The following is a 201,661-nucleotide window of genomic DNA, read 5'->3' on the forward strand; positions in this document are numbered from 1 at the left end:
TGGCCGAAGATCGGTCAGCTCTCACGTCGCTGGCACGCGCACGCCGTGTTTCCTGCGGTCGTCGCGCTCGGTGGCGTGCTCGAATGCCGCAGCAACTGGGATATCTACATCGAGGAATTCGCGCTTGCAGTCGAATGGCTGAGCGGCGTGTCTGCTCAGGTAGAGGCGTGGGTGCCGAAGGACAGCGCCGCGACCATGACGCCGTTCGAGCGCAAGTATCTGGCGTCAGGACATACGTTGCATCGTTGCGTGGTGACGCTGGCACCTCGCTGATCGTCGCAAAAGCAAATCGGCCGTGCGCTCATCACGCACGGCCGATTTATTTTGACGCACGATCAATGGAAGTGCGGACGGCTCGGTTCGGCGTCTTCCGGCATTTCCGCATGGACGACTTCGCCCACGGGGTCCGGATAGAGCGGCACGCCGCAGTCGTCGCAATATTCCGGATCGAAGCGGCCCGGATGCTTGCGAATCTCGGTCACGCCGCAGGCCTTCAGCAGGTCCGTGACTTCGTCGAGCGCACCGCCTTCGACTTCACCGTTCTCGCGACCGTAGAGCGGCCACACCACACCGTAGATCACGTCGTTGCTACCGCGTTGCGTGAAACCGATGCGGTACTCGTCGATATTCTGTTCGCCGAAGCCTGCGACCACCGCACGCAATTCCGGCGGCGTGAGCGTGAGGACATCTTCCAGATAGCGCAGCGCCGTACGAATCGTATGCGGACGAATGCGTTCGTCGGCTTCGCGGCAACTGGCGTAGTACGCGTCGGGCAGGAGGCACTCGATCTCGCAGCCGGGCAGCAGTGCATTCAGATTCGGCCCGCCTTGCGCTGACCACGCTTCCTGGCATTGGCCGCGCTCTGCGTGACGTGGCCCGTCTTCCTGCCAGCGGAACATGGCGGCGCCCTTGGGTACGGCGACGGCGGCGAGCAGGAAACGCGGATCGGCGAGGATGGGGGCCGTCTCCGGCAGGTCGTTGCCGGGCTGCTTGACTTCGGCGTTGCTGACGGCGGCCTGCACGAGTTGCTGCGTCACCTTCCACGACTCGCAGTGCGTACGCGGGAGCTGGTCGATGCTGTAGAGGTACGGCGAAATCGCCACGCGTGCCGATTCGGCGAGGACATGCGCGTGCAGATGGGCGCGAACCGGCATGAGGGCGTCCGGCTTCACTGCGCCGGACGGAATGGCGTAGCGCGTCCAGGCGAGGATCGGGATGGCGACGAGCAGGCCGTCCCACGTCTGGCCGTCGGCCTCGGGTTCGGCGGATTCGCTTTGCGACTCGATCAGATCGGCGAGCGCGCCATAGGCTTCGCTATGGTTGGCCTGGAGATGGTCGAGCGCGGCGTCGATGGCCGGCTGGTTGCCGGTGCGCAGCACGCGCGTGAGCAGCGTGTCGAGCTGGGCTTCCCAGAAACGGTCTTCGATGCGGCTACCCGAGGCGGCCAGCGCGAGCGCGTGGCCGACCAGCTTCTCGGCGTCGGGGGTCAGTCGTTTGGCGGTGCGTGAGCGCATAGTCGTGCAAAGCAGAAACACATGAACTCACGATTGTACGGCATGCGTGAACGCGATAGATGGGACGCTGTCACCAAACGCGTCGACTCCGATGGCGATAGGCGGAATCGCCATCGATGATCCGGTGCCAGACGGGCAGTGTGCCGACGGCGTTTGACGCCGAATCAGAAGTCGAATGCCAGATTCGCCGGGGCGGACAGGCGCGTGTGACGCGTCGTGGCGGCGCTGGCGCCGATGACAGGGGCGAGTGCTGCACCTTCGAGGGAGAGCAGGGCGAGCTTGCGCTCTACGCCGCTTGCGTAGCCCGTCAGCGTGCCGTCTGCGCCGATCACCCGGTGGCAGGGCACGATCAGCGTTATCGGATTGCGCCCGTTGGCGGCGCCCACGGCGCGCGACTTATTCGCGTCGCCAAGCGAATGCGCGAGATCGCCGTAGCTGCGCGTCTCGCCGAAAGGGATGCGGCGCAGTTCGTCCCAGACGCTTTTCTGGAACGGCGTGCCGTCCGGTGCGAGATCCAGTTCGAACAGACGGCGTCCGTCGTGGAAATACTCGTTGAGCTGTTCCTTTGCTGCGTCGAGCACCTTGATACCTGTGCCGTCGCGACGCGTCGCGCCGTCTCCGGGGAAGTACTTCTGCTGGTTGAAATAGACGCCGGTCAGCGCGTCGCCATTGGCGACGAGCAGCATCTCGCCCAGCGGGCTGTCGTAAAAGGCTTCGTAGTGTGTTGTTGTGCGTGTTGTCGTGCGGGTCATGCAACCACCTCCTGCAAATTCATGACCGGCTGGCCAGCCGGTCCTTGTGCCGCAGCACGCCAGACGTGCAATGCGGCGTACGCCCGCCACGGTGCCCACTGGGCGGCGCGAGTCGCGACGGCACGGCCGTTGGCCACACCGAGCGCCTGACGCAGCACCAGATCGTCTACCGGCATGGCATCGGGCGAGCCGAGGGCGCGCATCGCGATGTATTGCGCCGTCCACGGGCCGACGCCTTTGATGGCGAGGAGCGAGGCCATCGTCGCGTCCAGCTGCGCGAGCGGATCGAGCCGCAGCTTGCCGTCCACAATCGTTTGAGCGACACCGTGAATTGCGGCGATACGACTCCGAATGATACCGGCTTCGCCGAGGGCGTCGACGGGCACGGCGAGCATTTGTGTCGCGCTCGGAAAGGTGTGCGTCAAACCGTGGACGGGTGTCGGCAGCGGCGTGCCGAATAGCTCGGCGAGTCGTCCGAGCAGGCGACGTGCGCCCTTGACGGTGATTTGCTGGCCGACGATGGCGCGCACGGCGATCTCGAAGCCGTCCACCGCCCCGGGCACGCGAAGGCCGGGCGTGGCGAGGGCGAGGGGTCCGAGGTGGGCATCGATGACATCGGGGCGCGCACCGAGGTCGAACAGGTGACGGAGTTTGCCGAGCACTTGCGGCACGCTGCCTGCGAGCGCGGGGGGAAGTGTCACCTGTAAAGCGTGGCGATTCGTGAGCGGCGAGATGCGGCACCAGCCTGCGACGGTCTGCCCGTCCTGCCGCTGAAGGCTCAGGGTGCGGGTATAGACGTCGCCTTCACGGGACTCGACGCCGTCGATTGCGCGGTCACCGAGAAAGTCGAGGAGGGCGTGCCACGCGAAAGGGGGACGATAGGCGAGTTGAAAGACCAGATCACCGTCGGGAATGGCGGCCATGCGGGCGTTGTGCGCGCTTAGGCGCAGGCGTCCGGGGGCGAAACCATAGCGTGACTTGAAGAGTCCGTTGAAGCGTCTGACGCTACCGAAGCCAGCGGCGAGCGCCACCTCCGTCACGGGCAGGGCGGTATCGGTGAGCAGGCGTTTGGCGAGCAGCAGTCGCTGCGTCTGCGCGTATTCGACGGGGGAGACACCGAATTCGTCGGCAAAGATGCGACGCAGGTGGCGCTCCGTGATACCGATACGGGCGGCGAGATCGGGGAGAGGAGCGTGATTGAGGAAGCCTTCGTCGATCATGGCGGCGGCTGCGTCGGCGAGTTCGCGGGAGGCGTCGAAGCGTGCGCCGCCGGGCGCGAGTTCGGGGCGACACTTGAGGCAGGGGCGGTATCCGGCCTTTTCTGCGGCGGCGGCGCTACCGTAGAACGAGCAGTTCTCGAAGCGAGGCGTGCGAACGTTACAGACGGGACGGCAGTAAATGCCGGTCGAGGAGACGCCGACGAAGAACCAGCCGTCGAAGCGTCGGTCGCGTGCTGAGACTGCTTTGTAGCAGACATCCGGATCGAGCTTCATGGTGTGCGGGGGAGGGGGAAACATGATGTCACTCTACGCGCGAGCCGGACGTCCGGCTAGTCATTTTCGGACATCAAGGTCTCCGGCGCCGAGTTAGGTCGATTTCCTCAATCAATAGTCTTTGGTCCAAAAACGAAAGTGGTTCATTTTTGTTTTCGGTAACTTCGGCGCCTCTTTCAAACAGCGTTTCGAAAAGTTCCGAACCCCGGACCATAAGAGGCAGCGTCCGGGTGCGGGATGTCGATCAACTGTCATGCCGACACCATGTCCAACGTCCGAATTACCACCAGAAAGCGAGATCGACAGGTCTGAATCCGAGGCCAATGCCGTCTTTGACTCGGGCTTAGCTTCACTCGTCTTGGTTGCTCGATTTCACGATCTGTCTGTCGATGCTGCACAGATAAGCCATCAATACTCCGTGGATGGGCGCCCACTAACGAAAGACGCAATTCTTCTTGCCGCAACACAACTCGGGCTAAAAGCAAAGGCAGTCAAACCGACTTCAGACCGCTTCGCGCATACCTCGTTGCCCGCAATAGCTTTTGCGAATGATGGGACATCTCTCGTTTTGGCGCGGTGTGACGGCGTCAAGGTATTGATTCAAGATCCGAGCCAAAACCGTCCTAAAACGTTGACGCTCGCTGAATTTTCGGAGCAAACCACCGGCGAATTAATCGTTTTTGCGTCGCGCGCCTCGTTGGCTGGGGACATGGCGAAATTCGACTTTTCGTGGTTTATCCCCGCCATCGTGAAATACAGGCGGCTGCTTGCCGAGGTAATGCTCGTTTCCTTCGTCTTGCAGTTGTTTGCCTTGGCGACGCCAATGTTTTTCCAGGTCGTCATGGACAAGGTACTCGTCCATCGGGGCTTGAGTACGCTTGACGTAATAGCGATAGGTCTGCTGACAGTCGTGATTTTCGAGGTCGTACTGACCGCGCTTCGCACCTATGTGTTTTCCCATACCAGCAGTCGGATTGACGTTGAACTCGGCGCCCGGTTGTTCAGGCATCTCCTGAACCTTCCTCTCGGCTACTTCCAGGCGAGACGCGTCGGTGATTCCGTCGCTCGTGTGCGTGAACTGGAGAACATCCGGGCATTCCTTACTGGGAATGCCGTCACGTTGGTCCTTGATCTAGTGTTTTCGGTGGCCTTTCTCGCAGTCATGTTCCATTACAGCGTGACATTGACATGGATCGTCGTCGGATCGCTGCCTTGCTATGTCGCGTTGACACTTGTTTTCACCCCGCCACTGCGTTCCCGGTTGAACGAGAAGTTCAATCGAGGGGCGGAAAATCAAGCGTTTCTGGTCGAGACGATCAGTGGGATCCAGACGGTTAAAGCACTGGCGGTAGAACCGCAATGGGTGCGGAAATGGGACAAGCAGCTTGCCGCTTACATTAGGTCGAGTTTCCGAACCGCGATGGTGGGTACCGTCGCGAATAGTGGCGTGTCATTCGTGAGCAAGGTCGTAACGGTTGCCACGATGTATGTGGGTGCGAAGCAGGTGATTGAAGCCGACATGACAGTCGGGCAATTGATCGCTTTCAACATGCTGGCGGGGCACGTGACCACGCCGGTAATGCGCTTAGCCCAAATGTGGACGGATTTTCAGCAAACCGGAATCTCCGTGCAGCGATTGGGCGACATCCTTAATGCCAAAACTGAGGTGTCAGGTGCCAAGAGCGTGCTGCCCGCGATACGTGGGGCTGTTCGCTTCGAACGCACGACCTTTCGCTATCGATCCGACTCTCCTGAGGTGATCAAGGCCATTGATCTCGATATCCGACCAGGAGAGGTCATCGGTGTTGTCGGGCGCTCCGGTTCAGGCAAAAGCACGCTCACAAAACTCATTCAACGCTTGCATGTTCCGGAGAGCGGCCGAGTCATGGTCGATGGCGTCGATCTGGCCCTGATCGATGCGTCCTCTTTACGCCGACAGGTGGGTGTCGTACTGCAGGAGAGCGTTCTATTTAATGGCACCGTGCGTGAAAACATTGCACTCGTAACGCCAGGCGCTCCGTTATCCAAGGTGATGCGCATCGCGTCGCTTGCGGGGGCCCATGAGTTCATCACCGAGCTACCTGAAGGATATGACACGCTGGTCGGGGAGCACGGTGCGACGCTCTCCGGCGGGCAACGGCAGCGCATCGCGATTGCGCGTGCGCTGATGGCCGATCCCCGGATTCTGATTTTCGACGAAGCGACGAGTGCGCTCGACTACGAGTCGGAGCGCGTCATTCAAAACAATATGCGGGCGATTTGCCAGGGGCGCACCGTTCTCATCGTGGCACATCGATTGTCTGCGGTGCGGGGCGCAAATCGAATCGTTGTGATGGAGCGAGGAGGGATCGTGGAGATTGGTGCACACGAAGACCTATTGCGAAATCCGGAAGGCATCTACACGAAGTTGCACTGCATGCAGCGGGGTTGATGATGATCGACGGATTACGAACCCGCGCACTTATCGACCTGTTGCAGCGATATCGGGATGTCCTTCTGCATGCCTGGAAGCACCGCAAGGAGAACGATGCCGCGCGCTTCCTGCCGCATGAAGCCGATTTTCTACCTGCGGCGTTGGCGTTACGGGAAAAACCGGTATCCGCGCTGCCAAGAGTCACGATGTGGCTTCTGCTTGCGTTAGCGGCGCTGACCTTGTTGTGGGCAGTGCTAGGAAAAATCGATGTCGTCGCGACGGCACCCGGCAAATTGATCCCGAGTGACCGCACCAAGATCGTCCAGCCGATGGAAGCCGCCATCGTCTCCCGGATTCACGTTCGTGACGGCGACGAGGTTCGGGCGGGTGACGTTCTCATTGACCTGGATGCCACCGAAGCCAACGCGGACAACGAGCGCATTGCCAACGATCTGATCGTCTCGCAACTACAGGTTGCCCGCGCGCGGGCAATGTTGAAGGCGTTGGATGAGGGGCGAGTCGGGAGCTTGATTGCGCCTCCCGAAGCTTCGGCTACTCAGACGTTCGAGGCTCAGACGTACTTGGTAGGACAGTTTTCCGAGTACGAGGCACAACTGTCTCGCATCGATGCCGAAATGGCTCGCCGAACGCAGGAGGCGCAATCGACACGAGCTTTGATCGGGAAACTGGAGCAGACGGCCCCGATAGCGGCGCAGCGTGCGCGGGATCTGCAGGCGTTGGCAGACAGAAAGTTCGTCTCTCGACATAGCTATCTCGAGAAGGAGCAGTTTCGAATCGAGCAGGAGGCCGATCTGGCCGCGCAACGCGGCAGATTGCGGGAGATCGAAGCGGCAAAACAAGAGGTGAAGCGACAACGAGCGGCCTTGACCGCTGAGACACGGCGCCTTCATCTCGATGCGCTCAACGAAGGCCTTCAAAAAGTGACTGCTCTGGGGAGCGAACGAGTTAAGTCCGAGACAAGAGTTCAATTGATGCACCTGACGGCTCCAGTGGACGGCACGGTTCAGCAGCTTGCCATCCACACGATTGGCGGCGTCGTCACCCCGGCGCAGGCGCTAATGGCGATTGTTCCCAGAGATAACCCAGTCGAGGTTGAAGCGTTCCTTGAAAACAAGGACGTTGGCTTCGTCAAAGTCGGTCAAGACGTCGAGATCAAGGTGGAGACTTTTCAGTACACCAAATACGGAACGATTCCCGCAACGGTCACCAACATTTCCAATGATGCGATTCCGGATGAGAAGCGCGGTTTGATTTACGCGATGAAGATCAAGTTGTCGAGGTCGGTGATTGAGGTGGATGGCCGAATGGTGAGGCTGTCGCCTGGGATGTCTGTGACTTCGGAGATTAAGACGGGGAGGCGAAGGTTGATTGAGTATTTTTTGAGTCCGTTGATGCAGTACAAGAATGAGAGTTTTGGGGAAAGGTAGTTTTTATGAAAATTTGAGGAGGACGAAGTTGGCGTGTAAGTGGTTTGTTGTTGGGTTTGAATGTTTTTAATTTAATTGAAATTTTATTGTTGCGGATAAAGCTAATTTTGGTGGGAATTGATTTTAAAAAAATAACTATCATCGATTATCTGGGGTTGATTTGCATGTTCGGTCTTCCGTTAGTTATTTCGATGATGATCGCCTTTGCGACTCCTAGTGACATTCTGGAGAATTATTGGGCAAGGCGGTGGGTAGACGTGGTGCTGCAGTTTTTTCCGAAGTTGTTAGATGTGCCAGAAGAATCCAAGGATCCTCAATTTGTGGTTTTTTATCATGCAACTATGTTGGCTTTGGATGTTGTTCTTTCGCTTCCGATGGTTTTTATTGCGCTCATTAAATTGGCTAAAGAACGTCGGGAGGGACGAGGAGGGCGCTCGGTTTGGCAGACTCTTAAATTATGCGCTTGTGGAGTGTTGATGGTTGCTGTGGAGGTTGGAATTTTCTCAATGGGATATAGCGATGGCAGGGGGGCGGTATTTTGGCACTCCAGAGCTAGTTTAGCATTTGGTGCCATTATTTTTCATTTTGGATCTTTGCTTTTTTTGAGTGGGACGGTGATTGTGTTTTTGGAGTTGATGATTTTATTTGGTTTTGTGAGGTTGATTCGAAAGGTATTTCAAGGTTGGCTATAAATTTTTTGGGGGTGAATGTTGGATGAAAAAGATGGGGTAGATCGAGCGTACTCGCTATCCGATTATTGCTTTTCGGTATTTTTCTTCGGTGGTCCAGTCGCAATTTCGTCAATTCTTACAATTTTTGTTCCCGGCGAAGTAATGATGTCGTGTGCCGTGAGGTCATGGACTGAGTTTGTTTTGCAAGTTGCTCCAAAAATGCTGGAGGTTCCAGTCGAATCAAAGGATCCTGATTTTGTGGTTTTTTATCATGCCAGCATGATTTCGAGTGTTGGTGTTTTCGTTCCCGCTGGATTTATTTATTGCGTATTAAAACTAAAGTCGGGATTTGGAAGGGAAGGGTTGGAGAGGCGCGGAAGGATTGGGGTTGTTCGGGATTTGTTTGTTTGTTTTTTGGGAATCTTATTTTCGTGGGCTTGGTTTTCGTGGGGTTATAAAGGTGGTGGGATGTCAGATTTTTGGAAGTCAAGGGAGACGCTTCTTTTTTTTGGATTTTATCCCTATCTCATGATTATCGGGGTTTGGGTGGCGACACTTATGAAAGTGGCTGAACTATTTTTCTTTTCTAGAGGAGTTTGTTGGTTGAGGGTTCAGTGAGAATTTTTTGCTAATTAAATGTTCGAGGTTGAGGATGAGCCAAGAAAAGCAGGAAACAAAGGTTGTTCAGATCGTGTTTGATTCGGGATTGAGTGCGTTCAGTCAAGCCATGCAGGATGCGATGGCAAATGCGCTGAAGAATGCGGATACTCAAGCGAAGCTGGCTGCAAAAATTCCTGGTGCCAAGATTTGGCTTGTTGGGAACATAGGTAACACCCTCCAAATCGGTATTGGTTTTGGAGAGGGTGATGCCAACGTTGTAGGTGAGGCCCTGTTTAAGATTGTTGGGACGTCGCTCGGTGGGGCGGCCGGAGCTGTGGGGCTAGGGGCGATTCTGGGGGCGACGCGTATTCCAGCTGGTACGTGGCTCGGTCGCGTAGCCGGTGCCGTTATTTTCGGCAAGGCTGGTGAAATCGCAGCGTCTGATTACGTCTGGAAAGAACTCGTCGAATCCTCCGGCAAAAATGCCGTTCTCGATTTGGGTGTCGCGAAAATCGAATTCAGCCTTAAGGATGCACCGCGAGTGCTTACGCCCGGAGGCACTACCCCAATATCCGAGACGGCCACAGTTTTCAAACCGATCGCGAGCCCCCACGACACGACATCTATCGACGTCGCTCGGCAAACGCCTGACGGCCGCATCGAGATTCTTGGTGACCGCTGGAGCTTAACGCGCGATGCCGACGCGGCTAGCTCAGATCACAACTACACAGTGAAAAAGGGCGAAAACCTCTGGCAGCTTGCCGCACGTGATGGCGTCACCGTCGAGGCGTATTTGCAGGCAAACCCGCAAATCACGCACCCCGATCTGATCCACGAGGGGCAAATCATCAATCGCCCAGTTCTCTCCGAGGTTCGCAATGATTTCGACCTCACAATCAAACCCGAGCGTCAAACCGCGAACGAAGGGGCTGGTGATTTCGAGGCGCAAGCGCAGCGCGTCGAAGACGGCTTCGTCACCGGCGGCGGCGGCTGGGACGTTCGCTCGGACGCTGACAAACTCAACCGCGATCAGTTTGCTGGAAGCTTCATCGAAAACACGGCGTCTACGGCATCGACACGCATCCTTGCTGATGGCTGGCGACCGGGTAACGGAAACGTAGCAGACCCCGTTATTGACCGCGTGTCGTTGCAAGAAGGCAATAGCGTCTTGAATGGCGTCAACGGGGCAATCATCAACAGCATTGGCGATTGGGCGAGCAAAGCTGTTCCCACCGACCCTTTGGTTCTCGACCTCAATGGCGACGGTGTGAAACTCACGGATTACGTGAGCGCACCCGTATGGTTTGATGCCGATAACGATGGCGGAAGCCTTGAGCAAACCGGCTGGGTATCCCCAGAGGACGGCATCGTAGTTCTCGATCGAAACGGTAACGGCAAGATCGACAATATGTCCGAAGTCCTCTCGGAATACTTTGCAGGGGCCGCCGGAACGGAGGGCGCGTCGGGAGAAAAGCGCTTTACGGATGGATTTGCGGCCCTCAAGAGTCTTGATAGCAACAACGATGGCGTATTCGATCAGCGAGACGAGGCCTGGCAGCAGGTCAAGGTCTGGGTAGACGCCGATCACAACGGCCAAAGCTGGATTGATACGAACGGGAACGGTCAGCTCGACACTGGTGAGGAAAGTGAACTCAAAGGCTTGGACGAGCTCGGCATTACGAGTATCGCGCTCACATCGGAGAAACAAAGCGGCGAAGTTCGCGATGGCAACGAGATTCTGGCGCGCGGGACATTCGTCCAGCACGGACTGACGAAGGAAGCCGTGGCGGCGAACTTGCTGGTCAGTCCCAACGGCAGCACTTTCAGGCCAAGCGGTAGCGGCACGATCGTTCAAACCGATGCGGGTGGAGATGTCCGCGCTCGGCCCGGGAGTGCCTACGTTGCGGGTGACGAGGCGGGAGAGACGATCGACGTGGCCCTAAAAGGGGTTAGCAACGGCGTTGGTGGCAAAGGCAACGACGTTCTGAAAGGCGATGCGGGCAACAACTGGCTGGCCGGAGGTGCTGGTGCCGACCGTCTCGAAGGCGGCGACGGCGACGATGTCCTGCTGATCGACGCCGACGATGTCTTCGTCAATGGGGGTAGTGGCACCGACATCGTGCATGTTGTCGGTGACCGGGGCGTTACGCTCGATCTGGCGCAAAGCGAAGTCGAGATCGTGCATGGCGGGCGAGGAGATGATGTGCTCATCGGTGGTGGGCGAAGCAGTGTGTTCATTTCAGGTGGCGCAGGCAACGACATCATTGTCGGCGGGGCGGGCAACGACGCCCTTTCGGGCGAAGACGGTGATGACGTCATCGATGGCGGTAGTGGCAACGATGTCATCCGGGGTCATCGAGGTCGCGACCGTTTGCTCGGTGGCGAGGGCGACGACTATCTGGACGGCGGTGCAGACGATGACACGCTATTCGGAGGTGCTGGGAATGATGTGCTGCGAGGAGGGAGCGGTGACGACACAATAGACGGTGGTGATGGCGTCGACATCATTGAGCTGTCAGGCCGCCTTTCCGAATATCGCATTACGCCGGGAGAGGGCGGCGTCTGGATCAGCGATACGGTCACCGGGCGCGACGGCACGGATTTCGTGAAGAACGTCGAGAAGGCGAACTTCTCCGATATCACGTTAGTAGACATTCCGAGCAGTAGCGGCGTTGGATTGGAAAATCCGATGCCGGTGAAAGACGTTCTTACGCAAGACAAGCACGGCAAGCGACTTGAGCGCAACGGCATTCATCTGATCGCAAAAGAGCAGTTGCTTGCCAACGATATCGATTTTCAAGGCGATTCGTTGCAGATTTCGTCGGTGATGGAGGCCGTTGGCGGAACCGTTGCATTGACGGATGTCGGTGACGTTGTGTTCACGCCTGATGCCACGTTCAGCGGCATTATGAGTTTCAAGTACACGGTGGCCGACGCCAAAGGCAATCCCGCAGCCGTAATCACGCAAATCAGCACGGGTGAGGCGGCAGCCGCCAAGGCGGCGGTGTTTCTGAAGACGACGGATTTGCCATCGGATGAACAAGTTACCGATCAATGGTATTTAGGCGATGCGAACATTCTGCCGGTATGGAAGGATTACAGTGGCAAAGGGGTGCGCATCGGACAATTCGAAACCAACGGCTCATTCGGCACCAGCAAGGAAATCCTTGACTATCGCCATAGCGATCTGAAGGACAACATCGATTCGGAATGGTTGGCACAAGCCTCTCCAGAGCGACAGGCGGGTGCCGGAGACGACGGAAAAATCTCGGAACATGCGACGCTGGTAGCGGGGGTTATGGTGGCCTCGCGAAACGGCACCGGTGGCGTCGGTGTGGCATACGGCGCAACTTTGGGGGGGCATTGGCTTGCGGCCAAAGACATGTCGTCCCTGGCGCGCATGAAAGAGTACGACGTGGTGAATCACAGCTGGGGATCGCGCGAGCGCTTCACCTTGAAATTCGATCGGGCTGAAATCGGTGCATTGTCACCAGAGTACGCGGACGCCCTCAACCACGGGCGCGAAGGCCTTGGCACGGTAATAGTGATGGCCGCAGGCAATGATCGTGCGAAGGGCGGAAATGCAAATTACAGCAGTCTTTCCAACTCCCGTTCGAGCATTATTGTCGGCGCAATCAATGCGAAGACGGATCTCGGTCTGGCGCAGGTTAGCGAACAGCCTTTTTCGTCACGCGGGGCGAGCATCCTTGTCAGCGCACCGGGATCGAACGTCACTTCGACATCAAGTTTGCAGCAAAACGCTAACGGCTCTACGTTCGGATCCGACGCAAAAACGGTTCAAGGTACCAGTTTCGCAACGCCAATCGTGTCGGGCATCGTCGCATTAATGTTGGAAGCGAATCCTCGCTTGGGTTATCGCGACGTGCAAGAAATTCTCGCACTCACGGCGCGCAAGGTTGATGACCCCAACACAGATTGGCAGACCAACGGTGCCACACGGTGGAACGGCGGCGGCATGCACGTCAGTCATGACTATGGTTATGGGCAAGTCGACGCTCGGGCAGCTGTTCGTCTCGCTGAAAACTGGATTGATCAGCAGACAGCGGGCAATCTTTACGGGGCGATCAAGAGTCCTACGTCCGTTGGCGGTATGAGCGCCATTCCAGATGGGGATATGGCCGGGATCAAAAACACGTTGCGCATGTCCGGGGTCGGCGCAACGACCGAGCACGTAGAAGTGCGGGTTCGTCTCACGCACGCTCGTCCGGGCGATCTGATTATCAAATTGATTTCACCGTCGGGCACTGAGTCGATTCTGATGGATCGTCCTGGGCTCGTGCCGGGCGACGCCACATCCCGAGGGGATTCCAGTTTCGGGGACTCCAATATGCTCGATTTCGTATTCGGGTCTGCGCGGCATCGGGGGGAGCCTGCCGACGGTGATTGGACGCTGCAGGTTATCGATGCAGCTTCGGGCGACACAGGCGTCTTGATCGATTGGAGCATGAATGCCATGGGGAGGCAGGGCACAGCAAATGATCAGTACGTGTACACCGATGAATTCGCCAACGTCACAGGAAATGGTCGTGACGTCCTTGAGGACGGTAATGGCGGTATCAACACAATCAATGTTGCTGCCGTATCAAGCGGGAGCCGGATTGACCTTCTTGCGGGAAATGGCACCATCGCAGGCAAAGCGCTAACCATCCAAAACTCTGCCAACTTCGCCAACGTCATCGGCGGTGAGTCTGACGACGTCTTGATTGGCAATGACAACGCCAACGTTCTTGTCGGGGGGCAAGGCAACGATACGCTCAACGGCAACGGAGGATGGGACATCCTATTCGGCGGAAGCGGTAACGATACGCTTACGGGCGGCACCGGCCCGGATTTCTTCGTGGTCGAACATGCTTCGGGTTCGAACGATACGATCACCGATTTCTCCGTCGGAGAAGATCGCATCGTTTTGTCGGCGCTGGGTGCCGACATCTTCACGCGTCTCACGTTCACCCAGTTGGAAGCGGACGCGCATATCGGATTGCCTGACGGGCAAACACTAATTCTGAAGAACGTCGATGCGAGTCAATTGTCAGCCCTCGATTTCCTGACGGTGGAAGAAGGGCTGCGCGTTGCGGATATCGTCAATGGCAGGATGTTTGCCTTCGGGAGTAACTCCTCGGATAGCGAAGCGGTTTTGCCGGATAACGGGGTGAACTACTGGGCTGGTGGCGGCGACGATCGCGTGTTCGGCGGAAATGGTGATGACATCATCTTCGGTGGTGCCGGAAATGACGTGCTGGTTGGCGAGCGCTCAACCGATGACCTTGTGGGCGGAAACGACATCCTTCACGGCGGCGCAGGCAACGATGTCGTGCGCGGTGGCCCCGGCAATGACATCTTGTGGGGTGATGAGGGGCTGGACTATCTCAACGGCGATGCCGGTGACGACATCCTCTATCTTGAGGGAGATCAGGGGCTAGCGGAATTCGCCGACGGCGACTTGTTCGCACCGAGTCTGACGTTTCAAGGAGGCTCGCTTACCGGAGCTGCCGTTGCTGGGGGGCAAGGCGCTGATCGCTTTGTGGTCGTTGAAGATCGAAGTCCGACGGCATCGAATGGCCTGATGAAAAACCTGATCGACGACTTCGAACCCTTCAATTTTGGAGAGAAGATCGATCTTTCGAAAATTCGAGCGGTCTCGTCGTTCAAGGATCTGACGTTTAGTAACGTCGTCATTGCCGGCCAGCAATTCTTACGTGTCTTCCTGGGGCCGATGGCTTCCGGAACGCAGTACATCACGCTTCGTGGCGTCAATCAGGCGTTTCTTTCCGAGAGGAACTTCATTTTCGGGCAACACGACACGTTGAAGACGAACGTCCGCATATCGGGCACCAGTGGCAACGACACGCTTGTTGGCGACGCGGGAGGGAATGTTCTCGATGGTTTTGCGGGTGCCGATGTCATGGAGGGCCGGACCGGTGACGACACCTACTTCGTCGATGACGCAGGTGACCGCGTCATTGAACACGCAGGTGGAGGCTTCGATACTGTGAAGTCGAGCATCAGCTACACGCTGCCTCGCGAAGTTGAGGCGTTGGAGTTGATCGGTGGCGCAGCGACCAACGGGACCGGCAATGCCAAAGTAAATCGCATTATCGGAAACGACGCGGCCAATACTTTGGATGGAGGCGCTGGCGCAGATTTATTGATCGGCGGGAAAGGGGATGACGTCTACATCGTCGACGATACGGCGGATCGCGTGGTGGAGCGCGACGGTGAGGGGATGGATACAGTGCGTTCGTCAGTATCCTTCACGCTTGGCGAGCATGTGGAGAACCTAACTTTGACAGGGACGGCTTCGATCAACGCCACGGGTAATGCGCTAGCCAATCGTTTGGTTGGTAACGCGGGTGATAACCGCATGCTTGGCGGCGATGGCGACGACTGGCTGGACGGTGGGGCCGGAAACGATTACCTGATCGGGGGCGCCGGCTCGGACACCTACCTCTTCGGCAGAGGTTCCGGCGACGATGCGATCTATAACCATGATGTCGGTCATGCCAAGCTCGACGTACTACAGTTAGGCGGTGATATCGATGCAGACCAGATATGGCTCAAGCGAGAGGGTGACAATCTCGAAATCAGTGTCTTGGGGGCGCAAGACCGTGTAACGATTCGAGAATGGTACGCGGGTTCGGATTTTCGATTGGATCAGGTCAGGCTGGCTGATGGTCGGGCAATGACGGCAAGTCAGGTGGAGCTACTCGTGAACGCGATGGCTGAGTTTTCACCACCTGCCGCCGGGCAGACCTCACTACCGGCCGACTATCGAACGGCACTCACGCCGTTGCTGGCGGCTAACTGGCAATGACGGTCGCTGGGTAGGCTGACCGGGTCTCTCTCGGAGCGTCGCCTGAACGGCGGCGCTTCGCGATCTGCCTGCATATCGCAACGATAGTCTTGAATCGGAGCGATCACTTTCAGATATCGAAGTTTCAAATCCCAATAATGATGTTCACGTTTCATGCGCGCCCGTTGTTTGCGAAGCGCGCGGTCGGCCGCGTGTTTTGCGGTCTGGCCCTGTGTTTTTGCGCTGCCATACCCAAATGTTCATTCGCGACAGAACTGTTGACCCTATATCGTGAGGCACTGCATTTCGATGCGCGAATTTCTGCCGCTCGGGCAGCCCATGCGGCCGGGAGAGAAGCATTGCCTCAAGCGAGAGCTAGGTGGCTGCCTACAGTTGAAGTGCAAGGCCGTGCGATGCAGGAGTCGTCGGAAACGTCCCAGATCGGCTCAACTGCTCAGATTGCAACTGGATATACCATTTCCCTCAAGCAGCCCATTGTCAATGTGGAAGCATGGCACGGCTATCAGCGTGGCGTTCTCTTGGTGACGAAGGCGGATGTCACGCTTGCAAAGGCAAATCAGGAGCTCATGCTGCGAGTCGCAGAGGCCTATCTCGAGTTTCTGGAGGCGCAGCACGTTGCGTCATTGGCAAAGGCGCAACGCGTTGCCGTTGCCGAGCAACTGGCGCAAGCGAAAGCCAGCGTATCGCAAGGCGTTACGACGATTGTTGATGTTCATGAAGCTACGGCCAGTCTCGATCAGGCAATCGCTGATGAAATCGACGCGCAAGGCGCCGTCGACCTGAAGCAAAGTTCGCTCGCATTGGTTATCGGTCGTAAAGTTCAGCGCGGAGCTATGCCGCAATTCAAAGACCCTTTACCAACTCCGGTCCCGAGCGATGCGAGCGTCTGGGTGGAACACGCTGAGCAGTATGCTTATGCTGTGCAGTTGAGTGCCATTGCGATGGAGGTTGCGAAAAGGGAAACAGCAAAGGCCTATGCCGGACACATGCCGAGCGTTGATCTGATCGCGAGTCGGGAGAGCCGCAGTCGCTATGGTGGCTCGCCATATTGGAGCGGGGCGAGGGACGAGAGCCGGGTCGGCATTCAGATTCAAATTCCGATTTTCTCCGGATTTTCAGTCCAAAGTCGGGTTCGCGAGACGTTGGCTTTGGTCGAACAGGCGTCGGACGAACTGACGGAAGCGCGGCGCGTAGCAGGGCTCGAAGCACAAAAGGCCTATCTGAGCGTGACGACCGGATTGATGCGTATTGCCGCCCTTGAGGTCGGGGAAACGTCCGCTCAAACAGCACTCGAATCGAACCAAGTTGGGTATGAGTACCATGTTCGCCCAAGCGTCGATGTGCTAAATGCGCAATACAAGCTCTACCGCGTACGTCGCGAACTTGCCCAAGCTCGGTATCGGGTATTGATTGGAAGCCTGAAGCTGAAAGCGAGTACCGCATCGCTTGTCGAGGCGGATATCGCAGCGGCGAGTGCCTTGCTAGGGTGCACTTGAGGAAGGCGCCTCGTAACAGGTAAAAGCCCGACGAGCAACAAAGTTGTTCGCCGGGCTTTCTTCCTTCGTTGAAGGCGATGATGCGCTATGTCGTTACGACGTGCGCAAAATCTCCCTTAAGCCGCTGCAAGCAATTGACGCAGCACGAACGGCAGGATGCCGCCGTGCTTGTAGTAATCCACTTCGATCGGCGTGTCGATACGCAGCAGGACTTGCACCTTTTGCGTTTCGCCGTTCTTGCGATGGATCACCAGCGTGACGTCTTGCTGCGGCTTGATGTCGGCCGTCAGACCTTCGATGTCGTACGTTTCTTCGCCCGTGATGCCGAGCGATTCCACGCTGTCCGAACCCTTGAATTGCAGGGGCAGAACGCCCATGCCGACCAGGTTGGAGCGGTGGATACGTTCGAACGAACGGGTGATGACTGCCTTCACGCCCAGCAGTTGCGTGCCCTTGGCTGCCCAGTCGCGCGACGAACCCGTGCCGTACTCTTCGCCACCGAACACCACCGTCGGGGTGTTCTCGCCGACGTACTTCATTGCGGCGTCGTAGATCGAGAGCTGTTCGCCGCTCGGCTGGTGAATCGTCAGGCCGCCTTCCACACGCGAGCCATCGGCCTTTGCGGGAATCATCAGGTTCTTGATACGGACGTTGGCGAACGTGCCGCGCATCATCACTTCGTGGTTACCGCGGCGCGAGCCGTAGCTGTTGAAGTCGGCCTTGAGCACGCCGTTTTCCAGCAGCCACTTGCCAGCCGGCGACGTTTCCTTGATCGAGCCTGCCGGGCTGATGTGGTCCGTCGTCACCGAGTCACCGAACACGCCCAGTGCGCGTGCGCCCTGGATCGGCTTGATGTCGGCGTTCGGTTCCATCGAGAAGCCGTCGAAGAACGGCGGCTCGGCGATGTAGGTCGACGTCGGCCAATCGTAGACCTGACCCTTCGAGCCCTTGACCTTCGCCCACAGCGGGCTCGGTTCCTTCACCGAGTCGTAGTTGGCCTTGAACACCTTTGCGTTCATGGCGAACTTCATCAGCTTGTGGATTTCTTCGCTGGTCGGCCAGATGTCGCCCAGGAAGACATCGCGGCCACCCTTGCCCTTGCCGACCGGTTCGGTCATCAGGTCACGCGTGACGTTGCCAGCGATGGCGTAAGCCACGACCAGCGGGGGCGAGGCGAGGAAGTTGGCGCGGATGTTCGGGTGAATACGCGCTTCGAAGTTACGGTTGCCCGACAGCACGGCGGCCGCGACCATGTCGTTCTTCGTGATCGTCTCGTTCAGTTCGGCCGTCAGATCGCCAGCGTTACCGATACAGGTCGTGCAGCCATAAGCCGTCACGCCGAAGCCGAGCTTCTCGAGGTATCCCAGCAGACCGGCTGCGTGCAGATACTCGGTGACCACACGGCTTCCCGGGGCGAGCGACGTCTTGATGTGCGGTGCGACCTTCAGACCGGCTTCCACAGCCTTCTTCGCCAGCAGACCGGCAGCGAGCAGCACGCTCGGGTTCGACGTGTTCGTGCACGACGTAATGGCAGCAATGAGCACGTCGCCGTTGTTCACGTCGATGCCGCTGGCCGTCTTGTACGTAGCGTCGAGTTGTTCTTGCGTCAGATTGAAACCGTTCTCGGCGACCGGCTTCGTGAACAGGTCCTTGAACGTCGACTTCACGTTGCCGATTTCGATGCGGTCTTGCGGACGCTTCGGGCCTGCCAGCGACGGTGCGACCGTGCCGAGGTCCAGCTTGAGCGTCTTGGTGTAATCGATGCTGTCCGTCTTCGGCACGCCGAAGAGGTTCTGGGCCTTGAAGTACGATTCGAACGCGTCGATTTCGGCCTTCGTGCGACCCGTGCCCTTGAAGTAATCGATCGTCTTTTCGTCGACCGGGAAGAAGCCCATCGTCGCACCGTATTCCGGCGCCATGTTGGCGATGGTGGCGCGGTCCGGCAGTGCGAGGCTCGACGTGCCTTCGCCGAAGAATTCGACGAATTTACCCACGACCTTCTCGCGACGCAGCATTTCCGTGATCGTCAGCACCAGGTCGGTGGCGGTCACGCCTTCGCGCAGACGGCCCGTCAGCTCCACGCCGACGACGTCCGGCGTCAGGAAGTACACCGGCTGACCCAGCATGCCGGCTTCGGCTTCAATGCCGCCCACACCCCAGCCCACCACGCCGATACCGTTGATCATGGTCGTGTGGCTGTCCGTGCCGACGAGCGTGTCCGGATAGAACACATCGTCCTTCTTGTGCACGCCGCGTGCCAGATATTCCAGGTTCACCTGGTGGACGATGCCATAGCCCGGTTGCACGACGCCGAACGTGTCGAACGCCTGCATCCCCCACTTCATGAACTGGTAGCGCTCGTTGTTGCGCTGGAATTCCAGCTTCATGTTCAGATCGAGCGCCTTCTTCTCGCGGAAGTGATCGATCGTGACCGAGTGGTCGACCACCAGATCCACCGGCACCAGCGGCTCGATGCGCTTCGGGTTCGTGCCCTGACGCTCGGCGACGTTACGCATGGCGGCCAGGTCGGCCAGCAGCGGCACGCCCGTGAAATCCTGCAGCACGACACGCGCGACGACGAACGGAATTTCGTCGGTGCGCTCGGCGTTCGGTTTCCAGTTGGCCAGTTGTTTGACGTGCTCTTCGGTCACCTTCTTGCCGTCGCAGTTGCGCAGCACGGACTCGAGCACGAGGCGGATCGACACCGGCAGGCGTTCGACATTCACACCCAGGGCCTTGCCCAGTTGGGGCAGCGAGTAGAACTTGCCTTTCTTGTTGCCGCCGAGCTTGAACTCTTTAAGCGTTTTGTGGAGGTTGTGGGCCATGATCTTTCCTTGAGTGATACAGAAAAACAAAGCGTGGTGAAGCTATTAGTGGGGGCCGGTATCGTGCAGGCACCTGCCTGGGTGCCCGCTACGATGCCGGTAGGTCATGCGTCCGGCGTGCCGGGTACTGCGAAGACTTCCGATGTTCCGATGAAACCAAATGTGCAACAGTGCAACAGGAAAGCGGCTGGCGCATCACGTGAACTGCGCCGGTGTCGACCCGGCGCCTGCTCAGTTGGTCACCTTGATCAACTCGTTCGATTGCGTCGGTGCTGTCTTGTTCTGTTCCGACATCGCTTGCGTCATGCACTCGTCAGCCAGGCGGTTGCCGCCATCGCGGTGCGTGAAGAGCATGGCCTTGGTCGGAATCACGACCAGATCCATGCCGCTTGCTGCGTCATAGAAACGGTCCGCGCCGGTCGTCGTTTGCTGACGCGGCAGTCGGTAGTTGCGGCCTTCCCAGAACATCGTCAGGATCTGGTCGCGCTTCATGTCACCCTTGAGGTACAACTTATTGTTCTCTTTGCAGCTCCAGAGTTCCGAGCCTTCGTCCGGTTGCGCAGGGGCTGCAGCGACAGTGGCCTTCTTCTTGGCCGGGGCCTTCCTCTTCGGAGCGGCCTTCTTGGTCGTGGCCTTGCTCGCCGGCTCGGCGGCAAATGCCGTCGGGACGAGGGCAACGGAGCACAGGGCAACCAGCGCAGTCAGACAAAGCTTCTTCATGGTGAGTCTCTCCAGAGGGTAAGAACCGTCGTTTGCAAAAGCGCAGATTATCGTACGAAGTCTGCGTCGTTCGACGTCACCACACAAATTTTTTCAATTCCTTTCACGCAAGCGCAACAAGCGACGGCGGTAAGTGCCGGCGTCGCGATGGATTGTGTTGCGGTGCGGAAAGTCACGATATCGGCAATTCGCCGAGTCTGGCGGCGCTTCGGTCCAAAACCGTCCCGACAAGAGTGCGGGAAGCGCTGCGGGCGGAGTGCTTGGCGAAACGAACGCGAGGGTGGGGGCTTGACGGCGTTCAGTCCGGCGTTCAGTCCGGCGTTCAGCAAGGCGTTCATTGCGTTCGCCGCGGGCATTACGCAGGCGCCGGAGATCCGGGGCAGTGCGCTGCTTGCGGCAATCGGACGCTGCATTCGCTTGGCCAAGAAATCGCTCGATGATGCGTGAGGGAGTGGCGGGATCATAACGTCGTAGCAAGTTGGCGTGCTACCGGGGTACGTTACGTCGTCACTCTGGATTCGAGGAACTTACGGGTGCTGCTTTTGATGCGGGGGGAGTTGCGCCGGCACTGGGGGTAGCCGCCGGCGCAGTTTCGGCCCGTTGCGACGCTTTTGGCATCGCGCGGGGCCGGCTCCCGGGGTATTCCTGGGAAATCAGCCCAACAGATGGGCCACGCCAGCGCGCTCTTCTTCGAGCTCCTTGAGCGTGAAGTCCATCTTTTCACGCGAGTAGGCGTCGATCTCGAGGCCTTCCACGCGCTTGTACTTGCCGTTTTCGCAGATCACCGGCACGCCGTAGATCACGTCTTCCGGGATGCCGTACGAGCCGTCCGACGGGATACCCATCGTGACCCACTTGCCGTTCGAGCCCAGCACCCAGTCATGGATGTGGTCGATGGCAGCGTTGGCAGCCGAAGCGGCCGACGACAGGCCACGGGCTTCGATGATGGCGGCGCCGCGCTTGCCGACGGTCGGCAGGAACACGTCGTTGTTCCACACGTCGTCGTTGATCGTGGCCTTCACGCTTTGGCCGTCGATCGTGGCGAAGCGGTAGTCGGCGTACATCGTCGGCGAGTGGTTGCCCCACACGGCCAGCTTTTCGATGCTCGCGACCGGCTTGCCGGTCTTGGCGGCGAGTTGCGACAGGGCACGGTTGTGATCCAGGCGCAGCATCGCGGTGAAGTTTTCCTTCGGCAGATTCGGGGCCGACTTCATGGCGATGTAGGCGTTGGTGTTCGCCGGGTTGCCGACGACCAGCACCTTGACGTTGCGGCTGGCGACTTCGTCCAGGGCCTTGCCCTGCACCGTGAAGATAGCGCCGTTCGCTTCGAGCAGATCCTTACGTTCCATGCCCTTCGAGCGCGGACGGGCGCCAACCAGCAGGGCGACGTCGGCATCCTTGAAGGCGACCTTCGGGTCGTCGGTCACGACCACGCCGGCCAGCAGCGGGAACGCGCAGTCTTCGAGCTCCATCACGACGCCCTTGACGGCGGCTTGAGCTTGCGGGAGGTCGAGCAGTTGCAGGATTACGGGCTGATCCTTGCCGAGCATGTCGCCATTGGCGATACGGAAGAGCAGGGAGTAGCCGATTTGGCCAGCGGCGCCGGTGACGGCGACACGCATTGCGGGTTTTGCCATGAGAATCTCTCCAGACGTGTACAAATAATCCTGCGAAGCTCAGGATGGGCTCACCGTCCGGGTGGCAATTTTTGCCAGGCTGACAGCGCCGCGTCACATGAAGCTTCTAAAATTCCTTGACCTACGGAAGCTTGCGGGCTGCGCGGGGAGTGCTGCCGTCGACATGTGCGAAGCACCGGACGCTCTTATCTTATAAGATAGCCGCTGCGGGCCGCAGGCCCCTGTTAGCCCGCGCCAGTGTAGGAGTCGCCAGAACGAATGTCAACTCTATCTTATGTCTTATATAAGACATAGGATTATTGCTGTTATTCGATGGACGAAGGTCTTGATTTGTGGTCAAATCCCCGCCATGAATGCGAACGTTCGCGACACATCCAACACCACGCCGCCTGTCGACGCGCCGCAGCGATCGGACAGCGCGCGCGATGTCGCTCAGGTCTCCCCGGCTGCATCGGCTGCATCGGCTGCTCAGGCTGTGCAGGGTGGCGTGACCGCCGGAGCGTCGCCGACCTTCAGTCCGCTGTACCAGCAGATCAAGGGGCTCATTACCCAGAGCCTGCAAGCCGGCGAATGGAAGCCCGGCGAAATCATTCCCAGCGAAGTCGATCTGGCAGGCCGTTACAAGGTCAGTCAGGGAACGGTGCGCAAAGCCATCGACGAGCTGGCGGCCGAGAACCTGCTGGTGCGCCGTCAAGGTCGAGGCACGTTTGTCGCCACCCATCATGAAGACCGGGTGCAGTTCCGGTTTCTGCGTCTCGCGCCCGACTCGGGCGAACCCCATCACCCGCCCAGCCGCCTGATTGAGTGCCGCCGTATGCGCGCACCGGCGGAAATCGCACGTCAGCTGGATCTGCGCGCAGGCGACGGCGTGATTCTGATCCGTCGCATGATGGATTTCTCGGACCGTCCGACGGTGCTCGATGAAATCTGGCTGCCGGGGTCGCTGTTCCGTGGGTTGACGGCGGAAAAGCTCAATGAATACAAGGGGCCGATGTACGGCCTGTTCGAAGACGAATTCGGTACGCGCATGATCCGCGCCGTGGAGAAAGTCCGCGCCGTGGCCGCAGACGACATGACGGCGGATCTGCTGAAGGTGCCGAAGGGTTTTCCTCTTCTGAGTGTGGAGCGCGTTTCCTACACTTATGGAGACAAACCGGTGGAAGTGCGCCGGGGTTGGTATGTCACCACGGAACATCATTATCAGAACGAACTAAGTTGAAGACGAAGTCGAGTCTGACGTGAAATTGTTGAGAGGGTAGGGCGACTTCCCCAGGGATGCGCCGGTGTCGTGGTCGGCAAGTGCCTGAAAGTCGAGGCTTGGGGGCGGCGTGTCGTGCGCCGTTGGCAGGAATTTCCGGAGCGTTGGAACCGGTATGGTGCAATGCACTAGAATCGGCGCTAAAATCCGGGGCTGATGTAACTACATGGGGTCTAGCATGGCTGAAGTGGTAAAAAAAGAGCGGCCAGTCTACAGGAATATCGGTATCGGACAGATTGTCTCGTACCGTCTCCCGCCGGCTGGTATCGTTTCGATCCTGCACCGTATTAGCGGTGTCATCTTGTTCCTTCTGTTGCCGTTCGCGCTGTATCTGTTCGAACAGAGCCTCACGTCGGAACTGACCTTCGAAACGCTTCGAAGCGTCGCCTCCAACTGGTTTGTCAAACTCGTCATCCTGGCGTTGTCGTGGGGCTTCCTGCACCACTTCTGTGCTGGCGTGCGCCACCTGCGCATGGACTTCAATCACGACGCAGTGAGCAAGGAAGGCGGCAAGAATTCGGCTGTAGTCGTGCTGGCCGTGTCGCTGGTGCTGACGCTGGCCGTCGCCCTCAAGCTGTTCGGAGCGTTCTAAGATGGCACAGAACAATATCGGTTCCAAGCGCCTGGTCGTCGGCGCCCACTACGGCCTGCGCGACTGGATTGCGCAGCGCATGACCGCAGTGATCATGGCCGTGTACACGGTGATCCTGCTGGTGTGGTTCTTCACCGCCAAGAACTTCTCCTACGAAGGCTGGGCCGGCATCTTCTCGCATCAATGGATGAAGTTGGCCACGTTCGTTACGCTGCTCGCGCTGTTCTATCACGCGTGGGTCGGCATTCGCGACATCTGGATGGACTACGTCAAGCCCGTCAGTGTGCGACTGGCGCTGTATGCGCTGACGATCGTCTGGCTGCTGGCTTGTGCCGGCTATGCCGCGCAGATTTTGTGGAGAGTGTAAAGAATGGCTGCAATTAAAAATTCGCTGCCGCGCCGCCGCTTTGACGTCGTCATCGTGGGCGCAGGTGGTTCGGGCATGCGCGCTTCGCTGCAACTGGCCAAGGCCGGTCTGTCGGTGGCGGTGCTGTCTAAGGTGTTCCCCACCCGTTCGCATACCGTGGCCGCTCAGGGCGGCATTGGCGCTTCGCTTGGCAACATGAGCGAAGACAACTGGCATTACCACTTCTACGACACCATCAAGGGCTCCGACTGGCTCGGCGACCAGGATGCGATCGAGTTCATGTGCCGTCAGGCACCGAACGCTGTCTACGAGCTGGAACACTTCGGCATGCCGTTCGACCGTAACCCGGACGGCACGATTTACCAGCGCCCGTTCGGCGGCCACACGGCGAACTACGGCGAGAAGCCCGTCCAGCGCGCTTGCGCGGCCGCTGACCGTACCGGTCACGCCCTGCTGCACACGCTGTACCAGCAAAACGTCGCAGCCAAGACCCACTTCTTCGTGGAGTGGATGGCGCTCGACCTGATCCGCAACGAAGAGGGCGATGTCCTCGGCGTGTCGGCACTGGAACTCGAAACCGGCGAAGTCTACCTGCTCGAAGGCAAGTGCACGTTGTTCGCGACCGGCGGTGCCGGCCGTGTGTACGCCGCTTCGACCAACGCGTTCATCAACACCGGTGACGGTCTGGGCATGGCTGCGCGTGCAGGCATTCCGCTCGAAGACATGGAATTCTGGCAATTCCACCCGACCGGCGTGGCCGGCGCGGGCGTGCTGATCACCGAAGGTGTGCGCGGCGAAGGCGGTATTCTGCGTAACTCGAACGGCGAGCGTTTCATGGAGCGCTACGCCCCGACGCTGAAGGATCTGGCGCCGCGTGACTTCGTGTCGCGCTCGATGGACCAGGAAATCAAGGAAGGCCGTGGCTGCGGCCCGAACGGCGACTACGTGCTGCTCGACCTCTCGCACATCGGTGCCGAGACGATCATGAAGCGCCTGCCGTCGATTCGCGAAATCGCACTGAAGTTCGCCAACGTCGACGCGATCAAGGAACCGATCCCCGTCGTGCCGACCATCCACTATCAGATGGGCGGTATTCCGACGAACTACAACGGTCAGGTCGTGCTGCAGAAGGACGGCTCGTCGGTGCCCGTCAACGGCTTCTACGCTGTGGGCGAGTGCTCGTGCGTGTCGGTCCACGGTGCCAACCGTCTGGGTACGAACTCGCTGCTCGACCTCGTGGTGTTCGGTCGTGCCGCCGGTAACCACATCGTCGACTTCGTCAAGAACCACGGCGACCACAAGCCGCTGCCCGCCGATGCTGGCGACAATGCACTGGCGCGCCTCGGCCGTCTGGAAGCCTCCAGCTCGGGCGAGTACGCACAGGACATCGCTAACGACATCCGCGCGACGATGCAGAAGCACGCCGGCGTGTTCCGTACCTCGGACCTGCTCAAGGAAGGCGTGGACGAGATCAAGCAAGTGGCCGAGCGCGTGTCGCACGTCCACCTGAAGGACAAGTCGAAGGTGTTCAACACGGCGCGTATGGAAGCGCTGGAAGTCGACAACCTGATCGAAGTGGCCAAGGCCACCATGATCGCAGCGGAAGCCCGTAAGGAAAGCCGCGGTGCGCACGCACACAGCGACTACCCGGAGCGCGACGACGCCAACTGGATGCGCCACTCGCTGTTCTTCAGCGAAGGCAACCGTCTGGATTACAAGCCGGTGCAGATGAAGCCGCTGACCGTCGACTCGGTTCCGCCCAAGGCGCGGACGTTCTAAGGGATTCGCAAGATCATGAAACGCATTTTTGAAGTCTACCGTTACGATCCGGACAAGGATGCCGCACCGTACATGCAGACCTACGAGGTCGAACTCGACGGTCACGAGCGCATGCTGCTCGACGCATTGGTGAAGCTCAAGAAGATCGACGAAGGCATCGCTTTCCGCCGCTCGTGCCGCGAAGGCGTGTGCGGTTCGGACGCTATGAACATCAACGGCAAGAATGGTCTGGCCTGCCTGACCAACATGAACGATCTGCCGCACAAGATCGTGCTCAAGCCGTTGCCGGGTCTGCCCGTCATTCGCGACCTGATCGTCGACATGACGCACTTCTTCAACCAGTACCACTCGATCAAGCCGTACCTGATCAATCCCGAGCCGGCACCGGAGAAGGAGCGTCTGCAGTCGCCCGAACAGCGTGATGAGCTCGATGGTCTGTACGAGTGTATTCTGTGCGCATCGTGCTCGACGTCGTGCCCGAGCTTCTGGTGGAACCCGGACAAGTTCGTCGGCCCGGCCGGCCTGCTCCAGGCTTACCGCTTCATCGCGGACAGCCGCGACACGGCGACCAGCGAGCGTCTGGACAATCTGGAAGATCCGTACCGCCTGTTCCGCTGCCACACGATCATGAACTGCGTGGATGTGTGCCCGAAGGGTCTGAACCCGACGAAGGCCATCGGCAAGATCAAGGAGCTGATGGTGCGTCGCGCCGTCTGACCCAACGATCATGCCGGATACCAATCACCAGTCCGATCCGGTAAAACGTGCCCGCCTGCGCTGGCGGGCACGCCGCGGTTTGCTGGAAAACGACCTCATTCTCGAACGATTCTTCGCCAAGTACGAAGCTTCGCTGACTGACGAGGATGTGGGCGCCCTCACAAAGCTGCTCGATTTGAGCGACAACGATTTGATGGATCTGCTGCTAGCGCGTAAAGAGCCCGAGGCGGATCTGGACGGGCCGGACGTGCAGCGCCTGCTGGCGCTTTTGCGTGCCGTGTAGGGGTTTTGGAATTTTTTTGAGGAAGCGATATGACTCCGTCTGATGTTAAAGCCACCCTATCTTTCTCCGACGATTCGCCCAGCGTAGAGCTGCCGATTTATCAGGGAACGATGGGCCCGGATGTGATTGACATCCGCAAGCTGTACGGCCAGACCGGCAAGTTCACGTATGACCCCGGCTTTATGTCGACGGCGTCGTGCAATTCGGCCATCACCTACATCGATGGCGACAAGGGTGAGCTGCTGTACCGCGGCTACCCGATCGAGCAGTTGGCCACCAACTGCGACTTCCTCGAGACCTCGTACCTGCTGCTCAAGGGCGAACTCCCGAACGCCGAAGAAAAGAAGGACTTCGTCGATACGGTGACCCGTCATACGATGGTTCACGAGCAGATGAACTTCTTCTTCCGTGGCTTCCGTCGCGACGCTCACCCGATGGCCGTGCTGACGGGTTCGGTGGGTGCTCTGTCGGCGTTCTACCACGACTCGCTCGACATCAATAACCCGAATCACCGCGAAGTCTCGGCGATTCGTCTGATCGCCAAGTTGCCGACGCTCGTCGCCATGGCGTACAAGTACAGCATCGGTCAGCCGTTCGTGTACCCGAGCAACGACCTGTCGTACAGCGCGAACTTCATGCGCATGATGTTCGCCAACCCGTGCGAAGAGTACAAGGTCAACGACGTGCTGGTGCGCGCTCTCGACCGTATCCTGATCCTGCACGCAGATCACGAGCAGAACGCTTCGACGTCGACCGTCCGTCTGGCCGGTTCGTCGGGTGCGAACCCGTTCGCCTGTATCGCTGCCGGTATCGCATGTCTGTGGGGCCCGGCGCACGGTGGTGCGAACGAAGCCGCGCTGAACATGCTCGAGCAGATCGGTTCGCCGGACAAGATCCCCGAATTCATCAAGCAAGTGAAGGACAAGAACTCGGGCGTGAAGCTGATGGGCTTCGGTCACCGCGTGTACAAGAACTACGACCCGCGTGCCAAGCTGATGCGCGAGACGTGCTACGAAGTGCTCAACGAACTGGGCCTGCACGACGACCCGCTGTTCAAGCTGGCCATGCAGCTCGAGAAGATCGCCCTGGAAGACGAATACTTCGTGTCGCGCAAGCTGTACCCGAACGTCGACTTCTACTCGGGCATCGTTCAGCGCGCGCTGGGCATCCCGACGTCGATGTTCACCTGCATCTTCGCGCTGGCCCGCACCGTGGGCTGGATCGCGCAGTGGAACGAAATGATCGGCGAGCCGGATCAGAAGATCGGCCGTCCGCGTCAGCTGTTCATCGGCCACACGCCGCGCGAAGTCGCGCCGATCGGCAAGCGTTAAGCCTGTCGAGGCGTCCGGCACGGCCCCTGCTTGCCGTGCCGGCACCGCAACCTTGCCGAAACGGCAAGGCGGTGCGGCCCGCAACGAGCCCTCGTTGCGCTATATTCGAATCCACGGCACAAGCTGCCGTGATTCGCACAAATCCCCGGTTCATCGTGCGTTTACCGCCCGGTTTCCCGGGGATTTCGTATTCCGCCGGCGCGAAAGCGCTATGGCATAATCAAAAGTTCACAGAACCGTAATTTGCGTTCTCAGAACTACATTGCGCCCCCGAGTTTTTATCATGGCCAAGACGCTGTATGACAAGTTGTGGGATGCACACGTCGTGCATACCGAGGACGATGGCACGACCGTGCTCTACATCGACCGTCATCTGTTGCATGAGGTGACCAGTCCGCAGGCGTTTGAGGGTCTAAAACTCGCGCAGCGTCCGGTCTGGCGTTTGTCCGCCAACCTCGCGGTGTCGGATCACAATGTGCCGACCACCGACCGCACGCAAGGCATTGCCGATCCGGTCTCGCGTTTGCAAGTCGATACGCTCGACGCGAACTGCGATAACTTCGGCATCACCCAATTCAAGATGAATGATGTCCGTCAGGGCATCGTGCACGTGATCGGGCCGGAGCAGGGCGCAACGCTGCCTGGCATGACGGTCGTGTGCGGCGACTCGCATACGTCCACGCACGGCGCTTTCGGTGCGCTGGCGTTCGGTATCGGTACGTCGGAAGTCGAACACACGCTCGCGACGCAGACCTTGCTCATGAAGAAGAGCAAGAACATGCTCGTGAAGGTCGAGGGCACGCTGCCGCGTGGCTGCTCGGCGAAGGACATCGTGCTGGCCGTCATTGGCAAGATCGGCACGGCCGGCGGCACGGGCTACACCATCGAGTTCGCCGGCTCGGCGATTCGCTCGCTCACGATGGAAGGCCGCATGACCGTGTGCAACATGGCGATCGAAGCCGGTGCGCGCGCGGGTCTGGTGGGCGTTGACGATACGACCATCAACTACGTGAAGGGCCGTCCGTTTGCGCCGACCGGGGTGGAGTTCCAGCAGGCCGAAGCCTACTGGCGCGGCTTCCATACCGACGCCGGTGCGGCGTTCGATCATGTGGTCGAGATCGACGCCAACACGCTGCGTCCGCAGGTGAGCTGGGGGACGTCGCCGGAAATGGTCGTGAGCATTGAAGATCGCGTGCCGGATCCCGAGAAGGAAAAGGACCCGGTCAAGCGCAGCGCCATGGAGCGCGCGCTCGAATATATGGCGCTCACGCCGGATACCCCGATGTCGAGCATCAACGTCGACAAGGTGTTCATCGGCTCGTGCACCAACTCGCGCATCGAAGACATTCGTGCGGCGGCGTACGTCGTAAAGAAGCTCGGCCGACGTGTGGCGTCGAACGTGCGTCTGGCGATGGTGGTGCCGGGCTCGGGGCTGGTCAAGCATCAGGCAGAGCAGGAAGGGCTGGATCAGGTCTTCAAGGCCGCCGGTTTCGAATGGCGTGAGCCGGGCTGCTCGATGTGTCTGGCGATGAACGCCGACCGTCTGGAGTCGGGCGAGCGTTGCGCTTCCACGTCGAACCGTAACTTCGAAGGCCGTCAGGGCGCGGGTGGACGTACCCACCTGGTGAGCCCGGCGATGGCGGCGGCCGCCGCCATCGAAGGCCATTTCGTCGACGTGCGTCGTCTCGTCTGACGGGCGAGCATCGATTTATCCGTTGTTGGACATTTTCTTTGATAGAGACAAGACCATGAAGAAACTGTGGATGCTGATCGGTGCGGTGCTGCTGTTGGGCGTGGCGGGTTGCAACACGATGGCGGGCCTCGGCAAAGACACGCAAGCCGCTGGCTCGGCGCTCGAAAACGCCGCGAAGAAGTGATGCGACGGTGTGCGTCGCGCAGGCGGACGCCTCGCACGCACACCTACAAATTTCAGGTTTGACGGCCCGCTGTACAAGCGACAGGCCTCAGCCGAACTGTTTTGATCAGGTGGTTCGTGATGGAAAAATTTACCGTCCATACGGGGTTGGTGGCACCGCTGGATCGCGAAAACGTCGATACCGACGCGATCATCCCCAAGCAATTCCTGAAGTCGATCAAGCGCACGGGTTTCGGCCCGAACCTGTTCGACGAGTGGCGTTATCTCGATGTCGGTCAGCCGGGCCAGGATTGCAGCACGCGTCCGCTCAACCCGAATTTCGTGCTGAATCAGCCGCGCTTCCAGGGCGCAACGGTGCTGCTCGCGCGCAAGAACTTCGGCTGCGGCAGCTCGCGTGAGCACGCCCCGTGGGCATTGCAGCAATACGGTTTCCGTGCCGTGATTGCGCCGAGCTTCGCCGACATCTTCTTCAACAACTGCTACAAGAACGGGCTGCTGCCGATCGCGCTGTCCGAGATGCAGGTCGACCATCTGTTCAACGAGACGGCCGCGTTCAACGGCTATCAGTTGACCATCGATCTGGACAAGCAGGCGGTCATCACGGCCGACGGTCGCGCTTATGAGTTCGACATCGCGCCGTTCCGCAAGTACTGCCTGTTGAACGGTTTCGACGATATTGGCCTGACGCTGCGTCACGCCGACAAGATTCGCGCCTATGAGGCCGAGCGGCTCGCCAAGCAGCCGTGGCTCGCAACGCGTCTGCCGGGCTAAGTCCCGCGTAGGCAAGGCACATCCAAGGAGATTGCATGAAAATCGCTGTGTTGCCGGGTGACGGCATTGGTCCGGAAATCGTGACGGAAGCCGTCAATGTGCTCAACGCGCTTGGCGAGAAGTTCGAGCTGGAAGAAGCGCCGGTGGGTGGTGCAGGCTACGAGGCAGCGGGGCATCCGCTGCCGGACGCCACGCTCAAGCTGGCCAAGGAAGCTGACGCCATTCTGTTTGGCGCGGTGGGCGACTGGAAGTACGACTCGCTGGAGCGCGCACTGCGTCCCGAGCAGGCGATTCTGGGGCTGCGCAAGCACCTTCAGCTGTTCGCCAACTTCCGTCCGGCCATCCTGTACAAGGAACTGGCCGACGCATCGAGCCTGAAGCCGGAGATCGTCGCAGGTCTTGATATCCTGATCATTCGCGAGCTGAATGGCGACATTTACTTCGGTCAGCCCAAGGGCTTCCGTCAATCGCCGGATGGGGCTTTCGAAGGTGCACGCGAAGGTTTTGATACCATGCGCTATAGCGTGCCCGAAGTGGAGCGTATCGCGCACGTGGCTTTCCAGGCCGCGGCCAAGCGCGATAAGCGTCTTTGCTCGGTGGATAAGGCCAACGTGCTGGAGACGTCGCAACTGTGGCGCGACACGATGATCGAGGTCGCGAAGCAGTATCCGGAGGTCGAGCTGTCGCATATGTACGTCGACAATGCCGCGATGCAACTGGTCAAGGCACCTAAGAACTTCGACGTGGTGGTGACGGGTAACATGTTCGGCGATATCCTGTCGGACGAGGCCGCGATGCTCACGGGTTCGATCGGCATGCTGCCGTCGGCGTCGCTGGATGCCAATAACAAGGGGTTGTACGAGCCGTCGCACGGTTCGGCCCCCGATATCGCCGGTAAGGGCGTGGCCAATCCGTTGGCGACGATCCTGTCGGCAGCCATGATGCTGCGTTACACGCTGGGTCGTGCCGAACAGGCCGACCGTATCGAAAACGCCGTGAAGAAGGTGCTGGCGCAGGGGTTGCGCACGCCCGACATCTGGCAGGAAGGCGCGACCAAGGTCGGTACGCGCGAAATGGGTGCAGCAGTGGTTGCTGCGCTTTAACGTTGATGGGGCGTCGGGAGACGCCCCTTGGCGCAATTGCAACGATAAGAGAGTGGATAAATGAAAACCGTAGGTCTGGTAGGTTGGCGGGGCATGGTCGGTTCGGTTCTGATGCAGCGTATGCAGCAGGAGAACGACTTTGCCTTGATCGAGCCGGTGTTTTTCAGCACCAGCAACGCGGGCGGCAAAGCCCCGTCGATGGCGAAGAACGAAACTTCGCTGAAAGACGCCAATGATGTCAATGAGCTGAAAAAATGCGACATCATCATTACCTGCCAGGGCGGTGACTACACAACAGAAATCTTCCCGAAGCTGCGTGCAGCGGGTTGGAACGGTTACTGGGTGGATGCAGCGTCGACGCTGCGCATGAAGGACGACGCGATCATCGTGCTCGATCCGGTCAACCTCGACGTCATCAAGAACGCGCTCACCAAGGGCACGAAGAACTTCGTCGGCGGCAACTGCACGGTCAGTTGCATGCTGATGGGCCTGGGCGGTCTGTTCCAGCACGGTCTGGTCGACTGGCTCACGTCGATGACGTATCAGGCGGCATCGGGTGGCGGTGCACAACACATGCGCGAGCTGCTCACGCAGTTCGGCTCGATCAACGCTGAAGTCAAGGCGCTGCTCGACGATCCGCACTCGGCGATTCTCGAGATCGACCGCAAGGTCCTCGCCAAGCAACACGCGCTGACGGCTGACGAAACGAAGCAATTCGGCGTGCCGCTCGGTGGTAACCTGATTCCCTGGATCGACAAGGATCTGGGCAACGGTCAGTCGAAGGAAGAGTGGAAGGGCGGTGCCGAGACCAACAAGATTCTGGGTCTGGGCGACGGCTTCCCGGGCACGCGTGCCATTCCGGTCGACGGTCTGTGCGTGCGTATCGGTGCGATGCGTTGCCACAGCCAGGCGCTGACCATCAAGCTTACGAAAGATGTGCCGTTAGACGAACTGACCGACATCATCGGCCAGGCGAACGACTGGGTTAAGGTGGTGCCGAACACGCGCGACGCGTCGATGACCGATTTGACGCCTGCGGCAGTGACCGGCACGATGACGATCCCGGTGGGGCGCTTGCGCAAGATGTCGATGGGTCCGGAGTACCTGTCGGCATTTACGGTGGGCGATCAACTGTTGTGGGGCGCGGCAGAACCGCTGCGCCGCATGCTGCGGATCCTGCTCGACGCGTAAGCGTTGCAGCGTATCGGTAAGGCGTGAAGAACGGCGGCCCGCGAGGCCGCCGTCCGCGCTTTGGGGGCCACTCGTATTGCATGAGTGACCAGTGACAAACGACTGACAGGCTAGACAAGACACAGTGCGGAAATACTCGACCGGCAAGCGCGCAAATTCGTCCCGCAATTCGTTTCGCTTGAGTGCGGCGGCGGCTGTCTTGTGGAGCCTCGGGCTCCTGAACGCCGGCGCGGCCGAGTTCGGTCCGCAACAGGTTCGCTCGGGTCCGGGCCAGCCGTTGCGCGCCGTGATCGTGCTGGGCAATGTCTCGCAGGCCGAGGCCGATGGCTTGTCGGTGAAGCTCGCGCCGCGAGATGCTTTCAAGCAGGCTGGGCTGCGCTACGATCCGACGCTCGACAAGCTGTCCGTGTCGGTGACGCCCACGGGCGGTCGCGACGCGGGGTACAGCGGCACGTATCTCGTGCATGTCGATTCGGCTGAGCCGGTCAGCACGTCGTTCCTCGATTTGTTGCTGGTGCTCGAATGGCGCACGGGGCGTCAGTCGAACGCGGTGACGCTGTCGGCCATTCCGGAAGCCAGTGCTGCGCAGCCGCGGGCTGTCGTGCCTGCTGCTGCGGCCAATTCTGCCGCCGGTGCCGACGCATCGGCTTCCACGTCTCGCTCAGCCGCCGCTGCTGCGCCTGCCGCGCCAGCACCCGCTGGTAACGGCGCGGAGCAACGTGCTGCCGCTGCATCGGGCGAGAACGCTCGCACGGTGACACGCGGCGACTCGCTGTCGTCGATTGCGCGCGAGTACACGGGCGGGGAAGGTGGCACGACGCTGGCCCAGATGATGACCGCGCTGTTCGAGTCGAATCGTTCGGCGTTCATCGGCAACGATCCCAACCGTTTGCGCCAGGGGGCGACGTTGAATCGTCCCGCCGATGCGCAAGTGCAGAGCATTCCGCCTGCGCAGGCACGCAAGTTCGTGTCCGCCGCGCGGGAACAGTTTGACGCGTATCGCGCGCGGCTGGCCGATTCCACGGCGCAGCAGGCAGCACCGGCCGGTGGCCGCAGTGCACAGGGCGCGATCGAGGCGGGCAAGGCACCGGAAGCTGCCGCCCCCGCCACACGCGATGAGTTGAAGTTGTCGCGACCCGGTAAGGGAGGCACGGCGGGCCGTGCCGGCGGCAACGAAGAAGAGCAAATCGCCCAGGGCAAGGCTCAGACCGAGGCTCAGGGCAGGGTGAATGAGTTGCAGAAGAACGTAGCAGATCTCCAGAAGCTGTTGGCGATGAAGAATCAGGCCGTCGCTAATCTGGAGCAGCAGGCCGCCACCGCTTCCGGGGCGTCTGCGCAAGAGAAGACGGCGAAATCCGCCGATGGCAAGACGACCGCACCTGCGGCCGCAGGCACCAAGCCGACGACGAGCGCGGCGGCGAATGACACGAATGCCAACGCAAAGGCGGCCGCTGCTGCCGCGAGCAATGCGACGGCAGCAGCGGCCTCCGGGGCGGCTGCGAGCGATGCCGCATCGGCTGCATCGGCGGATGCGACCGCCTCCGAGGCAACGGCGGTTGCCGCTCCGGCAAGTGATGTCGCTGCGGCCTCCGCAGCCGCGGCGGCCAGCGCACCGGCTGCCGAATCCAAGCCGACGCCGAACGCCGCCATGAACTGGGGTGCAGTCACGCAGAATCCGTATGTGCTGCCGGGCGCTGGCGTGCTGGTGGTGTTGCTTGGCCTGTGGTGGCTGATGCGCCGCCGCCGCGCCGAGCCGCCGGTCGGCCAGCCGGGACCTTACGACGATGGTCGTGACGGTCAGGGTGGCAGTGTCGAGCCCACGTCCTCGCAAGACAAGCCGCAAGCGGCTGACGCCGTTGAGCCGACGTCGCACGGCGTTGCGACGGCTGCGGGCGTCGCCGCTGCGGGTGCCGCCGGTGCTGCCGCGCTATACGCCGCGAATCAGGCAGAGGCCGACGAACATCTGCATCCGGAAGCTGACGCAACGTGGACCGAGCCGGAGACGGAAGCGGCCGCACACGACGCACACGACGCACACGATGAATTCGCTCTGGATTCCGCGGCCGCGGCCTCGAACGAGTTGGATGCGTGGGACGCCGAGCACGCCCCGGTGACCGACGAACTGGCTGAAACGGCGCATGCCGAAGGCCTGGGCGAGTCGCAGGACGCAGCACACGCCGAGCAAGTCGTGTCCGAAGCCTTCGACGCCCCCGCTGAGCCGGTGGTGAATGAAGTGCCGACCCACGAGCCGGAGCCGGTGGCAGAAGCCGCCAGCGAGCCGGAAATCGATTGGGATGCGGCGTTTGCCGAAGAAGCCGGTCGGACGTCTGCGCCGCAGGCATCCCACGACGCACACGCCGACGATGCACTGACGTCGCTCGAAGCGCTGGGTGCGGCTGCCGCGACCGGTGGTGTTGCCGCCGAGACGCCGTCGCATGTTGAGCATGTGGATGCCACCCCCGAAGGCGGTGTGGCGGGCATGTTGGGCGATCTCGATCTGGGCATTCCGGGCCAGCCCGCGAACGTCGGCACGATTTCGAGTGACGCCTTGCCGTCACTAAGCAAGGGCATCGGCTCGGTGCAGTTCACGATGGCGCCTCCGGGCGACCCGCGACTGGACGCCGCTCACGCGGCGGATTCCGGCGATATGACTGACATGGCCGACCTCGACGATGAGCTGAGTGACGCAGACTTCGACGCCGCGATGCAGCAGGCCGCCAGCGCCACGGAAGCACCGCGTAGCTATACCGATGCGGCGCATGAAGCACCGTCGCTGCGTCCGATGTCGTTCGATTTGTCGGACTTCAGCCTCGATTTGAAGGGCGACGACGCACAGCCCGCCGCTACACCGGCATTCGTCAGCGCCCCGGCGCTCCCGGACGTGACTGGCGAGGAAGCGCTGGTCGAACACGAGACGCTGGAGACGTCGGCACCGCAGACGCCTTACGCCGAAGTGCCCGCAGCGCCGCAGCATCAGACTGCAGCACCGGAGGCATCGGCGCACGCGCCGGAAGCGATCGTCCCGCATCAGGTCGAGACCCGACCGAGCGCTGCGGCTGCGACCGAACCCGGTGTGCCGGACGAGTTCCACACGAAGCTCGAACTGGCGACGGCGTACCAGACGATTGGTGACGACGACGGCGCGCGCGAGTTGCTCGAAGAGGTGATTGCCGGTGGCGACGCTGCGCAGCAATCCGTCGCGCGCTCGCGGCTGGCTGAGTTGGGCAAGTAATCCCTGATCATCACGTCTCGCAACGCGCCTGCCGGGGCGTTGCGAGACGTGACCCGAACAAGACTGATTGACCGTAGTTTGGGGCGCTCGTTGGTTGAGCGCCCATTTTTCTTTTTCATATGCGAATCGCACTGGGCATCCATTACGACGGCACGGCGTTCTCCGGCTGGCAGTCGCAGCCGCACGGCAACACCGTGCAACAGACGCTCGAAGCCGCGCTGCGGGAATTCGGCGGTGTGGCGCTGCCGACCACGGTCGCGGGCCGCACCGACACCGGCGTGCATGGCATCGGTCAGGTGGTGCATTTCGATACCGATCTGGATCGCGCGATGTTCTCGTGGGTGCGCGGCGTGAACGCCTTCCTGCCGAAGACCGTCGCCGTGCAGTGGGCGAAGGCGATGCCGGACGATTTTCACTCCCGTTTCGCCGCTTTCGAACGCACGTACTTCTACGTCCTGTACGCGAATCCGGTGCGCTCGCCGTTGCTTGAAGGCCGTTGCGGCTGGCTGCATACGCCGCTCGATCTTGAGGCGATGCGTGAGGCGAGTCAGGCGCTGGTCGGCGAGCATGACTTCTCGGCGTTCCGTTCGTCCGAATGTCAGGCCAAGACACCGGTAAAGCATCTGTACGCCATCGATATTGAGCAGCACGGCGACTTCTTCCTCTTCCGCTTCCGTGCGAGCGCATTCCTGCATCACATGGTGCGCAACATCATGGGGTGTCTGGTGGCGGTCGGTCGTGGCCGTCAGCCCGCCAGTTGGATGACGCATGTGCTCGCAAGCGGCGACCGCCGTCAGGCGGCGCCGACCTTCATGCCGGACGGCCTGTATCTGGCGCGCGTCGGGTATCCTGAGCGATTCGACGTACCCGAGCCCAATTGGGCTGCGTGGCCGTTCCCGATGCCGTGGGCCAAGTCATGAAATCCCCGAATGCTGTGAAGTCTCGTACGCGTATCAAGATCTGCGGCCTGTCGCAGGCTGCCGACATCGACCACGCCGTGGCGCTGGGCGTCGACGCCATCGGTTTCGTCTTTTACCCGCCGAGCCCGCGTTACCTGGACCTCGCGCGTGCGGCCGAACTGGCCCGCCGGGTGCCGTCGTATGTGAGCCTTGTGGGGCTGTTCGTCAACGCGAGTGCCGACGAGATTGCCCGCACCGTGGACGCCGTTCCCCTCACCGCGCTGCAATTTCATGGTGACGAATCGCCCGAGCAATGCGCGACGTTGTCGGCGGCGGCGGGCAACCGTCCGTACATGCGCGCCATGCGTATTGGCCCGGACACGAAAGACAGTGGCGATTTGCTACAATTCGCCAATACATACACCGCCGCGCAAGGCATCTTGCTCGATGCCCTGGTCGAGGGCTACGGCGGTGGAGGAAAGGTTTTCGATTGGTCACTTATTCCAAAAGACATCGCGCGTCGGGCCGTTTTGAGTGGTGGCTTGAACGCACACAACGTTGCTGAAGCCATCCGCCGGGTGGCGCCCTATGCCGTCGACGTGTCGAGCGGTGTGGAGGCGTCGCGGGGCGTGAAGGATCACGCCCGCATGACGGCGTTCGTGCAAGCGGTTCTCGCTGCCGACGCTCAGTGAAGCAACCCGCCGGGGTGGCCGCAGGGGCTAGTTCTCCTGCTCTCCCGCCCTCCGGCAACCGATGAGTGACGACCATGTACGATTTACCTGACGCCAGCGGCCATTTCGGCCAATACGGCGGTGTCTTTGTGGCCGAGACGCTGATCCACGCGCTCGACGAATTGCGTGCGGCCTATGCCAAGTATCAGCACGATCCGGCCTTCCTCGAAGAATTCCATTACGAACTGAAGCACTACGTCGGCCGTCCGTCGCCGATCTATCACGCCAAGCGCTGGAGCCAGGAACTGGGCGGCGCGCAGGTGTACCTCAAGCGCGAAGACCTGAACCACACGGGCGCGCACAAGGTGAACAACGTGATCGGGCAGGCGCTGCTCGCACGTCGCATGGGCAAGCCCCGCGTGATCGCCGAGACCGGCGCAGGGCAGCACGGCGTGGCCACGGCGACCATCGCGGCGCGCTTCGGCATGGAGTGCGTGGTGTACATGGGTGCGGAAGACGTCAAGCGTCAGGCCGCCAACGTGTACCGCATGCAACTGCTCGGCGCGACCGTCGTGCCTGTGGAATCCGGCTCCAAGACGCTCAAGGACGCCCTGAACGAAGCCATGCGCGACTGGGTGACGAACGTCGAAAACACGTTCTACATCATCGGCACCGTGGCAGGTCCGCACCCGTACCCGATGCTCGTGCGCGACTTCCAGAGCGTGATCGGCGAAGAGTGCAAGGTGCAGATGCCTGAACTCGCGGGGCGTCAGCCGGACTACGTGCTGGCCTGCGTGGGCGGCGGTTCGAACGCGATGGGGATTTTCTACCCGTACATCGACGTGCCGGACGTGAAGCTCGTGGGCGTGGAAGCGGCTGGCGACGGCATCGAGACCGGTCGTCACGCCGCGTCGATCATCGGCGGCACGCCCGGCGTGTTGCACGGCAACCGTACCTATCTGCTCCAGGACGCCAACGGCCAGATCACCGAGACGCATTCGATCTCGGCCGGTCTGGACTACCCCGGTGTCGGTCCCGAGCACGCCTGGCTGCACGACATCAAGCGCGCCGAGTATGTGGGCATTACCGACGACGAAGCGCTGCGGGCCTTCCACGATTGCTGCCGGATCGAGGGCATCATCCCTGCGCTGGAGTCGAGCCATGCGCTCGCTTACGCGTGCAAGCTTGCGCCGACGCTGCCGAAGGATCAGATCGTTCTGGTCAATCTCTCGGGGCGTGGCGACAAGGACATGCACACCGTGATGGCGCTGGCCAAGCCGGAACCCTCGGGCACCTGAGCGGCGCGGCGAGACTCCATCGATCCTAAGGTTAAGGACAACAGAACCAGCATGACCGATCTGACTGATCGCAAGGCACAGAATGACGTCCTCGGGACCGAGCGTCCCATGGACGCCACCGAAGCCGCCGCCGCACGTCTCGAGGCCATGGAAGCGGCCGGCGAGTTGCGCGCGCGTTGGGCGCCGGGCGACATCACGTTGCGTCATGCGGACTTCCTGCAACATCTGCACGAACTGGAAGACGGCAGCGTCGACCTGATCCTGGCCGACCCGCCTTACGGGCTCGGCAAGGACTACGGCAACGACTCCGACAAGCGCTCCGGCGAGGACTTCCTCGGCTGGACGTACGGTTGGCTCGAAGCGGCGATTCCGAAGCTCGCGCCGCGCGGCTCGCTCTACCTGTTCTGCACGTGGCAGTACGCCCCGGAACTGTTCGTCTTTCTCAAGCAGCGCATGCTGATGATCAACGAGATCATCTGGGATCGCCGCGTGCCCAGCATGGGCGGCAGTACGCGGCGATTCTCGTCCGTGCACGACAACATCGGTTTTTTCGCGATCTCGAAGGACTATTACTTCGACCTCGACGCCGTGCGCGTGCCGTACGATGCCGCCACGAAGAAGGCGCGCTCGCGCCGTATCTTCGAAGGCAGCAAGTGGCTGGAGCTGGGCTATAACCCCAAGGATCTGTGGTCGATCTCGCGATTGCACCGGCAAGACCCCGAACGCGTCGATCATCCGACGCAGAAACCGCTGCATATCATCGAGCGCATGGTGCTGGCCAGTTGCCCGCCCGGCGGTCTCGTGCTCGACCCGTTCATGGGCAGCGGCACGACTGCCGTGGCCTGCGCGCTGCACGGCCGACGTTTCGTCGGCTACGAGCTGAACGCGCACTACCACGCGCTCGCAAACCAACGACTTCAGAGACTTTCCGATCATGTCCCGCATTCAAGCGACGTTCCAAGCCTTGCAAGCGCAGGGTAAAAAGGGCCTCATTCCGTTCATTACCGCCGGCGACCCGGAGCCGGGGTGGACGGTCAAGCTGATGCACGCACTGGCCGACAACGGCGCCGACGTCATCGAACTCGGCGTGCCGTTCTCGGACCCGATGGCCGACGGTCCCGTCATTCAGCGTGCCTCTGAGCGCGCACTCGCCCGTGGGGTAAGCCTGGCCGAAGTGCTGGGCTATGTCGCCGTCTTCCGTCAGACCAACGACCGCACGCCGATCGTGCTCATGGGCTACGCCAATCCGATCGAAGCGATGGGGCTCGACGCCTTTGCCGAGCGTGCCGCTAAAGCAGGTGTGGACGGCGTGCTGGTCGTCGATTACCCGCCCGAGGAGGCCGAAGGCTTCGCCGGTGCCGTGCGCGCGCAGGGCATCGATCCGATCTTCCTGCTCGCCCCGACGTCGACCGATGCGCGCATTGCTGCGGTGGCGCGTCAGGCCAGCGGCTACCTGTATTACGTCTCGCTCAAGGGCGTGACCGGTGCGGCGAGTCTGGATCTGGACAGCGTGGCGTCGAAGATCCCCCAAATCAAGGCGGTCGCCGACCTGCCGGTGGGCGTGGGCTTCGGTATTCGCGACGCCGAAACGGCCCGCGCCGTGGCAAGTGTGGCCGATGCTGTCGTGATCGGCAGCGCCATCGTGCAACGTCTGGAAAACACGCCGCGTGATCTGGAGGGGCAGAACGCGGTAAAATCGCTGGCTGAATTTATCGGCGGTATCCGTCAGGCGCTCGACTCGGGCGCCAAATCGGCGTAAATTCGCGGCAGAAATTTGCCCGGATGGCGCTGCATGACGCAGATCTGCTCGGTAAAACGCTGAATTGAAACGACCGTATTACACGGTCGCCTTGAAATGCCCCGGAAACGCCCGTCCCTTATTGGGGCGGGCGTTTGGCAAGGAGAAACTATGAGCTGGCTCGACAAGCTGCTGCCCCCGAAGATCAAGCAAACCGATCCGACGCAGCGCAACAAGAGCATCCCGGAAGGGCTGTGGATCAAGTGCCCGTCGTGCGAAGCCGTGCTGTATCGCGCCGACGTGGAAGCGAATCTGCATGTCTGCCCGAAGTGCGACCATCACATGCGTATCGGCTCGCGCGCGCGTCTGAACGCGCTGCTCGATCCCGAAGGCCGCTATGAACTGGGCCAGGAAATCGTGCCGGTCGACGCACTGAAGTTCAAGGACAGCCGCAAGTACCCGGATCGCATCAAGGAAGCGATGGACGACACCGGCGAGACCGACGCGATGGTGGTGATGGGCGGCGCGATTCACACGTTGCCGGTCGTCGTCGCCTGCTTCGAGTTCTCGTTCATGGCCGGCTCGATGGGCTCGGTGGTCGGCGAGCGCTTCGTGCGCGGTGCGCAGAACGCACTGGAGCAGGGCGTGCCGTTCATCTGCGTGACCGCTTCGGGCGGTGCACGTATGCAGGAAAGTCTGCTGTCGCTGATGCAGATGGCGAAGACTACGGCCATGCTGACCAAGCTGTCCGACGCCAAGCTGCCGTTTATCTCTGTGCTGACCGATCCGACGATGGGCGGTGTGTCGGCCAGCTTCGCCTTCCTGGGCGATGTGGTGATCGCAGAGCCGAAGGCGCTGATCGGCTTCGCCGGCCCGCGCGTGATCGAGCAGACCGTGCGCGAAAAGCTGCCGGAAGGCTTCCAGCGTTCAGAGTTCCTGTTGCAAAAGGGTGCGATCGACATGATCGTCAACCGTCGCGACATGCGCGACGAGATCGCGCGACTGATCGCGCTGATGCAGCGTCAGCCGGCAGACGCCGTCGCCTGATACTCGATGCCTGACGCGCGTGAGTCGCACATGACTTGCGCGTGCTCACGCTGGCGATGACGTTATGCGTGTGGTTGCCGTGCCCCAAAGGGCGGTGCAACGGCGTAGAATGACGCAACGCCACGCAAGCGCTGCACCCGCGGCGCCTGACAGCATCACTTAGCAGGATATGAAGCGCGGACGTTCGTGACGTCCGCGTTTTTGTTTTTCTGCCCGCACATCATGCCGACATACTCCACTCTCGACGCCTGGCTCGCCCATCTTGAAACCGCTCATCCTGTGGGCATCGACATGGGCCTCACGCGCATTGGTCGCGTGAAAGACGCCCTCGGCCTGCAATTTCCGTGTCCCGTCTTCACGGTCGGCGGCACGAACGGCAAGGGCTCGACCTGCGCCATCATCGAAGCCATTCTGCTGTCGGCCGGTTACCGCGTAGGCTGCCACACGTCGCCGCATCTGATCTCGTTCAACGAGCGCGCGCGCGTGAACGGCGAGATCGTCGACGACGCCACGCTGCTGCCGCATTTCGAAGCCGTGGAGAAAGCCCGCACGAGTTTCGACGAGCCGGTCTCGCTCACGTACTTCGAATTCACCACGCTCGCGATCATGCATATGTTCGCGACGGCCGGGCTTGATGCCGTCATTCTCGAAGTGGGCTTGGGCGGCCGACTGGACGCCGTGAACATCGTCGACGCGGATTGCGCCGTCATCACGAGCATCGACATCGATCACCAGCAGTATCTCGGTAACACACGCGAAGCCATCGCGATCGAGAAGGCGGGCATCTTCCGCGCGGGCAAACCGGCGGTTTGCGGCGACCCGATGCCACCTGCCACGCTGCTTGCCGAGGCTGAGCGCATCGGCGCCGATCTGTGGCTGTTCGGTCGCGACTTCAACTATCAGGGCGACAAGCAGCAGTGGAGCTATGGCGGACGTCAGATGCGTCGCCCGGCGCTGGCCTATCCGGCGCTTCGTGGCGCGAATCAGTTGCTCAATGCGTCGGCGGCACTCGCTGCGCTCGAATCGATGCGCGACGTGTTGCCGGTCTCGGCGCAGGACATTCGGCTGGGGCTCGCATCGGTCGAGCTGCCGGGACGTTTTCAGGTACTGCCGGGGCGTCCGGCCGTGGTGCTCGATGTCGCGCACAACCCGCACGCTGCCGCAGCGCTGGGTCACAACCTCGACGGCATGGGCTTCTTTCCGTACACGTACGCCGTGTTCGGGGCGATGGCCGACAAGGATATCGAAGGCGTGCTGCGACATCTGGTCGACAAGGTCGATCACTGGCGTTTGTGCGCGTTGCCGACGGAGCGGGCCGCGAGTCCGGCGCTGCTCGAAGAAAAGCTTCGAGCGGTCGGGTTTGTCGAAGATGCCGATCATTCGGTCGAAACCTTCGAATCCCCTGAGAAAGCCTATGCTGCCGCGCTCGAGCAGTGCGGCGAGAATGATAGAATTGTGGTTTTTGGATCGTTCTTTACGGTGGCGGGTGTGATGTCGCACCGCAAATTGCAACGCCATTGAGCGCAAAAGCGCGTATGCCGTGACATTTGCTTACGAGAAATGTCATGCGCATGACGCACCGGATGCGCGATGATCAGTCCAACGACGCAAGTTTCGACCTGAGCCAAGGGCCTATGGGATTGTTTTCCTTCCGCAAGAAAGACGCCGAAGCCGTTCCCCCGAAGCGCGGTAGCCGCAGGAGCGGCCGCACCGGCACCCGTACGGCGGGAGGAGGGGGCGAGTACAGCGAGCACGAGCAACTCGACCCGCTGCTGCCCGAAAAGCAACGCGCGCGCCGCCGTCTGGTCGGCGCGTTGGCGCTGGTGCTCGCGGCTGTCATCATTTTGCCGATGGTGCTCGCGCCCGAGCCGAAGCCGACGGCCGACGACATCGCCATCCAGATTCCCGGTAAAGACGCCAACTCACCGCCCGTGCGCGTGAAGCCGCAAGCGGCTGCCGTTCCGTCGTCCGACGCGTCGCTCGACAAGGGCGAAGAGGCGGTCGACAGCAGCACGCTGGCGAACAACGCCAAGCCCGCACCGGCACCGACCGGCGTGCCGCCGTCTGCCGCTGCGCCGACACCGGCCCCGTCGCCCGCGCCGAGCGTGGTGCCTGAGCCGCAGGTCGCGCAGGCCAAGCCGGAGCACAAGCCGGAAACCAAGCCTGACGTCAAGAAGCCGGAGCAGCACGCTGATACGAAGCCGGCGGCCAAGCCGGACTCGCACGACACTGCCAAGACGCAGACGAAGCCCGCGCAAGCCAACAACAACGTCGCCGATCCGATCGCGCAGTTCGCGCAGAACAACACGGCGGCCAAACCCGCCGCCAAGCCGGACAATCACGATACCGCGCAGAAGACTGCCTCGAACGGCAAGTTCCTGGTGCGTATTGGCGCGTTCTCGACGCAGGACCGTGCGCAGGCGTGGCTCGTCAAACTCAAACTGGTGAACGTGCCGAGCTACATGGTCAAGAGTTCGGTCGACGGCCGCGAACTGTATCTGCTGCGGGCAGGCCCGTTCCCGGATCGCACGTCGGCCGAAGCGGCTGGCAAGAAGATTCGCGATGCTGGTCTGACGGCGCAGGTCGCCGAGGCGGGCTGAGTTGGGCGATACGGTGCATAGCGGTCTGTTGACCGTGGTGGATTACGCGGCCATCGCCATTCTGGTCGGCTCGATGTTGCTGGGCATGTTGCGCGGTCTGGTGCGCGAGTTGTTCAACCTCGTGGGCTGGGTGGTGGCGTTCTTCGTCGCACGCGCTTTCGGTCCGAGCGTCGCGCACTGGCTCCCGGCCGATTTGCCGGGCGGCGAACTGACGCAAGGGGCGTTGGGTTTTCTGCTGGTGCTGGTGGCCGTAGTGTTCGGCGCCGGGATCGTCAGCGCGCTCGTGGGGCGCATGACCGACATGATCGGCCTGCGTCCGGCGGATCGCGGGTTGGGCATGCTTTTTGGCATTGTTCGCGGCATTTTGCTCTTGATGTTGTTGATGGTCGCCGCCAAGTTAACGACATTGCCGCAACAACCGGTCTGGCAGCACTCGGTGACGCGTCCGTGGGTCGAGGCAGGTCTGGAGCGGCTGATGCCGTATCTGCCGGAGCCGGTGCAGTACTACCTGCGCAAGCCTGACGCCGCCGTGCCGAGCGTTAATCCATTGGGAAAGACGCTTCCCTTGCCACAGATGGAACCTTATCGCGGCGCGCCTGAGCCGGGCGGGCAGGGTGGTCAGGGCATGCAGCCCGGCACTCCGGGCCAGCCGTCGGGCGGACAGAATGGACAGAGCGGTGCGTCGAATGGTGCTATCGATCAGGTAGCACGCGGCGTGACGACCGAAGTGGTGAATGAAGTGAAGGCTGGCGCTACGAAGGCCGTCTCGACCCGATTGTCGAACCTGATGGGTGGCGCGGGGACAGGATTGAGCGCGCAGGGTGCGGGCGACGCGGCGAATGGTCAGCAGCAGGGATGGGGAATGCGCAGTGGCGGATCGAACGGATCGCCCACGCCATCGACCGGCCTGCACAAGGTTTCCGAATGACGGATAATACAGTCCGTTTGATGCAGATTTCGATGTTTTTTGAAGGATTCATGCCATGTGTGGCATCGTCGGTGTAGTCTCCAAATCCCCGGTCAACCAGTTCATCTACGATAGTCTGCTGCTGTTGCAGCACCGCGGCCAGGACGCCGCAGGTATCGCGACGACGGATGGCCAGTCCTTCTACATGCACAAGGGCAACGGTATGGTGCGCGACGTGTTCCGCACGCGCAACATGCGCGACTTGCCGGGCACGGTGGGCATCGGTCAGGTGCGCTATCCGACCGCAGGCTCGTCGAGCGCCGCACAGGCCCAGCCGTTCTACGTGAATGCCCCGTACGGCATCGTGCTCGCCCACAACGGCAACCTGACGAATTGGGAACAGCTCAAGGACGAGATGTTCCGTGTCGATCGTCGCCACATCAACACCACGTCCGACTCCGAAGTGCTGCTCAACGTGCTCGCGCACGAACTGCAGGAAAGCTCGCGCGACGGCCTCTCCGTCGACTCGCTGTTCCAGGCCGTGGGCAAGGTGCACAACCGCCTGCGCGGCTCGTACGCCATCGTCTCCATCATCTCCGGTTTCGGTCTGCTCGCCTTCCGCGACCCGCACGGCATTCGTCCGCTGTGTATCGGCCGCTTCGACGGCCCGAACGGCACGGAGTGGATGATTGCATCGGAATCGGTAGCTCTCGAAGGCATGGGCTTCGCGTTCGAGCGCGACGTCAAGCCGGGCGAGGCGATCTTCATCAGCAATGACGGCGAACTGACGTCGCAGCAATGCGCGCCGGAATCGTCGATGCATCCGTGCATTTTCGAACTCGTGTATCTGGCCCGTCCGGATTCGGTGCTCGACGGCGTGCCCGTCTACGACGCCCGTCTGCGCATGGGTGACTACCTCGCCGAGAAGATTCGCCGCGAGATCGATTACAAGGACATCGACGTCGTCATGCCGATCCCGGATTCCAGCCGTCCCGCTGCGATGCAAGTCGCCAAGCGTCTGGGTCTGAACTACCGTGAAGGTTTCTTCAAGAACCGTTACGTCGGCCGTACCTTCATCATGCCCGGCCAGGCGATGCGCAAGAAGTCGGTGCGTCAGAAGCTCAATGCGATGCGCGTCGAGTTCAAGGACAAGAACGTGCTGATCGTCGACGACTCGATCGTGCGCGGCACGACCAGCCAGGAAATCGTGCAGATGGCGCGCGACGCCGGTGCTCGCAAGGTGATCTTCGCCTCGGCTGCGCCGCCCGTGAAGTTCCCGAACGTGTACGGCATCGACATGCCCACGCGCAGCGAACTGGTTGCCCATGATCGCAGCGACGAAGAAGTGGCTCGCATCATCGGCGCAGACGAACTGATCTATCAGGACGTCGAGGACATGAAGGCCGCGGTACGCGATATCAACCCGGCGCTGTCGGACTTCGACGCCTCGTGCTTCGACGGTAACTACATCACCGGCGACGTTACGCCCGAGTACCTGAATCGTCTGGAGCAGCAACGCAAGGCACCGAAGGCGCCGGTAGCGGAAGCGAGCGAAGGCGATGAAGGCGAACCGCGCGGCGCACAACTGGGCCTCTGAGCCATGCGCAGCCGGGTCTGACATGGCCGGAAGGCTTGTCAGGCCGGGGCTGCCGAGGCCACCGGAGCGGTCGGCGGAGTTTTTCCTTCTCCTCCGGCAACGTGCTACACTGCTTCTCACGTCGATTTGATTTCAGCTTGCGGACGTGGGGGAATATCCCCGAAACAGCTAAAGCGAGGCCTAGACAGATGGATTTCGAGCCCGTTTTGCTGACAAGCGAAACGGGCTTTTCTTTTTTTGGCCGGCGAGTGCGCCGACCCAATGACGAGACACACGATGGATTCCTTCGACTTCGATACCCTGGCGGTGCGCGCGGGCACGCAACGCTCCGAGTTTGGTGAACACTCCGAGGCGCTGTTCCTGACCTCGAGCTTCGTATTCAAGAGCGCGGCCGAGGCCGCCGAGCGCTTCGCCCATTCGGAAGAAGGGTTCACGTACTCGCGCTTCACCAACCCGACCGTATCGATGTTCCAGGACCGTCTGGCCGCGCTCGAAGGCGGCGAGGCCTGTATGGCGACGGCGTCGGGCATGAGCGCCATCGTCTCGGTGGTGATGACGGCCCTGTCGGCGGGCGACCACCTCGTCAGTTCGCAGAGCATCTTCGGCTCGACGCTGAACGTGTTCTCGCAGATCTTCAGCCGCTTCGGTGTCGAGACGACCTTTGTCGATCCGACCGACCTCGACGCCTGGCGCGCCGCGATCCGTCCGAACACGAAGATGTTCTTCCTGGAGACGCCGTCCAACCCGCTCACCGACATCGCCGACATCGAAGCCATCGGCAAGATCGCGAAGGAAGCGGGCGCATTGTTCGTCGTCGACAACTGTTTCTGCACGCCGGTGTTGCAGCGTCCGATCGAGTACGGAGCAGACGTTGTGGTGCACTCGGCAACGAAGTACCTCGACGGTCAGGGCCGTGTGCTGGGCGGCGCGATCGTCGGCAAGAAGGACTTCATCATGGGCAAGGTCTTCACGTTCGTGCGCAGCGCGGGCCCGACGCTCTCGGCGTTCAACGCGTGGGTGTTGCTCAAGGGCATGGAAACGCTGTCGTTGCGTGTCGAGAAGCAATCGGCTAACGCGCTGGAACTCGCGCAATGGCTGGAGAAGCAGCCGCAGATCGGCCGTGTGTACTACCCGGGCCTGCCGTCGCATCCGCAATACGAACTTGCGAAGCGTCAGCAAAAGGCGGGCGGTGCGATTGTCGCCTTCGAACTCAAGGGCGCGACGCCTGCCGAGCAGCGCGAGAACGCATGGCGTCTGATCGACAACACCCGTGTGTGCTCGATTACCGGTAACCTCGGTGATACGCGTACGACCATCACGCACCCGGCCAGCACGACGCACGGCCGTATCACGCCGGAAGCGCGTGCCGCAGCGGGCATCACCGAAGGGCTGATTCGTCTGGCCGTCGGTCTGGAGTCGCCGGCCGACATTCAGGCCGATCTGGCGCGCGGTTTCGTGAGCTGAGCGGATCGAACCCGTCATGAGCAAATTCTGGAGTGCGGGCGTCGCCGATCTGACGCCCTATGTCCCCGGTGAGCAGCCGCAGATGCAGCGGCTCATCAAACTCAATACCAACGAGAATCCGTACGGTCCGTCGCCGCGCGTGCTCGCCGCCATTCGTGACGCGCTGGGCGCCGATGCCGATGCCCTGAAGCTGTATCCGGACCCGGATGCACGCCGCTTCAAGCAGGCCATCGCGACGCGTTTCGGTCTGGAAGTGGCTAACGTTCACGTAGGCAACGGTTCGGACGAAGTGCTGGCCAACGTGTTTCAGGGCCTGCTCAAGCACGACAAGCCGATCCTGTATCCGGACATCACGTATAGCTTCTATCCGGTGTACTGCGGGCTGTATGGCGTGGCGTTCGAGAACGTGCCGCTGACCGACACGTTCGAGATCGACGTTGATGCATACCTCAAGCCGAACGGCGGCATCATTTTCCCGAATCCGAACGCGCCGACCGGGCGTGCGCTGGCGTCGGGCGAGATCGAGCGTCTGCTGGCAGGCAACCCGGATTCGGTGGTGGTGATCGATGAGGCTTACATCGACTTCGGTGGCGAGACGGCGGCGACGCTGATCGCGAAATATCCGAATCTGCTCGTTGTGCAAACGCTTTCGAAATCGCGCTCGCTGGCGGGGTTGCGGCTGGGTTTTGCCATCGGTCATCCGGATCTGATCGAAGCACTGGAGCGCGTGAAGAACAGCTTCAACTCGTATCCGCTCGACCGCCTTGCGCAAGCGGCGGGCGTTGCGGCCATCGAAGACGAAGCTTATTTCAACGAGACGCGTCAGGCCGTGATCGCGAGCCGCGATGCGCTCACAGCACGGCTGTCGGCACTCGGTTTCGACGTGCTGCCGTCGACGGCGAACTTCGTGTTCGTGCGTCATCCGTCGCACGACGCGGCGCAACTGGCGGCGTCGTTGCGTGAGCGTTCGATCATCGTGCGTCACTTCAAGCACGCGCGCATTGCCCAGTTCCTGCGAATTACGGTGGGAACGGAGAGCGAGTGTCAGGCGTTGACGGATGCGCTGAAGGAAGTGCTCGGCGCCTGAGCGATAAGCGCGATGAGCGCGACAAGCGCACATCTGTTTGACGGTGCAATTGCCGTCTGCACGAAACGATGGGGGAAGAATGCGATGTCGCATCCTTCCCCCATTTGCTTTTCGGCGTTCCCTACGTCATGCGGCCAAGCAACCAAGCGGCCAAGCGTCACGACGATCCATTCGATCCGCTCGCAACGCTCACGAGAGATGTGAGCGATCTTAATCGCGCCGCAGGCGAGCGGAGGATGATCGTGAGTTGCAGCGCGAAACCCAAGGCCATCGCGATCAGGCACGCTTTGATGCCGAGCGACGAAGCGACCCACGCACCCAGAAAAGCGCCGAGCGGACGCGCACCGAACGTCGCCGTCATCGTCGCGGCCGACACGCGCGCGATCAGGCCGCCCGGCGTGACCACCTGGCGCAGCGAGGTCGTGGAGATCGTCCACACAATCGGGCCGAAGCCGAACAGAAAGAACGCGATGAAGACCAGCCCGTGGGCAACACCGTGCCTATCGCCGACGGCCAGCATCGAAGTCGACGCCATCAACAATGCCGCGCCAGCGGCGCAAACCGGCCCCAAAAGGATCTGTCGTCCGAACGACAGCCGTTGCGCGATGCGCGCGTAACCCATCGCGCCGCACACCATCCCGAAGCCGTACACGCCCAATGCTGCGCCAACGGCCTGCGCAGAGAATGCGAGCGCGTCGATGGCGTAGTACGCGAAGATCGCCAGCAGTAGATACCACGACGTGTTGAACACGAAGGCCGTTGCGACGATCGATCGCAGATAGGCATTTGTCGCGATGAAGCGAATGCCTTGCGCCAGTTCGCGCTTGAAGTCGCGATGCGACGGCGCGCGGGGCGCCTCTTCAGGCAGACGTGACAGCCAGAACGCGCTGCCGAGCGATAACGCGAAGGCCGCCGCAAACGCAAACATGCCCGACGCCACACCGGCGAGCACACCGCCAATGGCTGGCCCTGCGGTGAAGGCGATACTGCGCGCGGTTTCGAGCTGCCGGTTCGCGGCGAGCAGATGCGCCGGGCCGACGAGCATGGCCACGAGCGATGGCGCCGCCGCCCCGAAGACGACCGTCCCCGAGGCCATCGCGAAGCCCAGTGCACCGAGGGCCGTGAGCGACAGCCACTTCATCTGGAACAGCGCGAACAGCAGCAGTAATGCGACGGCACGCAGCAGCTCTGTGGCGATCATCAGCGGTTTGCGCCGGTAGCGGTCGGCGAGCACGCCCGCAGGCAGAGAGAGTAGCAAGAAGGGCAGCGTCGTTGCGGCTTGCAACGAGGCCGTCTGCTCTGCGGACGCCTGCAACGCAATCACCGCCACAATCGGAATGACGGCCAACGTCATCTGTTCACTGAACTGTGCGGCGAGATTCGCACGCGAGAGCGACGTGACGAGCGAAACAACGCGTTCGTCGGGCGACGCGGTGTCGGGTGCGATGGGTGTATCCGCCTCGGCTGTGGCGGCGGTCGGGCAGGGCGAGAGCGGCGGTCGAGCGTCTGACATGGAAGTCCCTTCGAGATCGATATCACGAAGGGAGTCTAGGCAGATCCGAGTTGGCAGACGCTCCGGTTCTTGCTATTGAATTGACGTTCCCCGCTGTTAGCCCGCGTCGGCCGCGAGGGCTGTGTGCCCTGACGGTACCCCTGACGGCACATAGGCTCGGCCGTTGATGCGGCGGGGCGTGGGCACAAATGCATCGCTCAACACATCGTGCGACGCGTTGTAGTACGGCGTGTCGATGTCGAGCAGGCCGAGCATCGTGTGGTCCAGACGGTCGGTCTGATACGGTCGCTGCTCCAGCGCCGGGCGTGCTTTCGCATCGACGGCGTTGCGTGACCAGACGAGCATCGGAATCTCGTAACCGGAGGCGTCGGCCACCGACTGGCCCGAGTGATTGCGCGTGTGACCGACCTCTTGCGCGTGGTCTGAACTGTACAGCAGACTCGCGTCCGACGATCCTGTTGCAGCCATCGTCTTTCGAATCAGACTGGAGACGACGAAGTCGTTGTAAGCGATTGCGTTGTCGTAGTCGTTTCGCGCATGACGTACCCAGAGCGAGCGCCCCTGCGCTTCGAGCGTGGCCATCACGCTGTCGTCGGTATTGTCGAAACGCGCGAACTCGTCGGGGTAGCGCATATCGTAGGTCGGGTGCGCGCCCAGCAAGTGCACGACGATGAGCTTGCGCGGGGCGTCGCTCGCCAACGCCGCTTCGAAGTCCGGCAGCAGATTGCCGTCGTAGTTGTTCTCGCCGCGTCCGGCGCCCTTATTGATGAAGACACGCTCGTCTGCACGGTTGGCGACTAACCCGAGCCACCCGTCGTTGGGCATCTGATTCGAGATCCAATACGTGCGGAATCCAGCCTCTTTGGCGAGCATCACGAGGTCGGGTTTGCTCGTCCAGGCGTCGGGGTCGTCGAGGTTTGCGGGCGTGAGCATCTTCATGAGCGAAGCCATCGTCGCCGGTTCCGAGGACACGACATCGCGGAACACGATGAGATCGTCGCGCATCGTGTCGAGCATCGGTGTGGTGTTGCGTGCGTAGCCGTAGAGCGACATGTTGTTGCGGTTCGAACTCTCGCCAATCACCCACACCACCGTCTTTTGCTCCGGTCCGCGATACTGCACATGCCAGTCGGCACGCTGCGCCATGTTGCGATCGAGCTGACGCTGCAATTCGTCGGCGTGCGCCAACTGTCCCTTGTAGTCGAGGTAACGAAGTGGCCAGTAAAGGACGGGATTTTCCTTGGCCATCGTCGGGTTCAGATGCAGCGCGACGAAGCCGGTGAAGAGTGTGGCCACAGCGACCTTGCTGCGGCGTCGCAGCGGACGGTGAGCCGCCGCGCGCGGCAGGAGGCGCTCCAGCACGACCACTGCCGTCATCAGAATCGTGAAGACGGCGCTGGCTTCGGCCACGTCGCGCCAGTTATGGCGAAAGAACTCGCTCGTCTCGGCCGGATTGGTGTTGAACACCGCCTGCAACACAAGCAGATGATTCGGACGCAGACCGAAATAATCGCGCAGGAATCCTTTGGTTGCCGCATCGAGAAAGAACACGGCGATGACGCCCAGCGTGGTAGCGCTGAGCCATGCAGGTCTCGCGCGCAGCAGAAGGCACAGGCCGCCGAGTCCCGGCAGGGCCGTTGCCATGATCGCCGCACTCTTGCCGAACTCGTTCGCGCTGAGCATGCCAAGCGCCCAGAACAGGGCGAGTCCGCCGAGCCCAAGCCCGAGGCGATAAAACAGTGATTTCAAGATGGTCATCCCCCAAAGCTGCCGACACGTCAGGGCGTGTCTGTCGATTGCTGCCACGGGGGCCTTGGGTGGCCCGACCGAGCATGGCAGCAATTAGATCGCAGCTTCGACCGCAGTTCGCGTATTTGGTGTCGTGGGGACGCTATTTTTGGGACGAATGCCGTTCGGTATTCCGAAATGACTCAGGAACTTGTTGTGGCGAAGGTCACTGAAGATCAGTGCAAGCGTGCGCCGTTGGGCACTTTGCGCTCCACACCGGCCAGGACGATGGCGCCGTCGGTGTCGGCAAAGCCGGTCACCAGCACCTCGGACACGACGCCTGCGATGCGCTTCGGCCCGAAATTGCACACGCACAGTACCTGTCGGCCGACGAGGGCCTCCGGCGTGTAGTGCACCGTGATCTGCGCGCTCGATGTCTTTACGCCCAGCTCGCCCAGATCGACTTCCAGCACATACGCGGGCTTCTTCGCCTTTTCATTGACGCGCGCCGACACGACCGTGCCCACGCGCAGCTCGATTTTCTCGAAATCTTGCCATTCGATGGTGTTCGGGGTCTCGGTCTTGTGTTCGGAATCCGTCATTTGCTGCTCCGTTCGCGATGCGATGGGGGAAGGAACAGAGGAGCGTAACGCGTCGCGCGTGGGAATGGCTTGTGAAATCCGGCAGACAGCGTCGGCAGAGGGTCCGTAAGGGCTGTCAGTTGGCAGTCCGGGCGCGTCGCCAAGCGGCAGGCGTCAGCCCGAAATGCTGACGGAAGGCATGGGTGAGGGCGCTTTGATCGTTGAAGCCGACGTCCAGCGCGATGTCGGCGAGCGGCGCCGCTTCATCGAGCAGCAGCGAAGCGGCGCGAGCGAGCCGCAGGCGCATGAGATGCCGATGAGGCGTCTCGCCGGTCATCGCGACGAAGCAGTCGTGGAAATGTCGCACGCTCATGCCCGCTTCCCGCGCGAGCGTGGCGGTGTCGAGCGGTGTGGCGAGATCGGCTTGCAGGCGCGCGTCGACTTGCGACAGATCCAGTCGCACAGTGCGCGAGGCATGACGTGCCGGTGCCAGCCGGGGCGTGAGTGCGGCAAGCCATTCCCGCACGACGGGGTCGTCTGCATCGAGCGGACGTCCGGCATCCACGCTGGCGCTCACCCGATGCACCAGCGCCAGCAGCCCGGCATCCAGCGCGAAGAACGCTTCACGCGAGAAGGTGCGTGCCGTGCCGGTGGCGTTGGCAATTGCGGCGGGGACATCCAGCACGATCTGCCGGTTCGGTCCGTCGCCCCGATAGCCATGCCGCACGCCTGCCGGAATGACCACGCCGTTGCGTGCGCCCACGCGTCCGTGCTGGGTGGCGTCGCCATCGAGCGAGAGCGACATGCGTCCGGACAGTCCGATCACGACCTGATGGAAGTCGTGTGTGTCGGTGCTATCGGTGGCACGGTACTCGCGAAGCTCGAGGATCGGGGCGGACATGGTAATGAGGTGGCGCGATTATCACCGCCAGAAGGAATAAGGCGGCGAAGGTGCATGACTTCAGGTTATGAGAAAACGCGCAAAGCTATCCCGGATTGATTGGTTCGGGCGCGCGGAGCGCCTCGCTACACTGGTTCACCAGTGGCCGACGGCGCGTACTCATCGACGCCTCCGGTCGGCATCGCAGGTGTTGCGTGCATCGTCCACGCGTCTGCGGAGTGCTTCGATTCCACAGGGCCACGGCCCGTCTTTGGCAGGGAAGTATGACATACGCCGTCACGATTTCCGGCAGCCCGTCGGCTGCCTCACGCAGTGCCCGGTTGTTGCGTTTCGTCGAATCCGATCTGGCTTCGGCTGGTATCGAGGTACGCCGCATCGATATCCGTGCACTCTCGCCCGCAGCGCTGCTCGCTGCCGATACCTCCCACGACGATCTGCGTCACGCGCTCGCCCAAGTGGCCGGTGCGCAGGCAGTCGTCGTCGCCACCCCCGTCTACAAGGCGGCCTACAGCGGTTTGCTGAAAGCCTTCCTCGACGTGCTGCCGCAAGACGGCCTCGCGGACAAGCTCGTCGCCCCGTTCGCGACCGGCGGCAGTCCCACGCATCTGCTCGCGCTCGACTACGCGCTCAAGCCCGTGCTTTCGGCGCTCGGTGCGCAGCATATCCTGCGAGGCGTGTTTGCCGTCGATCTGCAAGTGCCGAAGGAGGAGGGCGCGACGCTCGACGCCGCCATCGCCGAACGTCTGGGCGCGACCGTCGATCAGCTCTCGCAATGGCTGCATGAACGCGAGGTGATCCGCCAGTGGCCGGGTAAGGTGGCCGAAGGCCTCCGCAATGCACGCGGAGCTCACGGTGTGGGCGCCGCCAGCGCGACGCTCGCTGCCTGAGCGCCGGAGTCCGTATGCAAGTCTTCTGGTTTATTCCGACGCATGGCGACGCCCGTTATCTCGGCACGTCCGACGGTGGGCGCGTGTTCGATTTCGACTATGCACGACAGATCGCCAGCGCGGTCGACACCCTGGGTTACGAAGGCGTTCTGCTGCCCACGGGACGTTCCTGCGAAGACGCATGGGTGACGGCGTCGAGCCTCATCGGTGCGACCCGTAACCTGAAGTTTCTCGTCGCCATTCGCCCCGGCATCGCATCGCCTGCGCTCACCGCACGTATGGCGGCGACGTTCGATCGCCTGTCGGGGGGCAGGCTATTGATCAACGTCGTCACGGGCGGCGATGCCGGTGAACTCGAGGGCGACGGCTTCTTTGCCGACCATGCAGAGCGCTACGAAGTGACGGATGAATTCCTGCGCATCTGGCGTTCGATTCTGGAGAAATCGCATCGCGGCGAGAGCGTCGATTTCGATGGCGAGCATCTGCGTGCGAAGGGCGCAAAGCTGCTGTATCCGCCGGTGCAGACGCCGCATCCGCCGCTGTATTTCGGTGGGTCTTCGGAGGCTGCGCGTCAGATCGCGGCCGAGCAGCTCGACGTCTATCTGACGTGGGGCGAACCGCTGGCCGAGGTCGCCGAGAAGATCGCGGACGTGCGTGCGCGCGCCGCCAAACTCGGACGCACGTTGCGCTTCGGTCTACGCTTGCATGTGATCGTGCGCGAGACGGAAGACGAAGCGTGGCGCGCCGCCGACTCGCTCATCAGCAAGCTCGACGACGAGACCATCGCGCGTGTGCAGACACAGTTCTCGAAGATGGATTCGGAGGGGCAGCGACGCATGGCCGCACTGCATGGCGGACGTCGCGACAAGCTCGTGGTCGCACCGAACCTGTGGGCCGGTGTAGGACTCGTGCGCGGCGGCGCTGGCACGGCGCTCGTGGGCGATGGCCCGACCGTGGCCCAGCGTCTGCGCGAATACGCGGATCTTGGCATCGACACATTCATTCTGTCGGGCTATCCGCACCTCGAAGAAGCGTATCGCTTTGCCGAACTGGTGTTTCCGCATCTGCCGCGCGAGGTACGCGAGAAGCTTGGCAACGGTCGCGGTCCGTTGTCCGGGCCGATTGGCGAAGTGATGGCCAACAACATCGTGCCGCAGGCGTCGCAAAGCTGATTCGCGCACCTTACAGCCGATACACATCGACTTCATTGGATTGAACGGAATTGGGGCCGCGCTGCCCCTGGGGAAATTCGCATGACCCAATCTACGCTGACGACTTCGTCCACCGGGGTCACCACCGACGCCGCTACCGGTGCTGCGGCACCCGGCACGTTGCAACGCTACGGACGCAGTGCCGCTCGCCGCCTTGCACCGTGGGCCGTGCCTGTCGTTCTCGTCGCGCTCTGGCAGCTCGCCGCAGAACAGGGCTGGCTGTCGACGCGGGTGCTGCCCGCACCGGCCGCCGTCGTGGAAGCCGCGTGGCAACTCGCGATCACAGGGCAGATCTGGCGCGACATCGGTGTATCGACCGGACGCGCCGTTATCGGCTTTCTCATCGGCGGCGGTCTCGGGCTGCTGCTGGGCATGCTGACGGGGCTGTCGCGCGTGGCGGAAACGGCGCTCGACTCGTCGTTCCAGATGCTGCGCAACATCCCGCACCTGGCGCTGATTCCGCTGGTGATTCTGTGGTTCGGTATCGACGAGAAAGCCAAGCTGTTCCTCGTCTCCATCGGTGTGTTCTTCCCGATGTATCTCAATACGTATGCGGGGATTCGTGCCGTCGATCCGGCGCTGGTCGAGATGGCGCGCAGCTACGGATTGCGCGGCTGGGCGCTGTATCGCGACGTGATTCTGCCCGGGGCGTTGCCGTCGATTCTGGTGGGCGTGCGCTTTTCGCTCGGCCTGATGTGGGTGACGCTGATCGTGGCGGAAACCATCTCGGCGCAATCGGGCATCGGCTATCTGACGATGAACGCTCGCGAGTTCCTGCAAACGGACATCGTGCTCGTGGGGATTCTGCTGTACGCGCTGCTGGGCAAGCTGGCCGACGTGCTGGCCAAGGAACTGGAATTTCGCTGGTTGCGCTGGCATCCGGCGTTTCAACGAGGAGCCGCCGCATGAGCGCACAACAACTGGCCCCGGTCGCGGGTGCCGACATCGAAGCCGAATGGACGGCCGAGCAGCGCGCCACCGGCCACGCACACCGGCTGTCGCTCGATCCGTTCGGCACGCGGTTGCCGCTCGGGGCGAACGTGGCTGCGCAACGTGGCGCGGTGGGGACGAATCTTAAAGTCGTGCATCCGGCGAGTGACGCGCAAGTGTCCGGCGGATTGCGTGTCGACGCCGTGGGCAAGCGTTACGGCGCACGTTCAGTGCTGTCGGACTTCTCACTGACGATTCCGCGCGGTGGATTCGCCGCCATCGTGGGGCGCAGCGGTTGCGGCAAGTCGACGCTGCTGCGTCTGATCGCCGGGCTGGAGACGCCGGACGCCGGGCGCATCACGCTCGACGGGCACGCGCTGGGCGACGCCTCCGGCAAGGTGGCTACGCGCATCATGTTTCAGGACGCGCGTCTGCTGCCGTGGCGCACCGTGCTGGAGAACGTCGCCATAGGTTTGCCGAAGTCTTCGCATGCGAAGGCGCTCGACGTGCTGCGTGAAGTGGGGCTGGCCGAGCGTGCCGACGACTGGCCGAGTCAGCTCTCGGGCGGTCAGCGTCAGCGAGTGGCACTGGCGCGTGCGCTGGTGCATCAACCCGATTTGTTGCTGCTGGATGAGCCGCTCGGTGCGCTCGACGCGCTCACCCGCATCGAAATGCATGCGCTGATCGAGCGCCTGTGGCGCGCGCACGGTTTCACGGCGCTGCTCGTCACGCACGACGTGCAGGAGGCGGTAGCGCTGGCCGATCGCGTCGTGCTCATCGAGGAAGGGCAGTTGGGGCTCGATCAGTCAGTGTCGCTGGCACGCCCGCGAGCGCGCGGCAGCGTCGAATTTGCCGGGCTCGAAGCCCAGGTGCTCGCACGCGTGCTGCAAACCGAAGTCGCGCCGTCGTCGCATGTGCCGGTGTCCGAGCCGCTGTGGCCTGCGGCCGCTGTGCGGTGGGCGATCTAGTCGCGCGTCGACGCGCTTTTCAACAACCTCTCGATCACATCTTTTCGAACACAGGAGTTCATCATGGGTATCACCGCCATCAACGTGCGTAACCAGTTCAAAGGCCGTATTCGCGAGATCCTGCGCGGCCCGGTCCTCTCGGAAGTGGACGTCGAGACGCCGAGCGGTATCGTCACGTCGGTCATCACTACGCGCTCGATCGACGAACTGCGTCTGGATATCGGCTCCGAGGTCGTGGCGCTGGTCAAGGCCACCGAGGTGTCGCTCGCTAAGCTTTGACGGGCTGTCCGTCCCGCTTTTCCTGAGTCGTTGGCCTGCATCGGGCGCGCGCGGGGGCGACGTCCGATGCAGGTTTCAGGAAATTCCGAGTTCCGTCTCGGACTGTGCCGCGAATGCACGCACTCGGCTGATATAATGACGGCTTCCAAATGTTGGCGACCCGCCTGCGCGAATCCCTCCGCTGCGGGCGTTTTTGTTTGTCGCCGACGCGATGCACCGAAGCCAAACCATGACCACTGTCCGCACCCGCTTTGCGCCTAGCCCGACCGGTTTCATCCATCTGGGCAACATCCGTTCCGCTCTCTATCCGTGGGCCTTCGCGCGTCACAACAACGGCGCGTTCGTGTTGCGCATCGAAGACACCGACCTTGAGCGTTCCTCGCAGCAAGCCGTGGACGTCATTCTGGAAGGCATGGAATGGCTCGGCCTCGATTACGACGAAGGTCCGTTCTATCAGATGCAGCGCATGGATCGCTATCGCGAAGTGCTGGAGCAACTGAAGGCGGGCGGTCACGTCTATCCGTGCTACATGAGCATGGAAGAACTGGACGAACTGCGCGAGCAGCAACGCGTGCGTGGCGAAAAGCCGCGTTACGACGGCCGCTGGCGTCCGGAGCCGGGCAAGGTGTTGCCGGAGCCGCCGGCCGGTGTGCAGCCGGTGCTGCGCTTCAAGAATCCGCTGACCGGCAGCGTCGTGTGGGAAGACGCGGTCAAGGGCCGCATCGAAATCTCGAACGAAGAACTCGACGATCTGGTGATTGCGCGTCCCGACGGCACGCCGACGTATAACTTCTGCGTGGTCGTCGACGACATCGACATGGACATCACGCACGTGATTCGTGGCGACGACCACGTGAACAACACGCCGCGTCAGATCAACATCTTCGAAGCGCTGGGCAAGAAGTGGCCCGTGTACGCGCACTTGCCCACGGTGCTCAACGACCAGGGCGAGAAGATGTCGAAGCGCAATGGCGCGATGAGCGTCGTGCAGTACCGCGAAGAAGGCTATCTGCCCGAAGCTGTGGTGAACTACCTGGCGCGTCTGGGCTGGGCGCACGGCGACGCGGAAGTGTTCTCGCGCGAGCAGTTCGTGGCGTGGTTCGATCTGGAGCATCTCGGCAAGTCGCCTGCACAGCACAACCCGGAAAAGCTTCAGTGGCTGAACAACCAGTATCTGAAGCAGGCGGACAACGATCGTCTGGCCGGGCTGACCGAGCCGTTCCTGCAAAAGGCGGGCGTGTCGATCGAGGGGGGGCCGTCGCTGGCTGGTGTCGTCGGTCTGTTCAAGGATCGCGCCAACACGATCAAGGACATCGCGGCGAGCGCCGAGATGTTCTACCGTGCCCCCGCCCCGTCGGCGGAAGACATGACGCAGCACATGACCGATGCCGCACGCGCCGCCGTGAAGGATCTGGCGGCTGCGTTGGCCGCACTGCCCGAATGGAAGAAGGAAGCCATTTCACCGGCGTTCAAGGCGACGCTTGCGCAGCACGGCATGAAGATGCCGCAACTCGCGATGCCGGTGCGTCTGCTTGTCGTGGGCACCACGCACACGCCCGCCATCGACGCCGTGCTGGAGCTGCTGGGCCGCGATGCGGTGCTGGCGCGTCTGGCGGCCTGACCGGTTCGACGTCACCGCACGAGATTCCGGCGCAGCTACGGCGGCGCCGGACACAAAAAACCCCGGGATGCGTGAGCATCGCCGGGGTTTTTTACTGGGGACGCCGCGAGTGCTGCATCCCTGATACTTTGCAGGTATTTACGCCTGCGAGCCGCCTTCCGCGGAGACGGAGAGCGTACCCGACTTGGCCGAAGGGGCCGGGCGCTTCGTGAGCGAATAACCCTCGAGCAGCTTGACCATCTGTGCGTAGATCTTCGGGTTGCCCGCGAGGATTTCGCCTTCGAACAGGAAGTCCGACTCGCCCGTGTAGTTGCCGACCAGACCACCGGCTTCGGTGATCAGCAAGCTACCGGCGGCCATGTCCCACGGGTTCAGGCCTTGCTCGAAGAAACCGTCCATGCGGCCAGCGGCGACGTTGGCCAGATCCAGCGCGGCTGCGCCCGGGCGACGGATACCCGCGCAATGCTCGGTCATCGTGCCGAACATCTTCAGGTAGTTTTCCACGCCTTGCAGATCGCGGAACGGGAAGCCCGTGCCGATCAGGCCGTCGGCCAGACGATCACGGCGCGAGACGCGAATACGCTTGCCGTCGAGGAACGCACCGCGACCGCGCGATGCGGTGAACAGTTCGTTGCGGGTCGGATCGTAGATCACGGCTTGCGAGACGACGCCCTTGTGCGCGAGGGCAATCGACGTGCAGTAGTAGGGCAGGCCGTGGATGAAGTTGGTGGTGCCGTCGAGCGGATCGATGATCCACTGGAATTCCGAGTCGGAATTGCCGTGCTCTTCGCCCGATTCTTCGGCGAGGATGGCATGGTCGGGATAGGCTTCGAGGAGGACGCTGATGATCGCTTGCTCTGCCGCTTTGTCCACTTCCGTCACGAAGTCGTTGTGCTGCTTCTTGCTGACCTGGACTTTCTCGATGTCCAGGGAGGCTCGGCTGATGATGGAGCCGGCGCGGCGCGCGGCTTTCACCGCGATATTGAGCATGGGATGCTGCATGACAGATTCCTGTTAAGGCCATCGCTGGCGTGACGCGCGACCCCCATTGGGCCGGTCGGCAAGCGTGGCAGACAAAGCGAACAAATTGAGCAAGAGCGATGCCCCGACAAGCGCCGCGCACTGTGTGGCGGCTCGTTTGCAGGGGCGAAAACGCGTATTTTAGCAAAAATGCGGCGGGTGCGCTTCAGAACCTGCGTGTTCTGACCCTTTTTGCAGTTTTTGCCGCACACCATGCATCGTTCGTAGCACTGTCGGTGGGTGTTTGCCGGGCATTTCAGCGACGTGGCATCCCGCCTTGGCCCTGCGTCGCGCCGAATCAGGCAAAATAGCGCCGTTGTGCGCCGTCGCAGGTTCCTGTGCTGCGCTGTCCGCTGCCGCTGCCGTTTCCGCTCCCGCTTCCGATTCCCGATTCCCGATTCCCGATTCCCGTCCATCGCCGTCTCATGTCCCAGTCTGCTCCGTCCGCTCCCCATTCCCCGTCGCCGTTGTTCGAACAGGTGCGTTTCGTACTCAACGAGACGAGTCATCCGGGCAACGTCGGCTCGGCCGCGCGTGCGATCAAAACGATGGGGTTTGGCCGACTGGTGCTTGCCGCGCCGCGTGCGGGGGCAGACGTGCTGCGCGATCCGGAAGCGATCGCGCTTGCCAGTGGCGCCGACGACGTGCTCGCCAACACGCTGATCGTGCCCGATCTCGTCACTGCTTTGCAGGGTGTGAGTTGGGCGGTGGCGCTCTCCGCGCGCTCACGTGAGTACGGGCCGCCGAACGCCGAGCCGCGCGAGAGTGCGGCCATCGCAGTGCAACACGCGGGGCAGGGAGAAGCGGTGGCTTTCGTGTTCGGCAGCGAGCGTACCGGTTTGTCGAATGCAGACGTGGACCGGTGTAACGCACTCGTGCACATTCCCGCGAACCCGGTCTATAGCTCGCTCAACCTTTCGCAGGCCGTGCAACTGATCGCCTGGGAAATGCGCATGGCGTGTCTGGCGCAGGCGCGCGGTGACGCGCCACAGGTCGTGACGGTGGCGACGCCCGTCACCGATGCCGCTTCGCATGACGCGCTGGCGACACGCGACGACGTCGAAGGCATGCTCACACATCTGGAGCGCGCGCTCGTCGAACTCGATTTTCTCGACCCCGACAATCCCAAGAAGCTGATGACGCGATTGCGCCGTCTGTTCGCGAAGAGCCATCTGGAGCGCGAAGAGGTCAACATCCTGCGGGGCATCTCGAAGCACATTCTGGAGCGCAAGGTGCGACGCTGATTGCTGCAAATATCGCGAAAACGCCCTACAATCGGCTGTCATATGCTTATACGCCTTTCGCGGATATGAATCGTTTGCGCCAGCGTTGCGCCGCCTCTCTGCCTTACCACGTCCACTGTTGTTAGCCCTGCGCTGACCTGCGTGACGCATTGCCTCGTCGGCGTGCGTCACCGCTTCGCCATTTCGCAATGCGGCGCCTGCCTCGGCCGCCGCACTGCACATCGCTGAATTCCTGCACTCCCGGAATTACCCGCTAATACGCGACGATCCGTCCCCAAGACGGCCGGACGCCGCACGACAGGACCGAACTCAGGCTTATGTTCACTCGTCTTCGCGAAGATATCGCTGCCATCCGGCAAAAAGACCCGGCTGCCCGTAGCAACTGGGAGGTCTTCACTTGCTATCCCGGTCTGCATGCCGTGATGCTGCATCGGGTGGCGCATCGCTGCTGGACGTCGGGTTTCAAATGGAGCGGACGCTACATCTCGCAATACGCGCGTTTTCTGACCGGCATCGAGATTCATCCGGGCGCGACGCTCGGCCGACGCGTGTTCATCGATCACGGCATGGGCGTGGTGATCGGGGAGACGGCGGTGATCGGCGACGACTGCACGATCTATCAGGGCGTGACGCTCGGGGGCACGTCGCTCGCGCGCGGCGCAAAGCGTCATCCGACACTGGAGGCGGGGGTGATCGTCGGTGCGGGGGCGAAGGTGCTCGGCGGCTTTACGGTGGGTGAGGGGGCGAAGATCGGCTCAAACGCGGTCGTCGTCAAACCGGTCCCGGCGGGTGGCACGGCGGTGGGCAACCCGGCGCGCGTCGTGCGTCCCGGGGCGCCGCGCGAAGGCGTAAAGGTGGGTGAGGGCGAGTGTAAGCCGGAGTTCTCGGCCTACGGCATTACGCCCAACGCCGATGACCCAGTCTCGCTCGCGATTCATGGTCTGATCGAGAACGCGACGGATCAGTCGCACAAAATCGATGTCATGGTGGCGGCGCTCAACCAACTCGGCGCGCATCTCGAAGCGCTCGGTGCGAGCAAGATCGATACCGCCGAGTTGCGCAAGTTGGGCAAGGAAATTCAGGATATGTGACGTGGTGGGGCGATGACGGCGAATCGTCGTCGTCGCGGATCCAAACAAAAACGGCTCGTCAGCAACGAGCCGTTTTTACATCGCAACGCTTATGTCGCGGAGGGCGCGAGGTCGACGGCCCGTAAGCCATGCGTGTCCCATTGCAGATAGCCGCCGCGTGGCGGGTCCACATCGAATTCCCAGTCGGGCAGGACCCAGCGTACGCGTCGCCCGTCGACGTGGCGTGCAGGACGATGCGTGTGGCCGTGCACCAGCGTGCGCTCACCCGCAGCGTCGAGCAGCGCCGCGATGGCATTGGCGTTAGCGTCGGCGTAGGCCATGCGATGTGCGCCCTTGGCGGCGCTGCGTCGGCGGATGCGATCCGCAATCCCCATGCGCACGCGCAGCGGCAACGTCAGGAAAAAGGCTTTGCCGAGCGGCGAATGCGCGACGCGGCGAAAGCGCTGATAACCCACGTCGTCGGTGCACAACTGGTCGCCGTGGCTGAGCACGAGTGCCTGACCGAGAAACGAGAAGACGCAGGGATCGTCGAGCATGACCGCGCCCGCCGCTCGCGCGAAGCGCTTGCCGAGCAGGAAGTCGCGATTGCCCCGCATCACCGCGATGGGCACACCGCTGGCCGAGAGTTCCGCCATCGCGGCCGTCATGCGGCGCGCGAACACGCCGAGCGGTTCGCTGGCAGGCGGGGCCGAAGCAGGCACGTTTCCGGTGTCGCGGTCGGCATCGAGCATATCGTCGCCGATCCAGTATTCGAACAGATCGCCGAGGATGAAAAGGATGGACGCTTCACGCGCGGGGCCGCGCAGGAAGTCTTCGAAGACTTGCACCGTCTGCGGCAGGGCCGGTGAGAGGTGAAGATCGGAAATGAAAAGCGCGGGCCCGTCGCCCCGTGGTGTCACGGGGCATTGCGGGCACCGCGCAGTCGATACTGGCATCGAGTGTCGCAGTTCGCTTGAGGGCGCTTACGCGAGCTTAGGCGACGATCACAGCCTTCTCGATCACGACGTCCTCAACCGGCACGTCCTGGTGGAAGCCCTTCGAACCGGTCTTCACGCCCTTGATGGCGTCGACCACTTCCTGGCCTTCGACGACCTTGCCGAACACGGCGTAACCCCAGCCTTGCGGCGTGGGCGAGCTGTGGTTCAGGAAGTCGTTGTCGTTCACGTTGATGAAGAACTGGGCCGTGGCCGAGTGCGGATCGTTCGTGCGGGCCATGGCCAGCGTGTACTTGTCGTTCTTCAGGCCGTTGTTGGCTTCGTTTTCGATGGTCGCTTCGGTCGGCTTTTGCTTCATGCCGGCTTCGAAACCGCCACCCTGGACCATGAAGCCGTTGATGACGCGGTGGAACACCGTGCCGTCGTAGAAGCCGTTCTTGACGTAGTTGAGGAAGTTCTCGACCGTCTTCGGTGCCTTGGCTGCGTCGAGTTCGATGCGAATGACGCCGTGATTGGTGTGCAGTTCAACCATGATGCTTTCCTTCTAATGAAATGATCCCGGCGGGCCGGAGGATTTTCAGCGTTTGACGACGCTGGCCGATTCGATCACGACCGTCGTGGCGGGCACGTCGGAATACATGCCCTTGCGGGTCGTGGCCACACCCTTGATCTTCTCGACGGTGTCCATGCCGGACACCACCTTGCCGAATACCGTATAGCCGAAGCCATCCGGGTTGGGGTAATCCAGTGACGCATTATCCTTCACATTGATAAAGAATTGCGCGGTCGCGGAGTTCGGATCGGAGGTGCGGGCCATGGCGATGGTGCCGATGGTGTTCTTCAGGCCGTTCTTCGATTCGCTGGGAATCGCGGCGCGCGTGGGCTTCTGGTCCATGTTCGGGGTGAAACCGCCGCCCTGTATCATGAAGCCGTTGATCACGCGATGGAAAATCGTGCCGTTGTAGAAGCCATCGTTGACGTACTGAAGGAAGTTCTCGACCGTCTTCGGTGCTGCCTTCGGATTGACTTCGACCACGAAATTGCCGAGCGACGTCTTGAATTGCACCTGCGGCTGCGCATTTTGCGCAAAGGCCGGCAGGCTCGCGCCCGTCAGGGCGGCGGCGGCCACCACGGTGGCAACGCCGCCGAGCATGGCGCGACGCAGGCGATTCGGAAAGGACATGCGTGTCTCCCTATATCGATGAGAAGGGGGAAGGTGGAACGGAGTTCGAGTCGCGGCAGCCGGCTTAGTTGCCCGACTTGCCGATGTTTTTCACGGCGGCGTCCTCACCGGGCTTTTGCGGCGACGGCGTCTGACTGACAGGCGCGGCGCGTTGCGGGGTCAGCATATTGGACAGCAGCTTTTCGCGGTTCGACACGCGAGCCGTCGGCGCAAGCTTCAGAGATTTCTGATAAGCCTGCTGCGCGAGCTTGGCGTAGATGTCGCCCAGATTCGCATACGCGACGGCGAAGTTCGGGTTGTTGCGAATCGCGCTCTCGAGTGCGGCGCGGGCCTTGTCGTACTCACCAGCCTGCGCGTAGAGCGCGGCCAGGTTGTTGAACGGCTCGGGCAGTTCCGGGAAGTCCTGGGTGAGCGCCGTGAAGACGTCGATGGCTTCCGCATTACGGCCCATTTCCATCAGCACACGACCGCGCGTGAAGCGCACCTGCGCGTCGCGCGGGTACTGCTTCAAATGCTCGTCGATTTTGGTCAGAGCATCGTTGAATTTGCCCGCTTCGACCAGCTTGTTGATGGCCGACTCGCTCGCTTGCTGCGGCGTTTGCAGCGGCGCGGGCGGGGGCGGATCGGTGATCGCCTGCGCGCCGGCGGGCAGCGCGAACAGCGCGCTGGCCACGCCGAGCGTGGCGGCCGCGAGCGTAAGTGCGCGTGTGCTGCGCGTGACAGCGGCGAGCGGGCGCACATGAGAGAGAAGGCGCGAAGGAACGTGCGTCAGGGGAGACAAAAGTGACCGGCTTCGTTGCGTCATAGTGGGTGCTTGGGATACCTGAGAGGTGCGCAAGAGATGCTATACTCGGCCGCATTCTAACAAAACACCTGCGCCCGGCCCGCGCCATTTCTCGATGTGGCGGTGGAGGCGGTTCGCAGGTTCGTTTTTTCTACCGCACGGCGCGCAGCCCGCCTCGCGATATCGCTCTCGTCTCACACGGGGATATCGTCGCAGCGTCCAGCGCTGTTGCCGCCCGGTCAAGCGCATATCTATGGATTCACTCCGTGTCTACAACTCGCTCGCGCGAGATAAACAGTCGTTCGCACCCCTCGTTCCCGGCGAAGTTCGCATGTATGTCTGTGGGATGACGGTGTACGACTACTGTCACATTGGTCATGCGCGCGTGATGGTGGTGTTCGACATGGTGCAGCGCTGGTTGCGCACGCTCGGCTATCGTGTGACGTACGTGCGCAACATCACGGATATCGACGACAAGATCATCAAGCGCGCGGTCGAGAACGGCGAGACGATGCGTGAGCTGACCACGCGCTTCATTGCTGCGATGCACGAAGACGCCGATGCGCTCGGCGTTCAGCGTCCCGACCATGAGCCGCGTGCTACCGACTTCATTCCGCAGATGGTCGACATGATCGGCACGTTGCAACGCAACGGCTACGCCTATCAGGCCGAAGATGGCGACGTGAACTATGCCGTGCGCAAGTTCGCGACGTACGGCCACCTGTCGGGCAAGTCCATCGAGGACCTGCGCGCGGGTGAGCGCGTGGCGGCCAATACGGCGAAGCAGGATCCGCTCGACTTCGTGTTGTGGAAGCGCGCAAAGGACACCGAGCCGGAAGAGTCGAAGTGGGCGTCGCCGTGGGGCGCTGGCCGTCCGGGCTGGCACATCGAGTGCTCGGCCATGAGCTGCCAGTTGCTCGGCAACCATTTCGACATTCACGGTGGCGGCGCGGATCTGCAATTCCCGCATCACGAGAACGAGATTGCGCAGAGCGAAGGGGCGACGGGCGAGACGTTCGTCAATTACTGGATGCACAACGGCTTCGTGCGCGTGGACAACGAGAAGATGTCCAAGTCGCTCGGCAACTTCTTCACCATTCGTGAAGTGCTGGCGAAGTTCGACGCGGAAGTTGTGCGTTTCTTCATCCTGCGCGCCCAGTATCGCAGCCCGCTCAACTACAGCGATGCCCATCTGGATGACGCGCGCGGCGGTCTGACGCGTCTGTACACGGCGCTCAAGGATGCGGCGAGCGACGGTGCACCGCTGGACTGGAACGAGCCGTTCGCGCAGCGATTTGCCGCCGCGATGAACGACGACTTCAACACGCCGGTTGCCATTGCGGTGTTGTTCGAACTGGCAGGCGAAATCAACAAGCAGCGCAATCCTGTGCTGGTGCGTCAGTTGCAGGGGCTGGCGGCGACGCTGGGCCTGCTCGGCCGCGATCCGCAGTCGTTCCTGCAAGGGGCGACGGGCGGCGATGAGGCGGGCGATGGCGACGCGGTGCGTGCGTCGGTCGAGGCGCGTATCGAAGCGCGTGCTCAGGCCAAGCGTGATCGTAATTTTGCGGAAGCCGATCGTATTCGTGCCGAGTTGCTGGCCGAGGGGATCGTGCTGGAAGACCGTCCCGGAGGCGCCACCGAATGGCGTCGTGCCTGAGCGCGACGCATCGAGGCAAAACACTCATGGTGACTCGTAAATCCGTAGCCGCGAAGGTCGCAACCGGGACCCCGGCGGCCAAGCGTTCGGCAAAAGGTTCGACGACGGCGAAGCCGGTGTCGGCACCGGTCGACGGCGCGCGTCGCAGTCCGCTGAAGTCGACCGGTTCGAGCGCGTCGACAGCGACGCGAACGGCGGCCGTCAAGGTGACAACCAAGCCGACCGGCAAGACCGCGGCGGGCAAGACCGCAAAGGCGCCTGCGAAGTCGTCCGGCGTGGGCGCAGCCCGCAAGGCGTCGGTGTCGAAGGCCGGGAAGGTCGAGAAGGTCGAGAAGGTCGTCGCAAAGAAGGCCGCTTCGAAGGCGCCTGTGAAGACGCCGCGCAAGACCGCCGCGAAGCCGAACGCAAAGCCGGACGCGTCCAGCGCGGCCACCACGCGGCGCGTTATCGCCAAGCGCGACGGCGAGACGCGCATCGTCACGCCGGAGATCGAACGTCTCGAACATGAGGTGGTCGAGCAGGCGGTGACGGGCGTTGTGCCCTTGCCGGTTGCGCCGGGCGCCACGCGTCCCGACTTCTGGGATCAGGCGTGTGCCGATCTCATGAAACGCGATCGGATTCTCAAGAAGCTGATTCCCCAGTTTGGCCCGGCGCATCTGACCGGACGCGGCGAGCCGTTCGTCACGCTTGCGCGCTCGATCGTGGGCCAGCAGATTTCCGTGAAGGCGGCGCAGGCTGTGTGGGATCGCGTCGTGGCGATCTGCCCGAAGCTTTCGCCGTCGCAGTTCATCAAGGCAGGGCACGATGCGCTCGCCGGGTGTGGGCTGTCGCGTCGCAAGGCCGAGTACATTCTCGATCTGGCGACACATTTCAAGTCCGGCGTGCTGCACGTGGATGCGTGGGCGAGCATGGACGACGAGGCAGTCATTGCCGAGCTGACCGGTATCCGAGGCATCGGCCGGTGGACGGCGGAAATGTTCCTGATGTTCAACCTGCTGCGTCCCGACGTTCTGCCGCTCGACGATGTCGGGCTGATCAACGCCATCAGCGTCAACTATTTCAGCGGCGAGCCTGTCACGCGAAGCGAAGCACGCGAAGTCGCGGCCAATTGGGAGCCCTGGCGCTCCGTCGCCACGTGGTACATGTGGCGGAGTCTCGAACCTGTGCCGGTCGAATATTGATCGTACTGATCGATTGCGATCATTTACGGTTTCTATAGACGCGAGGACGTATAATCCGCGTCCATTCCGTCTCATCCAGTCATTTTTGACGGCTATTGCGGATCGATAGGCGATGAAAGTTGTCTATCTCATCCGGGTAGACGTTACCGGCGGTACAATACGCTGCCGCATTTCCGGGGAAACCTGATGAAGAACACCTTTTTGGATTTTGAACAGCCGATCGCCGAACTCGACGCGAAGATTGAAGAGTTGCGCTTCGTGCAAGACGATTCAGCCGTCGATATTTCCGAAGAGATCGAGCGCCTCTCCAAGAAGAGCCAGCAGCTCACCAAGGACATTTACGCAAACCTGTCGCCCTGGCAGGTTTCGCAGATCGCACGCCATCCGCAGCGTCCTTACACGCTCGATTACATCCGCGACATCTTCACCGACTTTCATGAGCTTCATGGCGACCGTACGTTCTCGGACGATCACGCCATTGTGGGCGGCATGGCACGTTTTAACGGCCAGGCCTGTATGGTCATCGGTCATCAGAAGGGGCGCGACACCAAAGAGCGCGCCATGCGCAACTTCGGTATGCCGCGTCCGGAAGGCTATCGCAAGGCCTTGCGTCTGATGAAGATGGCGGAGAAGTTCGGTCTTCCGCTTTTCACGTTCGTCGACACGCCGGGTGCCTATCCGGGCATCGATGCCGAAGAACGTGGTCAGTCGGAAGCCATCGGTCACAATCTGTACGCGATGACCGAACTCAAAACGCCGATCATCACCACGATCATCGGTGAGGGTGGTTCGGGCGGCGCGTTGGCCGTGGCTGTCGCCGATACCGTCATGATGTTGCAGTTCTCGACGTACTCGGTGATTTCGCCGGAAGGTTGCGCGTCGATTCTGTGGAAGAGCGCAGCGAAGGCCCCTGAGGCGGCCGAGGCGCTGGGCTTGACGGCACATCGTCTGAAGGCGCTTGGTCTGATCGACAAGATCGTCAACGAGCCGCTGGGTGGTGCGCAACGCGATCCGCTCGGTATGGCCGGTATGCTCAAGCGCGCGTTGGCCGACTCGCTGCGTCAGTTCCAGGGCATGAGCCACAAGGAGCTGCTTGAGCGTCGTTTCGAGCGCCTGATGAGCTATGGCAAATTCAAGGAAGCCGGCGCGAAGTAAAGCGCAAGCCGATGCGTCGTCGCCCGTGGTGGCGATGACGTCGAATCCGATGCCTCATCACGAATCCTCTGCTGCCGCGTTCGCATCTGCCCGATGCGACGCGGCAGTTGCACATGTGGACGTCGCTTTACGTCTGGCATTGACGGCGCACGTCCTGCCTCATCGCGATTCCTCCGCATCACGGCCACGTCTCGCAATCGCGCTCAGTGGCGGCCTAGATTCGATGGTGCTGCTCGATGCGTTGGCGCATTGGGTGCAAAAGCGTCGCGAAACCGGGCCGTCGAGTGAGGCGGTCGAGCCAATGCCGCAACCGCTGGCCATCCACATCCATCACGGGCTTTCCGAGCATGCCGACGACTGGCTCGCTGTGTGCGAGCGCGAGGCGCGCCTGCGCGGGTTCGCCTTCGAAGCGCGACGCGTGAGTGTGCCGAGGGATGCGCGACAAGGTATCGAAGGCGCGGCGCGTGCAGCGCGCTACGAAGCGTTGGCGTCGATCTGTCTGGCGAATGACGTCGGCTGGCTGCTGACAGCGCATCATGCCAACGACCAGGCGGAGACCGTGCTATTGCAGATGTTGCGCGGTGCCGGATTGCCGGGTGTGGCCGCGATGGCGTTGGAAGGCGTGTTGCCGGTCGTTGGGCATCGCTCGGATCGTGTGCGGTTGTTGCGACCGTTGCTCGATGTCTCGCGCGAGACGGTGCGTGCTTACGCCAAGGCGCGATCGCTGACGTGGGTCGAAGATCCGTCCAACGAAGACCGCCACTATTTGCGCAATGCGTTGCGTCACGACGTGATGCCTGCGATTGCGTCGCACGTGCCTGCTTATCGCGAGACGTTGGCGCGATTTGCGCGTCATGCTGCGCAAGCGCAGGCATTGCTCGACCAATTGGCGGAGCTCGACTTCGCGAGGGCGCGTGTGCCGACGGTGGGCGACGACGAGCGTTTGCAGCGAACGCAGTTGCAGGGCCTCGATGCTGCGCGTCTGGCGAACCTGCTGCGTTACTGGACGGCACGTCGCGGCCTGGCGATGCCACCGGAAGCGCGTCTTGATGAGTGGGTGCGTCAGATTCGCGATGCGCAGGCTGAGGCGTCGCTTGAATTGCCGCATGGCGAAGCGGTGCTGCGGTTGTATCGCGACGAATTGCAGTGGACTGCGATCTACGAGATGGCGAATCCGGACGATGTAGTGTCCGACGTCATGCTGCGCTGGGCGGGCGAGCGAGCATGGCATTTGCCGCAGTGGAAGGGCAGCATCGTTTTCACGCCGCTGGGCGACGATGAAGAGACGGCGGGAAGCATCGACGAGCGGGTACTGCGCGCATCGGCGTTGGTGGCAAAGGCGAGGGTGGGTGGCGAGCGCTGGCGCGAGCATGCGCAGGGGCATTCGCGGTCGTTGAAGCATTGGTATCAGAGTCGAGGTATTGCGGCGTGGTTGAGAAACGTGCCGATTGTGTGGCAGGCGGGCGCGATCGTCTTCGTCCCGAGACTTGGCGTCGACGGCGCAGCGCAGCGGGAAGAGGGTGGTGCGCGATGGGTGATGGCGTGGCGCGACGAGGCGTGAAGAGGGATTCGGAAATTTGAGTGGCGGGGATTGGTGGCGCCCTGGCGTAGCGACTTTCAGTGGAGCCTAGCCGGGTGCTGCCAATCCCCGCGGCCCGGAAGATTGAGAGGGCTGAGCGGGAATTGACCGGAGCGACCAACCTGCGTGTTCCAATTTTCAGTGGAGCCTAGCCGGGTGCTGCCAATCCCCGCGGCTCGGAAGATTGAGAGGGCTGAGCGGGAATTAGCCAGAGCGACAAACCTGGGATGTTCCTCGGCTCAAGGAAATTGAGCGGAGCCTGAGGAGCAACGAGGCACCGCCGACTAAAACTTCCGTGAAATTCAGCATAACCTGCTGCCAGATGCGGCTTCGTGGGTTCATCGCAGCGCAATGTGCGTCAAACCGACGCCAACGCGATACATTCGTGCGATAATCAAAAGTTCCGCGAATCGAAACGTCACCGATACCCATGAAGGGGTATCCGCGCAGGATTCATAAACGGTTTTAAATCAATGTGTTAGCAATGTTATGGCTCTGATCGTACACAAATACGGCGGCACGTCGATGGGCTCGGTGGAGCGCATCAAGAATGTCGCCAAGCGCGTGGCCAAATGGCATAAGGCCGGTCACAAGATGGTGGTGGTGCCGTCGGCGATGTCCGGCGAGACCAATCGTCTGCTGGGCCTGGCCAAAGAGATTTCGGCCAATCCGGATCCGCGCGAACTCGACGCTATTGCCGCCACGGGCGAGCAAGTGAGCGTTGGCCTGCTGGCAATGGCCCTCAAAGAGGCTGGCGTCGATGCCGTGAGCTACGCCGGCTGGCAAGTACCGATCAAGACCGACAGCGCTTTCACCAAAGCTCGCATTTCGGAAATCGACGACAAGCGCGTCATGGCCGATCTCAATGCCGGCCGCGTGGTCGTCATCACCGGTTTCCAGGGGATCGATCCGAACGGCAACGTGACCACGCTCGGTCGCGGTGGCTCGGACACCTCGGCGGTGGCGGTCGCGGCCGCCCTCAAGGCCGACGAGTGCCTGATCTACACCGACGTCGATGGCGTGTACACGACGGACCCGCGTGTGGTCGACGAGGCCCGCCGCCTCGACAAGGTGACCTTCGAAGAGATGCTGGAAATGGCCAGCCTCGGTTCCAAGGTGCTGCAGATCCGCTCGGTGGAATTCGCCGGCAAGTACCAAGTCAAGACTCGCGTGTTGTCGAGCCTGACTGATCCGATGATCGCGCTCGACGAAGAAGCGCGCTCGGGCACGCTGATTACTTTTGAGGAAGACGAACAAATGGAAAAGGCCATCATCTCGGGTATCGCATTCCAGCGCGACGAGGCCAAGATCACCGTGCGTGGCGTGCCGGATCGCCCGGGCATTGCGTACCAGATTCTCGGCCCGATCGCCGACGCGAACATCGATGTCGACATGATCATCCAGAACCTGAGCGTCGAGGGTAAGACCGACTTCACGTTCACCGTACCGCGCGGCGACTACCAGCGCGCCATGACGCTGCTGCAAAGCGACGTGCAGGGTCACATCGGCGCTGCCGAAGTCATCGGCGACCCGAAGGTGTCGAAGGTGTCGATCGTCGGTGTGGGCATGCGCTCGCACGTGGGTATCGCCAGCAAGGCGTTCCGCACGCTGTCGGAAGAGGGCATCAACATTCAGCTGATCTCCACGTCCGAAATCAAGATCTCGGTGCTGATCGACGAGAAGTACATGGAGCTCGCTGTGCGCGCGCTGCACAAGGCCTTCGAACTCGATCAGGCCTAATCGATCGAAGCGATCGTCATTGATCGCACGCCGTCACTTCGGACGGCAAAAAGACGTGTGAGCGTGATGCATGCGGCGCGCAACGGGATTTTCGGGCAGCGATGCGGGAAAATTCCCGTGTACGTGTCGGGTGCATGACAGGTACGCAAAAAAAGTTGGGTTTCGATGCGGATAATGTTTGACGGCATCGAGAACAGCCGGTAGTATCACGGTCTCGTCGCATCACCTCCCTGGTGCGACGACAAGTTTGGGAGACGTGGCCGAGAGGTCGAAGGCACTCCCCTGCTAAGGGAGCATCTGGGCCAAAACCTGGATCGAGGGTTCGAATCCCTCCGTCTCCGCCAAGTCGCCTTGGCGGAACACCCCCGGCTCTTCGCGGAGAGCCGGGGGTTTTTTCTTTCCCGAGTTCGCGCGTTGGCGATACCTCGCGCGTCGATATCCTCTCTTCTTCGAGCGAGAACAACCATGTCGACTGTCACTACCGATTCCGGCCTGCAATACGAAGACCTGCAAGTGGGCGATGGCGCTGAAGCCACCCCGGGCAAGACCGTGACCGTTCATTACACGGGCTGGCTGACCGACGGCAAGAAATTCGATTCCAGCAAAGACCGTAACGATCCGTTCGCCTTCGTGCTTGGCGGCGGCATGGTCATTCGTGGCTGGGACGAAGGCGTTGCCGGCATGAAGGTTGGCGGCAAGCGCAAACTCATTATTCCGGCCGAACTTGGCTACGGTGCACGCGGTGCAGGCGGCGTGATTCCGCCGAACGCCACCCTGGTCTTCGAGGTTGATCTGTTGGACGTCTGAAGCATCGAAACGCCGCCCGAACCACACTGAGGCGGCACAGTCGAAGCAACAGACACCCCCGGTGCCTCGCAGGCACCGGGGGTGTTGTCTTTTGGAGTTCATACATGTGTGCCGACGTCACGAGCGTGGGTTGCACAAAGGAGCCTTTACGAGGTGTCTCACTCTGTAAGTCCGCTTTCCCCCAGGTCCCCCGTCTCGCGATTCTGGTTCCCCTTCTCGCTGGTGCTCTTCGAGTTCGCGGTCTACATCTCGAACGACATGATCATGCCCGGCATGCCGCTCGTCACGCGCGAGTTCGGCGCGTCTGCGGAAATGACCACGCTGGCGCTGACCGCCGCCATGCTCGGCAACGCGAGTCTGCAATGGTTGCTCGGCCCGCTTGCCGACCGCTTCGGTCGCCGTCGTGTGCTGCTCTCCGGCCTCGTCATGTTCATCGTCGCGTGTCTCGCGGTGCACTACGTGCAGACCATGCCGCAGTTCATTGCACTACGCTTTCTGCAAGGCATGGGCTGCTGCTTCGTGCTGACGGTGGGGTACCCGACGGTGCATGAGGCGTTCGAGGAGAAGACGGCCGTGCGTGTGATGGCGCTCATGGCGAACGTGTCGTTGCTCTCGCCGCTGTTCGGACCACTCGCCGGTGCTGCCGTCGTGTCGTTCTGGCCGTGGCGCAGCATCTTCTGGCTGATTGCCATCGTCGCGGTGTTCTCGTTCGTCGGGTTGTATCGCACGATGCCGGAGCTGTCGCGTCACGATCGCAATGCGCTGAACGTCAAGCAACTCTGGGCTGGCTACAAGCTGCCGCTTTCCAGTGGACGATTCTGGCGCGGCGCGGTGCTCACGGGGCTCGCTGTGACGCCATTGCTCACGTGGATCGCACTGGGGCCGGTGTTCCTGATCGAGCGCGCCGGGTTGTCGCAGATGCAGTACGCCATGCTGCAAGTGCCGGTGTTCGCGGCACTGATTCTCGGCAACGTGCTGCTCGCGCGTCAGGTGGGGCGCTGGTCGAACGGGCGTCTGCTGGCGACCGGAGTGGCAGCCATGCTGATCGGCGCGGCGGTGTCGCTCGTCGGTACCGCCATCCTCGCGCCGGGCTATCCGGCGTTGCTCATCGGCACGACGCTGCATGCGTTCGGTATGGGCATGTGCTACGGCGTGGTGTATCGCCAGTCGCTGTTCGCCGTCGACAGTCCCAACCGGGCGACGGTCGCAGGCATGCTCAGCATGATCACCATCGTCGTGGCCGTGGCCGTGATCGAGGCGATGAAGTTCGCTTACCTGCATTTCGGCGATGCCGCGCTTGGCATCGGTGCGATGCTGGCGGCGGCGCTTGTTGCAGTGCTCGCGGCGAATTTCGTTCCGCCGCCTGCGCAGGACACGCTCGCGCAATCGAGTCGGTCGCCGTGAGCGATTCGGAAGGCCGGGGTGGTCGCCGCGACTTATCTCTTTTCCCGCAATAATTCCGCATTCGTGCGGTTTGCGGCAAAAGACGTCGAAATCGATGGCGCTTCGGCCTGTCCGATCGAGTGCAGATTCCTGAATTCAGCGAATCACCTAAAAGCCCGTCATTCCATGGAGTTCAGAAAACCATTCGACTAACCTCCACATGAACGTTGCGAACTTAATAGATACGTAGTTCGAGTGGATGCGGGGAGTGTTAATGGCGAAGCAGCCATTGGTTATTTCTTAACGCTTGCAAAGGATGGGTGTCGAAAGGTTGCGTTGGCAGACGGGTGCAAACAGAAATAGAACGGACCAAATAAGCAGAATTCTTGCGCGCGGATTCCTTCTCAGTCGGGAAGTGCCCATATTCAGTCATGGCGCTATTGGAACGCGCGGAATGGTACGACATTGCCCGGTCTACCAATTGGACTTCGACGTATGTAGAAGAGTCGGAACTGTTCCCGGATCTGATGACGGGCAGTATGGGTATTGCGGTCGAAAGCTGGGAAGCGTTCGACGAACCGTACAAGATTAGCTATCCAGAGTACGTGCGTGTTCAACGTGACAAGGACGCTGGCGTTTATTCTGTCAAGGCGGCACTCGAGCGCAGTCAACTGTACGAGAACGCGGACCCGGGGTGGTTGTCGGTTCTCAAGCTTCACTACAGCACTTTGGCGCTGGTCGAATACGTTGGTATGCATGCACAAGCGCGCATGGTGCGATTCGGCCGCGCGCCGGGCATGCGGAACATGGCGACCTTCGGCATGCTCGACGAGAGCCGGCATACGCAAATTCAATTGTATTTCGCCCATGAATACTGTACGAAAGACCGACAGTTCGATTGGACGCACAAGCTTCTCCACACCAATTCGTTAGCCAGTGTCGCGACGCGTTCTAGCGCCGATGACGTGGCCCATTCGCGTAGCGCGGCCGAAATCGCAGTGATGCTGAGCTTTGGGCTCGAAACGAGCTTCACCAATATGCAGTTCCTCGGCCTGGCCTCCGATGCTGCCGAGGTCGGGGATTTTACCTTCTCCAGCCTGATATCCAGCATTCAGACCGACGAAGCCCGTCATGCCCAGATCGGCGGCTCGGTGCTGAAAATCATGATCGACAACGGCCGCGTGGCGCAGGCACAAAAGCTCGTCGATATCGCCATCGCACGCTCCTGGTACGTCTTCTGTGTGCCTGCCGGTACGGCGATGGATTATGGGATGCCCCTGGATCGCAGAAAGCAGTCATTCCGGGAGTTCATGCAGGAATGGATTTTCGATCAATTTGAACGTTCGCTGATCGAGATGGGGCTTTCCCGCCCGTGGTACTGGGATCAGATGATCGCCGAGTCGCAGTATCAGCACCATGCCTATCAGCTTGCCGCATGGTTCTGGCGCCCGGCCATGTCGTGGAACCCGGCGGCCGGCGTGACGCATGGGTGTCGCGACTGGCTTGAGGAAAAATACCCGGGATGGAACGACACCTTTGGTAAAGCCTGGGACGTCATCATCGAGAATCTGCTAGCGGGAAAGCATGAACTGACATTGCCCGAGACGGTTCCGATCATCTGCAACTTGAATCAGTTGCCGATCTGCGCGATCCCTGGCGACGGGTGGAGCGTCAAGGACCATCCTCTGGAATATAACGGCCGCACCTATCACTTCAATTCGGAAATCGAACGGTGGGTGTTTGAGCAGGATCCGAGACGCTACCGTGATCACTTGAGTCTGGCGGACCGCTTGCTCGCAGGCAAGATTGTCCCGCCCGATTTGGCCGGCGCACTCAAATATATGGGCCTGGCTCCCGGCGAAATGGGCGATGACGCGCACGGATACCGCTGGGTTGAAACCTACCGCAATAATCCTTACGAGCGAAAGGCCGCATGAGGCCGGGGCAATGGGAGCGCGCATATGGCCGACTTTCCGATGATTTCAAACTTTCAGTACGACTTTGTGCTGCTGCTGGTCACCGTCGATACCGAAGATACGATGGACGAAGTGGCTGCCAAGGCGGCATTTCATTCCGTCGGTCGGCGCGTCGCGCCTCGGCCGGACAAAGTTGTGAGGGTGCGTCGCCAGGGGGGAGAGTCTTTCTTTCCGCGAGAGGCAAAGTTGATCGAAACGGACATTAAGCCGATGGAGGCGCTTGAATTCATTTTTTGCGATAAGTGAGTGGGCCATGCGAATCCGGAGAGTTTGTTCTCTTGACGAATTCTGGCCAGGCGAGACATCTTTGATGCGAGGCGGAAATGGACAATTCCGAAACCCTGAAGCCATTGAAGACCTGGAGTCATCTGGCGTCGCGGCGGCGCAAACCGAGCGAATACGAAATCGTATCGACCAATCTCACGTATGACGGAGATAATCCGGAAGCCCCGTTCGAGCTTGATCCGAACATGGAGATGTCGCAATGGTTCATGCAATATCGCCATGGCGCAGCGTTGAAGCACCCCGACTGGGAAGCATTTCGGGATCCGGATGAGTTGGTGTATCGCACCTACAATCTGCTCCAGGACGGACAGGAAGCCTATGTATTTGGCCTGCTGGACCAGTTTTCCGCCCGGGGCCACGACGTCATGCTTGAGCGCCACTGGGCCGGTACGCTGGCGCGTCTATACACCCCGGCGCGTTTCTTGTTCCATGCCCTGCAGATGGGATCTGCGTATCTGGCGCAGATGGCGCCAGTCTCGACCATTGTGAATTGCGCGGTCTTTCAGGCCGCCGACTCCCTGCGTTGGTTGACGCATACGGCGTACCGAACCAAGGAGCTTTCCTCCACGTTCAAGGATATGGGGTTCGGTAGCGACGAGCGCCGGTGCTGGGAGCAGGACTCGGCATGGCAGGGCTGGCGCAAGCTTGTCGAGCATGCGCTTGTTGCCTGGGACTGGGGCGAGAGCTTCGTGGCACTGAATTTGGTGGTCAGGCCCGCCGTGGAAGGTGCGGTGTTGCGCGGCCTGGGTCAGGCGGCCAGAAAAAACGGTGATACGTTACTTGGGTTGTTGATCGACTCCCACGTTGCCGACGCTCAACGACATCGACGCTGGGCCGCCAAGTTGGTGGAAATGGCGTTGACACAGGAGGCGAACCGGCCCGTCATTGCGGGCTGGCTGAAAAAGTGGGAGCCTCTGGCCGACGATGCTGTGGCCCGTTATTGTTCGGCGCTGCCCGATGTGCAGGAAGCCGAAGAGGAAACCATCGCGGCAGCACGCGATTTCAGACGTGGCATGGGCTTGTCCTCATGACCTAAGCGCCCCCCTCAGACACACGCGTTCACTTGTTCGGTCCGTGCATTCGAGATCAAGCGAAAAAATGCCAGCGAAGGTAAATCGCTGGTTTTTTTTAGGGTGGTGCATCAACTGTGAGCGCGTTCGTCGCCCACTGTTTCTGCGTGTCCAGCATCAGAGGTCTCTGCGCTGTCGTTCGGCGGGTTGGCTGTCGTCGCGCCCCCGGCCCGTGTCGTTGGTGATCCAGGTGCCGCTGGCGCAGGCGTCGCGTAGTAGTCGCGCTCCCACTTCTCGTGATTGGTCTTGGCCTGCTGCAACTCCGGCGTGAGCGGGGCAAACGACAGCAGCAGCTTGTTGAGCCAAGACACGGGCGTTTTGCAGGGGCGCTCGAAGTCGACGAACAGCACCACGCGCGTCTCGTCGGTGTCGTTGTGCACCTGATGCTCGTAAGCGTCGTCGAAGATCACAGCGCGATTCGCTTGCCAGACATAGCGTTGTCCGTCGACCTCAATCCAACACTTCTCGCGCTCGCGCGGCACTTTCAGTGCCAGATGCAGCCGCAGTACGCCGTTATACGGGCCGCGATGCAGGGGAATCTTCTTGCCCGGCGACAGGATCGAGAAGAAGGCCGTGCGAAGACCCGGAATGCCATCGAGGGCAGCGGCAGTTGCCGGGCAGCGGGCGAGGTTGCGCTCGGCACGCATGCCGTAACCGAGGAAGACGAACGTCTGCCACTGATGGTCTTGCGTGATGGTGGCGACGTCGGGAGAGATCTCGTGGAACGCGGGCAGACGTCCTGGTGTGGCGAGTACGGCTTCGAGTTCGCGGGCGATGGCCGGTGCCTGTGCCTCGATCGCTTCGACCCAGGGGAACTGGGCGTTATCGAAAATGGGCTTGTCGCCAACCAGCGAGTGACGCGCAATGCTGCGTTGCGCCGCTTCCACACACTGAAAGAAAAATTTGGCGAGCCAGCGGGGCAGGGTACGGTTGGGGTTCTGCACGGGCGATCGTGTGGCACTCAACGTCGGCCTCCAGGGCGGAAATGAGGGAACCGGACCGGCGCGCCTGTGTCTTTCAGTGCGGTGAACGCCGGGCTTTTGGGTACAATTGTCGCGCGGTCCGGCCGTGACGCCAAGCCTCATGCGGGAAATGTGCGTGAGGCAGTGGTTACGAGATGTTTCGGGCGGATCGAAGGGGTGGGGCTGGATGCGTCCGGATCCCGGGGCAGGCTGGCGCTGGCCGACCAACACAGGAGACGCATGAACGCGCGCACAACACGGCATCCACACACGACCCGGGGCTCGCTCCGCAGTTTCGTGACCACTCTGGCGTCCTCGATTTTCCCGACGCCGCGCGCCGATCTCGCCGTCTCTTCCGTTCGCGCCGTACGCTTCGGCTTCCGGCGCATTTCCCGAGTACTGACGGTGTCGCGCACCGCGCCCGTTGCTGCGGCACTGGCCGCCGGTCTGCTGGCGACGTCCCCGGCCCACGCGAAATATGCCATCGCCCAGTACGGCGAGCCGAAGTATCCGCAGGGGTTCACGCACTTCGATTACGTCAATCCCGATGCGCCACGCGGCGGCACGTTGACGCTCGCAAACCCCGATCGCCGCACCAGCTTCGATAAATTTAATCCGTTCACGTTGCGAGGCACGTCAGCTCCGGGCGTGTCCGGGCTCATGTTCGAGACGCTCGGCATCGGCAGCGCCGACGAGCCCGCGACCGTCTACGGTCTGCTGGCCGACGACATCGCCGTCGCGCCCGACGGCGCCTCCGTCACGTTCCACCTCAACCCGGCGGCGCGCTTCAACAATGGCGACCCGGTCACGGCGCAGGACGTCAAATATTCCTTCGACACACTGATGAGCCCGCAGTCGGCGCCCGGCTTCAAGGTGATGCTGGCCGATGTGAAGGGCGTGAGTGTGCTCGACAACCGTCGTGTGCGGTTCGATTTCAAGCGCGTGAGCCCCGATCTGCCGCTGCTCGTGGCGTCGGTCCCGGTCTTCTCGCCCAAGTGGAACGTGGGGGCGGACGGCAAGAAGAAGGCGTTCGATGCGCTGACGTTCGAGCGTCCGGTGGCGAGCGGCCCCTATCTGATCGAATCGTACGACGGCGGGCGTCGCATCACCTTCCGGCGCGATCCGAAGTACTGGGGCAACGACCTGCCGGTGCGACGTGGCACGTACAACTTCGAGCGCATCGTCTACAAGCTGTACTCCGATGACATCGTGCGGCTCGAAGGCTTCAAGGCGGGCGAGTTCGACGCGATCACCGAATACCGTGCCCGGAGTTGGGTGCGCAGCTACGTTGGCAAGCGTTTCAAGGATGGTGAGCTGATCAAGCGCGAGTTCTCGCACCACAACGCGGCGGGCATGCAGGGCTTCATTGTGAATACGCGCCGCGACTTGTTCAAAGATGTGCGCGTGCGAAAGGCGCTCGACCTCGCGCTCGACTATCAGTGGTTGAACCGTCAACTGTTCTACAACCAGTATCAGCGCATCTACAGCTACTTCACGAACAGCGACCTCGCCGCGCGCGGCATGCCCAGCGAGGCGGAGTTGAAGCTGCTCGAACCGCTGCGCAAGAAGCTCGACCCGGCGGTGTTCGGGCCGATGGTCGTGCAGCCGACGACGACGCCTCCCGCGAGCCTGCGCGACAACCTGCGCGAGGCGCGTGAACTGCTGGCGCAGGCGGGCTGGACGTACCGCGACGGCGCGCTGCGTAACGCGAAGGGCGAGCCGTTCGTCTTCGAATTTCTCGACGATGGCGGGGCGATGGGGCCGGTGGCATCGGCGTATGCCCGCAATCTTGCGAAGCTCGGCATCACACTGAATTTCCGTCAGAGCGATTTCGCGCTCTATCAAAAGCGCATCGAGACGTTCGACTTCGACATGATCTCGCTGCGCTATCCCGATTCGCAGATTCCCGGCACCGAGTTGCTCGACCGCTTCGGCAGCCAATCGGCGAACGTGGACGGGTCGGATAACGTGATCGGCCTGAAGGATCCGGCGGTCGATTCGCTGCTGGGTAGCCTCGTGCGCGCGCATACCTACGACGATCTCGTCGCCGCTGCGCGCGCGCTCGACCGGGTGCTGATGCACGGTTATTACATCGTGCCGCACTGGTTCTCGTCGACGCATCGCATGGCGTACAAACGCAATCTGCAATTCCCTGAAAAATTGCCGTTGTACTTCACCGCTGAAGGCTGGCTCGTCTCGATGTGGTGGGATGGCGGTGTGAAGGGAGAGAAGGCGACGAAGGGTGAACCGCAAGGCGCGTCCGCCCCGGCAACTTCAGCAGATTCAGCAGCTTCAGCAGCTTCGAAAGGAGTGACCCGCTAATCATGTGGTCCTACATTCTCAAACGACTGCTGATCATGATTCCGACGTTGCTCGGCGTGATTACGCTGACCTTCGCGGTGATTCAATTCGTGCCCGGCGGCCCCGTCGAGCAGGTGATGCTCGAACTCAAGGGGCGCGGCGGTGGCGGTGAGGCCAGTGGCGGTGGAGGCGGCAGCGACTATCGCGGACGTCGTGGTATCGACGCCCAGCAGCTCGCTCAGATCAAGGCACTCTACGGCTTCGACAAAACGCCGATGGAGCGCTACTGGCTCATGCTCAAGCGCTTCGCGCGCTTCGATCTCGGGCAGAGCTATTTCCATCACCAAAGCGTGTGGTCGCTGATCGTCTCGAAGCTACCCGTGTCGATTTCGCTGGGGCTATGGACGTTCTTCCTCACTTACCTGATATCGGTGCCGTTGGGTATCGCCAAGGCGGTGCGCAACGGGTCTCGCTTCGACACGCTCACGAGTCTGGTCGTACTGGTGGGCTACGCCATCCCTGGCTTCGTGCTCGGCGTGTTGCTGCTGGTGTTGTTCGGCGGCGGCACGTTCTGGCAGTTGTTCCCGTTGCGAGAACTCGTCTCGGACAACTGGAGCGATCTGTCGTGGCCAGCGAAGATCGTGGACTATCTGTGGCACATCACGTTGCCGGTGACGGCGTCCGTGGTCGGCAGCTTCGCCGTCATCACCATGCTGACGAAGAACGCCTTTCTCGATGAAATCCGCCGTCAGTACGTGCTCACGGCGCGTGCCAAAGGTTTGTCCGAACGCAAGGTGCTGTTCAAGCACGTGTTTCGCAATGCGCTGATTCCGCTCATCACCGGCTTCCCGGCGGCGTTCATCGGCGCGTTCTTCGCGGGCAGTCTGCTGATCGAAACGTTGTTCTCGCTCGACGGACTCGGCCGTCTGTCGTACGAATCGGTACAGCGCCGCGACTATCCGGTCGTGCTCGGTTCGCTGTATCTGTTCACGCTCATCGGGCTGGTGACCAAGCTCATCTCCGACCTCTGCTACGTGCTGGTCGATCCGCGTATTCAATTCGATCGAGTGGAGCACTGACGTGACCCGATCCGCCACGCCATCGCAACGCCCGACGTCCTATGCCGCATCGCGCTCGCCGCGCTGGCGTGTCTGGCGGCGTTTTCGCAGTCACCGGCTCGGTTACTGGAGCCTCATCGCCTTCGTCGTGCTGTTCGGCATCAGCTTGTTTGCCGAGGTCATCGCCAACGACAAACCGTGGGTCGTGCGGTATGAGGGGCAGTGGTACTTCCCGCTGGTGAAGACGTATCCCGAAGCGACCTTCGGCGGCGATTTCCCGACGCCGACGGACTATCTCGATCCGTTCATCGAAGACCGCATTCGCGCGGGCGATAACTTCGCGATCTATCCGCCGGTGCGCTATAGCTACGACACCATCAACTATTTCTCGAAGGTGCCGAACCCGGCGCCGCCGTCGTCCGAAAACTGGCTGGGGACGGACGACCGTGGTCGCGACGTCTTCGCGCGGCTGCTCTACGGCTTCCGGCTGTCGGTGATCTTCGCGCTGGCGCTCACGGTCTCGGGCACGCTGCTCGGCATGCTCGCCGGTGCGGTGCAGGGTTTTTACGGCGGACGCATCGACCTCACGTTGCAGCGGCTGATCGAAATCTGGGGGTCGTTGCCCGAGCTGTATCTGCTCATCATCTTCGCGTCGATCTTCGAGCCGCATTTGTGGCTGTTGTTCGTGCTGCTGTCGCTGTTCGGCTGGATCGGTCTTTCCGATTATGTGCGGGCCGAATTCCTGCGTAACCGTCAGCTGGATTACGTGCGCGCGGCGCGGGCGATGGGGCTGTCGAACTGGCAGATCATCCGACGTCACGTATTGCCCAACAGCATGACGCCGGTGATCACGTTCCTGCCATTCCGGATGAGCGGGGCGATTCTGGCGCTCACCAGTCTCGACTTCCTCGGGCTCGGCGTGCCACCGCCGACACCGAGCCTTGGCGAACTGCTCAATCAGGGCAAGGCGAACCTCGACGCGTGGTGGATTTCGCTGGCGACGTTCGTCGTGCTCGTGCTCACGTTGTTGTTGCTCACGTTCATGGGAGACGCCTTGCGCAATGCGCTCGACACGCGTGTCGCGGACAAGCAGGCTGCGGCCGGGGGGGCGATGTGAACGCGCCGATCCTCAGTATCGAAAACCTCTCGGTGCGCTTCGGCGATACCGAAGCCGTGAAGGATGTGAGCCTTGCCATCGAGCGCGGCGAGCGGGTCGCGCTCGTCGGTGAATCGGGCTCGGGCAAGAGCGTGACGGCGCTCGCCATTCTGCGTCTGTTGCAGGACGCGCAGATTCAGGGGCGCATTCTGCTCGACGGTGTGGATCTCGCTTCCGTGAGCGAGCGCGAAATGCGCGGGCTGCGCGGCAACGACGTCGCCATGATCTTCCAGGAGCCGATGACGGCGCTCAATCCGCTCTATCCGATCGGTGAGCAGATTGCCGAGGCGCTGGAGCTGCACGAAGGGCTGTCCAAGAAAGACGCCAGGTCGCGCGCCATCGAACTGCTGCGCCGCACGGGCATTCCCGAGCCGGAGCGGCGCGTGTCGCATTTCCCGCATGAGCTGTCGGGCGGTCAGCGTCAGCGCGCCATGATTGCCATGGCGCTTGCCTGCCGTCCCAAGTTGTTGTTGGCGGATGAGCCGACCACGGCACTCGACGTCACCATCCGCGCGCAGATCATCGAATTGCTGCTGGAATTGCAGCGCGATGCCGCCGAGAAGCGCGGTATGGCGGTGCTGCTCATCACGCACGATCTGAATCTGGTGCGACGTTTCGCGCAGCGCGTGGCGGTCATGGAGAAGGGCGTGCTGGTCGAGTGCGCCGACACCGAGACGCTGTTCACGAATCCGCAGCACCCGTACACGCGCAAGCTCATCGACAGCCGTCCGCAGCGGGAGATTCATCCGGTGCTGCCGATTGCGCCAGTGTTGCTCGAAGGGCGAGGCGTGACTGTGGACTATGCGACGGCGCAGCCGGGCGTGCGCGGCTGGTTCCAGCGCGGTCGGTTCCGGGCCGTGCATCCGGTCGATTTGTCACTGCGTCAGGGCGAGACGCTCGGGGTGGTCGGTGAGTCGGGCTCGGGCAAGACGACGTTGGCGATGGCCATGCTCGGTCTTCAGCACACGAGCGCGGGGCAGATCGAGTTCCAGGGAGAACCTCTGGCGTCGTATCGCGGCAGGAAGCAGCGCACTTTGCGCTCACGCATGCAGATCGTGTTTCAGGACCCATTCGGCTCGCTGTCGCCGCGTATGACGATCGAGGAAATCGTGGGCGAGGGTTTGGCGTTACATCGCCCGCAGATGAGCGAAGACGAGCGGCGGACCAAGGTGGCAGAAACGCTGCGCGAGGTCGGCATCGACGCGCGCGCCATGTCGCGTTACCCGCATGAGTTTTCCGGTGGTCAACGGCAACGGATTGCCATTGCCCGGGCGCTCATCGTCGATCCTCAGATTCTGGTGCTCGATGAGCCGACGAGTGCGCTCGACGTGTCGATTCAGCAGCAAGTGCTCCATCTGCTGGCCCAATTGCAGATCAAGTACAACCTGAGTTACCTCTTCATCAGCCACGATCTGGCGGTCATGCGAGCGATGGCGCACCGGGTTCTGGTGTTCAAAGACGGGCATCTGGTGGAGCAGGGCGATACGGAATCGGTATTTTTTGATCCGCAAAACGCCTACACCCGGGAGCTGGTCGCGGCGGCCATGCTGTAGGTCCGTGACATTGCCGTGAAACGTCACACAACGTCGTAGAACATCGGCTAAATCGCAAACGATTGATTGTTAATGAAAATTTCCTGATTGCGCTGATTGTTTTTTTCTATTACCTTTTGACATCATGTGACGTTCACATTACTATCGCGTACCAATTAAGTTGATTATTCAACGAGTTAACCGGTCTCGTCAGAGGTCGGTTCAGACAACAAGTTCGGCGGTGGGTCAGCCGGGCGTGACTCGAAGGTTTTCAACACAGCAGCATCCTGTTGCAACTGACGAGCTACTCATCGGCCATCCGACTCAACCAACCCGGCGACCAATGCAGACGAAACCTCCGCGCACCCGCAAGACACTCCTTCTCGCGTTCACTGCCGCTGGCCTCGTCACCGCCTCGTTGACGGCGAAGGCTGACGACTACAACAATGGCCCGACCGCCGCAGCCCGCGCTGCCGCAGCGGCTATTCAGGCCAGCAACGCTTCCCCGAACACCGCAAACGTCACCACCGTGTCCACCGACGCCGCCCAGCCGGTCGTCGAAGAGTCGCGTGTGCAACGTGCGCAGAAGCTGTTGTCGAATGTGACGGACAAGGCGTCGGACGTCGTACTTGGCGCGCTGAATTACATCGGCGTTCGTTACAAATACGGTGGCAACACGCCGGACAGCGGCCTGGATTGCAGCGGCTTCGTGCGCTATGTGTTCCAGGACACGCTCAATTTCATGCTGCCGCGCCGCTCGGAAGAAATGAGCCAGGTGGGCGAGCGCATTGCCAAGACCGATCTGAAGCCGGGCGATCTGGTGTTCTTCAACACCATGCGTCGCAGCTTCTCCCACGTCGGTATCTATATTGGTGGCGACAAGTTCGTGCACGCCCCGGCAACGGGAGGCAAGATCCGCGTGGAAGACTTGCGCGAATCGTACTGGTCGGCTCGCTACAATGGCGCTCGCCGTGTCGAGACGCTCAAGGCCAGCGCCGAACTCACGCGCGTCGAGCAGCTCTTCAAGAACGACCACCCGATGTAAGTCGTCGATCCCCGCGAACAGTGCGGGGTTCGATGCAAGAAAAAATGCCGCCCATTGGGCGGCATTTTTGTTTGAGGCGGGCGGCGCAGCGGAGCACTGGCTTAGCGTGAGGCCTGCGGCATGCCTTTGGGCGCTTCCGACTGGGCATCGGCCAGTTTGCGCTGGATCTCCGGCCACATCTTGGCGACGGCTTCCTCGCCCGCCAGAATCGCGCGGTTGCGCCCCTGGAAGTCCGAGGCCCCCATCTTCGCCAGCGACGGACGAATCACGACGTCCGCATTCTTCTCTAGCTCGTACTGCTTGATCGACTGACCCATGATCGTGAACGTTTGCATCAGGATGTCGAACTGACCTTGCGTGGCCTGTGCCGTCGGATTGGCCGAGATGTCGACGGCAATGACAAAGTCCGCCCCCATCTGACGCGCATACTCCGCCGGTACCGGTGCGACCAGGCCGCCGTCGACATAATCGCGATTGCCGATATGCACCGGCTCGAACACGCCCGGCACGCTGCTCGACGCGCGCACGGCCTGCCCGGTGTTGCCACGACGGAACAGAATCGGTGCGCCGCTCTGCAAATCGGTGGCGACGATGCCCAACTGACGCGGCATCTGTTCGATCGTGCGGTCCTTGAGCACCTTGTTGACGTACGATTGGAGCGCCTCGCCGCGCAACATGCCGCGCGAGCGGAACGGCATCGTCCAGTCGCTGATCGAGGCTTCGTCCATCGTCGATGCCAGACGGTTCAGCTGGAAGCCGTTCAGGCCCGAGGCGTACATCGCCCCCACGACGCTCCCGGCACTGGTGCCGACCACAATGTCGGCATGGATCCCGCGGGCTTCGAGTGCCTTGATGACGCCAACGTGCGCAAAGCCGCGTGCGGCACCGCCGCCGAGGGCCAGACCGATCTTTAACGGGCGGATGATCTTGGGCGGGGCGATGGGCGTGGCCGGGACCGTTTGTGACTGAGCGGTCGGCGGGACCGTCGTCGGAACCGAGGCCGACGGGCCTTGCGAATTCATCGGAGGTGCGCTGGCGCACCCGGCGATCAGGGCGGCCACGGCAAGCGCGGCGAACGAGGTGCGTGCGCGACGCAGATTTGGGATCAACGACAACAAGGGGAAACTCCGGCAGGGCAGGACAGACGCGCGCGGCACCTTGAATCGTTGTGATGGGGTGGCCGGTGCGTCGACGCGCAATTTTACGGCGATTGGAGCGTCGAGGACACTCATCAGTTCACTTTTCGAGGGTGTCATCAATGGAAGGTGACCTGATGTGGAACCTTTGGCACAGCACTTCGTCTTATTTGCCGTTACTCGAGAGGTTTCGCTTCGCTCCTCGTCGCCGTTCGGCATCTTTCCTCCCTCCTGCGATTTTCCCGTCTCCGATAGTGAATATATGAATTAATGCAAATGGGAATCATTTGCGTTGATAATGATTTTTCATTATCCTGTTCCTCTCTGTAAAACCATGACTGCGAGGGGAATAGCCCATGAAGGCGAAGACGATCGGCAAACTGGCGCGACTGACGGTGCTCGGCACTGCAATGGCTGCGGCATTCGGCGCGCAAGCGGACACCAATGGCGTGCTGAACCTGTACTCGGCGCGTCACTATCAGACCGACGAGCAGCTTTATGGCACGTTCACCAAGCAGACCGGCATCAAGATCAATCGCATCGAAGCGGACGACGCGGCGCTGCTGGAGCGTCTGAAGAGCGAAGGGGCGAAGAGCCCGGCGGACGTCATTCTCATGGTCGACGCGGCGCGTCTGGCGAAGGCGGACGAAGCCGGTCTGTTCCAGCCGACCAAGTCGGCCACGCTCGACACGCGTATTCCGGCCAAGCTGCACGCTGCGAGTTCGAAGGCAGGCACCGACTGGTACGGTTTCTCGACGCGTGCGCGCGTGATCGTCTACAACAAGGACAAGGTCGATCCGAAGACGGTACAGACGTATGCATCGCTGGCCGATCCGTCGCACAAGGGACAGGTCTGCACGCGCTCGGGATCGCATCCGTACATGCTCTCGCTGGTGGGGGCACTGGTCGCACGCGAAGGCGCTCAGGCCACGCAGAAGTGGGCTGAGAGCATGGTAGCGAACTTTGCTCGCGCGCCGCGCGGTGGCGACACCGATCAGATCAAGGCCGTGGCGACGGGCGAGTGCGGCGTAGCACTCGCCAACTCCTATTACTACGTGCGCATGGCGCGCTCGGACAAGCCTGAAGACAAGGCGCTCATGTCGAAGGTCGGTTTCATCTGGCCGGATCAGGCGGGCAAGGGCACGCACGTGAACGTAGCGGGGGCGGGCGTTGCCAAGCACGCGCCGAATCACGCGAATGCGGTCAAGTTCCTCGAATATCTGGCGAGCGACGAAGCGCAGCAATACTTCGCCAACGGCAACAACGAGTGGCCGGCCGTGCCGACGACGAAGGTCGACAATGCGGCGCTCGTCGCCCTCGGCGAGTTCAAGGCGGAAGACGTGCCCATCGGCACGATTGCCAGGAATCTGCCGGAAGCACAGCGCATTCTGGATCGCGCTGGCTATAAATGATGAAGTGATGGGAGGAGCGTCGTGAAGTCATGACGTCCTGAAAAAAACGGGCGCCGGAGAGATTCCGGTGCCCGTTTTCGTTTGGGGTGTTGCTCGCTCATGACGTCGATCGAGCGATGCCCGACGACGTCATATCGGCTCACTCTTCCAGCAAGTCACCTTCCTCGCCCGGTTGATACATGTGGTAATCGCCGGTGGCGTAGACACCCTTGTAAGCCGTCGACGATGCGGCTTCGGCATCTTCGTCGTCATGGGTCTCGATTGGATGCGTTTCCGCAATGCGAAGCGACTCGCGGACCTGCGGCGGCTCGCATTCGGCGATCAGACGCAGCGCCTCGGCTTCGTCGTCCGCCACGACGTCGTAGGTGGTCACGAACTCAGGGGCGGGGCCATCCGGATCTTCGTCTTCCAGCGGCTCGTACCATTGACCTTCCACGATCAGATGCATCGCGCGGGCAGTGTCGGACTGTTCGTCGCGGGCGGCGCGCAGGGCCCACAGGGCGGCGTCGCTCCACTTGTAGAGTTGCACGGCTTCCAGCGCGGTCGCGAGCGCCTTGTCGTGGTCGCCGGACTGCTTGTAAGCGTGCGAGAGCTCGGCCAGCACGTCGGCCATCGAGACATTGCTGCCTTCTTCGTCGTGCTCCTGCGTGTGCAGTGCTTCGTACGTGGCGATGGCCGCCTTCGGCTCGCCCTGTGCGTTGAACAGGTGCATGCGAAGCGCGATGGCGTTTTCGATGAAGGCGCGTCCGGTCTGGGCGAGATACGGGCTTTCGAGCGTGCGGTCGAGGCGCGTCTGTGCGGCCGCGAAATCGCCCTGGCGGGTGAGGGCGTTGGCGTGATTGAAGTCGACGATGACGAGGTCTTCGTCCGGTGCGCAATTGCCTGCGGCCTCGTAGGCTTCGATGGCGGCGGGGAAGCGTCCGAGATCGGAGCGATAGTTGCCGAGCAACTGCCAGAGCAGCCAGACGCCGGGCGCGTGGGCGACACCGGCTTCGAGTACCGTCACTGCCTGTTCCATTTCGTCCATGTCGGCGTAGGCCATCGCCTGCACCTCATAGGCGCCCGAGTACTGCATCGACTCAAGCCGTTTGCCGATCTCCAGGGCCGTTTCGGGATCGCCGGCTTCCAGGTGGGCGAAGGCTTCCGCCATCAATTCGTCTTTCTCGGACATTGCAATTTCTCCTTCGGGAACTGCTTTGGGGGAAGGCGTACCGGCAGCGATCGCGCGGTATCGTCCCATCATATAACAGGCATCGTGACAGCCAGCATCGTCGCAGGGCGAGTCAACGCGTGGGCGGCACGGTGGGGTGTTCGGGGCAGGGGAGGCACGCGCCGTAGCGGTGCAATGAAAAAGCCGCGACGGGATGTCGCGGCTTTTCTCATGATGCGCGGGAGTGGGATCGTACCGATCAGCCGCCGCGGCGCATCAGGTCGAAGAACTCGGCGTTGTTCTTCGTCTGCTTGATTTTGCCAAGCAGGAATTCCATTGCTTCGGCTTCGTCCATATCGTAGATGAGCTTGCGCAGCACCCAGATCTTTTGCAGGATTTCCGGCTTGATCAGCAGTTCTTCGCGACGCGTACCCGACTTGTTCAGGTTGATCGACGGATAGACGCGCTTTTCCGCCAGGCGACGCTCAAGGTGCACTTCCATGTTGCCCGTGCCCTTGAATTCTTCGTAGATCACGTCGTCCATGCGGCTGCCGGTTTCGATCAGCGCCGTGGCGATGATCGTGAGCGAGCCACCTTCTTCGACGTTACGCGCCGCACCGAAGAAGCGCTTCGGGCGTTGCAGGGCGTTGGCGTCCACGCCGCCGGTCAGCACCTTGCCCGATGCCGGGATCACGGTGTTGTAGGCGCGGGCCAGACGCGTGATCGAGTCCAGCAGAATCACCACGTCTTCTTTCATTTCGATCAGGCGCTTGGCCTTCTCGATGACCATTTCCGCAACCTGAACGTGACGCGTGGCCGGTTCGTCGAACGTCGACGCGATCACTTCGCCGCGCACCGAGCGCTGCATTTCCGTCACTTCTTCCGGGCGCTCGTCGATGAGCAGCACGAAGAGCTTGGCTTCCGGGTGATTGGCCGTGATCGCGTGAGCGATGTGCTGGAGCATCACGGTCTTACCGGACTTCGGCGAAGCAACCAGCAGACCACGCTGGCCCTTGCCGATCGGGGCGATCATGTCGATGATGCGGCCCGTCACGTTCTCTTCGCCGCGAATGTCGCGCTCAAGCAGCAGCGGCTTGTTCGGGTGCAGCGGCGTGAGGTTCTCGAACATGATCTTATGTTTCGAGGCCTCAGGCGGGTGGCCGTTGACTTTGTCGACCTTCACCAGCGCGAAATAACGCTCGCCGTCTTTCGGCGTACGCACTTCCCCTTCGATCGTGTCGCCGGTATGCAGGTTGAAGCGGCGGATCTGCGACGGGCTGATATAGATATCGTCCGTGCTGGCCAGATACGACGTCTCGGGCGAGCGCAGGAAACCGAAGCCGTCCGGCAGCACTTCGAGCGTACCGTCGCCAAAGATGGTTTCGCCGGACTTTGCGCGCTTCTTAAGAATGGCGAACATCAGCTCCTGCTTGCGAAGGCGGTTGGCGTTCTCGATTTCGAGACCGTTCGCCATTTCTAGCAGCTCGGAGACGTGCTGGGACTTTAGTTCGGATAAATGCATACGGAGGTGCCGTCCGCTGGACGACAAGTGAATGATCAGGGAAAAGTGAGCGAACGCTCGAAGAACTTTGGGGTGCTTTTGGGCGGATTATATAGCAAGCAGCGTCAGGCGCAAGCACTGCGCTGCTTGAGCCCTGCCGGGGTGTCGCACTGTGGCGACAAAGGCCCCGGCACTTGTCATCGACGTTTTACAGATTGCCGTCGAGGAACGAGGTCAGTTGCGACTTCGACAGGGCACCGACCTTCTGAGCGGCGACAGCGCCGTTCTTGAACAGGATCAGCGTCGGGATGCCGCGAATGCCGAACTTGGCCGGCACGCCCTGGTGCTCGTCCACGTTGATCTTGGCGATCTGCACTTTGTCGCCGTATTCCTTCGACACTTCGTCGAGGATCGGGGCGATCATCTTGCAGGGGCCGCACCATTCTGCCCAGAAGTCGAGCAGCACCGGCTTGTCGGATTTCAAAACGTCCGCGTCGAAGCTGGCGTCGGTGATGTGCTTGATAGTTTCGCTCATGAGAATTGTTGCCTCGTCTGACTATTCGGAAACGTCCGATGAAAATGGCGCCATACGCCGCTTGTTTTCACCGACGCTGGAGATGTCACCCAGCTTTCGCGGGCGTGCATTCTCCATATGGAGGCTGCAATCGCGGGCTTCAATAGCGTTCGCCAATGCAGTTTGTGCTCATCTTAGCGGAAATTGCCAAGGCTTGCCCGAGGCGCGGCAAGTCATGACGTCGCGTGTGCTAACGCCGGGGAAGCGCCAGGGGCGGCGCATCGCGGCGTGCGTCGCCCGCGAAATCTACGGTCGATTCAATTTTTCAGGACGTAGTCGATACTTTGTGACAACAGTTCAGGGGTTACCCCAGGCACATTCCAGACTTCTTTACCATCCTTGAAAAATACCGCGGTGGGTGTCGTTTGGATGCCAAGGTCGTTGGCGACGTTCTCGCATTCATTCAGATAGGCTTTGAGGAAGCGCGCGCTGTCGCAGTATTTGTTTGCGATTGCCTCGAATTCTGCGGCGAACTGTTTGTCCGCCGTGCTCGAACATTGTTCGAAACAAGCGACTGTCAGTTTGTCGGTCTCGATAATGAATGTTCTGAATTGTGCGAAATCACTAATGGTTGTGACGTTGTTCATAGGTGGTCAGCTCCGTTAAATTGCGGAAAAAGTGGACGCCATTTCGCGAGTCGCTGGCGTAACGTGGCCCTAAGGGTGTCGACACATGCTCCTCGGGGAGGCTGCAATAGCGTTGCGCGGTTGCATGTGCGAATGCAGTCCAATTTCATGCTAGAGGCTTGTTCGATGGGCTTTGGCCCGTTCCCTGATAACGGGAAATGGCTCGGCGCATGCGCGTTGCGTGTCGAAATTTGGCGTAATGGGCTTCTGTTGGAGAGTCCGTTCTGGTAGAATCTTTCCCTGACGGGCCTCCTCGCATGGTGGCGCGGCCAATCTGGTCAGGTCGGGAACGAAGCAGCCACAGCCGTTTTCTACCAGTGCCGAGGGTCAGGCTCGTCACCTACCTCCTTGTTTTATCGATGTTCCTCGCGCGTTCTGCGCACTCACGATTCCCCTTGAAGCCTCGTCGCGTTGCCCTCATTGTCCAGGGACGGGATGCGTTCGTCGTCGATATGCGCCAGGTCGTGGTGATGGCAGCGTTCGCCTCATCCCGCGTCTCGCGTGGTGTCGAAGGGCTTGGTAGAATCGCCCCACATTTTTTTCTATCGCAGCGATAGCCTGCCGAATCTGGCCGGAAAATCGTGCCCGATCGACGTCCGATCGGGCGTTGACATCGGTGCGGAAGCCCAACGCCGAACTGTTACAATTTGGCATGACCTATCAAGTACTCGCGCGCAAATGGCGCCCCAAAGGCTTCTCGACCCTGGTGGGCCAGGAGCATGTCGTGCGTGCGTTGACGCACGCGCTCGAGCAACAGCGCCTGCATCACGCCTATCTGTTTACCGGCACGCGCGGCGTCGGCAAGACGACGCTTTCGCGCATTCTGGCCAAAGCGCTCAATTGCGAGACGGGGATTACGGCGGAACCTTGCGGCGTCTGTAAGGCGTGCAAGGCCATCGACGAAGGGCGCTTCGTCGATTACGTCGAAATGGACGCGGCCTCGAACCGTGGCGTCGACGAAATGACGTCGCTACTCGAAAAGGCGGTCTACGCACCGGCGGACGCGCGCTTCAAGGTCTACATGATCGACGAAGTGCACATGCTCACCGGGCACGCCTTTAATGCGATGCTCAAGACGCTCGAAGAACCGCCCGCGCACGTCAAATTCATTCTCGCGACGACCGATCCCCAGAAGATTCCGGTCACCGTGCTTTCCCGCTGTCTGCAATTCAATCTGAAGCAGATGCCGGCAGGGCATATCGTGTCGCACCTCACGAACATCCTCGGCGAAGAAGGGATCGAGAACGAACCGCAAGCGTTGCGCCTGCTCGCCAAAGCGGCGGGCGGCAGCATGCGCGATGCGCTATCGCTCACCGATCAGGCCATCGCTTACGCCGCCGGACCGCTCACCGAGACGGCCGTGCGCGGCATGCTCGGCGCGATCGACCAGAGCGTGCTGGTGCGTCTGCTCGACGCCCTCAAAGACGAGTCGCGCACAGATCTGCTCGCGATTGCCGACGAAATGGCCGAGCGCAGTTTCTCGTTCGCGTCGGGGCTGCAGGATCTCGGCAGCCTGCTCCACAAGATCGCACTGGCGCAATACGCGCCGCAGGCCGTGTCCGACGACTGGCCCGAAGCGGCGGACGTGCGACGTCTGGCCCAAGCGCTGTCGCCCGAAGCGGTTCAGCTCTATTACCAGATCGCCACGCGTGCGCGCGGCGAACTCGGCCTGGCACCCGACGAATACACCGGTTTCTCGATGGCGCTGTTGCGCATGGCGGCGTTCACGCCGTTGCTCGCGGGAGGCACGCTCGCCGAACCGCCGACGCCACAGGCCGCAGGTGCTGCGCGTGCGATGCCTGCGACCGCGTCGGCCGCGCCAGCGCCTTCGCGCACCCCGATGGGCGGCGAGTCGACGCCGCGCGCATCGGCCGCACCTGCAGCCACATCGGCACCGGCAGCACAACCGGAAGTGCGCCGCGCACCGGCCGCACGCACCAGTGCACCGACCGACGGTGCACCGATGTCGCCTGCACGTGCCGCGCTCGCTGCGCTGAACGCGGGACGCAAGGGCACGGCAGGGCGCGCCGGTGGCAGCACCAACGCCAATCGCGCTGGCACGGCACGCGCGTCGGACGAAGCACCGGCCGGTGCCGATCCGGAGCCCGAGCCTGCTGCATCTGCAGGCACGTCAGCCGCAGCACCCACCCCGGCGGCGGCACCGCGCGCCTGCGTCTATCGCGAAGCCGACGGCGTCGCCCCGGTCTTTTCGGGCGAATGGCCAGCATTGGCCGCTGAAATCCCGGCACGGGGTCTCGCACAACAATTGGCCTTTCAGAGCGAATTGACGGAGGTGGCGGGGCGCGCCTTGCACTTGCGCGTGCCGTTGCGCCAACTGGCGGACGCGGCGACCACCGACAAACTGCGTCAGGTGCTCTCGGAGCATTTCGGCGACGACGTGCAACTGCACGTCGAACTGGGTCAGGTCGGCACCACCGCCGCTTCGCTGGCAGCGGAAGCGGCCGCGGCGCGGCAGCGGGCCGCCGAACAGGCGATTGCCGACGATCCGCTCATGCGTGAGCTGATCGAGGAATTCGACGCCCAGATCCTTCCGGGAAGCATTCGCCCGGTACAATAAGCAAGTTCGCTTTCGTAAATGGATGACGGATTTTCGAATCCTTATCCCTAAACGCACGTTTGGTGTCTTCCTGTCGATCCGACAGGCCATGAACGCCCTGCGTGAAAGCACCCAACAGGCACCCCACACGATTTACTAGGAGTCAAGATGCTGAAAGGAAACATCGCGGGTCTGATGAAACAGGCTCAGCAAATGCAGGAAAACATGAAGAAGGCGCAAGAACAGCTGGCTCAGATCGAAGTTGAGGGTCAGTCGGGCGCGGGTCTGGTGAAGGTCGTGATGACCTGTGCGAACGAAGCGCGTCGCGTGAGCATCGATCCGAGCCTGCTGGCCGACGACAAGGACATGCTGGAAGACCTCGTGACTGCGGCGATCAACGACGCCACTCGCAAGGCTAAAGCAACGGCTGAGGAAAAGATGGGCGGCCTGACCGCCGGTCTGCCGCTGCCGCCGGGCTTCAAGATGCCGTTCTGAGCCTGACCGGTCAGCTTCCATAGAAAGACGACGCATGCCCCAGCTCCAGCTCTCGAGCCTTCAGGAACTCGTCGACGCCTTGCGCGCGTTGCCGGGCGTCGGCCCGAAGTCCGCCCAACGTATCGCTTACCATCTGCTGCAACGTGACCGCAAAGGCGCGGTGCGGCTGGGCGAGGCGCTGGTGCATGCCTCCGAGCAGATCCGCCATTGCGCGCGCTGCAATACCTTTACCGAAGTGGAAATCTGCGAGACGTGCCTCGATCCCGAGCGCGATACAAGCCTGTTGTGTGTGGTGGAAACGCCCGCCGATCAGAACATGCTTGAGCAGACGATGACCTTCAAGGGTCTGTATTTCGTCCTGATGGGCCATCTGTCGCCGCTCGACGGCGTGGGGCCGGGCGAGATCCATTTCGAGCAACTGATTCGCCGCGCCACCGACGGCGTGGTCAAGGAAGTGGTGCTCGCCACCAACTTCACCAACGAAGGCGAAGCCACCGCCCACTACATCGGACAGACGCTCAAGGCGCGCGGATTGCGCGTCAGCCGGCTTGCGCGAGGCGTGCCGGTCGGAGGCGAACTGGAGTATGTGGACGCCGGCACAATCGCCCGTGCAGTCCTCGACAGACATACGCTCTGAGCATGACGCGGACGTGACGCCGTCCGCCTTTGCGCGTAGGTACTCGTACTCTCATCCAATCGGATTAGCTGTTATTCGCTATATCTGGGCATACCCCCGTCTTCTAGACTGAACCTGCCGACTTGGGGACCCAACAACACGGGGAACACCTATAACTCCCGGGCGGCGTGGGGCCGTTTAACCTGTCGTGCATATCCCGGTCTTAGACCTAATAATTTGCGCGCAGGCACTGCTTAGGCAGGGAGTTAAGGTATGGCTAACGATACCGGGCGCACCCTGATTTACGCTTCCCGAAAGCACAACGACGGTTTACTGTCGTTTTTGGGAGAGCAAGGCTGGCAAGTCGTACCGGCCAAGAGCGCCAGCGACGTCGGTCGCATTCTCAATCCGGGGGTCACCAGCGCAGCACTCATCGACCTGGCGAGCGGTTATAGCGACCGCGAGATGGGCGCGTTCGAGTCCTGCATGCAACCGGCCACGGTCGGCTGGGTTGCCGCAACAAATCCCGAACAACTTTCGACGACGTCGATCCGTCGCCTTATTCGCGACTATTGCTTCGACTACGTCAACGTGCCTTGCACGAACGACCAGCTCGCGCATTCGATCGGGCATGCATGGGGCATGGCATCGCTGTGTGAAGTGCCGATCATCACGCCGCAAGTCGGCGGCGACCAGGAAATGGTCGGCACGTGTGAAGCGATGCAGCAACTCTTTCGCACCATTCGCAAAGTGGCCAACACCGATGCCCCGGTCTTCATCTCGGGCGAGTCGGGCACGGGCAAGGAACTGAGCGCGGTAGCGATCCACGAGCGCTCGTTGCGTGCGAAGGGGCCATTCGTCGCCATCAACTGTGGCGCGATTCCGCCACATCTGATGCAGTCCGAACTATTTGGCTACGAGCGTGGGGCTTTTACCGGCGCCAATGCGCGTAAAGTCGGTCGCGTCGAGTCTGCCAATGGCGGCACGCTGTTCCTCGACGAAATCGGCGACCTGCCCATCGAGAGTCAGGCGAGTCTGCTGCGCTTCCTGCAGCAGGGCGCGATCGAGCGTCTGGGCGGCCACGAAGTCATCCCGGTCAATGTGCGCATCATTTCCGCGACACACGTCGATCTCGAGACGGCCGTGAAAGAAGGGCGCTTCCGGATGGATCTGTTCCATCGTCTGTGCGTGCTGCGTGTAGACGAACCGCCGCTGCGCGCGCGCGGGCAGGACATTGAGATTCTTGCCCATCACGTACTCCAGCGTTTCAAAGGCGACAACCATCGCAAGATCCGCGGCTTCACGCAGTGCGCGGTGCAGGCGATGTATGAATATCACTGGCCGGGTAACGTGCGCGAGTTGATCAACCGCGTTCGACGAGCCATCGTGATGGCCGACAGTCGCATGATTTCGGCCAAGGATCTCGACCTTCTGCCGTGGGTGCCGACGCTGGTGCGCACGCTGGAGGAAATTCGCGCGGAGGCCGAAAAAACGGCCATCGAGCAAGCGTTGCTGCGCCACTGTCACCGTTTGACGGAAGTGGCTGCAGAGTTGGGAATCTCGCGCATTACGCTGTACCGCCTCATGTGCCGGTACGGATTGCGCGGTGACGAATCGGGCGTGCCGGCCTGATATCTTCTGGCGAAGAGAGGGCGACCGTCCTGTGATGAGCAGGGCGGTCGTTTCTTTTTGGGCTCCTGAGTATTGCGCGGTCGATGTGCTGTGCAATGCGCTGTTCAATGTGCTGCGAGATGCATCGATCGATGCGTCCGTGGCGCGCGGAAACATCGCGCGTCAAACACATTTCCCTCCCCCGTTTTGCCCCATCGTCGCATTTTGCGACTGCTGGCATCGCCAATAACGACGGGCGATTCCGGGCATTCCCATGATGTCTTTCGACGCCACCGTTTCATACGCTTTGCGTTGCCTCAAGTTTCGAAATATCGCGTGCGAGGGTTGTCCCGAACACACATCAAAGATGAAACATCCGGGGTGGAAATCGCGGCGTCGAAAAAATCGGGCGACTGTGACGGCCCCGTGTCGTTTCGTTCCTTTCCCCACAATCTGCCGCAAATCTGTCACGCGAGACCCTTGTAAATAGGGCGTTTGCGGCACGCGTCGCTGCTCGCGCCGATATCGTTCGTAGTTCGGAATGTTTGGGTTGTGCGTCGATGACGTGACAAACGCCGCCTGGCACCCCCCACGTATCAATGCTGAAACGTTTTCGGCCACTCGCCCCGGTGTGCCAGCAGGGCTGAAAATTTAACGTCAATGTTTTCAAGCACTTAAGCGGGGTGGCACGGAAGTCGCTTTATTGGTCCGGGCAAGGAGGACATAGCGATGCGAATTCTCACCACCGAAATGCAGTACCGCGTACGACACGGCGCAGGCGCACTGAGTGCTGCCATCGTTGTGGCACTCGGACTGTGCGCTGCACCGGCGCAAGCGCAGGACAACATCTCGCGCTCGCCGCTCATGCAGCTGGCAATGCTCACTGGCTCGATGGTGCCGGCATCGTTCACGACGCCGTCGATGCTCGCCGCCCCGATTTCCGACGCGGATGCCGCCATCGCGGCGCCGGTCGCCGACGCCACCTCCGTGGCGCCGGAGCAAGCCCCCGCAGTGGCAGGCAACGACGACAGCCAGACCATCGGCGCGTCGAATATGCCGCTCGCCGCTGCCCGTATCGACGACGAACAACTGGGAAGCCAGCGCGGCCGCAATTTGCAGGGCGCCGCGATGGTCAAGTCGCCCGGCATGGCACTCGCCAATGGTGTGACGTTGTGGGACGAACTGCCCGGCGGTATCACGCCGACGCCGCGTCCGCAGCAACTGTCGAACGGCGTGGGCAATGTCCAGGTGACGCGTGTGACCTACACCACGCGGTGATCGACATGACCCAACTTTCATTCTCGTCTGCTGTGTTCGCCACGTTGCTCGTGGCGCTCACACCGGCAATGCTCCCCGGCCAGGCCAAGGCCGAACCGGCGACGCCGGGCGATATCGTGATCGAGCGCAACATCGGCCCGCGGATCGCTTATCGCGGCCTGCCGCGCGATGAAAATCAGATCGGTCTCGCCGTCTCGGCGTTTCCTACGGGACCGTTCGGCACCGCGTTGGGTGCGGTGACGGCGGTGACGGATAACGATCTGACGGCGCACGCCTCGGCCGGACTCGTGACCGGTGCCGTGCGCTCGGGGATGGACCCGGTGATGGGCGTGCTCGTTGGCAACGCCCGCGGCGGTAACGCACTGAATACCAGCAATGGTGTCGGCGGTGGCTTCGCGGCCGGATCGGCGGGCGGCGGTATCGGCAGCATCGGCACGCTCGTCCCGTCGGTGATCAACTCGGCGCTCGCGCCGCTCTCCACGATCGGTGCAGCAGGAGCGGCGAAATGAGCGCACAACGCAATGCCTTGCGCGCTATCGCGCTGGCCGCGACGACCGCTTTGACTGTCATCAGCGGCATGTCTCACGCACAGGACATCTGGATCACGAACGGTGAGCTGACCGGCACGCACGCCACCATCGAAAACGGCGCTGCGGTCGGTGTGGCCGGCGCCCTCGGTGTGAATCAGGCAGCCGGCGTGAATAACGCGCAGGCCAACAGCACGGTGCTTTCCAACGGCGGTGGCCTCACGGTCGGTACGTCGAGCACGAATCAACAGGCACTCGTCACCACGACGACGGGTGCAGCAAGCGCCGCAATTCAGGGCAATGCATTTTCAGGCACCTCGGGGGTGACGCAAGTCAACCAGGCGAGCGGTGCCGGCAATCTTCAACGCAACGCGACCGTCATTGTGACTGGCGATGCGTCTGGAGTGGCGAGCGTATCGGATACGGCACTATCCGCTGCGATCTCCAAGGGTGGCCCGACTGGCCACAACAACCTCAACGATCAGTTCCGCACGGCGTCGATTTCCGGTGATGCCTTCCGCGGGGTGAGCGGTGTGTTGCAAGTGAACCAGTCGGCTGGGATAGGCAATGTAACCGCAAATGTTTTTGTGCTCCGTCCCCCGGCGGGCACATCTTTTTAACTGGGTAACTCTCTCGTCAAGGAGATGGTCATGAAAACGAAAGCAATTGCAGCGGCTGCACTGCTGGTAGCAACGGGAACCGCGATGGCTTCCCCCAATCACCAGCAATATAGCTTCTCGTTCATCGGCAACGAGACCAACGTTCTGAACCTGGTCGGCATTTTCGGTCTGGTCGGCATTCGCGGCTGCGTCACGGTGGACAACACCGGCAACGCCGTCGTGCAGAGCAACCAGAGCGTCGACGTGCACCACGTCAACCTGAAGGGACCGCTGCTTGGCAGCTATGCCACCGGCAAGGTGACGTATGGCGTCGATTCGAAGACCACCACGGTTTCGAATCAGGGTAGCGCCTACCTGTTGGCTGGCAAGACGGAAACGCACTTCGACAACACCACGTCGTGGGTGAATGCATCGGCTAACGGCCATCTGAACACGAGTCAAGCCTTCCAGGCTGGCGCGGGATATGTCGCAGGGCAGTCGAGCTCCGGCTCGGGTGGCTTCATCGCCGGTGGCGGGTATCAATACTCGAACATCGCTGGCGGCGGAGGCATCATCGGTGGCGGCGTGATTCCGATTCCTGGCGGCCTCGCACTCTATGGTGGCTATCTGGTCGGCAACTTCGGTGCAGGTCAGGGTTCTGCTTGGGGCGGCTATGCCTACGGTCAGCAGTCGCAACAGGCCGCCGGGTTCCTCGCTGCAGGCTTCCTGAACACGCAGAAGAGCTTCGATGCAGCGTTCCACGCCGTTTTGAACCACGGCAGCAGCTCTATCGAAAGCGATTCGGTGGCAGCAGCGGCACTGTGGGGCTTCACCGATACGTTCACGAAGTCGACCACGTGGGCGAAGGGCGCGATCACGTATCACGTGAACACGGCTCAATACCAGACGATGGGCGCAACGCTCGGCAACGGCGCATTGGCTAACGCCAACGGCAACGTCGGTGTGAACGTGGCGGCAGGTGCCGACAACGCACAGGCCAACAACGTCGCGATCGCTTCGCTCAACGCTCAGCCGGTGTATGCCTCGGCCCAGGTGTTCTCGAACCAGTCGTCGAAGGGTTCGGCAAGCCTCTCGCAGTTCATGGTCAACGCCAGCGTGGGTGACGGCGCACTGGCCAACGCCAGCGGTAACGTCGGCGTGAACGTGGCCTCGGGTATCGGCAACGTGCAGGGCAACAGCATGGCTGCAGCAGTGTCGCAGTCGACCGGCTGGTACAAGGGCGGTGCAGCCAACGCAACGGCTCAAACCGACCAGTCGGCCAGCATGAAGGCCTCGGGTGACTTCGTCGCCAATGCCTCGCTCGGCGCCGGTGCGCTCAAGATGGCAACGGGCAATGTGGGCGTGAACGTGGCAGCCGGTATCGGCAACGTTCAGTCCAACAACCTGTCGATCTCGGCAATCAAGTGATGTAGCTAGCCGGTCCGGAGAAACTTCCGGACCGGTTTTTTCATGAGGTGTGTCATGAATGATGCGCGTCGTGCCGTTGTGAGGATCGCTACTGTTTGCGCTCTGGCGTGCGCAAGCGTGGCCGGGCACGCGCAGTATGCATCGGTGAACCTGGAGTCTTCGACTGGTGTACCGGCGGTCAAGAAGATGCGCTCGTTCAAATCGATGCACTACGTGAATCTGGTCCAGCAGGAATACGACTTCAGTTGTGGTTCCGCAGCACTGGCAACGCTGCTGCGTTATGGCTACGGGATCAACATTCCCGAGACCGAAATGATTCAGCGAATGATGGCGTTCTCTAACCCGGACACCGTCATCAAGAACGGGTTCTCGATGCTCGACATGAAGAAATTCGTGGAGACGCTCGGACTCGAGGGGCGCGGATTCAAAGTCGATGTGAGTGCGCTTTACGACCTGAAGATCCCGGTCATTGCGCTTATCGACGTCAACGGCTATCAGCACTTTGTGGTCGTCAAGGCAGCGAAGGACGGACGTGTGTTCGTGTCCGATCCGGCGCTGGGCAATCGCATCATCGAGCAGGCCGATTTTGCCAAGCAGTGGAATGGCTTGGTGCTGGCGGTCATCGGCAAGCCTTTCCTGGAGGACTCACCGCTGCTCAAAGGAAACGAATCCCTGGCTGCCAAGTTGCGCGATGGCGCGCTGGCGACCGGGACGTCACCGACCCCGATGGTGGACTTCGGCATCATCCGGGCGGACCTGTTTTGAGACCAGACCATCATGAATCGATACGTCCCGATGCTGGCCATCCCGTTGTTCGCAAGCGCCGTCCCGGCGTTCGCTTCCAACGTGGTGCCTGAGGGCTGGACGCCTGTGAGCGATGAAGTGCTCTCGCACGCGACCGGCAAGTACGCACAACAGAACATGATCACGGGCTTTCAGCTCGTGATGCAGTCGCAGTGGCAAATGCCCACCGGCGCGAGCCTGCTCGCCACTGGTGTGCTTGGTGTGAATCAGGGGCAGGTGCAGACCGGCTCGTCGACAACCGTCATCCCGGGCGTGGTGAATGCTGCCGCCCCGACCACGCAGGCAGTGACCGGCGCCCACGCATTGGTCAACGGCGTCGCACAGATTACGCAGGTTGCGGGCGATGCCAACAACGCGCTGAACAAGGCCATCATCCAGTACGGCCCGGGCGTGTCGCTCGCGCTGCTGGTGCCCATTAGTAACCAGTCGACCAGTAACTCGAGCACCACGGTCGGCAACCTGAGTGCGAACGTCGCGATCAGTTCGGCCGGCATGCAGCTCTCGCTCAATACCCCGAACGGCAATCTCGGCCAGAGCGTCGCAGGCGGCGCGGGTGGGGCGATGAATCAGATCATGCAGGTCGTCCAGGTGGCAGGCAATGCGCAGCAGGTGATGAACACCATGACGCTGAACCTCCAGACGAGTGCGCTGACGTCGGGCGGACTGCGTCAGCTCGGTATTCAGAACGCGATGGCGAACATGGTTGCCATTCGGCATTGAGCGTGTGTGAACGTATTTGAAGTGAAGTGAAGTGAAAGGTAAGGCATAGCAAGCGCAGTGACGGCGTCGTGGTCGATGCATTCGACGCGACGCCGGCAGCAACGTCCGGCAGGTCTTTACCGGACGCCATGACAACTAGACGTGGGGCGCCGCCGCAAAACACTCGCGGCGTACAAGAAGGTGATGTCGGCAGGGCCCGGGCAGGAGGCATCGGCGATGCTGTTGACGCTTTCGATCACTGTCCGTGTTCCGTACGCATCACCCCGCAGTCGAGCAGCAAGGACAACCGTTGTTGCAACACGTGTTTGTTGGATTGCGCGCGGACATCCGTCCGCTTTTTCACCCGGGGGGGATCATGAACACTCACCGCTTTTTTCCCGTTGCCGCTATTCCGTTGGGGGTACTGCTTTTCACGCTATCGGCCCAGGCTCAGGAGCATACGGACCCATCGCCGGATAGCCGTCTCCAGATGTTGATGGACATGGTTGACCGGCAGCAGCGGGAAATTTCTTCTCTGAAGCAGCGCCTCACGGATATCGAGATGGCGCAACGCGGTCGCGGTCTGACCGCGTGGGATACCGCGCAGATCGCGCAGGTCTCACCGGGCGATGGCTCGGCCGCCGGTTCTGCTGGCACACCCGGCGGCGGCGCTGCCGGGGCGGCCGGACCGACATCCGCCACGCCTATCGGCGAGACGCAGCAGATGCAGAAGAGCGAGACCGACTCGCAACGCACGCCTGCCGAAGAAGCTGTCGTTCAGGCGCAGCACGCGCCGTTGTTCGACCGCAAGCTCACCATCGATGCCGGTATCAGCTACAGCTACTACGACCGGCGCCAACTGGTGCTGAGTGGCTTTCTCGCCCTCGACGCCATTTTCCTCGGTCAGTTGAACCTCGGCCAAACTAAGGCCAACGTATGGACGTTCGACGTCAACACGCGTTACGGGGTGACCGACCGGTTGAGCCTGGCGTTCGACGTGCCGTATCTGTACCGCAACTCCGACTTCATCTCCGGTGGGGTGGGCGGTGCGGCGTCGTCGATCAGCGACATCAGCAAGAACTCGGCGAATATCGGCGACGTGAACGCGTCGTTGTACTACCAGCTCATGAAGGAAAACGCCAACTGGCCCGATATCGTGGCGTCGTTACGCGTGACCGCACCGACCGGCACGTCGCCGTTCGGCATCAAGCTGGGTACGCCCGATCCGACGAACAACAACTTGACGACGCCGTCGCGCCTGCCCACGGGTAATGGCATATGGGCTATCACGGCGGGCCTGTCGTTCCTGCGCACCTACGACCCGATCGTGTTGTTCGCGAACGTAGCGTACACGTACAACGTGGCGAAGACGTTCGACGACATCTCGACTATCGAAGGCGTCGTGCAGCCTGCGAAGGTCAAGCTTGGCGATATCGTGCAGGTTGGCGCGGGGATGGCGTTGGCGCTCAACGATAAGACTGCGCTGTCGATCTCGTATTCGACGGCGATCTCGCGCGCAACGAAGACGGCTTCGCCGGGCGGCCCGTGGACCACGGTGGCAGGCAGTACCACCAATGCGGCGTCGCTCAACTTCGGCATCAACTACGCCATCAACAGGCATTGGACGGTCAACGGTTACGTCAATGCCGGCATGTCGCCGGACGCACCGAACTACGTGATCGGGGTTCGTTTCCCGTACACGTTCTGAGGCTTGATCGGGTAAGAGAAATCAGCGAGCGGCTGCAGATCCCATGCGGCCGCTTGCGTTGATTTTGAAGTTCGTGGCCATCATGCCAGCCGACATTTGCGGCATCGAGGAGATGTTAATCGTCGTGCGCGGCTGCGCGGTGGCAGGCAGCGATGCCTGAGTCGGTTTAGGCGACGGGGCGGGCGGAATCACTTCGTCCCAGAGACGAACGTGGTTTGCTGCAGCAGTTGTTGAATTGACCGGTGCGATGGTGTTCGGTCCGGCGTTGCCGATGCTGGTGACAAGGCTGCGAGCCACGTTGGCGGCATGGGTGCTGGCGAGCAGGGCGTCGCTCACTGTCGCGGGCATACTGCCCACGCCGATGACGTCGGCCTGCGCGGTACTCACAAAGCACGCGGCGGCAAGACAAAACACCGCACTGCGCGTCGTGCTGACGGAAATTTTGAACATGGCGTGCCCCCCGGCCTCCGCTGACTGTCCTCTCAGACTTTTTGTATTTTATTGCGTCAGATGAGAAATGGAAGGGGAAAAAGTAATAGCGGAATTTCCGAAAATTGAGTAAATAATTTACGCAAATTGCGGATTGTCGCGCTAAGGCAACAGGGATAAGGCTCCGCGAGAAACGGATTCGCCGCCATGCGGGCTTAGCGCATAAACTGCCTTGAAAGCAAGATGACGCCTTATGTGTAAATCGTGACGAAGGTTGGAGGATTTCTTCGGATTTTCTTCAATTTCGTCCTGCTAAAAACAACGCTAAAGGCGCAGCACGTTCGAGAAGAAAGCGGGGCGGCGGCATGGGGATGCCGACCGGAATGACAGGGGAAATCATGCGTGTGCTGGTCCTAGGAGAGGCTGCCGCCTGGCTGAGCGGCCTCCAGGTCGCGTTGCAAACCGAAGCGAACGCGACGCCACCCGTCTTGCGTCACGTCGATAGCGTGGCGACGCAGGACTGGGTATGGCTGCGCGAGTTGCCTTCGCGTCGTGCGCTCGTACTCGATGAGTCCGTGGCGCGTACGCCCGCGCTCGACACCTTGTGCTCGGCAGCCGCCGAGTGTGTTCCTCCCGTGCCGGTTATCGTCGTTGGCGATGCGGGTTTTCCCGATGAAATCATCCGCTGGCTGCAAGCGGGCGTCACGGCATGTCTGCCGTGGCCGAACTCGGTGGCGCGTATTCGTTCGGTGTTCGACCTGGCGTTTTCCGGTGGACGCTTTGTGCCGGAAGAGGCGCTCTCGGCGTTGCTCGTGTTGTGGCGTCAGGAGGCTTTGGGCGAGGCGCTGCCGCTTTCTCGCCTGCCGGTGTTTCCGCTGGGCGGGGACAAGGCGACGCAACTGGCCGAGTCTGCGTTGCTCGGCATTTCCCAGCGGCAATACGAAATTCTGGCGCTGCTCTCCCGAGGGCTGTCCATCAAGACCATTTGCCAGCAGCTCGTGATCTCGGAAGGCACTGCGAAGACGCACGTCTCGGCGCTTTACCGGCGTCTGGGGGCGCGCAATCGTGGCGAGGCCATTTATATTGCAGCGCAACGTGGCGCGCGTCATCTGTTCGAGACGTGATCGACCGCTAACGCGCATCCCCCTGCTGTAGCCGCGCTGAGTCGGTGCAGTCTTCGGAATCGACGACGAACTGCATCGGAATCGTCCGGGATTCCCCTTGAGGCTATTGGCCGATCGCCGACTGCCGAATTACTATACGAACTTCATTTGCCACCCATATGCACGGATGCGGCCTTCGGGGCAGCGTCCCGAACTCGACGGTGATGGCCGTCGACGAGGCTCAGGAGTCCAAGCGTTGTCCAAGTCGTCTACGCCGTACACATCCACTTCGCCACAGGGCGCCAATGCGTCTGCGGCATCCGCCAATCAGTCTTCCGACGCATCCCGTCAAACTTCCGAATCGGCCAATGCGGCTAAGTCGTCCACCGGTATGCCCGGCTTCGGCGCGCTCGCTGGCGTGAAGGTGCTCGAACTCGGCACGCTCATTGCCGGTCCGTTCGCCGCACGCATGCTGGGCGAGTTCGGCGCGGAGGTCATCAAGATCGAAGATCCGCAGCACGGCGATCCGTTGCGCAAATGGCGCAAGTTGCACCCCGATGCGGGCGGCACGTCGCTGTGGTGGGCCGTGCAGGCGCGTAACAAGAAGTCGGTAACGATCAACCTCAAGTCGCCGGAAGGTCAGGCCATTGTGCGCAAGCTGGCGGCGCAGGCGGACATCGTCGTCGAGAACTTCCGTCCCGGATTGCTGGAGCGTTTCGGATTGGGCTACGAACAGTTGTCCGCCGACAATCCCGGGCTGGTGATGGTGCGCCTGTCCGGTTACGGTCAGACCGGCCCGTATCGCGACCGGCCGGGGTTTGGCGCCATCGCCGAATCGATGGGGGGATTACGGCATATCACGGGCTATCCGGAGTTGCCGCCGCCGCGCATCGGCATTTCCATCGGCGACTCGATTGCCGCGCTGCATGGGGTGATCGGCGCGATGATGGCGCTGCATCACCGCAACGTGAATGGCGGGCGAGGGCAGGTTGTCGACGTTGCGCTTTACGAAGCCGTCTTCAACCTGATGGAGAGCGTGGTGCCCGAGTACAGCGTCGCCGGGATGGTGCGTGAGCGCACCGGGGCGTCGCTGCCGGGGATCGTGCCGTCGAACACCTATCCGTGCGCTGACGGCATGATCGTCGTGGGCGGAAACAGCGATCCGATCTTCAAGCGTCTGATGCATGCCATTGGCCGTGCTGATCTTGCGGAGGATCCGGGGCTGGCGCATAACGACGGTCGCGTGCCGCGCACCCAGGAGATCGACGACGCTATCGGCGGCTGGACGCAAATGCGTCCTATCGACGATGCGCTGGCGGTGCTGCAGGGCGCGGACGTGCCCGCGAGCCGCATCTACACGGTGGCCGACATGTTCAAGGATCCGCAGTTCATCGCGCGCCAGATGATCCAGCGTCATACCTTCCCGGATGGCACGCCGATCGATCTGCCGAACATTTCGCCGAAGCTCTCGGAGACCCCCGGACAGACCCAGTGGCTCGGCCCGGAACTCGGCGCACACACGGACGAAGTGCTTGGGCAACTGGGTTATGATGCCGGGCAAATCAAAGCATTGCGCGAGAGCGGCGTCATCTGACACGCCACTACGCGCAAAGCGCCACGGGCGCGGCAACGACCGCGTCCCGTTATAAAGCACGTCGAACTTACAAAGAATGAACGCTGCAACCACGGAGACAACAACACCATGCAAAGACGTCAATTCGTCACGGCACTGGCCGCGACCGGCCTGATCGGCGCAGGCATTCGCCCCGGCTTCGCGCAAAACAAGCTTGAGAAGACCAAGGTCGCGATTGCGGTCGGCGGCAAGAACCTTTTCTATTACCTGCCGCTCACGATTGCCGAACGCCTGAACTACTTCAAGGACGAAGGGCTCGACGTCGAAATCTCGGACTTTGCCGGTGGCTCCAAAGCGCTTCAGGCGCTGGTCGGCGGCAGTGCCGATGTAGTGTCGGGGGCTTACGAGCACACGATTCTGTTGCAGGCGAAGAACCAGTACATCCGCGCATTCGTGCTGCAAGGCCGCGCGCCGCAGATCGTGTTCGGCGTATCGAACAAGACGATGCCGAACTACAAGTCGATTGCCGACTTGCGCGGCAAGAAGATCGGTGTGACGGCACCGGGGTCGTCGACCAACATTATGGCGAACTTCGTGCTGGCCAAGGGCGGCATCAAGCCCAATGAGGTCGCTTTCGTCGGGGTGGGGGCGTCGTCCGGCGCGCTGGCCGCGATTCGCTCAGGCAACATCGACGCCATCGTCAACCTCGACCCGGTCATCACCATGCTGGAGCGCGACAAGGAGATCCGCGTGATCTCGGATACGCGCACGCTCAAGGAGACGGTCTCGGTGTTCGGCGGCAATATGCCCGCAGGTTGCCTCTACACGAACGAGTCGTTCATCCAGAAGAATCCGAATACGACGCAAGCCCTGACCAACGCGATGGTGCGTGCGCTGCGCTGGCTTCAGACTGCCGGGCAGGCCGACCTGATCAAGACGGTGCCCGAAGCGTATCTGCTGGGCGACCGCGCGTTGTATCTCGATGCCTGGAGTCGCGTGAAAGAGGCAATCTCTCCGGACGGTCTGATTCCGGCAGATGGTCCGGCGACGGCGCTGCGCACGTTGCAGGCGTTCGACGAGACGGTCAAGGGCAAGACGATCGATCTGTCGAAGACGTTCACGAACGAGTTCACGAAGAAGGCCGACGCCAAGTACAAATGATGACTGCGCCGGCTCTGAGTTTCGACAGCATTACGTGCACCTTCGTCGCCCGCGACGATCGCGCGAAGCGTTATACGGCCGTAGCCGACACGTCGCTCGACATCGCGCCGGGCGAGTTCGTTTCGGTCGTCGGGCCGACCGGGTGTGGCAAATCCACGTTGCTCAATGTCGCCGCGGGTTTGCTCTCCCCGTCCTCCGGATCGATCAAGGTCTTCGGTGAGCCGCTCAAGGGCATCAATTCGCGTGCTGGATACATGTTTCAGGCCGAAGCGCTCATGCCATGGCGCAACGCGATCGACAACGTGACCGCGGGACTTGAGTTTCGCGGTGTCGCGCCGGAGGAAGCGACGGCGCGTGGGCACGAATGGCTCAAGCGCGTGGGCCTGGGCGGTTTCGGCGATCGATATCCGCATCAGCTCTCCGGCGGCATGCGCAAGCGTGTGGCCATGGCGCAGACGCTGATCCTCGACCCCGACATCATCCTGATGGACGAGCCATTTTCGGCACTCGATATCCAGACGCGTCAGCTCATGGAAAACGAGTTGCTGGAGCTGTGGGCGGCAAAGCGCCGCGCTGTGCTGTTCATCACGCACGACCTCGATGAGGCGATTGCCTTGTCCGACCGGGTGGTGGTGCTGGCCGCAGGACCGGGCACGCATCCGATCGGGGAGTTCCGGATCGATCTGCCGCGTCCGCGCGACGTGGCGGAAATTCGTAACCATCCGCGCTTCACCGAGTTGCACGCTCAGATATGGGACGTGCTTCGCGAGGAAGTCCTCAAGGGCTACGCACAACAGTTAAAGGCGGTCTGAGTGGTCATGTGGCAAATCGCCGGCATTCTCACGGTCTCGCTGAACTGGCTCAACTGGCCGGGGTGGCTCGACTGGATGGACTGGTTCGATTTGCCGGACGGCTTTGGCCTGTTCGACTGGCTGGTCTGATGACCGGTCCGGCCGCACGTCTGATATTCCCGGAATTCGTTCGTCATGCGTAATCGTTCCATCATGCGGCACCTGCGCCTGTGGCAATGGCTGCTGCTGGTCGTGGCATTTCTCGTCTGGTATGTGCTCACCAGCCCGACGCTGCTGCCCGCGTTCTATTTCGATAGCCCCGACAAGGCGGCGTTCTTCTTTGGGGAGCCGCAGAAGGTGCTGCTCCAGGTCTGGCAGTGGTTCGCCAGCGGGGAGATCTATCTGCATTTGGGCGTCACGTTGCTCGAGACGGTGCTGGCGTTCGCCATCGGTACCGTGTTCGGACTCGGCGTGGGGCTCTGGCTGGCGCTTTCGCCGAGCGCAGGTGCTTTGCTCGACCCGTACATCAAGGCGGCCAATTCGATGCCCCGCGTGATTCTCGCGCCGATCTTCGGTGTGTGGTTCGGGCTCGGTATCTGGTCGAAGGTGGCGCTAGGGGTGACGCTGGTGTTCTTCATCGTCTTCTTTAACGTCTATCAGGGCGTGAAGGAAGTCAGCCCGGTGGTGCTCGCCAATGCGCGGATGCTGGGTGCCAATCAGCGTCAGTTGTTGCGCCGAGTGTATTTGCCGAGTGCCACCAGTTGGGTGTTCTCCAGTCTCCACAACTCGGTCGGACTCGCGTTTGTCGGTGCGGTGGTCGGCGAGTATCTGGGGTCGGCGCGTGGCGTCGGCTACCTGATCTTGCAGGCCGAAGGCACGTTCGATATCAATGCGGTGATCGCCGGGGTGCTGATTCTCACGGCCTTTGCGCTGGTGCTCGATGGACTCGTCGGCGTCGTGGAGCGGCGCCTGCTGGTCTGGCAACCGCAAGCCGGAGAGACCGAAAAGATGTAACCGGATGTGACGGACTGGCGCCATGAAGCGGGCGGGGCGCAACGCCACCGGTGCCTTGATGGCGTCATATCGGAGCACCTTTCCTCGGTTACAATTGCCGCATGCGAATCCTGCTCAGCAACGACGATGGGTATCAGGCGCCAGGCCTGGCCGCGCTTTATGAAGCGCTGGCGCCGCTTGGCGACATTACCGTGGTGGCGCCCGAACAGAACTGTAGCGGTGCGTCCAATTCTCTGACCCTGCAACGGCCGCTTTCTGTGTTCAAAGCGCCCAATGATTTCACCTTCATCAACGGCACACCGACCGATTGCGTCCATGTGGCGTTGACCGGGCTACTCGACGAGCGGCCCGATATCGTCGTCTCGGGTATCAACAACGGCCAGAACATGGGCGAAGACACGCTGTACTCCGGTACGGTGGCAGCGGCGACCGAGGGTTTCCTGTTCGGGATCCCTTCGTTCGCCTTCTCGCAAGTCAATAAAGGCTGGGACCATCTCGACAGCGCGGCTCGTGTGGCGCGCGAGGTGGTCGAGCGCTATATGGAGCGGCCGCTGGGCGCGCCCTTCTTGTTGAACGTCAATATTCCCAATTTGCCGTACGAGCGTCTCAAAGGCGCGCTGTCGACGCGTCTTGGGAAGCGACATCAATCGCAGCCGGTCATCCGTCAGGTGAATCCGCGCGGCGAAGCAATTTACTGGATCGGTCCGGCTGGCGACGCGCGCGACAGCAGCGAAGGCACCGACTTCCATGCCGTGGCGCACGATTACGTCTCGGTCACCCCCTTGCAACTGGATCTCACGCATACCGCACGACTTGGCGTCGTGCACGATTGGCTGGCCAGCGCAGGGGTGGCCCAACGATGACGACACCGCCGAAGCGTTTTCCTCTCCCTCTGGCCGAAGTGATGACCCGCCGGCAGCGCAAAGCGCCGGTGCTCGATAAGGCGTCGCGTGCGAGTCCGGCCGGTGCGCCGCCCGCCGCGATGACGCGTGGCACGTCGCAAGCGAATCAGGGAAGTGGGAAGACGCCGTCCGGCGGTAACAGTAGCAATTTGCGGGTGGCGTCGACGCCGATGGCGGGCGCGTCCGCGCGACCTGCTGGTGCACAGACCTCGCACGCGGTCGTGCCGAAGGGGTTGGCGCGGCCGGCCGCCGCGCCGCATGCGCAACCGGCACCGCACGGCTCGCATGCCGCTAAGCATGCACCGAAGCCAGTAGCCAAGGCGCATGGCGCGGGTGCCGCCCAGAAGGGCGGTGCCGTTGGCGGTGTCGTGGGAAAAGGCACAGTCAAGACAATGACGAAGGCGGCCACGACGCCAGTCGGGGCGGTCAAGCCGCCCGCGGGCGTGGGCGTGGGGGCCATCGTGCGTACGAATACCGCGTCGGTCCTGAATTCGCCGGAAGGCATCGGGCTGACGTCGGAGCGCGTGCGTGCACGCATGGCTGAACGCGTCGCGGCATCGGGCGTCAAACACCCGGGCGTGCTGGCGGCGCTAGCGACCGTGCCGCGTCATGGCTTCGTCGACGCCGCGCTTGCCAATCAGGCATACGAGGATGCGGCGCTTCCCATCGGTCATGGGCAGACAATCTCGAAGCCGTCGGTCGTGGGGCGCATGATCGAGCTGCTGCTCGCGAGCGGACGTCCGCTGGAAAAGGTGCTGGAAATCGGCACCGGATGCGGCTATCAGGCGGCGGTGTTGTCGTGTGTTGCGCGGGACGTGTACTCCATTGAGCGGGTTCGTCCGTTACATGAACGTGCCAAAGCCAATTTGCGTCCGTTGCGCGTGCCGAATATTCGTCTGCATTACGGCGATGGGCGGCTCGGATTGCCTGCAGTAGCGCCGTTCGACGGTATCGTGATCGCTGCCGCCGGCCTGGAAATTCCGGACGCGCTGGTCGATCAGTTGGCTGTCGGCGCACGGCTTGTCGCCCCGGTGGGCGGCGAGCAACAAATTTTGACCCTCATCGAGCGCATCGGTGCGCGCCAGTGGCGCGAGACGCAGCTTGATAGGGTGTTATTCGTCCCCTTAAAATCGGGCATCATTTAAGCCCGTCGGGTCTATTCTGCGGAGGAATTGAGTGAATTTGCGAGCGGGTTTCCAACAACGCGTCGCCAGTGTCCTGTTGCTGAGCATGCTGGCAGCGTGCGCATCGCGACAAGTCGGGGCGCCGGTCGTCGACCGTACCGTAGGCGGTACGACGACCGACAGCAGTCTGCCGGGCGCGACTGCGCCGGTGATCGACAATACGCCGGTGCCGCCGGGTTTCTATCGCGTCAAGCCGGGCGACCGCCTGTATCGCATCGCGCTGGAGAACGGGCAGAACTACCGCGATATCGCGCGCTGGAACAACATCCAGAACCCGGATCAGATCGAGGTCGGTCAGGTATTGCGCGTGAAGCCGCCTGCCGGCGACACGGGTACGCCGCTACCGCCGCCGGTGGCCAGCACGCCGCCGAGTAATGGCAGCAGCCCGGCCGCCGTGCCGCCTGCCGTGGTGCCGCCGCCTGCGACGTCGTCGAATGCTACCGCGCCTTCGGCGGTCTCCAGCGGTGCGCTGCAATTGTCGTGGCCGGCCGCCGGCACCGTCATCGGCCACTTCGACGACTCGAAGAACAAGGGCGTGAATATCGGTGGCAAGGTCGGCGACGCCGTCTTTGCCGCAGGTGCGGGCAAAGTCGTGTATTCGGGGGCGGGTCTGCGCGGTTATGGCAACCTCGTCATCATTAAACACGACGGCACCTTCTTGACGGCGTATGCACACAACAGCAAACTGTTGGTCAAGGAAGGCGACTCCGTGACACGGGGTCAGAAAATTGCCGAAATGGGTAACTCGGATGCAGATCGCGTGATGCTGCACTTCGAGGTACGCAAGGATGGCAAGCCTGTGGATCCGGAGAAGTATTTGCCGCCTCGATAAAATAGGCAGGGTCGAATGCTCAAGAGAAAGCGTCGCACTTCGCAAGAGGAAGACCTCGCTGTCCCGGAGTCCGATCAGGAAGCAGACGATCGGCAGTCCCGGCAGGAAGAGGACGTGGACGACGCTTTCGACGAGCGCGAGGCGGAGGATGACGACGCCTCGTCATCCGATGGCGGGGAAGAGGGTTCGTCCTCTTCCGCCACCGGACGCAAACGCAAATCCGCCGATGGCGACGACTTCGGCACCGTGCTGCAGGCCGAACTCACGGCCGACACCGTTCAGCACTATCTCAATCGCATCAGTGTCAAACCGCTGCTAACGCCCGCGGAGGAGCTCGACTACTCTACGCGCGCGCAAGCGGGCGAGTTCGCGGCGCGTCAGGTCATGATCGAGCGCAATCTGCGGCTCGTCGTGAGCATCGCCAAGGGATACCTCAATCGCGGTGTACCGTTGCTCGATCTGATCGAAGAGGGCAACCTCGGTCTGATGCACGCCATCGAAAAGTTCGATCCGGGGCGTGGATTCCGTTTCTCGACGTACGCCACCTGGTGGATCCGTCAAAGCATCGAGCGCGCCATCATGAATCAGGCACGTACGGTGCGTTTGCCGGTGCACGTCATTCGGGAACTCAATCAAGTGTTGCGCGCAAAGCGTCACCTTGAGAAGAGTGCCGCTTATGTCGATGGTGGCGAGCAGCGCGACGCGCGCATCGAAGACATCGCCGATCTGACGGGGAAGACGCCAGACGAAATCACTGACATCCTTGCGCTCAACGAGCATGTGGCGTCGCTCGACGCCCCGCTTGAAATCGACCCCGGCAGCAGTTTGCTCGATCTGCTTTCCGACGATCGCAGCGAGGCGCCGGAGCATGAGGTTCAGCATCGCGAACTGGAAGACCTCATGCGGCTGTGGTTGTCGCGTCTGTCGACCAAGCATCGCTATGTCATCGAACGCCGATTCGGACTCAACCGTGTCGAGCCTGCGACGCTGGAAGAACTGGCCGACGAAATGGGCCTCACGCGTGAGCGAGTGCGCCAGATCCAGCAAGAGGCACTCGTGAAGCTCAAGCGCTATTTCGCCTCGAACGGTGTGCGCAAGGACGCGGTGCTCTGAAATTCGGTGCGCCGCCGTTGCGCGCGTGGCCGTCACTTGCTGCTCATTTCTCTGATGCATCGGCGTCGAATGCCGACGTTTTCTGATTTTTTCTTCTGATTTTCATCATGCCATCTCCCGTTCTCGTCTTCGATATTGAAACGATTCCCGATGTCGATGGGCTTCGCAGGCTTGAGCCCGCGTACGCTGGGCTGTCGGACGACGCCGTTGCCGAAGCGGCATTTGCGGCCCGTCGCGAAAAAGTGGGGCACGACTTTTTGCCGCTGCATTTGCAGCGCGTGGCGGCGATCTCCTGCGTCTTTCGCGACCGCGACGGCTTTCGTGTGAAGTCGCTGGGCACGCTAGAGGACGGGGAGGGAGCGCTGGTGTCCGGTTTCTACCGCACCATCGAAAAGTACGCCCCGCAACTTGTGTCGTGGAACGGTGGCGGTTTCGACCTGCCGGTGCTGCACTATCGCGCCATGATTCACGGGATTTCCGCGCCGCGATACTGGGACCTGGGGGAGGACGACCGCGAGTTCAAATGGAATAACTACATCAGCCGTTATCACCAGCGCCATCTGGACCTCATGGACGTGCTCGCCATGTATCAAGCACGCGCAAATGCACCGCTGGACGATCTCGCCAAACTTTGCGGTTTCCCGGGCAAGCTCGGCATGGACGGCAGCAAAGTGTGGGAGGCATATCGCGACGGCAAACTCGAAGAGATCCGCAATTATTGCGAGACCGACGTAGTGAATACGTATCTGGTCTATTGCCGGTATCAGCTAATGCGCGGGGGCCTGCGTCAGGCTGAGTACGAGCAGGAGATCGAATTTGTGAAGCGGTCGCTTGAGCAGGAGCCTGCTGCGCACTGGAAGGAGTATCTGGGCGCCTGGGGGTAATCCGTCGCACTTTTGTCCCGCACTTTCATCCATTTCGGCGATTTGGACGGGCCAGCCTCCATTCCCCGTGTCTCACGTGCGGACGAATCGATTAAAATGCCGGGTTTGCTGTCGCATATGAGAACAAAGACGTGACCCGCTCCTCCCGAAACTCCTCGCGCGGCCGGCCCAGTGCCGAGCCCGGCATCATCGATATCGAATCGCTCGACATGGAAGCGCGCGGCGTTGGCCGCACCGCACCTGAGGGCGAGCCGGGTACGCCGGAATTCAAGCCTGGCAAGGTCATCTTCGTCGAAGGCGCACTGCCTGGTGAGCGCGTCACATATCTGAGCTATCGCCGTAAGCCCAAATTCGAGCAGGCAGAAACAGTAAGCGTGCTTCGGTCGAGTTCGATGCGTGCCAAGCCGCAATGCCCGCATTTCGGCAAGTGCGGCGGATGCTCGATGCAGCATCTGGAGCCGCGCGCGCAGATCGCCATCAAACAACGTGTTCTTGAGGACAACCTCGCCCGACTCGGGAAAGTTAAGGCCGAGGCGATGCTTCGTCCGATTCAGGGCCCGGACTGGGGCTACCGCTTCCGCGCTCGTCTGACGGTGCGCTACGTGCCCAAAAAGGGCGGCGTGTTGATCGGTTTCCATGAGCGCAAGAGCAGTTACGTCGCCGATATGGATTCGTGCGAAGTGTTGCCGCGTCACGTGTCGGACATGCTGGTGCCGCTGCGTCGTCTGGTCGAATCATTGTCGATTCGTGAGCGTCTGCCGCAAATCGAACTGGCGATCGGTGCCGATGTCACGGCGCTCGTGCTGCGCATTCTCGAACCGCTGACGCCTGCAGACGAAGACATTCTCCGCGCGTTTGCGGATGCAAATCACGTCCAGTTCTGGGTTCAGCCGAAGGGGCCGGACACGGCCGTGCCGTTCTATCCGCTCGAACCGGAACTCCATTACACGCTGCCGGAATACCAGATCCGGATGCCGTTCAAACCGACGGACTTCACGCAGGTCAATCATCAGATCAACCGTGTGCTCGTGCATCGTGCCCTGCGCCTGCTCGCGCCTCAGTCGAACGAGCGCGTGCTCGATCTGTTCTGCGGGCTGGGCAACTTCACGTTGCCGCTGGCGCGTCGTGCCGGTACGGTAATGGGCATTGAGGGCAGCACGGCATTGACTGAGCGTGCACTGGCCAACGCGCAACGCAATGGCGTGGCCGAGCGGACGGAGTTCGCGTGCCGCAATCTGTTTGATATCACGGCGGACGATATGCGTGCGCTCGGCGCGTTCGACCGCTATCTGATCGATCCGCCGCGCGAGGGCGCGCTAGCGGTGTCGAAGGCGCTGGCCGAACTGGCGCAGCAAGGGTACGAGGGGCTGCCCAAGCGTATCGTGTATGTTTCTTGCAGTCCGGCAACCCTGGCGCGCGACGCTGGATTGCTGGTGCATGAGGCTGGGTATCGTTTGACGCTTGCGGGTGTCGTCAACATGTTCCCGCACACTTCGCACGTGGAATCGATGGCCGTCTTCGAGCACGAGAGCATCGGGCAACCGTGGGTGCCACGCGTGCGTATGTCGGAGGAGGCGGAGGATGTCGTCGAGGGTGCTGCGGACGAGGGTGTCGAAGCGGTTGCCGGTGCGGTTGGTGGTGAGGGTGTGATCCACGAAAACACCTGAGTATTCGCGGGCGGGGGACGGTTCACCGCGAATCCTATTCCGCCAAAGAAAAAGCCAGTCCCGAAGGACTGGCTTTTTTATTGCTGCTGGCTCGCCGCTTAGTTGCGGTTGCCGCCCAGCACGCCGAGGATGGCGAGCAGGTTGGTGAAGATGTTGTACAGATCGAGGTAGATCGCAAGCGTCGCGGTGACGTAGTTCGTTTCGCCGCCGTTCACCACGCGCTGCACATCGAACAGGATGTACGCCGAGAAGATCGCGATGGCGAGGACCGACACCGTCAGCATCAGCGCCGGCAGATGCAGCCAGATGTTGGCGATCGAGGCGAGGAGGATCACGATCACGCCCATGAACAGCCACTTGCCCAGGCCGCTGAAATCGCGCTTGCTGACCGTGGCCACCGTTGCCATCACTGTGAAGATCACGGCCGTGCCGCCGAACGCCAGCATGATGAGCGATGCGCCGTTCGAAAAGCCCAGCACGAAGCTCAGCAGGCGTGTGAGCATCAGGCCCATGAAGAACGTGAAGCCCAGCAGCAGGGCAACGCCGACGCCGCTATTCTTGAAGCGTTCGATCGCGAACATGAAGCCGAAAGCAATCGCGAGGAACAGGATCACGCTAACCATCGGGCTGCCCGCAAACAGGGCGAAGCCATAAGTCACACCCAGCCAGGCGCCCGCAATCGTCGGCAGCATCGACAGTGCGAGCAGCCAATACGTATTACGCAGTACCTTGTTGCGCACCTGTGCGGTCGCGACGCCCCCCGTTCCGCCGTAGCCGAAGCGTTGGAAATCCTGGTTCATATATTGTGTTCTCCGTGGTCGTTGTGCCTGTTGGCGGGGCTGTCAGGCGCCTGATGACGCATACGATGACCGGCAACCCTTGCCGGCGAATCCCCCGCAGCCGTTGGTCTGGCTTGTCGTCGAAGTGCAAGGATACCGAAATCTCCTTGGCAAAGCGCTCGGACGATTCTCGAAATCTCGGGGCAAATGTCCCAATTTCAATCGGCCGTTGTGCTCGTCAACCCTCCCATCGAGGGAAGGCGCCGGAATCACACCCTTGTGTCAACTTCGCGAAAAGCCGGATCGTCCCGGCCGTCCTGCGTTTGAGCGGTACGCGCGCTGTAGGTTCCATCCCCATCATAACAGCCTTCGTGCTACAATTACGGGTTCATGTTGGTTATATAACTGCTTAATTTTTTGGAGTTTTTCATGGCAGTCGAACGCACTTTGTCGATTATCAAGCCCGATGCCGTTGCTAAGAACGTGATCGGCCAGATTTACAGCCGCTTCGAAGCCGCCGGCCTGAAGATCGCTGCTGCCAAGCTGGTGCACCTGTCGCGCGCCGATGCCGAGCAGTTCTACGCCGTGCACAAGGAGCGCCCGTTCTTCAAGGATCTGGTCGACTTCATGATCTCGGGCCCGGTGATGATCCAGGCTCTGGAAGGTGAAAACGCCATCGCGAAGAACCGCGAACTGATGGGCGCCACCGACCCGAAGAAGGCAGAGAAGGGCACGATCCGCGCCGACTTCGCCGACAGCATCGACGCCAACGCAGTGCACGGTTCGGACGCTGCTGAAACGGCCGCTGTGGAAGTGGCTTTCTTCTTCCCGGGCATGAACGTCTACTCGCGCTAAGCCGCGTATAGTCGCTCAATCGCAGGAAGTTACCGAAGGGATGTTGACGGACCAGGGCCATGACCAACCTTACGAATCTGCTTGATTACGATCCGGACGGTCTGGCCGCCTATTGCGGCACGCTCGGCGAAAAGCCGTTCCGTGCTCGCCAGCTCCAGCGTTGGATCCACCAGATGGGCGCCGCCGACTTCGACGGCATGACCGATCTGGCCAAATCGCTGCGCGAGAAGTTGAAAACGCGCGCGCACATCGCCGCGCCTGCCGCAATCACCGACCATCTGTCGGCGGACGGTACGCGCAAATGGCTGCTGGACGTGGGCAACGGCAATGCCGTCGAGACCGTCTACATCCCTGAGGAGACGCGTGGCACGCTTTGCGTTTCGTCGCAAGCGGGCTGCGCCGTCAACTGCCGGTTCTGTTCGACCGGCAAGCAGGGTTTCTCGCGCAATCTGTCGCTTGGCGAAATCATCGGTCAGTTGTGGATGGCCGAGTTCGCATTGCGCCGCGATCTGGGGCGCGAAGGTAAGAACGAGCGCGTGATCACCAACGTGGTGATGATGGGCATGGGCGAGCCGCTGCTCAATTTCGACAATGTGGTCGGCGCCATGCGCCTGATGCTCGACGACAACGCCTATGGGTTGTCGCGTCGTCGCGTGACCTTGTCGACGTCCGGTGTGGTGCCGATGATGGATCGTCTGGGCCAGGAGTTGCCCGTGGCGCTTGCCGTCTCGCTGCACGCGCCGAACGATGCGCTGCGCGATGTGCTCGTGCCGCTCAACAAAAAATATCCGTTACGCGAACTGATGGGCGCGTGCGAGCGTTACCTGGAAGTGGCGCCGCGCGATTTCATCACGTTCGAGTACTGCATGCTCGACGGTGTGAACGACACCGAAGCGCATGCGCGCGAGCTTGTCGCACTCACGCGCGACGTGCCTTGCAAATTCAACCTGATCCCTTTCAATCCGTTCCCCGAATCCGGTCTGCTGCGCTCGAAGGATCCGCAAATCAAGCGATTTGCGCAGATTTTGCTCGACGCAGGCCTCGTCACGACGGTGCGCAAGACGCGCGGTGACGACATCGACGCCGCCTGTGGTCAGCTGGCTGGCGAAGTGCAGGATCGCACGCGGCTTGCACAGCGCGGCAAATTCGGGAAAATCGCGGTCGAGGTGCGTAGCGTATGAGGCTGCGCATGGGCGGGCGTGGACCGTGGCGAGGGCCGTCGGCCCCGCACGTGCCATGCCTTGCGTCGGATCAGTTGTGCACTAAAGCATTCCTTGCGCGGGGCGCGTTTCGCGTTCCGCGCAATTTCGTCAGTGACATGCAAAATCGCCCGATGCGCCGCGCAGATCTTCACGCCGCGCGCACGGGCGATGATGCAGCGAAACTGTCGCGAGCATATCCTCAGCCGCTGCGGGCGGCTGCTTACGAACGGGGGCGTATCGATGGATAACCAGAATCAGGCGGATGCAGGCGGGCAAACCGGGGCTCAAGGCCAGGGCTTGCCGCAGGGAGCACCTGCCGGATGGGCTGAGCTGGGCGCGCAAGTGGGAGCGCAACTGGCCGCTTTGCGCGAGAAGCGTGGCATGTCCGTTGAAGACGTGTCGGCGCGTTTGAAGGTCTCGGTGCAGAAGCTCAAGCGTCTCGAAGCCGGCGAGTGGGATGCCTTGCCGGAAATGCCGTTTATTCAGGGTGTGGTGCGTAGCTACGCGCGCATGGTCGGGGGTGACCCCGAGCCGATGATCGAATCGCTGCGTCGCGTGAGCGGCACGGCGCCGGTCCCCATCGATATTCCGCAACCGCAGTCTGGGCAACCGAGCATTCCGAAGAGTCCGGTGCGTTTCCGCTCGCCGGTCGCAGCGTCTCAGGCCAAGTGGCCCTGGGCACTGGCTGCGCTGGTCGTGATCGCGGGGGCTGCATGGTACTTCGGCAATGCACACAAAGCCGGGCGCGGGAGCATCGAGGCGGCTGATCTGGCGAGCGGTGCGTCGGCACAAGGTGCGGCAGATGCCGCTGAGCCGGCGAGTCAGCCAGTGGTCGCCGACGCCAACGGCACGCCGCCGGGGGCAGAAGGCGGTGCCGCCACGAACGTCGCCAATGCGGCGAACAACGGTAATACAGAAAGCACGGTCAATGACGCATCGGCCAGTGCGGCGGCTGCAGGCCCAGGCCTGATCGCTGCCGTCGATCCGACGCACGTGGTCGCCGGGATCGCGAGTGCTGCGGCCGCGACGAGCGTGGCCGCACCCGCGGCACCGGCCGAGACGAAGGCGTCGAGCGCCGGTACGCCGGGTAATGGCAAGATTGCGTTGCATCTGAAGGCAGACAGTTGGGTGGAAGTGCGTTCGAAGGACGGCAAGGTGCTGTTCTCCCAACTAATGCGTGCAGGTGCCGAACAGGAAATTACGGGCGATGCGCCGCTCAAGATCGTTGTGGGTAACGTCGCGGGCGTCGAATCGCTGGAATTCAACGGTCAACCGGTCGAGATCAAGTCCCGCAATGCGGGCAATGTGGCGCGTCTGACGCTCCAGTAAGACCGAAAGAGGGTAATCATGGCTTCTGTAGAATGCATGCCGATCATCGGTGGTCCGGCACCCCGCCGTCAGTCCCGCAAAGTCGGGATTCGCTGGGGCGGTCAACTGGTGACGGTTGGCGGCGATTCGCCGATTCGCGTGCAATCGATGACCAACACCGACACGGCGGACGTGATCGGTACGGCCATTCAGGTCAAGGAACTGGCGCAGGCTGGCTCCGAACTCGTGCGGATCACGGTGAATACGCCGGAAGCGGCCGCTGCCGTGCCGCATATTCGTGAGCAACTCGATCGCATGGGTGTGATGGTGCCGCTGGTGGGCGACTTCCATTACAACGGCCACAAGCTGCTCGCCGACTATCCGGAATGCGCTGAGACACTGTCGAAGTACCGCATCAACCCGGGCAACGTCGGGCAGGGCGCCAAGCGCGACACGCAGTTCGCGCAAATGATCGAGATGGCGATCAAGTACGACAAGCCGGTGCGTATCGGTGTGAACTGGGGCAGCCTGGATCAGTCGTTGCTCGCTCGCATCATGGACGAAAACGCCGCACGTGCCACGCCGTGGGACGCGCAGAGCGTGATGTACGAAGCGCTGATCACGTCGGCGCTCGAATCGGCTGAACTGGCGCAGCGAGTGGGTCTCGCTGCCGACAAGATTCTGCTGTCGTGCAAGGTCAGCGCAGTGCAGGACCTGATCGCGGTGTACCGCGAACTGGCCAAGCGTTGCGACTATGCGCTGCACCTCGGGTTGACCGAGGCGGGCATGGGCTCGAAGGGTATCGTCGCCTCGACGGCTGCGCTGTCGGTGCTACTGCAAGAAGGTATCGGCGACACGATCCGTATTTCGCTGACGCCGGAACCGGGCGGCGCGCGTACGGGCGAAGTCGTTGTGGCGCAGGAAATCCTGCAGACGATGGGGCTGCGTGCGTTCGCACCGATGGTGATTGCCTGCCCGGGTTGCGGCCGTACGACGAGCACGGTGTTCCAGGAGCTGGCATCGAATATTCAGACATACCTGCGTGAACAAATGCCGGTGTGGAAGGCTCAATATCCGGGCGTCGAGAACATGAACGTCGCGGTCATGGGCTGCATCGTGAACGGTCCGGGCGAATCGAAGCACGCGAACATCGGCATCAGCTTGCCAGGTTCGGGTGAATCGCCGGCTGCGCCGGTTTTCGTCGATGGCGAAAAGGTGCGCACGTTGCGTGGCGATCACATCGCCGAGGAATTCCAGCAGATCGTCGACGATTACGTGAAGACGCATTACGGTCAGGCGGAAGGTGCAGTGGCCGCCTAAGTCGGCGCCTGAGTTGACATGCACGGGCTTCACAAGGCGCGCCGACACACCGTGAGCAGTGCGCCGCAGGGACGCAGGCAGAACACAAGAGAATATGACTGACGCAAAGAAGAATCGCCTCGCCAAACTGGCCGGGGTCAAAGGCATGAACGACATCCTCCCGCAGGACGAAGCCCTGTGGGAGTTTTTCGAGGAATCGGTGCGCGCCATGTTGCGCGCCTACGGCTATCAGCAGATCCGTACGCCGATCCTCGAGCAGACCCAACTGTTCACGCGCGGTATCGGTGAAGTGACGGACATCGTCGAGAAAGAGATGTACAGCTTCACTGACTCGCTCAACGGCGAACAACTCACGATGCGTCCGGAAGGCACGGCGGCAGCGGTTCGCGCAACGCTCGAACACAATCTGCTGTACGGTGGTCCGAAGCGTCTGTGGTACTTCGGTCCGATGTTCCGTCACGAAAAGCCGCAGCGCGGCCGCTATCGTCAGTTCCATCAGGTCGGCGTGGAAGCGCTCGGTCTGGCGGGCCCGGATGCCGACGTCGAAATCATTCTGATGTGCCAGCGCCTGTGGGACGATCTCGGTCTGACCGGTATCCATCTGCAACTGAACTCGCTGGGGCAGGGCGAAGAGCGTGCGCGTCACCGTGCCGATCTGATCGCCTATCTCGAAAAGCACGTCGATCTGCTGGATGAAGACGGCAAGCGTCGCCTCTACACGAACCCGCTGCGCGTGCTCGATACGAAGAACCCGGCGATGCAGGAAATGGTCGAAGGTGCGCCGAAGCTCATCGACTATCTCGGCGAAGCGTCGATCAAGCACTTCGAAGGCGTGCAATCGCTGCTCAAGGCGAACAACATCCCGTTCACGATCAATCCGCGTCTCGTGCGCGGTCTGGATTACTACAATCTGACCGTGTTCGAGTGGGTGACGGACAAGCTGGGTGCGCAGGGCACGGTCGCCGGTGGCGGTCGCTACGACCCGCTGATCGAGCAACTGGGCGGCGATGCTACGCCGGCGTGTGGCTGGGCGATGGGCGTCGAACGTATTCTCGAACTGCTGCGCGAAGACGATCTCGTGCCGCAGGCCGAAGGCGCTGACGTCTACGTTGTGCACCAGGGCGAATCGGCCGTGGCACCGGCGCTGATTGCGGCAGAGCGCATGCGCGATGCCGGTCTGAACGTCGTGTTCCATTGCAGCCCGGACGGCAACGGCAGCAGCTTCAAGTCGCAAATGAAGCGCGCGAACGCGAGCGGTGCCAACTTCGCCGTCATCATCGGTGAGAACGAAGTGGCGTCGGGCACTGCCGAAGTCAAGCATCTGCGTGCCGCCGAGCAGACGAACAACCAGACTAGCGTGCCGTTCGACGGCCTCGCCGAGTATCTGATCGACGCCATCGTCGCCAGTGCCGACGAGAGCGTGAACGAAAGCCTGGCCGATGGCGGCGCAGGCAACGAAACGCTTCATTAATCCACGACGCCAGACACGGAGAACCCCGGCGAATGAGCAGCTATCACGAGGAACAGGAACAGATCGAGAACGTAAAGGCCTGGTGGAAGCAGTACGGCAATTACGTTATCTGGACGCTCGTCGTCATCATGCTGGCCTATGGCGGCTGGAACCTGTGGCGCTATTACGAGCGCAAGCAGGCGGTGGAAGCCGGCGTGCTGTATGGCGAACTGGAAACGGCCGTCAATGCGAACGACAAGGCGAAGGTTGCCCGAATCGCGTCTGATATGGAAAGCAAGTTCAGCGGCACGCCGTATGCGCAGATGACCGCGCTGCTCGCCGCCAAGACGCTGGCTGATGCCGGCGATACGGCAGGCGCGAAGGCACAACTGCAATGGGCTGCGTCGAACGCCAAGGACGACGAGTACAAGCAACTGGCCAAGCTGCGTCTGGCGGGCGTGCTGCTCGACGAGAAGGCCTACGACGAAGCGCTCAAGATGCTCGACAACCCGCCGGCACCGTACGCTGCGCTGTTTGCCGATCGCCGCGGCGATGTGCTCGTCGCTCAGAGCAAGGTGGCCGACGCACGGACCGCTTACAAGCTGGCGCTCGATAAGCTCGATAAGCAGGATTCGGGCATGCGCCAGTTCGTGCAATTCAAGCTCGACGCGCTGGGGGCCTGACGCGCGTCGGCATTCCGTTGGCAAGTATTACCCTCCCATAACGCATAACCGGGTACATGATGATCCTTAACGACTTCCGTCGATCGATGCCGCAAACGATGGCCATGTCACAGTCCGTGCAGGTCGCCCAGACGGTTTCGCCGCGCCGTGGCATTTTCAAGCGCGCGAGCACCGCTGTGCTGACGCTGGCAGTGTTGGGCACGCTGGGTGGTTGCGGGCTGTTCGGCACCAAGCCGGCGCATGAGCCCACGCCGCTCACGGAGATCAAGCAGGCGCTGACCGTCAAGCAGATGTGGACGGCAAGCGTTGGCAAGGCCGGCGCCTACAGCTTTGCGCCGGTTGCCGTGGGCAATGCCGTGTTTGCGGCTGGCGCGAACGGCAGCATCGTGCGCGTGGATGCGGAAACGGGAGCGTCGAACTGGTCGGCCAAGGCGGATACGAACATCACCGCAGGTCCGGGCAGCGACGGCGAAACGACGGTGGTCGCTACGCACAAGGGCGATGTGATTGCCTTCGATCACGACGGCAAGCAATCGTGGAAGGCGAATGCCGGCAGCGAAGTGCTGACGGCACCGCTGGTGGGGCGTGGTCTGGTGGTGGTGCGTGCCATCAACAACCGTGTGACCGCGTTCGATTCGGGCACGGGTTCGGTGCGCTGGTCGTACTCGCAACCGGCAACGTCGCTTACGCTGCGTACCGGCACCGGCATGGCGTTCGTGGGTGATCGTTCGATCATCACGGGCTTCCCGGGTGGCAAGATGGTGGCGCTCGACGCCAATACCGGCAATCCGCAGTGGATCACGCCGTTGTCGTACCCGAAGGGTGTGACGGAAGTCGAGCGTGTGAATGACGTCACGGGCTCGCCGGTCGTGTTCGGTCGTCAGGTGTGTGGCGCGACGTTCCAAGGCCGCGTGGGTTGCGCCGACGTGCAGACCGGCAACGGTCTGTGGGCGCGCGATTTCTCGTCACCGAACGGTGTGTCGCAGGACGAGCGTGTGGTGGCTGCGGTCAATACCGATGGCGCCGTGTACGCGTTCAACGCTGCCGATGGCAGTACACTGTGGCAGAACGACAAGCTCAAGTACCGCGACCTGTCGGCGCCTCTGGCGCTCGGCCGTGTGGTGGTCGTGGGCGACAAGCAAGGCTATCTGCATTTCCTGTCTCGCGACAACGGCGAGTTCCTCGCCCGCGTCAAGCTGAGCGGAGCCATCAGCGCGCAACCGGTCATCGCCGGTCAGACGCTGGTTGTGCAAACCCGCGACGGCAACATTTATGGCTTCCGTCCGGAATAACCGGTAACCGGCAAGCACCCGGGCATTTTCCGGGAACGGCCGGCAGCGCGCCGGCCGTCTTCGTTTTTAGGGCTTATTCATGAAACCCGTGATCGCGCTCGTAGGGCGCCCCAACGTCGGCAAATCGACGCTATTCAACCGTTTGACCCGCTCGCGCGACGCACTCGTTGCCGACATGCCCGGGCTCACGCGCGACCGTCACTATGGCGAGGGGCGTGTTGGCGAGCATCCGTATCTGGTGATCGATACCGGCGGCTTCGAACCCGTGGCCAAGGAGGGCATCTTCCACGAGATGGCCAAGCAGACGCGTCAGGCCGTGGTCGAAGCCGACGTGGTGATCTACATCGTGGACGGCCGTCAGGGCCTGACGCCGCAAGACCAGATCATCGCCGACTATCTGCGCAAGACGGGGCGCAAGATCATGCTCGTGGTCAACAAGGCCGAGGGCATGAAGTACTCCGCGGTCGCGAACGACTTCTACGAACTCGGCCTGGGTGATCCGCTGGCGATTTCGTCCGCGCACGGTGACGGTGTGAAGGAAGTCATCGACGAAGCCCTCGCGCCGTTCTATGCGAATCCGGACGAGAACGAAGACGAGGACAAGCACGATGGCCGTGTGAAGATCGCCATCGTCGGCCGTCCGAACGTCGGGAAGTCGACGTTGGTCAACACGCTGCTGGGCGAGGAGCGCGTGATCGCGTTCGACATGCCGGGCACCACGCGCGATTCGATTCACATCGACTTCGAGCGTCAGGGCAAGAACTACACGCTGATCGACACGGCGGGTCTGCGCCGTCGCGGCAAAGTGTTCGAAGCCATCGAGAAGTTCTCGGTAGTGAAAACGCTGCAATCGATTGCCGATGCGAACGTTGTGATCCTCATGCTCGACGCCCGTCAGGATATTTCCGATCAGGACGCGCATATTGCCGGCTTTATTCTGGAGTCGGGCCGTGCGGTGGTCGTGGGCGTGAACAAGTGGGACGGCCTGGACGAATACACCCGCGATCAGGCGAAACAGGAATTGGAGAGAAAACTCAAATTCCTCGGTTTTGCGAACTTCCACTTCATTTCCGCCGCGAAGGCGACGGGCATTGGCCCGTTGATGCGTTCGGTGGACGAAGCGTTCGCCGCAGCGATGACGAAGTTGCCTACGCCGAAGCTCACGAAGGCGTTGATCGAGGCTGTGGAGCACCAGCAGCCGCGGCGTGCGGGCTTCTCGCGTCCGAAGCTGCGCTATGCCCACCAGGGCGGCTCGAATCCGCCGATCATCGTCATTCACGGGAACAGTCTGGATGGCGTGACCGATAGCTATCGACGTTACCTTGAGAACCGTTTCCGCGAAACTTTTAAGTTGAAGGGCACTCCATTACGCATAGAGTTCCGCAACAGCGCGAACCCTTACGCCAAGGGCGAGTGAAAGCCCGCCTGGGGCGGGGTTTTGCTGGCGACGCTAGCAAAATCGGCTATAGTGTGGAAGTCAGGGTGGGAAGCGCGCACACGCCCTGGCTTACGGTCATTTGCTAAAAATACAATGGAGTAACTTATGAGCAACAAAGGGCAACTTCTACAAGACCCGTTTCTGAACGCCTTGCGTAAGGAGCATGTTCCCGTCTCGATCTATCTGGTCAACGGTATCAAGCTGCAGGGAAACATCGAGTCGTTCGACCAGTATGTCGTCCTGCTGCGCAACACGGTCACTCAAATGGTTTACAAGCATGCCATTTCGACGGTCGTGCCTGCGCGTCCGGTGAATTTCCATCCGGAAGCCGAGCAGTCCTGATTCAGGCTCGCCCGACCGGGAGTCTCCGGCCGGGCGAATTTCTCTTCCCCACCGCCCGCTCTTGTCCAACAGTCCCAATTCCCAATCCCAGCGTAGCTTGACCATCAATGCCGCGCTCGTCGGCGTCGATTTCGGCAAACTCGATTTCGAAGCCAGTCTCGAAGAACTCGACCTTCTGACGCAATCCGCAGGCGCCAAGCCTGTCGTGACCATCACCGGCCGTCGCCATAGCCCGGATGCCAAGTTATTCATCGGCAGCGGCAAGGCAGAAGAATTACGCGAAGCCATCGCCGAATTCGACGTCGAACTGGTGATTTTTAATCACGCGCTGACACCTGGCCAGCAGCGTAACCTCGAACACCTCCTGCAATGCCGCGTGGTGGACCGTACCAGCTTGATCCTCGATATCTTTGCCCAACGTGCGAAGAGTCATGAAGGCAAGCTGCAGGTCGAACTCGCACAGCTGCAGTATTTGTCCACGCGCCTCGTGCGCGCCTGGACTCACCTTGAGCGTCAGAAGGGTGGTATCGGTCTGCGTGGTCCGGGTGAAACGCAGTTGGAAACTGACCGTCGTTTGTTGGGCGAACGCGTGAAGTCGCTCAAGATTCGACTCGAAAAACTTCAGCGTCAACACGATACGCAACGCCGGGCGCGTCAGCGCAGCGGCACGATGTCGATCTCGCTGGTGGGCTATACGAACGCGGGCAAATCCACGCTGTTCAATGCGATGACGAAAGCCAACGCCTACGCTGCGGATCAGTTGTTCGCCACGCTCGATACGACCTCGCGTCGTGTTTATCTTGGTGAACTCGGGAACATCGTGCTGTCTGATACTGTCGGATTCATCCGCGAGTTGCCTCACCAGTTGGTGGCGGCATTCCGGGCGACGCTTGAGGAGACGGTGCACGCCGACATGCTGCTGCATGTGGTGGACGCGTCGAGTCAGGTGCGCAAGGAGCAGATGGCCGAGGTCAACGCCGTTTTGGCGGAGATCGACGCGGCCGAGATCCCGCAGATTCTCGTCTGGAACAAGATCGACGCGGTGCCGGAACTGGCCGCACAAGGGCCGAGAATCGAACGGGACGAGGCCGGGCGCATTACGCGAGTCTTCTTGAGCGCTCGCACCGGCCAGGGCCTCGACCTGCTGCGCGAGGCCATCAGCGAGGCGGTTGTGGCTGGCACTGGTGGGTTACAATCGCAGCACGAAGCGCCCGATGTCCGGCTCATCGACCGTTGGGACGATGTGCCGCGCGCAGAAGACAGATAACACGAGACGTCGCACCGTGAAGGGCGCGTTGCCACGGGGAACACCGGCAGCACGCTTCGACTCGGGTGACGAACTGGCAAGAGACTAGACGGAGGCCGGGCAAGGCCACCGATCGGCAAACCAGATTCGGGAAACACGCGCGAACCGGCAGCATGCGCGCTCCGATATGAGGCGCGCCGGTCGCAACGCCCAACCCGCTTCAGTCACCACGCTTCTACCTATGCTTCCAAGAGCTTTGATGCGACGAGTTGGCTTGATTTTCTCCCTGAACGACCCGCGCTGGGGGCGGGACGGCGGCGGCGATTCGCCGTCCGGCAATCAGGAGCCGAACCGCCCCGATCGTGCGAACAATCCGAATTCGCAGGATCAGAAGGAGCCGCCGCGCGGACCGCAAGGACCGCAGCAGGATGGCCCCCCCGATCTCGACGAACTGTGGCGCGATTTCAATCGCCGTCTGAACCGTATCTTCGGCCGTAAGAACGGTGGAGGCGGTAACAATGGCGGCTCGAGCAATTTCTCCGGTGGCTCGCGTGGTTCGGGGATCGGCGTGGGCGTTGTCGTCGCGCTGGCATTCCTGATCTGGTTGGCCACGGGCGTCTTCATCGTCCAGGAAGGCCAGGTCGGTGTCGTCACCCAGTTCGGCAAGTACAAGTACACGACCACCTCGGGTATTCAATGGCGCTTGCCGTACCCGTTCCAGTCGGTCGAAATCGTCAACATGTCGCAGATCCGATCGGTGGAAATCGGCCGCTCGAACACGATTCGCGATACCGATCTGAAGGATTCGTCGATGCTCACGGGCGACGAGAACATCATCGATGTTCGCTTCGCCGTGCAGTACCGCATCAAGGACGCGACCGAATTCCTGTTCAATAACGTGGACGCCGAATCGTCGGTGAATCTGGCTGCGCAGACGGCCGTGCGTGAGATCGTCGGCAAGAGCAAGATGGACTTCGTGCTCTACGCCGGTCGTGAAGAGATCGCGAACGAACTCGTCACGTCGATCCAGCGCATTCTGGATAGCTACAAGACGGGCATTCTCGTCACGAGCGTGACGATGCAAAGCGTTCAGCCGCCCGAGCAGGTGCAGGCAGCGTTCGACGACGCTGTGAAGGCCGGGCAGGATCTCGAGCGCGCGAAGAACGAAGCGCAAGCCTATGCCAATGACGTGATTCCGCGTGCCAAGGGTACGGCGTCGCGTCTGACGGAAGAGGCGGCCGGTTACAAGGCGCGTGTCGTGTCGCAGGCACAAGGCGATGCCGATCGCTTCAAGTCGGTGCAGGAGGCGTACGCCAAGGCCCCGGGTGTGACTCGCGAGCGTATGTATCTCGATACGATGCAGCAGATCTACTCGCGCACCACGAAGATCATGGTGGATTCGAAGAACAACAGCCTGTTGTATCTGCCGTTGGACAAGATCATGGAGCGTTCGCGTAGCGACGCATCGACCCCGGCACCGGCATCTGGTGCAGGCACGGGGGCTGCGGCAGGTGCGCCCGCCGCGAGCGACAGCAGTGATGTCGACCATGATCGATCGCGCGCGGCACTGCGCAACCGCGACCGCGATTCACGCTAAGGGGATAAGCGCATGAACCGTATTGGAACCGTTATCGTCGCGCTGATCGTTTTGCTGATCGTGCTCGCCTCGACCATGTTCGTGGTGGACCAGCGCCGTTATGCCGTGGTGTTCTCGCTTGGCGAGATCAAGGATGTCTACAGCCAACCCGGCCTGAAATTCAAATTGCCGCCGCCGCTCCAGACCGTGCTTTATCTGGACAAGCGCATCATGACCATCGACAACCCGGAGCCGGAACGCTTCATCACGGCCGAGAAGAAGAACCTGATCGTCGACTCGTATGTGAAGTGGCGCATCATCGACCCGCGCAAGTTCTATGTGAGCTTCAAGGGTGACAACCGCCTCGCTCAGGATCGTCTGACGCAGCAGATTCGCTCGGCGTTGCAGGAAGCGTTCACCAAGCGCACCGTGACCGAAGTGGTCTCGACGCAGCGTGATCAGGTCATGCAATGGGTGAAGCAGAAGGTGGGCGACGAAGCTGCGCAAGTCGGTATCGAGATTGTCGACGTGCGCATGCGCCGTGTGGACCTGGCAGCCGGTATCAGCGATTCGGTGTATAGCCGGATGGCCGCCGAGCGCAAGCGCGTGGCGAACGAACTGCGTTCGACGGGCGCGGCCGAAGCCGAGCAGATTCGTGCCGACGCCGATCGTCAACGTGATGTGGTGGTCGCCGAGGCATATGCCAAGGCGCAGCAGGTCAAGGGTGAGGGCGACGCCGTTGCCGCCGGCATCTACGCTCAGGCGTTTGGCCGCGATCCGCAGTTTGCCCAGTTCTATCAGAGCCTCGAAGCGTACAAGGCGACCTTCCGCGACAAGAAGGACGTCATCATCGCCGACCCGAACAGCGACTTCTTCCGATTTATGCGCGGTTCCGGTGGTGCTGGCGCGTCAGCCGGAAAAGCGGGAAAATAGCGCCTCTGACATCCGAGTAGCTGCCACCGCCCGCGTCAACGCGGGCGGTGGCGTTTTGGCCGAGCCCTCCTGTGACCAGCAGCACGATAATTCTCGCTTTTGCCCTCATGCTGATCGTGGAGGGATTGTTTCCGTTTGCCGCGCCGGAACGGTGGCGGCAAAGTTTTCGTAAAATAACGGAAATGCCGTCCGGCCAGATTCGCTTCTTCGGCCTGGCCGCCGTCCTGCTGGGGCTGATTCTGATGCTGCTGGCCGATTACTAAAAGGCGCTTTCACGCGCCGTCTGAATTCCGAAATACCCATGCCGAACTGGCTACTTCCCGAAAATATCGCCGACGTGCTGCCGTCCGAGGCGCGCAAGATCGAAGATCTGCGCCGACTGATGCTCGATCGTTTCCGTACGTACGGCTATGAGCTCGTTATGCCGCCGATGCTCGAGTATGTCGAGTCGCTGCTGACCGGCACCGGCCACGACCTCGACCTGCGCACGTTCAAGCTCGTCGATCAGCTCTCGGGGCGCACGATGGGCCTGCGCGCCGACATCACCCCGCAGATCGCCCGTATCGACGCCCACTTGCTCAACCGCAAGGGCGTGACGCGTCTGTGCTATGCCGGTAGCGTGCTGTTCACCCGTCCGCGTAATTTGCTGGCGACCCGAGAGCCGTTTCAGATCGGCGCCGAAATCTTCGGTCATAGCGGTCTCGAGGCGGATCTCGAAATCCAGGAATTGCTGCTGTTCTGCCTGCAACTCGCCGGCCTGAAGCAGATTCGTATCGATCTTTGCCACGCTGGCGTGCTTGAGGCGCTGCTGGAAGGCGTGCCGGCTGCAGAAGCCATCGAAAGCCAGCTGTTCGGTGCATTGGCGACGAAGGATGTGCCTCAGTTGCAAGAATTGACGCGCGAACTGCCGGCGCACGTGCGCGACGCCTTGCTGAGTCTGACCACGTTGTATGGCGACCCGGCGGACACGCTTGAGCGCGCCCGTAAGGTCTTGCCGGATCTGCCGGGTGTGAAGGCCGCGCTGGACGATCTGGCTTATCTGGCGGCGTCGCAAAGCAAGGACGGTCCGGCCGTGCTGTCGATCGATCTGGCGGACTTGCGTGGCTATCAGTACCACAGCGGCGTGATGTTCGCGGCGTATGTCGACGGCATTCCCAACGCGATTGCACGCGGCGGGCGCTACGACAAAGTGGGGCAAGCGTTCGGGCGTGACCGCCCGGCGACCGGTTTTTCGCTCGATTTGCGTGAGTTGGCGGCAATTTCGCCGGTGGAAGCACGTAGTAACGCGATTTTGGCTCCTGCCGACGATGTGCCGGGCCTGCGCGTCAAGATCGACAGTCTGCGCGACGCGGGCGAAGTTGTGATCCGCATGCTGCCTGGGCACGATCAGGATTTCGAGGAGTTCACGGGAGACCGCGTCCTTGTCGAGAAAAATGGCCAGTGGGTTGTGACGCCCCGGTGAATTCGCTGAAAAAAGCGGCACTCCCCTGCGCCAACACGGGTAGAATACGTTTTTAACCAAACCAACTATTGTTATGTCCGGCAATGCTTTGAATCAGGGACGCAACGTCGTCGTTATCGGAACCCAATGGGGCGACGAAGGTAAGGGTAAGGTCGTCGACTGGCTGACCGATCACGCGCAAGGCGTGGTGCGTTTCCAGGGTGGCCACAATGCCGGACATACGCTCATCATCGGTGGCAAGAAGACGATTCTGCGCCTGATCCCGTCGGGCATCATGCACAAGGAAGTCACGTGCTACATCGGTAACGGTGTGGTGCTGTCGCCCGAAGCCCTGTTCAAGGAAATCGAAGAGCTCGAAAGCGCTGGCCTGAACGTTTGCGGCCGTCTGCGCATTTCCGAAGCCTGTACCCTGATTCTCCCGTACCACGTTGCCATCGACCAGGCGCGCGAAGCACGTCGCGGCGCGGGCAAGATCGGCACGACGGGTCGTGGCATTGGCCCGGCCTACGAAGACAAGGTTGGCCGCCGTGCACTGCGCGTGCAGGATCTGTTCGATCCGAAGGCGTTTGCTGAACGTCTGCGCGAAAACCTCGACTATCACAACTTCGTCCTGACACAGTATCTGGGCGCGCCGGCTGTCGACTTCCAGGAAACGCTGGACAAGATGCTCAGCTACGCCGAACGTCTGCGTCCGATGATTGCCGACGTGTCGCAGGAGCTTTACGCCGTTAATCGCGAAGGCAAGAAGCTGCTGTTCGAAGGTGCGCAAGGCACGTTGCTCGACATCGATCACGGTACGTATCCGTTCGTCACCAGCAGCAACTGCGTGGCAGGTGCTGCTTCGGCTGGCGCGGGTGTCGGTCCGCAACAACTCCACTATGTGCTCGGCATCACCAAGGCGTATTGCACGCGTGTTGGCGCCGGTCCGTTCCCGAGCGAACTGTACGACGCGGACAACCCCGCCCGTCAGGAAGCTATTGGCCTGCAACTCGCGACGGTGGGTAAGGAATTCGGTTCGGTTACGGGCCGTCCGCGCCGCACGGGCTGGATGGATGCGGCTGCGCTTAAGCGTTCGATTCAGATCAACGGTGTGACCGGTCTGTGCATGACGAAGCTCGACGTGCTCGATGGTCTCGAAACAGTGCGTCTGTGCGTCGGTTACAAGATCGACGGCAAGGCGATCGACATTCTGCCGCGCGGCGCGGTGGATGTGGCCCGCTGCGAGCCGGTCTACGAAGATTTCCCGGGCTGGACGCAGAGCACCGTTGGCGTGACGCAATGGGATCAACTCCCGGTTCAGGCGCAGAACTACCTGAAGCGTATCGAGGAAGTGAGCGGTATTCCGATCGATATGGTGTCGACCGGCCCGGATCGTGACGAAACGATCCTGCTGCGCCACCCGTTCAAGAACTAAAAACAGCACGACAAGCAAGACACACCATGAATCTGCCCCAAAACGACGATAAGAACCTCTGGGTCTCGTGGGACGAATATCATCGGCTGATCGAGCGTCTGGCGCTCAAGGTCCATGAGTCCAACTGGAAGTTCGACAAGATCCTGTGTCTGGCGCGTGGCGGCTTGCGTGTGGGCGACCAGCTCGCACGCATTTACGACGTGCCGCTTGCGATCCTGGCGACGAGTTCGTATCGCGAAGCCGAAGGCACCATTCGTGGTGACCTGGATATTGCTCAGTACATCACCATTACGCGCGGCGAGCTGGAAGGCCGTGTGCTGCTGGTCGACGATCTGGTCGATTCGGGGGTGACGCTCGAGCGCGTCGGCAAGCACCTGAAGGAGCGTTTCACGAAGGTGACGGACGTGCGCTCGGCCGTGCTTTGGCATAAGGCGTGTTCGAAGGTAGCGCCGGATTACGCAGTCGATTTCCTGCCTACGAACCCTTGGATTCATCAGCCGTTCGAGGAGTACGACACGCTGCGTCCGCACAATCTGGCGGCTTGGATCAAGCGCGGTACCTAAGTCGTTTCGACGCATCTGGCGCACCGTGAGGTGACGCCCCGCCCGAGGGAGACTTCGGGCGACACAGGCGGTGACATCGAAAGATGCACCGCCTGTTTTGTTTGGATCGCTGCATCCGCGGTTGATCCCCTTTGATTGGCGTTGGCCCCGGGGCTCACCCCTGCCTCAAGCGCAATAAGCTGGTAATTCCCCCTTTGATTGCCGCTTGTGTCCGTTTCGCCATGTGTTCTGATGGGGGCTCACACCACCCCTTGCAGGGCTTTTCGCGCCTTCTTGCCATGATCAGGTTGTTTCGCCTCTTTTCCGCGACGTGCGCGATTGTGCTTACGGGCCTGCTGGCCTCGCTGAGCCCGTCGAGTCTCGCGGCGTCTGCTGTGGCGGGCATCCACACGGCAAGCGGGCTTCGATACGTCTCCGTCACCAATCAGACGTCGATGGCGAAGGCCAAATTGGCGGCACTGAACCGATGCAGAACCCAACTCGCATCGGGAAGTCGAGGGGGGCGATGCGAAGTCCTGATGGCAGGTAATGGACCGGCCTACTGGGCGGTGGTGCATGCCAGTAATGGAGAGGTTGGAGTGGCGCTGGGCGACACGCAGGATTCTGCGCTGCAGGACGCCTTTGTCGTTTGCCAGCGCGGTGGACAGTGTTCGACGGACGGCGCACAAGTGTGGTTCGACATCGGTCAGCGTCCTGGGAAGCGCTTGCCGCCACCACAGGCCGCTCAGGCGGCCCCGGTTCAGTGTCGGATACCCACCGGGCAGGTGGTCCGCATGCGCACCCAATGTGTCAACGGTGAGTGCACGCGAACATATGAGAACGGCTGCACCATTCGCTTTCAGGCCGCGCGTTGCCTCGATAAGGAGACACACAGCTATGTTTGGCGGCCGAACGGTTGCGACGACGATAGCTGAGGACTGAAAGCCGACGCCCGTCGGCCCTCGTTCCTCATGTGATGAGAGGCGTCAACTCGCCGACATTCCGCTGTGGCGCAGCAAAGCATCGACTTGCGGTGCGCGCCCCCGGAATGCGATGAACGACTCCATCGCCTCGCGGCTGCCACCCACGGCGAGAATCTCGTCGCGATAGCGTGCCCCCGTCGCAGTATCCAACACCGTGCCACTCACCTTGGCCGCTTCCTCGAAAGCGGCATAGGCGTCGGCCGACAGCACTTCAGCCCACTTGTAGCTGTAGTAGCCTGCAGCGTATCCGCCAGCGAAGATATGGCTAAACGTGTTCGGCCAGCGCGAGAAATCCACCTGCGGGGTGACGTGCAAACGATCGTTGATGCGTCGTGACACTTCAAGCACCGACTCCGGGCCACGCGGATCGAAGTCGTAATGCAGATGCATGTCAAAGTCCGAGAAGACCAGTTGGCGCAGCATCATCAGGCCGCTCTGGAAATTGCGTGCGGCGATCATCTTGTCGAACAGCGCGCGCGGCAGGGCGGCCCCCGTGTCGACATGCGCTGTCATGTGCTCGAGGACATCCCACTCCCAGCAGAAGTTCTCCATGAACTGCGACGGCAATTCCACGGCGTCCCACTCGACGCCATTGATGCCAGCAACACCAGCATCTTCGACTTGCGTCAGCATGTGATGCAGGCCGTGACCGAACTCGTGGAACAGCGTGATGACATCGTCGTGCGGCAGCAGGGCTGGCTTTTCTCCGACTGGGGCGGGGAAGTTGCAGACGAGGTAGGCGACTGGGGTTTGAAGTGCGCCGTCGTGCAGACGCTTGCGCGTGCGCGCGCTATCCATCCACGCACCGCCGCGTTTGCCTTCGCGCGCGAACAGGTCCATGTAAAACTGCGCAACCAGTTCGCCATTGCGTTCGATGCGGAAGAAACGCACGTCGGGATGCCACGTCTCAGCCTCTTGCGGACGAATCGTCACATCAAACAATGTGCCTGCAACTCGGAACAAGCCGTCGAGGACCTTCGGGAGCGGGAAATACTGACGCACTTCCGTTTCGGAAAAAGCGTACCGTTGCTGGCGCAGCTTTTCAGACGCGTATGCCGTATCCCAGGGCTGCAGCTTGTCGATGCCGAGCGACTTGGCCGCAAATGCCTGAAGCTCTTCCCAGTCCTTCTCGGCATACGGACGGGCACGGCGCGCAAGGTCTTCGAGGAATTCGAGCACTTGTGCGGGCGATTCGGCCATCTTCGGCTCAAGTGAGACTTCTGCGTAGTTCTTGAACCCGAGCATTTGCGCTTCTTCGCGACGCAGCGCGAGTTGCTCCACGACGATGCCGGTGTTGTCCCAGCCCGCGTCGCCGTCGCCGAACTTCGGTCCGAGTTCGGAGGCGCGTGTCACGTTCGCCCGATACAGCTTTTCGCGCAGGGCGCGATTGTCGGCGTATTGGAGCACGGGGAAGTACGACGGGAAGTGCAGCGTGAACTTCCAGCCTTCCGCGCCATCACGCTCGGCGGCGGCGCGTGCGGCCGCCTTGTCGTCGTCAGGCAGACCAGCGATCTCCGTTTCATCGGTCACGACGAGGGAGAACTTGTTGGTTGCATCAAGAACGTGATCGGAGAAGCTCTTCGCAAGGCCGGCCTGTTCTTCCTGAATCTCGGCAAATCGGGGCTTCTGATCTTCGGGGAGTTCTGCGCCGCCCAGCCGGAAGCCGCGCATTTCATTGTCCAGAATCTTCTTGCGAGCGGTCGATAGTCCGGCAAATTCCGGTCCGGCGGCAATCGACTTGTACTTGTCGAACAGCGCGAGATTCTGGCCGACACTGGCCGAAAACTCGGTGACACGCGGCAGATTTTCACTATAGGCGGCGCGCAGCTCGGGGGTGTCGGCGACTGCGTTCAGGTGTCCGATGATTTCCCAGGCGCGTCCAAGGCCTTCCGTGCCGTCTTCGACAGCGTCGAGGATATTGGCCCATGTCGCGGGTGTTGCGGGGTCGGCTGCGCGATCGACGGCCGCACGCGCCTGCTCCAGTAGCACATCGACGGCTGGCGTGACATGCTCAGGGCGAATTTCGGAAAAACGGGGGAGTCCCTCGATATCGAGAAGAGGATTGCTTTTCGGCGTATTCATGCGTTCGTTATCCACTTGAAGGGGCTTACGAAGAGTGTGGGGGCAACCTGTCGAATTTTCCAGTCGTTTTTTTCAACTGATGTCATTGACGTCGCCAACCGGGAATTGCGCGCAAAGCCTTAGTGGCATTGACTTGGCGGAGTCTTGCCGAGGCCGCGCGTTGATGCGGGGATCTGTTTTGTTACTCGGTGTAGACCGAGTTTTCGGGGGATTCCGACGTCCCGCTACGGTATCTCTCATCGGGGCCGCGTGGCGAGTGGCCCACGAATGAAGAGGGCGCGTACGACCCGTTGGCCGTACGCGCCCCATATGGCGTCGCTGCGTGAAAAACCGTCGCTTCTGGTCAACGGTCCACCTGGCGATCAGCCAAGCGCACGCTCCGCCGCTTCGATCGTGTTGACCAGCAACATGGTGATGGTCATCGGGCCCACGCCACCGGGCACCGGTGTGATGAACCCTGCGACTTCCTTGACGCCGTGGAAATCGACGTCGCCACAGAGCTTGCCTTCGTCGTCACGATTCATGCCGACGTCGATCACCGCGGCCCCCGGCTTGACCATATCGGCCGTAACGATATTGCGCTTGCCCACTGCGGCAACGATCACGTCGGCATTGCGCGTATGTGCGGCCAGATCGCGCGTCTTGCTGTTGCAGATGGTGACGGTAGCACCGGCCTGAAGCAGCATCATGGCCATGGGCTTGCCGACGATGTTCGACGCACCGATCACGACAGCGACGGCGCCACGCAGCGGGAACTCCACCGATTCGAGCATCTTCATGCAGCCGTAAGGCGTGCAGGGGCGGAACAGCGGTGCGCCCGTCATCAGCGCTCCGGCGTTCGAGACGTGGAAGCCGTCGACATCCTTTTCCGGCGCAATGGCTTCGAGCACCTTGTGGCTGTCGATGTGCTTCGGCAGCGGCAGTTGCACGAGAATGCCGTTGATCTTCGGATCGCGGTTCAGCTCATCGATTCGTGCGAGCAAATCGCTCTCGGTCAGATCCGCCGGGTACCGATCGAGCGACGAATACAGGCCATTGTCTTCGCAAGCCTTGACCTTGTTGCGCACGTAGACCTGGCTGGCTGGGTCCTCGCCGACCAAAACCACGGCGAGGCCGGGTTGATGGCCGCGGGCGGTGAGTGCAGCGGCGCGCGTGGCGACTTCGGCACGAATACGTTTGGCGAGGGCGTTGCCGTCGATGAGGGTGGCGGTCATGATGCGTGGATATCGTATGAAGGAAGGGGGCTGGCCCAAGGGGCCGTATACGGCGACGCAGGTCGGGCGGGCGACAAGCGCAAAGACCGTATTATACCGGCGCGCTGGGGCTCACGGGAGTGGGGCGCACGGCGTAACGCGTTAACGTCAGTGTTAGCGCAAGTGCTGTTGGCGAGGGGGAAGGACACACCCGAAGGGTGCGGCCGGTGATCGGTCGGTGGAGGGGCACCGAGCTGGGAATCAGCGCAGTGCCCGAAGGTTCGATACCCTGCACCTCCTGAGGTGCAGGGCGATCCGATTTATCGCTTGGACAGCGCCAGTCGGAGCAGATCGGCAACGGTGTTGACGTTGAGCTTCTCCATGATGTTGGCGCGGTGTGCTTCGACCGTCTTGATGCTGATGCCCAGATCGTCGGCAATCTGCTTGTTCAGGCGACCGGCGATGATGCGCTCGAGCACCTGGTGCTCACGGCTCGTCAGCTTCCTGAGCAGTTCTTCCGCAGCTTGCTGTTCGCGATGACGGCCAGCCTCTTCGCGAGCGGTTCTCAGCATGTTTTCGACCTGCTTGCGCAGTTCGCCCTCGTCGAACGGCTTTTCGATGAAGTCCGTCGCACCTTTCTTCATCGTTTCGACAGCCATCGGCACGTCGCCGTGGCCCGTCACGAAAATGATCGGCAGGTTGATGCCGCGCTCGATCAGGGCGTCCTGAAGCTCCAGTCCGCTCATGCCCGGCATGCGGACGTCGAGAATCAGGCAGCCAATCAGGTTGTTCGGGCGGTTGCTTTGCGTAACATCTGCGCAAAACTGCAGAAAATCGTCTGCACTGCCAAACCCTCGCACGTGATATCCATTGGCTTCCAGAAGCCAGCGAAGCGAGTCGCGGACAGCTTCGTCGTCATCGACAACAAAGACGGTTTCTTGATCGGTATTGATATTGGGTGTCGTCATAGTCCTCCCCCGGATCCGGATGTCGTATCGCTTTCTAACGGTAACAGAATACAAAAAGTACAACCATTCCGCACGCCGTCGATTTCATTGTTTTCTACCCACAGACGGCCGTGGTGCGATTCGATGATCGAACGGCAGATGTTCAGGCCCATGCCCATGCCGTCCGACTTGGTACTAAAGAACGGTTCAAACAATCGTTCGATAGTCGCTTCGTCAACCCCAGGTCCGTGATCGGACACCTGGAATTCAACAGATTTATCCCGCCGCTCCACATGCAAACGCACCGTCGGGTCGCGTCGTTGCCCCGGCGGGGGCGTGTAGCCGTGCATCGCTTCGGCGGCGTTCTTGAGCAGGTTCATGAGGACCTGCTCGATCAGCACCGGGTCGACGTTGATCTGTGGCAGTCCTGCCGGAAGCTCTGTGACGATACGAATTCGCCGCTTACGTGCTTCGATCTCCGCGAGGCCGACGGCATCCGCCACGATCTCATAAATGGATGACGGTTGTCGCTTCGGCTCGCTTCGTTTCACGAAGGCGCGAATCCGCTTGATGATCATCCCGGCCCGCACCGCCTGTTGAGACGTCTTTTCGAGCGCCGGCAGCAGTGTTTCAGGGGACGTGCGACCAGCTCGCACGAGGGCGGCCGTGCCCATACAGTAGTTGTTGATGGCCGCGAGCGGCTGATTCAGCTCGTGAGCCAGCGACGATGCCATTTCCCCCATCGTCGTCAGACGGCCGGTGAATTGCAGCCGCTCTTCTTCCTGGCGGGCCAGCTCTTCCGCATGACGGCGAGCTGTAATGTCCGTCGCCACTTGCAATTGCGCGAGATGACCGTCAACCCACTGAATGTACTGACGTCGGACTTCGAACCATTTCTGGTGCGTTGGCAGGTAAATTTCCTGCGTTTCCGCCGCTGTATCGGTCAGCGACGCTGCGGGCAGTCCGGCAAAAGCATCGACCATGTCGATGTGGTCGAGCGACGTCGGCGACAATTCGCCCCCACCCGACAGCTCGAGGTGGCCTTCGGGGCGCGTGCCGAACAGTTGCCGGTAATAGCGGTTGGCGAAGAGTAACTCTGCCTTGTCGACGGCCAGCACCGATACCGAGGCGTCGAGGCTTTCGAGCACCGTCGTGAACCGTTCGTGCGCAGCGGCGAGTTCTTCGCGGGCGCGTTTGGGCTCGCTGATGTCGGTCAGTGAGGACATCCAGCCGGTCTGGCGGCCGTGGGCATCGACCAGCGGCGAGACGAACATACGCGCGTAGAAAATCGTCCCGTCCTTGCGCTGTACCCGAATTTCGAAACCGTGCGACGGAGCCTTGCCGCGCAGCGTCATATCGATGCGGCGCTGCATTTCGTGAATATCGTCCTTCGGCCAGTACGGGTAGGGCGGCGCACGGTTCATGAGATCCGGCTCATCCCAGCCCGTCATACGGCAAAACGCGGGATTCACATAGGTGATGTGGCCCTGCAGGTCGAGGACTCGCATGCCGATCACGATTGAGTTCTCCATCGCCCGGCGGAACGACGTCTCATTAAACAGCGCCTGCTGCGCTTCGAATCGCTGGCGCGTGTGACGCCACAAACTCCAAAGACTCCAGAGCACGAAGCAGGACAACCCGGCGATCAGCCAGACCAGCGTGTTGTTGACGAAGTTGCCGACCGCCGGATACGAGTAGATGCGCACAGCAAGACTGTGGCCGGGCGGATCGAGTAACAACTCGTACGACACGTCGCGTGGCAGCGGTGGTCGAGTAGACGTCGTCGCCAGTTCGTTGTTGTGCGTGTCGATGAACGACACCTTGAACTTGTCGCCGAGTTCCTGGGGCAACTCGTGAATCAGCAGACCCTCGACGGAATACACCGCGCTGATCGTGCCGAGGAACTCGCGCTCGCGCAGTACGGGCACCTGAACGACGATGTAGCTGGCCCCCGAGGCGTCGTAGATCAGCGTGGAGTAGGCAGAGCGACGCGAGTCGCGCGCTGCGCGAAATGCCACCAACAGCTCGTCCTCCATGGGATGCTGGGCCGAGCCTTGTAGCCGCGAGGCGAAAGGGGAGTCCGCCGGAACGGCCCACTTCGGCCGTTGCGAGGCATCGAGCCAGTTCATGAAGACGATGTCTGCATGATTTTGCATCAGCTCGCTTGCCGTGTTCTGGAAGTGAGCCACGTCCTGAGGTTTGGCCGCCGTATCGCGGGCAAGGGAACTGATCTGGTCCTGAATGGCCAGCATATTGAGGCGGATCTGCTGCTGCGCCCACGCGACGTTTCGATAAAGCGTGTCCTGCTGCTGCTCCGTTTCGCGACGGTTCAGGCTCCACAGAATCAAACTCATCACCACCAGGAAGATCACAATGGAGACGAGCGGTACCAGCAAGTAGTAGTGCGACTCCGCAAACCCCTGCAACCAACGGTTGGAGCGGGCTGGCGTAGCAGCGGACCGGGACGGCGGGGATGAGTTTGCGAGGCGTGGCGAAAGCATGGCGAGATTGTAGCGCAGGCCGACCGGTTTCCCGCTGTCCGAGTCTGTCGCGCACTGCTTTTCGGAAGAGTCCGATCTTTTTGGTAAGACGGCCGCTTAAATCACCCTTGAGACCGATCGGTACATCCAAAAATCGTGATCTGATGGTGTCGGCAACCCATTGATTTTATGTGCAGTGCAGCAGATTTCCGCATTATGAAAATTGCTATCGTAATCTGAAATTTCGCTTGCGAAGGCGGGAATAACCTTCGTACAATGCCCCGGTAAAAATGCCGGTAGGCCCGTCCATGAAGCGGGTTACGACCATTACGCCAACCCGCTAACGACAGACAAGGAGACACCATGTCCGCCGTACCTGAAGAAGCCCTGAAGATCGTATCCCCTGCGGACGCCGATCCCCAAGAAACGCAAGAATGGCTGGCCTCGCTCGAAGGCGTGCTGGCTGCCGAAGGCCCGGAGCGCGCGCACTACCTGCTCGAAAAGCTGATCGAATTCGCCCGCATCAACGGCGAGCATCTGCCTTTCTCGGCAAATACCCCCTACATCAACACCATCCCCGTCGACCAGCAGGCCCGTATTCCGGGCGATCAGGACGTCGAGCACAAGATCCGCTCGTACACCCGCTGGAATGCGATCGCGATGGTGCTGCGTGCCGGTAAGGACACGAACGTCGGCGGTCACATCGCCTCGTTCGCCTCGGCCGCGACCCTCTACGACGTTGGTTTCAATCACTTCTGGCACGCTCCGTCCGACAAGCACGGTGGCGATCTGGTGTTCGTGCAGGGCCACTCGTCGCCGGGCGTGTACAGCCGCGCGTTCCTGCTGGGTCGTCTGGAAATGACGCAGCTCGAGAACTTCCGTCAGGAAGTGGACGGCGGCGGTCTGTCGTCGTACCCGCATCCGTGGCTGATGCCGGACTTCTGGCAGTTCCCGACGGTCTCGATGGGTCTGGGCCCGATCATGGCGATCTATCAGGCTCGCTTCATGAAGTACCTCGAGTCGCGCAACATCGTGAAGACCGAGGGCCGCAAGGTCTGGGCCTTCCTCGGCGACGGCGAGACGGACGAGCCGGAATCGCTGGGTGCGATCGGCATGGCTGGCCGTGAACAGCTCGACAACCTCGTGTTCGTGATCAACTGCAACCTGCAGCGCCTGGACGGCCCGGTACGCGGTAACGGCAAGATCATCCAGGAACTCGAATCGGAATTCCGTGGTGCTGGCTGGAACGTCATCAAGGTGGTCTGGGGCAGCCGTTGGGATTCGCTGCTTGCCCGCGACAAGCAGGGCCTGCTGATGAAGCGCATGATGGAATGCGTGGACGGCGAATATCAGACGTACAAGTCGAAGGACGGCGCGTTCGTTCGCGAGAACTTCTTCAACACCCCGGCTTTGAAGGCGATGGTTGCCGACTGGTCGGATGAAGACATCTGGGCGCTGAACCGTGGCGGCCACGATCCGCACAAGATCTACGCGGCCTATCATTCGGCCACGACGCACAAGGGTCAGCCGACCGTCATTCTGGCCAAGACCATCAAGGGCTACGGCATGGGCGAGGCCGGTCAGGCCATGAACATCACCCACCAGCAGAAGAAAATGCCGGTGGAGTCGCTCAAGAAATTCCGCGACCAGTTCAAGCTGCCGATCTCGGATGATCAGATCGCCGACGTGCCGTACATCAAGTTCGAGGAAGGTTCGAAGGAACTGGAATACATGCGCGCTCGCCGCATGGAGCTGGGTGGCTACCTGCCGCAACGCCGCACCAAGGCCGCTTCGCTGCCGGTGCCTGCGCTGAACGCATTCGACGCACTGCTCAAGGCAACCGCCGAAGGCCGTGAGATTTCGACGACGATGGCGTTCGTGCGTATTCTCAATGTGCTGCTCAAGGACAAGGCGCTGGGTCAGCGCATCGTGCCGATCGTGCCGGATGAGTCGCGCACGTTCGGTATGGAAGGCTTGTTCCGCCAGATCGGTATCTGGAGCCAGGTCGGCCAGCGTTACATTCCGCAAGATCAGGATCAACTGATGTTCTACAAGGAATCTGAGAGCGGTCAGATTCTGCAGGAAGGCATCAACGAAGCCGGCGGTATGTGCGACTGGATCGCTGCCGCAACGTCGTACTCGACGCACGGCGAGACGATGATCCCGTTCTACATCTTCTATTCGATGTTCGGTTTCCAGCGTATCGGCGATCTGGCCTGGGCCGCTGGCGACATGCGCGCGCGCGGTTTCCTGGTGGGCGGTACGGCCGGTCGTACGACGCTTAACGGCGAAGGTCTCCAGCACGAAGACGGTCACTCGTTGCTGTGGGCGTCGTCGATTCCGAATTGCCTGCCGTACGATCCGACGTTTGCCTACGAACTCGCCGTGATCGTTCAGGACGGTCTGCGCCGCATGGTGCAGGATCAGGAAGACGTGTACTACTACCTCACCGTGATGAACGAAAACTACGCACACCCGGCGATGCCGGAAGGCGTGGAGAACGACATCCTGAAGGGCATGTACGCGTTCCGTCGCGGCACGGACAACAGCAAGGCGCCGCGCGTGCAACTGCTGGGTTCGGGTACGATCTTCAACGAAGTGATCGCCGCTGCCGAAATGCTCAAGAACGACTGGGGCGTTGAATCGGATCTGTGGAGCTGCCCGAGCTTCACGGAGCTGGCTCGCGAAGGCAACGACGTGGCACGTCACAATCTGCTGCACCCGACCGAGACGGCTCGCCTGTCGCACGTTGAGAAGTGCCTGAACGATACGCGTGGTCCGGTCATTGCATCGACCGACTACATTCGTACGTATGCCGATCAGATCCGTCCGTTCGTTCGTGGCCGTTATGTCGTGCTCGGCACCGACGGTTATGGCCGTTCGGATACGCGCGAAAAGCTGCGTCACTTCTTCGAGGTGGATCGTAACTGGGTCACGGTTGCTGCGCTCAAGGCGCTGGCCGACGAAGGTACGCTGCCGGCCAGCAAGGTTGCCGAGGCGATTGCCAAGTACAACCTGGATCCGAACAAACCCAACCCGATGACCGTCTAAAGGCCGCTGCGTGCGGTGAGCGTGCCGGTCAGTCGCCCCCCAGCGACAGACCGGCGTGTGCCGCACGTCAAGCGCAGCCTCGAGGAGACTGTGGAAAATGAGTCAAGTGATCGAAGTGAAAGTCCCGGATATCGGTGACTTCAAGGACTTGCCCGTAATTGAAGTGCTGGTGAAGGCAGGCGACAAGATCGACGCCGAGCAGGCCCTGATCACGCTGGAGTCGGATAAGGCCACGATGGACGTGCCGAGCCCGGCCGCAGGTGTCATTAAAGCGCTGAGCCTGAAAGTCGGCGATGAAGTGTCCGAAGGTTCTGTAATTTTGACGCTCGAGACCGCCAACGGCTCGGGCACACAGGCAAATGGCGCGGCTGCACCGGCCGCTCCGGCTGCGGCACCGCAAGCAGCGGCACCCGCGGCTGCCCCAGCCGCCGCCCCGGCAGCGCCTGCTGCCCCGGCCGCCAGCGGCGGTACCAGCAAGATCGACGTCAAGGTGCCGGATATCGGCGGTTATGACGACGTGCCCGTGATCGAAGTGCTGGTGAAGGTGGGCGACACCGTCACCGCCGAGCAATCGCTCGTGACGCTGGAATCGGACAAGGCTTCGATGGACGTGCCGAGCCCGGCCGCAGGCGTGGTGAAAGAACTGAAGGTGAACGTCGGTGACAAGGTCTCCGAGGGTTCACTGATCCTCGTGCTCGAAGGTGCGGCTGCCGCGTCGGCGGCCGCACCCGCCAAGGCAGCAGCCCCGGCCGCCGCCCCGGCACCTGCCGCCGCAGCGCCAGCTCCGGCTCCGGCAGCAGCACCGGCACCGGCACCTGCCGCTGCCCCTGTGGCAGCACAAGGCAGTCAGCCGATCAGCCACGCCAGCCCGTCGGTGCGTAAGTTCGCACGTGAACTGGGTGTGGATGTCACGCAGGTCAAGGGCACGGGGCCGAAGGGCCGCGTGGTCGTCGACGACGTGCGCAACTTCGTCAAGAGCGCGCTTTCCGGTAACCGTCCGGCCGCTGCAGGCGCTGCGCCGGCAGGTGGTGGCGAGTTGAATCTGCTGCCGTGGCCGAAGGTCGATTTTGCGAAGTACGGTCCGGTCGAGCCGAAGGCGCTCTCGCGCATCAAGAAGATCTCCGGCGCGAACCTGCATCGCAATTGGGTCATGATCCCGCACGTCACGAACAACGACGAAGCGGATATCGGTGAACTCGAAGCGTTCCGCGTGCAGTTGAACAAGGAAAACGAAAAGGCTGGCATCAAGGTCACGATGCTTGCGTTCGTCATCAAGGCCTGCGTGCTGGCTCTGAAGAAATTCCCGACGTTCAACGCCAGCCTCGATGGCGACAATCTGGTCTTCAAGCAGTACTTCCACATCGGGTTTGCCGCTGACACGCCGAACGGCCTCGTGGTGCCGGTCGTTCGCGACGCGGACAAGAAGGGTGTGTTCGAGATCGCGCGCGAAACGTCGGAACTGGCAAAGCTCGCCCGCGAAGGCAAGCTCAAGCCGGATCAGATGCAAGGTGGCTGCTTCTCGATTTCGTCGCTCGGCGGCATCGGAGGCACGACCTTCACGCCGATCATCAACGCACCGGAAGTCGCCATTCTGGGTCTGTCGCGTTCGTATCAGAAGCCGGTGTGGGATGAGCGCAAGCAGCAGTTCCTGCCGCAACTGACGCTGCCGCTGTCACTGTCCTACGATCACCGCGTGATCGACGGCGCAGAAGCCGCTCGCTTCAACGCCTACCTGGGTCAACTGTTGGCGGACTTCCGTCGCGCGATGCTGTAATGGCTTTTGCCGCCGACGGCGCGTGAGCGCGTCGGTGGCATTCGCGCAAGCTTCAGGATTCTGGACGGGGAGGGCATCATGACCACCGTGGTAGTCGTCAAGAAGGCAGGGGAAATCGCCATTGCCGCCGATTCGCTCGTCACATTCGGCGATACCCGGCTGTCGCAATCCTACGAAGAAAACCGCAAGGTTTTTCTCGTGGGGGATTCCTATGTCGGTCTGGCTGGCACGACGGCGCATTTTCCGGTCATGCGTGCCATTCTTTCCGGTATGGCGGATGAGTGCCGTCTCCATTCGCGAGACGAAGTTTTCCGCACGTTCTGTCGGGTCCATCAGAAGCTCAAGGAAGAGTATTTCCTCAACACCAAGGAAGAGGAAGACGACCCGTACGAGTCGTCGCAGATCACAAGCGTGATCGCGAATCCGACAGGGATCTACGGGGTTTATTCCTACCGGGAAGTGTTCGTTTTCGATCGGTTCTGGGGGATCGGTTCGGGGCGCAATTTCGCGCTCGGCGCCATGTATGCCCTCTACGACCAGGATCTGAGCGCACGTGCCATCGCCGAAGCAGGCGTGAAGGCGGGGGCGGAATTCGACAAGAGTTCGGCCGGCCCGTTTCAGGTACATGAGTTTCCGATCGATACCACCATCAAGTCATAAATGCGACAGGGAGACCCCGCATGAGTCTCATTGAAGTCAAAGTGCCGGATATCGGCGCAGAGGGCGTAGACGTCATCGAAGTGATGATCAAGCCCGGCGACAAGATTGCCAAGGATGCGTCGCTGATCACGCTCGAATCCGACAAGGCATCCATGGAAGTGCCGTCCGAAGTGGCGGGCACGGTCAAGGAAGTGAAGATCAAAGTGGGCGATAAGGCCAGTGAAGGGACTTTGATCGCTATCGTGGAAGCGGAAGATGCGGGCGCCGCCAAGGCCGCCGCGCCCGCAGCCGCGCCTGCCGCAGCGCCGGCACCTGCAGCGGCACCCGCTGCTGTCGCGAGCGCACCGGCCCCGGTTGCTGGCAAGCACAGCGGCAGCGCCGACATCGAATGTGAAGTGCTCGTGCTGGGCGCAGGCCCGGGCGGATACTCGGCTGCGTTCCGCAGCGCGGACCTGGGGCGCAAGACGGTGCTCGTCGAACGCTACGCAACGCTCGGCGGTGTCTGCCTGAACGTGGGTTGCATTCCGTCGAAGGCCTTGCTGCACACGGCAGCCGTGCTTGAAGAGGCACAGTCGCTGGGCCACCACGGCATTTCGTTCGCGAAGCCCGAGGTCGATCTCGACAAGCTGCGTGCATACAAGGAAAGCGTCGTTGGCAAGCTGACCGGTGGTTTGGCCGGTATGGCGAAGATGCGTAAGGTCGAAGTCGTGACTGGCGTCGGTGCATTCCTCGATGCGAATCACGTCGAAGTCGTCGGCAAGGACGGCAAGAAGACGGTCGTGAAGTTCGCGCAGGCCATCATCGCTGCCGGCTCGCAAGCCGTGAAGCTGCCGTTCCTGCCGGAAGATCCGCGCATCGTCGATTCGACCGGCGCGCTTGAGCTGCGCCAGATTCCGAAGAAGATGCTGGTGATTGGTGGCGGCATCATCGGTCTGGAAATGGCCACGGTCTACAGCGCGTTGGGCGCAGAGATCGACGTCGTCGAAATGCTCGACGGTCTGATGCAGGGTGCTGACCGCGATCTGGTCAAGGTCTGGCAAAAGATGAACGACAAGCGTTTTGGTCGTGTCATGCTCAAGACCAAGACGGTGGGTGCGGAAGCCAAGGCCGACGGCATCTACGTGAAGTTCGAAGGCGAAGCTGCGCCGTCAGAGCCGCAGCGTTACGACCTGGTGCTGGTAGCCGTGGGGCGTAGCCCGAACGGTAAGAAAATCAGTGCCGAGAAGGCTGGTGTGGTGGTGGGTGATCGCGGGTTCATCTCGGTGGATAACCAGATGCGCACGAATGTGCCGAACATCTTCGCGATCGGTGACATCGTCGGTCAGCCGATGCTGGCACACAAGGCCGTGCACGAGGCACATGTTGCTGCGGAAGCCGCACATGGCGAAAAGGCTTTCTTCGATGCCATCCAGATCCCGTCGGTGGCATACACCGATCCGGAAGTGGCTTGGGCGGGCAAGACAGAGGACCAACTCAAGGCCGAGGGCGTTAAGTTCGGCAAGGCTGTGTTCCCGTGGGCCGCATCGGGCCGCGCGATTGCAAACGGTCGTGACGAAGGTTTCACCAAGCTGCTCTTCGACGAAGAGACGCACCGTATTCTCGGCGGCGCTATCGTCGGCACGCATGCGGGCGACCTGATTGGTGAACTTTGCCTGGCCGTCGAGATGGGCGCGGACGCTGTCGATATCGGCAAGACCATTCACCCGCACCCGACGTTGGCTGAGTCGGTCGGTATGGCCGCCGAAATCTACGAAGGCGTTTGCACCGACGTTCCGCCGCCGCGCAAGAAGTAAGACTGCGCATTCGGCACCCTGCGCACGCGAGCGCGCAGGAACAGAAAACCGCCATTCCCTCGGGAGTGGCGGTTTTTTATTAGGCGTCGCTAGCGGGTCGGCGTGCCTCTTACTTTCGCGAATGATGCGGCACAAAAAAGAAAACCCGGCTCAGGGCCGGGTTCGAAAGGTACCTGCGGTACCGAGGAGACAACTGGGTGTTGCTACAACTTGGGGGTGCAGCGACAAACGGTTGGCGTCCCGGGTAACGACTTGCAGGACGCTATCGATTACTTCTTGGCGGTGGCAGCACGCGAAGCCTGAGCCGCAGCCTTCGAGGCGACGTTCGTCGCAGCAGCGAAGTTCGTTTCGGCGATTTCGACGGCTTGCTTGGTGGCCTTCTGGACGCTGTCGAACGCGCTGTTGGCAGCGGACAGGGCCGACTTGGCCAGTGCAACGGCGGACTCCGAACCGGCCGGTGCATTCTTGGCCAGGTTGTCGAACAGCGCTTGCACGTTCTGCGAGCCTTCGGCCAGTTGGGCTTCAGCCACCTTGGTCACTTCGGCTTGCGTCGACGAAGCGATTTCATACAGGTGACGGCCATACGCGAGTGCCTTTTCGGCAGCCGGCTGAACCAGGTTGGCTTGCAGGGCGAGCAGCTCTTGCGCGTCCTTCACAGCGAAAGCCTTTTGTGCGGTCGATGCGGACTCGGCCAGCGATGCCTTCACGGCTTGCAGGTTCAGTTCGACCAGTTTTTCAACGCCTTCGAAGGCTTTGTTGGTCAGACCAAACAGGGTTTCCAGATTGGCTTTGTGTGCGGCGGCGAGTTGCTCGGGGGTCAGAAACGACATGGCGTTCTCCTATGGTGTCATACACAACATATCGACCCACTCCGTGTTCGCTCGTTGGTTCTCACCTTATCCCGGTGAAAACACGGTTGGGGCCTTCTCAGTAAGTGCGATCTCTTTTGTGCATCGCACAATTGCAAGTTTAGAGATATTTTTGTGACTGTCAAGTCATTTTTGTGCGTTGCACAAATTCAACAAAAGCTTACAAAATCAGCGACTTGGGATCCCGTGACGGATCGATGACACCGCGTTGCGGCGAGCATTCATTAAGACGCAAATCCTGTCGTGGTGCGGCTTTGCACCGTATGCGGCATCGGATTTTGCACCACTTTGGCGCCCCGACGGACCCCGGCGGCCGATGGTACTATCGATTCGTTCCGGCACTGGCGGAGCGGTCACGTGCGTCTGGCATGCCTGCGTTTAGAGGAATGCTTCGCGACTGCCGTTCTCCAGTGCCGCTGTCATTCAACGCTTTTTCGCGCGCCGTTTCGTCGGCCTCTCGCATCGATGCAAGCGTTTTACAGCGATCACTTCGTTCTGCCGCTTCCCCCTGGACACCGTTTCCCGATGGAAAAGTACGCTCGGCTGCGCGAACGCGTCGCCGGTGAGCTGCCGCACGTCGAATTGACGGAGGCGTTGCCCGCAGACGATGTGATGCTCGGGCGAGTGCACTCGCGGGAGTACGTCGAGCGCGTAAGTGCAGGCGAGCTGGATCCGAAAGAGCAGCGCAGTATCGGGTTTCCATGGTCGCCGCAGATGGTCGAGCGCTCCCGACGCTCCGCCGGGGCGACGGTGGCAGCGTGCCGCGCGGCGTTAGCCGACGGCGTGGCGGCCAATCTGGCCGGCGGTACGCACCACGCGTACGCCGATCGCGGGGAAGGCTTCTGTGTCTTCAATGACGCTGCCGTTGCGGCGCGAGCGATGCAAGCCGAGCTGGGGCCGGGGACACGCGTGGCGATCATCGATCTCGACGTGCATCAGGGCAATGGCACCGCAGCCATTTTCGAGCACGATCCGAGCGTCTTCACGCTCTCGCTGCATGGCGAGCACAATTACCCGTTTCATAAGGCGACCGGCGACCTCGACGTTGCGTTGCCCGACGGTTGCGGCGACGACGAATATCTCGTCGCGCTCGGCCATGCGCTGACGGATCTGTTCGCGCAATTCACGCCAACGTTCGTCATTTACCTAGCTGGCGCCGATCCGCTGGAAGACGACAGGCTCGGCCGTCTCTCGCTGACGCACGATGGCCTGCTCGCACGTGACCACCGTGTGCTGACGGCTTGCGCAGAGCGTGGGTTGCCGGTGGCGATTGCGATGGCGGGTGGGTACGGTCGCGATATCGACCAGACGGTTGCCGCGCATTTCGCCACGATTCGTCTTGCCAGTCGGTTCCATCGGACCGTTCACGGCAGATTTCATGCAAGCGTTGGTGGTGTTCTCGTATGAGCGAGCATCGGACGGCCCCGCCTGCGCAGCCCCCGTCGGCCACTTCGGCATCGAGTTCAGCACGCGCCCCGATGGCGTCGACCGGTTCGGTCACGGCGATCTGGAGCGCGACCATGCCGTGGTGGTTCGTGCTGATCTGGAGTACCGGGTTCATCGTCGCGAAGTACGGCATGCCGAACGCCGAACCGCTGACGTTCCTCGCGTGGCGCTTCGGCTTTACATTGGTCGTTATGTTGCCGATTGCGCTGCTCACACGCACGCCGTGGCCGATGCGTCCGGTCGCGATAGACGGTGACGTAACGCGTGCGGCTGCGACGACGGCGACTCACCACCAACGCATCGACTGGCCGCTGCTCGCGCACCTGGCCGTCTCCGGCATTCTCATTCAGGCGGTGTACCTCGGCGGCGTCTGGGCCGCGATCAAACAGGGGGCACCCGCAGGATTGGCGGCGCTGGTCGTCGGCATTCAGCCACTCCTGACGGCGATCTTCGCGCGCGTTGTCGGCGAGCCGGTGTCGCGTCGCCAGTGGTTGGGGTTGCTTTGCGGCTTTATCGGTGTCGGCCTGGTCGTGGCGAACAAGGTGGGCGTTCGCGGCGTCGGCACTGGCGCCGTACTGCTGTGCGTGTTGAGCCTCTTCGCAATTACGGCGGGCACGCTCTATCAGAAGCGCTTCTGTGCGCATTTCGACTTACGTGTGGGCACCGTCGTGCAGTTCGGCGCCGCCTTTGTGGTGACGCTGCCCGCCGCATGGGCGCTGGAGACGATGCAGGTGCGGTGGAATCTCGAGATGATCGGGGCGCTCGCCTGGTCGGTGCTGGCGCTGTCCATCGGCGCGATTTCGCTGCTTTTTCTGCTGATCCGTCACGGCGCGGCGACCAAGGTCTCCAGCCTGATGTATCTGACGCCCCCGACCACCGCAGTCATGGCGTGGCTGTTATTCGGCGAGACGCTCTCGCCACTGAGTGCGGCCGGTATGGTCGTCGCAGCCCTTGGCGTCGCGCTCGTCATCGAACGGCGGGCGACGACGGCCGCCGCGACGTCTTCGGGGACGTAAGCCTCGTGCGCGACGTCTACTTTGCGCGCCTTGTTCGAACCGGGCAGGGCGCCGCCTTCCATTCGAAGTTTGTTGTGAGCGTATTGCTATGAAGCATCACTCTGCGCGCCCCCATGGCGCCCCGGCCGAGACATCGACGTCGGCACCGACGCCACTGGCTGGGGAAAGTACGCATCCCTCGTCTGTCAACGAGAACGACGGGCTGCGCGTGAAATATGTCGACGAGGCGATTCGTAGTCGACGTTCGATCCGGGCCTATTTGCCGACGCCGGTGCCGCAAGCCACGATCGCTGACATCCTGTCGGTCGCATCGCGAGCGCCCTCCGGCAGCAACATCCAGCCGTGGCAAACCTATGTGCTCACCGGACAGGTATTGAAACGGTTGACGTCGCGTCTGCTGGATGCGTTCAACGATCCGGCGCAGCGGTTGATGCATCAGGAGGAGTATGCGTACTACCCGCGCGAATGGACTGAGCCGTATCAGGCGCGGCGCCGCAAGGTGGGCTGGGATCTATACGGCTTGCTGGGCATCGGTCGTGCCGACAAGGCGCGCATGCATGGACAGCACGCGCGCAACTTCACGTTCTTCGACGCGCCGGTCGGGTTGCTTTTCACGATCGACCGGCATCTGGAGCAGGGGAGCTGGCTGGACTACGGCATGTTCCTGCAAAGCGTGATGGTCGCGGCGCGGGCGCGGGGTCTGGACACCTGCCCGCAGGCGGCATTTGCCACGTTTCATCAGGTCATTGCTGCGGAACTGCATCTGCCGGAGACCCGAATGGTCGTGTGTGGCATGGCGATGGGGTATGCGGACCCTGCCGCCGCGGAAAACGGTCTTGTCACCGAACGCGCGCCGCTCGACGAATGGGCGCACTTTTTGACCTGACGTATATCAAGAGGTTGGCGTAATTTTGCGAAATTTGGCGAATGTGTAATTTGGCGCGTTGCACTGCACAAAACTGCCAGATGCCGGTTTAAGTATTTCAGCTAAGTCATTCATATTGCTTATTTTTTCGGAAGTTACTAAACTTCTCCCAAACTCGTTGCCCGCCAACCTCACGCTACTCCCAATCTATGTACGCGATCACCACCCTTGCGCGTCTGTGCCGCTCCCGTCTCTGGGGTGCTGCCGTCGTGGCGATCTCGCTCGCCGCCGGTGCCCCGGCAGTCGTTCACGCCGCTGGTAAGACGAGCGAATGCTCGCCGAAGACGGCCAAGACTGCCGCTCAGAAACGCGCGTGCGCGAATCCCAAGGCGACGAAAGCCGTCGCCACGTTCAAATCCGGTAACAAACGTGCCGCTGCCACACCTGCCGCTCGTGAAACGAAGAGCGCCAAGGCGAGCGGCAAAGCCCGTAAGCTCGCTGCCGTCGAGGATGACGGACCCGCAGCGAAGAAGGTCGCCGTCAAACGCGTCGTCTACAAGAACGGCAAGCGCCGTGTCGTGACGTCGTATCGCACTGTCAACTTTGCGCCGCAAGCCCCGGAGCGTCTCTCGACGGGCCGCGCTTTCGGTCTGCATGAAACGCCGGACGCGCTTGCGCTGCGTTCCTCGGTCGCCTACGTGGTCGACGAGCGCACGGGCGAATCGCTGTTCGACAAGAACTCGCAAGCCGTGCTGCCGATCGCCTCGATCTCGAAGCTGATGACGGCGATGGTGTCGCTCGACGCCGGCGTGCCGATGACCGACGTCATGGAAGTGACCGACGAAGATCGCGACTACGAGAAGGGCACGGGTTCGCGCCTGTCGGTGGGCTCGCGTCTGTCGCGCGAAGACATGCTGCACATCGCACTGATGTCGTCGGAGAACCGTGCGGCCGCAGCGTTGTCGCGTTACTTCCCGGGCGGCCGCCCGGCGTTCCTCGCCGCGATGAACGCCAAGGCGAAGCAACTGGGCATGAACGACACGCACTTCAACGATCCGACGGGTCTGTCGAGCCAGAACGTGTCGAGCGCGCGTGACCTCGTGAAGATGGTCAAGGCGGCTTATCAGTACCCGATGATTCGTCGTTTCTCGACGGACAGCAATTACGACGTGAACACCGGTCGTCGCGAACTGCACTACGTGAGCACGAATCATCTGATCGGTCATTCGGGCTGGGAGATCGGCCTGCAGAAGACGGGATATATCAACGAAGCCGGACAGTGCCTCGTGATGCAAGCTAACGTCGAAGGCCGTCCGGTGATCATGATTCTGCTGGACTCGACCGGCAAGTATTCACGCTTCGCCGATGCCACACGTGTTCGCAAGTGGCTGTTGGAAGGCGGCGGTGCTACGCCACAACGTACGGCAGGCACCACGCCGACGGCACAAGTGGCGACTAACAACGGACACGCGCTGTAATTCGCGCCACGCCGCAGATGTAAAAGAAAGGCGCTCCCTCGGGAGCGCCTTTTGTTTTGTGCTATGGGATGGGCGCAGGGTGTAGAGCGCAAGTAAATCACGCTATACACCCCGTGGCCAATCACTCCGCCGTTGTGACCTGCGACAGGCTGCCACCCACATCCGGGTTCGGCGAATGGAAGCCGAGCGACGACGAGATTTGCAGTGCTGTCTCGTTCAGATTCGCCAGCCAGGCATCCTGAAGACGGTCTGCTGGGGCTGAGAGCGAGAGCCCTGCCACGAGCTTACCGCTGTCGTCGTAGATCCCGGCGGCGATGCATCGCACCCCTAACTCAAGCTCTTCGTTGTCACGCGCGTAGCCGGACTTGCGCACGTGCGTCAGCTCGCGTTCGAGCTTTTGCAAATCGGTGATGCTGTTACGCGTGTGGCCCGAGAGTCCGGTGCGCGTGGCATAAGCGCGCACGCGCGATGCTTCGTCGGCCGCCAAAAACAGCTTGCCGACCGACGTGAGGTGCAGCGGCGCGTGACCACCGATGGCGCGCACCACTTGCATACCGGAGCGCTCGCTGTAAGCGCGTTCGATATAGACGATTTCATCGCCTTGACGGACCGACAGATTGACCGTCTGTCCGGTGATGCGATGCAAGCCGCGCATGGGCGTGAGGGCGGCGTCACGCACCGACAGGCGCGCTTTGACCAGATTGCCGAGTTCCAGCAAACGCATGCCGAGACGGTAAGTGCCGGGATCGCAGCGATCGACGAAGCGGCACGCCACCATGTCGTTCAGGATGCGGTGCGCGGTCGACGGATGAAGTTCGGTGGCTTGCGCCAACTCTTTGAGACTCACGGGATCGGCATGTCCGGCAAGGGCGTCGAGCAAACGCATCATGCGCTCGATCACCTGAATGGACGTGCGCGACTCCGCGCCTTGACTGGTGTCGTCTTTCATGAGGTAGGGCCGAGTTTCGTATAGCGTCGATTCTATATCATATGGTGAAAAATTCGCAGGTTTCGGGTAGACGATTCCTGTAAAAAGCCGGACATCCACTGGCTACCACGCACACAAAGTGCCTCCCGCCACAACGTGCATTGAGTGACGAGTAGCGTTCATTCGGTGACAGAAATCTAAAGTGGGTGGTCGCTCGCCTCATTACCATGCACTTCAGTTCCGCGACGATGTCTGGCCCTTGACGCAGCGAGGGCGGGTGCCGATACCAACAAGGAGGGAATGCATGCATGACGAATATATAAATTATCCGGGGTATTCGATCTTCTCGATGGCGGCCGATCACTCCGTGCTGCCGGAGCGGATGTACAAAAAGGGCGCATCGATCGCGCAGAAACGCCAAGAAATTGCATCGCAACTCACGCAAATTCGAAACGCGCAGCACGCCATGGGAGGGAGCACCTATGCGGTTGACAGGCTGTCATCGGCATTCGAGAAGTCTTACGCCAAGGCAACGTCCGGATATTGGCGTGGTGGCCTACGGGATCCATTTTGGCGATGCCTCACTGTGCCGGATTCGCCAGGATTCTTTTGCTCGATGGTCGCGGACCAACTCGATGAACCGTGCGCGGAGCGCATGACGTCATCCGCCAGGCGATTGCTCACGATTCTGACGTCGCTTAGCGAGGCGCTTGAGCACGAGCAAACGATGTTGCGCGAGTATGCGTCGCTCGTGTCGAAGACCGGTGGTCTTCAGAATGACACGATTGACGGTGTCGTTGCCAACTGGGAGGCGTTGGAAGACATAAAGCGTAGGTGTATGACGTTTCGCACTCAAACGGCACCGTTCATCGAACACATGCGGCGCGCCGTGGACGCGGCGCGCTCAAGTGTGAAGCCGGACAGGAAGCATCATGGTAAGCGCGAAGGGATCAACGGGGGACTTTACGCTGCCGGGGCGATCGTCTCGGGTGTTGCATTACTCGTTTCGGGCTGGGTGGTGGCGATCATCGGCTTCTGCGTCACCATGGTGATTCGGTGTGTGAGCTTGGGGAGTATTCGAGGTTTCGATAGAGAAAAGGGATGGAAGGCCGTAGAAAGCCTTCTCGATCAGACGAAGGAATTCATTAACAATCAGGAGACCGCCATGTACACAACGTTAGCTGGACGAATTTCGACAACGCAGGCCGATCAGGACCGATTGGTGTGGCAGCAACTACAAAAAAACTGGGCGACACCCCAGCAGAACTCGGCAACGCTCAAGGAGAACTCGGCAACGCTCAAGGAGAACTCGGCAACGCTGAAGCAGCATTCGGCATTGCTAAATCAGCGTTCGGCAACGCTAAATCAGCACTCGGAAGATCTGCGCAGCATTAAAGACGACGTCAGTTCGATCAAGCAGGGGCTCGCGCAAACCAGGCAGGAGCTCGCGCAAACTGCAACGTCGCTGCGCGGCGACGTCTCGAAGTTGAGCAGTGACGTCTCGAAGTTGAGCGGTGAAGTCTCGGCGATGGGCGACGACTTCTCAACGATGCGCGCCGACTTCTCAATGATGGGCGGTGACCTCTCAACGATGCGCGGTGACGTCTCGACGTTGCGCAAGAATTTTAAGGAACTGCGCAACACGATCCTGTTTGACAAATCGTCTCGCCAACCGGGGATTCCTGAGGGAAGGCCCGTGTCGTCTGGTCATGACGAAGGGCTACCTCGTGCCCCGATGGCACGTGCCACGTCGCTTGAAACGTTCCGCCCGCGGCAAATGCCGCCGCAGCCCAGAGCGTGAAGCGTTGCCGGCCGCGAGCGGTGAATACGGGAATCCACGCTGGGCCGGTTCGGCCCGGCGACTTATAATGGCCCATTATTCCCGAAAAGAGGATTCCCCCAATGCGCGTCGGACTGTTTGTCACGTGTCTGATCGACATGATGCGGCCGGAGATTGGCTTTTCTACGCTCAAGCTGCTCGAGACAGCCGGTTGCGAGGTCGTGATTCCCGACTCCCAGACCTGCTGTGGTCAGCCGGGCTACAACTCGGGTGAGCGTGCCATCGCTCGCGACCTCGCCCAGAAATTCCTCGACGAATTCGAATCGTTCGACTACGTCGTCGTGCCGTCCGGCTCATGCGGCGGCATGGTCAAGGCGCATTACGGCGACCTCTTCGCCGACGATCCCGAACTCATGGGCCGTTATGAGCGTCTGCGTCCGCGCGTGTACGAACTCACGGACTTCCTCGTCAACGTGCTACACGTCGACACCGTGCCCGGCGACTACAACGGCGAAGTGACGTATCACGATTCCTGCTCCGGTCTGCGCGAACTTGGGGTGAAGACACAGCCGCGCGCGCTGCTCGCCAAAATGCCCGGCGTGAAGATGACGGAGATGAAGGACTGTCAGGCGTGCTGTGGCTTTGGCGGTACGTTCGCGCTCAAGTACGGCAATATCTCGACGGCAATTGTCGACGAGAAGTGCGCCAACATCGCTGCCAGCGGTGCGCCTGCCGTCGTGCTGGGCGACCTGGGTTGCATGCTCAACATCGAAGGGCGACTGCGCCGCACCGGCGACACGCGCACGCGCGTGCTGCACATTGCGCAGGTGCTCGCCGGCGATGCCTGAGCGCGCCGCCATCTTCCCGACCTTCTGGCTTGTGTGCGCCGCCACCGCTGCGCGCGCAGGCCGTCATCACTTCACGTGAGTCGCGATGCAAGTTCAATCGATGCAATTCAAGGCGCGTGCCGGGCAGAAGCTTGCCGACCAGCGTCTGCAAGCCAACCTCAAGAAGCTCTCGACCAAGTTTGTGACAGCGCGCGCGAGCGCCATGGAAGAGATCGACTTCGAAGCGACGCGTGAGGCGCTCAAGGAGCGTCGTAATCGCGGGATCGAAAATCTCGACGTCTGGCTGGAGATCTTCGAGCGCGAAGCGACGCGACGCGGTGCGACCGTCCTGTTCGCAGAGTCGACGCAGGACGCAGCGCGTCTGATTGCCGAAATTGCGCGCAAGCACGACGTCAAGAAGGTGATCAAATCGAAATCGATGGTCACCGAAGAGTTGCAACTCAACAAGGTGCTCGCCGATATGGGCGTGCAGTCGGTCGAGACCGACCTTGGCGAGTACATTCTTCAGATCAACGACAACGAGCCGCCGTCGCACATCATCGCGCCGGTCGTGCATAAGGATAAAGACGAGGTCGCCGACCTGTTCGCGCGCGTGCACCAGAAGCCGCGTCTGACCGAAATCCCGCTGATGACCCGCGAGGCGCGCGAGATGCTGCGCCCGCAGTTCCTGTCGGCGGACATGGGGGTGACGGGCGGTAACTTCCTCGTCGCAGAAACCGGCTCGGTGGCCGTGGTGACCAACGAGGGCAACGAAGGCATGTGCACGATCATGCCGCGCGTGCACGTGGCTGTCACCGGCATCGAGAAGGTGCTGCCGACGCTGGAGGATCTCGCCACGGCAATGCGTTTGCTGCCGCGCTCGGCTACCGGACAGGGCACGTCGAACTACTTCTCGTTGCTCACCGGTACGCGCGCCGAGGGCGAGGTCGACGGGCCGGATCACATGTACTTCGTGATCGTCGACGGTGGACGTTCCGGTCTGATTGGCGGTGCGTTTCAGGAGATGCTGCGCTGTATTCGCTGCGGTGCATGCATGAATCACTGCCCGGTGTATCAGAAAATCGGCGGCCACGCGTATGGATGGGTGTATCCGGGGCCGATGGGGTCGGTGCTCACGCCGAGCTATGTCGGGCTGGAGAAGACGCTAGATCTGCCGCAGGCTGCGACCCTGTGTGGTGAGTGCAATCGCGTTTGTCCGGTGGGGATTCCGATTTCGGATTTGCTGCGCAAGCTGCGCGAGCGTCAGGTGGATCGCGGTCTGCGTCCGTGGCGCGAGCGGGCGGCGCTGGCGGCGTGGGCCTTTACTGCGCGTCGACCGCGCTTGTACGCTACGCTCTCGGGCCTCGGTTCGTGGGCGTTGAAGCGCATGGGGCGCGATCGGGGGAGTATCTCCAAGCTGCCCTTCGCTGGTGGATGGACGGATACACGCGAGATGCCTGCGCCGAGCGGCAAAACGTTCCGCGCGATGTATCGTGAGCGTCGCGCGCCGCGCTGATTGCGTCGACGCTCAATAAAGAAGCTGGCCTCCCTGCGGAGTGCCAGCTTTTTTTACGTCCTGCCGAAGTCGGTGGTGTTCGGCTGTGCTCAGGTCCGTTTAGGTGCGTTCAGGTACGTGAGGGCAGGGCAAGGCGCTTTTCAATGCGACGTTGTAATGCCGACAGTCCCGTCGACAGCACCCAGTAGATGGCAGCGCACGCGAGGTACAACGGCAGCGGCTGATACGTCGACGCGATGACTTCCTGTGCCGAGCGCAGCAATTCCGTCACGGTAATCACGGAGACCAGCGACGTGTCCTTGATCAGGCTGATCAGGCTGTTACCGAGACTCGGCACGGCGATGCGCAGCGCTTGCGGTCCGATGATGTAACGCAACGTTTGCCAGTACGACAGTCCGAGACTGTACGACGCGAGCCATTGTCCGCGCGGCATGCCTTCGAGCGCGCCGCGCATGCTCTCCGACAGATAGGCGCCGACGTTCAGGCTGAGCGTTAGCACGCCGGCGGCCGTCGGTTCGAGCGAGATGCCGACGCCCGGCAGACCGTAATAGATGACGAAGATCTGCACCAGCAGCGGCGTACCGCGCATGATACTGACGTAGGCACGCGCAATGGCTCGGAACACGCGCACCTTGCCGATGCCCATGACCGCCACGATGATGCCGATCGCCAGACCGAACACCATCGACATCAATGCGAACTTGATGGTGAGCACGGTGCCCTGCAACAGCACTGGCAAGGATTGGGCCGCGAGTTCGAATGGATTCATGGGGGAGTGTCTTAGGGAATGTCTTGCGACGGATAGACAACGGCCGGCATCCGCAACATTGGCGTGATGCCGGCCGTGAGTCCGACGCGATTGTCGTCTCTATCGCCGTCGTTACCGTATTACTGCGCCGGTTTGGACGTGTCCTTGCCGAACCACTTCTGCGCGATCTTGGCGAGCGAGCCGTCCTGCTTCATGCCGGTCAGCGCGTCGTCGATAGCCTTGGCGAATGCCGGATTGCCCTTGCGGAACGGAATACCGACCGCCTGATTCGTGCCCGGCAGCACCGCGCCTGCCTGGAGCGGCAGCTTGGCGTTCTGAAGCAGATACGCCATCATCAATTGGTCATTGAGCGCGGCGTCGACACGGCCTGCGGCGAGATCGGCGAGGTACTCGGGCGCGCCGGGGTAGGTGCGCACGTCGATACCGGCCACTGCCTTGGCCATCTTGTCGTAGTTGCTGCCAAGGCTTACGCCGAGCTTATGGCCCTTGAGATCTTCAAGCGTCTTGAATTCGCGCTTGTCGTCCTTGCGGCGAATCAGTTGCGCTGCCGAGTACGTGTAAGGCTCGCTGAAGTCGAGCGACTTCTTACGCTCGTCGGTGATGGCGACCTGATTGACGATGACGTCGAACTTGCCTGCCTGAAGACCGCCGATGATGCCGCTCCACTCGGTCGTGACGAACTGGGGCTTCACGCCGAGGCGCTGAGCCACGGCTTTGGCGACATCGACGTCGAAGCCGTCGAGCTGACCGGACTTGTCGCGATAGTTGAACGGCGGGTAGGTGCCTTCGATGCCGATTTTCAGCACGCCCGCTGATTTCACGGTGTCGAGCAGGTCAGCGGCGCGAGCGGGCGACGTGCCGATGAGGGCAGCGGCGGCCAGCGGTACGAGGCAAAGCGTCTTGAGCCAGGATTTCATGATGTCTGGTTATCCCTGTGTCAAATGAAGGGGACGCTGACGTTCGGCCTGTCAGGCCGTACGCAGCGCTTGCACGCATTCTCGCACCAGCTCGGGGCCGCGGTAAATCAGGCCACTGTACACCTGGACCAGACTGGCGCCTGCATCGAGCTTCGCTTGTGCGTCCGCGCCCGACAGAATGCCCCCGACACCGATGATCGGCAGTGCGCCGCCCAGCTCGGTGGCCAGCGCGCGGATGACGCGGTTGGACGCGTCGAACACCGGACGCCCCGACAGTCCACCCGTTTCGTTGGCGTACGGCAGGCCCGCGACGGCCTCGCGCGAGAGCGTGGTGTTCGTGGCGATCACGCCGTCGAAACCGTGGCGTGTGAGCGTTCCGGCGATCACTTTGATCTGCTCGTCGTCGAGATCCGGTGCGATCTTCAAGGCGATCGGCACGTACTTGCCGTGACGGTCGGACAGCGCGCGCTGCTTCTCCTTGAGCTTGCCGAGCAGCGCGTCGAGTTCGTCGCCGCCTTGCAGTTGACGCAGGTGCTTGGTGTTCGGCGACGAGATGTTCACCGTCACATAGGTGGCGTACGGATAAACCTTCTCGAGGCAGATCAGATAGTCGTCGACGGCGCGCTCGATGGGCGTATCGGCGTTCTTGCCGATGTTCAGGCCCAGCGGCCCCTTGTAGCGCGCGGACTGCACGTTCTGAAGGAATTGCTCGACGCCGCCGTTGTTGAAGCCCATGCGGTTGATGATGGCTTCGGCTTGCGGCAGACGGAAGATGCGCGGCTTCGGATTACCTGCCTGCGGACGCGGCGTCACCGTTCCCACTTCGACGAAACCGAAGCCGAGGGCGGCGAGACCGTCGATGCAGCTGCCGTCCTTATCGAGGCCGGCTGCGAGGCCGACGGGGTTCGGGAAGCGGATACCCATGACCGTGCGAGGCGATTCGGGGAGCGTCTGACCGACGAGACCGGCCAGGCCGAGCGAGGCGGCGCCGCGCAGCGTAGCCAGCGTCAGATGGTGGGCTTGTTCGGCGTCAAGGCAGAACAGGGCGCGACGGGCCAGAGGGTAGAGAGGCGCAAGCACGATGTCGGGTTCGGCAGAATCGGAAAACCGCCATTTTACCGGTATCCCGGGCGCGGAGCGCGTCTTTTTCTACGCTCTGCGTACTCCTGTTTTGCGTAGTTGCGGATGACGGATGAGCGCGATGCGCACTGACGCGAAGCGGCCAGTGCGACAGGCGGGCGGACTATTGACCCGGTGACTGACCGGCGGCGTCGAGCATGGCCTCGGGCATGTCTTGCCATTGGCCGTCGAGCAGGCCTTGCAGCGGGCGGAAATTTGCTTTGTAGACCATTTTGCGGCTCTGCTGAATCCAGTAGCCGAGGTAGACGTGAGGGAGTCCGAGCGCGCGCGCCTGCTCGATCTGCCACAGGATGTTGTACGTGCCGTAGGACGCCCCTTCGACATCCGGATCGAAGAACGTGTAGACCGACGACAGGCCGTCGCTCAGGATGTCGACCATGCTGATCATGCGCAGCGTGCCCGCCCCCTGGTGGCCCGGCGGCTCGCGAAATTCCACCAGACGCGAGTTCACGCGGCTTTGCAGCAGGAATTGCTCATACTGCTCGCGGCTGTCGTGATCCATGCCGCCGCCAGCGTGGCGTCGCGACTGGTAGCGCATGTAGAGCTGGTAGTGCTCTTCGGTGTAGTGCAGTCCGGAAACGTTGACGGCGAGTGCTGCGTGACGCTTCCAGATACGACGCTGCGTGCGATTGGGGACGAAGCGGGCGATCGGCACGCGCACGGGGACGCAGGCGCGGCAGCCGTCGCAGTACGGGCGGTACGTGAACACGCCGCTGCGACGAAAGCCGGAGCGCACGAGTTCGCTATAGACGTCCGAATTGATCAGATGGCTGGGGGTGGCGACCTGCGAGCGTGCGGTGTGATTGTCGAGATAGCTGCAGGGGTATGGCGCCGTTGCGTAGAACTGAAGGGCGGACAGCGGGGAGAGCGGCAGTTCGTTCGGATGGGTCACTGCGAAACCTCGTGAGCCTTGTCTGCTGCGTTACCGTAGGCCAGTGCGCTGAGCATCTGTTTGTCCAGACGCCAGACCGGCGCGGGGGCCACGACCGCCTTTTGCACATGCGCCAGAAACGCCTGACGGGGGATTTCGCCACCACCAAGTGACGCCAAGTGCGCGGTACTTTGCTGGCAGTCTATCACCTCTATTGCGTGTGTGCGTGCAAACGAGACGAGCCCGGCCAGCGCGATTTTCGAGGCGTCGGTGCGTTTGGCAAACATCGATTCGCCGTAGAACATGCGCCCGAGCGCGACCCCGTACAGGCCGCCGACGCGCTCCCCTTCATAGTAGGTCTCCACACTGTGTGCGAGCCCGGCGTCGTGCAGCGCGCGGTAGGCGTTGACGATGGCGGGGGTGATCCACGTGCCGTCCTGGCCGCGACGTGGCGCTTGGGCGCACGCCTGCATGACGGCGGAGAAGTCGACGTCGAGGCGAATTTCCCAGGCGTCGTCGCGCAGCACGCGGCGCAGCAATTTTCGGAAGTTGTGACTGACGACGAAGTTCTCGGGCCTCAGCACCATACGCGGATCGGGGCTCCACCAGAGGACTGGCTGGCCTTGCGAGTACCACGGAAAGATGCCCTGCCGATACGCGGCAAGCAGGCGTTGCGGGGAGAGGTCGAGTCCGGCTGCGAGTAATCCCGGCGCATCGCTCGATGCGTCGAGCGCTTCGTCTACGGAAGGGAAGGGATCGTTTGCTTCGAGCCAGACGACCATGACGACGTCAACCTTGCGGGGTTTTCTTCGACATCACAGGACGGGCGCAGATGTCGACGAAGCGGGCGACGATGCGTTCAGACACGCAGCATCGGCGTGAGGATGTCCTCGGTGTGTGCCGTGTGCACGGGCAGCGAGGGGGCCGGTGCGCCCGGGAGGGCGGCGTCTGCCGAAGCTTCGACGTGGACGCCGAAGGCTCCCGCACGGCGATCTTCGAAGAAGAAGCGCAGCGTCTTGGCGACGGTCGGGAACGCGATGTCGTCCCACGGAATTTCGTCTTCCGAGAAGAGGGCGACTTCCAGGCTCTCTTCACCGGCGGCAAACTGCGGCTCGCGCATCTGGGCCAGATAGAAGATGTGGACCTGATTGACGTGCGGCACGTTGAGCAGCGAGAACAGCGCACCGACTTCGACGATGGCACCGGCTTCTTCCAGCGTCTCGCGTGCGGCGGCTTGCGACGTCGTCTCTCCGATTTCCATGAAGCCGGCGGGCAGCGTCCAGTATCCGAGTCGCGGCTCGATGGCGCGCTTGCACAGCAACACCTGATCGCCCCAGACAGGCACCGTGCCAAGCACGTTGCGCGGGTTCTGATAGTGGATGGTGCCGCAATTGGTGCACACGTGCCGCTCGCGGTTGTCACCGGGCGGAATGCGCAACTCGACCGTATGGCCGCAGGCGGAACAGAATTGGATGGGAGGACGTCGGTTCATGGTTGCTGCGAGTGTATCACCGGCGACGCGCGCTGTGCGGCGACGCACACCGGGTGCCGGGATAACCCCCGGTATTGGCGATGTACAACGGTTTGCGACGATGCGAACGGGATGTGCGAGCGCATCACTGGAAAAATATTCGGCGTGTCATGTTGCACTGCGATGGCAATTGTCATATAATTTAATTCTTCAGACGCGGGGTGGAGCAGTCTGGCAGCTCGTCGGGCTCATAACCCGAAGGTCACAGGTTCAAATCCTGTCCCCGCAACCAAATTCGAAAGCCTGATTTCCACAAGAAATCAGGCTTTTTGCGTTTCGGCTTCTGCTTTGCGTGATGTTCGCGATGAGTCCCTCGATTGCGCTAGGGATTATTAGCAAGGCGGTGCAGCTCGAACGGTCACGCTAATGAAATCCAACTACGGGTCTCTATGTCTGGCATCTCTACTCCCAGCGAAAACGAATTCGACGCCATCACCGAACTTTGGGAGGCGTCCGTGCGTGCTACGCACGATTTCCTAAGCGACGACGATATTGCGTGGTTGCGTCCGCGCATTCGCAACGAGTATCTCGGCGCGGTGACGTTGCGCGTGTTTCGCGATGACGACGGCATCGTTCGCGGCTTTCTTGGCGTGTCGCCCGGCAATGTGGAGATGTTGTTCGTTGCTCCCGAGGCGCGTCGGCAGGGTATCGGCGCGACGTTGCTCGCGTATGCGGTGCGTGAGTTGGACTGTGTCGGTGTCGACGTCAACGAACAGAATCCGCAGGCGCTGGCGTTCTATCGTCGCGAGGGTTTCGAGGTGACGGGACGCTCCGAACTCGATGGTCAGGGGCGTCCGTTCCCGATCCTGCATATGCGGCTTGCAACGGCAAAACCAGTTGCGCCGACTGCACCTACTTCACCTACTGCTGCGCCGGCAGCAGACGCTGTTTGATCTTCGCGCCGAAGACGTTCACGACGAGCCCCGTCATGACGAGCATGGCACCGGCGATTTGCGGGGTCGTCAATTGTTCGTCCAGCAACAATGCGGCCGACGCCAGTCCGATGATCGGCACCAGCAGCGAGAACGGAGCGACCTGACTGGCGGGGTAGCGCGTCATGAGGCGTCCCCAAAGCGAGTAGCCGACGAGTGTGGCGATGAAGGCGAGATAGGCGATTGCGAAGATCGACGACGCCGAGATGTGCTCGAGCGATTGCGCGATCTGTTGCGGGCCTTCGAACCAATAAGAGAGCAGGACGAACGGAATCGGTGGAATCAGGCTGGCCCAGACGACGAGTCCGACGAGATCGACCTTGCCGATTTTCTTCGTGACGATGTTGCCGGTGGCCCAACTGAGCGAGGCGCACAGGGTCAGCACGAAGCCGATGAGCGTCATGGCGCCGCCGCCTTGCATGCCGATGACGGCGAGCCCCGCCGCAGCAATCAACAGGCCGATGACGTTCTGCGCGCGAAACCGTTCGCCGAGGCACATCGCTGCGAGCCCGAGCGTGAAGAAGGCCTGCGCTTGCAGCACGAGCGACGCGAGTCCGGCGGGCATGCCGACGTACATCGCAGTAAACAAGAGGGCGAACTGGCCGAACGAGATGGTGGCACCGTAGGCGATTAGCCATCCGAGTGACACTTGCGGGCGTTTGACGAAGAAGATCGCGGGAAACGCGGCAAGCAAAAATCGGAGTGCGCCCAGCAACATGGGCGGAACGCCATGCAGGCCGACTTTGATGACAACGAAGTTCACGCCCCAGGCGAGTACGACGATCAGTGCCTGCAAGAGGTCCTTCGGTGCCATGTTGGCGTCTCCTGTTGCCGAATAGTTAATTTGTTATCGACGGAAGGCGAAAGTGTACTCCCGGTGCGTCGACCTGTCGTGAGGAAAAACCTGTCGGAAGGCTTGCTGGTCGGACGACTGACGTGCGTTCCCCAATGCCGCGGGTCCCGGCGGCCGATGAGTCCATGACGTATACTTTGGGTTTCGCTTATTAAGAGACGTCATCTCAGTTGCGCAAACGATGTTTGACGCGCGCGAGGCGGCGTTTGCCGTATCTAAGGAATTTGCATGAACTTGCCTGCCCGCCGCGTTAGCGTCGCACCGATGATGGATTGGACCGATAGGCACTGTCGCGTCTTTCATCGTCAGCTTTCGCGCCACACGTGGCTGTATACCGAGATGGTCACCACCGGTGCGCTGCTGCACGGCGACGTTGCGCGTCATCTCGATTTCGATGCCGTGGAGCATCCCGTCGCGTTGCAACTGGGCGGGAGCGAACCACAGGATCTGGCGCGCGCGGCGAAGTTGGGTGAGCAGTGGGGGTACGACGAGATCAACCTGAATTGCGGTTGTCCGTCCGAGCGTGTGCAGCGCGGCGCATTCGGTGCGTGCCTGATGGCCGAGCCTGCGTTGGTGGCGGATTGCGTGAAGGCAATGCGCGACGTGGTACAGGTGCCCGTGACCGTCAAGCATCGTATTGGTATCGATGACGTCGAATCGTTCTCGTTCGTCGAGGACTTCGTGGGCAAGATCGCAGAAGCGGGATGCTCGACGTTCATCGTCCACGCACGCAACGCGATTCTCAAAGGCCTGAGCCCGAAAGAGAACCGCGAGATTCCTCCGCTCAAATACGACTATGCCTACCGTCTCAAGCAAGTGTTCCCGCAGCTCGAAATCCTGATCAACGGTGGCGTCAAAACACTCGATGAAGTCGAGCTGCACTTGCAGCACGTCGATGGCGTGATGCTGGGCCGCGAGGCGTATCACAACCCGTATGTACTTGCTGAGGTTGACGCGCGCTTTTATGGCGATGCGTCGCCGGTGAAGTCGCGTGAGGAAGTGGAAGACGCGTTGATCGAATACGCGGCCTCGCAAGTGGAGAAGGGGCAGTATCTCGGCGCGATCACGCGTCACGCGCTGGGCTTATATCGTGGCGTGCCGGGCGCGCGCGGATGGCGTCGCGTGCTGTCGGATCCGAAGCGTTTGAAGGCTGGCGTGAGTGCGTTCGAAGACGCGCGCGCTCAGCTGCTTGCGGGCGCATTCTCCGAGCGTGACGAGGCGCAATCGAGCGTTGCGGCGTGACACGTAGCGTGTAAGTGGCGACGTTCGGTGACGAGCGTTCGCCGCGTGAGATGCCGATGTCGCGCACCGATCGTGCACGTGAGAGAAGAAATATTTCGAAGAAGTGAAAAAAGAGTTGGCAACGCGATAAAAACGTCGCTATAATCTTGTTTCTGTTCAGCGAGCAAGTCAAAGCGCTGATCACGGCGGTGGCCGTAGCTCAGTTGGTAGAGTCCTGGATTGTGATTCCAGTCGTCGTGGGTTCGAGTCCCATCGGTCACCCCAAAATTCCCTTGTAGTTCTCAGCGTTACACGTCCTTCATTTTCCCGTTCCGGGAAATTCTCCCGAAAGAAAAAAGTTCTCTTGCTCAGTCGATAATCGACGTGCGTTCTGCTTGAGCGACGGTCATCGTGTTTGTGCATGCTCACGGGTTTCGTGCGCGTGGAATTCATCGCATCGGTCGTCACCACTCATACGTTCCCCCAACCGCTGGCTCCACAGTTTTTGGCTTGCCTGGGACTAACACGGGGACCATGTGTCGCTTACGCTTGGCGGTTTGAAACAGCCGACAAATGGAGATAACGCATGACCGATTCGACGCTGGAAGTCCGCGCCGTCACACCGGAAGATTTCGATGCATGGCGGCCGCTGTGGGACGGCTACAACCGCTTCTACGGACGCTTCGACGCCACCGCTCTCCCGGAACACATCACGCGCACGACCTGGTCGCGCTTTTTCGACGGGTATGAGCCCATGCATGCCATCATCGCCAAACGTGGCGAACATACGCTCGGGCTCGTGCACTTCCTGTATCACCGCAGCACGACGATGGAAGGGCCGACCTGCTATTTGCAGGATCTCTTTACTGTCGAAGCGGCGCGTGGGCAGGGTGTGGGACGCGCGCTGATCGAGGCCGTCTACGCGCACGCGAAGGCATCCAATTCATCGCGGGTGTACTGGCACACGCACGAAACGAACCTCACCGCCATGCGGCTTTACGACGACGTCGCCGAGAAGCCTGGGTTTGTGATGTACCGCAAGAACCTTTGAAGTTACGCGGGCGGAATCCGTGGCGTCTCGTCCGTCGAGATGATGGAATAGCCAATTCGGGCGTATCAAATCCAGTCTAAGCGGCTCGAGATACGCCCGTTTGGACATTATTCGGCAACGCGCCGAGAGATTCCACGCCCGTGTTTTGCGGCCACAAGACATACAAATAACTCTGCTATGCTGCCGTCTGCGTAGCACATCGCGCAGCCAATCAGCATTACAAAAGGCGGCGAAGGCGGGGCTGAATCACGTTAAGCGCTCCATGGTTTTCACGATCGGCCATCGCGTCGATAGTGCGTCGTACTTCACAATTGTTTGTGGTTTGACCGCGGAAATCCTGAGATTGCGAACTCATGAGAACGTATTCGGATTCGGGCAAAGACGAAGAACATCGGACGCAAGCAACGAGCCTAGGGCGCGACGAAGCGCAAGCCGCCGACGCGCCATTGGCAGATAACCGGCCTTCGACGGTCGCACTCCGACAACTCCAGACGATTGCTCACCACAGTCCCCGTGCCGTGCAACTGAAGTCGCTTCAGGGACTGACGGCTGGCGGCACATCTGCCGATTCTGCCGTTCAGCGCGAGGCAAGGCCTAACAACACCGGTATTCCCGACGGGCTAAAGTCGGGCATCGAAAGCCTCAGCGGCATGTCGATGGACGCGGTAAAGGTGCATTACAACTCATCGCAGCCAGCGCAACTCGATGCCCATGCGTACGCGCAGGGCACTGACATCCACCTGGCCCCCGGGCAAGAACAGCATCTCCCGCACGAGGCCTGGCACGTCGTGCAACAGGCGCAGGGCCGTGTTCAGCCGACAATGCAATTGCAAGCCACGCAGATCAACGACGATCCCGCCCTCGAGCATGAAGCAGATCGCATGGGGGCGCTGGCGATGCGGCAGGGGCCCGCGTCATCTTCTACGCTCAGGGAAATAGTGAGCGGGGCTCGTGTGCTGCAAGGCAATTTCCCCGATGCGGCGAACGACAAACGCAGGGAAGAGCAGGTCATCGACAAGGAAGACGTGCAGCTCGACCATATGGTGTCGCAAGAGAGTTGGCGGACGTTCAGCGAAACGCTAACCAAGACACTGGCGCCAATGACAATGGATGGGAGCAGTCGTTGGGCGGACTTGGGCGCTGCGCTTGCAGCGTTCAGAACGGAGGCGAACAAGACCGCCGGAGCGCACGTGGTACTCAGTGAGCAACACCTGATCAACATTCCCGAGAACATTGTTCCGGGACGGGCAAATCAGGTGCAAGGTGCAAAAAACTTCTTCGATCCGGAAATGAGCGGGAAGGGCGCGACTGTCCAGGAGACGGCATTCTCTCTGGAGATGCGTAAGCTCGACGATGCGATACGTCAGATCAATCAGCTTGTGGTGCACGATTTTCTGCCGACGAAGGTGGCCGACTCGAAAAAGGCGACGCATCACGATTCAGACGTGGAAGAGCATCTGGTAGCACTGCTCAAAGAAGCCACGGCGCAAATGGTCAAGCTCAATGCCGCACCCATTTCGTCTTACACGAAGGAGCATTGGTACCAATTCGACGGAAGCTGGGTGAAGAAGCGGAGTGCCACATGGCTCACCGGCGAAAGCGACGAGGCGGAGGACATCGGGCAGGAGGACGTGGAGGAGCAGGACGACTGGACCGACCTCAAGTTCACCTTCATCGTCAAATCCATGACCCGGGTCGGGAGCAGACCGACACTGGTCAACGTGCCCGTCATGGTGACGGCGAGCGTGCCGCCCGAGACATGGAGTCACATTTTCAAGCGCCACTATCTTCCGACATTCGCGTGGGACATTCAGGCCGTCAACACCTTCTGGAAGCAGGACCCTTTCACCTATCTCGATAGCGCGGCGGGGCGGGCTTTACTTCAGACCGAACTGACGTCGCTCCTGAAAAAGACGTTCAACTTCTCAAAATCACTCGATGTCGTCGAGGACCACGAAACGGACTATCAGGATTGGTCTCAAGCCGACAGTACGCTATTTTTCCAGGCCGACGTCGATAGCGAATTCTTGGCGACGGCCGCACCTCCCAAGCTGGCAAATCGATACGAAGTGAAGATCGATATCAAATCGATTGCGCCGCAAAGCGATACCCTTGCGTACGCCATGACGCCAACGGATTTGAGAGCGCTTAAGCCGCAGCCGCAAGTGGGCGGGGCATAAGGTCGTCGAGGCCTTAGGTGACGGCGTTCTGGCAGGCGTGCAAGTTCCCATTATTCCTGAGTGCCCCGTCGATAACTGACGTGCATTCGCTTTTGATGCTGCCAAAGTTTGATCTACATCTAATTTCCCGCTCGATGGGTTACGCCGTGCCGTACAGGGCCGTCCATAATGGACTCGTCATGTTTTCATGACCCTGTCTTCCCGGTGCCCATGGTGCCCCATGCGTCCCGGTTTGAAGCCCGCCTCCCTCAGGCGGGCTTTTTTTATGTCCGGTACGATCCGGAATGTGCGCTTTGCGTAACGCTACGATGTCCCCTATGAAATTCGAACGTGCTACGATTTTTGGCATCGCAGGGCGTTTTTCGACTTTCAGGATAGTGTGGAGATAGCAATGAGTACCTTTTTGCACGGTGGCCTCGGCTTGGGGAGCGACGGCGAGTCCGTGCGTTTTAATGTGCATGTCGACGGCAAGGTCTGGACCTGCCAGATCGGTCGCGCCGCGCTCAATCACCTGTCAGGCGTCGATGCCGGGGGCGAGGCGCTATTCGATCAGTTCGTCGACTTCGAAGACGAAATCGTCGACCTCGCCGCCAAGGCGATTGCGCAGGGTGCCAGCGTCGAGCCAATCGAAGTCGGCAAGCAATGAGCGTTTGATATTCAAATTGAACGTCGCAGCACCTTGCCGCCAGACAGGCGGCATCCCGCTAACCGGAAACACGGAGTCCTTCATGAGCTACGCATCGCATGAGCAGGTCTACGATTACCGTGCAGGCTATCGAATTCGCGTTCAGGCGTTTCAGAATGAGTACGCCGGACCGTGGGACTATCTGGTGCAAGTGCTGCGACACGACAAGCCGGAAGGGCCGGAAGTGCGCTCTCCCGATGGTCATCGCGACAACCGGCTCGACGCCGAGATGGCTGGACGCAAGGCCGGTGAGCGCATCGTCGACGAACTACTCGGTGACGGGGACGCGTGACCTTTCGCGCGCCCTTGGTCATTTAGCCCGCCTCCGTCTCGCCACACAAACGCCATACGCCGTCCGCCGAGAGGACGGCGCGTCCGTCTTCTGCGAGCTTATCCAGATGCGCGCGCAGCGAACGTCGCGCGACACCGTGCCGCGTCGCTGGTACGTCCGCATAGACCACCGGTGTGAGCATGTCGATGCTCGCCGGACCGACGTCCGCGAGCGCCGCCAGCGCGCTTGCTTCCCGCGCAAGCCGATGTGCCACCAGCCGCGCGATGCGCTGCGCCGGACGATCCATCACGAAGCCATGCCCCGGCGCGAGCCACTGTGGCGCCAACGCCGCCAGCTTTTCCAGCGATGCCAGATAAGTCGCCATATGGCCATCCGGCGGGTTGATGACCACCGTCGAGCCTTGCATCACGTGATCGCCGGTGAAGACCAGCTTCGCGTCGTCAAGCGAATAACACAGATGGTTCGCCGCGTGCCCCGGTGTGTGGACGGCGCGCAGCATGCGTCCATCCGGCAGCGTCACTTCGTCGTCGTCGGAGAGGGCGACGTCCGGCACGAATGCCGTGTCCTGCCCTTCGTCATGACGCGCGTGCATGCCATACGTCACGGCCCCGGTCTTCGCCTTTAACAACCGCGCGCCGGGCGAATGATCGCGATGCGTGTGCGTGACGAAAATCTGTCGGATGACGCCTGGCGCTGCACGCAGGATCGTCTCTGTATGCAGGGGATCGTCGGGGCCGGGATCGATGACAGCCCACTCGTTCTGAGGCCCGCCGCCAATCAGATAGGTGTTGGTGCCGGGGCCGGTCATCATCCCCGGATTCGATGCGGTGACGCGAAGCACGCCGGGCATGAGCGTCACGACGTTTCCCGGCACGATGTCGTAGCTTCCGGTGCCTTGCTCCTGTGGATCGGTCAGCGTCAGTTCGGCCCACGCCGGCTCGTCCGGCGTGACGGGCCAGCGGCCGCGTTTGCCGTTGGCGAGGCGCGGCTGGATACGCGGGATTTCGTGCCGCGCGGCCAGCGTCGATGCCGTCGCTATCGCCCGCTCGGCAGTCCCCATACTTTCGATCCACTGGAGCAGTTTGCGCGTGGGCGGCAAAAGTCGCAGTTGGTCCGCGTGCGTCAGCGCATAGTGCGGACGCATCCAACGGTGTGCTGCGGTCTCGATCTGATCGACTTCGACCGATTGGCCCTCGGGGAGCATCGCCAGAAAGAAGCGCGTGTCGAAACGTTTCGGCAGCGCGAGCGGCGTGACCCAGTGACTCAGATAGTGCAGACGGTCGGGCGTCAGCCGAACGTTGGATGCATGGCACAACGATGCGATATCGATCTTGCCGTCGTGCAGCGCGTCACGTTGGGTGCGCATGTCGTCGAGCGCGGAGGCTTCGATTGGCACACCCGTAGCATCGACCGCGAACAACACCCCCGTTTCCTCGAAGCATTCGCGGATGGCCGCGACGTAGTAATCGAGGCCATGATCGGTCAGTTGGAGACGTTCGCTCGCCGTGGCGTCGTTCAGCCCGATGCACGCCGCGTGTCCTTGCCGATCGGCCGCGTCGACAACACCGCCGGGAAAGACGTAGGCGTCGGAGCTGAAGTCACCGGCCCGGACGGCACGCCGTAACAGCAGCACTTCCAGACCACTCGGGCGTTCGCGTAATACGACGAGACTCGCCGCCATCCGCAAGGACGTTGGCGAGCGCTGTGAGGGCGACTGGGAAGGCGAGGAATGCTGGCCGTCAGGCGTAGACGATTGCGCTTCGGGACGATCTGCCATGAGACGTGCGCACTGAGGGCGCGCAATATCGGAAAGCCCCTAGTGTGCCATCGGAATAGAGACACCGCAGGCGGGGCGATCCCCAACTTGCGGCGCGCTGCGCGTTACGTCATCGACGAGGAGAAATCGGGACGGGCATCGTGATGCCCTCGTGACGATCAGGCGGCGTCGTTGGCGGCGTGCGTCGACACCATCGTCACATCGTGACGAGGACGATAGTTCTGTGCAGACGGCATGCGCGCAGCGACCTCACTCAGCCATTGGGCGGTCAGCTCCGGCTGCGTGACGGGGAGCATGTGGCCGCCGTCGACGAGCGTGAGTTGCGCACGCGGGCTCGCCACCGGCAAGGTTTCGCCGTGCTGGCGGTAGTCGAGCACGCGGTCGCTGCGGCCGTAAAGCACATCGACGGGCACTGCCAGGTCGTTGTATCTCGCCGCCAGCGCGGGCATGTCCCGCTCCGCCGCGAGGATGTCGACGCAGCTTGCTTCGAAGTTGCCGGGACGATAGCCCAGCACGCCGCCGCCGCGAATGAGGAAGTCCTCGGGCGCGTCTTCAGGCCCGAAGACATACGCGAGCGTCGTGCGTCCCGTCATCATGCCGACCGGCACGGCGAGCGTGCGTCCAACCCAGCGGCGCCACCAGGCACTCCGGATGGCGAGTGCACGGAAGGGCGCAGGCACTTCGGACACCGGCTGCGTCAGCGGCGCGATCAACGCGAGCGCGCCTACGCGTTGTGGATGGTCGAGCGCGAGCGCCAGCGATACCGCACCGCCCAGCGAATGCCCGACCACCAGCGGACGGTCCAGCGCAAGCGTGTCGATCAGTTGCGCAACGACGTTCGCCTGCCATGCGATAGCGGCATCGTGTTGCGGCCCACGTGTGGAATAGCCGGAGCCGGGGCGGTCGACGAGCACTACGCGATGCGTGCGCGCCAGCGCGGCCAGTGGCAAATAAGCGAAGTTGCGTAATTGCCCGGAGAGCCCGTGAATGAACACGATGGCGGGGCCGTGTCCGAAATCGACGTAATGCAGTCGTTCGCCGTCGATATCGAGAAACTGTCCGTCCGGCGGCACGGCCGCTTCGGCGCGTTTGGCTACACGCCGCGTAAAGCGCACCAGTACGAGCACCACAGTGGCGAAGGCGATGACGAGGCAGGCGAGCAAGTAGACGATGAGCATGGTGTCGGGCCGAAGAGCAGGCAAAGAAGGATGCATGAAGCGTGCGCGACGTGCGCGTCAAAACGCATCCTAACAAGGTGTTGCGAGGTCCGACGATGCGACGACACGTCGCAGCGTTGCGCGACGCTCGAAATGCATCGCACCGTCGTCGACGCTACTCCAGCGCATCAGTCGCAAGTCGCGCAGGTAGTTCTGATAGAACACCCACGGCTTGCGTCCGCCTTGCCGGGGCAGCGCGCCGGCGGCGCGTTGAATGTACCCCGACGTCAGACCGATGGCGGGCAACTCGCCGTGTTCGCCGTCACGCAGATAGGGCACACACGTGTCGGCATCATGCGCATTCATATGGTTGATCAGACGGCAGACGTACTGCGCGATCAGTTCCGCCTTGAGTGTCCACGAGGCATTCGTATAACCGAAGACCGACGCAAGATTCGGCACGCCGCTGTACATCATCCCCTTGTAGGCCACTGTGTCGGAGAGCGTGACGGGCTGGCCGTCGACCCGCAATCGCGCACCGCCCATCAGTTGCACGCGCAAGCCGGTCGCCGTCACCACGATGTCGGCCTCAAGCGTCTTGCCGCTCTTGAGCGTGAGACCGGCAGGGGTGAATGCCGCGATTTCGTCGGTGACGATGTCGGCACGACCGCTGCGCAACGCCTTGAAGATGTCGCCATTCGGTGCGAGGCACAGTCGCTGATCCCACGGGTTGTAGCGCGGCGTGAGATCGCGTTCGACGTCGGCATGACCCTGCGCTTGTTGTGCCGCGCGCTTGATCAATACGCGTCGGATGGCGTTCGGCCAGCGTCGCGCGGCATTGTAGAAACCGAGCGTGATCAGCACGTTCTTCGTGCGCACGAGCCGGTGCGCGACCCCCGCAGGCAACCATTTACGCAGACGCTCGGCGACGCCGTCGCGCTGCGGCATCGACAGGATGTAGCTCGGCGAGCGCTGCAACATCGTGACGTGCGACGCACTCGTCGCCATGCTCGGCAGCAGGGTGACGGCCGTCGCACCGCTGCCGATGATGACGACGCGCTTGTCGCGATAGTCGAGATCGGCGGGCCAATGCTGCGGGTGGACCACGGTGCCGCCGAACGTCTCCATGCCGGGCCAGGTGGGGGCGTGGCCGGCGTCGTAGGCGTAGTAGCCGCTGCACATGAAGAGGAAGCGGCATGTGAGCGTCTCGGTGTCGCAACGACCGTCCTCGTGCGTGCGCTCGATGTCGAGCGTCCATCGGGCGATGCCGGAGTCCCAGCGTGCTTCGCTTACCTTGTGTCCATAACGAATCGCCTCATCGAGACCTTCTTCGCGGGCCGTCTCCTTGAGATAGTCGAGAATCTTGCCGCCGCCGGCGATGGCCTGATCGCTCGCCCACGGACGGAAGCTGAAGCCGAGCGTGTACATGTCGGAGTCGGAGCGCACGCCGGGGTAACGGAACAGATCCCACGTGCCGCCCAGTGACTGACGGGCTTCGAGCATCGCGAATCGGGTGCCGGGGCAGCGCTCGCGCAGATAGTGCGCGGCGGCGATGCCCGAGAGTCCTGCGCCCACAATGATGACGTCCAGATCCCTGCGTGTGCGGGACGCGCTTGCGATATCGGACACGGTTGTATTTGCCGTCATGACGAAATCCTCCGGCCGGAAATTTTCAGTTCGTGGATGAATCGGTCGCGGCGGTTCGCGCGTTTGCAGCGGCCGCAGACCGTTTGCTCGACATGGCCGAGCGCCGGTAGAACCAGACGACCATTGCCTGGTAACTTGCGCCGAGCAGGCGGGCGAGCTTGTCGACGCGGCGCGCGTCGGCGCCCACGAGTACGCGCCGCGCATTGCGCTGGACCCCGGCGAGCATCTGGCGCGCGGCAGCGTCGGCGCTCGTCACGTCGATCAGCTTGTTGGCGCGACGGCGATGTGTTTGCGCGTCGATGCCGGTGAACGCGGCGATGCTGTCGTCGATGCGCGATGCCGTCACGATATTGGTGGCGACGCCCCCCGGATGCACGCACGTGCACGACACGGGGGAGCCCGCCAGCTCCAGCTCCATACGTAGCGCTTCGGTAAAACCGCGCACGGCGAACTTGCTGGCGTTGTAGGCCGATTGCGTCGGCATGGCGATGATGCCGAAGAGACTCGACGTGTTGACGATGTGACCGTCGCCGGAAGCGTTGAGGTAGGGGAGGAACGCCTGTGTGCCGTGCACCACGCCCCAGAAGTTGATGTTCATCAGCCACTCGATATCTTCAAGACGTGTGGTCGCGACCGGCACGGACAACGACACGCCTGCATTGTTGAAAACGAGGTTGATCTTGCCGTGTGCGGCGGCGGTGTCGCGCGCCCACGCAAAGACGGCGTCGCGATCGGCGACGTCGAGGCGTTGCGACGTCACGCGCGCGCCGAGCGCACGACACGCGATGGCGGTGTGCGTGACGCTTGCCTCGTCGATATCGGATAACGCGAGGTGCGCTCCCCGGCGTGCCAGTTCCAAGGCGAGCGAGCGTCCCATGCCCGATCCCGCACCCGTGATGGCCGCCACCTTGTCCGTGAACGTCTTCATCGTGCCGTCTCCCTGTCTCCCCTGGGGGATGCCTGTCGCATGCCGCCTCTTATGGATCTTAAGTCGTCTTGCGGCGGCGCTCGCGTTGCCTATAATGAGGTCACGCAAATTTGGTGTTGCGTGTCACCACTTTAGTTTTCCATTAAGGTGATGTCAAATAGCGAAATGGAACAAGGACTCGAATCGAAGGATGCTGCACCGACGGCCCGGGAGGGAGGGCGGCGCTATGGCGGCGTGGCGCAGGCGCAGCGGGAACAGGCGCGCCGCACCGCGCTGATCGACGCCGCCACCGAGGTGTTCGGCACTGTCGGCTTTCGCCGCGCCACCGTACGCTCGGTGTGCGGTCTGGCAAAGCTCAACGACCGGTACTTTTACGCGGCGTTCGACAACATGGAGCATCTGCTGCGGGCGACCTACGCGCATCACGCGCAGACGCTGCTCGAACAGTTACAGGCCGCCATCGCCGATAGCGCCCCGACGCTCGACGCGCGGCTCGATGCTGGCCTGAACGCCTTCTTCGCGTTCCTGCGTCAGCCTCAGGCGGCCCGCGTGCTGCTGCTTGAAGTGATGGGCGTGAGCCCGGAGACAGACCTGACCTATCAGCGCTACATCTTTGAATTCGCGAAGCTGATCCTCGCCATGGCCGAGACGCCACCGCCGACCGATGCCGACGCGCAGGCGCAGGCCCGGATCGTCGGGCTGGCGCTGGTGGGCGCGATGACCAACGCGGGAACAGCGTGGGTCCTCATGGGCTATCAGGACACGCAGGCGTGCATGGTGACGAGCTGCCGTCGCGTGCTGCGAGGCGCGCTGATGTGATTTGCGCATGGCTCGCTACAATACGGCTTTCACGTACGACGGCCACGACGTCAGTCGAGCGGCTGAGGGCTCGCCGTCCCCCGTCGTCCTCCCTAATTTTTTACTCTCCAAAGGTCGCAAATGACCACTATCGGAACCCCGCTGTCGCCGAGCGCGACGAAGGTCATGTTGTTGGGCGCTGGCGAACTCGGCCGTGAAGTGCTGATCGCCTTGCAGCGTCTCGGTGTCGAGACGATTGCCGTCGATCGCTACGAGAACGCTCCGGGCCAGCAGGTGGCGCATCATTCGCGCACCATTGCGATGACCGATCCCGAACAGCTCAAGGCACTGATCGAAGCCGAGAAGCCCGATCTCGTCGTGCCGGAAATCGAAGCCATCGCCACGCCGATGCTCGAAGCACTGGAAGCCGACGGCGTGGTGCGCGTGATTCCGACGGCGCGTGCCGCGCGTCTGACGATGGACCGCGAAGGCATTCGTCGTCTGGCGGCCGAGACGCTGGGCCTGCCGACGAGCCCGTATCAGTTCTGCGATTCGCTGGAAGAACTTCAAGCGGCCATCGACGGGGGCATCGGCTATCCGTGCATCGTCAAGCCGGTGATGAGCAGCTCGGGTAAAGGGCAGAGCAAGATCGACAGCGCAGCCGACGTGAAAGCCGCGTGGGACTACGCCATGGCAGGCGGGCGCGTGAGTCACGGCCGCATCATCGTCGAAGGCTTTATCGACTTCGATTACGAGATCACGCTGTTGACCGTGCGTGCACGCGGCGCCGATGCACAGGTCGAGACGCACTTCTGCGCGCCGATCGGCCACAAGCAGGTGAGTGGCGATTACGTGGAGAGCTGGCAGCCGCATCCGATGTCGTCCGTCGCGCTTGATCGTGCGCGTCTCATTGCACGTGACGTGACGAACAATCTGGGCGGGCAGGGCATCTTCGGTGTCGAGCTGTTTGTGAAGGGAGACGACGTGTGGTTCAGCGAAGTCAGTCCGCGTCCGCACGACACGGGCATGGTGACGATGATCACCCAGTGGCAGAACGAGTTCGAACTGCATGCGCGTGCGATTCTCGGTCTGCCGGTGAATACCACGCTGAAGACGCCGGGCGCGAGTGCCGTGATCTATGGCGGTGTGGACGCCAGGGGCATCGTGTTCGACGGCGTCGATCAGGCCTTGCAGGTGCCGCAGACGGACATTCGTCTGTTCGGCAAGCCGGAGAGCTTTGTGAAGCGTCGTATGGGAGTGGCGCTGGCGTACGACGAGAATCTTGACGTTGCGCGCAGCAATGCAGTGGAAGCGGCGAGTCGGGTGAAGCCGCGCGCTGTCTGAGCCTCCATCCGGTCGCATCCCATAACGAAAAAACCCCGCCTTGGCGGGGTTTTCAGTTCGGGCAGTCGCTAGGGTCTAGCGTACTGCCCGAGGCGCGTCGATCGCGTTAGCGACCGCTCAGCGAATCGCAGACCTTAGATGGCCTGGATGTTGCTGGCTTGACGGCCCTTCGGTCCCATCTTCACTTCGAAGCTGACCTTCTGGTTTTCTTGCAGCGACTTGAAACCCTTCGATTGGATTTCCGAGAAGTGGGCGAAGAGATCTTCACCGCCTTCGTCCGGCGTAATAAAACCAAAACCCTTGGCGTCGTTGAACCACTTGACGGTACCAGTTGCCATTTCTTAAATCCTTAAAGTTTTCAAATGAGCGAGCGAGATGCTCAGCGAGCGCATGACATTAAAGCTGATCAGGTACAACCGAGTTGACGCAGAGGGCGACATTAGATGACACAAGACTCGCCATACAACGTTCATGCACCCGTTTTTTTACGGGAAAGGTGGGAAGGTGTCAAGCAGGGAAACTGTGGAATTGTTGATCCACGCCAGTTTCCAGCCGATTTTCGCTGCGTTGCGACATGCAATCGGTCATGCCGGACGGCCGGACGTCATCCTGTTCGTCGTCCTTTCCTATCGCTCCGAGATCCACGCTCAGTCACCTCGCTTTGCGGTAATCCGGATTCTGAATCATCGGGTTGCGCGTCGACGGGTTTTGCATTGTCGGCGGGTGACCGGTTCCCGCTCGCCGGGAAGTCGGGATGGTGAAGTGAGAAGCCGTTGATGTCTGCCTTCGTTTCACTGAACGTCTTAAGCATTCGACGAATATCCCGTCCGATAGGACACATGTGGCGTAGGCACAACGCGGGAGTGACATCGCCATGTGTCACCGGGTCGTCACCGTGCTATGTCCCAGCGCAGCGGACCGATAAGTGACGATCAGAGAGGTCTCGAACGCAACGCGGTCGGCCGACCGCCCAGAAATCCCATGTAGGTCGAATGAGGGTTTTGTGCGTCGCGACACGGCCGTCATAGAAAGTAGGTATTTTCCCTAGTCAGACAGAAACCGCGCGCCAGTGCTCGCTTTCGAGACATCAAAATAGATTCTCATTACCCTCAGTTTTGGTAAATGCCTGCCGTTAACGGCCTCATGGTCGCCTCAAGACGGCGTTGCAACACGCGCATTTGCGAGGCCATCATCGTGGGGCAAACACGCTAGGCGGCCGCGCAGTGCCGCGTGTCTTTCGAGACCTTACGTGGCAACCAATCAGGCACCGACGCTCGACTCTTTGCAATCGCTGCTGGCGACCGTCCAGCGCAACGAGCGCTCGCTAAAACGTTTTCAGGACATCGAGCTGGCGCTCATGGGCGCGCCGGACTTCGGTCAATTCCTGGAAGTGGTGCTCAATCGTCTGCGCCACGACTTCGACCTGTCGGGTGTGCGTCTGATGCTCGCTGAGGTCGACGATACCCTTCGCGATCTGATCGACACGGCCGAGGGCATCCGCGCCCTCGACGGCGGTCTGTGCATCGCGCAGGACACCGGGACGTTTTCCGCCGTCTGCGGTAACGGCCAGCTCTGGATCGGCGCGCCACGCGAGCGTCACGCGGCACTGTTCGGTGCGCGTGCCCCGGCGAGCGCCGTCGTAATGCCGCTCGCGCGTAATGGACGTTACATCGGTGTGATCGCACTGGGCAGTCGCGACGCACGCCGCTTCGCCCCCGACATGGCCACCGACTTCCTAGAACGGTTCGGCGCAGTCGTCGCCGTGTGTCTCGAGAACATGTGGAACCGCGAGCGCTTAAAGCGTATCGGTCTGACGGACCCGCTCACGGGCTTGTCGAACCGTCGCTACTTCGATCAGCGTCTGCGAGAAGAAGTGATTCGGGGCGCACGCTATGGTGCGCCGCTCGCATGCCTGCTCATCGACATCGACCATTTCAAGCGTGTCAACGACAGTCACGGTCATGCGACCGGCGATCGCGCATTGCGTGCCGCAAGTGTCTGCATGCGTGCGCAATTGCGCGTGACGGATACCCTCGCGCGATACGGCGGGGAAGAGTTCGCCGCACTCCTGGTGCAGACCGAGCAGAACTGGGCGGGGACGGTCGCTGAGCGGGTGCGTCGTGCGGTGGCGCGACTGGAGGTACCCGACGACGACGGGATTCTCGTGCCGCTCACCATTTCCATTGGCTTGGCCAGCGTCGATCCGCGTGACATCGCCGATCCGGAATCGCTGCCTCTGCGCCTGTTGGGCGCAGCCGACGCCGCGCTCTACGCCGCGAAGCGCTCGGGACGCGACCGCGTGGTCGTCGCCCCGACGGCGAACCTGCGTTAGCCGACCGAAGCCTGCACCGACCCGATGCGGGGCGTTTCAGGCCGGGCGTGTTATCGAACGCTGAACCAGCCGATCAGCAACGACACCGTCACCACCGACAGCACCGTCGAAATCAGAATGGCGCGCGAAGCTACGGCCGCCTCGCGTCCGTACAACTGCGCCAGCATGAACGGCCCGGTGCCGATGGGCAGTGCCGACAGCAGCAACGCGCTGTGCGCCCAGATCGTCGGCAGATCGAACACGCGAAACGCCAGAAACGCGGTAATGGCGGGCTGAAAAATCAGCTTGAGACCGACGAGACGTCCCACGGCACGCGCGATCCGAGGCTCTTTCGCCGCGCCCGAGCTTTGTGCGAGGAACATACCGATGGCCACCAGCGCGCACGGGCTGGCCGCACCGCCGAGCAACGTCGTGAAGTGAAGGACGGGGGCGGGCAGTGTGATGCCGAACGCCGCGAACGCCATACCGGCGAACGGCGAGACGACCAGCGGATTGCGAATGAGCGCACGCGCAACGAAACCCGCCGTGCGACGCCAGTTCGGTGTCGCTTGCAGATCCGTTTCGATGATGCCGATGGAGATCGCGAAGAGCACCGTCGCCGTAAGCAGCATGGCGACGACGACAGCGGGCACGCTCGCCGGACCGAACGCTACGAGGCACAGCGGTAGCCCCATGAAGCCTGCGTTCGGGTACGCCGCGCCCATGCCCTCGATGCTCGCGTCCGTCAGACGTCCGCGCACCGTCCGGTCGAGCAGGAAGGACAGCGCGAACGTCGCGGCCATCCCGCCACCGAACGCGCCCAGGAAGCCGGGATTGACGAGTTCGGCCCACGTGATCTGCGCCATCGACTGAAACAGGACGGCGGGCAACGCAAGATAGACGACGAAGCGATTGAGCGCATCGAGCGCAGCATCGCCGAGCCAGGCCCGGCGGGCGCAGAGATACCCCAGAAAGATCAGCCCGAAGACGGGCAGGGCGGCAGAGATAACAGCTTGCATGGGTTGCTTCGTCAGTTCATCAGTTCGATTGCGCGAGACGGATCAACCATTCACGACGCGCATTGCCGCCGTCGGCTTCCGTGTGTTCGCGGGCGGCGGTTTCGGCACCGCTGGCGTCACCGGCCGCGATGCGCGCCACGATTTCCCCATGCTCATGCCAGACGACTTCCTGCATCGGCATCGCGCCGAGCGTGGCGGCCATCGCGCGCATGATGTGCGGCCACTGCGGCGCCACCGTCTGTGCAATCAGCGGATTGCCCGAGGCGTCGTGCAACGCTGTGTGGAAGGCGACTTCGATACGGACCTGTCGTACCACCGGCGTCCCTTTCGTCATCGTCATGCCAGCGGCGACGGCGTCTTCCAGGCGGCGCAGGACATCGTCCGGCAGTGTTCCTTCGGCGCGGCGCATAGCGGCTAGTCGAGCGGCGAGACTGTCCAGTGCCGTGCGCACCTGATAGAGCTGGCGCAGATGGCCCGCATCGATCGGAGCCACTTCGAGCCCCTGACGTCCGCTGTCGCACACCAGTCCGTCGCGCTTGAGCAACTGCAATGCGTGGCTCACAGGTTGACGCGATACGCCCAGCGAGTCGGCCAGTTCGGCCTGCCGGATGCGCTCGCCGGGCGGGAGCGTGAGGTCGGCGATTGCGTCGCGCAGCCGCGAGTACACCTGATCGATGAGCACCGGCGTGCTGGCGAGCGGCGCAAGCGGGGCCATCGGCGAAGGCATCGCGTCGGTCGTCGGGGCGTCGAGGGTATCCGTGGCGGACAAGGCAGGCGCTGAAGCGGGGTGTGGCATGGCATTCCGACCTTGGCCGGTATCCGTGATATCTGGAATTCCGAATTCTACGCTCGATGACGGATGTCGACACGGTTTATTTCCGTGGACGTCGGTTTGGGGCGGGCGTTGGAGGAGAGCGGGGCGGAATCACTCGCTCGGATCAAGCTCCGGCGGCGAGACGGACGTGGCGCGCGCGGGCGTCTGAAGCAGCGTCTGCATGGTGATACGGGTACGCTGGAGACGCCGGGCCAGTGCCCAGGCTTCGGCTTCGGTCTCGAACAGGCCCACGATCAGATGCGGTTCGGCAGCGAAGCCATCTGAAAACAGGCCGATGTTCTTGGCGATCATCTCACTCGCCCGCTCGACCGAGACAGTGTACTGACGCGGCGAACGGTACTGATTGACGACAACGGCGAAGGCGCGGGAGAACGCGTCGGACATTCGGAAACCTCCTCTGTCTGCGTGGCGCGACACCCCGGCGTCGCACGTCGGAGGCACGCGCATGGCGTTGCACTTCCGGTGATTGTAGGCGATGGGGCGGCGCGTGTCGGGGCAAAACGATGACGGTGGAAACACTGAGGAAACAGACCGTCGGTTCGTTAAGACATTCCCATAAAAAAAGCCGCCGAGCGGGTCGGCGGCGCAACAGAGAGGGTGACAGCGCAACCGAAGTTGCCGTTATTCAGATTAATTCGTGGCGATGACAGTGCCATGACCGCTGGACGTGTGCGATCACCCGAGCGCACGCGAGCGTCGACAGCACGCGCGTTTCACATCGCAAACCACGGATGGCCTGCGAAGGGGGAATTCGATGGTGACTGAAGCGTGTGCCGACTACACGAGCACAGGCAACGCCTCCACCACAAGGAACGCAACGAGCGCCCCAACCACCGCACCGGCGGCACGCAGACCGTAGCGTGTCGAGCGCGTAGCGACGGGGATGCCGCCAACGAGCAGCGCACCGGCCACTGCCATCGGCAGGAACAAGGTCAGGTCGTAGAGATTGAAGTGGATTGCGGGCATCTTTCTTATCTCCTCTCCTATGTGCCTTTCCACTATAGGACGGTCTTCGAGGATGCCCAAATTTGGTGCGACGCAGCATGTTGCTGCGCTTATTCAGTCTTCCTGACGAACGGCGTGCATCTTGCGGCGTGCGTTCCACATCGCCATGTCCTTACGGGTGCGCATGCGTTCGCCGATGTTGATGCCCGCAGGCTGCGAACGCGAAGAAGAGGCGGCAACCTCGTTGGCTTCGCTGCGCGCCTGTACCATCATGACGAGCGTAAACAACGAGGCGGCAAGCGCCAGCAGGATCAGTTTCATATGGCCCCCGGTCAATCTCTGGTGAATCTGGTCTGTCTTTTGTTTGTCGTAGTACGCCGTTGCCATCGTCCCGACCGGCTCGCCTCAAAGGGGAGCCGTGCCATTGATGATGCCGCGACGCTTCTGTCGTGCACTGCTGAGGGACTTCGGTGCCGCAACTGCCTGATGGGGCGGGGGCCTCGGGACGTCTCGCATCGACGGCATCATAGTCTGCCAATGTGACAACTTTCCCGGACTTCCCAAACTCAAGGCGTGCAGCGGCGCAGCACGCCTTGAAACGTATAGCGACACGCGCGGCGAAAAGTTTAGAAATCGTGACATTTTTTTGTCGACACGGGCCGAAGGCGCCTCGGCGGCATACCGATGCGCCCCCGCCCCGTGCCAGACCCGTCATGCACGGGGATGGTAAGGCTTACGGCTGTCGGGAAATGCCGTCGTTCAGGCGGCCTCGCACCGCATTCTCCGGTAACGCCATGGCCGCGAGCGACGCCAGTGCCGCCCCCGCCTGCGCCAGCTCATGCATGACGTCGGGCGAGGTGCCGAGCGAGACCGCAAGGCCCGTGAGGCCCGCCCACGTCGACGGTTCCAGCAGCCGGGACAAGAGAAAGCGCATGGTCAGTCTCCCGTCGACGAATCGTCCAGCGACGTCTTCCCGCTGAAGTAGAACGGCGTCATGTCGATATGCGAGGCCGTCGCCTTCTGCCCAAGCCCCTCACGTGCCGCATTCGCCAGCACGCCGTTGTCCTGGTCGATCGTCCAGGTGAATAGGCCGCCAAGCCCGTTGCGCCTGACGTAGTCGCCCTTGGCACGCACGGTGCGTGGCGTGTCGAGCGACATGAACATGCCCGTCGACGGCTGGTACAGGAAGTCGGCGTCGGCCACCGTATCGGTGTACAGAACGAAACCGTTGCGCGCTGCACCGTGCTCCAGATCGAGGTAATTGCGCAGCACGTCGTAATACTCCGTCGTGCCTGATTCGAACGTGCCGGTGGTGATGTCGTCGCCGGGAGAGTAAGTGCCGGAAAGGGCCGCGACCTGTGCAATCTGCGCCTGAAGCGCGTTGCGCGAGTACGCCGCATAACCGATGTGCACCTTGGCGAGCGGCACGCCTGCCTGACGCAGCCAGTTGACGGCGCGATCGATCGAGAAGCCGTCGGGCGCGGCCGGGTCCGTGTCGTGAAGATTCGTGTGATGGGCGAGCGTGGGTGCCCACGGCGTGCCGAAGAAGTCGTACGTCATCAGATTCAGACGTGACACACCCGCAGCGATCAGACCCGGCAGGTTGGCCTTCTGCATGTCGGCCACGTTGGCCGACGCCGCAATCGAGATTTCGACATCGCGGCGTCCGGCAGCCACGAGCGCCTTCTTCAGATCGCTCACGAGCGCTGCGTAATTCGGTCCGTCCGAGTCGTCGTAGACGTTGCCGTCGTCACCCGGCGAGCCGGGATACTCCCAGTCGATGTTGATCTCGGTAAACATCGGGAAGCGGCGCAGCAGATCGACGACGCTCGCGCAGAACGTCTTGCGTCGCGCGCTGCTACCCGCCAGCCCGTGAAACGCTTGACTCATCGTCCAGCCGCCGATGGCGATGGCGAGTTTCAGTGCCGGGTTCTTCGCGTGCAGCAGGCGCAAACCGCCGAGTACGCCCTGTGCCCGCGACTGCTGGAACATCGGCATCACGTCGTTGCTCACCCAGCCGGGAAAGCCGCAATTGCGATAGGAGAGCACGTCCCCCCAACTGTCGACGAAGGTGGCCTGATCTGGCTTGCGCACGAAGTCGGTGGCCGCACGGGCGATGGTTTGCGCCTTCTCGCCCTGATCGCCCACGATGCCCGCGAAACCGATGATCAGCCTGTCGTAAGCAAACGGATCGAGCAACATCAGATCGACGCCGCGTCCGGCCGCGTCATTGCTGAAGTCGCCGTCGAGACGTCCATCGTATTGCGACCAGTCGGTGTAATAGCCGGAGACTTCGAGCGCGCCTTTCGCATAACGGTTGTAGACGCGCTTGGCGACACGCGCCGACGTGTACGACAGCTGCGTCGTGCTCGTCGCCGGATCGAATCCGTTCTGGGCGTAGGTGGTTTCCGTTGCGCCGTCGAGCGGATCTGTGGGATAGACGAGTTCGCTGGCGGCGTCGGTGGTGCCGGTGGCGACGGTGGCGGACGCAGCGGAAGTGGAAGACGAATTGCGCGGTGCAGTCATGATGTGGCTCCTGAGAGTGAATGGACAGGTGCCGTTGCCGGGCGATGAAGCAGGAAACTCGCGGCGACATCGGCGTGACCAGCGTCGCGTTCGCTCAGCGGCTTCGCCAGCGCAAATGACGTGTCAGCGTGCGAAGGGCGCGCGGGAGCGTCGTCGGCAGCCAGTCCCGAAGGCGGTCGGGCCTGCCTGTCGACGAGGGGGGCGATGACGTTGATGACGTACCCGGTGCCTCGGACATGGGCGCAGTGTCAGCCTCGATGCAAGGCTCGAAGCGATAGCCAATGCGCGGCACCGTCACGATATGGCGATGCAACCCGAGTGGAATCAGCTTGCGGCGAAGGCGCGAGACCACCTGCATCAGATTGGTGTCGTCCTGATCGGGACGCGTTGGCCACAGCGTCGCGATCAGCGTACGTTTGTCATGCGCGACGTTGGCGGGCGAGCGCAATGCACACAGCAGGCGGTACTCGATTTGCGGAATCCGGACGATCACACCGTGTCGCCGTACCTCGCCGTGCCCGTCGCACGCGACACCGTGTGAGAGCGGCGGTGCGCACGATGCGGAGGTTGTGGCATCGACCACGGTCACACCGTCATGACTGCTGTCTGCGGACACCGGCGAGGTCTCGCGCGCTACGTCATCCGCCGAATTCGTATCCGAAATGGTCACGGCGACTGACGACGGGACGTCGAAGCGATAGCCGACGCGCGCCACCGTCACGATGGCGCGTTGCAGGCCGAGCGGGGCGAGTGAGCGCCGCAGACGGGAGACGAGTTGCACGAGCGCGGCGTCTTCCATCCACTGCGCGCGCTTGCCCCACAGGGCCGACATCAACGCGTGCTTGTCGAGCGCGGTGCCTGCACGGGCGGCGAGCAGGACCAACAAACGCTTTTCCTGCTCCGACAGGCGAGCGGCGATGCCGTCGCGTTGTACGAGATTGGTGACGTCGTCCAGATCGAACGGTGACATCGGCATGGGGCGCTCCTGGTATCGAATACGGGAGGCCCACCGTAGCGACGCGGGTTCACCTGTCGCAAGACAACAAGCGACGACAAGCGCGACATAGCCACCGTCGTTAAGTCCATTGATCGGCGAGATGTGTTCGTCGAGTGCCTAGCCAATGTCACGCGTCACATCGCGAGGTAAGATAGCGGCCATATTTCCTGGATTTCGCCATGCTCGAACTCATTTCCGAACACCGCTGCTTTGGTGGCGTGCAGCGCTTCTATCGCCACACTTCGTCCGTGATCGGTCTGCCGATGCGTTTTTCGGTGTTTGTGCCGCCGCAGGCGCGTGACGGACGCGCCGTGCCCGCGCTGTTCTATCTCGCGGGCCTCACGTGTACGGAAGAAACGTTCATGATCAAGGGCGGGGCGCAGTGGCTGGCCGCAGAACACGGGGTGGCCCTCATCACCCCCGACACCAGCCCGCGAGGCGCGGGGTTGCCTGGCGAGACCGACTCGTGGGATTTCGGCGTCGGCGCAGGCTTCTATCTCGACGCTACGCAAGACCCGTGGTCGAAGTACTACCGCATGTACAGCTACATCGTCGACGAACTGTACGGCCTCGTCACGCAGTCGCTCCCCATCGATGCCGAGCGTATCGGCATCTTCGGTCACTCGATGGGCGGTCATGGCGCGCTGACGCTGGCGCTACGCAACCCGGACAAATTCCGTTCAGTGTCGGCTTTCGCACCGATCGCCGCGCCGATGCATTGCCCGTGGGGCGAAAAAGCGTTCACTGGCTATCTGGGGACGGACCGCGAGACGTGGCGTCAGTACGATGCCAGCGAACTGATCGCGAAGGCGGGAACAGTGGTGTTTCCGGGCGGCATTCTGATCGATCAGGGTTTGAACGACCAGTTCCTCGAAGCGCAGTTGCATCCGGACATCTTCGAGCGCGCCTGCCAGAAGGCGGGGCAGCCGTTGAATCTGCGCCGTCACAACGGCTACGATCACGGTTACTACTTCATTCAGACGTTCATGGCAGATCATCTGTCGCATCACGCCGAGCATCTTCGCGCGTACTGATCCGCCTTTTTCCTTTCTTATTGCGACGTCACACCGCCCGCGCTTCGTAATGGCGCGGCGGCGTGACGATCTCGTCCTGCGCGCGCACGATCTCCAGTTCGTAGCGTCCCGCGAGGTGCGTGACGCAGAGCACCGCATCGACGGCCGCGAGCGTATGTTCGAACGCCGCCCGCACCGTATCGCCCTTGAGCAAGCGGGCCAGAAATACGCCGGACGTCAGATCACCGACCCCGACCGGGTGACGCGAGAAAGGGTAGAGCGGACGCGAACCGTGCCACGCTTCGTCGCGCGTGACCACCAGCATGTCGAAGCGATCCGCAGGCTTGTCGGTGTAATCCAGGTGCTTGACGAGCACCATCTTCGGTCCGCGCGCGAGCAGGGCGCGGCAGGCCGCGACGGCGTCGTCAAACGAATCGATCGGATGTTGCGAGAGCTTTTCGAGTTCGAGATGATTGGGCGTCATGATGTCCGCCATCTCGGGCATGTGCTCGACCAGATATTGTTCGATGCCCGGCTTGACCTGACAGCCTTTCTCCGGATGACCCATCACCGGGTCGCAGAGATAAATCGCGGCCGGATTGGCCTGCTTGACGCGTTGCACGGCCGCGCGTACGAAGCCCGCCTGTTCCGGCGCGCCGAGATAGCCCGAGAGCACGGCGTCGCAGTTGCCCAGTTCGCCGATGTCCGCGATGCCGTCGACGAGTCGCAGGATCTCTTCGCTCGGCAACGCCTGTCCCGTCCATTTGCCGTATTGCGTGTGGTTCGAGAACTGAACGGTGTTGATCGGCCAGACGTTCACGCCAAGACGTCGCATCGGAAACTCGGCGGCGCTATTGCCCGCGTGGCCGAACACGACGTGGGACTGGATGCTGAGGACGTTTTTCATGTAGACGGGGAGGGCGGCAAGGGCATGGCGCGAGGCCATCGCCCTTGCCGTTAGTCGATTACTTCTTCGACGTCATGACGGCCTCGGCCACGTTCTTCGGGGCTTCGGCGTAGTGCTTGAACTCCATGGTGTACGTGGCGCGACCCTGCGTGAGCGAGCGCAGCGACGTCGAGTAGCCGAACATCTCGGAGAGCGGCACTTCCGCGCGCACGATTTTGCCGCCGCCCACGATGTCGTCCATGCCCTGCATGATGCCGCGACGCCCGGAGAGGTCGCCCATCACGTTGCCCATGAATTCCTCGGGGGTCTCGACTTCCACCGCCATCATCGGTTCGAGCAGCACCGGTTCGGCGCGGCGCATGGCTTCCTTGAAGGCCATCGAACCGGCCATGCGGAACGCGTTTTCGTTCGAGTCGACGTCGTGGTACGAACCGAACGTCAGCGTGACCTTCACGTTCACGACCGGATAGCCCGCGACGACACCGGTGTTGAGCGTTTCGCGAATGCCCTTGTCGACGGCCGGGATGTACTCGCGCGGCACCACGCCGCCCTTGATGGCGTCGACGAATTCGTACGGCTTTTCCTTGTCCGGTTCGAGCGTGATGACCACGTCGCCGTACTGGCCGCGTCCGCCCGACTGCTTGACGAACTTGCCCTGCACGTCCTCGACTTTCTTGCGGACGGTTTCGCGATACGCGACCTGCGGCTTACCGACGGTCGCCTCCACGCCGAACTCGCGGCGCATGCGGTCGACCAGAATTTCCAGGTGCAGCTCGCCCATGCCGGAGATGATCGTCTGGCCCGATTCTTCGTCGGTCTGCACGCGGAACGACGGATCTTCCTGCGCCAGACGGTTGAGCGCGAGGCCCATCTTTTCCTGATCGGCCTTGGTCTTCGGCTCGACCGCTTGCGAGATCACCGGCTCCGGAAACTCCATCTTTTCCAAAATGATGAAGTGGTTCGGATCGCACAGCGTATCGCCGGTTGTCGCTTCTTTCAGGCCCACGGCGGCGGCGATGTCGCCCGCGCGCACTTCCTTGAGTTCCTGGCGCGTGTTCGCATGCATCTGCAAGATGCGGCCCAGACGCTCCTTTTTGCCCTTCACCGCGTTAAGCACGGTGCTGCCCGACTCGATCACGCCGGAGTACACGCGGAAGAAGATCAACTGACCGACGAACGGGTCCGTCATGATCTTGAAGGCGAGTGCCGAGAACGGCTCGTCGTCCGACGGATGACGCTCGATCTCTTTGTCGTCCTCGTCGTGACCGGCGATGGCGGGCACGTCGACGGGCGAGGGCAAGTACTCGATCACGGCGTCGAGCATGGCTTGCACGCCCTTGTTCTTGAAGGCCGTGCCGCACAGCATGGGCACGATCTCACCGGCGACCGTGCGCTTGCGCAGCCCGGCTTTGATCTCGTCCTCGGTCAGTGTTTCGCCGCCCAGATACTTTTCGAGCAACGTCTCATCGGCTTCGGCGGCAGCCTCGACCATCTTCTCGTGCCACTCTTGCGCGAGGTCCTTGAGGTTGTCGGGAATATCGATGTACTCGAACTTCACACCCTTGGATTCTTCGTCCCAGACGATGCCTTTCATCTTCACGAGATCGACGACGCCCTGGAAATGGTCTTCGGCGCCGATGGGAATCTGAAGCGGCACGGCATTGCCACGCAGACGTTCGTGAATCTGCTTGTGCACGCGGAAGAAGTCGGCGCCCACGCGGTCCATCTTGTTGACGAACGCGATGCGCGGCACCTTGTACTTGTTGGCCTGACGCCAGACGGTTTCCGACTGCGGCTGCACACCGCCGACCGAGTCGTAGACCATACAGGCGCCATCGAGCACACGCATCGAGCGCTCGACTTCAATGGTGAAGTCGACGTGTCCCGGCGTGTCGATGATGTTGATGCGGTGTTCGGGGAAGTTGCCGGCCATGCCGCGCCAGAAGCAGGTCGTCGCGGCGGACGTGATCGTGATGCCGCGCTCTTGTTCCTGCTCCATCCAGTCCATCGTGGCAGCGCCTTCGTGGACTTCGCCCAGCTTGTGGTTGACGCCCGTGTAGAACAGGATCCGCTCGGTCGTCGTTGTCTTGCCAGCGTCGATGTGAGCGCTGATGCCGATATTTCGGTAGCGCTCGATGGGGGTCTTTCGGGCCACAGTACACCTCTTTTCAGACGGTGAGGAAAAGGAACGGGAGCAGCCATCATACTCCAATGTCCCGATACCTCGCTGACGGTCACATCGTCCGCAAGTCCAGCGTAGACGGGGCTTTGCGGCGAGGGCGCGGCCATGCGTCGCATTGTGTGCGAACACAAAAAAACTAAGCCCCGGCGGGAGGGCCGGGGCTTTGGTAGTGATCGCCCGGTTGACGTCTAGGTGACCACTAATACGGCAAGACGTGTCACACAGAACGCGACATCAGGCGACCTGGCGTTCACGCGAGAATGCCAGCACGGCACCGCGCGGGCTATTGGACGCGATGCCAGCATCGTCGTCGTAACCGGCGTTTGCCGTGTCGCCACCCGGCAGACGGAAGACCGCCACGGCCTCGCGCAGATTGCGCGCCTGATCTTCGAGCGAGCCAGCGGCCGCCGTCGCTTCTTCGACCAGTGCGGCATTTTGCTGCGTGACCTGATCCATCTGCATCACGGCCGTGTTGACCTGCTCGATACCGCCCGATTGTTCGCTCGATGCGGCCGAGATTTCGCCCATGATATCCGTCACGCGCTGCACCGCTTGCACGATTTCCGTCATCGTGCGGCCTGCATCGCGCACTTGCGACGAGCCGTCCTCGACCTTGCCCACGGACGTCTCGATGAGCGACTTGATCTCCTTGGCCGCCGCAGCGCTGCGCTGGGCGAGCGTGCGGACTTCACCGGCGACGACGGCGAAACCGCGTCCCTGTTCACCGGCGCGCGCTGCTTCGACGGCCGCATTCAGCGCGAGGATGTTGGTCTGGAAAGCGATGCCGTCGATTACGCCGATGATGTCGTTGATCTTTGTCGAACTGGCCGCGATTTCCTGCATCGAGCTGACGGCGCGTTCGACCACGCGGCCACCTTCACCGGCGATCTCCGAGGCATTCGCGGCGAGTTGGCTCGCCTGACGCGCATTGTCGGCATTCTGTTTGACGGTGGCCGTCAACTGCTCCATGGACGACGCCGTTTCTTCGAGCGACGCGGCTTGCTCCTCCGTTCGCGACGAAAGGTCGGTGTTGCCGGCGAGCAGTTCGCCCGAGGCCGAGGCGATGGCGGCGGTGCCGCTGCGCACACGTCGCACGATCTGATCGAGGCTTTCGTTCATGTGTTTGAGGGCTGCCATCAGTTGACCGGTTTCGTCGCGGCTGGTGACTTCGATGCGGCTCGTCAAATCGCCTTGCGCGACGCGCTCGGCCACTTCGACGGCGCGTGCGATCGGACGCGTGATGCTGCGCGTGACCGAGTACGCTGCGCCGATGCCGACGACTGCGGCGACCGCGCCGAGCGCAACCAGCAGCCATTTGGCGAAGGCGATGTCGGCGGCCGTGGCGGCACCTGTGTCGTCCACGATCTTCTGTTGCAACTTGACGAGATCGGCGGCTTCGGCCTGCATGGTGTCGAGCGCGGGCAGCGCTTCGCGTTCTACGAGGCCGATGGCGTCTGCGCGCTGGTCGGCATTCAGGTCTGCGATGATCTTGTTGCGCGACGTCTGGAATGCATCGTTGTGCTTACGCAGACTCGCGATCAACTCCTTGCCGCGTCCGGACGTCACATATTTGTCGAGCACTTCCTGCGCCGCAGCAATGCGCCCGAGATTGGCGTCGATGCGTTCGTTGAAGGCTGTACGTTGCGCAGGATCCTGCGCGGTGGCGACTTCGAGCATGCGCCGCGCGTTGCCGCGCACCATGGCGTCGATACTGTGTGCTGCGTCGGCTTTCGCCCACGCGCGGGTGAGCAACTCTTCGTTGGAGCGTTCGATGGCGATGAAGCGCACCAGCGCAATGACCAGCATGGTCAGCAGCAGCAACAGCAGGGTGCCGAAGCCAATGGCCAGTCGGGTTCGGATCTTGAGGTCGGCGATTCGCATAGGGAGTGACTCCTTGTAGTGATTGGATGCCAGGACAACACGGGTGACGTGTAACTGTCGGCGTTTTCGAGGAGTGGTCGCCGGTCTGCTGCGTATAAGCATCGGTACCCGGATCAGGCGCGACGCGACGCAGCTCACGCGCCGGAAGCGACACGTGTGACATGTCCGGCGACGCGTGACGGGGGGATTCGATGAAGCCAGTCCGTCTGATTTCGTATACGACCGGAAATATGCGAACTGAAGGCCACTTTTAGCGCGAGGGGGTAAACGACGAGTTGAGCAATAAATCGGGACGCGCGGCGCGCGACGCACGCGACGTTGTCGAGCCCAGCGATTCAGGCGGTTTGATGCGATGTGGCCGCCTAATTCGCGCGCTTCGGCGCACCTGTGTGCGTATTAGAGCAATCAGACAAAACGTACGGCATAGATCGGCGGCAAGTGCGCCGACAGCGATTGCCATTGCTCGCCCGCGTTGTCGCTGATCCATAGCGCGCCGGTGGTCGACCCCATCGCGAGGGTGCGGCCGGTGGCGTCGATGTCGAGTCCGTGCCGGTAGATGAGATCGTAGGAGGGCGTCTCGGGCAAACCGTGCGAGAGCGCGGTGAACGACTCGCCGCCATCGCGCGTGCGCGTGACGACGAGACGCGCGTCGACGGGGATGCGACACGCGTCGCGCTGCGCCGGGGCAAACCACGCGACATCGGGGTCATGCGGATCGACCACCACCGCGAAGCCGAAACTCGACGGTGCGGCCTGAATGCGTCGCCACGTCGCGCCGTAGTCGAGGGTGCGGAAGATGCCGTTGTGATGCTGGGCCCATAACGCGTTAGGGGCGTCGCGACACTGCACGAGACGGTGAACGTCCTGCGCGTTCGGATCGAGTCGTCGCTCGGGCGGCATGTAGTCGGCCTCCATGCCCGACGCGGCGAGCGCCCATGTCTTGCCATCATCGCGCGTGCGCCAGACGCCGCCGGTCGACACTGCAACCATGACCTGTCGGCTGTCGTGCGGATCGATGCAGATCGAATGGATACCCGCGTGATCGTAGCCGCCGCCCATCCATTCGACACGTTCCGGTCGATCCCACAAACTCTCGATCAGTTGCCAGCTTTGCCCGTGATCGCCGGAGCGAAACAGGCCGCCGGGAATAGTGCCCGCCCACAGCACGCCGGGCGCGTCGGGGCCTGCCGCTTCGAGGGACCAGAGAAGCTCGACCGAAGGCGCTTGCGCCGTTGATGTGGCGGACTCTGACGGCGGGGCTTCCGTGTCGGCAGTATCGGACGTGTCGGCAGTATCGGACGCTTGCGCAAACGCGGGCGGTGCAAGTTCCGTCCATGTGCTCGCGTCACGCGCGCGGCTCCACAGCTTCACGCCGAAGTGGCCAAGGTTGAGCGCCGCGTAGTCGGTGCCGTCGCGGGCGTCGTGCAATACCATGCTGACCGGCTCGCCGGGAAAGTCCGGTGTGCTCGACGTCAATCGCCATTCGGCGCCGTCACGCTGCCATGTGAACAATCCCTTGCGAGTGGCGACCAGGAGGGTCGCGCCAATGACGTGTTCCATGTTGTGTCTCCTCCTCATCCGCCCGAAAGCGCCTGCGCGACGTAGACGCTGCTCGCGCCGGTCAGTGTATCGCCCAGGGTGCGACGATCGCGTATGAGCCGACCGTCCACAAAGACGGCGACGTGCGGGCGCAAACGTCCCTGATCGTTGAACAAATAGCCGCGCAGGGCGGGGGTTTGCGCCACGCATTGCGCCAGCGCTTCTTGCACGCTCGCGCCGTCGACGTGTTGCTCGTCGACGGGCACATGACGCTGTATTGCAGGCGCAAAAGTGACGGTCGCCATGTTGAGCTTGTGGGTGTTGTGTGAGTCGTGGCTCGCTTGTGCGTTGTCCTGCTGCCGCAGAGCGTTCGAAAGGCGTGCGTGCAAGGCCGTCCATCGTCGGCAGTGAGACTTTCAGTGTAGACAATGAGGATCATCTGCGCCGGGAGCCTCCCGGATTCGTCGCGCGAGTGTTGCGTGTGCGCCGCGCTATGTATGCCGGGAAATAACGCATGTTGCGGACGAGCGCGACGTGCGGGGCGCGATTTGGTGTCCTTTGCATGACGGCTGACGAGTTTCGGGGGCGTGTGAAGCGTGATCCTAGGGTGCGGCCTCGCATATCGGACACTCCCCAACCCCATTCACCCCGTTATGTTTCACCATTATCGGAGTGCCCGCGAGCGCGGTGCCGTAACCGAAACCAGGAGGACACAATGGCGAGAGCGAAAGGCAAGGACATCGGGATAGGACGTTGGTCTGATAACGCGGCCAAGCGTCAATGGCGCTTGCACAAGGAGGGTGAGCCGTCGGCCAAGGAAGATCCGACGGTACGGCGTCCGCCCGAGCTGGCGAAGTGCGAGGGGCATTTCGTCTGGAGCGTGCGACAGGCGGCCTTCATTGGTCGCGACGACGACGCGCGTGACACGCGTGAACCGCGCGATTCGCGGGGTCTGCTCAAAGGCGGCGTGCGTCACTATGCGCCCTGTACGGCGCACGCGAAGCGCTACGAAAGCGTGGCGCAGGCGAGGGCGGCGGGAGATACGCTGGTGGGCGACGTGCTGATCATGTACGGCTACGCCGCCAACGGCCCGCTATACATCGTGGGGCGATGACGGTGTAGCCGATCCGGTGCTAGGGCCGGGGCGGATGGGGTGGCGGACTGATGCGGCCGGTTACTTCGGCCGGTTACTTCGGATTACTTGCCGAGTTCGTGGCCGATCACGCCGCCGACGACGGCACCGCCGATGGTCCCGGCGGTGCTGCCGCCGGTGGCTTCGTGACCGATGACGCCGCCTGCCGCTGCGCCACCCAGCGTGCACCCGATGATGGACGAACCCATCGCAAGCGCGGTGATGACAACGAGAATCGACTTGGCCATTTTCATGATGCGTCTCCTGTAGCAATTGCCGGGCGCGCATTGCGCGGCAGCATGACCTCAGCTTAGTGCGCGGGTGTTTTGGGCACTATCGGCAGCGACTGAATTGGCTGTAGGAATTGGACGACATGGGATTCGGGCTACGGACCCATAAGCCAACCGACGATCGACGCCCGATGGCCAGACACCATGCGAGTGACTTGATGCAGAACATAGCCAGGAAAAACCACGACGCTCCCTTTTTCCCGAAACGCTGGATCCTTTAGCTCGGCGTGGCTCGCATCCCGGAGCATGAAGTCGCCCCCTTCGTAACTTCCCCCATCAGAAAGCATGATGATCACCGTCACAACTCTTCGCAATGGCGTCGGATGGTCGGGTATTGGATGGGCGTCCGGCGCGCTGTCGCGATGCCAGTTGAAGAAGTCGCCCGCTTCGTAAGTGCTGAATTGTGTGCCCTGCATTTCGGCGATGTCGTACTGCCAGAGTTCACGGTTGGCGAGACATCCGTAATGAAGGCAGAGCCGGGAAATCCAGTGTGCATTGTCGAAGAATCCGACTTTCGATTTTCTGGCCTTCTCGTTGTGCACGACGCCGGCGGTAGCGGATACGACAGCGGCGTCCGATAGGGTGATCGTTCGCCCGGTGTCGTACAAAAGGTCACAGAATTCGTCGGGCAGGTGCGATGGCCATACCCGGTAGAGCGCGGGGGGGAGTGGGGAGGGTGTCATCCCAGGTCCTCGAGAGCGTGCGGTGGCGACCCTACGGTACGGGGCTCAGGCGTGCCACGCAGTGTATGAGCACGCCCGGCGCAACGACGCACGCGCACGCATTTTTCGGGAGGATGTTAGGGGGAATCCGATGGACCCTTCCCAAGAGCTGGTTCAAGCCCGGCGAAGTTTCGCGTGGAAACGAAAAAGGGCCTGCAAGCGCAGACCCTTTTCGTTACATCAAGACTTGGTGGGGCGTGAGTGACTCGAACACTCGACCTACGGATTAAGAGTCCGCTGCTCTACCAACTGAGCTAACGCCCCGGTACTACCGGGAACAAAAAAGGCTGCAAGCGTCGCAGCCTTCCTGTAATGCTTTGGTGGGGCGTGAGTGACTCGAACACTCGACCTACGGATTAAGAGTCCGCTGCTCTACCAACTGAGCTAACGCCC

Annotated in this window: 175 protein-coding genes, 4 tRNA genes and 1 other RNA gene (1 of these 180 cut by a window edge); 122 read left to right on the forward strand and 58 right to left on the reverse strand. The window is 61.6% G+C overall.

Going from position 1 to position 201,661, the window contains the following annotated elements:
* A protein-coding gene (trmB, locus tag PCO31010_RS14375; RefSeq protein WP_150664859.1) for a tRNA (guanine(46)-N(7))-methyltransferase TrmB crosses the window boundary here: on the forward strand, positions 1 to 273 show its 3' portion. Its footprint begins 414 nt before the window's first position; 273 of the gene's 687 nt are visible here — the last part of the coding sequence; its start codon lies off the left edge, out of view; its stop codon occupies positions 271 to 273.
* Positions 274 to 335: 62 nt separating this feature from the next.
* On the opposite strand, the gene PCO31010_RS14380 is transcribed toward trmB, so the two are convergent.
* The 3 genes from PCO31010_RS14380 to PCO31010_RS14390 all read right to left on the reverse strand — a co-directional run bounded on the left by PCO31010_RS14380 (position 336) and on the right by PCO31010_RS14390 (position 3,759).
* Entirely contained in the window at positions 336 to 1,514 is a 1,179-nt protein-coding gene (locus PCO31010_RS14380) for a DUF2863 family protein (RefSeq protein WP_150664860.1), read from the reverse strand.
* 164 nt (positions 1,515 to 1,678) lie between these two features.
* The gene (locus PCO31010_RS14385) at positions 1,679 to 2,266 is read right to left on the reverse strand and encodes a methylated-DNA--[protein]-cysteine S-methyltransferase (protein WP_150664861.1); all 588 of its coding nucleotides are present in this window, start codon (positions 2,264 to 2,266) and stop codon (positions 1,679 to 1,681) included.
* Positions 2,263 to 3,759, reverse strand: a complete 1,497-nt coding sequence (locus PCO31010_RS14390) for a DNA-3-methyladenine glycosylase 2 family protein (protein ID WP_150664997.1) — start codon at positions 3,757 to 3,759, stop codon at positions 2,263 to 2,265. Before PCO31010_RS14390 ends, PCO31010_RS14385 begins: the two co-directional genes overlap by 4 nt.
* Positions 3,760 to 4,012: 253 nt before the next feature.
* Between PCO31010_RS14390 and PCO31010_RS14395 the strand changes: the two genes are divergently transcribed.
* The 6 genes from PCO31010_RS14395 to PCO31010_RS14420 all read left to right on the forward strand — a co-directional run bounded on the left by PCO31010_RS14395 (position 4,013) and on the right by PCO31010_RS14420 (position 17,219).
* The gene (locus tag PCO31010_RS14395) at positions 4,013 to 6,190 is read left to right on the forward strand and encodes a type I secretion system permease/ATPase (protein WP_150664862.1); all 2,178 of its coding nucleotides are present in this window, start codon (positions 4,013 to 4,015) and stop codon (positions 6,188 to 6,190) included.
* Positions 6,190 to 7,620 (forward strand): HlyD family type I secretion periplasmic adaptor subunit, encoded by a 1,431-nt coding sequence (locus PCO31010_RS14400; protein ID WP_217426165.1) that lies wholly within the window; start codon positions 6,190 to 6,192, stop codon positions 7,618 to 7,620. The genes PCO31010_RS14395 and PCO31010_RS14400 overlap by 1 nt, the downstream gene beginning before the upstream one ends.
* Positions 7,621 to 7,664: 44 nt before the next feature.
* The gene (locus PCO31010_RS14405; protein WP_150664863.1) at positions 7,665 to 8,312 is read left to right on the forward strand and encodes a hypothetical protein; all 648 of its coding nucleotides are present in this window, start codon (positions 7,665 to 7,667) and stop codon (positions 8,310 to 8,312) included.
* A 15-nt stretch (positions 8,313 to 8,327) separates the two neighbouring features.
* Complete coding sequence (locus PCO31010_RS14410; RefSeq protein ID WP_150664864.1) at positions 8,328 to 8,909, forward strand: hypothetical protein; 582 nt, start codon at positions 8,328 to 8,330, stop codon at positions 8,907 to 8,909.
* 34 nt (positions 8,910 to 8,943) lie between these two features.
* Positions 8,944 to 15,723, forward strand: coding sequence for a S8 family serine peptidase (locus PCO31010_RS14415; RefSeq protein WP_150664865.1), 6,780 nt, complete (start codon positions 8,944 to 8,946; stop codon positions 15,721 to 15,723).
* Between the two features lie 137 nt (positions 15,724 to 15,860).
* Positions 15,861 to 17,219, forward strand: coding sequence for a TolC family outer membrane protein (locus PCO31010_RS14420; protein ID WP_150664866.1), 1,359 nt, complete (start codon positions 15,861 to 15,863; stop codon positions 17,217 to 17,219).
* Between the two features lie 116 nt (positions 17,220 to 17,335).
* Here PCO31010_RS14420 and acnA read toward each other — a convergent pair whose 3' ends face one another.
* The 4 genes from acnA to PCO31010_RS14440 all read right to left on the reverse strand — a co-directional run bounded on the left by acnA (position 17,336) and on the right by PCO31010_RS14440 (position 22,401).
* Positions 17,336 to 20,044: an aconitate hydratase AcnA gene (gene acnA, locus PCO31010_RS14425; protein WP_150664867.1), complete on the reverse strand. Its 2,709-nt coding sequence runs from the start codon at positions 20,042 to 20,044 to the stop codon at positions 17,336 to 17,338.
* Positions 20,045 to 20,275: 231 nt separating this feature from the next.
* Entirely contained in the window at positions 20,276 to 20,764 is a 489-nt protein-coding gene (locus tag PCO31010_RS14430; RefSeq protein WP_150664868.1) for a hypothetical protein, read from the reverse strand.
* A 47-nt stretch (positions 20,765 to 20,811) separates the two neighbouring features.
* Complete coding sequence (locus tag PCO31010_RS14435; RefSeq protein WP_150664869.1) at positions 20,812 to 21,102, reverse strand: hypothetical protein; 291 nt, start codon at positions 21,100 to 21,102, stop codon at positions 20,812 to 20,814.
* 315 nt (positions 21,103 to 21,417) lie between these two features.
* Entirely contained in the window at positions 21,418 to 22,401 is a 984-nt protein-coding gene (locus tag PCO31010_RS14440; RefSeq protein WP_150664870.1) for a malate dehydrogenase, read from the reverse strand.
* A 340-nt stretch (positions 22,402 to 22,741) separates the two neighbouring features.
* Here PCO31010_RS14440 and PCO31010_RS14445 point away from each other — a divergent pair, with 340 nt between their 5' ends.
* From PCO31010_RS14445 to hisC, 25 genes are all read left to right on the forward strand, one after another.
* Entirely contained in the window at positions 22,742 to 23,620 is an 879-nt protein-coding gene (locus PCO31010_RS14445) for a GntR family transcriptional regulator (RefSeq protein WP_246184619.1), read from the forward strand.
* A gap of 217 nt (positions 23,621 to 23,837) precedes the next feature.
* Complete coding sequence (gene sdhC, locus PCO31010_RS14450) at positions 23,838 to 24,251, forward strand: succinate dehydrogenase, cytochrome b556 subunit (protein WP_039399176.1); 414 nt, start codon at positions 23,838 to 23,840, stop codon at positions 24,249 to 24,251.
* 1 nt (position 24,252) lies between these two features.
* Complete coding sequence (gene sdhD, locus PCO31010_RS14455; RefSeq protein WP_039399175.1) at positions 24,253 to 24,618, forward strand: succinate dehydrogenase, hydrophobic membrane anchor protein; 366 nt, start codon at positions 24,253 to 24,255, stop codon at positions 24,616 to 24,618.
* A gap of 3 nt (positions 24,619 to 24,621) precedes the next feature.
* Positions 24,622 to 26,397 (forward strand): succinate dehydrogenase flavoprotein subunit, encoded by a 1,776-nt coding sequence (gene sdhA, locus PCO31010_RS14460; RefSeq protein ID WP_150664871.1) that lies wholly within the window; start codon positions 24,622 to 24,624, stop codon positions 26,395 to 26,397.
* A gap of 12 nt (positions 26,398 to 26,409) precedes the next feature.
* On the forward strand, positions 26,410 to 27,114 hold the full coding sequence (locus PCO31010_RS14465; protein WP_150664872.1) for a succinate dehydrogenase iron-sulfur subunit: 705 nt from the start codon (positions 26,410 to 26,412) through the stop codon (positions 27,112 to 27,114).
* Between the two features lie 10 nt (positions 27,115 to 27,124).
* A complete protein-coding gene (locus PCO31010_RS14470) occupies positions 27,125 to 27,397 on the forward strand; it encodes an FAD assembly factor SdhE (protein WP_039399170.1) in 273 nt (90 codons plus the stop codon).
* 29 nt (positions 27,398 to 27,426) lie between these two features.
* The gene (gene gltA / locus PCO31010_RS14475) at positions 27,427 to 28,728 is read left to right on the forward strand and encodes a citrate synthase (RefSeq protein ID WP_150664873.1); all 1,302 of its coding nucleotides are present in this window, start codon (positions 27,427 to 27,429) and stop codon (positions 28,726 to 28,728) included.
* A 283-nt stretch (positions 28,729 to 29,011) separates the two neighbouring features.
* A complete protein-coding gene (leuC, locus tag PCO31010_RS14480) occupies positions 29,012 to 30,421 on the forward strand; it encodes a 3-isopropylmalate dehydratase large subunit (protein ID WP_150576795.1) in 1,410 nt (469 codons plus the stop codon).
* Positions 30,422 to 30,476: 55 nt separating this feature from the next.
* Complete coding sequence (locus PCO31010_RS14485; protein ID WP_023596599.1) at positions 30,477 to 30,605, forward strand: entericidin A/B family lipoprotein; 129 nt, start codon at positions 30,477 to 30,479, stop codon at positions 30,603 to 30,605.
* A 119-nt stretch (positions 30,606 to 30,724) separates the two neighbouring features.
* Entirely contained in the window at positions 30,725 to 31,375 is a 651-nt protein-coding gene (gene leuD / locus PCO31010_RS14490; RefSeq protein ID WP_039403621.1) for a 3-isopropylmalate dehydratase small subunit, read from the forward strand.
* A gap of 35 nt (positions 31,376 to 31,410) precedes the next feature.
* The gene (leuB, locus tag PCO31010_RS14495) at positions 31,411 to 32,478 is read left to right on the forward strand and encodes a 3-isopropylmalate dehydrogenase (RefSeq protein ID WP_150576797.1); all 1,068 of its coding nucleotides are present in this window, start codon (positions 31,411 to 31,413) and stop codon (positions 32,476 to 32,478) included.
* Positions 32,479 to 32,538: 60 nt separating this feature from the next.
* Positions 32,539 to 33,669 (forward strand): aspartate-semialdehyde dehydrogenase, encoded by a 1,131-nt coding sequence (gene asd, locus PCO31010_RS14500; protein ID WP_150664874.1) that lies wholly within the window; start codon positions 32,539 to 32,541, stop codon positions 33,667 to 33,669.
* Positions 33,670 to 33,868: 199 nt separating this feature from the next.
* Positions 33,869 to 36,901, forward strand: coding sequence for a motility hub landmark protein FimV (locus PCO31010_RS14505; protein WP_174984746.1), 3,033 nt, complete (start codon positions 33,869 to 33,871; stop codon positions 36,899 to 36,901).
* 119 nt (positions 36,902 to 37,020) lie between these two features.
* Positions 37,021 to 37,821 (forward strand): tRNA pseudouridine(38-40) synthase TruA, encoded by an 801-nt coding sequence (gene truA, locus PCO31010_RS14510; RefSeq protein WP_150664876.1) that lies wholly within the window; start codon positions 37,021 to 37,023, stop codon positions 37,819 to 37,821.
* Positions 37,818 to 38,492, forward strand: a complete 675-nt coding sequence (locus tag PCO31010_RS14515) for a phosphoribosylanthranilate isomerase (protein ID WP_150664877.1) — start codon at positions 37,818 to 37,820, stop codon at positions 38,490 to 38,492. The genes truA and PCO31010_RS14515 overlap by 4 nt, the downstream gene beginning before the upstream one ends.
* A gap of 74 nt (positions 38,493 to 38,566) precedes the next feature.
* Positions 38,567 to 39,769, forward strand: coding sequence for a tryptophan synthase subunit beta (gene trpB, locus PCO31010_RS14520; RefSeq protein ID WP_150664878.1), 1,203 nt, complete (start codon positions 38,567 to 38,569; stop codon positions 39,767 to 39,769).
* A gap of 108 nt (positions 39,770 to 39,877) precedes the next feature.
* The gene (locus PCO31010_RS14525; protein ID WP_039403618.1) at positions 39,878 to 40,750 is read left to right on the forward strand and encodes a DNA-methyltransferase; all 873 of its coding nucleotides are present in this window, start codon (positions 39,878 to 39,880) and stop codon (positions 40,748 to 40,750) included.
* Positions 40,704 to 41,528 (forward strand): tryptophan synthase subunit alpha, encoded by an 825-nt coding sequence (gene trpA / locus PCO31010_RS14530; protein ID WP_039399155.1) that lies wholly within the window; start codon positions 40,704 to 40,706, stop codon positions 41,526 to 41,528. Before PCO31010_RS14525 ends, trpA begins: the two co-directional genes overlap by 47 nt.
* A gap of 150 nt (positions 41,529 to 41,678) precedes the next feature.
* Positions 41,679 to 42,554, forward strand: a complete 876-nt coding sequence (gene accD / locus PCO31010_RS14535; protein WP_150664879.1) for an acetyl-CoA carboxylase, carboxyltransferase subunit beta — start codon at positions 41,679 to 41,681, stop codon at positions 42,552 to 42,554.
* Positions 42,555 to 42,776: 222 nt separating this feature from the next.
* Positions 42,777 to 44,075 carry a bifunctional tetrahydrofolate synthase/dihydrofolate synthase gene (gene folC / locus PCO31010_RS14540; protein WP_150664880.1) on the forward strand — a complete coding sequence of 433 codons (1,299 nt, stop codon included), beginning with the start codon at positions 42,777 to 42,779 and terminating at the stop codon, positions 44,073 to 44,075.
* Between the two features lie 44 nt (positions 44,076 to 44,119).
* The gene (locus PCO31010_RS14545; RefSeq protein WP_150664881.1) at positions 44,120 to 45,154 is read left to right on the forward strand and encodes an SPOR domain-containing protein; all 1,035 of its coding nucleotides are present in this window, start codon (positions 44,120 to 44,122) and stop codon (positions 45,152 to 45,154) included.
* 1 nt (position 45,155) lies between these two features.
* Entirely contained in the window at positions 45,156 to 46,082 is a 927-nt protein-coding gene (locus PCO31010_RS14550; RefSeq protein ID WP_150664882.1) for a CvpA family protein, read from the forward strand.
* Between the two features lie 55 nt (positions 46,083 to 46,137).
* A complete protein-coding gene (gene purF, locus PCO31010_RS14555) occupies positions 46,138 to 47,658 on the forward strand; it encodes an amidophosphoribosyltransferase (protein WP_150664883.1) in 1,521 nt (506 codons plus the stop codon).
* 276 nt (positions 47,659 to 47,934) lie between these two features.
* Positions 47,935 to 49,122 carry an O-succinylhomoserine sulfhydrylase gene (locus PCO31010_RS14560; RefSeq protein ID WP_052252956.1) on the forward strand — a complete coding sequence of 396 codons (1,188 nt, stop codon included), beginning with the start codon at positions 47,935 to 47,937 and terminating at the stop codon, positions 49,120 to 49,122.
* Positions 49,123 to 49,138: 16 nt separating this feature from the next.
* Positions 49,139 to 50,209 (forward strand): histidinol-phosphate transaminase, encoded by a 1,071-nt coding sequence (hisC, locus tag PCO31010_RS14565; RefSeq protein ID WP_150664884.1) that lies wholly within the window; start codon positions 49,139 to 49,141, stop codon positions 50,207 to 50,209.
* Between the two features lie 157 nt (positions 50,210 to 50,366).
* On the opposite strand, the gene PCO31010_RS14570 is transcribed toward hisC, so the two are convergent.
* The 4 genes from PCO31010_RS14570 to PCO31010_RS14585 form a co-directional block, all read right to left on the reverse strand.
* Positions 50,367 to 51,722: an MFS transporter gene (locus PCO31010_RS14570; RefSeq protein ID WP_150664885.1), complete on the reverse strand. Its 1,356-nt coding sequence runs from the start codon at positions 51,720 to 51,722 to the stop codon at positions 50,367 to 50,369.
* Between the two features lie 96 nt (positions 51,723 to 51,818).
* Positions 51,819 to 53,471: a phosphoethanolamine transferase gene (locus PCO31010_RS14575; protein ID WP_246184610.1), complete on the reverse strand. Its 1,653-nt coding sequence runs from the start codon at positions 53,469 to 53,471 to the stop codon at positions 51,819 to 51,821.
* A 215-nt stretch (positions 53,472 to 53,686) separates the two neighbouring features.
* Positions 53,687 to 54,052 carry a tRNA-binding protein gene (locus PCO31010_RS14580; protein ID WP_150664887.1) on the reverse strand — a complete coding sequence of 122 codons (366 nt, stop codon included), beginning with the start codon at positions 54,050 to 54,052 and terminating at the stop codon, positions 53,687 to 53,689.
* A 115-nt stretch (positions 54,053 to 54,167) separates the two neighbouring features.
* A complete protein-coding gene (locus PCO31010_RS14585) occupies positions 54,168 to 54,932 on the reverse strand; it encodes an AraC family transcriptional regulator (protein WP_150664888.1) in 765 nt (254 codons plus the stop codon).
* Positions 54,933 to 55,195: 263 nt separating this feature from the next.
* Between PCO31010_RS14585 and ssuE the strand changes: the two genes are divergently transcribed.
* The 6 genes from ssuE to gltX all read left to right on the forward strand — a co-directional run bounded on the left by ssuE (position 55,196) and on the right by gltX (position 60,828).
* A complete protein-coding gene (gene ssuE, locus PCO31010_RS14590) occupies positions 55,196 to 55,819 on the forward strand; it encodes an NADPH-dependent FMN reductase (RefSeq protein ID WP_150664889.1) in 624 nt (207 codons plus the stop codon).
* Positions 55,820 to 55,833: 14 nt separating this feature from the next.
* Entirely contained in the window at positions 55,834 to 56,991 is a 1,158-nt protein-coding gene (ssuD, locus tag PCO31010_RS14595; protein WP_150664890.1) for an FMNH2-dependent alkanesulfonate monooxygenase, read from the forward strand.
* An 81-nt stretch (positions 56,992 to 57,072) separates the two neighbouring features.
* Complete coding sequence (gene ssuC, locus PCO31010_RS14600) at positions 57,073 to 57,939, forward strand: aliphatic sulfonate ABC transporter permease SsuC (protein ID WP_150664891.1); 867 nt, start codon at positions 57,073 to 57,075, stop codon at positions 57,937 to 57,939.
* The gene (locus PCO31010_RS14605) at positions 57,936 to 58,928 is read left to right on the forward strand and encodes an ATP-binding cassette domain-containing protein (protein WP_150664892.1); all 993 of its coding nucleotides are present in this window, start codon (positions 57,936 to 57,938) and stop codon (positions 58,926 to 58,928) included. Before ssuC ends, PCO31010_RS14605 begins: the two co-directional genes overlap by 4 nt.
* A gap of 63 nt (positions 58,929 to 58,991) precedes the next feature.
* Complete coding sequence (locus PCO31010_RS14610) at positions 58,992 to 59,207, forward strand: TOBE domain-containing protein (protein ID WP_039399140.1); 216 nt, start codon at positions 58,992 to 58,994, stop codon at positions 59,205 to 59,207.
* A gap of 229 nt (positions 59,208 to 59,436) precedes the next feature.
* Positions 59,437 to 60,828, forward strand: a complete 1,392-nt coding sequence (gltX, locus tag PCO31010_RS14615) for a glutamate--tRNA ligase (protein ID WP_150576821.1) — start codon at positions 59,437 to 59,439, stop codon at positions 60,826 to 60,828.
* A gap of 138 nt (positions 60,829 to 60,966) precedes the next feature.
* On the opposite strand, the gene PCO31010_RS14620 is transcribed toward gltX, so the two are convergent.
* Positions 60,967 to 61,830 (reverse strand): inositol monophosphatase family protein, encoded by an 864-nt coding sequence (locus PCO31010_RS14620; RefSeq protein ID WP_150664893.1) that lies wholly within the window; start codon positions 61,828 to 61,830, stop codon positions 60,967 to 60,969.
* A gap of 443 nt (positions 61,831 to 62,273) precedes the next feature.
* Here PCO31010_RS14620 and PCO31010_RS14625 point away from each other — a divergent pair, with 443 nt between their 5' ends.
* Together PCO31010_RS14625 and cysE are read left to right on the forward strand one after the other, a co-directional pair.
* Complete coding sequence (locus PCO31010_RS14625) at positions 62,274 to 63,092, forward strand: RNA methyltransferase (protein WP_150664894.1); 819 nt, start codon at positions 62,274 to 62,276, stop codon at positions 63,090 to 63,092.
* Between the two features lie 317 nt (positions 63,093 to 63,409).
* On the forward strand, positions 63,410 to 64,183 hold the full coding sequence (gene cysE, locus PCO31010_RS14630) for a serine O-acetyltransferase (RefSeq protein WP_150664895.1): 774 nt from the start codon (positions 63,410 to 63,412) through the stop codon (positions 64,181 to 64,183).
* Positions 64,184 to 64,272: 89 nt separating this feature from the next.
* Here the strand turns inward: cysE and PCO31010_RS14635 are convergent, their stop codons facing one another.
* The 4 genes from PCO31010_RS14635 to PCO31010_RS14650 form a co-directional block, all read right to left on the reverse strand.
* The gene (locus PCO31010_RS14635; protein WP_150664896.1) at positions 64,273 to 65,082 is read right to left on the reverse strand and encodes a UDP-2,3-diacylglucosamine diphosphatase; all 810 of its coding nucleotides are present in this window, start codon (positions 65,080 to 65,082) and stop codon (positions 64,273 to 64,275) included.
* Positions 65,083 to 65,155: 73 nt separating this feature from the next.
* Entirely contained in the window at positions 65,156 to 65,650 is a 495-nt protein-coding gene (locus tag PCO31010_RS14640) for a peptidylprolyl isomerase (protein ID WP_150664897.1), read from the reverse strand.
* A 45-nt stretch (positions 65,651 to 65,695) separates the two neighbouring features.
* Complete coding sequence (locus PCO31010_RS14645; protein ID WP_150665000.1) at positions 65,696 to 66,271, reverse strand: peptidylprolyl isomerase; 576 nt, start codon at positions 66,269 to 66,271, stop codon at positions 65,696 to 65,698.
* A 94-nt stretch (positions 66,272 to 66,365) separates the two neighbouring features.
* The gene (locus PCO31010_RS14650) at positions 66,366 to 67,082 is read right to left on the reverse strand and encodes a tetratricopeptide repeat protein (protein ID WP_246184611.1); all 717 of its coding nucleotides are present in this window, start codon (positions 67,080 to 67,082) and stop codon (positions 66,366 to 66,368) included.
* A 256-nt stretch (positions 67,083 to 67,338) separates the two neighbouring features.
* Here PCO31010_RS14650 and cysS point away from each other — a divergent pair, with 256 nt between their 5' ends.
* The 11 genes from cysS to PCO31010_RS14705 all read left to right on the forward strand — a co-directional run bounded on the left by cysS (position 67,339) and on the right by PCO31010_RS14705 (position 79,879).
* On the forward strand, positions 67,339 to 68,742 hold the full coding sequence (cysS, locus tag PCO31010_RS14655) for a cysteine--tRNA ligase (RefSeq protein ID WP_150664899.1): 1,404 nt from the start codon (positions 67,339 to 67,341) through the stop codon (positions 68,740 to 68,742).
* A gap of 26 nt (positions 68,743 to 68,768) precedes the next feature.
* Positions 68,769 to 69,923: an endonuclease III domain-containing protein gene (locus PCO31010_RS14660; RefSeq protein WP_150664900.1), complete on the forward strand. Its 1,155-nt coding sequence runs from the start codon at positions 68,769 to 68,771 to the stop codon at positions 69,921 to 69,923.
* Between the two features lie 186 nt (positions 69,924 to 70,109).
* The gene (locus tag PCO31010_RS14665) at positions 70,110 to 71,078 is read left to right on the forward strand and encodes an acetyl-CoA carboxylase carboxyltransferase subunit alpha (RefSeq protein WP_150664901.1); all 969 of its coding nucleotides are present in this window, start codon (positions 70,110 to 70,112) and stop codon (positions 71,076 to 71,078) included.
* Between the two features lie 49 nt (positions 71,079 to 71,127).
* Positions 71,128 to 72,639 (forward strand): tRNA lysidine(34) synthetase TilS, encoded by a 1,512-nt coding sequence (tilS, locus tag PCO31010_RS14670; RefSeq protein ID WP_281357739.1) that lies wholly within the window; start codon positions 71,128 to 71,130, stop codon positions 72,637 to 72,639.
* A gap of 507 nt (positions 72,640 to 73,146) precedes the next feature.
* Positions 73,147 to 74,397 (forward strand): aspartate kinase, encoded by a 1,251-nt coding sequence (locus PCO31010_RS14675; RefSeq protein WP_039399126.1) that lies wholly within the window; start codon positions 73,147 to 73,149, stop codon positions 74,395 to 74,397.
* A gap of 250 nt (positions 74,398 to 74,647) precedes the next feature.
* Positions 74,648 to 74,741: transfer RNA gene (locus tag PCO31010_RS14680), tRNA-Ser, on the forward strand.
* A gap of 121 nt (positions 74,742 to 74,862) precedes the next feature.
* Positions 74,863 to 75,204, forward strand: coding sequence for an FKBP-type peptidyl-prolyl cis-trans isomerase (locus PCO31010_RS14685; RefSeq protein WP_039399124.1), 342 nt, complete (start codon positions 74,863 to 74,865; stop codon positions 75,202 to 75,204).
* Between the two features lie 153 nt (positions 75,205 to 75,357).
* Positions 75,358 to 76,608: an MFS transporter gene (locus PCO31010_RS14690; RefSeq protein WP_150664903.1), complete on the forward strand. Its 1,251-nt coding sequence runs from the start codon at positions 75,358 to 75,360 to the stop codon at positions 76,606 to 76,608.
* 410 nt (positions 76,609 to 77,018) lie between these two features.
* The gene (locus PCO31010_RS14695) at positions 77,019 to 78,524 is read left to right on the forward strand and encodes a ferritin family protein (protein WP_150664904.1); all 1,506 of its coding nucleotides are present in this window, start codon (positions 77,019 to 77,021) and stop codon (positions 78,522 to 78,524) included.
* 24 nt (positions 78,525 to 78,548) lie between these two features.
* Complete coding sequence (locus PCO31010_RS14700; RefSeq protein ID WP_150664905.1) at positions 78,549 to 78,809, forward strand: toluene-4-monooxygenase system B family protein; 261 nt, start codon at positions 78,549 to 78,551, stop codon at positions 78,807 to 78,809.
* A 77-nt stretch (positions 78,810 to 78,886) separates the two neighbouring features.
* A complete protein-coding gene (locus PCO31010_RS14705) occupies positions 78,887 to 79,879 on the forward strand; it encodes an aromatic/alkene monooxygenase hydroxylase subunit beta (RefSeq protein ID WP_150664906.1) in 993 nt (330 codons plus the stop codon).
* Positions 79,880 to 79,989: 110 nt separating this feature from the next.
* Here PCO31010_RS14705 and PCO31010_RS14710 read toward each other — a convergent pair whose 3' ends face one another.
* Complete coding sequence (locus PCO31010_RS14710; RefSeq protein WP_246184612.1) at positions 79,990 to 80,883, reverse strand: aspartyl/asparaginyl beta-hydroxylase domain-containing protein; 894 nt, start codon at positions 80,881 to 80,883, stop codon at positions 79,990 to 79,992.
* Between the two features lie 294 nt (positions 80,884 to 81,177).
* Here PCO31010_RS14710 and PCO31010_RS14715 point away from each other — a divergent pair, with 294 nt between their 5' ends.
* From PCO31010_RS14715 to PCO31010_RS14735, 5 genes are all read left to right on the forward strand, one after another.
* Positions 81,178 to 83,202, forward strand: a complete 2,025-nt coding sequence (locus PCO31010_RS14715; RefSeq protein WP_425495019.1) for an extracellular solute-binding protein — start codon at positions 81,178 to 81,180, stop codon at positions 83,200 to 83,202.
* 2 nt (positions 83,203 to 83,204) lie between these two features.
* Entirely contained in the window at positions 83,205 to 84,260 is a 1,056-nt protein-coding gene (locus tag PCO31010_RS14720) for a microcin C ABC transporter permease YejB (protein WP_150664907.1), read from the forward strand.
* A 1-nt stretch (position 84,261) separates the two neighbouring features.
* Positions 84,262 to 85,356 (forward strand): ABC transporter permease, encoded by a 1,095-nt coding sequence (locus PCO31010_RS14725; RefSeq protein ID WP_150664908.1) that lies wholly within the window; start codon positions 84,262 to 84,264, stop codon positions 85,354 to 85,356.
* Positions 85,353 to 86,948 (forward strand): ABC transporter ATP-binding protein, encoded by a 1,596-nt coding sequence (locus PCO31010_RS14730; protein WP_150664909.1) that lies wholly within the window; start codon positions 85,353 to 85,355, stop codon positions 86,946 to 86,948. The genes PCO31010_RS14725 and PCO31010_RS14730 overlap by 4 nt, the downstream gene beginning before the upstream one ends.
* 322 nt (positions 86,949 to 87,270) lie before the next feature.
* The gene (locus PCO31010_RS14735; RefSeq protein WP_150664910.1) at positions 87,271 to 87,972 is read left to right on the forward strand and encodes a C40 family peptidase; all 702 of its coding nucleotides are present in this window, start codon (positions 87,271 to 87,273) and stop codon (positions 87,970 to 87,972) included.
* A gap of 101 nt (positions 87,973 to 88,073) precedes the next feature.
* On the opposite strand, the gene PCO31010_RS14740 is transcribed toward PCO31010_RS14735, so the two are convergent.
* Positions 88,074 to 89,228, reverse strand: a complete 1,155-nt coding sequence (locus PCO31010_RS14740) for a patatin-like phospholipase family protein (protein WP_373275373.1) — start codon at positions 89,226 to 89,228, stop codon at positions 88,074 to 88,076.
* A 236-nt stretch (positions 89,229 to 89,464) separates the two neighbouring features.
* Here PCO31010_RS14740 and PCO31010_RS14745 point away from each other — a divergent pair, with 236 nt between their 5' ends.
* Positions 89,465 to 90,520, forward strand: coding sequence for an extracellular solute-binding protein (locus PCO31010_RS14745; RefSeq protein ID WP_150664911.1), 1,056 nt, complete (start codon positions 89,465 to 89,467; stop codon positions 90,518 to 90,520).
* A 139-nt stretch (positions 90,521 to 90,659) separates the two neighbouring features.
* On the opposite strand, the gene PCO31010_RS14750 is transcribed toward PCO31010_RS14745, so the two are convergent.
* From PCO31010_RS14750 to PCO31010_RS14765, 4 genes are all read right to left on the reverse strand, one after another.
* On the reverse strand, positions 90,660 to 91,691 hold the full coding sequence (locus PCO31010_RS14750) for a tetratricopeptide repeat protein (protein ID WP_174984751.1): 1,032 nt from the start codon (positions 91,689 to 91,691) through the stop codon (positions 90,660 to 90,662).
* Between the two features lie 238 nt (positions 91,692 to 91,929).
* On the reverse strand, positions 91,930 to 93,192 hold the full coding sequence (gene rho, locus PCO31010_RS14755) for a transcription termination factor Rho (protein WP_039399112.1): 1,263 nt from the start codon (positions 93,190 to 93,192) through the stop codon (positions 91,930 to 91,932).
* 187 nt (positions 93,193 to 93,379) lie between these two features.
* Positions 93,380 to 93,706, reverse strand: a complete 327-nt coding sequence (trxA, locus tag PCO31010_RS14760) for a thioredoxin TrxA (protein ID WP_039399110.1) — start codon at positions 93,704 to 93,706, stop codon at positions 93,380 to 93,382.
* A gap of 296 nt (positions 93,707 to 94,002) precedes the next feature.
* On the reverse strand, positions 94,003 to 94,332 hold the full coding sequence (locus PCO31010_RS14765; RefSeq protein ID WP_150664913.1) for a thioredoxin family protein: 330 nt from the start codon (positions 94,330 to 94,332) through the stop codon (positions 94,003 to 94,005).
* 281 nt (positions 94,333 to 94,613) lie between these two features.
* Here PCO31010_RS14765 and ffs point away from each other — a divergent pair.
* The 12 genes from ffs (at position 94,614) to PCO31010_RS14825 (ending at position 106,693) form a co-directional block, all read left to right on the forward strand.
* Positions 94,614 to 94,712: signal recognition particle sRNA small type (ffs, locus tag PCO31010_RS14770), an RNA gene on the forward strand.
* 311 nt (positions 94,713 to 95,023) lie between these two features.
* Complete coding sequence (dnaX, locus tag PCO31010_RS14775; protein ID WP_150664914.1) at positions 95,024 to 96,949, forward strand: DNA polymerase III subunit gamma/tau; 1,926 nt, start codon at positions 95,024 to 95,026, stop codon at positions 96,947 to 96,949.
* A gap of 147 nt (positions 96,950 to 97,096) precedes the next feature.
* Complete coding sequence (locus PCO31010_RS14780; RefSeq protein ID WP_150664915.1) at positions 97,097 to 97,423, forward strand: YbaB/EbfC family nucleoid-associated protein; 327 nt, start codon at positions 97,097 to 97,099, stop codon at positions 97,421 to 97,423.
* A 34-nt stretch (positions 97,424 to 97,457) separates the two neighbouring features.
* Positions 97,458 to 98,060 carry a recombination mediator RecR gene (gene recR, locus PCO31010_RS14785; RefSeq protein WP_039399107.1) on the forward strand — a complete coding sequence of 201 codons (603 nt, stop codon included), beginning with the start codon at positions 97,458 to 97,460 and terminating at the stop codon, positions 98,058 to 98,060.
* Between the two features lie 252 nt (positions 98,061 to 98,312).
* Positions 98,313 to 99,671 carry a sigma-54 dependent transcriptional regulator gene (locus PCO31010_RS14790; protein WP_039399105.1) on the forward strand — a complete coding sequence of 453 codons (1,359 nt, stop codon included), beginning with the start codon at positions 98,313 to 98,315 and terminating at the stop codon, positions 99,669 to 99,671.
* A gap of 708 nt (positions 99,672 to 100,379) precedes the next feature.
* Positions 100,380 to 100,928 carry a hypothetical protein gene (locus PCO31010_RS14795; RefSeq protein ID WP_150664916.1) on the forward strand — a complete coding sequence of 183 codons (549 nt, stop codon included), beginning with the start codon at positions 100,380 to 100,382 and terminating at the stop codon, positions 100,926 to 100,928.
* 5 nt (positions 100,929 to 100,933) lie between these two features.
* Positions 100,934 to 101,437 carry a hypothetical protein gene (locus tag PCO31010_RS14800; protein ID WP_150664917.1) on the forward strand — a complete coding sequence of 168 codons (504 nt, stop codon included), beginning with the start codon at positions 100,934 to 100,936 and terminating at the stop codon, positions 101,435 to 101,437.
* Positions 101,434 to 102,075, forward strand: coding sequence for a hypothetical protein (locus PCO31010_RS14805; protein WP_150664918.1), 642 nt, complete (start codon positions 101,434 to 101,436; stop codon positions 102,073 to 102,075). Before PCO31010_RS14800 ends, PCO31010_RS14805 begins: the two co-directional genes overlap by 4 nt.
* 30 nt (positions 102,076 to 102,105) lie before the next feature.
* Complete coding sequence (locus PCO31010_RS14810; RefSeq protein WP_150664919.1) at positions 102,106 to 103,482, forward strand: hypothetical protein; 1,377 nt, start codon at positions 102,106 to 102,108, stop codon at positions 103,480 to 103,482.
* 54 nt (positions 103,483 to 103,536) lie between these two features.
* Positions 103,537 to 104,247 (forward strand): C39 family peptidase, encoded by a 711-nt coding sequence (locus tag PCO31010_RS14815; protein WP_370855755.1) that lies wholly within the window; start codon positions 103,537 to 103,539, stop codon positions 104,245 to 104,247.
* 12 nt (positions 104,248 to 104,259) lie between these two features.
* Positions 104,260 to 105,006 carry a peptidase C39 gene (locus PCO31010_RS14820; RefSeq protein WP_150664920.1) on the forward strand — a complete coding sequence of 249 codons (747 nt, stop codon included), beginning with the start codon at positions 104,260 to 104,262 and terminating at the stop codon, positions 105,004 to 105,006.
* A gap of 355 nt (positions 105,007 to 105,361) precedes the next feature.
* Complete coding sequence (locus tag PCO31010_RS14825) at positions 105,362 to 106,693, forward strand: hypothetical protein (protein ID WP_150664921.1); 1,332 nt, start codon at positions 105,362 to 105,364, stop codon at positions 106,691 to 106,693.
* A gap of 21 nt (positions 106,694 to 106,714) precedes the next feature.
* On the opposite strand, the gene PCO31010_RS14830 is transcribed toward PCO31010_RS14825, so the two are convergent.
* Entirely contained in the window at positions 106,715 to 107,143 is a 429-nt protein-coding gene (locus PCO31010_RS14830) for a hypothetical protein (protein WP_150664922.1), read from the reverse strand.
* Between the two features lie 377 nt (positions 107,144 to 107,520).
* Here PCO31010_RS14830 and PCO31010_RS14835 point away from each other — a divergent pair, with 377 nt between their 5' ends.
* From PCO31010_RS14835 to rlmD, 12 genes are all read left to right on the forward strand, one after another.
* Entirely contained in the window at positions 107,521 to 108,246 is a 726-nt protein-coding gene (locus PCO31010_RS14835; RefSeq protein WP_150576851.1) for a response regulator transcription factor, read from the forward strand.
* A gap of 370 nt (positions 108,247 to 108,616) precedes the next feature.
* Positions 108,617 to 109,819: a CaiB/BaiF CoA transferase family protein gene (locus tag PCO31010_RS14840; protein ID WP_150665005.1), complete on the forward strand. Its 1,203-nt coding sequence runs from the start codon at positions 108,617 to 108,619 to the stop codon at positions 109,817 to 109,819.
* A gap of 108 nt (positions 109,820 to 109,927) precedes the next feature.
* Entirely contained in the window at positions 109,928 to 110,959 is a 1,032-nt protein-coding gene (locus tag PCO31010_RS14845; protein WP_150576852.1) for an ABC transporter substrate-binding protein, read from the forward strand.
* Positions 110,959 to 111,771 (forward strand): ABC transporter ATP-binding protein, encoded by an 813-nt coding sequence (locus tag PCO31010_RS14850; protein ID WP_150665006.1) that lies wholly within the window; start codon positions 110,959 to 110,961, stop codon positions 111,769 to 111,771. The genes PCO31010_RS14845 and PCO31010_RS14850 overlap by 1 nt, the downstream gene beginning before the upstream one ends.
* Positions 111,772 to 111,777: 6 nt before the next feature.
* Positions 111,778 to 111,900 carry a hypothetical protein gene (locus tag PCO31010_RS27095; RefSeq protein ID WP_257125701.1) on the forward strand — a complete coding sequence of 41 codons (123 nt, stop codon included), beginning with the start codon at positions 111,778 to 111,780 and terminating at the stop codon, positions 111,898 to 111,900.
* Positions 111,901 to 111,945: 45 nt separating this feature from the next.
* Entirely contained in the window at positions 111,946 to 112,764 is an 819-nt protein-coding gene (locus tag PCO31010_RS14855) for an ABC transporter permease (RefSeq protein ID WP_150664923.1), read from the forward strand.
* A gap of 101 nt (positions 112,765 to 112,865) precedes the next feature.
* Entirely contained in the window at positions 112,866 to 113,627 is a 762-nt protein-coding gene (gene surE, locus PCO31010_RS14860; protein WP_039399092.1) for a 5'/3'-nucleotidase SurE, read from the forward strand.
* Positions 113,624 to 114,811 carry a protein-L-isoaspartate(D-aspartate) O-methyltransferase gene (locus PCO31010_RS14865; RefSeq protein WP_150664924.1) on the forward strand — a complete coding sequence of 396 codons (1,188 nt, stop codon included), beginning with the start codon at positions 113,624 to 113,626 and terminating at the stop codon, positions 114,809 to 114,811. Before surE ends, PCO31010_RS14865 begins: the two co-directional genes overlap by 4 nt.
* 85 nt (positions 114,812 to 114,896) lie before the next feature.
* Complete coding sequence (locus PCO31010_RS14870; protein WP_150665007.1) at positions 114,897 to 115,682, forward strand: peptidoglycan DD-metalloendopeptidase family protein; 786 nt, start codon at positions 114,897 to 114,899, stop codon at positions 115,680 to 115,682.
* Between the two features lie 15 nt (positions 115,683 to 115,697).
* On the forward strand, positions 115,698 to 116,795 hold the full coding sequence (gene rpoS, locus PCO31010_RS14875; protein WP_150664925.1) for an RNA polymerase sigma factor RpoS: 1,098 nt from the start codon (positions 115,698 to 115,700) through the stop codon (positions 116,793 to 116,795).
* Between the two features lie 107 nt (positions 116,796 to 116,902).
* Positions 116,903 to 117,679: a 3'-5' exonuclease gene (locus tag PCO31010_RS14880; RefSeq protein WP_039399083.1), complete on the forward strand. Its 777-nt coding sequence runs from the start codon at positions 116,903 to 116,905 to the stop codon at positions 117,677 to 117,679.
* Positions 117,680 to 117,810: 131 nt separating this feature from the next.
* Complete coding sequence (gene rlmD, locus PCO31010_RS14885) at positions 117,811 to 119,346, forward strand: 23S rRNA (uracil(1939)-C(5))-methyltransferase RlmD (protein WP_281357737.1); 1,536 nt, start codon at positions 117,811 to 117,813, stop codon at positions 119,344 to 119,346.
* A 98-nt stretch (positions 119,347 to 119,444) separates the two neighbouring features.
* Here rlmD and PCO31010_RS14890 read toward each other — a convergent pair whose 3' ends face one another.
* On the reverse strand, positions 119,445 to 120,146 hold the full coding sequence (locus tag PCO31010_RS14890; RefSeq protein WP_150664926.1) for a Bax inhibitor-1/YccA family protein: 702 nt from the start codon (positions 120,144 to 120,146) through the stop codon (positions 119,445 to 119,447).
* Between the two features lie 408 nt (positions 120,147 to 120,554).
* On the opposite strand from PCO31010_RS14890, the gene ndk reads away from it, so the two are divergent.
* The 17 genes from ndk (at position 120,555) to PCO31010_RS14975 (ending at position 138,123) form a co-directional block, all read left to right on the forward strand.
* Positions 120,555 to 120,980, forward strand: coding sequence for a nucleoside-diphosphate kinase (gene ndk, locus PCO31010_RS14895; protein ID WP_150576858.1), 426 nt, complete (start codon positions 120,555 to 120,557; stop codon positions 120,978 to 120,980).
* A gap of 59 nt (positions 120,981 to 121,039) precedes the next feature.
* Positions 121,040 to 122,161, forward strand: coding sequence for a dual-specificity RNA methyltransferase RlmN (gene rlmN / locus PCO31010_RS14900; RefSeq protein ID WP_039399078.1), 1,122 nt, complete (start codon positions 121,040 to 121,042; stop codon positions 122,159 to 122,161).
* Positions 122,162 to 122,422: 261 nt separating this feature from the next.
* A complete protein-coding gene (locus tag PCO31010_RS14905) occupies positions 122,423 to 123,511 on the forward strand; it encodes a helix-turn-helix domain-containing protein (RefSeq protein ID WP_174984755.1) in 1,089 nt (362 codons plus the stop codon).
* A gap of 18 nt (positions 123,512 to 123,529) precedes the next feature.
* Complete coding sequence (ispG, locus tag PCO31010_RS14910) at positions 123,530 to 124,810, forward strand: flavodoxin-dependent (E)-4-hydroxy-3-methylbut-2-enyl-diphosphate synthase (protein WP_039399076.1); 1,281 nt, start codon at positions 123,530 to 123,532, stop codon at positions 124,808 to 124,810.
* A gap of 94 nt (positions 124,811 to 124,904) precedes the next feature.
* A complete protein-coding gene (gene hisS, locus PCO31010_RS14915) occupies positions 124,905 to 126,281 on the forward strand; it encodes a histidine--tRNA ligase (RefSeq protein ID WP_046291602.1) in 1,377 nt (458 codons plus the stop codon).
* A gap of 32 nt (positions 126,282 to 126,313) precedes the next feature.
* Entirely contained in the window at positions 126,314 to 126,943 is a 630-nt protein-coding gene (locus tag PCO31010_RS14920) for a YfgM family protein (RefSeq protein WP_150664928.1), read from the forward strand.
* Between the two features lie 104 nt (positions 126,944 to 127,047).
* On the forward strand, positions 127,048 to 128,235 hold the full coding sequence (gene bamB, locus PCO31010_RS14925) for an outer membrane protein assembly factor BamB (protein ID WP_174984758.1): 1,188 nt from the start codon (positions 127,048 to 127,050) through the stop codon (positions 128,233 to 128,235).
* A 79-nt stretch (positions 128,236 to 128,314) separates the two neighbouring features.
* Complete coding sequence (gene der / locus PCO31010_RS14930) at positions 128,315 to 129,652, forward strand: ribosome biogenesis GTPase Der (RefSeq protein WP_150664930.1); 1,338 nt, start codon at positions 128,315 to 128,317, stop codon at positions 129,650 to 129,652.
* Between the two features lie 126 nt (positions 129,653 to 129,778).
* Complete coding sequence (gene hfq / locus PCO31010_RS14935; RefSeq protein WP_010807283.1) at positions 129,779 to 130,015, forward strand: RNA chaperone Hfq; 237 nt, start codon at positions 129,779 to 129,781, stop codon at positions 130,013 to 130,015.
* Between the two features lie 103 nt (positions 130,016 to 130,118).
* Positions 130,119 to 131,282: a GTPase HflX gene (hflX, locus tag PCO31010_RS14940; RefSeq protein WP_425495021.1), complete on the forward strand. Its 1,164-nt coding sequence runs from the start codon at positions 130,119 to 130,121 to the stop codon at positions 131,280 to 131,282.
* A gap of 253 nt (positions 131,283 to 131,535) precedes the next feature.
* Positions 131,536 to 132,858 carry an FtsH protease activity modulator HflK gene (gene hflK, locus PCO31010_RS14945; RefSeq protein ID WP_150664932.1) on the forward strand — a complete coding sequence of 441 codons (1,323 nt, stop codon included), beginning with the start codon at positions 131,536 to 131,538 and terminating at the stop codon, positions 132,856 to 132,858.
* A 12-nt stretch (positions 132,859 to 132,870) separates the two neighbouring features.
* Complete coding sequence (gene hflC, locus PCO31010_RS14950) at positions 132,871 to 133,770, forward strand: protease modulator HflC (protein ID WP_150576865.1); 900 nt, start codon at positions 132,871 to 132,873, stop codon at positions 133,768 to 133,770.
* Between the two features lie 71 nt (positions 133,771 to 133,841).
* Positions 133,842 to 134,033: a DUF2065 domain-containing protein gene (locus PCO31010_RS14955; RefSeq protein ID WP_052252941.1), complete on the forward strand. Its 192-nt coding sequence runs from the start codon at positions 133,842 to 133,844 to the stop codon at positions 134,031 to 134,033.
* Between the two features lie 38 nt (positions 134,034 to 134,071).
* The gene (locus PCO31010_RS14960; protein WP_150664933.1) at positions 134,072 to 135,232 is read left to right on the forward strand and encodes an ATP phosphoribosyltransferase regulatory subunit; all 1,161 of its coding nucleotides are present in this window, start codon (positions 134,072 to 134,074) and stop codon (positions 135,230 to 135,232) included.
* A 73-nt stretch (positions 135,233 to 135,305) separates the two neighbouring features.
* On the forward strand, positions 135,306 to 136,646 hold the full coding sequence (locus tag PCO31010_RS14965) for an adenylosuccinate synthase (protein WP_150664934.1): 1,341 nt from the start codon (positions 135,306 to 135,308) through the stop codon (positions 136,644 to 136,646).
* Between the two features lie 26 nt (positions 136,647 to 136,672).
* Positions 136,673 to 137,209 carry a phosphoribosyltransferase gene (locus PCO31010_RS14970; RefSeq protein WP_046291611.1) on the forward strand — a complete coding sequence of 179 codons (537 nt, stop codon included), beginning with the start codon at positions 136,673 to 136,675 and terminating at the stop codon, positions 137,207 to 137,209.
* 278 nt (positions 137,210 to 137,487) lie between these two features.
* The gene (locus PCO31010_RS14975; RefSeq protein WP_174984765.1) at positions 137,488 to 138,123 is read left to right on the forward strand and encodes a DUF4189 domain-containing protein; all 636 of its coding nucleotides are present in this window, start codon (positions 137,488 to 137,490) and stop codon (positions 138,121 to 138,123) included.
* A gap of 51 nt (positions 138,124 to 138,174) precedes the next feature.
* Here the strand turns inward: PCO31010_RS14975 and PCO31010_RS14980 are convergent, their stop codons facing one another.
* The 4 genes from PCO31010_RS14980 to PCO31010_RS14995 form a co-directional block, all read right to left on the reverse strand.
* Positions 138,175 to 140,253 carry a M3 family metallopeptidase gene (locus tag PCO31010_RS14980; protein WP_150664936.1) on the reverse strand — a complete coding sequence of 693 codons (2,079 nt, stop codon included), beginning with the start codon at positions 140,251 to 140,253 and terminating at the stop codon, positions 138,175 to 138,177.
* Positions 140,254 to 140,615: 362 nt separating this feature from the next.
* On the reverse strand, positions 140,616 to 141,467 hold the full coding sequence (gene folD / locus PCO31010_RS14985) for a bifunctional methylenetetrahydrofolate dehydrogenase/methenyltetrahydrofolate cyclohydrolase FolD (RefSeq protein ID WP_150664937.1): 852 nt from the start codon (positions 141,465 to 141,467) through the stop codon (positions 140,616 to 140,618).
* Positions 141,468 to 141,766: 299 nt separating this feature from the next.
* A complete protein-coding gene (locus tag PCO31010_RS14990; RefSeq protein WP_039399048.1) occupies positions 141,767 to 142,414 on the reverse strand; it encodes a response regulator transcription factor in 648 nt (215 codons plus the stop codon).
* Positions 142,411 to 144,894: a PAS domain-containing sensor histidine kinase gene (locus PCO31010_RS14995; protein WP_224786829.1), complete on the reverse strand. Its 2,484-nt coding sequence runs from the start codon at positions 144,892 to 144,894 to the stop codon at positions 142,411 to 142,413. The genes PCO31010_RS14990 and PCO31010_RS14995 overlap by 4 nt, the downstream gene beginning before the upstream one ends.
* A gap of 342 nt (positions 144,895 to 145,236) precedes the next feature.
* On the opposite strand from PCO31010_RS14995, the gene aceE reads away from it, so the two are divergent.
* The 4 genes from aceE (at position 145,237) to lpdA (ending at position 152,151) form a co-directional block, all read left to right on the forward strand.
* Positions 145,237 to 147,924: a pyruvate dehydrogenase (acetyl-transferring), homodimeric type gene (gene aceE / locus PCO31010_RS15000; protein ID WP_150664938.1), complete on the forward strand. Its 2,688-nt coding sequence runs from the start codon at positions 145,237 to 145,239 to the stop codon at positions 147,922 to 147,924.
* 97 nt (positions 147,925 to 148,021) lie between these two features.
* Entirely contained in the window at positions 148,022 to 149,698 is a 1,677-nt protein-coding gene (gene aceF / locus PCO31010_RS15005; protein ID WP_150664939.1) for a dihydrolipoyllysine-residue acetyltransferase, read from the forward strand.
* Positions 149,699 to 149,776: 78 nt separating this feature from the next.
* The gene (locus PCO31010_RS15010; protein ID WP_039403532.1) at positions 149,777 to 150,358 is read left to right on the forward strand and encodes an Ntn hydrolase family protein; all 582 of its coding nucleotides are present in this window, start codon (positions 149,777 to 149,779) and stop codon (positions 150,356 to 150,358) included.
* Positions 150,359 to 150,378: 20 nt separating this feature from the next.
* Positions 150,379 to 152,151 (forward strand): dihydrolipoyl dehydrogenase, encoded by a 1,773-nt coding sequence (lpdA, locus tag PCO31010_RS15015; RefSeq protein WP_150664940.1) that lies wholly within the window; start codon positions 150,379 to 150,381, stop codon positions 152,149 to 152,151.
* 269 nt (positions 152,152 to 152,420) lie between these two features.
* Here lpdA and PCO31010_RS15020 read toward each other — a convergent pair whose 3' ends face one another.
* Complete coding sequence (locus PCO31010_RS15020) at positions 152,421 to 152,981, reverse strand: phasin family protein (protein WP_150576875.1); 561 nt, start codon at positions 152,979 to 152,981, stop codon at positions 152,421 to 152,423.
* Positions 152,982 to 153,485: 504 nt separating this feature from the next.
* Between PCO31010_RS15020 and PCO31010_RS15025 the strand changes: the two genes are divergently transcribed.
* From PCO31010_RS15025 to pbpG, 4 genes are all read left to right on the forward strand, one after another.
* Positions 153,486 to 154,427 carry a histone deacetylase family protein gene (locus PCO31010_RS15025; RefSeq protein ID WP_150664941.1) on the forward strand — a complete coding sequence of 314 codons (942 nt, stop codon included), beginning with the start codon at positions 153,486 to 153,488 and terminating at the stop codon, positions 154,425 to 154,427.
* On the forward strand, positions 154,424 to 155,482 hold the full coding sequence (locus PCO31010_RS15030; RefSeq protein ID WP_174984767.1) for a DMT family transporter: 1,059 nt from the start codon (positions 154,424 to 154,426) through the stop codon (positions 155,480 to 155,482). The genes PCO31010_RS15025 and PCO31010_RS15030 overlap by 4 nt, the downstream gene beginning before the upstream one ends.
* Before the next feature lie 88 nt (positions 155,483 to 155,570).
* Positions 155,571 to 156,368: a nitroreductase gene (locus PCO31010_RS15035; RefSeq protein WP_246184613.1), complete on the forward strand. Its 798-nt coding sequence runs from the start codon at positions 155,571 to 155,573 to the stop codon at positions 156,366 to 156,368.
* A gap of 188 nt (positions 156,369 to 156,556) precedes the next feature.
* Positions 156,557 to 157,825 (forward strand): D-alanyl-D-alanine endopeptidase, encoded by a 1,269-nt coding sequence (gene pbpG, locus PCO31010_RS15040; protein WP_150664942.1) that lies wholly within the window; start codon positions 156,557 to 156,559, stop codon positions 157,823 to 157,825.
* Between the two features lie 121 nt (positions 157,826 to 157,946).
* Here the strand turns inward: pbpG and PCO31010_RS15045 are convergent, their stop codons facing one another.
* Positions 157,947 to 158,774, reverse strand: coding sequence for an IclR family transcriptional regulator (locus PCO31010_RS15045; RefSeq protein ID WP_150664943.1), 828 nt, complete (start codon positions 158,772 to 158,774; stop codon positions 157,947 to 157,949).
* Between the two features lie 283 nt (positions 158,775 to 159,057).
* Here PCO31010_RS15045 and PCO31010_RS15050 point away from each other — a divergent pair, with 283 nt between their 5' ends.
* From PCO31010_RS15050 to PCO31010_RS15060, 3 genes are all read left to right on the forward strand, one after another.
* Complete coding sequence (locus PCO31010_RS15050; protein ID WP_150664944.1) at positions 159,058 to 160,554, forward strand: hypothetical protein; 1,497 nt, start codon at positions 159,058 to 159,060, stop codon at positions 160,552 to 160,554.
* 101 nt (positions 160,555 to 160,655) lie between these two features.
* On the forward strand, positions 160,656 to 161,381 hold the full coding sequence (locus tag PCO31010_RS15055; protein WP_039399035.1) for a (Fe-S)-binding protein: 726 nt from the start codon (positions 160,656 to 160,658) through the stop codon (positions 161,379 to 161,381).
* Between the two features lie 85 nt (positions 161,382 to 161,466).
* Positions 161,467 to 162,876 (forward strand): lactate utilization protein B, encoded by a 1,410-nt coding sequence (locus PCO31010_RS15060; RefSeq protein ID WP_039399033.1) that lies wholly within the window; start codon positions 161,467 to 161,469, stop codon positions 162,874 to 162,876.
* 109 nt (positions 162,877 to 162,985) lie between these two features.
* On the opposite strand, the gene PCO31010_RS15065 is transcribed toward PCO31010_RS15060, so the two are convergent.
* The 6 genes from PCO31010_RS15065 to PCO31010_RS15090 form a co-directional block, all read right to left on the reverse strand.
* The gene (locus PCO31010_RS15065) at positions 162,986 to 163,645 is read right to left on the reverse strand and encodes an amino acid ABC transporter permease (protein ID WP_150576883.1); all 660 of its coding nucleotides are present in this window, start codon (positions 163,643 to 163,645) and stop codon (positions 162,986 to 162,988) included.
* A 119-nt stretch (positions 163,646 to 163,764) separates the two neighbouring features.
* Positions 163,765 to 164,562 (reverse strand): transporter substrate-binding domain-containing protein, encoded by a 798-nt coding sequence (locus tag PCO31010_RS15070; protein WP_150664945.1) that lies wholly within the window; start codon positions 164,560 to 164,562, stop codon positions 163,765 to 163,767.
* Positions 164,563 to 164,613: 51 nt separating this feature from the next.
* Complete coding sequence (locus PCO31010_RS15075) at positions 164,614 to 165,642, reverse strand: quinone-dependent dihydroorotate dehydrogenase (protein WP_150664946.1); 1,029 nt, start codon at positions 165,640 to 165,642, stop codon at positions 164,614 to 164,616.
* 163 nt (positions 165,643 to 165,805) lie between these two features.
* Positions 165,806 to 166,594, reverse strand: a complete 789-nt coding sequence (locus PCO31010_RS15080; RefSeq protein ID WP_150664947.1) for an arginyltransferase — start codon at positions 166,592 to 166,594, stop codon at positions 165,806 to 165,808.
* Complete coding sequence (aat, locus tag PCO31010_RS15085; protein ID WP_150664948.1) at positions 166,591 to 167,355, reverse strand: leucyl/phenylalanyl-tRNA--protein transferase; 765 nt, start codon at positions 167,353 to 167,355, stop codon at positions 166,591 to 166,593. Before aat ends, PCO31010_RS15080 begins: the two co-directional genes overlap by 4 nt.
* Positions 167,356 to 167,432: 77 nt before the next feature.
* On the reverse strand, positions 167,433 to 168,047 hold the full coding sequence (locus PCO31010_RS15090) for an NUDIX hydrolase (RefSeq protein ID WP_246184623.1): 615 nt from the start codon (positions 168,045 to 168,047) through the stop codon (positions 167,433 to 167,435).
* Positions 168,048 to 168,259: 212 nt separating this feature from the next.
* Between PCO31010_RS15090 and PCO31010_RS15095 the strand changes: the two genes are divergently transcribed.
* A tRNA-Met gene (locus PCO31010_RS15095) sits at positions 168,260 to 168,336 on the forward strand.
* A 157-nt stretch (positions 168,337 to 168,493) separates the two neighbouring features.
* Positions 168,494 to 168,997: a GNAT family N-acetyltransferase gene (locus tag PCO31010_RS15100; RefSeq protein ID WP_150664950.1), complete on the forward strand. Its 504-nt coding sequence runs from the start codon at positions 168,494 to 168,496 to the stop codon at positions 168,995 to 168,997.
* Here the strand turns inward: PCO31010_RS15100 and PCO31010_RS15105 are convergent.
* Complete coding sequence (locus PCO31010_RS15105; RefSeq protein WP_150664951.1) at positions 168,966 to 169,850, reverse strand: EamA family transporter; 885 nt, start codon at positions 169,848 to 169,850, stop codon at positions 168,966 to 168,968. The genes PCO31010_RS15100 and PCO31010_RS15105 overlap by 32 nt on opposite strands.
* Before the next feature lie 267 nt (positions 169,851 to 170,117).
* On the opposite strand from PCO31010_RS15105, the gene dusA reads away from it, so the two are divergent.
* From dusA to PCO31010_RS15135, 6 genes are all read left to right on the forward strand, one after another.
* Positions 170,118 to 171,131, forward strand: coding sequence for a tRNA dihydrouridine(20/20a) synthase DusA (gene dusA, locus PCO31010_RS15110; protein WP_150664952.1), 1,014 nt, complete (start codon positions 170,118 to 170,120; stop codon positions 171,129 to 171,131).
* 188 nt (positions 171,132 to 171,319) lie between these two features.
* Positions 171,320 to 171,395, forward strand: a tRNA-His gene (locus tag PCO31010_RS15115).
* Between the two features lie 301 nt (positions 171,396 to 171,696).
* Positions 171,697 to 172,161: a GNAT family N-acetyltransferase gene (locus PCO31010_RS15120; RefSeq protein WP_150664953.1), complete on the forward strand. Its 465-nt coding sequence runs from the start codon at positions 171,697 to 171,699 to the stop codon at positions 172,159 to 172,161.
* Positions 172,162 to 172,514: 353 nt separating this feature from the next.
* The gene (locus tag PCO31010_RS15125; RefSeq protein WP_150664954.1) at positions 172,515 to 174,341 is read left to right on the forward strand and encodes an eCIS core domain-containing protein; all 1,827 of its coding nucleotides are present in this window, start codon (positions 172,515 to 172,517) and stop codon (positions 174,339 to 174,341) included.
* Positions 174,342 to 174,732: 391 nt separating this feature from the next.
* Entirely contained in the window at positions 174,733 to 174,987 is a 255-nt protein-coding gene (locus PCO31010_RS15130) for a DUF1488 family protein (protein WP_150664955.1), read from the forward strand.
* A gap of 82 nt (positions 174,988 to 175,069) precedes the next feature.
* Positions 175,070 to 175,318: a hypothetical protein gene (locus PCO31010_RS15135; RefSeq protein WP_039399007.1), complete on the forward strand. Its 249-nt coding sequence runs from the start codon at positions 175,070 to 175,072 to the stop codon at positions 175,316 to 175,318.
* Between the two features lie 22 nt (positions 175,319 to 175,340).
* On the opposite strand, the gene PCO31010_RS15140 is transcribed toward PCO31010_RS15135, so the two are convergent.
* From PCO31010_RS15140 to PCO31010_RS15155, 4 genes are all read right to left on the reverse strand, one after another.
* Complete coding sequence (locus tag PCO31010_RS15140) at positions 175,341 to 177,095, reverse strand: MBL fold metallo-hydrolase (RefSeq protein ID WP_150664956.1); 1,755 nt, start codon at positions 177,093 to 177,095, stop codon at positions 175,341 to 175,343.
* Positions 177,096 to 177,253: 158 nt separating this feature from the next.
* Positions 177,254 to 178,273 (reverse strand): alpha/beta fold hydrolase, encoded by a 1,020-nt coding sequence (locus tag PCO31010_RS15145; RefSeq protein WP_150664957.1) that lies wholly within the window; start codon positions 178,271 to 178,273, stop codon positions 177,254 to 177,256.
* 69 nt (positions 178,274 to 178,342) lie between these two features.
* Positions 178,343 to 179,899, reverse strand: coding sequence for a flavin-containing monooxygenase (locus PCO31010_RS15150; RefSeq protein WP_150664958.1), 1,557 nt, complete (start codon positions 179,897 to 179,899; stop codon positions 178,343 to 178,345).
* Between the two features lie 25 nt (positions 179,900 to 179,924).
* A complete protein-coding gene (locus PCO31010_RS15155; protein WP_150664959.1) occupies positions 179,925 to 180,827 on the reverse strand; it encodes an SDR family NAD(P)-dependent oxidoreductase in 903 nt (300 codons plus the stop codon).
* A gap of 165 nt (positions 180,828 to 180,992) precedes the next feature.
* On the opposite strand from PCO31010_RS15155, the gene PCO31010_RS15160 reads away from it, so the two are divergent.
* Together PCO31010_RS15160 and purT are read left to right on the forward strand one after the other, a co-directional pair.
* Positions 180,993 to 181,646 (forward strand): TetR/AcrR family transcriptional regulator, encoded by a 654-nt coding sequence (locus tag PCO31010_RS15160; RefSeq protein ID WP_150664960.1) that lies wholly within the window; start codon positions 180,993 to 180,995, stop codon positions 181,644 to 181,646.
* A 120-nt stretch (positions 181,647 to 181,766) separates the two neighbouring features.
* On the forward strand, positions 181,767 to 182,969 hold the full coding sequence (purT, locus tag PCO31010_RS15165; protein ID WP_150664961.1) for a formate-dependent phosphoribosylglycinamide formyltransferase: 1,203 nt from the start codon (positions 181,767 to 181,769) through the stop codon (positions 182,967 to 182,969).
* A 134-nt stretch (positions 182,970 to 183,103) separates the two neighbouring features.
* On the opposite strand, the gene PCO31010_RS15170 is transcribed toward purT, so the two are convergent.
* Positions 183,104 to 183,307, reverse strand: a complete 204-nt coding sequence (locus PCO31010_RS15170; protein ID WP_150664962.1) for a cold-shock protein — start codon at positions 183,305 to 183,307, stop codon at positions 183,104 to 183,106.
* 911 nt (positions 183,308 to 184,218) lie between these two features.
* On the opposite strand from PCO31010_RS15170, the gene PCO31010_RS15175 reads away from it, so the two are divergent.
* A complete protein-coding gene (locus PCO31010_RS15175) occupies positions 184,219 to 185,301 on the forward strand; it encodes a GGDEF domain-containing protein (RefSeq protein WP_246184614.1) in 1,083 nt (360 codons plus the stop codon).
* A 50-nt stretch (positions 185,302 to 185,351) separates the two neighbouring features.
* Here the strand turns inward: PCO31010_RS15175 and PCO31010_RS15180 are convergent, their stop codons facing one another.
* From PCO31010_RS15180 to PCO31010_RS15215, 8 genes are all read right to left on the reverse strand, one after another.
* Entirely contained in the window at positions 185,352 to 186,299 is a 948-nt protein-coding gene (locus PCO31010_RS15180; RefSeq protein WP_039398997.1) for an AEC family transporter, read from the reverse strand.
* 19 nt (positions 186,300 to 186,318) lie between these two features.
* Positions 186,319 to 187,095 carry a GntR family transcriptional regulator gene (locus PCO31010_RS15185; protein ID WP_246184615.1) on the reverse strand — a complete coding sequence of 259 codons (777 nt, stop codon included), beginning with the start codon at positions 187,093 to 187,095 and terminating at the stop codon, positions 186,319 to 186,321.
* 129 nt (positions 187,096 to 187,224) lie between these two features.
* Positions 187,225 to 187,518, reverse strand: a complete 294-nt coding sequence (locus PCO31010_RS15190; RefSeq protein WP_039398995.1) for a hypothetical protein — start codon at positions 187,516 to 187,518, stop codon at positions 187,225 to 187,227.
* A gap of 393 nt (positions 187,519 to 187,911) precedes the next feature.
* Entirely contained in the window at positions 187,912 to 188,100 is a 189-nt protein-coding gene (locus tag PCO31010_RS15195; RefSeq protein WP_150664963.1) for a hypothetical protein, read from the reverse strand.
* A gap of 93 nt (positions 188,101 to 188,193) precedes the next feature.
* Entirely contained in the window at positions 188,194 to 188,400 is a 207-nt protein-coding gene (locus PCO31010_RS15200) for a hypothetical protein (protein WP_150664964.1), read from the reverse strand.
* A 412-nt stretch (positions 188,401 to 188,812) separates the two neighbouring features.
* Positions 188,813 to 189,013: a hypothetical protein gene (locus PCO31010_RS15205; RefSeq protein WP_150664965.1), complete on the reverse strand. Its 201-nt coding sequence runs from the start codon at positions 189,011 to 189,013 to the stop codon at positions 188,813 to 188,815.
* A gap of 2 nt (positions 189,014 to 189,015) precedes the next feature.
* Positions 189,016 to 190,605 (reverse strand): glycoside hydrolase family 18 protein, encoded by a 1,590-nt coding sequence (locus tag PCO31010_RS15210; protein ID WP_150664966.1) that lies wholly within the window; start codon positions 190,603 to 190,605, stop codon positions 189,016 to 189,018.
* A gap of 94 nt (positions 190,606 to 190,699) precedes the next feature.
* Entirely contained in the window at positions 190,700 to 191,581 is an 882-nt protein-coding gene (locus tag PCO31010_RS15215) for a winged helix-turn-helix domain-containing protein (RefSeq protein ID WP_150664967.1), read from the reverse strand.
* Between the two features lie 200 nt (positions 191,582 to 191,781).
* On the opposite strand from PCO31010_RS15215, the gene fghA reads away from it, so the two are divergent.
* Positions 191,782 to 192,636 (forward strand): S-formylglutathione hydrolase, encoded by an 855-nt coding sequence (gene fghA, locus PCO31010_RS15220; protein ID WP_150664968.1) that lies wholly within the window; start codon positions 191,782 to 191,784, stop codon positions 192,634 to 192,636.
* Positions 192,637 to 192,664: 28 nt separating this feature from the next.
* Here fghA and pdxY read toward each other — a convergent pair whose 3' ends face one another.
* The 5 genes from pdxY to PCO31010_RS15245 all read right to left on the reverse strand — a co-directional run bounded on the left by pdxY (position 192,665) and on the right by PCO31010_RS15245 (position 199,429).
* Positions 192,665 to 193,522: a pyridoxal kinase PdxY gene (gene pdxY, locus PCO31010_RS15225; protein WP_150665012.1), complete on the reverse strand. Its 858-nt coding sequence runs from the start codon at positions 193,520 to 193,522 to the stop codon at positions 192,665 to 192,667.
* A gap of 58 nt (positions 193,523 to 193,580) precedes the next feature.
* Positions 193,581 to 195,677: an elongation factor G gene (gene fusA / locus PCO31010_RS15230; RefSeq protein ID WP_150664969.1), complete on the reverse strand. Its 2,097-nt coding sequence runs from the start codon at positions 195,675 to 195,677 to the stop codon at positions 193,581 to 193,583.
* Between the two features lie 261 nt (positions 195,678 to 195,938).
* The gene (locus PCO31010_RS15235) at positions 195,939 to 197,585 is read right to left on the reverse strand and encodes a methyl-accepting chemotaxis protein (RefSeq protein WP_150664970.1); all 1,647 of its coding nucleotides are present in this window, start codon (positions 197,583 to 197,585) and stop codon (positions 195,939 to 195,941) included.
* A 405-nt stretch (positions 197,586 to 197,990) separates the two neighbouring features.
* The gene (locus tag PCO31010_RS15240) at positions 197,991 to 199,145 is read right to left on the reverse strand and encodes a VPS10 domain-containing protein (RefSeq protein WP_425495020.1); all 1,155 of its coding nucleotides are present in this window, start codon (positions 199,143 to 199,145) and stop codon (positions 197,991 to 197,993) included.
* A gap of 14 nt (positions 199,146 to 199,159) precedes the next feature.
* Positions 199,160 to 199,429, reverse strand: coding sequence for a MoaD/ThiS family protein (locus PCO31010_RS15245; RefSeq protein ID WP_150664971.1), 270 nt, complete (start codon positions 199,427 to 199,429; stop codon positions 199,160 to 199,162).
* Between the two features lie 410 nt (positions 199,430 to 199,839).
* Here PCO31010_RS15245 and PCO31010_RS15250 point away from each other — a divergent pair, with 410 nt between their 5' ends.
* Entirely contained in the window at positions 199,840 to 200,238 is a 399-nt protein-coding gene (locus PCO31010_RS15250) for a hypothetical protein (RefSeq protein ID WP_150664972.1), read from the forward strand.
* Positions 200,239 to 200,321: 83 nt separating this feature from the next.
* Here PCO31010_RS15250 and PCO31010_RS15255 read toward each other — a convergent pair whose 3' ends face one another.
* The 3 genes from PCO31010_RS15255 to PCO31010_RS15265 all read right to left on the reverse strand — a co-directional run bounded on the left by PCO31010_RS15255 (position 200,322) and on the right by PCO31010_RS15265 (position 201,532).
* A complete protein-coding gene (locus tag PCO31010_RS15255; RefSeq protein WP_044455446.1) occupies positions 200,322 to 200,510 on the reverse strand; it encodes a glycine zipper 2TM domain-containing protein in 189 nt (62 codons plus the stop codon).
* 131 nt (positions 200,511 to 200,641) lie between these two features.
* Positions 200,642 to 201,229 (reverse strand): 2OG-Fe(II) oxygenase, encoded by a 588-nt coding sequence (locus PCO31010_RS15260; protein WP_150664973.1) that lies wholly within the window; start codon positions 201,227 to 201,229, stop codon positions 200,642 to 200,644.
* 227 nt (positions 201,230 to 201,456) lie between these two features.
* A tRNA-Lys gene (locus tag PCO31010_RS15265) sits at positions 201,457 to 201,532 on the reverse strand.
* Positions 201,533 to 201,661: the final 129 nt, after the last annotated feature.

Source organism: Pandoraea commovens (assembly GCF_902459615.1).
Taxonomy (GTDB): domain Bacteria; phylum Pseudomonadota; class Gammaproteobacteria; order Burkholderiales; family Burkholderiaceae; genus Pandoraea; species Pandoraea commovens.

What these genes read in the sequence shown, in the direction of transcription:
- PCO31010_RS14440 (WP_150664870.1), bottom strand. Translation starts at nt 22,401, where the DNA reads ATGGCAAAACCCGCAATGCGTGTCGCCGTCACCGGCGCCGCTGGCCAA.
- dusA (WP_150664952.1), top strand. Translation starts at nt 170,118, where the DNA reads ATGAACTTGCCTGCCCGCCGCGTTAGCGTCGCACCGATGATGGATTGG.
- PCO31010_RS15050 (WP_150664944.1), top strand. Translation starts at nt 159,058, where the DNA reads ATGCATGACGAATATATAAATTATCCGGGGTATTCGATCTTCTCGATG.
- ndk (WP_150576858.1), top strand. Translation starts at nt 120,555, where the DNA reads ATGGCAGTCGAACGCACTTTGTCGATTATCAAGCCCGATGCCGTTGCT.
- PCO31010_RS14975 (WP_174984765.1), top strand. Translation starts at nt 137,488, where the DNA reads ATGATCAGGTTGTTTCGCCTCTTTTCCGCGACGTGCGCGATTGTGCTT.
- PCO31010_RS14870 (WP_150665007.1), top strand. Translation starts at nt 114,897, where the DNA reads ATGCTGGCAGCGTGCGCATCGCGACAAGTCGGGGCGCCGGTCGTCGAC.
- ssuE (WP_150664889.1), top strand. Translation starts at nt 55,196, where the DNA reads ATGACATACGCCGTCACGATTTCCGGCAGCCCGTCGGCTGCCTCACGC.
- PCO31010_RS15055 (WP_039399035.1), top strand. Translation starts at nt 160,656, where the DNA reads ATGCGCGTCGGACTGTTTGTCACGTGTCTGATCGACATGATGCGGCCG.
- hisC (WP_150664884.1), top strand. Translation starts at nt 49,139, where the DNA reads ATGAGCAAATTCTGGAGTGCGGGCGTCGCCGATCTGACGCCCTATGTC.
- PCO31010_RS15215 (WP_150664967.1), bottom strand. Translation starts at nt 191,581, where the DNA reads ATGCCGATGTCACCGTTCGATCTGGACGACGTCACCAATCTCGTACAA.
- PCO31010_RS14750 (WP_174984751.1), bottom strand. Translation starts at nt 91,691, where the DNA reads ATGTCCGAGAAAGACGAATTGATGGCGGAAGCCTTCGCCCACCTGGAA.
- PCO31010_RS14990 (WP_039399048.1), bottom strand. Translation starts at nt 142,414, where the DNA reads ATGACGACACCCAATATCAATACCGATCAAGAAACCGTCTTTGTTGTC.
- dnaX (WP_150664914.1), top strand. Translation starts at nt 95,024, where the DNA reads ATGACCTATCAAGTACTCGCGCGCAAATGGCGCCCCAAAGGCTTCTCG.
- bamB (WP_174984758.1), top strand. Translation starts at nt 127,048, where the DNA reads ATGTCACAGTCCGTGCAGGTCGCCCAGACGGTTTCGCCGCGCCGTGGC.
- PCO31010_RS15140 (WP_150664956.1), bottom strand. Translation starts at nt 177,095, where the DNA reads ATGGCAGATCGTCCCGAAGCGCAATCGTCTACGCCTGACGGCCAGCAT.
- PCO31010_RS14780 (WP_150664915.1), top strand. Translation starts at nt 97,097, where the DNA reads ATGCTGAAAGGAAACATCGCGGGTCTGATGAAACAGGCTCAGCAAATG.
- purT (WP_150664961.1), top strand. Translation starts at nt 181,767, where the DNA reads ATGACCACTATCGGAACCCCGCTGTCGCCGAGCGCGACGAAGGTCATG.
- PCO31010_RS14805 (WP_150664918.1), top strand. Translation starts at nt 101,434, where the DNA reads ATGAGCGCACAACGCAATGCCTTGCGCGCTATCGCGCTGGCCGCGACG.
- PCO31010_RS14980 (WP_150664936.1), bottom strand. Translation starts at nt 140,253, where the DNA reads ATGAATACGCCGAAAAGCAATCCTCTTCTCGATATCGAGGGACTCCCC.
- pdxY (WP_150665012.1), bottom strand. Translation starts at nt 193,522, where the DNA reads ATGAAAAACGTCCTCAGCATCCAGTCCCACGTCGTGTTCGGCCACGCG.
- PCO31010_RS14605 (WP_150664892.1), top strand. Translation starts at nt 57,936, where the DNA reads ATGAGCGCACAACAACTGGCCCCGGTCGCGGGTGCCGACATCGAAGCC.
- PCO31010_RS14660 (WP_150664900.1), top strand. Translation starts at nt 68,769, where the DNA reads ATGGTGACTCGTAAATCCGTAGCCGCGAAGGTCGCAACCGGGACCCCG.
- PCO31010_RS14705 (WP_150664906.1), top strand. Translation starts at nt 78,887, where the DNA reads ATGGACAATTCCGAAACCCTGAAGCCATTGAAGACCTGGAGTCATCTG.
- PCO31010_RS14430 (WP_150664868.1), bottom strand. Translation starts at nt 20,764, where the DNA reads ATGAAGAAGCTTTGTCTGACTGCGCTGGTTGCCCTGTGCTCCGTTGCC.
- PCO31010_RS14410 (WP_150664864.1), top strand. Translation starts at nt 8,328, where the DNA reads ATGTTGGATGAAAAAGATGGGGTAGATCGAGCGTACTCGCTATCCGAT.
- PCO31010_RS14880 (WP_039399083.1), top strand. Translation starts at nt 116,903, where the DNA reads ATGCCATCTCCCGTTCTCGTCTTCGATATTGAAACGATTCCCGATGTC.
- PCO31010_RS14840 (WP_150665005.1), top strand. Translation starts at nt 108,617, where the DNA reads ATGCCCGGCTTCGGCGCGCTCGCTGGCGTGAAGGTGCTCGAACTCGGC.
- cysS (WP_150664899.1), top strand. Translation starts at nt 67,339, where the DNA reads ATGGATTCACTCCGTGTCTACAACTCGCTCGCGCGAGATAAACAGTCG.
- PCO31010_RS15195 (WP_150664963.1), bottom strand. Translation starts at nt 188,100, where the DNA reads ATGCCCGCAATCCACTTCAATCTCTACGACCTGACCTTGTTCCTGCCG.
- PCO31010_RS14380 (WP_150664860.1), bottom strand. Translation starts at nt 1,514, where the DNA reads ATGCGCTCACGCACCGCCAAACGACTGACCCCCGACGCCGAGAAGCTG.
- PCO31010_RS14570 (WP_150664885.1), bottom strand. Translation starts at nt 51,722, where the DNA reads ATGTCAGACGCTCGACCGCCGCTCTCGCCCTGCCCGACCGCCGCCACA.
- PCO31010_RS15035 (WP_246184613.1), top strand. Translation starts at nt 155,571, where the DNA reads ATGAAGCATCACTCTGCGCGCCCCCATGGCGCCCCGGCCGAGACATCG.
- PCO31010_RS14485 (WP_023596599.1), top strand. Translation starts at nt 30,477, where the DNA reads ATGAAGAAACTGTGGATGCTGATCGGTGCGGTGCTGCTGTTGGGCGTG.
- sdhA (WP_150664871.1), top strand. Translation starts at nt 24,622, where the DNA reads ATGGCTGCAATTAAAAATTCGCTGCCGCGCCGCCGCTTTGACGTCGTC.
- acnA (WP_150664867.1), bottom strand. Translation starts at nt 20,044, where the DNA reads ATGGCCCACAACCTCCACAAAACGCTTAAAGAGTTCAAGCTCGGCGGC.
- PCO31010_RS14745 (WP_150664911.1), top strand. Translation starts at nt 89,465, where the DNA reads ATGAAGGCGAAGACGATCGGCAAACTGGCGCGACTGACGGTGCTCGGC.
- asd (WP_150664874.1), top strand. Translation starts at nt 32,539, where the DNA reads ATGAAAACCGTAGGTCTGGTAGGTTGGCGGGGCATGGTCGGTTCGGTT.
- PCO31010_RS14525 (WP_039403618.1), top strand. Translation starts at nt 39,878, where the DNA reads ATGGACGCCACCGAAGCCGCCGCCGCACGTCTCGAGGCCATGGAAGCG.
- PCO31010_RS14720 (WP_150664907.1), top strand. Translation starts at nt 83,205, where the DNA reads ATGTGGTCCTACATTCTCAAACGACTGCTGATCATGATTCCGACGTTG.
- gltX (WP_150576821.1), top strand. Translation starts at nt 59,437, where the DNA reads ATGACCACTGTCCGCACCCGCTTTGCGCCTAGCCCGACCGGTTTCATC.
- hfq (WP_010807283.1), top strand. Translation starts at nt 129,779, where the DNA reads ATGAGCAACAAAGGGCAACTTCTACAAGACCCGTTTCTGAACGCCTTG.
- hflC (WP_150576865.1), top strand. Translation starts at nt 132,871, where the DNA reads ATGAACCGTATTGGAACCGTTATCGTCGCGCTGATCGTTTTGCTGATC.
- PCO31010_RS14580 (WP_150664887.1), bottom strand. Translation starts at nt 54,052, where the DNA reads ATGACGGATTCCGAACACAAGACCGAGACCCCGAACACCATCGAATGG.
- lpdA (WP_150664940.1), top strand. Translation starts at nt 150,379, where the DNA reads ATGAGTCTCATTGAAGTCAAAGTGCCGGATATCGGCGCAGAGGGCGTA.
- hisS (WP_046291602.1), top strand. Translation starts at nt 124,905, where the DNA reads ATGACTGACGCAAAGAAGAATCGCCTCGCCAAACTGGCCGGGGTCAAA.
- PCO31010_RS14800 (WP_150664917.1), top strand. Translation starts at nt 100,934, where the DNA reads ATGACCCAACTTTCATTCTCGTCTGCTGTGTTCGCCACGTTGCTCGTG.
- PCO31010_RS14810 (WP_150664919.1), top strand. Translation starts at nt 102,106, where the DNA reads ATGAAAACGAAAGCAATTGCAGCGGCTGCACTGCTGGTAGCAACGGGA.
- PCO31010_RS14890 (WP_150664926.1), bottom strand. Translation starts at nt 120,146, where the DNA reads ATGAACCAGGATTTCCAACGCTTCGGCTACGGCGGAACGGGGGGCGTC.
- PCO31010_RS15205 (WP_150664965.1), bottom strand. Translation starts at nt 189,013, where the DNA reads ATGCGCTTTCTCTTGTCCCGGCTGCTGGAACCGTCGACGTGGGCGGGC.
- recR (WP_039399107.1), top strand. Translation starts at nt 97,458, where the DNA reads ATGCCCCAGCTCCAGCTCTCGAGCCTTCAGGAACTCGTCGACGCCTTG.
- PCO31010_RS15260 (WP_150664973.1), bottom strand. Translation starts at nt 201,229, where the DNA reads ATGACACCCTCCCCACTCCCCCCCGCGCTCTACCGGGTATGGCCATCG.
- purF (WP_150664883.1), top strand. Translation starts at nt 46,138, where the DNA reads ATGTGTGGCATCGTCGGTGTAGTCTCCAAATCCCCGGTCAACCAGTTC.
- PCO31010_RS14995 (WP_224786829.1), bottom strand. Translation starts at nt 144,894, where the DNA reads ATGCTTTCGCCACGCCTCGCAAACTCATCCCCGCCGTCCCGGTCCGCT.
- PCO31010_RS14385 (WP_150664861.1), bottom strand. Translation starts at nt 2,266, where the DNA reads ATGACCCGCACGACAACACGCACAACAACACACTACGAAGCCTTTTAC.
- PCO31010_RS15200 (WP_150664964.1), bottom strand. Translation starts at nt 188,400, where the DNA reads ATGAAACTGATCCTGCTGGCGCTTGCCGCCTCGTTGTTTACGCTCGTC.
- PCO31010_RS14545 (WP_150664881.1), top strand. Translation starts at nt 44,120, where the DNA reads ATGCGCATGACGCACCGGATGCGCGATGATCAGTCCAACGACGCAAGT.
- PCO31010_RS14970 (WP_046291611.1), top strand. Translation starts at nt 136,673, where the DNA reads ATGAATCTGCCCCAAAACGACGATAAGAACCTCTGGGTCTCGTGGGAC.
- PCO31010_RS15185 (WP_246184615.1), bottom strand. Translation starts at nt 187,095, where the DNA reads ATGCCACACCCCGCTTCAGCGCCTGCCTTGTCCGCCACGGATACCCTC.
- PCO31010_RS15025 (WP_150664941.1), top strand. Translation starts at nt 153,486, where the DNA reads ATGCAAGCGTTTTACAGCGATCACTTCGTTCTGCCGCTTCCCCCTGGA.
- PCO31010_RS14855 (WP_150664923.1), top strand. Translation starts at nt 111,946, where the DNA reads ATGCGTAATCGTTCCATCATGCGGCACCTGCGCCTGTGGCAATGGCTG.
- ssuC (WP_150664891.1), top strand. Translation starts at nt 57,073, where the DNA reads ATGACCCAATCTACGCTGACGACTTCGTCCACCGGGGTCACCACCGAC.
- PCO31010_RS15235 (WP_150664970.1), bottom strand. Translation starts at nt 197,585, where the DNA reads ATGCGAATCGCCGACCTCAAGATCCGAACCCGACTGGCCATTGGCTTC.
- PCO31010_RS15045 (WP_150664943.1), bottom strand. Translation starts at nt 158,774, where the DNA reads ATGAAAGACGACACCAGTCAAGGCGCGGAGTCGCGCACGTCCATTCAG.
- folC (WP_150664880.1), top strand. Translation starts at nt 42,777, where the DNA reads ATGCCGACATACTCCACTCTCGACGCCTGGCTCGCCCATCTTGAAACC.
- PCO31010_RS15150 (WP_150664958.1), bottom strand. Translation starts at nt 179,899, where the DNA reads ATGACGGCAAATACAACCGTGTCCGATATCGCAAGCGCGTCCCGCACA.
- PCO31010_RS14790 (WP_039399105.1), top strand. Translation starts at nt 98,313, where the DNA reads ATGGCTAACGATACCGGGCGCACCCTGATTTACGCTTCCCGAAAGCAC.
- PCO31010_RS14645 (WP_150665000.1), bottom strand. Translation starts at nt 66,271, where the DNA reads ATGCTCGGCGGCGTTGCCACCGTGGTGGCCGCCGCCGCCCTGACGGGC.
- PCO31010_RS15190 (WP_039398995.1), bottom strand. Translation starts at nt 187,518, where the DNA reads ATGTCCGACGCGTTCTCCCGCGCCTTCGCCGTTGTCGTCAATCAGTAC.
- PCO31010_RS14415 (WP_150664865.1), top strand. Translation starts at nt 8,944, where the DNA reads ATGAGCCAAGAAAAGCAGGAAACAAAGGTTGTTCAGATCGTGTTTGAT.
- PCO31010_RS14420 (WP_150664866.1), top strand. Translation starts at nt 15,861, where the DNA reads ATGATGTTCACGTTTCATGCGCGCCCGTTGTTTGCGAAGCGCGCGGTC.
- aat (WP_150664948.1), bottom strand. Translation starts at nt 167,355, where the DNA reads ATGGTCGTCTGGCTCGAAGCAAACGATCCCTTCCCTTCCGTAGACGAA.
- PCO31010_RS14640 (WP_150664897.1), bottom strand. Translation starts at nt 65,650, where the DNA reads ATGGTTGAACTGCACACCAATCACGGCGTCATTCGCATCGAACTCGAC.
- PCO31010_RS15180 (WP_039398997.1), bottom strand. Translation starts at nt 186,299, where the DNA reads ATGCAAGCTGTTATCTCTGCCGCCCTGCCCGTCTTCGGGCTGATCTTT.
- PCO31010_RS15030 (WP_174984767.1), top strand. Translation starts at nt 154,424, where the DNA reads ATGAGCGAGCATCGGACGGCCCCGCCTGCGCAGCCCCCGTCGGCCACT.
- PCO31010_RS14795 (WP_150664916.1), top strand. Translation starts at nt 100,380, where the DNA reads ATGCGAATTCTCACCACCGAAATGCAGTACCGCGTACGACACGGCGCA.
- PCO31010_RS14835 (WP_150576851.1), top strand. Translation starts at nt 107,521, where the DNA reads ATGCGTGTGCTGGTCCTAGGAGAGGCTGCCGCCTGGCTGAGCGGCCTC.
- PCO31010_RS14610 (WP_039399140.1), top strand. Translation starts at nt 58,992, where the DNA reads ATGGGTATCACCGCCATCAACGTGCGTAACCAGTTCAAAGGCCGTATT.
- ssuD (WP_150664890.1), top strand. Translation starts at nt 55,834, where the DNA reads ATGCAAGTCTTCTGGTTTATTCCGACGCATGGCGACGCCCGTTATCTC.
- PCO31010_RS15170 (WP_150664962.1), bottom strand. Translation starts at nt 183,307, where the DNA reads ATGGCAACTGGTACCGTCAAGTGGTTCAACGACGCCAAGGGTTTTGGT.
- PCO31010_RS27095 (WP_257125701.1), top strand. Translation starts at nt 111,778, where the DNA reads ATGTGGCAAATCGCCGGCATTCTCACGGTCTCGCTGAACTGGCTCAAC.
- PCO31010_RS15020 (WP_150576875.1), bottom strand. Translation starts at nt 152,981, where the DNA reads ATGTCGTTTCTGACCCCCGAGCAACTCGCCGCCGCACACAAAGCCAAT.
- PCO31010_RS14685 (WP_039399124.1), top strand. Translation starts at nt 74,863, where the DNA reads ATGTCGACTGTCACTACCGATTCCGGCCTGCAATACGAAGACCTGCAA.
- der (WP_150664930.1), top strand. Translation starts at nt 128,315, where the DNA reads ATGAAACCCGTGATCGCGCTCGTAGGGCGCCCCAACGTCGGCAAATCG.
- aceE (WP_150664938.1), top strand. Translation starts at nt 145,237, where the DNA reads ATGTCCGCCGTACCTGAAGAAGCCCTGAAGATCGTATCCCCTGCGGAC.
- accD (WP_150664879.1), top strand. Translation starts at nt 41,679, where the DNA reads ATGAGCTGGCTCGACAAGCTGCTGCCCCCGAAGATCAAGCAAACCGAT.
- PCO31010_RS14825 (WP_150664921.1), top strand. Translation starts at nt 105,362, where the DNA reads ATGAACACTCACCGCTTTTTTCCCGTTGCCGCTATTCCGTTGGGGGTA.
- rpoS (WP_150664925.1), top strand. Translation starts at nt 115,698, where the DNA reads ATGCTCAAGAGAAAGCGTCGCACTTCGCAAGAGGAAGACCTCGCTGTC.
- PCO31010_RS14740 (WP_373275373.1), bottom strand. Translation starts at nt 89,228, where the DNA reads ATGACACCCTCGAAAAGTGAACTGATGAGTGTCCTCGACGCTCCAATC.
- PCO31010_RS14815 (WP_370855755.1), top strand. Translation starts at nt 103,537, where the DNA reads ATGAATGATGCGCGTCGTGCCGTTGTGAGGATCGCTACTGTTTGCGCT.
- trxA (WP_039399110.1), bottom strand. Translation starts at nt 93,706, where the DNA reads ATGAGCGAAACTATCAAGCACATCACCGACGCCAGCTTCGACGCGGAC.
- PCO31010_RS14395 (WP_150664862.1), top strand. Translation starts at nt 4,013, where the DNA reads ATGCCGACACCATGTCCAACGTCCGAATTACCACCAGAAAGCGAGATC.
- PCO31010_RS14435 (WP_150664869.1), bottom strand. Translation starts at nt 21,102, where the DNA reads ATGAACGCCTTGCTGAACGCCGGACTGAACGCCGGACTGAACGCCGTC.
- PCO31010_RS14620 (WP_150664893.1), bottom strand. Translation starts at nt 61,830, where the DNA reads ATGCAGCATCCCATGCTCAATATCGCGGTGAAAGCCGCGCGCCGCGCC.
- leuC (WP_150576795.1), top strand. Translation starts at nt 29,012, where the DNA reads ATGGCCAAGACGCTGTATGACAAGTTGTGGGATGCACACGTCGTGCAT.
- PCO31010_RS14400 (WP_217426165.1), top strand. Translation starts at nt 6,190, where the DNA reads ATGATGATCGACGGATTACGAACCCGCGCACTTATCGACCTGTTGCAG.
- aceF (WP_150664939.1), top strand. Translation starts at nt 148,022, where the DNA reads ATGAGTCAAGTGATCGAAGTGAAAGTCCCGGATATCGGTGACTTCAAG.
- PCO31010_RS15145 (WP_150664957.1), bottom strand. Translation starts at nt 178,273, where the DNA reads ATGCTCATCGTCTACTTGCTCGCCTGCCTCGTCATCGCCTTCGCCACT.
- PCO31010_RS14585 (WP_150664888.1), bottom strand. Translation starts at nt 54,932, where the DNA reads ATGTCCGCCCCGATCCTCGAGCTTCGCGAGTACCGTGCCACCGATAGC.
- PCO31010_RS14830 (WP_150664922.1), bottom strand. Translation starts at nt 107,143, where the DNA reads ATGTTCAAAATTTCCGTCAGCACGACGCGCAGTGCGGTGTTTTGTCTT.
- PCO31010_RS14765 (WP_150664913.1), bottom strand. Translation starts at nt 94,332, where the DNA reads ATGAACAACGTCACAACCATTAGTGATTTCGCACAATTCAGAACATTC.
- PCO31010_RS14560 (WP_052252956.1), top strand. Translation starts at nt 47,935, where the DNA reads ATGGATTCCTTCGACTTCGATACCCTGGCGGTGCGCGCGGGCACGCAA.
- PCO31010_RS14695 (WP_150664904.1), top strand. Translation starts at nt 77,019, where the DNA reads ATGGCGCTATTGGAACGCGCGGAATGGTACGACATTGCCCGGTCTACC.
- PCO31010_RS14920 (WP_150664928.1), top strand. Translation starts at nt 126,314, where the DNA reads ATGAGCAGCTATCACGAGGAACAGGAACAGATCGAGAACGTAAAGGCC.
- PCO31010_RS14865 (WP_150664924.1), top strand. Translation starts at nt 113,624, where the DNA reads ATGACGACACCGCCGAAGCGTTTTCCTCTCCCTCTGGCCGAAGTGATG.
- trpA (WP_039399155.1), top strand. Translation starts at nt 40,704, where the DNA reads ATGTCCCGCATTCAAGCGACGTTCCAAGCCTTGCAAGCGCAGGGTAAA.
- PCO31010_RS15065 (WP_150576883.1), bottom strand. Translation starts at nt 163,645, where the DNA reads ATGAATCCATTCGAACTCGCGGCCCAATCCTTGCCAGTGCTGTTGCAG.
- PCO31010_RS14470 (WP_039399170.1), top strand. Translation starts at nt 27,125, where the DNA reads ATGCCGGATACCAATCACCAGTCCGATCCGGTAAAACGTGCCCGCCTG.
- PCO31010_RS14675 (WP_039399126.1), top strand. Translation starts at nt 73,147, where the DNA reads ATGGCTCTGATCGTACACAAATACGGCGGCACGTCGATGGGCTCGGTG.
- PCO31010_RS15255 (WP_044455446.1), bottom strand. Translation starts at nt 200,510, where the DNA reads ATGAAAATGGCCAAGTCGATTCTCGTTGTCATCACCGCGCTTGCGATG.
- PCO31010_RS15070 (WP_150664945.1), bottom strand. Translation starts at nt 164,562, where the DNA reads ATGAAATCCTGGCTCAAGACGCTTTGCCTCGTACCGCTGGCCGCCGCT.
- cysE (WP_150664895.1), top strand. Translation starts at nt 63,410, where the DNA reads ATGTTCACTCGTCTTCGCGAAGATATCGCTGCCATCCGGCAAAAAGAC.
- sdhD (WP_039399175.1), top strand. Translation starts at nt 24,253, where the DNA reads ATGGCACAGAACAATATCGGTTCCAAGCGCCTGGTCGTCGGCGCCCAC.
- surE (WP_039399092.1), top strand. Translation starts at nt 112,866, where the DNA reads ATGCGAATCCTGCTCAGCAACGACGATGGGTATCAGGCGCCAGGCCTG.
- sdhC (WP_039399176.1), top strand. Translation starts at nt 23,838, where the DNA reads ATGGCTGAAGTGGTAAAAAAAGAGCGGCCAGTCTACAGGAATATCGGT.
- PCO31010_RS15250 (WP_150664972.1), top strand. Translation starts at nt 199,840, where the DNA reads ATGGCGAGAGCGAAAGGCAAGGACATCGGGATAGGACGTTGGTCTGAT.
- PCO31010_RS14665 (WP_150664901.1), top strand. Translation starts at nt 70,110, where the DNA reads ATGAAGAACACCTTTTTGGATTTTGAACAGCCGATCGCCGAACTCGAC.
- PCO31010_RS15160 (WP_150664960.1), top strand. Translation starts at nt 180,993, where the DNA reads ATGGAACAAGGACTCGAATCGAAGGATGCTGCACCGACGGCCCGGGAG.
- PCO31010_RS15120 (WP_150664953.1), top strand. Translation starts at nt 171,697, where the DNA reads ATGACCGATTCGACGCTGGAAGTCCGCGCCGTCACACCGGAAGATTTC.
- rlmN (WP_039399078.1), top strand. Translation starts at nt 121,040, where the DNA reads ATGACCAACCTTACGAATCTGCTTGATTACGATCCGGACGGTCTGGCC.
- PCO31010_RS14960 (WP_150664933.1), top strand. Translation starts at nt 134,072, where the DNA reads ATGCCGAACTGGCTACTTCCCGAAAATATCGCCGACGTGCTGCCGTCC.
- PCO31010_RS15240 (WP_425495020.1), bottom strand. Translation starts at nt 199,145, where the DNA reads ATGGAACACGTCATTGGCGCGACCCTCCTGGTCGCCACTCGCAAGGGA.
- PCO31010_RS14735 (WP_150664910.1), top strand. Translation starts at nt 87,271, where the DNA reads ATGCAGACGAAACCTCCGCGCACCCGCAAGACACTCCTTCTCGCGTTC.
- PCO31010_RS14905 (WP_174984755.1), top strand. Translation starts at nt 122,423, where the DNA reads ATGGATAACCAGAATCAGGCGGATGCAGGCGGGCAAACCGGGGCTCAA.
- folD (WP_150664937.1), bottom strand. Translation starts at nt 141,467, where the DNA reads ATGACCGCCACCCTCATCGACGGCAACGCCCTCGCCAAACGTATTCGT.
- PCO31010_RS15130 (WP_150664955.1), top strand. Translation starts at nt 174,733, where the DNA reads ATGAGTACCTTTTTGCACGGTGGCCTCGGCTTGGGGAGCGACGGCGAG.
- ispG (WP_039399076.1), top strand. Translation starts at nt 123,530, where the DNA reads ATGGCTTCTGTAGAATGCATGCCGATCATCGGTGGTCCGGCACCCCGC.
- pbpG (WP_150664942.1), top strand. Translation starts at nt 156,557, where the DNA reads ATGTACGCGATCACCACCCTTGCGCGTCTGTGCCGCTCCCGTCTCTGG.
- tilS (WP_281357739.1), top strand. Translation starts at nt 71,128, where the DNA reads ATGCCTCATCACGAATCCTCTGCTGCCGCGTTCGCATCTGCCCGATGC.
- PCO31010_RS14515 (WP_150664877.1), top strand. Translation starts at nt 37,818, where the DNA reads ATGAAATCCCCGAATGCTGTGAAGTCTCGTACGCGTATCAAGATCTGC.
- PCO31010_RS15105 (WP_150664951.1), bottom strand. Translation starts at nt 169,850, where the DNA reads ATGGCACCGAAGGACCTCTTGCAGGCACTGATCGTCGTACTCGCCTGG.
- PCO31010_RS14820 (WP_150664920.1), top strand. Translation starts at nt 104,260, where the DNA reads ATGAATCGATACGTCCCGATGCTGGCCATCCCGTTGTTCGCAAGCGCC.
- PCO31010_RS15245 (WP_150664971.1), bottom strand. Translation starts at nt 199,429, where the DNA reads ATGGCGACCGTCACTTTTGCGCCTGCAATACAGCGTCATGTGCCCGTC.
- PCO31010_RS15210 (WP_150664966.1), bottom strand. Translation starts at nt 190,605, where the DNA reads ATGACTGCACCGCGCAATTCGTCTTCCACTTCCGCTGCGTCCGCCACC.
- gltA (WP_150664873.1), top strand. Translation starts at nt 27,427, where the DNA reads ATGACTCCGTCTGATGTTAAAGCCACCCTATCTTTCTCCGACGATTCG.
- PCO31010_RS14625 (WP_150664894.1), top strand. Translation starts at nt 62,274, where the DNA reads ATGTCCCAGTCTGCTCCGTCCGCTCCCCATTCCCCGTCGCCGTTGTTC.
- PCO31010_RS14390 (WP_150664997.1), bottom strand. Translation starts at nt 3,759, where the DNA reads ATGAAGCTCGATCCGGATGTCTGCTACAAAGCAGTCTCAGCACGCGAC.
- PCO31010_RS15060 (WP_039399033.1), top strand. Translation starts at nt 161,467, where the DNA reads ATGCAAGTTCAATCGATGCAATTCAAGGCGCGTGCCGGGCAGAAGCTT.
- trpB (WP_150664878.1), top strand. Translation starts at nt 38,567, where the DNA reads ATGTACGATTTACCTGACGCCAGCGGCCATTTCGGCCAATACGGCGGT.
- PCO31010_RS14965 (WP_150664934.1), top strand. Translation starts at nt 135,306, where the DNA reads ATGTCCGGCAATGCTTTGAATCAGGGACGCAACGTCGTCGTTATCGGA.
- PCO31010_RS15125 (WP_150664954.1), top strand. Translation starts at nt 172,515, where the DNA reads ATGAGAACGTATTCGGATTCGGGCAAAGACGAAGAACATCGGACGCAA.
- PCO31010_RS14700 (WP_150664905.1), top strand. Translation starts at nt 78,549, where the DNA reads ATGGCCGACTTTCCGATGATTTCAAACTTTCAGTACGACTTTGTGCTG.
- fghA (WP_150664968.1), top strand. Translation starts at nt 191,782, where the DNA reads ATGCTCGAACTCATTTCCGAACACCGCTGCTTTGGTGGCGTGCAGCGC.
- leuD (WP_039403621.1), top strand. Translation starts at nt 30,725, where the DNA reads ATGGAAAAATTTACCGTCCATACGGGGTTGGTGGCACCGCTGGATCGC.
- PCO31010_RS15135 (WP_039399007.1), top strand. Translation starts at nt 175,070, where the DNA reads ATGAGCTACGCATCGCATGAGCAGGTCTACGATTACCGTGCAGGCTAT.
- PCO31010_RS14850 (WP_150665006.1), top strand. Translation starts at nt 110,959, where the DNA reads ATGACTGCGCCGGCTCTGAGTTTCGACAGCATTACGTGCACCTTCGTC.
- rho (WP_039399112.1), bottom strand. Translation starts at nt 93,192, where the DNA reads ATGCATTTATCCGAACTAAAGTCCCAGCACGTCTCCGAGCTGCTAGAA.
- leuB (WP_150576797.1), top strand. Translation starts at nt 31,411, where the DNA reads ATGAAAATCGCTGTGTTGCCGGGTGACGGCATTGGTCCGGAAATCGTG.
- PCO31010_RS15010 (WP_039403532.1), top strand. Translation starts at nt 149,777, where the DNA reads ATGACCACCGTGGTAGTCGTCAAGAAGGCAGGGGAAATCGCCATTGCC.
- PCO31010_RS15155 (WP_150664959.1), bottom strand. Translation starts at nt 180,827, where the DNA reads ATGAAGACGTTCACGGACAAGGTGGCGGCCATCACGGGTGCGGGATCG.
- truA (WP_150664876.1), top strand. Translation starts at nt 37,021, where the DNA reads ATGCGAATCGCACTGGGCATCCATTACGACGGCACGGCGTTCTCCGGC.
- PCO31010_RS14845 (WP_150576852.1), top strand. Translation starts at nt 109,928, where the DNA reads ATGCAAAGACGTCAATTCGTCACGGCACTGGCCGCGACCGGCCTGATC.
- PCO31010_RS15100 (WP_150664950.1), top strand. Translation starts at nt 168,494, where the DNA reads ATGTCTGGCATCTCTACTCCCAGCGAAAACGAATTCGACGCCATCACC.